The following is a 230686-nucleotide window of genomic DNA, read 5'->3' as shown; positions in this document are numbered from 1 at the left end:
AGCTAATTGTAACTCATTGATATCGTCGAAGGTTATATATTCATATTCTGCTCCATACAACTCTTTTAATAATGTTGACTTCCCTACTTGACGCGGACCTGTCACTAATGCAATTTTGAATGTTGACACGATTTTTTCTATTACTTTTTCGGCTGTTCGTTTAATATATACCATATTCTCACCTCATGTTAAAAATTACGACCAATCTGGAATTCAATTCCATTTTAGTCGAAAAAACAATTTTTTTCAAGCAAAAACCCGTCCAATCTGGAATAGGATTCCATTTTGGTCGGGTTTTCCATCTTTTTTGAGCATTTTACACTTTCTAACTACAAAGCCGAATCATAGAATTCTACAAACTTACTAACGAAAGACTCATCCAGTGAATGACTCCACTTTTCGCGGTCAAGGTGCGTTAGAACATAGCTTGTTTTCGCTTCATCACGTAAGGCTTCACCTACTTCATCAGAATTAAACGAGAATGAGTTGACGTAGGTGTTCATGCCGTCTACAAACTCATTGATATAAGTCTCATCTCTAAATAAGTGATTATGACCTCGATCTTCATAAAGCACAAATTCAAAACGATTATCCTCACCATATTGCTCGTAAAACGAATCATATCCATAGGCCGTCGGTACTAGTTCATCATCTTGACTTTGTACGATCATCATCCTAGCATCCGTATTGCCAAAAACTTCTAAAGCTGTCTTAGTGGCATAATCTCCAAATCTAATGCGTTCATATAAATACCCCATTAATTTTTGTTCTTCGTTAGAATAAAATGGCATTTCCGTTCGTTGTAAGCCATCAAAACCTTCTGCTTCTAACATTAAGGGCGCAAAACTTTCTTGTCGTCCTGAAATATTTTCTCAGTAAATAAAAACAGAAAATGCTGCAAATGCCACCACAAATACCATCATCACTATAGCTAGTCCAATCAGTAACTTTTTCCAGATTGAACCCTTTTTCGGTGTTTTTGTTTTATTATGCTTGTTCATGACCTCTTCTCTTTTGACAAACAACATCTTTCACTAAACAAACAATCTATCAAGCTTCAAACATTTTTTTCTTTAGTTTAAATGGATTTGGCTCTTTTGGCTTCATTATTTTCTCTTTATATAAAACTTTCTACGGCATGATTGATGAACTACAACGCCATTAAAATGGCGTGTTTCTAGGAACACTCATGACTTGTTCCGCTTATTTCAAAGCAAAACAGCGGTCTAAGCTATTTAACTAAGGCCTGTTCCAGGCCAATATTTAATATATTTTTAGCTGCGTTGATATCTCTATCGTGATGCATATTACACTTCGTACAAGTCCAATGACGTATATTTAACGCTTTTTTACCGCTATCATATCCGCAATTGGAACATTTTTGTGACGTCTTGTACGGATTAATCGCTACAAATGTCTTATCATACATTTCGCACTTTGCCTCTAGGATTGTTCTAAACATCCGCCATGATTGGTCAGCAATCGAACGAGCTAATTGATGATTTTTCATCATATTAGTCGTCTTTAAGTCCTCTAGTACGATAACGTCATAACTTTTAACCATATCGGTTGTGATTTTATGAATGTAATCCTTACGGATGTTTTTGATACGTTGATGAATACGGGCAACTTGGCGTTTGGCTTGCTGGTAGTTTTTCGCATCCACTAAAGCTATACCGTTCTTTTTGGCTTGTAAACGTCTACGGGCCATTCGCTTTTCCCAATAATGTAATTGTTTTTTATAAGACAAATGTAGTCGTTGACTTTGATATTTTTTACCATCAGACGTAATAGCTAAATCACTTACACCTAAATCGACACCGACTACATTCCCTGTTTTGGGCATTGCTTGATTATCGCTTGTGACCAAAAGAGAGAGATAGTAGTCGCCACTAGGTGTATATTTAACGGTGACAGATTTTATGCGTTCATTCTCAATGTGAAGCACACTTGACTTACATTTTACCCAACCTAACTTGGGTAATTTAATATACCGTTGATTATCATTGAAACGAATGTTGTTGCCACGTATGGTACTTAAATACGACTGTTTGGTGTTCTTCTTTGATTTGAATTTTGGGTATTTTGAATAACCTTTAAAAAACCGAACAAAAGTTTCGGATAAGCGTTTAACACTACATTGAACAGCTACGCTATCAACTTCACGCAACCAGGGATATTCCTTCTTCATTTGCGGAATAAGAGCGGATAATGCATTATAAGACAGCATCTGAAGGTCAGGATTGTTTTCATACCGCGCATTCAACATGGCCAACATTTCGTTCCAGATGAACCGGGTATGACCAAAAGTCATATGAATTAACTGACGCTGTTTTTCGTTAGGATAGATCTTACACTCAATTCCTTGATACATGTTTTCACCCCCTTTGTTTTTATAGATATATTATACCATACACATGACATTTGTTTATAGCGATATCAATTGTTATAATGTAAATAAGGAGGTGTTTACGTATGATGGTAAAAACAAGGACAAATGTCTATGATTTTAATTTCCATTTGGTTTGGGTAACAAAGTATCGTAAAGAAATATTTACAAGCATTGAAAAACAAAACGCCATGCAAGATATGTTGACCCACATTTGTGATAAACACGATATTGTCATCCAATCGCTGCAAGTTATGCCTGACCATATCCATATGTTGATTTCGTTCAACCCTAAACATGCCGCAAGTAATATCGTCAAGACACTTAAAGGGAAATCTGCCCGTCTATGGTTCAAAGCTTATCCAGAAACAAAGGCAATGTTATGGGGTGGCCATTTATGGACACCTAGTTATTTCATGTCAACAGTAGGTAGTATGTCTAAAGAAACTGTTAAAAAATATATTGAAAATCAATTAACAGAATACAATGACGGTCGCCCTAGAACTTGATTCATCCATGTATGAATTACACGGTTTTATCAAGGGGCGACTTTAAATAAAATCTTGGTATCCTCTGTCAAGCTCAACTTGTTGAAACTTCTTTCGCCACATATTCTATATCCTTTTGCGCATTACTATTCTATATTTATTATGACAATATTGGGTTAATTTTTCAATTTAAGACACTAGCATATACTAAATCAAATGAAAGAACTAGTGACTGAGTATGAAACTTGATAAATTTAGTCAAGGTATTGTTAATTAAAAACGCAGTGGTTGAGTGGTCTCAAACTGCGTCTCAACGAGATTGAAGATATATTTGAAAAATTCAGTCAAATTAGTGCTTATTCCTTAAAAGCGCAGTGGTTGAGTGGTATCAACCTGCGTCTTAATGACTTGCTTGAGACCTACTCAACTTTGCGGGGGTGGACAGACAAAGCGAAAATCATTTTACTTTCTACTTCTAGTTCATTCTCAACTGTGATGGGTTAAGCAAACGAAGCGACAACCATTCGATTGTCTACTTCACGCCACTCCCTATTACTAAAAACTAATTAAAAATATATTGAATAATTTGATCGACTCTTTGAATATACCCTTCAGGCAATTTTTCAATAAAGTCTACCTTTCTACTATTAAAGTCCAACGATTTTAATTGTGGAATAACAATTTGACCCTTTGTTTTTAGTATATGGGGCAATTGAACCCTTGTTGGATAATTAAGCAATGTTGTTGTAATTGGACACACAATAGCAAATCCTGTCGTTCGATTAAAATCATGTCTTGATACGACTAATGCTGGTCTTCTTTTTTGAATTTCTTTTCCAGCTGAAGGATCAAAATCGAACCAAACGATATCTCCTTTTGATGGAACATAGCTATTTACTTCTAACATTACCATACCTCATTTCCTGAAGTTGGTATACCTTCTAACACTTCCGCTTCATAATAGGCACCATCTTCAGCTACCAAAAATGGATCTTCAACTTTAGGCGTCAAAATAATACTACCATCATCTAGATAAGTAACAAAATACTCCTTTTGACTTTGTAATGTTATATTATCAGCTACAGGTAAAGTTACTACGATTGAATTGCCTTGTGTTCTTGTTTTGGTTGTTAACATGTTATCACCTCGCATCTATTATACCAGCAACATTTGATGTAATCAACAATTATAAATGTTACTAGTTATCAAGAATAACATTTTTTATATATAAAGAAGTTTCCTCTCATAATCCTTTTCCTTTCTAAAAAGCAGTCGTTCAACTTTTCTTTGGGCCACAAAAACGACCACCCACAGGTAGTCGTTTCAACATTCTATTTTAATGCTTATACTGTTTAATGAAATCCATAACTAATCAGTCTTAGTTGGTTTATAAACGTCACCAGTTACTTAATAGCGCCGTCAACCATTCCTTTAAGGATTTGTTTTTGTGCTAATAAGAAGACAATAATTATCGGAATCATAATCATTAAACTGGAAGATAAAATCATATCCCATTGCTTAGTATAAGATCCCGCAAAGTTTGATAACGCAATCGGTAATGTTTGAATATCATTTCCTACTCCTAATAATTGAATAGGCAGTAAGTAGTCGTTCCAAATCCAAATACCATTTAAAATGATAATTGTCATGTAGATTGGTTTCATAATTGGCATCACCACATAGAAGAAGGTTTGGAATTTATTAGCACCGTCAATTTCGGCAGCTTCTTCAATTTCCAATGGCACCCCTTTTAAGAATCCATGGAACATAAAGACCGACAACCCCATACCAAAACCGATATAAGCTAAGATTAATCCTGGATAGGAACGTAACAATGTCACACTAAATAACGGTTGTGTAATATTGACTGAAAGTGTTCTAAACCAAGAAATCAATGGGTACATCACAACTTGGAACGGAATAACCATCGAAGCTACAAATAGATAAAAGATAACATTGGAAGTTTTAGATTTATAACGTACCAAGCCCCATGCAGCTAGTGAACTAAATAATGAAATTAATGTCAAAGACAATACCGTGATAATGACTGAGGATAAAAATGAGCCACGGTAATCAATGGAAGGATTGTTCCAAATTGAAATAAAGTTTTCCCATATTTTCCCCCAATTTTCCGGTAATGATAAAGGATTAAGTAATATTTCACGTGAGGACTTAGCTGAGTTAATGGTAATAAGCAAAATCGGTGAAATAAATAATACGAACACGAGTAAAGAAAAACTTCTAATAAAATTTTGGGCCATTTTGCTTTCATTACATTTCAACCTCCTGACGTTTGGTAATAGTCGTTTGCGTTAAACTAATAACTACCAAAATAACGAATAAAATAACGGCTCGTGCTTGTCCTAATGCTAGTTTATTTTCAACCGATGCCGTGTTATAAATATTCATCGTCATAAATTCAGTTGACTTAATGGCTGCTCCATTCCACATCATTGAAGGGCCACCACCTGTTAAGGACACGTTCACATCGAACATTTTGAATGAGTTATTAATGGTTAAGAATAGTGAGACTGTAAAGGCCGGCATAATCATCGGGAATGTAATATGGCGTAATTTTTCCCACCAATTAGCCCCATCCAATGATGCTGACTCGTATAATGATTGCGGTACATTTTGTAAACCAGCATAATAAATCATCATAATATAACCGGCATATTGCCAAGTTGACGTCATTACCAATGCCATGACCGCTAATTTGGGATTACCCAAGAATAAATTATTCGCTAACCAGTCAATGCCTATCGTTTCTCCAATATTTGGAAAGACATTATTGTAAATAAATTGCCAAATATACCCTAATACCAGTCCACCAATTAAGTTCGGAATAAAGAAACCAGCACGGTAAACATCACGCGCTTTAACCTTACTGGATACGATCATCGCTAAGGTGAACCCAACAATATTAATGGTAATAATATTAAAAAATGCGAAAATAAAGGTCACCATTACGGAATAACGATAACGAGAATCCGCAAAACTATCAAAGTAGTTTTGTAGTCCTTTTAAATTAGCTTCCGGTTTAATAATACCGCCCCAATCCGTAAATGAATAATAAATCCCCATGAAAAATGGAATAAAAATTACTAAAATTAATGAGATAAAAGCCGGAGCGACTAATAACCAGAAATTCCGTCGTTGACGTTTACTTCTCTTTGCGATATATTCTTTTTCTGCCATAAAATTCCCCTCCTTAAAGAATCAGAGTGGGCTAGAAGTAGAAAATCACATGATTTTCGCTTCACATGCCCACTCCTTCACAGTTGAGTTTGTATAACTAGGTCGTTAAAACCCCTTATTTGACACTACCAAACCACTGTGCTTTGATATCTCGTTGCGAGATTTTGCTAGAAATGTATACTTTCTAACCTGGTAAAAATTTGACTAAATTACAATTATTCACCTAATAAGCTTGGAATTTTAGCAATTTCTTCCGTCATCAATTTAATGAATTCAGCTTTGTCAATATTTCCTTGAGCAAATTGTCCATAGATTGGTCCTAAGTTGTTCATACCAAATCCATCTGGTGTGAAGTAAATTGAGTCAAATGAATAAACTGGTTTTTCATCCGCAACCCATTGTGCTAAGAAAGCAGACATTGGTGCTTCTGGTGATTCGGTTGTTGTTGAGAATGCTGAAATCATATTTGCTTGGTTGACGATATAATCTTGACCTTCAGGTGTTGAAACCATATCATTGAAGAATTTAGTAATAGATTCCATCGCTGCTGATTCTTTATTTACAACATAGTATGAAGGAGCCCCGATAAATAATCCGTCTGCATTGGTATCAGCACCTAAAGTTTGATAAGGGATGAATCCCATCGCAAAGTCAGCTTCTAATTCTTTTAAGTTAGGATCTTTCCAGTTACCTTGGTGTAAGAATGCTGCTTGACCAGATGCAAAAGCAATATCCATGTCTTCTTGAGTACCAACTGTTAACATTTGTTTTTCAGTATGATTAAATAATAATTCAACCCAATCAGCATAGTCTGCCATCCGTTGTTCATCGACTTCACCTTTCAAGGTTTGTTCGACAACAGAACGGTCACCATTTTCTAAACCTCCGCCTAAGAATGCGTTAAAGTCGTGGTTACCCATAATCCATGTTTCGCCTTCTTTAGTAGCATTCGCGACAACTGTTGTTAAGCCCAATTCTTCTTTACGGTTTTCTAAGTCTTCCATCGCTGCTTTTAATGCTTCAAATGAATCTAAAGTCGCTGGATCAATTCCTGCTTCTTCTAATAAGTCAGCATTGTAAGCTAAACCATATCCTTCAACAGATACTGGGAAGCCATAAACATCATCACCTTGTTTAAACTCAAATTCAGTTTGATCTACCCAATCACCTTCTATCGGTGTTAAGAAATCAGCCCACATATCATATCCAGCTTGACCTTCAATAACAAACACGTCAGGACCATCTCCAGCAGTGAAGTCTGCTTTTAATTGGTCACCTAATGTACAAGAACCAGAACAAACTTTAATCGTCACATCGACTCCATTTGCCTCTCCCCATGTCTTAGCATAATTCGTTAAGGCTTCTTGTGTTTCACTTTTATTTGAATATAAAGTGAACGCATCGGCACTTGTCGAAGCCGCTGAAACTGATGGGACCGAAAGCATCGTTGCCGCTGCTAAAACTAACCCTGCACGTTTGAAAAATGGAATTTTTACCATATTATTTCCTCCTAGATAAGTAATATTTATCCTCATTATATCATTACAAACGCTTTCGTACAACCGTTTGCAAAGTTAACTACTCATGTGAAAGATTAGTAGGTTGTTTTCAAAAAAACATTGAAATAATAACTTTTATTTGAAAACAACATTTTTTCCACTGATAGAGAGTTTCTAATCTATTTTGTTCTAATAAAGGATGTAGAAAATCAACAACACGTTAATAAGATGCTGGAAAACCTTGATATATCAAGATTTTTGAAGTGCCTAAGCTTTTTTACCGATTTATTTTTAGAACAGTATGATGATAGTTTGCTTAATATTGAGTAACTATTTTTCGAAAAACGGAACTGGTTCAAAAAAAGATCCTGTTACCGTTAACAGTTTTTTACTTCTTTCAAAAATGAAAAACCAAACTGAATTTTTGTATTTTTTGCCTAGCCTTGACCTAAAGCGTTTGGAGTATTATACAATAGTAAAAAATTAAGATATGTCCCTTTTATCAAAATGGTTCCCTATTTGCGAACATGTATTTTTAATATGACGATATTTTGCAAGCGCGTGATCAGATGACAGTCCCTCATTCACATCGCGAACGTCAGCTTTGAGTCTGGGCAATGATTAAGGAACATTATTCGAATAGATAGTACAACATCTTTTGTTATTCGCTGTTCCTTTACAATCTATTTCCAATTAAAACCACCACTCATCTTGTTGAAGGGCAGCAATTTCGCTCTGACCCCTTCTTGTGAGTGGTGGTGTTTGTTTTTAGCATTAAATCAATGATCAACTTCGTTGGACGTATGCTATCACAACCTTAACTACTTGCTAGCAAACTGGATTTGACTTTTGATAAATATTAATCTTTACTAATCGCGCTTCCGCTTTCGATCGTGGTCGTTCTTCTTGTCTAATGAATTTAAAACCATTTTTCTTAATCACGGAGTTGCTGCCAATATTAATGTCTTCAGCTTCAATAAATATTTGCGGATATCCTAATTCAAATAAATAAGCGACGACTGCACCAAAGGCTTCTGTCATATAACCTTGATTCCAGTATTGTTTTCCCAGTACATATCCAATTACTGGTGAGCCATCCCAAAATTTAATAATATCAATCATGCCCAATAGCTCGTCGGTCGCTTTCGATTCGATACCATAGCGAACGGTCTGTTCATCTTGATAAGCAACTAACCAACTGGTTAAGATTGCTTGAGTGGTCGCAACCGTTTCATGTGGTTCCCACGTTAAAAACTTCGTTACTTCTGGGTCATTTGCCCAGCCATTAAAGATAGTTAGCACATCATCCTCCGTTAGTTTTCGTAAACGTAATCGCTTAGTCTCAAGTTCTTTCATTCGCATCCCCTCCACTTGTGCTATATTTTTTCTATTATAACATAGAACTGCATTATTTTTATAATGGTATTAACTGCCAAATTCCAATTTAAAACCTGATTCTTTCAGTTATGGCGTCTTATCTGATTCTCAAAATATACTCCTAAGGCATCCAATCATTCACAACATCACTAAAAGCACTTCTTTCTGTCACAATGATTTAATTTCGGTATAATAAAGATAACATTACTGGGAGGTTGTACGATGAGCGCACAAAATAAAGCTAAAAATATTGAAATGAAAGAACCACTCTTTCGAGAAAAAAACTCGACAATGACTCTCATTTTAAATCCACATGAGGACATTCAGCTTTCCCACGAGTCATTTGACGTTCTCAATCAACTGGAACATTTTGCGGTCGCTTCCGTCAAAATGCCTGCTGAAACCAACACTCCTTTTGGGACCGTGACTTATCAATATGGTGATGCTTATCGTTTTTTCCTATTTCAATTACATCAAGCAAGCAATCTTTTAGAAGACGTACAGCTCGACGATTTGGAGGCACAATATGTTCAACAATTACATTCAGCAAAGCAAGCATTAACTATCATTTTACCCTTCACCCATGAGTTACAGCAGTGTTATCAATTACAACTCAGTATCGCCAATCTGTTAGTTCCGAAGATGATGGGGCTTATTGATGAAAATGCCCAACGATTCTTGTGTCACCAACAGGTCAAAATGATTGCCCAATCGCATTATCTCCCTAATCCGGCGATGTTGTTTTCGATCCAAGCGGTTCAACGCTCAGGTAAAATTTGGCTTCATACGCATGGACTCATTCGCTGTCAGTTAACAGAACTTGAAATCTTGAATGTAACAAAAGACACTTACAATGATTTTTATTATTTAATCAAACATTTAGCGATTCAATTGGTTTACTTACGCTTAGAAAAACCAAATGACCCGGTGGAACAAACACAGATCCTAGGGGCATTCAATCATCAACACCCGATTGTATCCCATACGATTCCTTGGAATCAAGCCTTAAAATATTACCCTAGCCAGGCACTCGGTGGTACTAATGACCGACAAGTAGACCATCATTCTTTATCTAATTTAATCTTTATTTTACTTATTGATGAGCATGATGAACAACAATTGGTGACGGCGGATAAAGCGAGTCATTTATTCAAACAAGACCCACTTTATACTGTCCCACCATTAGAAATTAAACGCGAAAAGTTGGTGGCTCATGAACAATTTCCACTGTTACTAAAAGCTTTCAATCAGCATAAAGATGCACCTACTTGGGTGCCTTTAGTAAAAATTAGCATTCCACATGGTGAACATAATCAAGAAAATGTTTGGTTTCAGTTAGATGAATTAACCAATGAGATGATTATCGGTAAAGCAACGCATGATGCTCAATATTTACCGGATATCAAAACCGATACCGTCGCAACATTTCCATTAGACCAAATGATTGATTGGATTATTTACACACCAGAAGGCACCATCACTCCAAACGAGGCTTATCGTTTAATGTAAATTAAATCGATAATCGTTGGCGAATCCTAAGTTCTTCCTAGCTCAAAATAGGAAGAGATGACTCAGGACTCGCCAGCTTTTTCGCTTTCTTAAACTTCTATGTTGCAATTTCACAAACGAGTCCGTTTTTCAATGCACTTAGTCTCCACTGATGATGATTCTTTTAAATTGCCAACTTATCATTATGTTTTTTGCGAGTAGGCTGAGCATTTCCCCAACATAATGGGAGTACTAAAAATAGGTGGACACATAAGCGAAAAACCTATAATTTTCAACTAATCGCCCGCTCGCCAGATAATTTTCAGTGTTGCTCACTCATATTTCTCCATCATCCTAATAACTTCTAAAAAATAAACAAACAGGCAGGACATCGAAAATCATTTGATTTTCAATGCGCCTACCCGCTTTCTATCTAGGTATATAACCACTTTATTTTGCTAATTTTTCCACTAATGCATTTAACGTTTCATAATAGCTTGCTTTTAATGGCTCTTTTTCTACGCTAATTTCTTTAATCCATTGTGCACGGTCATTTAAGCGCTCATGCAATAATTTGCGATAAGCTTCATCAGCAAAATCGGGTTCATATCCTTCAATCGGCATATAACTTAACTCTTCTAATGGTCCAAATGGCACAAACTCTGCTCGCTCTTCGACTAAACTTTCAATAATACCCAAGGTAACCGCTGGTGTAATTTTCTTGTCCATAAAGAAGCCGGTATTCAAGATATAGCCATGAACTTCTCCTGAATTGAATAATTGTTCAAATGAATCACAGTCCTCTTGTAATGGATAAACTCTAAATGGATTCGCGAACGGCTCAATAACTAGTTTTTCCATATTGGTTCCTGGGACTAAGTTTTCAGCTGTTGAACGTTTGGTGGTTAAAGTTAAGCCAAAGATCATCGCTAATTCAGGACCTTCAATCTTCACTACCGGTGGTAAGGTCTCATCTTTCATTAACCAGAACACACTATTAATCGGCACATCAAATTTATCCACCCGATTCGGTGTTGAGTGACGTGATTTGACCGTACGACCATTATTATTACGAATATCTTCGGTCACTAACACCTTTTCGCCTGCTTCATTCAAGCTAACGCCAACGTTTTGAGCAGTGACAAAATATTTTTGTTCAGGATGTCCATAAGGATAATCTTGCGTTTTGTCAAAATAAGATGGCTCTAAAGCAATAGAAGAGAAATCATCTAACGAAATAACAAAAGCATCATCATGAAGCACCTTAATCTCATATTTATCTTCGTGTTTTGCATGGGTTAAAGTTGATTTTCCGGTACCAGATAACCCAAAGAAAGCTGCTACATAGGGTTTATCGCCAGTAATCATTTCTTTCATACCACCATGGCAAGAGACATAACCATGACGACGTGCAATCGCCCAAGCTAAGGTTAAAGTTCCTTTTTTCAACTCTCCAAAATATGGTAACCCTAAAACAATCACTACATTACATTTTGGATCAAAGTAAACAAAACCATTTGGATGATCAGGATGTGTCCATTTTGGATCGCTATAAATTAAGATATCCGATTCATCTTCATAAACTTTACTGCGTTCATACATTGCGGTCATTTGGTCAGATGCCCATTGGAAATTTAATAACCAAGAATATAAGTTGTTAATCTCTTCAGACGGCACCATCAAACGCGCTCTTACCATAAAATCTTCATCTAGTCCGACATAAGCTGTCGTGGTTAAATATTCACGCTCACGATTGGCATACAACGCATCGCGGACAATCCCTAATAGCTTCTTATCATCCTCACCGGTTCCAGAAAGATGTCTGGCTGCGGCTGTACGTCCCGTTACACGCCCACCATTATCAACCAATACTTTAGCGCCCTTTGGTAAGCCTAAATCTTCGGCATGAGCTACCTCTTGATCTAAAACAATCGTTCCCTTATAAGCAGCCGCTCTTTCATAGGCCTCACTGATTGTTTTTACTTCTTCTACATTATTCCCATAAAAGGCGGTCTCGATGGTTGATCTTAAAGCTGAAAATTGAGGATTATCTTTACCAAGTCTACTAGTTTCATACCGTGAAATTGTTGCCATATCACATTCTCCTTTTCATCTCTATTTATTTTCCTTAGTTACAATGTCACTCATCAACATCAAGAATCGCTTCTATTTGATCAATAATGTCCACTACATTCCTTTCTATATTATTTTCGCTAAACGATAAAGCGCTTTCTTATATATAATTATACCAAAGCAACGCAATTTATCAATATTTTTTATGTAAATATTTGATACTTAACAGTTTTTCAAAGTACTTATTACCTTAATTTTAATAGAGCTATCATTCAAGTAGCAATACAGCATAATAACCTACTACGCATCATGAAGGACCCATTTTGAAAGTATGGGTACTTAAAATAAGTAGTAGGCTATGACTGTTTTTGTATTTAATATAATTCCGGACGACGGTCACGATAAAAATCAAAACTTGCTTTTACTTCTTCAATCATTTGCGGTCGAATTTCAAAGGTACCAAAAGACTCCTCATCTTTTAACATAAATTGAACATTGGTTAACGGGTCAACAATTTGACTATGACCACCGGTCACACCTAGGCCATCTGATAACTCACGGGTGAATTGATTCGCACAAATCGTGAAAATTTGGTTTTCTAGTGCGCGGGCTTTTAATAACACTTCTAGATGATGGATAAATGCTTTTGGCCACGCTGCCGGAATAAATAATAATTGAATGCCAGCAAGGGCCAATTTGCGGACCCATTCCACAAAATCCAAATCATAACAGATAATTAAGCCACATTTGATGCCCTCTAATTCAAAGACACACAACTCGTCACCCGCGGTCATTGCTTCCGACTCGTCTTGCGGATGATAAAGATGTACCTTATCATAGCTAGTGATGAGATTTCCTTCACGATTGTTGACATGGGCGGTGTTATAGTAACGATTCCCTCTTTGTTCAATAATGGAGCCACCCACAATATTAACTCGATATTTTACAGCTAATTGTGATAATAGAGCTTTCGTTTTTTCACCATTTAAATCGGCATAATTTTCCGGTTGAGAAGTTGCTAGAGGCATATTCCACAATTCTGGTAATAACACCACATCACCGATACCCTGTTCAGAATCTGCCACTTGCTCGAAAAGTATTTCAACTGCTTGATAGGGATTAGTGGTTGGGGTTGGGCAAGCTTCTAGTTGAATTAAACTTATTTTCATTAAATGCTCCTTTACTTTTTCTGCTGACAAATAGTGCGATAAAATTCGATATAATCTTGAATAACTGCCTCAAACATCGGCTCTAAATAAATCTCAAAATGCGCGCAATCATATTCTTTAATTGTGGCATTAGCTGCTTGTTGGGCCCATTTTAAAGTGGCTGAAGCTGGGGCAATGGTATCTTTTTTACATAATGCAAAATAAATCGGTGTTGTAACCTCTCGGGCTAACTTTCCTGGAGAATATTTAAGAAACTCTAATAAAGTACGGGCAGGGACTTGATTGATAAAATTAGCCTCACCAATCATTCTACTGGTGCTATCATCATGATCTGATACTGTCATCAATGCTCCTTCGCCTTTATTACCTGCAAGTTTTAACATAACCGGACGATAACCTCTTACCATTGATACGATATCCGCCACTAAATAGGGCATCATTTTAAGTAATGAGAAAAAAGGGACTGCACGAGTAGTCGCCCAAGTATCGGTATAAGGACATTGAGCAATTGTGGCAGTAATATCCCGACGCTCAGCCGCTAATTGAATCACATGACCGCCGCTAAATGACGTGCCAAATAAGTATAATTGCGTTGCGTCAACTCTTGGCTCTCGCTTCACCCACTCAATCGCCTGACGCCAATCAGTCAATTGATGCTGAACATTAATTAATTGACGCCTCTGACCCTCACTCGCCCCAAAATTACGATAATCGAACAAAAAGCAAGCCAGTCCCGCTTGAGCAAAACGTTGGGCATACACATCCAATCGCATATTACGCAAAGCACCTAAACCATGCGCCATAACAATCACTGGTGCCGGATAGCGTGTTGCCGGCAAATACAACCAGCCACTGCAACGGGTGCCGTCAGAATAAAAATCGATGTCTTCACGGATGTATCGGTGTGCCAAGAAAATGACCTCCTTTAATTATAATTAGTAGCCTTGGTTATCATGCTTAAAAGCGCAAATAACAAAGTCGTTTATCGATGCTTAGCTTGATACAAATTTAATTGATAGCCTAAATACGCCCCTACTAAACCACCTATAATATGGGTTAAATTTGAGATGTTATCGGAAGTAAAGATGCCTTGATGGACTTCCTTACCAATATAAAGCAACGCCACCAAAATAAACGTAATCGGAATTTCCCCTTCTTTTAAACTGGTCATCGATGCGAATAATATAAAGGCAAAAACTACTCCGCTAGCTCCCAGTAACGCCACTTTTGGAAATAGTAAAAAATGAATCACACCCGTTACAAATGCTGTTGACAAGATGACCATTAAAATATTCATCGAACCATACTTATCTTCTAACAATGGTCCAATTACTAAAAACATCATCATATTACTAATTAAATGGTCCCAATTCGCATGACCTAAGACATGCCCAAAAAATCGTAAATAAGTAAAAGGATCCCAGAACGATGAGCGATAAACACTAAATAATGTACGCTTTAAGGCTCCACCAAACACCTGATCAAACAATAGAATCATAAAACTAGCAAAAGCAAAAGACAATATGACTGGCGAATTAAATGACAATTTCATTTTTTTAGCATTTTTCATTTGATTGTCGCTCCTTCATCTATTATGGATATTATTCAACAACCAAAATATCCCACATAGCATTTTGTAATTCGCATGACTTATCTAAAGTAAAATCATATAAAAAATCTTCAATTCGTTGAGCATATTGCTCGCCTTCTAATTCAGACAGACAAACCAACGCTAGCGATAAATGAAGCTGTTGGTAATCTTCTTGATGTGCCGTTTCTCGCACACTAACTGAAAAACCCTTTTTTAATTGCGAAACTAACGACTGGCGAATACTGCGTTTGTCTTTTAAAGAGTTAGCATAAGGTAACTTTATCGAAATTGCCATCACTAAAACTAACACGAGTCATCCTCCTAAAAAATAGCTATCTTCAGTATAGCATCAAATTTATCTTAAAAATAATAAAAACCCTATGAACTTTACAAACTCAAATGTAAAATCATAGGATTTAATTTTAACGGGTCAAAAATAAATTACCAATTGATTTCCACTTCTGAATCATAAATATGATAAGGTAAAATAACATCACCATTATTTAGCCGATAAAACTTAGCTAATCGCTTATTCACTCGAGGTAGATCATAGTCTTCTAAAATTCTAGGATTCCATTTAACCCACTCTTGATACTCCTTAGACTCAGGGGTTTTTGACAACTCTCTAATTTCCTCTAAACCTCCAGGGCCGCCGCAATCTTCCGATATATTTTCGCCGCGAAAGCTGACCACGCTAGGGACCTCCTCTGATGTTGTGACCTTTACTTTCATCAAGGTGATTTTAAACTCCCAATTATCGCCGAAATCATAGGTATAATCGAGAGTGTTTAGTTCTAACAAATAGGGAAGAACAAGTGTTTTGTCTGCATCCACATAGTTGATTCCCTCATTATAAGAATTAAAATACTCATCACGCATATACTCAAGGTTTATTACAAAAGAATGCGACTTTTTAGTGAAATTAAACAAATGCATATCAAATAAGCCAAAAGTAATTTGAATAATATGATGCAACTCAAAAAAAGTGATACGATTCGGTAAGATTATATTACGCCAAATCGGAGGAGACTTTATCTCTTTTAATTGAACTTTAACTTGAAACATTTTTTAACCCCCTAATCAAATTGTTATTAGAAAAATTTGCATTATTCTACTTACAGTATAAAATATCGAACGCACTTTTTCTACTTAGTTCCTCCATAAAAATGCTCTGAGCTATCCCTTAGAAAAAGTTTTGAAGTGATGTTTCAATTGAATCTTTCCTTACATTCTAAGTTGCAATTTACGCTCCTGATTTCATATTGAAGTTAGAAAGAATGGAGTACGCTAAGCATCTTCCAATATACGAATTGATACTATTTTTTATTAATTAAATGCAACAAAAAAAGTCTCTAAGCTTATAATACTTAAAGACTTTTTACTATTTTACTTCTTATAAAGAATTTCATCTAATTCAAATGGGAGTGGACCAAAAGTAGAAAATCAAATGATTTTCGCTTTGTCTGTCCACCCCCGCAAAGTTGGGAGTAGACCAGAAGTAGAAAATTGAATAATTTTCGCTTCGTCGGCCTACCCCCGCACAGTTGGGAGTAGACCAGAAGTAGAAAATTGAATAATTTTCGCTTCGTCGGCCTACCCCCGCACAGTTGAGTAGGCCTCAAACAAGTCGTTTAGACGCCATTTGAGACCACTCAACCACTGCGCTTTTAATGAATAAGCACTAATTTGACTGGATTTTTCAAGCTTGTTCTCAGCTAAGTTAAGACGCAGATTGAGACCACTCAACCACTGCGCTCTGAATTAAATAGATATGGCTGAACAGAATTTAAAAAGTTTTGCCCAGCCTCATTTCCACAAGAGAGTGCAGAAATTAATTTGTTTGAATTAGAATAAAATCTTGTCTGCCCCACCAAATTGATTTCCTAATGCTTGATGAGCAAGCACTTGAACATAATGCCATGGACGGTCATAATTTGGTTGATAGAAAAAGTCTACCATTGCTAATTGTTCTAACGTCCATTTAGCATTAATCGCAATCGATAACGCATTGATGGAATCCGCAACATCATGAATAGAGACAAATTGTGCACCTAAAATCACATGCGTGTCTTCATCGAAGTAAATCTTCATATGAACAGTTCCTGGTCGACGCATGAAGTCTGGATACACTTTTTCTTCACAATAAGCTGAAGCAATCTTACCATCATAACTATCCGCACTCACATGCCCTAAACCAGTTGTGACAACCGTATAATCGAAAACATGTAAAGCAGAAGTACCAGATACAGGTAACATCTTCACTAATGATTCTTTTCCTAAAGCATGTAAAGCCGCCACAATTCCTTGACGACGAGCATTCGTTGCTAAAGCGATATTGGTTTTCTTTCCAGTAGGTGCATACATAATTTTAGTTGCATCCCCACCGGCATAAATGTCGGTGACAGAAGTACGCATGAATTCATCGATTTCTACAAATCCACGTTCATCGATATCGACGATTCCTTTTAACCATTCGGTATCTGGTTTAACTCCTACCGCAATGACAACGGTATCGGCCTCATATTCTCCTTTATCCGTTACAACGCCGGTTACTTTGCCGTCTTTACCGGTTAATTTCTCAACTTTTTCGTGCCCTTTGAAAGCTAAACCTTTTTCTTTGGCATGATTTTCTAATACAGTCGCTAATTCTGGATCGACATAGGTTGGTAAAATATGATCTAGACCATCTAGTAAAATCGTTTCGATTCCGGCTTCTGTGTAGGCCGTCGCCACTTCGACACCAATATAGCCTGCCCCAATTACGACTGCTTTTTTACTAGATTTCATTCGTTCTTTAACGTTTCCTGCATCTTCACATCCACGGAAAGTATGAACATTTTCTAAATCATACCCTTCAAATTTTGGAACAGGTGCAAAGCCTCCAGGACTCAGTAAGAGCTTATCATAGCTTTCTTCCTTCTCACCTTCGTTATCCTTAATTTGAATTGTTTTAGACTCAGGATTAATCCCCACGACTGCTGTTGAGTAATGCATATGAATCCCTTGATCAGCATAAGATTGGTTGGTAGCAAAATGCAATTCGTCTAAAGCTTGAGCAATACCTTGAAGATAAGATTGAGCACCACAAGACATAAAGGACGCGTGGTCACCTGCTTCATATAAATGAATCTCTGCACTCGGTTCTTGCTTCAAGATTGTCTGTACCGCTTCAAATCCAAAATGCGATGTTCCAACTACTACGTACTTCATAAAATAGTCTCCTCTCGTTTATTATAACCATTCTAAACTGATGATATATTCATCTTAACACTCCTCAAAAAAACTTGCATCTAAAAAGACTTATCAATGAAATTATTTTAGTTTGTTAATACAAAACATTTCTGATGATTGAAATGTCAAAATCTATATTTAATTCTTAACAAGTGGGATTGAGATGAAGTATAAAATAAGATAAGTTTTGCTTTTGATACTCCCGTACCGTTTGGTTTGTATCAACTAATCTTAAAATCAACTAGATGCCAGTCAACCATTACGCTTATAAAATTATCCGATACAACTAAACTGAATTTTTGAAATTTTGTCCAACTTCCTTTCGTTATCTAACCATGCAAAGACATGTCTTTGCACAAAGTTTCATTTTTCAAAATCAGGTAAATTCTTTCATCTGAATGCCTTTTAAACAATGTAAGCATTCCAAACGTACAAAAAGTAATAAACGAGATAAAAATAATGCATTTTGTGTTTTCATAAATTTTCAAATTGTCTCATTTTGAGACACGAAAACAGCCTTTTTTGAGTGTTATTTTCATTTTCATAAATTTTAGAAAAATACTTCGCTAAACTTTATATATTCTTAATAATTAAGCAAAATATGTCTCAAAATGAGACACGGGCTTGTGAATGAAAATAACCACAGTAGAATTCTCATCTGAATGGCTTTTTTAAATTTATTTCAAAAACAATCAGCAAGACAATGCAAAAAAAGCATCTAAAAAATCGAATACTACTTAATGAGGGATTGGTCTTCTAACTCACCGTATTCCTTATTGTTAACCGTTGTTTGATTAGGATTGATTTTTTAAAAGATTAAAAATGGGTAGTTAACCAGCGCCTACAAAACAACTTTATTATAAAGCCATTTTTTAAGGTCTTATCACACGAGCTCCACCGTCACGATGTTAAAAGATTTTGTTGCCATCACAAAAATAAAACTATCACTATTCTAAAATATGATAAAAGGATACTTGCGACATAACCTGAAATCATAAATGAATACGCTAGCACCATATTAGGCGCATTATCATCATTTTCTTGGTATAATGATGAAAATAAGGTTTAGGAGAGTGATTAAATCATGAGTCAACAAACATACATCATGTTAAAACCAGATTGCTTGAAGCGCGGCTTGATGGGGGAAGTGATTTCGCGGATTGAAAAGAAAGGCTACCGAATTGTACAAGCCCAATTGATGACCCTTGATGCACCGATCATTGCCGAACATTACGCTCATCTGATTGACAAGCCCTTTTATCCTAAGCTTGAACAGTTTATGTTATCAGGACCTGTCTTTGGCATGGTGGTAGAAGGCGAAGAAGTAATTCAAGGCATGAGAGCCATGATGGGACCAACGAATGTCTTTGAAGCAGCACCTGGTACGATTCGCGGAGACTATGCAACGGATGTCACTTATAATCTGATTCATGGATCAGACTCGCCTGAAACAGCTAAAGTAGAAATTAACCGATTTTTCAACTGATAATAAGCGAAGTTAAAACGCAACAATATTCTGTTCTAAGTCGCTATCGAAGTAACTGCGTTCAAGTTTATTATTTATCCAATTTAAAACAACTTTCATATAGCATAATAAAATTATCATTGAAATATCTCTTAATAAATGATAATATCAATATACAATTAAAAATCACAACTTATCCAGAGCAAGCAGAGGGAATTGGCCCAATGACGCTTCAGCAACCTACCATTGGCAAGGTGCTAAATCCAACTCGAAAGAGATAGATGAGTCGATTCCAGTTATTTGGCACGACGACTCTCGTTGTGCTTTTTTAATTGAATAAATAACTAGGAGTGGTTAGTTTGTTACCAGAAATGAAGAGTAGTTTTGATGAGTTTATTAAAGGAATCAAAAAATTTGGTATTATGCCACATTTAAGATTTCGAAGAAGTCAGAGTGGTGATGTCACTGAACATGATTGGGTGTTTCTAGTCAATACGCGCCCACCGCATAATGGGGCTCATATTGGTCGTTGCTGTACCTGTTGTATTGGCAATGGCAGTATCAATGATTACGATCATTTCAAAGAATCTTTTAGCTATGAAGAATACGAAACGATTGTAAACCTGTTATTCGATTATATTTATACTGACGCTCAGTATAAATCCATTCAGTCATAAACCGACTCATTAAGAAAGAGAGTTTAAGGACAACGCTATTGAACATGCCACTTAGACTCTCTTTTGTGTTTTGAAATATTTTTTGCAGAGACAACGCTACTGTTGTTTAGTCAGATACAATTTCATTATCTTAGGCAGTGGCAACCAGTAGAAAATCGATTGAATTTTGCTTCGTTTGCCTAATCTCTATCTACGGTATTACTTGGAAAATCTTCTTTTGTCTGACCTCGAGATGCCCATAAGTCTTTTTATGATCTATACCGGCTATGCCGTAAAATCTTACGCTTTATACTGCATTAAAAGTTCAAGCTTATTGGTGACTTCATCCATCTCCTGCGAGATAGTCGTTAATCCTTCACGTTTATAAAATTTTACGGCACTCTCATTTTCATGATATACCGTAAGCAGCAATTCCTCACGAAGCTCTTTTGCATAATCTAGTAACTGCTTACCAATGCCTTTAGAACGCATACTTTTATCTACAAAAGTCCCCGCAAGGTAATTATCTTGCAACCCAACGAAGCCCACAATTTCACTTTCATGTTCATAAACATAGATTTCAGCATCTAACAGTTGCGCTTTAACCATTGGTGCATTAGCTATCCAATATTCACGATTTATAAAATGATGTGCCTCAAGATTGCTATCAAGCCAAATTTTCATCACTTGATCAAGGTCTTCTATTTTAAACGCTCTAATCATCATCAATTCCTACTTTCTTGGTACTAATTTTCTGGTTTTAGACTGGTACTATGTGTGGATTACAAATAAGCTATTTCGCTACCATCCTCCATATTGTAGACTCTTTCTTTGAACTCTAATTGCTTACCTTTCGTTTCCATAAATCGATCATTGCCATAGTCAAAGTGAAGCGTTCGATAGGATAAACCAGATAAAATCACAACCAACGTAACCAGAATTACTACAACAATTTTCACCCAATTCATAGTATTTTCCCCTTTGAATACTAACTTTACGTTTTCATCCTATCATTTTACGAATAAGAGATACTTTTTTTACTACGAAAAAAGACCGAAACTTTTACACAGCCTCCAAAATTATTATCGACTCACATTAACTTTTTATCTATTCACATAAATTGATGGAAAACCAAATAATCAAGCATAATTTCATCTCCCGGTCCCTCATAAAGATTTAATAGAATCGGCCTTTACTTTATAAACATTGTTATTTTACTTGGCTCAATTCTTAACAACAATTCACATTTTTCCATATGCATCAAGCCTTAACTATAGATAAGCAGGCCCCTTTTCTAAGTCTTGGAAACAATCTCATGAATCATTATCTTTACTGCCTTAAAAATCTATTTCTCCATTCAAAAATTTTTCTGCATTTAAATTTATTATACCTTCTTTTGAAAAATCGAGCGTATCTAAGCTTAAAATAATCTTCGGATAGTTATCTTTTAACATTTGTAGCGGTCTAAATTCACGTTCTCTTGTCTTTTCATCCATCAAACTCAAACTTACTTGTATGTATATTATCTCCTCATATATTTTACAAATAAAGTCTATTTCGTATTCATCTATCTCACCTGTATAAATTTTATAACCTCTTCGAAGAAGTTCTATAAATACAAGATTCTCTAAAAGATGACCATAATCTTTGTTCCCGCCCGCAATTAATGAAGTTCTTAAACCTGGATCAACTCCATAGAATTTATTGTTTCTTGCGAAGACTTTTCTTCCCTTTAAATCATATCTTTCCAACTCATATATTAAATAGGCTTCTTTTAAATATTCTAAGTAAACAGATACCGTTTCTTCTTTTGCATTAATTCCCAACTCAGATTTTATCGTATTAGCTATCTTTCTGACTGAAAACATGGAACCAGAATTTTGAAATATAAAACTCGCTAAAGCTCTTAATAGATGACTATTATTGATTTTATTTCTTAACATGACATCTTTTAATAATACTGAATCTAGTAAATCATTAAGAATGGTGCTTTTAGAGTAATTATTTTCAATTCCTACTACTCCAGGAAATCCACCGTAAATCATATAATCTTGCAATGTTAATTTAGAATCCTTTAATTTGGATTCCCTTAACGAAAATGGGTAGACAACAATAGAAACATATCTTCCAGCTAAATAGGTCACAAGTTCGGATGATAACAACTGAGCATTTGAACCAGTTATTACAATATCTATTTTCTTTTCTAGATGAAGAGAATTTACTGCAACCTCCCATTTATTAACAATTTGAATTTCATCAAATAATAGATAATATTGTAAATCTCTTTTAGTTCTGTCTTTAATATAGTTATGAAGTGCTACACTATCTTGAAGTTCTAAAGTATCTAGATTTTCAAAATTCAAATAAATAATCTGTTCTTCAGTTACTCCATTTTCTAGTAGCCAATCCTTATATTGAAACATAATGGTAGACTTTCCAGACCTTCTAACACCTGTAATGACTTTTATTAAATCTTTATTCTTCCATTCTTTTAACCAGTTAAGTTCTCGTTCTCTGATTATCATTATTTTTCTCCCGTGGTATATTTTTATTTCACAACAATTATATCACCGTAAGGGAGATTATTCAAACAAATTTCTAACTTTCATCTCCCCAAAGGAGATATATATGAATTTTTATTAACTTATATCGCTATCAGAGAAGTAGATGTTTGTGACATAACCCTCATTTTAAATTTTCTCTCAAACTATTTTATTATCCTAATAAGTCAAGTCCATAATATTGCGTAAAAATAACAAGCACATTTTTTATTCCATTTTTTGCCTTAACGATCAACTAATTACTGGCAAGGTTCTGTCAATGGGGAAAGCAAAGCATCAGATAGACTGCCTATATATTAAAGACGATAAAGACCATGTAGCTTATCAAGATGGGAAGAATCGGGAAATGCGCTTGACGTATGTTCACGAAGGATACAAAGAAAATTTAGAATCAAATGATCGGAAAGAATTAAATATTAGCCGCATATTCACAGGATTATACGAAGATAGCGAAGAACTGTGGGGAGATGTTTATTACTATCTCGACCAACAATAATTTGACACTATCCTACGTCAATTAAGTTTTGAATTTCTTCGAGATTCAGTGTAAAATGTACTTGGGTCATTTTAATTCCTCCTGGTTTGTTTTATTTTCCTAAAAACATTGTACCAGTTATGGAGGGATTAGTGACCCTTTCTTTTTACACAATTATATGGACTTTATCTATAATTAAATGAGCATCTCGAGATTATAGTGTTTAATATTATGCGCAACTTCTTATCTTTCTTTTCTACGAACTATTCGGAATTTCCGAACAGTTGAAGTTTCATCCAGCTCATTTAGTTATTTTTTATAACTTCAATAGAATTAAAAAAGTTAATACCGTTAACTTCTTCTTCGCGGTTTGTAGCTAACTAAAATTCATTGATTCATTCGCCCTATTTTACCACCACAATTTTTCCCGTTTCATTGAATTGCTTACATTCTCTAGTAACTACTGGGTCATTTTTAATGACAACAAAAAACCCGTCTACCTACCGGCAAACGAGCTTATCGTAATCTTCTATTCTCCTTTAAATGTAACGCCGTTATCTCTCAACTTCTTCACAGTTCCTTTTCCGATTCCGTCAATCGCTAAGACTTCATGTTCTGCTATGGTTTGGAAGTCCTCTAGCGTCCGCAAACCCTTTGATAATAGCGAACGAACATATCTGCTATCAATATTCGTAAAGATTCCAGTGCCAGCTAATTTATAAGATTCTCTGTATAAGGCGACCCCATTTGATTTTTCAGCATAATATTGTTGATAATATTCAGGATTAATTTTTTCTAGTATTTTTTGGAAAGTCCGATATAAAAATACGGAATGCTGAAATAAACTCAATACCTCATTAAAAGCAACCGCAAGTGATTTTTCTGAATTGAACTGATAAGGTTCGAACGGCAACGTTTCATAAACCAAGAAACTGTTAAATTCTTTTGTTACGAAAAATTGAGTGATTGTAGGATTAATCTCCAATAACTCCTGAATAATCCGTTCGGCATAATTAAGGTCTCCTTCAAGAATCAAGCTGACTGCCAAGTAAAATAACATTTGATCGTCCTTTTGATACATTGAATCTTTTTTGAAAAAAATTCGCGCTTTTGTAGGTTGGAAAGATAGAACATAAATCGCCATCAAACTATAACGAACACCCAAATTATCATTCGGATTATATCGTAAGATTTCCCTCGCTGTGTCTTGAGCTTTTCCAAAAAGCAATTGTTCCTTATAGAAATCTAACAATAATCTGCGGGCACGAAAATAAGGACGATTTTCAACTCCCGCATAAGAAGCTTCTTTAATAAATCGACGATGGGTTTTCAAGTATTCTTTTGTCTTTTCTTCAATCAATGAAACAGCTTCTATATCATCATAACGTTCAAAACATAAAGCACAATAAATATCTAAGTTGTCTGGTTCCAACTGATTTGCCTCTTCTAATAGTGCTAAGCGCTCATCAGCATCATCACTTTCCATTGCTTCATCCAACAACTCCAAAACTCTGCTAGTATCATCTTCTAGTTCGTCTATCAACCCATCATTAAAACGAGCTACATAATCATTAATCGCCTCATCAATATTTTCATATTCACCCGAATGTTGGTCTAGAAAAACTTCTAACTGTCTAAAAATATTTTCTGTTTCTCGTGACATCAATATCATTCCTTTCCTATCCTTAAATTCTAGTGCTACCTTCCGACTATAAGGTGAACCCGTGTCTCGTCCTCACCAAGAGAAACTCTGATCTGTTGTATGTCGTTTTTAAGTGCCAGTTTAATCTTGAGATGGCACTTAGACAGTTTGAATACTCCATCATTTTTAATCATTTCTCTTGTATGACAATATCATTTGTTAAAGTTTATCCTTTGTTTACTATTATCACTTAACATATAATTTTTTCAATATCCTTAGTAATATGTTTCAAACCAAAAGTAATCATTGAATTAATATTATCAAATAGATTATGTCTTCAATTTTTTGATAAGATTCTCATATAAAGCAGTAATAACACCGTGTGACTCATCTACAACAATAACTTTCCTATTCATAAATGACAATTCAGTGATTACTTTGCTTACTTTAGTCAAACCACTAAGCACCATGATTTAATCATTACCTCACTCTTTTATCATTTCCATTCATTACCATTAATCAAAATTCTAGTTTTATCAGAATTTCAACACCCAAATTATACAATAAAAGAGAGCCACATACCATGTCTCCTGCAAAATGATTTTACAATTCTTTTATTTTTGTCTGTTATAACACTTCTATCTGCTAGTATAAAAGTTACAATAAGATTACCCAATTTGTTGCACGTAACTTTCCTCAGTTTCAAAAACAATCGAGGTAATTTGAAGTAATATTTTTGATATAATGTCCTATTCGGATAGGATGGTTATTTCAGAGATTGTTAGGATCACCATCACATCGTTAGATGACTTATCAAGATTAAGTGAATGGTCTCGGAAAGGAGAAATAAAATTGAATCTATCGAAGATTGCATAATCAAAGTAATCTTTATCATCTTCTAAATCTTGTACTGCTAATACATTTCCTATTGAAAGTCATTTTATTATCTCATCGACTTTAAGATAAAAACAAATGATTTAGGTCGACCTGATATGAGGCCGGAGTCCTTTGAACAGTTGATGCAAGAAAATAAAGCTCCATCAGTGATTTTGCAACAATTTAAAGAAATTACGCAACACTTCAAAGCGATTGATAGTGGGATTGCTCCCATGTTAATGAATCTGTTCAAAATAGCGATAGTTCAAGAGAAATTTTTAAGAGAACACCGGTCTTTCAAACAATTCATAAAGTCATTAATGGTTTACTTAACAGTTTCCATTATCGATGCTGGACATAAACTTGATAAATTTAGTCAAAATTATTGTTCGTTAAATAATAGCACAGTGGTTGAGTGGTCTCAACTGTGCGGGGGTAGGCAGACGAAGTGAAAATCATTCGATTTTCTACTTCTGGTCTACTCCCAACTTTGCGGGGGTGGGCAGACGAAGCGAAAATTATTTAATTTTCTACTTCTTGCCCACTCCCTGCTATTACTTTTTGGAAAAATAAGTCCTATTAGCAATTGCAATGTTGTTAGGAATCTTTATGGCTATTGCAACCTTCTAAGTTATAAAAGTTGAAAGTAATTGGTTTGTAAATTTAATTTTACTTTTTTCATTATTTTTGTTAGAATCATTATTAAAATATAGATTTCAACATAAACAAGGGGTGCCATATTGGCTGAGATTATACCCTTTATTGGATCAAGGTAATGCTTGCGTCAAGATGTTTAACTCCTTTTTTGTGTTGGTTAAGAAAAGGAGTTTTTTTATGTCAAAAATTAAGACACAAACTTTGATTGAGATTACTATCTGTGCCGCTTTATCACTACTTCTTGATTTGATGATTCCTTCGCCATCATGGAGTTTTAAGGTTTCTGTCAAGATGATTCCAATTATTATTCTTGCTCTACGTCGTGGTACATTGGCAGGTTGCTTGGGAGGATTTCTATGGGGATTACTCCAATACATTACCGGTAATGCGTATGTATTAACGTTAGTACAATTTGTAGTTGAATATTTTGTCGCTTTTGCAGTCATTGGTTTCGCTGGTTTCTTTGCACCTTATATGCAAAATGCATTAAAAGAAGAACCAACAAATCGTGTGAAACAATGGGAGATAGCTTCCATGGCGACAATTGTGGGATCATTAGCTCGTTATATCGTCCACTTTATTGCGGGGGTGTCATTCTGGGGGTCTTATGCACCTGAAGGACAAAGTCCATATGTATACTCATTCCTAGTCAATGGAGGAGCGTTTCTATCTGAAACTCTTTGCTGTATTATTGTATTAATTTTCCTAACGCGTTCATTCCAACCTCTCTTACGCGTAAAAACATCAGGTTATTAATCAATTTTTATAACGTTTGGCTAACTCCTGCATCTTTAATCGTTTAATGATATGAATAAGGAATTATAACTTATTTAATAATGAAGACCGTGTGACTTATTTGAGTTGTTTATAGAGAGAGGGGTTAGTGCAACATCTTCGATCACTAAGTAAAGACCCTTCATCGGAATCTTGATGAACCACCATGAGACTTGTATAGAAGCGTAGTTAAGACGTAATCACGCGTTAAGTGACTGAGGATAATCGGCAGATTATTAAGGTTTGGGTAAAACCACGTGATTAACGTCCCATTGATTGTTACGGCAGTCAATGGGATTTTTATTTTTAAAGTTCTTTGTCAAATGATGTGGGTCACAGAAATTTTGGTCATTAAACACCGGTGTGTTGAATGGCTATTTTTTTCTAATTTGGCGTTTTTCTGTCTGCAATTCTTTTCTTCGGTTACATTTCCAGGGTTTGGATCATTTCCATATCTTACTTCTTACCTATCTACATCGATAGCTATGTTAATGAATTTACTCTCTAGATATGATATTTCTGTTGGTCCAAATGAATTATTTTGTTTGGTTAACATGACTAATTCGGAGAAATAAATATCATCCTTTAAGTGCTCTGCTACACTAAATGAAAAAGAGATCAACGTTAGCTGACCTCACTTAATTATATATAGATAGTTTTTCCAATTAACTTACTAAGCATGTTCACTATAAACTGAAATTTAGTCTGTTATAATTCCGTCGTGATTGCTCGCCACGGACACTTAAGCCTGTTACCGACCGTCGTGAAATCGAGCGACTGACACTTCGTCTATTAGAGTCTCTAAGCTTTCAATGCCTAATTCATCCATTCGCTGAGGAAGTTGGCTAATAATTTCTGGACAAATCATCGGTTGATTATAATTTTCTGTCCCAATTTGAACGGCAGATGCGCCCGCCATATACATTTCTAGAACATCATCTACGGTCTTTATGCCACCCACTCCAATAATCGGTATCTTAACTGCTCCAGCAACTTGATAAATCATCCTTAAGGCAATGTGTTTTAAAGAAGTTCCAGATAACCCACCTGTCACCCCTCCTAAAATGGGTTGTCTACTTTCTAAATTAAAGGCCATAGCCGTTATTGTATTAATCATTGTAATTGCGTCAGCCCCACCCTCTTCTGCTGCTTTTGCAATGCTAACAATATCCGTCACATTAGGCGTCAACTTAACATAGATGGGTAGATGAGTCACTGCTTTACATTGTTGGGTTAATTGTTTAACTACTTGCGGATCCGTGCCAAAAGAAATGCCTCCTTCTTTAATATTTGGACAAGAAACATTAAGTTCAATCGCACGGACATTCTCAGCTTGAGAGATACGTTGACACATCTCGACATAATCTTCTTCTTTGGACCCCGCCACGCTTGCGATTACAGGAACATCATAATTCGCTAAGAATGGTAATTTCTCAGAAAGGACAGTCTTAATCCCCGGATTTTTCAAACCAACAGAGTTTAACACAGCGTCATCACGGTGCACATATTGTGGTGCTGGGTTCCCTAATCGTTCTTCAAGCGTTGTACTCTTAATCACAATTGCCCCTAACACACCTATATCTTATACTAAAACTTACACGATTATTTACTTCCAAACCATTATATCAATAAGAGATACACAGAACTATGCGATTCCTATTCTGATGTATAGTTCACTCTCCATTTTAAAAGTTAAAAACGAGACCCTCAGACATCCATTAAACGTCTAATAATCCCGTCCTTATACGTTTTTTCAATAAATACCACATACTAAACGGTTCGCTATCTCGAATCATTTTCTTACTTAGTTCTTCATTCTTCGACAGCTATCACACAGTTCTTCGTAATTACTTACTGTGTTGTTTCGTTCCTTGTAAGTAATGCTACCGTCTCTACATGTAATTTTTAGCTTATTGGTCATAAGAAACTAAGCCTAAAAAGATTACTATATCAACAATTTGAAGTAGTCACATTATTTTTTAATTCCAATCAAATAATAATTAGTCTATTTTATCTCTCTAGTCTTTTAGCCATTATGATTTCATTCCACTCTTCTTGCTTTCCAGTCTCAATATATCCTTCAGATTCTAATAGATGCTTCATAGCCACATTGTTCATCACATAATCCGATACAATCTTTTCGTATCCCTCAAGGCTATGGACATAATCTTCAATGCTTCTTAGAGCTTTTCTTCCATATCCTTTGGACTGGAATTGGTCTCCTATAACAATTCTCCAAATATAAACAGTCTTTTCTTCTATTTCAGTAATTAGAGACACAAAGCCGACAACCTTGCCCTGTTCTTCTAAAGCAAATAAGAACACCGTATCATCATCTCGGTAGTAATAGCTCTCCGCCAAGGAAAACAGGGGATATCTTACAAAAGTTTCTTGACTATTTTTAAGTTTCAAGGCCATTACATCATAAATATTTTTCTCTGTAATTTGAGCTAAATTCATTTATTCCTCCCAATTAGAATAATTAATAAGTCTGTTCTATTTTTACTACACTATAATAAACGATAAATTAATAACCTCTATGAAATGATTTCATCTTTAAGATAAAGTCCATATAATTGTGTAAAAAGAAAGGGTCACTATAATGTTCTCCAGGTGATTTTCTATATCTAAATGTCTAAGCTAATTGCAGGACCTGCTGGAATAATACCGTTCGGGTTGATTGTCGGGTGGCTTCCGTAGTAATGGTGTTGGATGTGGTAGAAATCAACTGTGTCAGAAATACCTGGCATATTGTAGATTTCACGTGTATAACGCCATACATTTTCAAAATCAGTTAAATGTTTAATATTGCACTTGAAGTGACCATAGTAAACATGCTCGAAACGGATTAAAGTCGGGAATAAGCGGATATCAGAAGTAGTAAATTTGTCGCCTAGTAAGAACTTGTTATCAGCTAAAATGCTGTCTAATTTCTCTAAGGCATCGAATACATGACCAACTTCTTCTTCATAAACTGCTTGTTCTGTCGCAAAACCAGCTTTATAAACACCGTTGTTGATGTTGGGATATACATAGTCATCCATTTCTTTAATTTGGTCACGCAATTCTTCTGGATAGTAGTCGCCTTCTTTAGCACCAATTTCATCAAAGGCTGAATTTAACATCAACATAATTTCAGATGATTCGTTGTTGACGATGGTATCTTTTTCCTTGTCATATAAAACAGGAACCGTTACTCGACCAGTGTACTCAGAGTCAGCATATGTATAGACTTGGTATAAAAAATCGGCATTCAAGATTGGATCAGGAATTACACCTTGGTCTGGTGCAAAGGTCCAACCGTTTTCTAACATGATTGGGTTTACGATAGAGATTGAAATCATATCTTCTAAACCTTTTAATTTACGCATCATTAAAGTGCGACTAGCCCATGGACAAGCTAGTGAGACGTATAGATGGTAACGCCCAGCTTCCGCTTTAAAACCACCTTCACCAGTCAGACCTGGTGCACCATCTCTTGTAATCCAATTTCTGAATTGTGAATCTTTACGTACAAAACGACCACCCGTTGATTTTGTATCATACCATTGGTCTTTCCAAACACCGTCTACTAATAATCCCATAATACATCTCCTTTTAGAAATAATAATCAGTTTCAAACTATATACTTCTATTGTAATATAATCGAAGACATATCTCACGTATTAGGGTTTGGTTAGGCTAAAAGACCGTATAACTCAAACACGAACTATTGAAAATTAAACAAAGCTAGATGACTAACAATTAAAGGTTAGCTATACTTAACTACGCTAGGTAAAAATCTAACCAAACTATATTTGCTATGAATAAGTAATATCGAATAATAAAAACGCAGTGGTTGAGTGGCATCAAACTGCATCTTAATGAGGTTAAAGATAAATTTGAAAAATTCAGTCAAATGAGTGCTTATTCATTAAAAACGCAGTGGTTGAGTGGCATCAAACTGCGTCTCAATGAGATTGAACATAAATTTGAAAAATTCAGTCAAATGAGTGCTTATTCATTAAAAACGCAGTGGTTGAGTGGTCTCAATCTTCGTCTTAACGACTTGTTTGAGTCCTACTCAACTTTGCGGGAGTAGGCCGACGAAGCGAAAATTATTCAATTTTCTACTTCTTGCCCACTCCCTCAATCATAAAAATCGGTGTAATTAATAGTCTTTTTTCTTTACCGGAATCCAGATTTCGCTTCGATACTTTGGATTTCCAGTGTCTGGACTCTCGTTCCACAAAATTTCAGGGCCTTCAACTAACTCATAACTTGAAGACGGAAACCACTCTGAGTATATTCTACCCCATACATTTTGAAGTGCCTCTGGGAATGGTCCAATCGATTCAAATACTGCCCAGGTACAAGCATCAATTTTTAATACATCAAATTCTGCTGTTTCATCACCTGAAGTTGCTACCCCGATGTAATGATCCAACTCGCCCTTTTCTTCCATTCTTCCTTCTGAAAAATTAGTGGAAGCACTAATAATACCCATTGGTTCTATATTTGAGATTGCTTTTAATTGTTTAATAACCTCCGGTGTTAAAAATTCGGTCATTTGTGCAATTTCTTGATTGACACCTTCAAAAATAATTGGGACTCTCTTCTTAAATCCTACTAACTTAAAAGGTCCTTTCTCAACAATACGATAGTTCATTTCGCATCCTCCTTTAATTGATAATTGAAAGGTCATTCTTGGATAAGCTTTTAATTGTGTATTCTCACTCCTTGCCTCAGAAGGGAGAATACCATGCAGGGAATGAAAAGCACGGGAAAATGAATCAGCCGAATTATAGCCATATTTGACGGCTACATCAATTATTCTCAAATCCTTATCTTTCAAATCAATTGCAGCCAATGACAGTCTTCTTCTCCGAATATATTCTGATAAACTTATACCTGCTAAAAAAGAAAACATCCTTTTAAAATGATACTCTGAACAGTAAGCAATTTTAGATACTTCACTATAGTCAATTTCCTCTGTTAAGTGCTCTTCAATATATGCCAATGCATTATTCATACTTCTTAAAGAATCCATTGAACAACCTCCTTACATCATCAATATTATCAAAGAGTGCGTTTATTTATCCGACAATCTGTGCATAATATAGTCGATTCTGTTTTAAAGACAGTACCAGGTATGCAAACAATTTCGAATTGTGTTCTCTATCTGGTACTACTAATTATAGTATAAAGCATCCCTGTCACTCATACAGTTCAAAATATTCCGAATTTAATGAGTGACAGGGTGGATTGACTAGTTTTAACTCTTAAGTCTCATCCTATAGCTCTTCTGTCTTATAAACATAATCCCCTTCATAATGGTAACTTGCGTCTATTCCATTCAAATAAACTTCTCGATCATTGATTTTATTTGTTAAAGCTGCTTTCAAAAGAACTTTAATTTCAACATCTTTTATTGGACTTCTTTCAATTGCTACCCAAAGATGATTTTTATCTACCACTACTATCTTTTTATTTCTATTTAAATCCCTTATGACTTGCTATATATGTTAACTTAAAAGTAAAAGCTCCACTTAAGGTTAGAAAAAATACTTGTCTAACATTAACTCTTAACTACATATGCTTTTTCAAAAATTCAATTTTCTTAAAATCTTTGTTGTTATTATTGTCATTTCTATAAGAATCCTTTGAAGATGCTTGATAGATTTTTAAAAACTGCCTTAGGTTGGGGAGACGAAATGTTATACCCTCTACTTGAATAAGGTCTAGGTCTGATACTCTTATTCCAGCAAAGTCGTATAGGGAATCAATGCTGCCCAACTCTACACTAAGGCCATTTTTTTGAAATTCATGTTCATGAAGGTCTATTAATTCATAGCCTAGGTCTTCCATGACTTTGGATATTGTACCCCAATTATAAATTCTAAGCTGGTCAGGAGCCTCCCATCCTCTTGGATCACCTGGAACATGAATGTCTATATCTGATGGCTCCCAAGAAGTTTTTGAAATAAACTCTAAACCCAAGGACCCCATTAAAGTTGGCACAATTCCAACATTGTTTAAATGTACACAAATTATTTTAAATTCATTAAATAGGTCTTTTTTCATTGGTCCTCCATGATAATGTACTGCTTTGGCATTTTATTGCTTCTGTTTCATATTATTATGCTAAAAATCTAAATACTCCTTGTCAGCAACACCACACTCCGTAGGTTTTGAGATGAGTGGATAGCTGTCAAAGGACAATTTCCATTTTCCTTTTTTACTGAATTCTCTTTGTGAGAATATACCCACTGTGGGCTTTCGTGTGTGGGAAGATATCAACGACATTATAACTTAGTAACCGTGTCCTTTACCGTAGATGACATTAACCAGCATCTGATATCATTAAAGCCAAACTTATTCCCTCTTATTTTATAAAGCTTTTACTTGAGATTTTTTAACTTCATATCCTAATTTATCGATGGCATTTTCAATATCTTTTATAGATACTTTTTTATCATCATATTCCACTTTTACTTTACTTGAATTAAATAGCACCTTTAAGTTATTTTTGTCTACTCCATCTAATGATTTAACTCCATTTTCTATTTTTTGCATACATGATGGACATGTTAATGTTTCTAACTGAATTGTTGCTTTTTGCATTTTTCATCTCTCCTTTAGTTCATGTTAATTGTATTATATACTATTAATATCTATAATAAATTGATTTACATCAAGAATTTTATTTATTTCTATTTTCTTAATTTATAGCGAAGAAGTCTCATACCATTTAAAATAACTACTAATATACTTGCTTCATGTACTAACATACCGATTGACATGTTCATCCATTCACTAAAGAATACGCTGGCAAGAAGGACTAATACAACCCCTACTGCAATAATAATATTTTGAAGCATGTTATTAGCGGTTGCTTTTGTTAAACCTAATGCATGTGGCAAGCGGCTGAAATCTGAATTCATTAAAACAACATCTGAAGTTTCGATTGCTACATCTGTTCCACTTCCCATAGCAATTCCAATTTGTGCTAAAGCTAGTGAAGGACTATCATTTACTCCATCTCCAACAAATGCCACAATTTGACCTTTTTCTTGTAACTCTTTAATATATGTTGCTTTATCTTCTGGCAACATATGTCCATGAGCTTCTGTAAGTCCTAGTTCACGTGCTACTAAATCAACTGTTCCTTGGTTATCACCAGAAAGAACTACTAGATTTTTAACACCAAGTTTTTTCAACTTTTTAAGATCATCTTTTACACCCGGGCGAATTTGATCACGAATACCCATCAATGCCTTTAATTCACCATCAACTGATGTTAAAACAAGTGAATTTCCATTTTTCTCAAATCTGGCAATATCTGCACGAGCTTTTTCACTTAAAAGAATATTTTCTTGCTCCATTAGTGCCACATTACCGACTGCAACTTTATGACCTTCTACATGAGCTACAATTCCTCCACCTTTTACAACATCTGTTTTTTCAACTGTATTTAATTTTATATCTCCAATATATTCTACAACTGCTTTTGCTAATGGATGATCTGATTCCTTTTCAACACTTGCTAGATACCCTAATACTTCATCTACATCATCTGCATAAATTTCTTTATCAGCTACTTTGGGATTTCCTATTGTTAATGTACCTGTTTTGTCAAATACAATGGTATCTAGTCTGCTAAAATCACTAATAACCTCGCTACCTTTTAGAAGGACTCCATGACGTGCTCCATTGCCAATCCCCGCGACGTTTGAAACCGGTACACCGATTACCAATGCTCCTGGACATCCTAAAACTAATATTGTAATTGCAAGTTCAATATCCCTTGAAAATATCCATACAATAAAAGAGAGAACTAAAACAGCTGGTGTGTAGGATTTAGAAAATCTATCAATGAAACGTTCTGCTTCTGATTTTGAATCCTGTGCTTCTTCAACCAACTCAATGATTTTACCAAAAGTAGTATCCTCACCTACACGATCAGCAGTGATTTGAATAGTTCCATTTTCTAAAATTGTTCCGGCATATACCCCCGAACCTTTCTTTTTACTTACAGGAACCGCTTCTCCGGTAATACTTGCTTCATTAATATGCCCTTCTCCTGTTAACACTGTACCGTCAACTGGGATTTTTGCACCCGTTTTAACAAGCAAAATATCTCCTACATCAACTTCATCTATTTCTACTTCTTCAAACTCACCATTTTCCACTTGTTTTAAGGCACTTTCTGGTGCCATTTGAGTTAATTCTTTAATGGCAGAACGTGTTTTATTAAGTGTCCTTTGTTCTAGATAAGCTCCAAATAGAAATAAAAATGTAACAATTGCTGATTCTTCGTAGTTTCTAATTATAAAGGCTCCGATAACTGCAATGGTAACTAAAACATCAATACTAACTACTTTGACTTTTAATGCTTGATACGCTTGAATCGCAATAGGTGAAACTCCCAAAATTGAAGCAATTACTAATGCCCAAATGGCTATTTGTTCGTTTTCGAAGCCTAATTTACTGACAAATGCAATTATTATTAAAATTGCACTTACTATTGTAATATGGTTTTTTCTTCCTAATATAAATTTTTGCACATTCATACTCCTCCCTATTAGATTATTTATATCTTTTCATTACTTTGTTTATTTTCTTTTATGCTTCATATGCTTTATCTAATTCTGCTAACATGTTATAGACTGCTTCATAACTTTCACATACATCACCTGGAACTGTATAATTATCTGTGATTTCACGTAATTTTACAAACTCCTCTTTTAAGTCCGGCTTTTCTACTCCCGCATCTTTTGCTTTCTTTGCAAGTTCATCATATACTTTACGAACTTGGTAGAATTCTGGATGATTTCCTCCATGAACTTTTGCTACAACTGGAACATATTGTGCCAATGTTTTTAAATGAGTTTCCTTTACTTGATTAAAATTTAATTGTCTTGACATATTTTTTCCTTCTTTCTTGTTTTATTTTTTTATCTTGACTATATAATAATATAGATTGAAAGAAATTAAATTGATCTAAATCAAGTTTAGTCTTTTTTAAATGTTTTAATAATTTTTACTGCTATTTTACTTTGTTATATCACATCTATACCAACAACAATCCATCTAAATGTATATGTTAACTTAAAAGTGAGCCACTATATTAATTGAAAACTGAGCCACTTTTGATAGAAAATAACCCTATTGAATAATAAATAGGGGGAATATCAGGAGTGATTGAATTGAAAGAAAAACAAACGATTAAAAAACTCTACCTCGATGGGCTAAGCAAAAGAAAGATTGCTTTACTCACGAAGAAATCTTTGAAATACCGTTGATAAATATATCAAGGAATATGAAAGGGGCAAGTATGGAGATGTTCGTGATCTTCCTATTGAAGAGGATATAGTAAAACCACCAACTTATAAAAAAAGAGTCGGTAGACGCAAAGTATTATTATAATCAATTGAAGTGATGTTACGTGATTTTATTAAAGAAGATAAGTGAAAAAAGGTTCATTGCATGGCTAAACAACAAAAGAAGATTATAGACATACATGAAAAGCTGCTCGAGCGTGGCTATTCTATTAGTTATACAACCGTTAGAAACTTCATTAACTTTGAGATGACAAAAACAAAAGAAGTATTTATCCGACGCCATGCGGAACCAGGATATGAGGTTGAATTTGATTGGGGAGAGATAAAATTATTTATCGATGACAAGCTAAAAACATTTTCTTTGGCTGTATTTACTTTGGCGCACAGTAATTACCGTTTCGCTAGAATTTATCAATCCGAATCCCAAATTTGTGTATTAGACGTTCACACAAAATTTATCAGTCACATCGGCTTTATCCCTTCGGTGCTTACCTACGATAATATGAGAATGGTTGTTAAAAGCTTTATTGGAACAGAGAAAACCATTACCGACAGCATGATTCATTTATCTAATGACTATCAATTTAAAATTCGTTTATGTGAACCACGAAAAGGAAATGAAAAGGGACATGTGGAACGTAGTGTTGAGTTTATACGTCGTAGGGCGTTTGCATCACGAACACAAGGCTTCTCACCTGAAATTGATGCAGACAGAAAAAGAAAGGATTGGCCCCACCATGATCGCTCCTTTCGATGTTTCTGAAATATTGGAATGTCGAGTGGATAAATATAGTACGGTTGTCATTAAGCAGAATCATTACTCTGTACCAGAAGGTCATATTGGAAAATATATCATCGCAAAACTAAGTGCCGATCAAGTTAAGTTGTTTATTGATGGTGAAATAATCGCAACACATAAACGTAATTGGGGTGTCCATCAGTGGGAAATGAATCTTTACCATTACTTAGAAACATTCAAAAGAAAAAAGGTGCCTTGGCTCAAAGTGAATGTTTGAGACAAGCACCACAACAAATAAAAAACCTTTACCACCATCATTATATAGGAAAAGAGAAAGAATTCATAATATTACTCCACTACATGAAGGACAATAACAACTTTGAACGTGTTATGGCAGCGGTCGAAGAACTGAATGGTATTCGTTGGGGATACGTTAGCACAGAAAGAATTTTATTTCTATGCGAGCAATCAGAGCCGACAGAGGTATCTCTGGCAAGAGATGAGACAACCCATCAATCGGAAAGCAATTTGAAAGCTTATGCGAATCTGTTTCATCAAGCAGATAAGGAGGTCATTCACTATGGATAAGAAGAACGATTAATTGAGTTATGTAGAGAATTACGATTACCCAGTATTCGGAAAATGGTGCAAGAAGAAGGAACATTTCATAATCCAACCGAAGCCTTTACGATTCTTCTCCAAGTCTTAGAACAGGAAAAGAATGACCGCTTTATTCGGTCAAAACAAAATCGAATACGTATCGCTAACTTTCCACAAAAGAAATTGTTAGAAGAGTTAGTCATAGATGCTTTACCAGAACAAGCACAGCAAAAGTTACCTCATCTAAAAGCGTTAGATTTTATTAAAGAGGGACAAAATGTGATTTTAACTGGTTCGCCAGGTACTGGAAAATCACATATAGCGATAGGATTAGGGATGGAAGCTTGTTTAGCGGGCTATCGCGTCTTTTTTGCGACAGTCCCTTCCCTCATCAATCAGTTGAAAGAGCATCGATCAGAAAGAACCTTACGCTCATTCGAATTAAAATTTGAAAATTACGATCTCGTCATTATTGATGAACTTGGGTATATCTCTTTCGACAAAGAAGGGGCGGAATTATTATTTTCACATCTATCTTTACGAGCGGGAAGAAAATCTACCATTATCACGAGTAATTTATCATTTTTAAAATGGCAGGAAATATTTCATGATCCCGTCCTAACAGCTGCCTTAACCGACCGTTTGACTCATAAATCACATGTTGTAAATATGGTCGGTCCTTCTTACAGAATGAAAGAAACAGAACAATGGATAAAAGATAATTCAAAGATGACAGTGGCTCAATTTTAAATTGCGAAATGGCTCAATTTTAACTTGCGAAATACAACCACTCGTATCTATCACATTATCAAAGATCGTCAATTCAACATTCTCATGACCGGCTTCCACTAATCGATCGTATAAATCGCCTGCTGTTGGTTGGAATTGAACAACCTCATCATTCAATGCGTGAACGAACCAGATTGGGATGTTCAGTAATTTCTCTAAGTCGTCATCGTCAATCCATTCTGATTGATAAGCTTGACAGATTGGGAAGATTGCTGCATAGTAGTCAGGATTCTCGATGGCTAGGTTCACCGTCATATAGCCACCATTCACACTTAACCTAGATAAATCGTCTAATGATGTGATTGTGATCTTTGTAATTTCTGACATAATCACCCTCCCTGATTGGATAATTATATCAAAAGAGATGACCTCAATTGTTTTTGTAACTGGGGAAAGTCACGTGCAACAAATTGGGTAATCTTATTGTAACTTTTATAAGAATTAAGTATATTATTTCCAATTATAGGCACAATATACTTAATCAAATGACCTTTGAAAGATCAGTTTCTATATCAAATTACTTTATATTCTTTTACCAATTATTAATTAAAAGAATGAGATTACACAAAATTAATTACACCACCAATCCACCTTAATTACCTTCGATATTAAAAATGCTAATGGCATTAATGGTGCTGTGGAACAGAAGGTAAATAAATTCTTCGTCAGGATAGGTAATGATGTTAAGTGAATAATCAGTACAGTACACCAAATAATAATTGATGCTAAAATAAAGTGCAAGCCTTTTTTTGCTTAATTGCACAATCCAACTGTAATTCTTCTAGGTTCATAATCAATCCTCCAACAAATAAAAATAACTTCCTACTGCATATCAATCTCCTATGACCCCTTATCTCTTTACTTGAAATTCTGGTCCTATTTAGTCTGGATGGTATAGGAGGTGACTTCCTTTACCTTGGCATTTTTCCCAAACCCATTGAATCTATATATGTCACAATACTCAAAAGTAGACTCATCACTGAAGATAATACGTCCATTAACAGCAGCAACATTGCCATGGGTTATTAGATTGCTTATTAGGATTTCTTTAATGCTCATGCCCCTATAGTTCCTTAATCTTTCAAGTATTTTATCCTTATCAACTATTAATTTATTCCCTATAATCTTCCAAGTGATATTGTCAGATGTATTATCCTCTATATATCTATCATTTCCTGTGGCAAATGCAATATAAAAATCTAATAGCACACTTTTTTTAGGAGCATTACCACAATCCTTTGGATAGGATATTCTTATTCCATCATAATAATCTACCTTCACAGCTTCATCTCCTTCTATATTCCCTAAGAAATATTATTACAATACTAGTCATAAATAACGATTTCTTCAATAAGCACTTCTACAACCCTTGAAATATCAATATGTGCATAAGTGTACCAAAACATAATCTTTTCATTGCGATGCCTCCTCTTTTTTATAATAATAATTTAACACTTAGCACTGCTTATTTCTAAATTTCAGTATTCTCAGTCTCCTTTTGTACCATATACTCTTCACGAATCTGAGATAGAGTTTTGCCAGTTTCTTTGTGTACCGCAAAAACATAAGTCTGAACACTAGACCACCCATAAATTTCTTTCAACCATGCTTGCATCGACTTTTCTTCACCGTTGACCATTACATTACCATTAGAAAGAAGACGTCCTTCATCCTCTCTACCTTTAGCAACAATGATGTCGCCTTCTTTAACCACACCCCATTCGAGCATTAAGTCTATTTTAGGCAAAGATCTGCGTGTAATTTTCTTATCTCCTGTTACTGTTGTCACGATTGATTTATCCATCAAGTTCACATAATAATCATCGTAATTGGTCACCGGGAGTAGCTTTTCCACATAGAAAAACAAATCTTCATTTAGCTTGTATGGAGTTAATCTATAGCAACTCATGTCAACATTATTACTATTTAGCCACGCAACTGCCGACAATGTCTGTTCGTCAAAATCAGACGCCACTAGAATAATTCTTTGCTTTTCATTAAAGTTCTTCTGTGCATCATTGACCTGAAGGAACTCATTTAACTTGCGAATACCAAGTTCAAATGAGGTTAACTCTCCAAGTTCAAACTCACTTCTATATTTTTCAATGTAGGGAGCATAAACCTTCTTCACTAAATCATCGGTCTTATCTATTGTTGCATAACTAGCAGCATATCTTATTGCCTGGAATTCAAAAGCTTCTTTGCGATGTTCAATATCTTTACGATCCCTCTTGATTTCAATGAGTACAATATTTCCATTGTTATCAACTGCAGTCAAATCACTTCTTCCATTCTTTTCATTTCTGACTTGTCTACCGACAATAAGCATGGACTCTTCTTCATCACAGATCATATCAATACTGTTTCTTAAAATTTCTTCTATATCATTTTCTGTCATATTCAACTCTGAAAAAGTGACCGGTTCAATCCTGGCAGCTTGTTTCCCCTTAATACTGTACATGTTCTACATCCCCAACATATCAATGCCTATTTCTTCTCAGGACCAATTCTCTCCCACTTCCTGTTTTTTTCAGCTGTAGGCGGAAGTTTATCATCTCCATGTTCAATTGTTACTTGTCTAGGTTTACTAACTTCTCCACCTCGTGGTCCTCTCTCAATATACTCACCAGATCAATCAGGTTTTTCACCCGGTTTTTGTAATTTGCTCATCTCTCAACCTCCCTAAAGTTCCATTTCATTAAGTATCTCCCTAAGCTTTTTAAGTTCTTCTACGCTTAAGGTAACACCTTTGCCCATCTTCTCATGTTCAGGTGCCCAATCTCTGATGTCATATTTAGGTTCCCTGTCGTTCCAACTGATTAAATTCAGTTCCTTTGACCAGCCTTTATTGTTTTCTGAAAGAGTAGCCACGGTTTCTTTGATTTCATATTTTATATCTGCCATGTGATTCAATCCTTTCATCAATCCGTTGTAAATTTGCCAGGTTCTTCTGCAACTCTGTCGAACCAGACAACTTCTTCATAAACATTTCCAGCCATTTTTTCTGCTTGCCTCATGACAATATTCATTGCTTTTAATGCTTGGTCTGGTGGATAGTCGTATTTGTTTAGCAGTCTCTTAATAACACGTCTCATGCTCGCTCTTGCACTTTTTCTAAGTCTCCAATCAATAGTGATATTATTTCTTGTAGCTAAAGTTAGTTCATGAGCGATTTTCTTTAGCGTTTCATCTTCCATGAGTTCTTTAACGATATCATCCGATGTCAGTGCATCATAAAAAGCAATTTCATCGTCGCTTAGACCCAGTTCAGTCTCTTCTTCTCGCATCTTTTTAATGTCATGGGCCATTCGAATAAGTTCTTCAATCACTTCAGCATTTGTAAGTGCTTGGTTTCGATACTTGTTTAGAGCCTTTGTCAGCCTTTCAGAGAACTTCTCTGATTTCACGAGGTTTCTCTTTTCCATCGTTTTGATGTTGCCTTCTAATAATTTCTTAAGCATTTCTACAGCTAAGTTCTTCTGCTTCATTTCCTGAACTTCTTTTAAAAATTCTTCAGACAGGATTGAAATTTCTGGCCTTTTGATTCCCATAGCATCGAATACATCAATCACATCTTCTGAGATGATGGAACGCTCTAACATTTGATGAAGTCTTACTTCCACTTCTCTTTTTGTTAGGGGTGTATTTTCTTTTTCCTTTAGTTTTACAAGGCTGGCTTTAACTGCTTTAAAATAGCTTATTTCAAGGGCCTTTTCTTTCCCTTTATCAGTTGCAGCACATAGTGCATGAGCCTATCCTAATTCAAGAGCTGTCTTTTTAAATTCCTTTTGTTCTTCTTCTTTCTTTCCGAGGCTGTATCAAGTACTACTTGTTCAAATATAACACGAACGCCGAGAACCCTTAACTGGTTCAAAGCATCAAGAATTTCTACTGTATCTCGGCCAAATCTACTGATACTTTTTGTAATGATGATTTTTTATTTATTTGATAGACAATCTTCTAGCATTCGATTAAATTCTCTTCTAGATGAACCGGTTTTACTAGATGCAATGTCCATCCATATAGACATCGACTAGTAGCCACTGGGTGGTAGAAGCTACCAATCTAGTTAGTGCAGATACCTGAAAAGATAAACTTTTTAATTGCTCTATATCATTTGTACTTACGCGACAATAAATACCCACTGGTTTCTCTCGTCTAGCAGGTTTAGCGGGTATAAGATGTACTTTTGGATTGTAAGTCATTGCGCACCTCCTAAAAATCAAGTTAACCTTAACGCATGAACTTTATTTTCATCTCAGTTCTCTATTTGATATACCAAGTTGGAATAGGGTTTTGCATATTGTTATACCAACTCAGTACATCCTTGGCTTGATTGATCATGGTATTTACTTCACTTTCTCCAAATGGAATAGCCCATGGTATAGAGGAAAGCATATTACTGCTAATGTATAGTGCAAGCAACTTCCAAAATTCAAGCGGCACTTCATTGTCAAAATAACCGTTTATAATACCTGAAGCAAACATAGGGAAGCTTGCGCACACCATACAATACGATTAAATTCTTCCCATGGATCACCAAAATCGTAACGGTCGAAATCAATAATAACTATCTTATTCTTTTCAATCATCATATTACCAATATGATAATCACCATGTTGGTAAGATTGCGGCCTGTTCGAAAGCAGAAAGCGATTAGATTCTATATATGCCATGATGTCTTCTGCTCCGTCAAATTTAATAGGGCACTCATTATACATCTTGATTTTACGATCCATTTTTGCATTGAATCGAGGTTCCCAATCAGGCTGATTCTCCGGAGCCGGAATCGAATGAATTACTTTAAGTATTCTCCCTGCTTCAAGACCAAAAGCATACTGCTCTGAATCGGCAAGATAAGGAATGATTTCTTCAGCATCTTTGCCATCAACCCAAGTCTGAACAGTGTAAACACCCTCATCACACTTTCCAAACTCAACTGGTTTACACATAGAAACACCGAGAGCCGCTACCTGTTGCTGCATACGAAACATCTCTGCACGATTTTCACTTTTTTCTTTGGGAGTAACTCGCAGAAGGTATTTAACACCATCAGTTGTTGTAACACAGTATTTTTTATCACATGACCAACCTTTATTGATTAACTCTTTAGATATAAAGTTTAGCTTTGGAATAGTTTCTATCTCGCTTTCGTAATATTGTTCCTGAAAATGCACGGCTTCTGCAATTTCAGTTTGGGTAAAGATTGTTCCTTCAGGTGCGGCTACAAGTTTATCTTCCACATCATTATGACGATGAACAATACCGATAACACGAGCCTTATATTCCTTTATAGGTTTAGATACGCCAAGAAGATAAACATCTAATTCCTCTCCATCTCCACCTAAAACACCAGGAATGTATCCGTAATTGATCGGATAAACTAGATCTAAATGTTTAGGGTGTGCACTCCCGATAGGTCGGTCAATTTTTATTTCAATTGTTTTCCCAAGATAGAAATTAACAAGAGCTTTTCTTAAAGTATAAACGATAAAATCGTGCTTACCCCTCAAATATCGTTCTCTACCTTTATCAACAGGCGCCTCTGATGCAAGTGATATTTTCAAATCCTCGTACGCTTTAGCGACCGTTGGCGTCTTGTTGAGATAATCTCTAAAATTGATATAGTTTATCCATTCCATACTATCAGCTAAAACAACATGAATGAAGTGCGTTTGCAGGTCGCCTGTGCCGTCATAATAGCTACCACAGGCAAAGAGAAGTTGGTCTTCTAAATTGGCATTAGGACGATAATAAAAACCATTATGATTTAATTCCGCTTCCAATGCAAGAACATCCTTGAAATCATCTACGGCAACCGCTATATCAATTATCGGCTTGGCTTTTATTGTGAGTATAGATGTACTGCCCACATGCTGAATATCTCTTGCGACAGCACCTAAAATCTTATGCAAACGTAAAATTGTTCTCTGTGCTTCAAGCTCCCATTCTTTTTCGTGGTTGAGTAGTTTTACTGTACCCCTTTTTAATCCAATCATTTTTCACACCCCAAACATAATTTAATCTCTCTATTAGTATACAGGATAACTAACAATGCAACATCTTTTGAGAATGTTGATTAGCCTATTACACAACTTAATTATACCGACATCCAACCTACTCTCTCAACCCCGCCACTCTACAAAAACATTCATTCTGCTCTGTACAGACCCTCTGACATCTAATCTGTTCTGTACGGAGTCAGCGACATCTAATCCACTCTGTACGGTACTACTAGTCCGCCTTGGACTATTTCCCGCAGAGCAAAAAATCACGTTTTTTCTAACTAGGAATTTTATCGATATAATCCTTGAAAGGGTTATATCAAGCCTTTCAGAGTACACTTCTTTATTTTCTTGACATCAATACCACTGTCTCAACGTGGCTCGAGAGGACAGAATGGATGTCATTTAAGTGTGTCCGTTCTCGGAAACATATCCACTGCATTTTTGACACTATCGGTAGACGGGAACATATCGACTTTTATTCAAAACCCCAGCCTTCAATAATTTTTGCACCTTCTTTGATTAACTCTGAATTTGATTCGACCGCCAACATTTCTTCATGTAGTTTACTAGATAATTCATCATTAATGTTAATTGTATCACTTGCAAATTTCCGCTTAAGAACCCTATATAAATCATGCATACTTTTTATTTGTCCATTTGACTGCCCAATAATAAAAAGCATATAAAACATAAAAATAGATTTTTTATTTGTTCCTTTGGGATTCAACCTGATTCCTTCTTCAAAATGTTTCTGATGTTCTTTTACAAACCGTTTTAATCCTCTTATTGTAATAACAGATTCTTGTAGTAACTTTTGAATGTTGTTGAGTATTAAAGTTATTACTTCTTGCGTTGGCTCCGCAATAAGATTTAGTTTTTCAAGAAATAATTTATAATTTGTGACATATAGCAGTTTATACTGAAGTGTATTGTCTGTCATGTCTTTGGGTATCATTGCTGTTAAACCAAGACCTATATTTTTCTGCTCAAAACTGTTGATAAAATGTTCCTGGAAGCTTTCAATATCAGTATCTTCAAAACTGATATGTTTTGCATCAAGAGACAATTCTTGGAATATCACATTATTTTTACAATCATCTAATGGTAAGTCACAAACTCGTACATTATAAATAGCAATACCAAATAAATCTATAATTACATTTATCGAGTTATCGTGTGCCACATATGATAATAGGGCATGACTTCCAAATTTCACTGTATTATTGAACAATGCATATATTTCAGGATTGCTAACAATCGATACAATTCTTTCTCCCTTGTTGCTTGTTATAAAATCGATAATTGTTGCGAATTCATCTTTTTTTAAATTGACTTTGTTCTTTGCACAGTACCATTCAAATGCAATTTTTGCTACCATTCTAAACATAGCCTTACTAAAAAACACTGACAAATCTAGCGATACCCTTTTTTCAATTTCTATCTGATTGACATCAATTTCACTGACGTTTGTATCATCTGCAGCCTTAATTTTCTTTATTTCATCAATCGGACCCAATAAAGACTTTCCATCAACACTACGCATCTTCTTGTTTCCACCAAACAATTCAGTTTCAGAGGACATTTTTGTATTATAATCAGTATCACCAACAGTAATTATTGCTTCATAAGATGCATATCTTTTTCCTTTACTTGATTTAATATCAAGTTCATTGGTTATCAATGCCAGTTTTTTGATAACCTCATCCTCGAACATATCACTAAATTTATTATTATGCTCAATCCTACATACATTCGGATTTATTATCTTGGCATTAGTAAGGGCATCTGGAATTATATCAGACTTTGATAAATCCTCAGTAATACCACAATATATACATCCATTTTCCATTAGATCACCCCATATCAATCAATATTCACATTTCTTTATGAATATCAGCAATCAAGGCTCTACATTCAGATTGAGCTGCTTCAAGCAACTTATAATTTTCTGATTTTCCAATACGTAACTTTCTTATTTCAGAAATCTGATTGTCAATTTCAGAAATACGCAAATGAAAGTTATTTGCTAAGTATTCACTTATTGCTTTATTAAAGTGCTTTACTAGTTCGTTTGCTGCATCATTAAAGCCTGCACGAAGTTTTTCTCTATTGCTCCTCATTTCTTGTTGACGCTTATCTGCATCAACATCTTCTTTAGCTTGCATTCCAAGAGAAAAAACAACTCCGAAAACCCCAAGTACTTTACCAGCAACATTTATTCCTTTCACCCACTTGACAGCTTCCCATGGTTTAAAACTATGCCCAAAAAAGTGACCTATATCTAATACCATTTGATGGATATTACTACCTGAAAATGCTCTCAAACCATTGGCGGGCGCATTTGTTCCGATAGTATTTGAAATAATCTTATTGCTACCTTGTGCCAAAACATCAGAATTAAAAATACGATTTACTAGTGGGTTTCCTTTTTTATATTTCTCACTAAGCCGAAACTGTAGATTTTTAGAAAAATCAGTCTTATAGAATTCATCTAATTCAGATTTACAATCAGATGATAGTTTTTCCAGCTCCGAAATAACATTGTCCAAACAGGTTGACGATATTTTTTCAACTTCATGATAAGCAGTTTCAATTGCATTATTTGCATCATTTTCATTTGAATAATCATAGATTGAATTGGCAATGTTGCGTCCTTTATCCCTAATGCTAGTTGCTGCTTCTTCATATATTATTTTCACTTGTTGTTCAATTCTCCACTGAGTAGAAAACAATATTCTTCTTTCTTGAAGTAAATGTTCCTCAAGAGCATCAACATCATCATCTCCAGATGAAGGTTCAAATTGAGTAATAGCTTTTTGTAAAACATCATATATCTTGTACAATGCAGTTGTTAATCTCGATGAAATGGATCTTTCTTTAACAAAATCATTTATAGTACTTACAAGCCCTTCATAATTGCTACGAATGCGTAATTCATCCGCTATTTCCGCATCCTCTTCCGTTAAACTATCCAAATAAGATTCCACATCAACAAAACATGTTCTTAATTGCTCTGGAGTGTAAGGATCAGTAACTATTTTTAGATTTTCTAGTTTGATAAGCTGATTTTCTATTGTATTTCCAACATCAGCCATTTTATTTACAATCAAAATCATCTCACCAGCTTTATCCTTATCCAATAATAATTTTCTAAAGTTTTGTCCTATGTATGAATCAAACAACTCGTGTGTTATAACATAGACAAGCATATCTGCATTTGAAATAGCACGATAGGAAATATCATCGTGGTCTGGGCGTAATGTAGTATGAATGCCAGGTGTGTCAATAACGTTTATACCATTCCACTCATACACCTGTGATTCTTGTGTAGTAATTTTTTCTCCTGTTGCAATGCTACTTATACCTGTAAGCGCTTTAAGAATAGTAGATTTACCAGCACTATATTGGCCAGCAAAGACAAGACTTATAGGTTTATCACTTTCATAAACGTTTTTTGGCAAATGGCTTTTTTCAATTCCAATTTTATCTAGTACGTTAATGACTTTATCAAGTAACTCCTTGCTTTTAGCTGTCCATATAGCTAAAGAAATAGTATTTTGATTATTCACTGTAACTCCTCCTTTTTTATTTCATAATTAGTAATTCTGTCAATTGTTGTGCTAATCGAACACGATTTACTGTAATCCCATCTAAATCATCTATATTAGGAATATGTGCAATCCTAGGCTCATCATTTATGTATTGAATCCTAATTGAATTTTTGTCGCATCCCTTGCCAATCGCCTGTGTTAGTATAGATTTTAGGTTGTTGGTGTTAAAAATAAACCATACTTTCTCTTTTAATATATAAGATAAAGCTTTCCTTGCATCATTTGGAAATCTCTTACCATCTTCAAGCACTATCATCATCGCGTTGCCAGGAATCCTTACAACATTCGTAATATGCCATTCAAGACCAGAAAAACCTGTATAATCTAATGCCTCAGTAATTAATACACTGTTCATTTCATTGAGTTTTGCATTTAAGGCCTTAGCAAAATCCTGCTGTGTTCTTGATAGCATAAAAACCGAGTTGATTGTTTCATCAATTGCGTTTAAAGTTGGATATAATTGTTTTTTCAATAAATCTCTATATAACACGTCAAGCATTTTCTTCTTTAAATCATTAATCATTTTATCGAGATTTGTAATTAATTTTTTCTCCAGCCTCTTACGTGCATCAAGAACTTTCTTTTCACGATCGCTAAATAGAAATGAACCAAGCCAACCAACTAATCCGACAGCAAGCCCCGCCCAACCAATGGGTCCTGAAACAAACAAACCAGCTATCATTAGCCCCCCACTTACCAGTGTAGTAGCCCAATTCCATATACGCTTCCCATCAATTAGAAAAGGCATATTGATTGATTTATCAGAAAAAACCGCGTGTGAAAATTTGAGCTCCGAATTTATTTCTCTGCAAATTTCTTGAAGTTCTTCTTCACATTCCATTCCAAGTTGTTTTAATAGACTTGCAGCACGTGACTCTATGTTATGATTTTGTAGTATGCTCTTCCATGTATGTTCAGCACTAGTGTTATCATAATTATTTTCAGCAAAAGAAGCTACTTCTTTTAGCAGTTCACCAGAAATAGTTGATAATAATGATTCTATTCTCTTTTTTGCATCAGATTCAAAATCAATAGTCCACTTTTTTAATTTCCGTTTTTTACTTATTAAAATAGAGCCCTGCTCACTATTTTGTGCACTTTGCCGAAACAAAGTCTCAAATGCATCAACAACCGGAACAACAACAATATCGGAAAATGATTTCAATTTATAAAACTTCCCATTTTTTATAACTTCGTTGATGACTAATTTTTCAAGATAACCAAAACGACTTAGTTTATGTAAGTCATTACCATTAACCTCCGATTCAGTCTGTTGTGAGAGATAGGCAGATTTTAAATGAACATAGGCAAAGCGAAGGTAATCCCAATTTTGTCCATACTGAGTACCAAATTCAAGAAATTGACTTCTTATTGAATCTAATCTAGTCATATCCATTTTTTTCTGAATGTCACGTGCAAACATTTTTGGATTTGTTCCTAAATCAATATTTGCTTTAACATTAATAATACAAATCACTGGTTTTCCTAATCTCAAAATCTTATCTAAACACTCTGCTTCGCTGGCTTGTGGGGCATCATCTGTAATTAAGAATAAAATCAAATCGCATTTTTTTGCAGCTTCAAAAGCGATATCTTCATCTTCTTGCCCTTCGAATGCAGCAATCCCTGGAACATCTGTAATCATCATACCGTTGTATGAATAAGTTCTAACATCTCTAGTTGTCCTTTGGGCACCTTTTCCAATAGACGTACCGTTGCCGTGAGTAAGTATTTCCATCAAAGTCGATTTACCTGCCATCGTGCGCCCAAAAAGTGTTATTGAAAACGAGCTTTTGGAAATTGCCTCTAAATCTATATTTAGTTGATATGGCATTTCTTCAAAATTTTGCTTAATTGACGCTAATTGTACTGAAAGACTCTTTGTGATATTCCGCTCATTGATATTGCTCTTTTCCAAAGTGTTAATATTCTCTTGTAGTCTCATTGAAACTGAATCAACTGTACGTTTCAACAAAGAAACTGCATCATCAGCAAGTTTATAACCACGTTTAGCATACTCCTTAGATTCTGATAATGCAGCAGCCAAATCTATTATATTTTCTGATTGCTTGTACTTATCCACTAAGTTGCTCATCCTCGCACCTCTCAATCACAAAAACTTGATTTATATTTCATCAGTGTATCTTCTACCTCGCGCCAGATTGTTACCGTTTCACCGTCATCCTCAAATACTTTACCGTGGCTCTTAGGTCCATCCAACTTCATCTGTGAGTAATTATTCTTAAATGTTGGCACGTATAGTTCTGGGTTGTTTTCATCACTGCATAAGCGCTCCATCATGTCTATGGTAGCACGACCTGTGGCAGCCAACGCCTTGAAATAAGCACGAATGATTTTATGGTTATATTGATTCGGCTTTATAGCCCATACTGGGATTCGTTGATTTGCTTTTCCATAAAAATCCTTGTTTGTATCTTCATTCTGTTTTACTACTGTTTTTGGGTTATAGGCTTGTGATGCTTTTTCAAAAGTTTTTGCAATATACCAACGCATACAGTTTTCCACTGCAGCATCTTGTGTTTCATTTGTTAAATTCAATGCGATGAAAAATTTCTCATACACATCTGCATCAACTGTAAAGGTCACGCTCTTATTCACCGTTTACACCTCCGCTATTTACTCTATAGAAAATTATACCACTAATTTGTATTTTATAAATACTAATAAACTAATTTGTATTGACTCATAGAAGGAATATGAAAAACACCCTGCATTTCGGCAAGGTGTTAGATTCAAATAACATTATTCAAGTTCTATAATTTTTAGTGTTGGTGACGAAATCATCAGCACTATTTTTATATACAAAAAGCCTGTGATTTCCTCTATAATTAAGTTGCACACAAAAATATAGAAAGTAGGAAATCACATGGCTACATACAATCATACTAAAATTTTACTAGGAATGGAAGACCTTAATATCAATATAGAACAGAATGATTTTGAAGAAGAATGCTATTTTTCAGTTCATCAATTTAAAAGTTCTACTAAAAAAATGCTTTCTGTCTCAAAAGCCTTTAAAAAAGTATTAACCGTTACAGGTACTCTAAAGAATCCGCCTAAAATGTGTCCTCATTGTCGTAGTAGTAATAATGGAGCGGAAGATATGATTGATTATGGATCTTATAGGACCGTCATCCTAATTGGGCAATATAACCTTCAACCTGCTTATCTTAAACTGACTAAACAACGATACCTTTGTAAACATTGTCAAAAAACAACGGTTTCTCAAACCAACTTAACCAAACAGCACTGTACGATTTCATCACCATTAAAGGTAATGATTCTTCAAGAATTGGGTAAAACGAAACCCATCAAAGATATTGCTGAAACCTGGAATGTTTCGTCGCATACGGTACTACGTCAATTGAAAGCCTATAGTTATCAATATAATACGAAACCCACATCACTACCCAAACATATAGCGATTGATGAATTTAAATCCGTGAAGAATGTGAAGGCTGCTATGTCGTGTATTTTAATGGATAATCACAAACATATTGTAGTGGATGTCTTAGAAAACCGAACACAAGCTTTTTTATATGACTATTTTATGCGTTTTTCTAGAGCGGAACGATTGAAAGTTAAAACCATCACGATGGATATGAACGGGGCGTTTAAAGACTTTCTTCCCTCGATTTTTCCAAATGCCGTCGTGGTCATCGACCGTTTTCATATCGTACAATTGGTGACAAGGGCTTTAAATCAACATCGGATAGAAGTGATGAATCGTATAAAATCGAAAAACAAACCGGATGCGAATAAGTTTAAGCGATATTGGAAACTATTATTAAAAGATTGGAATGAGTTGGCGTTCGAAGAGTATCAGAAATATTCATTATTTAAGCAAGCGATTCATGAAAGAGGCATTGTCGATTATTTATTATCAAAAGACTCAACCTTAAATCTCTGTTACCGTTTGATTCATGAAGTAATGGATGCTATTAAGGAACATGCCTATGATCAATTCATCCATGTATTAGAGGAAAGCAAGAAATATCGCCTCCCTAGAAAAATAAGAACGGCATTTACCACTTTATATCATTATCGCCATAATATACAGAATAGCTTAACCTATACGCTATCAAACGGTTGTGTGGAGGGAACAAATAATAAAATTAAAGTCATTAAACGAATCAGTTATGGATATCGAAACTTTTACCACTTAAGAAGTAGAATTATATTATCGACTGCTCATAATAAGGTGAAGAATGAGGCTTATCGTCCGCTGTTATTTACTGAAGAAGATGCCATTAAAAAATATGAAGAAGAATACCAAAAACAATTAGAAATGCAAAATAAGATAGCTTAATTTCAGTAATCGAGTAGGGACGGTTTCCCGTCCCTCTCACACCACCGTGCGTGCCGTTCGGCACACGGCGGTTCAATTAACTTTTAACGCATGTCGCTTTATATAATAATCATAGATACTTATTAATCCTCTTATTCTTAGGATATCTTTTGTGATGTAGTATTGTATCCCTGATTTAAGTGCTACAAATTGATAATGGTCTCCCCAACCAGAGACTTTGTCTGCCATTCCTTTAGGCATTCCTAGCTTGGCAAGTCCCCAAAGTCGTTTGCGTTTGGTCTTCCATTGTTTCCATATCACGACCCTTATACGCGTTCTTAAATGCTCATCAATACTTTTTAGTCGTGTTTTCATCGAACTTACGCTGTAGTAGTTAACCCAACCTCTTATAACTTGATTTAGTTTCTCAATTCTTTGGGTGAGTGATACGCTCCAGCTTCGTTTGCTCAACTGCTTTAATTTGCGTTCAAATCGTGCTATCGACTCCTGATGTGGACGCGGTGCCCATTGTCGACTCTTTGTGTTTTTATAAAAACCGAATCCTAGGTATTTAAGTTTGTTTGGGCGCGTTATTTTTGTCTTTGTCATATTGACTTTTAATCCCAGTTTCTGTTCAATGTAGCGAGAAACACTGTACATGACCCGTTTGGCTGCTGCTTCACTTGAGACTGCTATAATGCAGTCATCTGCATATCGCGTAAACCGTAACCCTCGTTTTGTTAATTCTTTGTCCAATTCGTTTAACATGATATTGGATAGGAGTGGAGATAAATTCCCTCCTTGTGGGGTTCCTTGAGTACTTTCATGATAAACCCCCATGATTTGCACTCCAGCTTGTAAATATTTTCGTATAAGTGATTCAACATCGCCGTCGTGAATAAGTTCATGAACCCGTGACATCAGTCGGTCTTGTGGGACGTTGTCGAAAAACTTTTCAAGGTCAATGTCCACTATCCATTCATAACCATCGTTAAGGTAGCTTAATAACTGCATGATGGCGTCTTCACAGGAACGTCCCGGGCGAAATCCATAGCTATATTCACTGAAGTGAGGTTCGCATAAGGGGGTCAATACCTGTACAATAGCTTGTTGAATAATTCGGTCCATGACAGTCGGGATGCCTAATTTTCGCTTACTGCCATCTGGCTTCGGTATTTCAGCTCTGAGCACTGGGGTCGGTTTGTATTTACGGTGGATTATCTGACCTTTAATATCTTGCCAGTTTGCTCGGATGTATTGTTCGATTTCATCCACCGTTATACCATCAAGTCCCGCTCTTCCTTTGTTTCGTTTCACCTGCTTGAGTGCAAGTGTCATATTGGAAGTCGATAAAATTTGTAATAATAGTTGCGACATGGTGTGTCTCCTTTCTTGTTTCGCTGTTCCTATTTGTCTTATTTTTTTCCGTTATTTCTCCATCAATACGTGATATTGTCCTAACTAATCAGACATATAAAGGAATACAATTCGAGTAGTTTACACTTTGTTAATTGTTCAGCCCTTCGCTCCACTTACATTACGCAAGCTTCGACACTACTATGGCTTCGGCTGACTTCTCATGATTCGTTATTACTACGTCTGAGACGCTCATGAGACCTCACGGGATAAGTCATACATCTTTCATCGTTTACTCCCACAATTTACACGCATAGGTTACGACTATCTATTTGGACTTTAATGCTTTTCGCCATCTCATCCGCTATACGCGCCTTCGTATTGTGTTCCTGTTCGTGGAGCCACGATTTCGTTATCTCTTCTTCTCCTCGCCACCTCACGATGGTCAAGCTTGAGAATCACTATTGGGTTCACCGATAGCAGGTGCCCTCAGGGACTTGCACCCTAGATGTAAGACATGCCCGTCATACAAAAAGAGCACTTGAACAAGCGTTCAAGTGCAACTATTACTATTTATAAACGTAAGCGCCCAATAGCCAAGTATATAGAAACCGGCCCCTCAACACTCTACAATAGGTGTTGAGGGGCCGGTTTCAGTTTTTTTATTATTTCATGGCCTGACAGGCTTCCTTGACCTTCGAAGACCAAGGCGAATAAGCCTCGAGTGCTTCAAAATTTTGCACCGGAAGTTCAGGAAGCTCCTCAAGTAAATATTGAAAATAAGACGGAGGATGGATGCCATTAAGCTTCGCACTCTCATAGAGACTGAGGATACCTCCGGCCGCTTGGGCTCCTTGAATGCTCTGGCTAAACAACCAGTTCTTGCGCCCAATTACCAGTGGCTTGATTTGTCTCTCCGCTCGATTATTGCTCATCTCTAGTCGACCATCTTCAAGAAATTGACGGAAGAAAGGTCATGTTTGAGAGCATAGGAGATGGCCATTCCCAGCTTGGTTTGAGGTAAGGCATTCAAAGTCTTGACCCAATCAAAGAACTCGTCAACTTGTCTTTGAAGGCAAGTTTGGCGCCAGGTCAAGCGTTTCTCAGCTGGCAGGGCTTCAAAGAATTTCCGCCTTAAATACGCCCAACAGCCACTGACTTTGACTTTCTCCTTGCATAGGTTGACGTAGGCACCATACATATTTGCATGAAGGCTGCCTTCAAAATCTGGACCCAATAGGTCAAGAATGACTTGGCGTCCTCTGCCTTCATCAAATTGATAAATAATCCCCTGTTCTGGTGTGTCCTTGCCACTCATGAGAAGCCAAAAATAATTATTCGCTTTTTGGCTCTCTAATACCCGATAACTGGTTTCATCTGCGTGGAGAACTTCTTGTTGACGGAGCTTGTTTAAAAGTAAGTCACAGAGGTCCTGGAAATAGTATTGATAGGTGCGAATGAGCCAACCGCAAATCGTATCCCGACTTAGGGGCAGATTCATTTGTTTCCATTCCTGTTCTTGACGATAAGCGGGTAACTTCAAGCCATATTTTTGGTGAATCGTTTGAGTGATCAATGATGTAGACCCCAAGCTATTGTTGAGGGGAGCTTTAGGAACGGGAGCCTTCACGATTTTGTCATTGGCCCCCTCTTTTTGAGTGCAACCCTCGCATTTATAAGAAGCTTGTTTATGAATGATTCGTTTCATATGAGCAGGAATGAAGACAAGCTCTTCACGAACAGCACTAGTACCTATCTGTTTCATAGATTCCCCACAGTCTGGACACTGACAGTTTGAAAGTTCGTGTAGCTTTTCTTCGGCAGGGAACTGGTCGAGAATCGCCCGCTTGATCCCTTTGTTCTTCTTTGCTTTACGCTTATGAGCCTTCACTTCTTGGACGATATCTTCTTCTAGTTCTATGCTGTCTAGAGCTTCCTGCCAATCCTCGAACAGACTGGTTTGTCCAGGTTGAGGCGCCGTTTCTTTCTTGCGACCAAACGGTTGGTTCATCATCAAACGAAGCTGTTCTTTCAACCATTCAATTTCACGTTCTTGTGTTTCAATAATATCGATTAGTTGTTCAGGTGTCTGCGTCTCGATGGATTTGATGCCCATTCCCGGACCTCCCTTCTGTTCAAATTTCTTTGATTATAAATCTTGTAAGCGATTTAATCAAGTTTTTTCACACTGTGTAAGATCCTTCCAATGATTGAACGGATGGTTCGATCAAAAAGCCATCCATAAGTTGAATGAGTTGGTGACGGTCAATTTCCTTCAGTGACTTCTTCTGTCTAGGCCAATGAATTCGGCCAGATTCATAGCGTTTATACAGTAACCAGAAACCTTGGCCGTTCCAATAAAGAGCTTTAAAGCGGTCAAGCCTGGACCCTTTGAAAAGAAAGAGATTCTTTTCAAAGGGATTTAATGTGCGCCCAGCATGGGCGTTAACTTGGCGGTTCAAGTCCGCTACAGGCTTTGCAGTAGGAACTGTTAGCTAAGGGCAAGGGTGTCCGTCGTGAGGCGGAATCTGAAGGAAGCCTAAGGCAAACTCCTGCACCGACGAATAGAAACTTGATAAGAGGTCTAATCATAAGGGTGAGCTTGCATTACAAAGTAAAGCCCAATACTGCACGGATTATGGTTGGATAAATCAAGCGGTGACATGGGAGGGAGGTTAACGCACCTTACCTGGGGAGGTCTCATGAGAGATAAGCATATCTTAGTAACAACGAATCATGAGAAGTCAGCAGAGGTCATAGTAGGTTGTCTACCAACTGAAGGACCGAACAATAATGAACATTGGAAAGAAAGAGAGGTAGTGAAGATGAAGAAGGCAGAAAACAAGCAAAAGCTTGGCAAGATGCAAAGGGATAAGACGGAATCGAAAGAGTATGCATCTGCGCAGAGTCAATCACTAGGAGAAGCTTTGGACCAATGGCGTCACTATCCGATAATGTCGAGGGTGGTAGAAAGAAATAACCTGAGACGCGCATGTGATAGAGTCAGAAGAAATGGCGGAAGCCCGGGTGTGGATGGGATGACTGTTGAAGAAGTGGAAAGTCATATCTTCAACTATTATGTTCCTTTGTGTAAGAAACTATTCGAAGGCACCTACCGTCCTCAGCCAGTAAAACGGGTCGAAATACCCAAACCGAATGGAGGGGTTCGTAAATTAGGCATACCAGTTGTAAGGGATAGAGTGATTTAAAACAGTACTTTGATACGATTAACCATGACAAGCTGATGTATCTTCTGAAACAACACATTGACGATAAATCAATATTAAGATTGATTAACCGATTCTTGCAAGCTGGCGTCATAGAATTAAACGGAAACTTCCAGAAGACAGGAAAAGGCGCCCCACAAGGAGGGGTACTATCGCCATTACTCAGTAACATCTACTTACATGAGTTAGATAAAGAACTAACGAAAAGAGGACATCGATTCGTACGCTATGCCGATGATTTTGTCATCTTTACAAAAAGTAAACGAGCAGGCGAACGAATTCTACAGAGTATCAGCCGATTTCTATCAAAAGAATTGAAATTGGTTGTGAATACAGAAAAAAGCAAAGTAGGCAGTCCTTACTGTTTAAAGTTCTTGAGTTGTCTGATAATGAAAGCGAATGGAGGCTGTCGATACCGACCGACTAAAGAAGCAGTAAAGCAATTCAAAGCGAAACTAAAACAAGTCACGAGTCGAAAAACACCGAAAACCTTTCAAATGTTGGTAAAGGAAATCAACCAAATAGCCAGAGGGTGGATACAATACCACGGAAGAGGCTATATTAAAGGCACTATCCGAACCATTGAATCCTGGTTACATCGCAGAATCAGACAACTAATACTCAAACGATGGAAACGACCAAGAACGAAAATAAAAGAACTCATGAAGAGAGGACTAACACTCGATGAGTCCAAACGTATCGCCTATTCAAGAAAGAAATATTGGCGATTGTCCTGTACTTGGGAAGTTCATCAAGCCATACCAACGGAAAAACTCTACCAAAGGGGTCTTTTGAATATGACCCAGTTGGTAGAGCAAGTGTACTTACATTATTGAACCGCCGTATACGAGAACCGTACGTACGGTGGTGTGAGAGGTCGACTAATCAACTAATGATTAGTCTCCTACTCAATTGATAATCATTTTGAACGAGAGCAGCCAGAGAATCAACTCCCTTGCGTAAGTCTGTCCGACCAGTCATAATGTAATAGCGTTTAGCAGCATCGAGATTAATAATCAATCAATCACCTCCATAAGTTTTAACTTAATCATACAGGAGGTGATTGGGCTGTGATACGTACCTGGTTATTCGGCGTTTACTTATAAACATTACTTGACATAGAACCAAAATTATTATATTTGTAATTCACGTACATTTTTATACTGAATATCAACTTGAGAATTTGAATTAGCAAATTTATATCCTATGAATAAAGCATTGTGGTCGCTATAAGTTGATAAAATAATTTGATAGCTATTAATAATGCCGTGGCGTAAAATCTCGATAAAGGATAATACATTCATTGCATCCATATCCTGAATTGGATCATCTATCATCAAGAAATTTAAATTATCTGATAGTTTAAATATCGTGTTTAAAGAAAGAGTAAAAGCAAGCGAGACAACTGCCAACTGGCCCGTACTTAATTGGTTCATTGCATCATGATCATTCTTAGGATCAGACTTAAATCTAATAATCGCCTTTTCCTCTGTATTTTCCTTCGCTTTTTTATAGGTCAAGAAAATCCCCAAGCCTTGTTGATAATTTTGTAACATTTTAGCTGAGTATATAAAGAATGGAATCCGCAACTGTCTAACAATATCTATTTTGAAAACTTTTACTTCCTCCTTATAAATAGCATTAACTTCTTCAAGACGTTCTACAGTTTTTTGTAATGTATTTATTTTATGAGTCAAGTTTTGGAACTGCTGATTTTGAACTATTTTATGCTGTATATCTAGATAGAGTTTTTTCTGTTCTAACTCTTGAATACGAATATTTTCTAATAGATCAATCTGATTTTGAAAATATGTAGAGAAGATATTTTGAGCGTCCGCTATCAGATCCTCCTTAACAGCATATTTATTATCAATCATTGAATAAATATGATTTTTTAATTCATACACTCGACTATCAAGCATAATTTTACTTATTTTAGAATTCGAAGTGGGTTCTAATTGATATGTTTCAAACAGCAATTCAGAAAATTCATTCCTCAACTCTTCAAGAGTACTCCTTATTATTTCTGGATTACTACCATCTACTAAACTATAGATATCTTTATCAACGAATAACTTAGATTGAAAGTCTCGTAAATTAAACTGGTATTGTTGATTATACGAATCAAATGACAATCTACCTAACGGATAAGGTGATATATTAGTGTACGACTGAATAAAAGTTTTAAATGCATCAATATTTTGATGATAAGCTACGTACCCTTTACGTAGTTCTTGTAATCTAGCTAATAAACTTTCATCTATATTCGAAGAAAGGCTCTCTATTTCATCTGTAATTTTTTGTTTAAGCTGATGAACAAACGAATTTATAGATGTTTGAACTTCTTGTAATTGTTGACTATTTTGAGATGAAATACTAATTAGATAATGTTCATAACCAAGATAAGATTCAGTTAAATCCTCAAATGATTGAAACTCAGAATTACAAAATGGACATTTTTTTCATCAACATGTTGATGTCTCAATTCATTAAACTTATCATCTAAATTATACCTAAATTGTCGTAAATCACTTAAATTTTTATCTATTTGACTAACACTATCTTCTAGAGACTGGTAGTGTACAATTTGAGATTTAAGTAACTTAAAATCGTTTGCTAGTCTATCGTTTTCAACATACTCAAAAGACTGTACTGTCATCTGAGTAATATCAAGAGACAGAGTCGTCAAGTAATTCTTTAATTGACTTCGTCTATAAAAATCATGATCAATAGTCTCAAATGTTTGAAGATAATTCTCTAAAAGTACATATTCAAATAATATCGAATTCTCTACTACATACTTCTCCCATTGCCATTGATAATTAGGTCTTTGAATAAGTGGAGATAAAATAGCAAAGCGTAAAGCATTATCAATAGCATTGATTTCTCGCCTTCGCCCATCTCTTTCCAACTTCTTTTGATATTCAGAAATAGAAAAATTCTGTTTAAATTCGATAATCTTTTGAACGGTATCTTTAAAATTATCTAACTGACTAAGGTTATCTACAGAAAACGGCTTATCTTTATCAAATTGAAAGTACTGATGATTAAACAACCTTTGATAAGGAATATTATTCAGTTCTTGCTGAGTGAAGTCTTTCTGTTCTTTAGTAAGGATATTAAGTTTTTTAGTAATCGCACTGATAACTTTATCAATATTCTTTGTTTTTTCTTCCACTTTATCAGTTTTCACTAAAAATGATAGACTATCACTTCTTTTCTGTTCTGTTTGCTTCAGGAAAAATGTAGTTTCTTCTTGTTGGATGTAGTTAAATAGATTGAAAATTTTATCAATTTCATATTTCCCATCAAGTCCTAAAAATTCATCAATAAAACTCTGTTGAATAGCAGACAAACTAATGTTCTCTATACTATTAAATTTATCCTCAGTTATTTCTTCTTGCTGAAACAACTCAAACTGACTTGTAGATTTCTTCGGGGCAAATACCTTTCCGCCACTAGGAATGCTATTCGTTAATTTTCTAACAACAATTAACTTTTCTGCCTCCGTCTTCTCCAACCATAATTTTATAACTACTGGTTTAGTAATATCATTTTGGAAGAAAGGTTTATTATATGCAATATTCTCCCCTGTTACTGTATTGATTCGAGAAATATTACCAGTCAGACCTAACTCTATTGCATCAAAAATAGTTGTCTTTCCAAACCCATTTGGCCCAACTAAAAAAGTGATATTATTGCTAAAATCAATGATTGTTTCATATCTAAAATTCTTGAAATTATAAAGTAAAATTTTCTTGATTTTCACACGCTCAATCCTCCAAAATTTGTCCTAAGCGATTTAGTATATTATCATCGTATAGTTGTTCACCAATATTATCACCACTAAGCATATTTAAAATATCATTTACTTGGCGTTCCTGAAAAATTAATTCTTCAGTTTTAATTCGTGATTCTATTTTATCTTCAACTGTTTCAAAGTGGTCATTGGAATGAGGAAATGAAATAAATGGTAACTTGATAATTAATTGCATAGCGATAAAATAAGCATCATCAAAAAACATATTATTTTCAAATTTGTCAAATAAACTATTGTTTTCAGAATCCTCAGATTGAATATACCCCAGTAAAAACTGGGTATTGGGCTCAATTTTACTGAGTCCATCTTCAGTATAGAAGATAACATATTTTCTGAAATAGTACTCATCCTCTTCTATAGTCATAATTTTATTCAAATACTCTTTATAAACTTCCTGAATATTTTCTACTTTAATCAAAACAAATAAGGAAGTATTCTTTTTGACTTTATCATCATCTAATTTTTGAAATTCCGAAATCAAACAATCTAATTTATTACTCTTAAAAAAATCTTTCAATTCTTCAATTTTAAAATGTTCAAATATATAAAACTCATAATCATTTTCGAAAATTTCCAAAGAGGATTTCTCACTTAGAACGTAACCCTCCGGTTCCAGCATCGTATGTAAAAAATCATTCATATTGCTCTCCTTTTAATTTCTCTACCGTTTTTTCAATATCAATAAATTCAAGGTAATTTGAAAATAGATTATCACGTTTAGTAGGTTGCTGAGTATACGATAAACTCAATTCATTATCTAAACACCCCTGATTAAAAAGAGGGGAATTTATTCTCCCGTTAATCAGATAATCTACATCAAAACTAGCTTTCAAAAACTGCCTGTTATTTCTAATACTTTGAACTAGTTCTCCTACTTCCCCATTTTTACATTTCTTATTAATTAGGCTCAAACGGTAGCTTGACTTCGTTGATTTATATCTTACCTCAGAAATATCAAAAAATTCCGGTTTAATTTCCTTATAAAATTCATAAAATATTTCTTCAAAAATATCTTCATCAAGCAATGAATCAATCAAATGAATTTCTTTCAGTGCCTCTATACTTTTTTGAGGATGTAAATCAATAATAAATGCTTCAAATTCTTCATGGGGCAAATTTAAAATTTCAACAAACAAACTCTCGTTAACGTTACCGTCAATATTTTTATTCCAATAAATCTCAAATAAAGATTTTGCCCTATGAATCGCCTGCTGTTCTCGTTTTTTAGTAGAAGTAACAATTTCGTAAATCTCTGAAAATAAAATTACTGGATTTGAATTTCCTCCAGCTTCATGTGCTTCCCTTATTTTGATACACAGTAAATCTTTCAGTTCAAATAAAGTTTCCTTAATATGTTCATCATCATCTTCAAGACTAGGAGCATATTTTGAAAGAACACTTTTTATTTCCATCTTACAAAAATTATCTATTTTAGATTCATTATCGTTACTCAATTCACAATACTTGTTACCCTCTGGATATTGATACAACTCGACCTTACAATCATTTAGAATATATTTAGGTTTATATGGTAATTCGTTAAATTTCTCTTCTGGTAAATCAAATCCAATTACTTCACAAATTGTATGTAGGTATCTAGAATTTTCAGCCACACCAGTAATATTAAATCCTTCTAAAACATCCTTGTAAGCATTTAGATTTTTTGACGTTGTTTTCGCCTTAACTTGATGTCTTGAAATAACCGTGTTGTTCTGGACAATATCTACATCTTCACCATCTTCTTTTTCAAATTGCACAGAGAAATTAGAATAATTTTCATCTTTTTGAAGCAACTCCTTCAGTTCCTTCAAAGCAAGAAAAATACCAACTTGACCTTGATGATTATAACCACTCCAACTAGATGTCGCATTATTTTTTTTACCTGCCACTCGCAGTACTCTCCTTTAAATTCATCTCCCTCAACCGCTCATTCCCCACCTTCATCGTCTCTTACTCAACTTTACTCCATTTTCCTAAGAGACACTCTTGTAGCACTTCTCCTGCGGAACTTTCATCAGTTTCAGAATCATAGATGCAACTCCTATCTCTTTGGTAAATCTGAATACGGTCAAAAATTTTATCACTTTCTAACTCCCTTAGGTTTTCAACCAAATTCTCAACAATCCCATCATGGTGTTCTTTTGGGGTTGATTTGGCCTGATTGGGATCTATGGCATAAAGTTCTTTGTAACGAATCAGAGTGCTGAGATAGGGCAATTCTGGTTTGATACCAATCACAGCTAAGAAAATTTGATATCCTTCAGAAGCTAATAATTGAGCAGTCTAACGAGGAACTTGAGTGGTACGCAAAGTCCCTTCAATTAACAAATTGGTAGCCTTGCGTACTGAGTTCATCAACCAGATGTTCTACCATCTTTCCTGCAAACGCCTTGATATAGTCTACGCTGTCTTTGTCATATTTTTCTTGCAAGGCTAGGTAATTTGGGTGTTGAGAACGGTAGCTGTCACCATCGATGATAATGATATTGCCTTGAATTTCTTTTTGCTTGATGCGATGAACAGCCGTCTTACCTGCTCCGTTTTGTGCACCAAGCAGAATGGCTTTCAGTTGGTCCGGAATAGTTCGCTGTAAGGCCTTATGAAACTAAGCCTCACTAAATTCTTCCAGTCTCATAAAGCCACCACCCGATGATGCACCATGTCTAACATCCACTCGATACCGTCTAAATAGCCATTGTAACGCTCTATTTCATCGAATGTATCAACAAGGTAAATTTTCGTATGGATCAATTCAGCCAAATCATCACTCATCAAAATCCAAAGATTGGTTTCATCATAAAAAGCGATAGCCTGCTATCCTGGTATTTATAAAGCTGTGATAGAATGGGTGCTCCACGTTCTTTTATCACTTCTACTTTTAAAGTCAGTTGATAATCTTCAACAGGTATTAGCATCTTATCCTCCCCTACAATATCGACATAAGAGACATTAAATTTTTGACAAATACGATCTATGAGTTCTGTTGAAACTTTACTAGTTCCATTTTCATAACGACTTAAGCTATTGCGTGATATACAAACCATTTTCGCAAATTCTGGCTGTGTTAAATCGCGTGTCTGGCGTGGTGATTTGATATTGTCTCAGATCATTGATAAAGACCTCATCATATTGCTTTCATTATACCATAAAAAAACCACATCTAGGAGATGTTCTACTTTAGTTAGCTCACTATCTGACATCTCTGATAATCGATGAATCACTCATTTAAATTGATTCTGATTCTGTATTTTCTTTTGAAAAAATTTCATTGTCTTCTCCTTGTATAATGAACACATAGTAATTAGTGTTCTTTTTTCTTTTTACTATATAATACTCATAGGCTTGTGGATTGGTTCTATCTCCTGTATTTCGCAATTTAAAATTGAGCCACTGTCATCTTTGAATTATCTTTTATCCATTGTTCTGTTTCGTTCATTCTGTAAGAAGGACCGACCATATTTACAACATGTGATTTATGAGTCAAACGGTCGGTTAAGACAGCTGTTAGGACTGGATCATGAAATATTTCTTGCCATTTTAAAAACGACAAATTACTCGTGATAATGGTAGATTTTCTTCCCGCTCGCAAAGATAGATGTGAAAATAATAATTCCGCCCCTTCTTTGTCGAAAGAGATATACCCAAGTTCATCAATAATGACGAGATTGTAGTTTTCAAATTTTTAATTCGAATGACCGTAAGGTTCTTTCTGATCGATGTTCTTTCAACTGATTGATGTGGGAAGGGACTGTCGCAAAAAAGACGCGATAGCCCGCTAAACTAGCCTCCATCCCTAATCCTATTGCTATATGTGATTTTCCAGTACCTGGCGATCCAGTTAAAATCACATTTTGTCTCTCTTTAATAAAATCTAACGATTTAAGCTGGGATAACTTTTGCTGTACTTGTTCTGGTAAAGCCTCTATGACTAACTCTTCTAACAATTTCTTTTGTGGAAAGTTAGCGATACGTATTCGATTTTGTTTTGACAGAATAAAGCGGTCATCCTTTTCCTGTTCTAAGACTTGAAGAAGAACCGTAAAGGCTTCGGTTGGATTACGAAATGTTCCTTCTTCTTGTTCCATTTTCCGAATACTGGGTAATCGTAATTCTCTACATAACTCAATTAATCGTTCTTTCTTATCCACAGTGAATGACCTCCTTATCTGCTTGATGAAACAGACTCGCATAAGCTTTCAAATTGCTTTCCCACTGATGGACACCCCAATTACGTTTATGTGTTGCGATTATTTCTCCGTCAATAAACAGCTTAACCTGATCGGCACTTAGTTTTACGATGATATATTTTCCAATATGACCTTCTGGTACAGAGTAATGATTCTGCTTAATGACAACCGTACTGTATTTATCTACTCGACATTCCAATATTTCAGAAACATCGAAAGGAGCGATCATGGTAGGACCAATCCTTTCTTTTTCTGTCTGCATCAATTTCAGGTGAGAAGCCTTGTGTTCGTGATGCAAGCGTTGATTGAGTTTCTCTAATTCATTGTTGAGATGAGTTTCAGCCTCTTCTAAACTGGAAAAGCGATAAGTTGAGGCAAACGCCTTACGACGTATAAACTCAACACTACGTTCCTCATGTCCCTTTTCATTCCCTTTTCGTGGTTCACATAAACGAATTTTAAATTGATAGTCATTAGATAAATAAATCATGCTGTCTGTAATGGTTTTCTCTGTTCCAATAAAGCTTTTAACAACCGTTCTCATATTATCGTAAGTCAAGACCGAAGGGATAAAGCCGATGTGACTAATAAATTTTGTGTGAACGTCTAACACAGAAATTTGGGATTCTGATTGATAAATTCTAGCGAAACGGTAATTACTGTGCCCCAAAGTAAATACAGCCAAAGAAAATGTTTTTAGCTTGTCATCGATAAATAATTTTATCTCTTCCCAATCAAATTCAACCTCATATCCTGGTTCCGCATGGCGTCGGATAAATACTTCTTTTGTTTTTGCCACCTCATCGTTAATGAAGTTTCTAACGGTTGTATAACTAATAGAATGGCCACACTCGAGCAGTTTCTCATGCATGTCTCAATCTCCATTTGTTGTTTAGCCATGCCGTGACCATTTTTCCACTCATTTTCTTTAATAAAATCACGTAACATCCCTTCAATTGATTGTGATAATACTCTTCGTCTACCGACTCATTTTTTATAAGTTGGTAGTTTTGCGATATCCTCAGCGATAGGAAGATTACGCACACCTTCATACTTGCTTCTTTCATATTCCTTGATATATTTATCAACCGTATTCCTAGATTTCTTCGTGACTAAAGCAATTTTTCTTTTGCTTAGCCCATCAAGGTAGAGCTTTATAATCATTTGTTTTTCTTTCAATTCAATCCCTCCTGATATTCCACCTATTTATTATTCACTAGGGTTATTTTCTATCAAAAGTGGCTCAGTTTTCAATTAATATAGTGGCTCACTTTTAAGTTAATATATACAGATTTCGTATGTGATTTTAAATTCCATGTTCATCATCCTTTCCTTATTTGGTTACACTATATATCACTCTAAAACCACATAATAGCAAGTCATTTCTATATGAAAATAGCGAGTTATAAGACCCGACAAGTCATTTTTCTATTGAGTGTACCGGGGAAATTCGTAGCCTTCCTGATTGGTCAATATCTTTTCACCAGTTTCAAGATTAATGACTCTGATGCATCGAATTTCGCCCTTTTCGTTGTGACCGCCATCGGCTTTTTCAATCCATGTCTGATCCTCTAAAAAGTCACTGGTGAATTTCTTGAACTGCTCATCTGTGAGATTCACTTCCCGGATAACGGTATAGTCTGAACCTACAACACCTTTTCTTTTTGCAGCTTTCGTTGCTTCTCGCAGCTCCTTAACGTTATAAAACTTTCGACCAAATAATGCCTTCATTTAAAGCATCTCCTGTAGTTTTGTTACTACATATATCACTCAACTGGGCTGTAATAGCAAGAAAAATCGTACATTTTAGGGCCGAAAAATGGGCTTAAATCAACGTTTTAAGCGCCCAAAATTCAGCAAAATCGGATACTATGAAACGAAACAAAATAGCCACACAACCCGTAAACTCTTTAATATCAAGGCTTACAAGGCTATGTGGCACTTATTTGATGCTATCGGGGGTATCCCCCTATCGAATTATGCGATTTTTCACGCAAGACCCTGGCGCGTTCACCATTTTGAGATCTTGTAGAGATTAGACTACCCCTGGGGGGTTAGTCTACATTCTTTACCAGTTGTTTTATGTATGGTAACATTTCTTCTATCTTCTCCACAATACGTTTTTGTTCTGCGAGTGGAGGGAGAGGTACAACAAGCTCTTTCATCGTTGCTAATGAAACATTCTTTATTGTTGTTCCAGTTGCTTTCTTAATTGCATAATCTAAAAAGTATTTTGTCTTAATAACCCAATATAAATAGTACTTAAAATCTTCATTGATAAGGTTAAAATAACAAGCACTTTTACCGAGGATTACTTTTTCACCAGCATAGAAAGCTACATTACCAATTGTTCCATTAATTGACACAAGCACAGTGTTGTCATTCAATTCTCTTTTATGCTTTAAAAATTGTTCTTCGTCAACTTTTTTAGTATTGTCTTTTATCTCAATTACTCCATTATTTAAGTTGTTTCCATTAATAAAGTAATAACTTCCTCTATCATCATATACTGGTGTCCCATGAATTCCATCACCCAAAACAGAAACTATATTTCCCAACCTAACCCACTTCCAATTCTCCGGAATATCAAATGGGATCTCATCTTCAGTGATCTCGGGAAGTGTCTTGGTCTTTTTAATCTTGCCTTCCTTAATGAGCTTTTTCTTTTCTACTTGAATCTGCTTATAAAGGTCTTCTGCCGTTCCATCTTCTTCTCGCTGCTCTACCAGCTTGCCTTGGATGGCATATTGTAAAATAGACTTTTGCATATCTTCCGGGAACTTTTTATTCAGCTTTTCCACTTCAGAATAGGCTACATCGTATTTATCTACATAAGGCATCAGTTCTTCGATCTTTGCTACGATGCGCTTTTGTTCTTCTAGTGGGGGAGGGGAATCAACAGATTATTTAAACTAGTACTATTTAGAGTCTTTCCTTTTATTGCACCTTTTGTTTCTCCATAAGTAGAAAGCAATGGTAACATAGTGAATAGATAATTTCGAATTGATTCCTCTAAATCTGCATATGGATATATTGATATTATTGCTTCATTGTGTACGGCATCAATATCTAAAATACTTACTCTTCCAACTGTTAATTTAAAACTCATTAGTAGCGTTCCCTTGGGAACCAAAGACATCTTAAACTTTTCGTTTAAAGCAATCTCACTTATTTTCTCTTTTGTCTCAAGAATGTATCCATCAGATATCATATCAGCTATAGATACCCAATTATAATCATCCTTCCAGTATTTCGGTTCGCTTCTAGGCGGAGTTTTCCCCATATTGAAGTTAACCATTTCACCGAATCGTACCCACTCCCAACTCTTAGGAATATCAAACGGAATCTCGTCTTCTTTGATATCCGGTAGTGCTTTCTGCTTTTTAATCTTACCTTCTTTAATCAGCTGTTTCTTCTCAGCTTCAATTTTTTCCAATAGTTCCTTTGCAGTACCTTCTTCTTCCCGCTGTTCCACCAGTTTTCCTTGTATGGCGAGTTGAAGAATGCTATTTTTCAAGTCCTGTCCTGTCATTCAGCCTTACCTCCAAGCATAGAAGTAATCTGTTCTAATACATGATCAATTTCTGCATTTAGTGATGCTCGCTTCTCCTGGTATTCTTGAATCAAATCCATGGGTTCAAGAATCACTTCTTCCTCATGAGGGAATCCACACAGATCAATGTTGTAGCTTCTTTCTATGATTTCATCGATGGTATATCTCTTCGCTTTTGGGAATCCATCTGCTTCGATTTCTTCCCGGTTCTCCCACCAGTTAAGGGCATCATTGAAATGTTCCAACTTCATCGGTCTTGTCTTTGAAAAGTTCTTATACCCTTCAGGCATATCCACACGATAGAACCAGGTTTCCTTGGTCGGTTCTGTATTATCAAAGAACAGGATATTCGTTCTTATGGATGTATAAGGGGCAAAGACGCTGTGGGGCATTCTAATCACTGTGTGGACATTGAATTCGCCGAACAGCTTTTTCTTGATATTATACTTTCCATTATCTGTACCAAACAGAAAACCATCTGGCAGAATCACTGCTGCACGACCATTTTTCTTTAATCTGTACATAATCACATTCATAAACAGGTCAGCAGTTTCTGAGCTTCTCAGTTCCGTTGGGAAGTTGACTTTCACGCTGTCCTTCTCACTTCCGCCATAAGGTGGGTTCATAAGAACCACATCAAAAGGTTCCATTTTCCTTAATTCCTTGTAGTCTGTCTCTAGTGCATTACCATGTAGGATGTTTGGATCATCGATATCATGGATCAGCATATTGGTGACACAAAGCATATGGGGAAGAGACTTCTTCTCAATGCCATATACAGACTTGTTGTAGATTTCTCTATTTTCCAGGGAATTGCCCACCTGCTTATCCAGTTCATTTAATGCAGAAGTCAAGAAACCACCTGTACCACAGGCAAAATCTGCAATTTTATCACCCAGGACAGGTTTTACTACTTTAACCATAAAATCAGTTACTGCTCTTGGTGTATAAAACTCACCTGCATTACCAGCACTTTGAAGATCTTTTAAGAACGACTCATAGATAACACCAAACTCATGGCGCTCCTTGTATTCGGTAAAGTCAATCTCGTCAATGATATTAACCACTTGTCTGAGAAGCACTCCATCTTTCTGATAGTTGTTGGCATCCTCAAAGGCATAACGGACAATAACTTGATTCATAGGTGTGGTTTCGTCAATTTCTAAATCCTTAAGCGTTGGGAACAGTGTATTGTTGACAAAGTCAAGAAGGGCATCCCCTGTAAGTGCCTCTCCATCTTTTCTATCTACTGCCCAATCTCTCCACTTAAGACCTTCTGGGATGATGGAAGTGTAATTGTCATTTAACAGTTCCCATGTTTCTTCTTTCGCATCATATATTTTCAGAAACAGAATCCACACGATCTGTTCAATTCTCTGCGCGTCACCATTGACACCCGAGTCATTTCGCATCACATCTTGGATTCGTTTCACAAAGTTACTAATCGCCATTTTATCTACCTGCCTTCTCTAGATCTATGCATAATAAATTTCTTTTTTCAGTTCCTGCACTGCCTTTAGATAAGCTTCCTTACCCCCAAAGGCTTTGACTATTTTCATAGGGCTGCCAATCTTCTGGAACTCCTTCAGCTGAAGTACTTTCGCATCTTCAATCTCCTTGATGCCATCATTGGCATACTTATCAAGTAGGGCTTCAATAACCTCTTTGGCTACATCTGAGTATTTATATAGATAATGTCTTTTCTTCACATTCTCTGCCCGTTCCTTCTTGGTCAGTGGCGCTTTATCATAGGCTATGTGACAGATGAGGTCAAAGTCATCCAGCTCCGTTTTGCCCAATTCTTCACGAACTGCTTCAAGTAGCACTCCATCGTCCTGCAGCTCATCAATGATGGCTTGTTTCTTCTCGGCTTCTGTCCAGGTACGCAGGAACTCATCCAGCCTTGAATACTGCTGAAGAATATTCTTCTTGGTGTAGTCAATAAGGCTTTCAGTAATGAGCTTTCCGTCTTTATCCACGTACTGAACTCTTTCAGAAAGAACACTAACAGTGACATCACCTACGTAATACTTTCTAGGCTTATCTTCACCTTCATCATCAAAAGGCGGTGTGTCACCTGTTCCATATTCACCATCGTCTTCTTTAACACCATCAGTACCTGTATCTTCTCCAGTACCTTCTTCACCTTCATCTGTTGGTGTATCTGGTTCATCCACTGGATCATCTCCACCAAGGTCAATAACCACTTCTGGCTTGCCATCAAAGGCAGGATCAGCAAAGAGTCTGCTGGCGTTTCTAAAGTCCATGATGGTGAAGTAGGTCTTGCCATAATCTTCAAGAAGGCGTGTTCCTCGACCGATGATCTGCTTGAATTCGGTCATGCTGTTGATGTTATTCTCCAGCACAATGAGTTTACACATCTTGGCATCCACACCTGTGGTCATGAGTTTACTTGTCACTGCAATAACCGGATAGGTACTTTCTTCATCAATGAAGTTCTCAAGCTGTGCTTTGCCTATATCGTTATCACCGGTAATGCGCATGATGTAGCGGTCATTTTCAGCATAGAGATCTTTGTTCTCATTAATCAAAGCTTGACGCATTCGTTCTGCGTGTTCTATGTCCACACAAAAGACAATAGTCTTGCTGAACCGATCGGTCTTTTTTAAGAACTCTGTGATTTTGGATGCTACCACTCTTGTTCTATCATCAATAACCAGGTTTCTGTCGTAGTCCTTGGCATTATATTCCCGATCCTCAATTTCATAGCCGTATTTATCCACTTTACCCGCTTCTGGGCGATAGCCCTCAAGGTCTTTATCCAAACCAATACGAATCACTTTATAAGGCGCAAGGAAACCATCATCGATCCCCTGCTTTAAGGAATACTCATATATTGGCTCTCCAAAATAGCTGAAGCTGGAAGCTTCCTTGGTTTCAATCGGAGTAGCGGTACATCCCACATGGGTAGCTTCAGAAAAATAATCTAAAATCTTTCTCCATGCTGATTCTTCTTTGGCACTTCCTCTATGGCACTCATCGATGACAATAAGGTCAAAGAAGTTCGGTTGAAACTGACGAAAGGCTTCTTCGCCATCATCGCCGGCAAGTTGTTGATACAAAGCCATATAAATTTCATAGGAGCTATCAAGATTTCTATTTTGCACCTTGGTCATCTTTCCACTAAAGGGTTTAAAATCACCGGTAATGGTTTGATCTACAAGGACATTACGGTCTGCCAAAAAGAGAATCTTCTTCTTCAAGCCAGACTTCCATAAACGATAGATAATCTGAAAGGTCATAAAGGTTTTACCGGTACCTGTGGCGCTGACCACAAGGACTCGATTTCGCCCCTTGGCAACCGCATCAACGGTTCTATTGATTGCCACACGCTGATAGTAGCGAGGGGTTTTATAATTGGGTATGTAATAATAAGGCTCTAGCATGACTTTTTCCTCAGCCTCGTCAAACCCCTTATCAATTCTGTATCTTTGGTACAGTGCTTCTGGTGATGGGAACTCTTCTAATTTCAATTCCTTCACTTCACCTGTAATGAGGTTCTGTTCCACAAAGCCATCTCCATTTGAAGCATAGACATAAGGAACATCCAGCGCCTTGGCATAATCAATGGCTTGCTGAAGACCAGCACCTACAGGCTGTGTATTGTCTTTTGCTTCCACAATGGCTAGTGGGAAGTTGTTTTTATAGGACAGGAGGTAGTCAGCACTTTTCTTTCTGCCTCTTGCCGTAATATTTCCACGCAAAATAATACGCCCTGCTGTAAAAGCGTACTCCATCCGTATTTGCTTGTTATCCCATCCCGCATTCTGTATAGCAGGTGTGATATACCTTAATTTGATATCTTCTTCAGACAAATGGCTTTTCCCCATGAACGTTCGCCCCCTTCATTTTATTTAAACAATGTCAATCGAATTTAAACTCCATGATGTCACCGATATTACATTGGAGGCATTTACAGATTTTGTACAGGCTCTCCATGCTCACCGATTCTCCTTTACCGAGGCGGGCGATGATATTATAGGTAATGCCGGCTTTATCCTTCAAATCAGTTTTGTTCATCTTCTTGTCGATCAATAGTTTCCATAGGTTATCATAGCTAATCACCATGAATCGCACACCTCCAAGGATGTAAAATATAGTTAAGAATAGTATAACACATTACTAAACGAAATAGAAAGAAAACCTTACATTATTGAAAGGTCTATGTATAAACACCATTTAGGATAAGGAAAACTATTTTATTAACTTACCACGTTTTCGTCATTACCCCTATCAACTCAGTAAGCGTCCTATATCAGATTATCTATCAAATTGAGTTATGTAGGGAATTACGATTACCCAGTATTCGGAAAATGGTACAAGAAGAAGGAACATTTCGTAATCCAACCGACGCCTTTACGGTTCTTCTTCAAGTCTTAGAACAGGAAAAGGATGACCGCTTTATTCGGTCAAAACAAAATCGAATACGTATCGCTAACTTTCCACAAAAGAAATTGTTAGAAGAGTTAGTCATAGAGGCTTTACCAGAACAAGCACAGCAAAAGTTACCTCATCTTAAATCGTTAGATTTTATTAAAGAGGGACAAAATGTGATTTTAACTGGATCGCCAGGTACTGGAAAATCACATATAGCGATAGGATTAGGGATGGAAGCTTGTTTAGCGGGCTATCGCGTCTTTTTTGCGACAGTCCCTTCCCTCATCAATCAGTTGAAAGAACATCGATCAGAAAGAACCTTACGGTCATTCGGATTAAAATTTAAAAACTACGATCTCGTCATTATTGATGAACTTGGGTATATCTCTTTCGACAAAGAATAGGCGGAATTATTATTTTCACATCTATCTTTGCGAGCGGGAAGAAAATCTACCATTATCACGAGTAATTTGTCGTTTTTAAAAAGGCAGGAAATATTTCATGATCCAGTCCTAACAGCTGCATTAACCGACCGTTTGACTCATAAATCACATGTTGTAAATATGGTCGGTCCTTCTTACAGAATGAAAGAAACAGAACAATAGATAAAAGATAATTCAAAGATGACAGTGGCTCACTTTTAACTTGCGAAATACATTACTATGATTTTCGGCAACATATAGTAGCTGAAACGGTCTCCGTCCCGATTATAAAAATAATCAAATTCCACTTCTCACACCTCCTCTCTTTTTAATTTTTTACACAAGAAAAGACGATAGATGTTTTATTTTCTATCGTCTTATATCCTCAATATCTAATTTTATTTAGCTCGACAAGTTGGTTTTTAAGCTTTAGTTATCGGAATCCATAGCTCCATTTTATAGTCTTTGCTTTGCATATCACCCTCATAGTAGTATTCAAAGTCAGGCTTTCCTGAATGAACATAGCCATGCTCAGGAAAGAATACTTCCATTGCATATTTCCACCCGTTATGAATACAATCCGGAACACTTCCTGTTAACTCTACAACGGCATATTCCGCTTCTTCAAATTCTAAAACATCCAAGCCCATGCCTGTTGCTTTGTCTACATCATTAACAATATAGCCTGCCATATAGTTTATTGTATTGGTATCTAAAACATCATAATTATCAAGGTCTAAAATATCATGACAAACGCCTACACTTTTACCGCTTCCCAAACTCACAAGCTCATCGTGGCTATATTTTTCATATAGCTTATCCCAAACACTCGGACATAATGATGAATTGATGTTTTGTTCATTGATTCCTGCAACTGTAAATGCTTTTTTCTTTTGAATTGTAATATTCATGCTTCTTCCTCCTCTTACACTTAGTGCTAATTGCACCCGTGAAACTAATTTAAATGGTTTCCCGTTTCTCACCTCTGAAGGAGTAAATCCATGAAAATTCTTAAAAGCATTTCCAAATGAATCCGATGACTCGTATCTGAATTTGAAAGCAACATCAATAATCTTTTCATCCGTATCTCTTAATATAACGGCTGCTTCCGTTAATCTTCTACTTCTTAAATATTCTGAGAGCGTTGTTTCAGTCAGAATAGAAAACAAGCGACTGAACATTGAATACGAATATCCTGATAACTGAGTTACTTTCTTTTCATCAATCTCATCATCAAGAACTGTTTCAAGGTAATCAATCGTTTTGTTAAACGACTTGATAATATTCATTTCGATTCCTCCTTTCTTTCGGTTTATTTTAATATAGAGGAAATTTTCTTTTCTTACCCTACAGTATTCGTACAAGTTTTATAGCTTTCATCTCTTAGAAACCTATAGTTCGCTAAGCTCGGTAAACTGGGATTTGTCAGACACTAAAGTTTACAAACCATAACATAGTCCTCTTCATTTTCACGAACAACTTCAAAGCCTACCTTTTTATACATACTCACTGCATAGTTTATCTTTTGAACAGATAATGACACTTGCTTATATTCTCTCTCTTTCAAAGTCAAAAGAATTTGTTTCATAAGCTCTGTTCCAATACCGAAATTTCTATATTCCTTGAGAAGTGAAATAGACAGAGATGGCGTTGACTCATCAACATAACCATAATCCTTGATGATACGAGTCCATACCGCTCCAATTACCTTTCCACCAACTTCCGCAACATGACATATATCATCTTTCTTTCCAAAATTCGCAATATATATCTGTAAGTCGGGAAGCTCTATAATATCTTTAGAGGGAGCTTGTACTCCTTCCGGAATAAAAATAGCCTCATATAAGAATGTATCCAATAACTTAATTTCGTCCTGTCTTAATTCTCTAATAATATACTCCATGTTTATCTCCGATCTATATTCTGTAAAATTATTTATTTTAATAAACCGGTAGTAATTCCACACATACTATATCTCCTTACTTTTCAAGTTAGCTCCAAAACTTCTAATTTGTCTACACCGCTTTAATCTTCTCATTTATCAATTCAATAAATACTATCACAGTTGCTCCTATCATCGGAAGCCCATAAGGAATAAATAGGAAACCGATGACCAAGCCCGATATACCTATTCCAACTTCTCCTTGAATGAAAGATGCTAACGCCCCAAATATGCAGAATACCATAACAGTATACAGTAATGCTGTTCCTATACCAAGCAGAAATGTCAGAAAAGCAGTCAAAATTGATAGGACAAGACTAATAGGAAATAAGATAATTTTTAATATCCATCGCATACACTACCTCTTTTTTCTCTTTGGCTTATGTGCTGCTTACAACCATTATTTTAGTCGATAGTGGCTCTAAGCAATACTACACACTCGATGTGGCTTGAATGGTCATTATGGATACATTTTGAGGTTTTAGTGAAGTCTCGTATGTGGGAATATTTTAATAAATGCTGATAATATTAATGCCTTAAAGCCGTAATAGGTATTACGTAAACATCATCATCTCTTTTATAAGCAAAAGAGGCTTTGGCGCATAATACCATCATAAATGAGGGGTTGGACATGTTTTTTATATCTATTATAGATGCTAAATCTTTTAAAGTTTCAGAACCTATCTCAATTAACTTATCTCCACCAAGTTTAATTTCAACTAGACCATAATCTCGGTTTCTTAGATGAATCACTGCATCTTCTTACGAGTATAAGAGCCTATCAATGGTTTAAAAAATGAAATGTTTAGAAACTATATCTTCGGTAAAATCCAAAGTTGTTTTATTTCCATGAGAATAAAATTTTCCAACCCAGGTTCCAACAATATTTTCAATTTCTATTGTTAAAGTCCCCACACTTGCATTTCAAAAAATCTGTAAGTTCAACATGTGGTTGAATTCTTTTTTTTAATAATCTCTACAAATTTATTTTCATCTATAATATTTGAAAACGTCATCAAAGTATCCCTTTAATGGTCTAACTCCTTAATTCTGGAGCAATCAATTTAAGTGGATTAGTTCATCATTGGGTAGTTTCTAAATATAAAAACTTATACAGTTCCAATTTAGACAAATTATTTAGTCATGTTATTTTATTGCCTGTCTTGGAATATAGATTCTAGATTTCTTTTTACTAAATTAAGGAGTTCGTCTGTTAGTTTTTCAATATTATCAGCTAATATCAAACCATGAGGGTACTTGAAATTATCATTCCATATATAGTTGAAGGTTTTTGTATCAATCTTATTGATTTTTCCGATTTGAATTGCAAATATTTCTACATCTGTTTCTATGAGTTTTTTTACTATATCTTTTGTTGCACCTGGAAATGTTGAAGCCCCATCGGTTATTTCAAATATTATCTTATATTCATTTTTGTTTTTGATTTGTAACTCTTGTTTAGAACTAATGCCCTCATATATTTCTCTAAGGCAAGAAGCATCATCTGTCGTTCCTAAGTTGCCATCTACTTTTGTTATAGAAGATATGATTTTGCTTTTTTCTAAATCTTTAGTATCTTCAAAGTTTTTTACCTTATAGTGGTCTTGGCCGAAAAACCATGTTTCCGTTACTAATTCTATTTTTTGATTAGTTTTTTGGGCCTCTATTTGTAGGTATCGGTTAAAATCAGATATAGATAAAAGGGTTGCTGCCAAAGTTTTTCTAGTTGCATCTATTTTTTCTTTATCCATAGAGCCTGAATTATCTATTAAAAAAGAAATCTCTATTTTATTTGGCAACAAATTATTTTGAGCCTCTAGAAAATTTTTGTCAAATATTTTAAGTTCCTTATAGTTTCCTTTTTGCTCTGCCTCAATAAAATTCGGATAGCTATAGATAAGGTCATTTACATTTAGCTTCCCTTTTGCCTGTCTGTTTTTTTCTATATTTACTTCTTTTTTGTAAGAGCCGATAAGTTTTTTCCAAAAATCTTTCATTGCTTCTCTTTGAGCTTTTGTTTGGTTTAGATAATAATTATATAAATCAAGTTCTTCCCTACTTATGCCATAAAATTCCGTTTTTTTATCACTAGAATCTTCTGTATAAGAAGCATTGGTATTTTCTTGATCTAGAATTTCTTTTAGACTTTCCTCCACGTCCTTTCTAGTAGATTCCAATTTATCTTTGGCTGTTTGTTCATTACTTTCTTCAAAAACCTTTTCGCTATCACCACTACTATCCTTAGTTTCCATTGAGTCAACTTCTTCTAACCAAAATTTTTTGAAAGTAGGATAGATAAATGATTTGATTAAGGGATCTCTTTTTGTTATACCTTGGTCTTGGTTTATTTGTTTGATCAGTTCTTTATTTAAAAATGTATATATGGACTTAGACAATATCTTTGTATCGAATCTGGACTCAATTTGATTTTTAAAACTATCTTCATCCTTATAAATTTCCCACAATAAAAAACTTTTTGAAAATCCATGATGAGATAAAGATAAAAATATCTCTTTTTTATCATTTCTTTTCTTCATGTATTCAATAATTTTCCCTTTTTCTTCTTCATCTCTGTATATAGGACATGTTTCCAATACTCGTAGATATGAAAAATATTTATCCATCTGGAATAAAAAATCAAGAATTTCTCTTTTCACATAATCTCTAACAAAAGTTATTTCTAGCTTATTATCGTAAGATGAAATTTGATTTATTTTTTTATAAATATAATAAGTAATTTCATCAATTTCTGCTTTCCAAGTCACTTCCCTATTTAAATAATAATTAGCATTTTTTATCCAGTCTGGATATAGGGATAATTCATAATATATGTGCCATAAAATCTCATTATTATCTAAGTCAGCTTCTAAAAAGCTAGACAGAGGGAGGTACAAGATATTTTCCTTTGCTCTTAATACAAATCTTTCCAAATTTTTAGAGCCAATATATCTGAGGCTTGGTTCTCTTGTAAAAGTAGTGAGGGCTTGCCTATGATCTTCTAAAAATACTTCTAGATTTTCTTCCGCTTCTTTTTTTAATTTTTCTTCGTTAAGAGAGTTTCTATCTATATTAAACATCATAATCTCCTATGGCTAATAAGATCAATATTTCTGAGCTTTTCAATGGAATCTAGCCTATCTATTTTTAAAATCTGAAAATCACCATTTAAATCTATAGTAAAGTAATTTGAAGAGCTTAAAGCTATCACATTTACATAATATCTATCAGAAGTGCTGAATTCTTGATTTAAAGTCCATTTTCCCATGTTTTCTTCTAGTAAGTACAGATAAAAATCATCAGTCAAAACTATAGCACTGCCCTTTTTACTTTCAATATTATAGATATTGCCCTTAAAATTTTGATTTTCTAAATTAAGTATTTTTTCAGAATCTAAGTCATATAGGAAGAAATTTTTCTTATCTCCTAAACCTAGACAAATATTCTTTTCTAATTTTTTGTTTTCAAGACTGGTCAAATAATTTATTGGACTATCTAGGGTTTTTATTTTTTTATCAATTATTAGCTCATCTTCCTTATATTTTGCCAAAAGAAGTTCACCGCGGTTGCTTCCTAAGCCAAGGTATGAATCATTAATTTTAGCTAAGGAGTTAACTTCTTGAGCTGTTTTTGATAAGTCTATACGTTTTTTTATCTCAAAGCTTAAATTCATAGGATCAATTTTTAATACTAAAAATTCGTTTGCCCCTATTTGACACAAAAATTTGTTTTCTTCTATTTTTATAACATTTTCAAAACCTTGATTAATTTTTCCTAGCTTATATTTTTTTAAATTTTTAATATTTTCAATAATACCTTCGAAATCATTTGATTGAAACATAAAAATATCACCTGTAACAGCAAATAGCAAAATTTTATCTAGGCTAAGAGCAGACATATATACTATCAATTTGTTAAAATTTTTGATAGGTTGACTCAATTCTATTTTATAATTATCTTCTGAAATTCTAATAAATTGCACTTTTTGAGCTGCACTTGCTAGTATAAATATATTTTGATCTATACATAAGTAACTTTTAAGATAAGTACTTAATTTAAAAGTCCCGCTAGCTTTAACAGGTATTTCATCTACTTTTGTTGGATAAATCTCGGGTGCAAGTTGTCTATAATATGGCAATAGCTCTTTTAGAATTTTGCTTTCTCGCTTCTCTAATTCTAATAATTTTTCCTCAAAATTTTCATCAAGCTGACCTTTTTCTAGAGTTTTGTTTAAATCTTCTCTTAGTTTTATTAAACTTTCCTTATATTTATCTATATTTTCTGAAAATTTCATTTTCTATTATTTTCCATATCTTTTAAATAATCTAAGAGATATTTTGAATGCTCTAACTGATTTAGTCTTTGGTCAAGCTGCTGATATTCTTCTAGAGAAATTTTATTTTCTTCTTTAGCATAGTCTTTTAAAAAATCTGGAAGTTTTTTTCTTTCTGGTGCCGGTCCAAATATAATTTTAATTATGTCTAGATAGCTTAGACTTTCAATTTCGCCACGTATATATTGATAAGGTCTAGTCCTTATATCTTCGTATTCTTGAACAACTTTTCCAAGATTTTCATTATTAATATTCCAACCCTCTGATTCTTTAAAAAAACCAAATCTCACCGCTTGTGATAGTATATAGGCCTGATCTTTTGGATTGGTTATTGAACTTATAAAACCGTCCCACAAGGCTAAACTCAAATCTTTTTCCTCGCCTAAATTCCAATTATCTAAAATTCTTAGAATATTTCTCAATGATAGAACTGATTCTTTAAGTTCAGGATTATTTTCCGACGCATTTTCTTCTCCGTTTTTAACCCACTTACCCATAAAAACTTCTTGACTTACTTTAGATAATTGAGCTAGTCTAAAGATTTCTTCTAAAGTCCTTGTAGGTGTTGGAATTTGTAAATTGCCTTTATTATCTAAAAGTCTTACCAACATAATTCTAAATAGTTCATTATCTTGAGGATTTTGCTGATTTTTTAATGAACCAACAGTATTTTGATTAACATAATTATATTCTATAGTTAAAAAACGGGATTTAAAAGCTGGATTTAATTCATTGGTTCCTTCATAACTTACTAGGTCTGTTGACAAATTGCCTGTGCCGATTAAACCAAAACCTCTATTTATTTTGACAGGGCCAATGCCTGTAACATAAGCTCTAGATCCGAATTTACTTTGTAATATATCATTAAGGCCGATCAAATTTTGCATAGCAATGGTATTTAGCTCATCAATTATAACAGGTCTACCATTTTTTACTGCTAATAAAATTTCTCTTTCTATTTTCTTAACAACGGTACCATAAACATTATTCCTAGCTATGAATATTTCTGAAACACTATCCCAAACCTTACTTTTTATTATTTCTTGTTTCTCTGGCTCGATACTTTCTATTTCTCTTTCATGAGATTTTAGCCAAATAAAATATTGATCTACAACTTCATCTATTAATTCTAAAGTACTTACGTTAGCAGACGATTTCTCTAGAGACAATGTTTTTTCTACAAACATATCTTCATAGGTCAAATTATATGAACCTGATATAAAGTATGGGTATATTTTGTCTAATTCTTCCTGATTTCCCTCTTTAAGTAGGTTTTTATAATGATTTCTCTTGGTATTATTTATTTCAGCAAATTTTTCTATTGCTTCATCTTCGCTAGCACTTTGATTTTTTAAAAACCATTTTTCCATTTCTTCTTCTAATTCATCTTGAATTAGTCTCTCTAAGGTAAATTCAATTGCAGCTTCTCTTGCTATTTGAGTTTTTCCACTACCTAAGTGGCCTATTATATAAACAGGAGTAGATTGTTTTAAGGCTTCTTTTATTTTTCTTTTAGCTTCAATTACATAGGATACCTCAACAAGATTTTGATTATATCCTGTTTTTATATCATTAATCAGTTGTCTATGATAATAATATCTCCAGGCATCAGGAGAATTGTTTATTATTTCCCTAAGTTCTTTTGAATAAGAATTAATCTTATCTACCCTATATCTAGTAGCTTCGTTGCTCCCATAAAAATTGCTGTTATAATATTTTTGATTTCTTTTTCTTTTCTAGTTCTAAAAAAAATTTCTCATAACTTATCAAATTTTCTAGTTCTTCTATTAATTTTTTTTGCTTATCTTCTTCCTTTTTTAAATATGTTCTATATTCTTTTATTATTGAATTTTCCGACTTTGATTCTTCTCTTTTGTTTTCTTTTTTTCTAAATCTTTTATAAAATTCACCTAGATATTTCAAGTCATTTTCTTCATTTGCCCTAGCTTCGCTTCTTAAAATATCTTCATATATGGATTCTATTTCTTCTAAAGTAGGCACAGCTTGATTATTTAAATTATTATTCATTTTTTGTCTCCTTAGTAAAAATAATGGGACGATATATTATCGCCCCAAATTTTTTATAAATTATTAAATAATATTAAATTCTTTTAGCATCTCTTCCACATCTGTACCTTTGATTAGTTTTGCAACTTTCATTTTTTGTAATGGTGAAAGTGGAAGGTCTGGTTTTTTGCCATCTGATAGGGCAACCATTCCATTTAGAAGATATCTTAGGTCATATCTTGAGGCATATACTTCTGGGACAGCTTTTTCTACGCCACAAAGTACATAAACAGCTTCCATTGCAGTTCTTCCAGAATATTCCGTAGTGAATACAGTATCTCTTCCTGGATCATCTAAAGTTTCTGCAAATTGTCCAAGAAATGCAAAGTTTACTCCACCTTTTGGAACAACTAGTGGTCTATCACCAAATTTTCTTGGCATAAATTGAGATGTGATATAAGGCATCATAACAGGAACTGCGCTGCAAGTTTCAGCAAGTGCATCAATTTCATTTACAGGAACACCAATGTGGTATAACCATTCTTTTGTAATTTCCTTACCAGTACAATCTCTCATTTTCTTCTTGATATAGTCACCTTCAACATCTGTAAATAAACCGTAAACCCAAACACAAACATCGTTTTCTGGTTGCTCTGGATATTGGCCTTGTCTATTAATTGTCCAGCTCATTAACCAGCTTGAATCAACACATGTTACAATACCACCAGTTACAGTTTTACCACCATATGGGCTTCTCTTTGTGATTTTTTCAATATATTTTGGTACTGATTCATCGTGACAAGTGACTGTACATGATTCCCAGTTACTCTTTTCAACATCAGAGCAGAATACCTCAGGCTTTCCAAAATCGTCTGATTTTTTAGCAATGTTTTTCCACATTTCCCAGCAACCAGTTTGTTCATCACTAAGTTCTGCTGGTGTATTGTCATCACCATAACTTGAATTTTCTGTCATAGATCCATTTGTAATAAATAATAGATCGTTTTCAGTTAATTCAATTGACTTATCATTTCCAATTTTATCTTCAGCGATAATTTTTGTTGCAACTTTTTTATTTTCTGAAATATCAAAGTCTACATCAACCACCTTGGTGTTGTATTGGAAATTGCATCCGTGATTTTCAAGGTATCTAACCATTGGTTTTACAATTGAATTGTATTGGTCATATCTTGTAAATCTAAGGGCTGATAGGTCTGTAAGACCTCCTACGTGATGGATGAAACGGTTTAGGTATAGTTTCATTTCTAGAGCAGAATGCCAGTTTTCAAAGGCAAACATTGTTCTCCAAAGTGTCCAGAAGTCTGAATTTAAAAGTCCATCTGAGAAAATATCTTCGATTGCCTTATCTTCAAGAAGTTCGTCTTTAGTCATACATAGATCTGCAATTTCTTTAACTTGTTTTTGAGTTAGATTGAATTTGCCATCGTCATAACGTTCACCTTGTTTATGAGTGATACGACAATTACTATAGTTTGGATCGTCGTAGTTAGTATAGAAGTAATCATCTAAAACACTCATTTCTGGGTTTTCTAGACTTGGTATAGAGCTCCAAATATCCCATAGACATTCAAAGTGTGCACCAGTTTCTCTACCACCACGGGCAACATAACCTCTTGTATCCATGTATTCACCGTCAAGTGAACCACCAGGTATATCTAATTGTTCTAAGAAAGTAATTTTATTGCCTTCCATATGAGCATCTCTAATTAAGAAACAAGCTGCAGTTAGTGAAGCAATACCTGTTCCTATTAAGTAAGCAGATTTTTCTTCAATTCCTTCAGGCTTTCTAGCCTTAACTAATCTTTGAAAATCACCATTAGTAAGTTTTAATCTTTTATCATAAGTTTTAAGTTCCATAACTTTTCCTTTCATAACTAAACATAATCATCTTACATTTATATTATGTCTTGAAAAGAGAAAAAATTCATTTACCAAAACTAGTTTTTTGTCCAAAGTTTACTCAATCTCTATACTTTGGGTAACCTTTTCCAGGTTTTCACTCCTTTTTAATGACAATAAAATATTACCATCCAGTAATTTACCTATCCTATTAGCAATCACTACCGGATCAGTTTTCATATTTGTAGCTATCCATTGTATTAGTGCGCTACTTAAGGCGCACTGATAAAAATAAGAAATGAGATTAATATCAATATCTTTTGCCCTGGTTTCCTTTGATATGTGACTAACATACTTACTCATTACTTCACCCGCCATAGAAAAAACATATTTTTCTACTTCAGCTTTATAATCTGATTGATACATATGTCTTATAGCTTTTTCATTATCCAAGATAAATTTTGCAGCCAAAATAAAACTATCCTCCCAAGAGAAATGTTCGTTAAATTCCTCGATAACAATATCAAGCTCAGATTCAAATATTTCTCTTATTAATTGTTCCAAATTTTCATAATGATAATAGAAGGTTTTTCTTTCTATCTGACATTTTTGAGCTAACTCGGTAACAGTTATGTTATCAAGTTTTTTTCATCTAAAAGTTTCATAAATTCTTTTTTTATCAGATCTTTAGTGTAGTTTCTACTCATATAATTACACCTTCCTTTTGATTAATTGATCTTGGTAAGTAAGGCTATGGATTCTATATGGCTCGCGAGGATAGAATGAATGTCATTTGAGTATGTCCGTTCTCGGAAACATATCCACTGCATTTTTGACACTATCGGTAGACGGGAACATATCGACTACATTAGCTTAGTTAAATTGAACGTGCTCTTCAGCTTAAAATTGGAATCCGTTTGTTACTTGTATTCACTCGGAACAGGAATATTAAATCTCTCGCACAATAGTTTTACATCATGCATATCATTTTCATCATGCTCATAGCCTAGATGAAATAACACTTGATTTTCAGCATCAATACATCTGACCATTTTATCGCCTATTTTCCCAATACCACTAAATACTTTTGGAGGATATGCTTCTCCTTCAAAAACAATGTATCCTTGTTCGTTGAACTTAAATATATGAAGGTCAATTATCCTACCTTTAGTATCCTTCCAAACCGTGTGAGATGTGGTGGTATATGCTTCTGTAACTTCAACAAAACCTTTTTCTTTTAATATCTCAACAAACTTTTTACTATTACTTTCCTCCACAAATAAATCAATGTCGTTGTGTGCTCTTGTTTCTTCTTCTAATAATGCATCTACTCCCCAACCTCCATCAATCCATATGTTAATTCCATTTTCTTCAGCGTATGTTATTATCTCAATGGCGTCAGTTTTACTTACCATGTAATCCCTCCGTTCAAATTTCTATCTAATTTCATAACATCCCGAAAAGTAGCCATGCTAAATTCCTCCCAGGTAATACTGTTAATTCACATAATCTAACTTAATAGCGCCTTTTCATATCCTCTTCGTAGGCGGCTAGAATACGCTGATATTCTTTTGGGTCATCATTCTCACAGTCCAGTTTTATCACTCGATCCACAATAGGGTCTAAAGAATCAGGGTTGTACCAAGGCTCCTTAATTGTAAGATATATGATTTTTTTGGTTTTTTGACGTTCAGCCATTTCTTTTAACATCTGAATTTCTTTTTCATTTTTTGTTACACTTTGAATCGGCCATATAATCATAAAGTCAAATTCATAATTATCGTATTTTTCACTATTGCCTTTAGTGGTTAGATTATCAAAGAAGATTGTAAGATTGGATAATTTCATTCCTTGCCCATATTTCTTCGGTACGTTAACTTTATAAAGTTCCGCCCATCGAAAAAAATTATCCATTCCATCTTTTGTTGTATGAATTAAATTAATTAGTCCTTTCAAGTTCCCTTGAGAATTCAAAGCTTTAAGAAGAGCCTGATGCTTTTCCTTGTCAGCAATACCTCGTAGTAATAATGTTTTTTCTGTTTCATTGTTCAAGAAATCAATAATCTGATCATATGCATTTTTTACGTCGGACATATTATTCACCCCTTCATTCAAAAATCACTATTTGTTTTTTGAATATACCCAAAATAAAATGCTATCTGTTAGTCTCAAACAAAACAGTGCATCTTCAATTGTTGGCGATTCAATAGTATTCTCATTCCTATGAGTCCCGTAATCAGACATCATAGAGTAAATCATATAAATTGTTTTGGTCTTTGTCAGCTTTCCATCTTTATTTTCGTTAAAAAAATCTGCTAAATCTTCTTTTTTAGATCTGATTTAAGAGCCCTATCTAAGTCGGCGACCGTTGCAGTTGCATTGTCTCCGCTAGTGTTAAATACTCCTCTCATCCACTTTGCGAAATTTTCAGTCCCTTTATATTTTGAAAATATACTTACAATACTTGTCCTACATGATTCAATACAAGCTCCTGAATGACCTTGTGTATAAGCATCAATTGCCGATTTGTAAGCATCATATACTTCTTTGTGGTTACTTTTTATCCATGATTCAACAGAAAACATCTCACTTACTCTGGCAAAATCACTTTCCATGCAAGCAGAAACTTTAACTTTATCAAATTCAATGGTTATACTTAACCCCAAAATCTCGTATAGTTTAGCTAGTTCTTCAAAGTCTTCATCGCTTTCTTCAGAAATATATCTTACATTGAAAGATTTAGTTATTTCTTTTAGCAGATTGATGATATCCTCATGCCTGTTTTCCTTATATAAATCCGAGAAAATACTATCTAAACCTAGAAACACATCGTATTCCTCGTTATTATTCTCAAATTTGTGTGCATAGCCTTAATTGTAGAAATAAGGTACTAGGTAGTCTATATATTTTTCGTAAAGGTCATTAAGCCCCAAGCATTTTAATCTGGCCTTAAATTCTGAATTTTTCTTTATAAAAAATCCTGGTCTGCTAACAATCTCTGCAATTTTTGAAAGAATTATTTCTTTATCATTCATTTTTTCACCCAATCTATGTTCATAAATCTATTGCTTTTTCAAAGCAGATAAAACCATCTCCAAATACTCCTGCCAATAATCACTATCGCCTTCTATGTCGTAAAGCCAATAATACATTAACAGTATTTCAAATTCTTGCTTTCTTCCTTTTGTGAAGGATTTTTTCGGCATCTTTCTATATAGTGAATCAAGGTTAAAGAGATTACTTTTCTGCTTATAATCGTAGTCGTACTTCCTCCAAGTATATTGACTCTTCTTTCTATGCGTTGATGGCCAAAGATCCTCGTTGTCATAAAAACTACTTATCCAACCATAGGCAAAGGCAAGAATATTAACCTGATACTTTGCCCAGGCTTTATCGATCCAATCAGTTATTTCTTCTGTTATTGATGGTATTCCGAAATTAAACCTTTGTTCGCTTTCTACCCTATGATAGTCTTTTATAAAAATAAAAAGCATCTCTGTTTGGTCCTTAAGAAACGGCAACTTTTTAATGAGCTGCGAATAGCAATCATAGGAAGCATTTCTAAATTCACTATCAGTACTATACAGAAAGAAAAACTCATTCGCCTTCATAATATTTCCAATGTGTTTGTGTATTTGCTTTCCGTATTCATTGTAAATACCAACAACCCATTCTCGAACTTCAGGGTCATACTCCCTAAGCTGCTTCCGATACTTATCTAGCTTTTGATCATGGAGTACCGTTTTTTCTTCGGCCTCGGTAATATTCAAATAATTACTAAAATACTCGAATACATAATCAACGCAAATTCTCATATTTTGTGTACGGGCATCAATGTCAAATTCATTGAGCTTATCCTCTTTTTTTCTGCGTGCAATGTATTCCTCTATACTTAGCATGTATTCACCGCCTTTCATATATGATTTTTCTATTCATTAATGAGATTTATAAAAACTCATTACAAATTAATCTTTTTGTATCTTTGCTGATTTGAAGAAGTCTTTTCAATAGCCTTTAAATTATCATTCATTTTACTAACCCGATTAAGAAATAAAGTTTCAAGCAAAAGCCGGTCTTTCTTGGTATCCTGTTCGGCAAATTTCAAGTTTAAATTAGCCAGCATTCATCATCTCAAAAGGTGATTTGTAGTTGAACATTCTTTTCGGATAATGATTAATCCAGTTTTCTATTTTCTTTACTTCTAATTCCGTTACATCTGTTGTTCCTTTAGGTAAAAACCGCCTTATTAGTCGATTGTGGTTTTCGTTTGTTCCCCGTTCATAGGAACAATAAGGATGGGCATAATAAATATGCTCATAAGGAAAGACTTCATGCAGTCTAAAAAATTCAACGCCATTATCCGCTGTAATTGATTTAATTGTATATTCCTTGAGTATATCTAATAAAGCATTATTTACGGATGCCGCCTGTTTATTCGGAATCAGTCGAATAATTTGATGACGTGTCTGACGATCGGTTAGTACGAGTAAACATTTATTGGTCTTGCGCGTTAAAATCACGGTGTCAATTTCATAATGACCGTACTCACCCCGTTGATTAATGACTTCCGGACGCATTTCTATAGATTGACCTTTAACTCTAAATTGCGAGCTAGTATTCTTACGTTTTTTCTTTGATTTACGCGGATAAAGTAAGTCATTCGATGTAAAGCCTAAATGTCCGTTATGAATCCAATAGTAAATCGTTGAAACAGGAACGTTGACAAGATTAGAATGAACGATCATTTCTGGTGAATATTTCATTTCGGTCAGAAAATGAACGAGTGTTTCTTTGGTTTCCTTATCAAGTGACACTTTGCGTCCACACTTGTCGCGCTGTTTTAAATACTGAGAATGAGCATACTCAGCAGAATAAATCTTTTTGAAGCGACCTTTTCTAACTTGTTGAAGAACGAGCCCTCTTTTGATTTCATTATGAATCGTTTGAGGGGCTTTATCTAGAAGACGCGCAATTTCGCGATGACTTGCCACTACGGTGCCAACGCTCAATATTGTGACGATCGTCTAGTGTTAAATGTTTATTTCGGGTCTTGCTTTCTGCTGAAAATAAATTATAATGATGATACATCTTAAAACGTCCTTTATTTTGGTTTTGTCACTACAATAATAACGTTTTGAGATGTTTTTTTCTATATTTTTTCTATACCGTAACACTTGACTGAATCGTCGAATCGGGTGCGGGGTCACTCCCCGACCTTCCGCACTTCGCTTAAATTTTCGGTCGAGTCATTTAGCTTACCCGATTCTCCAATTAAGTAAAGTGCTACTGTTGTATTGAAAGCCATAAAATAGTCCCCCTCCCAACCGCAACTAGCAGCTTTATTTTCAATCATAAAAAATAGGAAGAATTCACAATTTAAGTGGCTAATTTAATTTTAGAACTTTCATTTTTCACTTTATCTTCACTTTCCATATCCACACCTGCTTTTTCTTTTTATTATACCAAGAAACCCAGTTTATAGGAATGACTATTTATACTTGAAATGTAATTACCTTTTTAACTCAAATATTATGATATGTATATCTAAAAATAGAGATAGAGATAGCCCTTCATTTCAAAAGTAGGGGATGTTTCATCTATCCTATCTCCACAACCCTACGGATATTTTTGTGGTAGATATGTTTCCTAAAAAAATAAAAATAAGGATCTTCAAGGCTAAAAGGTACCGCCAGATGTCAGGAAGAAAATCTCCCAATCTTGAAAACCCTTTATTTATCAATGTTTTGAATAGTCCTATTTCTCCACCCTTGACATCAAGACAACACACTCAACGTGTAAACTTTAGTCTAATTACCGTTATTTACGGACTGAAATTAATACTATCCTATCAATAATGCAAGGTTTGCATCATACCTATTTGTATTCGTATAATAAGTAGGCTATCAATCTCATAAATTAAATAAATCAAACCCTTGATTTTTAATTTGATATCCTTTGTCAGTGGGCAATCCAAAAAATCTTCAATTTGAGCAAATGAATAATTAAAGCTCTCTTTGTCTTCTTCTGTGAGTGCATACCAAGCATCAGGATTAATAACTAAGTTTTCTGTCCCTTTTATGATTAAATAATTAATAAAATTTATTTGTTCTTCTTGGGTTAATCCTTTTAAATTAGTTATATAATCGGTTAATGATTCATCATTTTTTAACGCAGCAACAATTGCGTAACTCTTATTTTCTTCTGGGAATACACTAAAATATAGATTAGACATTTTAGCCTCAAAGTCTGATAAATTTTGTATTTTATTCCCCTGTAAATCATCTGTCGGCGTTAAAAATCCAGTAGCAGCAAATCTTATTTCCTTATCAAAATTATAAACAACATAGTTTAAAATGTTAAATTCGTTTTTCAATATAGCAGCATCAAATAACTCTTTATCTTTTTCCATGTCTCTTTTTGCTAAAGTAATACCTAATAGAAAATCATCAATTATTGAGTCAGTATTAAACTTTTTCATTTCTTGTTGCTGCTTAACACCCTCCATCTTTCTATGATATTCGATTGCAAATGCTCGGTATATATATAAAAACACCTGTTTAATTTCATAATTAAAATCACCATCTTCAATCGGACTGAACATTTGGTCGTGATGACCACAAAAACCTGTAAAAACAGTTGCTCTTTTTCTACCATATTCTGTTAATAACTGGAATGGATTATCTGATTTTGGGATCGGCATTATTACATTGCCATTTTTTGATAGTTTAGATAAGACCTTATTATTTTGAATCGAGTGAGCTTTAATAATATTCTCGCTACATTTTTCTTTTTTAGGATGCAAACATTCTTTAATCCTACTTTTTCTAACTGTACTTTGAAATTGCTCCGAAAATATTCTCTTTAAATCTTTTTTCGATCGTTTTTTCTTTTTTCCCACTTGATACCCACCTTCTAAATTATTAAGTTTCTATTCTATCAAGAATTCTGAAATATTTTTCGATAGAAGACCGTTTCCCGATTAATACATCACTGTTTGCATCTTGAAAGCATGAACAGATAAATAAAGACCTATCTCCCAATTTAGTTATATATTTTTTATTAGATTTTTCCAAATACCATTTTCGTTGGTTCGGATCTTTTGGCCTAATCAAAATTGCTCTATCAAATGATATTGGGATACATACTTCCTTTAAGTCATAAAGTTGAGTAAAGTTATCACCTATAAAAAAACTCTCTCTATCTAATATGGCTAAACTCCACTCATATTTACTTCTTGCGACTATATCTTCAAAATAAAGGTGCAAATCTAAAATTTCAATAATTTGTTGTTCTTTTGCCGTAATTTTCAATCTGTTTTTTAATTCCTTTTGTATTTCTTTTGGAAATCTATCGTATGCTTCAATTCTTTGATTAAACAAATACTCATACTTTCCTCTATAATATGGTGACCTTGCATGTAAATTAATGATAAAAATTAAAATACATACTCTAAACATATCATCTTGAAGTAGTATCCCATTGCTATTTTCCAAAATTTTCTTCAGAAAATTAGCCGTTGTTGTTTCTAAAGCATTTAGAAAAACAGATTCTATATACTGATCTTTTGTCAATAATTCAGTATTTAATTCTATTTTCAACTTCTGCGCATATTCAACTAACCAAGTGTTAAACTTTTCCTTATTATCTGGATCATAGTAATATTCCCTGTAACAAATTCTTTTGGTGTTAGTCGAAATAAATTTATCCTGAGGTTTCAAATAAGCACTAATTAAACTATCGTTATTTTCAGAAAACTTTTTTAAAAAGAATTGCGGAATATAATGCTGTTTTTTAGTCTTCATTGTTCACCTCTTCTTTTTGAGCTATACCTACTATTCTTCCTCACATCCTCTTCGCCTATTCTAACCACATTACTCCGCTTAGCCTTCTCAGCTTGCACTTTTTCAAATACATACTTAGAAATAATAGCCGGATGGTTGTCCTCCGCTAGACAACTATCTTCATACTCATTGTCCTTAAACAAATGAACGTTCCCAATATACTTCTCATTACTCAACATTGTTTCTAATGCACGTTTTGACCACTTAGCTTTTCCTCTGGGGGAGGGAATTTGATTTTCTTCGAGTAATTTAATTAAGCCTACAATACTTTTACCTTCAATATACCAAGCAAAAATCTGCCTAACAACTGTGGCTTGCTCTTCATTAACGATTAGCAAACCATCTTTATCATGATCATAGCCATAACATTTTCGATGATAGAGTTTTGATGTTCCATCCATCGCTCTGTACCTGTGCCCCAATTTGATATTCTGACTGCGGGACTCATTATCAGCTTGAGCTAAAGATTCATAAATTGTTAACAGTAGCTCACTATCATCCCTGGCAGTATCAATGTCTTCTTGATCAAAAATTAGTCGAACTTTTAATTCCTTGAGTAATCTTACTGTCTCTAATGCTTCAATCGTATCTCGGCCCAAACGACTCACACTTTTTGTGATAACGATAGTTACTTTTTTATTACGACAGTCATCAATGAGACGATTATACTCTTCCCGCTTTGATTTTGCTTTGGCTGAGGCTACATCAATATAGATATCAACTAACCGCCAATCCTCAATTAAGGAAACTTTCTGAGTTAAGTCCGAAACTTGATTAGCTAGACTTCGTAACTGATCTTTTGTATTCGAGCTTACACGCGCATAAACTCCCACTCGCTTATGTTTCGGTTGACGCCTAGCTGGATTATAATGCATGTTGTCCTTTAAATTCATTGGTTCCCCCACTTTCTAGAATGACTTAACTAATTACATTCAGCCTAACTATCTATATAGAATAACCTCATGATGAGTAGGCTACTTAAATTTATTTTTATTCATTTTTTATATGAAAAGATGTTGACCAATTCCCACATACTAGCTATTAATTTTTGGATACAATTCCCAACCTCAGCCGTTTCCAATCCAATTATACTAAAAAAACAGCCCCTTGAATATGGTATGCACATTCAAAAAGCTGATATAGCAACATATTACTCTTTCTTCTTTTCCATCAATACTACACACTCAACATGTAGTTTTTTAGTAATTCGTCATAAGAAAATAATATTCAAAACCTTATTATATCAGAATTTGAAGTAATCACATATTTTCTTAAAGCTTTCTAAATAATAATTAGGCTATTTACTCGCTCTAACCACATCAAAATGAATTGAGATTCTTCTCATTTTTTCACTAATACATTGTTTACGAAATTCAACATCTGAAAAACCCAATTCTTTTAGCATATAATATTCTAAAATATACTTTAAAATTGAGAGATAATATTGTAAATCCTCATCAGGTATTATTTGATCTCTTTTTCTTTCATCATAATGAGTATAGTAATTTCTCGTAGATACGACTCTCATAGGAAAATCTTCATAAGAAATTTCTCCCGTATAAAAATGTACAGCAAAATCCGCCAATAATAAATCCGCTATTCTACTTTGTAACGTTATTTTTCTTTGAGAATTTGCTAATAAAATTTTTCGATAATATTCTCGATTTCCTTCAGGTACATCTTTTAAAATAATGTTCTCTATTCTTTGTTTAAATTCAGAAAGAGTCCCCCTACAAACAAAACGCGAATGATATGTTTCTAATGCTTGAGTTACATTTAAAAAAGCCTGTGTGACAGTCATGTTTTTTGAGTAGACAAAATCTAAGTATAAATCTAATACCGGCTCTAATTTATTTTTGTTTTCTACATAAATATTCAGATTTCCTTTTTCTAATACATCATCTAAATTGAATAGGTATGAACTTCTATCTCTAAATTTAGGATATGACTTATCAATTTTTTTATTCCAACTACTAACTTGGAAACTTTGAGGAAATTCTAAATCAAAATTATTTAACTTTAAAACTTCATCTACTGTAATAACTGTAATACTGGTTACTATGACTGGTCTATTCATTCCAATTTCTATAAATCTTCTAACATGTTTGAATTTGCTCAGAAAGAAGCTAAAACTCTTAGGTGTATTACTTAAAATCTTAATCGAGGGTCTTTGTTTTAATATAATTTCTTGGTTTAATAGGTCAATTTCATGTACTGGCAACATACTGCCAAAAACCTGATAATCAATAGTTAATTCGTCGTTTGAATATATTTTTAACCTTTCTTTCTCTTTATCAAATAGACCAAAACCATCATCTATATAATATTTTGATCTGTTTCCCCATAATATACTCTCGGGAATATCGAAATATACTTCTGTAAATTTATCTATATTGCCGTTTGGTATCTTTAAACCCTCAATCATATATTCAGCTAAGTATGTAAATGTATCTCCCCATCCAATTTTAGATTCGGTCGACTGCCTAGTACAGTTTAATAGTGTCATTTTAAAACCATTTGATAACTCTCCCGTGATATACTTAATTTCTAACGGGATTTCAAGATAGCTTAAAGGACCACCTTGATGTAAAATTTCAAATTCCAACATTATTCCACCTTCATCAGAATTTAAATAAAGATTCCCTTGATATTCTTTCCCCTCAAAACTATCTGATGTAAACTTACCTGTTCCATAAAAATCTAAATCTACCACTCAATTCCTCCTTTTTATACTTTAGAACTATACTTTCTACTCTTCCTCATTACTTTTTCACCATTTTTTTCTACATTACTCCGCTTTTTCTTCTCTTGTTGTACTTGTTCAAATGTATTCTCTGAAATAATGGCTGGATGGTTATTATATGAAACGTAACTTCCTTCTTCTTCATTATCTCTAAATAAATGAACTCTCCCAATATACTTCTCATCGCTTAACATGGTTTCCAAGGCACGTTTCGACCATTTAGCTTTACCACGGGGTGAGGCTATTTCATGTTGTTCAAGTAATTTAATAAGACCCACAATACTATTGCCTTCCATATACCAATCAAAAATTTGTCGAACCAATGCAGCTTGTTTCTCATTAATCACTAAATAACCTTCTTCATCATGATCATAACCATAACACTTGCGATGATAAAGACTGGAAATGCCGTCCATAGCTCGGTGACGATGACCTAGTTTAATATTTCGACCTCTCGATTCATTGTCTGCTTGGGCCACTGATTCATAGATAGAGAGAATGAGTTCCCCATCATCCCTAAAAGTATCAAAGTTTTCTTGGTCAAAAATAAGTTGGACTTTATGATCCTTAAATAGCCTAATTGTCTCAAGTGCCTCAACAGTATCTCGACCAAAGCGGCTAAAACTCTTAGTGATTACCAGATTTATCTTATTTTGACACAGTCTTCAATCATACGATTGTACTCTTCTCGCTTAGCATTTTTCTTTGCTAAAGCGACGTCAATATAGATACCCACTAAGAGCCAATCTTCAACGGAGGAAACTTTCTGGGTTAAAGCTGATACTTGATTAGCTAAACTACGTAACTGTTCTTTAGTATTAGAACTGACTCGAGCATATATAGCGACCCGCTTTTGTTTAGGTGGACGTTTTGCGGGTATGAAATAAACATTGTCCTTTAAGTCCATTCGTTTCCTCACTTTCTAAAATTACATCATTAATAATCATTAACCTAGTTATCTATATGAAACAACCGAATAATAAGTAGGTTATTCATAATTAATAAAATTACTTTTTCCAATTAAATAATATTGATCAGTTTCCCCATACTACTTGATATTTATTAGCTAAATTCCTTAATTTTGTCAGTATTCATAACAATTATACTAAAAAATCAGCTCTCTGAATATGACTAACACATTCAAAAAGCTGATATAACAAGATTCTACCCCTTTACCTTTTCCATCAATACTACACACTCAACATGCACGGTCTGCGGGAATAAATCAACTGGTTGTACATATTCCAACCTGTAGCCGGCATCCGCAAATAATCGGCAATCTCTGGCACAAGTTGCTGGGTTGCAGCTGACATAAGCGATACGTTCCGGTGCTTGTTCAATGACACTTTTGATAAATTCAGGGTCTAATCCCTTACGTGGTGGGTCGACGACCACGACATCAAATTGAACGCCTTCTTGGTTCCATTTTGGTAGCACTTCTTCAGCTTTTCCAGCTTCAAAAATCACATTGTCGACATAATTATACTCAGCATTTTTCTTAGCCATTTCAATCGCTTGTGGAACAATTTCCATGGCATAAACTTGTTTGGCATGATCCGCTAAGGCTAAGGAAATAGTCCCTATGCCACAATAAGCATCTAATACGGTGTCAGTATCTTTAATTGCTGCTGCTTTAATCGCTTCTTGGTAAAGCACTTCTGCTTGTGGGGTATTCACTTGATAGAATGAATGCGCCGAAATAAAGAATTGCTTGCCTAACATTTGATCGCGATACTCACCTTCACCCGCCAATACGCGGGACTCTGGTCCCATAATGACATTGGTCTTTTTATCTTGGACATTCAATATCACCGAAACAACTTCGGGTAATTGTACCATAATTTCTTTGGCAATCGCTTCTGCTTGCGGCATTGTTTTTTGATTGATAACGAGAATCACCATCATCTCACCCGTATAATGTCCACGTTTGATAATAATATGGCGCATCATACCAGAATGTTTTTCCTCATTATAAGCTTCGACTTTAAATTGACGTAAAATATTTTTTACTACTACAATCGCGCGGTCAATCTCATGATGCTGAATATAAAAATTTTCAACTGGGATTAATTCATGCGAATTTTTTCTAAAAAATCCCGTCTCTAACTGACCATCCACCATTCTAGTTGGAATTTGTGCTTTATTACGATATTCCCATGGATGACTCATTCCTAAAGTCATGCGCACGTCAATATTTTTAAAACCGCCTAATTTACGAAAGGCATTTCGCACTGTTTCTTGCTTAAAGGCCAGTTGTAAATCATAACTCATATGTTGCAAGGTCATCGTACCGATTTGACGACCGATCGGGTCGATAATTTCTCGACGATCATAAGCCGGATTTTCTATTTCAACTAAGCGAGCGAAACCGAAGTTTTTGGTCGCTTTCATGATTTTGGCATGAACAATTTCTCCAGGTATCGCGCCTTCAACGAATAATGGAAAACCGTCCACCCGAATCACGCCTAACCCTTCTGAAGTTAAATCTTCAACGAGTCCCACTACCTCTTGATTTTTCTTAAAGTTTTTATTTTTTGACACGCGATTTCACTCCTCTTTCATTTTCTTTAGAATACCTTACTTTTAAGTTAAATTCAATGTACAATCCCCTTCAGAGTATAAGATAACGACGGTCAGCCATACTTTCAATAACGCTTCTGCCACTATCATTACAAAAGAGGCCAAGAAAAAACTTTCGTTTCATCCTAGCCTCTCGGTCTTGATTATTTTTTAAACAAGCGTTCTTTAATTTGCCAACTATCTTTGTTGTGCCCATTAAAACCAATTTTAAATGCGATACATGATGGATTGATTAACTCGGTTGTCAGTTTTAACCCCGCTGCTTTTGCAACTGCTGCTGCAATTGACAAGCCCATTCCGCTACCACCTTGTTCGCGGTTGCGAGCTGTATCACGTCGATAAAACCTTTCAAATAATTGTTTACGTTCTTCTTCAGTCATCGGGTCACATTCATTTTCAAACCATAATTCGCGTTTGGCTGGTTGCCATTTAATGATAATCGGTTCGCTTCCTACATGATATTTGACGGCATTTTCTAATAAAATAGTGGTTAATTGACGCATACTTGCTTCATCTGTTGTTTCGACTAAATTATCCGGTAATTCCAGCAAAATCGTTTTGTCATTCTCTTTAATTAAAGTACTCAACTCATTAATTTCATTTTTTATTAAATCGGTCAAGTTGACCTTCGTCAATTCAATGGTATTTTTTCCTTCATCAAAACGAGCTAACAGCAACATTTGCTCAATCAACATATTCAACCGTTTAATTTGATTACGATTACTTTCAGTCCATTCATTTTTATATCCAATCATTTCCATCACATCATTATTCGTCGATAAAACAGCCAAAGGTGTTTTGATTTCATGACTGGCATTGCTGATAAATTTTTTTGGCGTTCAATATTTTTTACTAATGGCATGATGGCTTTTTTCGAGAAATAAGCCAATAATAAATAAACGACAATTAATAATATTGCGAAAATCCCAGCTGATAAACTTAAAAAACGAACAATCATTTCAATCTCGGCAAACGAATCAACATACATCACCAGCGTTCGTCCATCTAACAACACTTTCTTCATAAAGCGATAATAACCCGACCAACCATGTGTAAGCTCTTGTCCATAGATTTCGATGGCAGCTTCTTGAGCAGCTGCTTCAGTAATATTCTCCCCGATACCGATGGTTGTTTGTTTGATTTTCCCTTCACTATCAAATACAACATAGAAAAAGTCAATCATATCGCGGGTTTCACGTTCCTCTTTAATTAAACCAAAGAAGTTTTCAAAATTAAAGGTATTATTACGAATTTTGGGCGTGGGTTCGATCAGGACGGTGGCGCCATTATTTAAAGTAATCTCACGTTGGTTGATACCTAATTGCATTTCAACGAAGTCGAGTGTCTGTTGCTCTTGTCGACTAATAACTTGCGCATAATTGAAACCATTTAAGACTAAAAACAAAATGAGCATTACGACGGTAAAAGATCCCATTGACACAATCATAAAGCGGCGTTTCATCTCATTAATCAATTCGCTTCACCTTCATTCGCATCCAAACTCCCTAATATTATTTTTATTGCAGAACATTTATCGTCATTGTAAATTGATATAGTATTTCATCAATATTATCACTAACTAAAGAATAGGCGAAGCAAACATTTTCCATTTTTTATCTGTTTCGTCTAATCTTCTTGAAGATAGCCAATAACTTTAACAATGACTTTTGATTCCTTCTGATGTTTTTATGACACATTAGCCAACGGGCATCGAATGGTGTCTTAAGTACTTATTTGATATCTACTCACCGGTGCGCGCTTAAATAGACAAAGCGAAATTTAATCGCATTTCCACTTCTTACCCACTCACTTTTTTCAATCGTTCGATTAATCTTCCACTTCTAAAGTATAGCCTAATCCTCGTTGTGCGGAAATTTTTACTTTTGAATTTAATTGTTGTAATTTTTTACGTAATGAAGAAATATTCACCCAAACAACATTGATTTCGGCTTCTGATTCCAACCCCCAAATACGATCCATAATTAATTCTTTGGATAAAACTTGATTGTTATTTAAAAAGAACATCTCAATCAATTGGAATTCTTTGTTATTTAACGTCACTTGTTTGCCATTGGCTTGGAGTTGGTAATTACTGCGATCTAAAATACAATCTCCAACCGTCAAAATCTCGGAAACAAAATTATTTGGGCGACGTAAAACCGAACGAATTCGAGCTAATAACTCTGGTGTGTCAAAAGGTTTCGTCAAGTAATCATCAGCTCCTAAATCAAGTCCGGTTACTTTATCTTCTAATTGGTTTTTGGCCGTTAATAATAAGATTGGGGTTTGATAGCCTTCTTTTCTTAATTGAAAAAGCACTTCAAAACCAGATTTTTTCGGCATCATCACGTCTAAAATCAGACAATCATAATGTTCCGTTTGAGCATAGTATAAAGCATCTTCGCCATCATGAACCACATCCACTATATATTTATTATGTTCAAGAATTGCTTTCAATCCTTTAGCAAGATCTTTTTCATCTTCTGCTAATAACAGTTTCATCTTAATCCCTCTTCTCTCTACTATTCTCAGATAGGCCATATTAACATTTCGATTGTAAAATAAATACCTAAAATTTAATTAAAACGGATTACTATCATGGCTCTCCTGTTGATTTATTCCCTACTTTTATGCCAAAAACAGGCTTCTTTTGACGTTAAGGTGATGTTTTTCTTTCACTCAATTGACTTAAAATAGATAAGTTTGCTCGATAATTAAAAGCGCAAGGGTTGAGTGGTTTCAAACTGTGCGGGGGTGGGCAGACGAAGCAAAATTTATTCAATTTTCAGCTTCTGGTCTACTCCCAATCGCTTCCATCGTTCATGACACTCCATGTCATCTAATTGTATCCATTGTATCAAAAACACGCTATAATGATAATCATTAGCTTAGAAAATTAAGTCGGCATTCGCGAGGATGGTCAATCATCGTCTTTAAAGGAGGTAAGCGATAAGGTATAAGTGTGTTGGTTATGTTATCATTCTTTCCAAGAGATATCGCTCAAGGTTAGGACACCAAGCCCCGTGATAGGATGATGATTCGGCTTTAAATGATTTCCCCTCAGTCAAAAAGATTTTTAATGATATAATACAAGGAGCGCTATTATGATTAATAACATCGAACAACTTGAACAGTATATTAAAACCAAGTATCAAAATGAAGCCAGTGGACACGATTGGTTTCATATTTACCGTGTTACTTATTTAGCTTTAAATCTGGCACAACCGCAAGATGATTTTCCTTACATTAAATTATTAGCTCTACTCCATGAAGAGTTAGATGATAAACTTAATCCTGATGATGCATTACAACAGTTAAAAAATATTTTAGCTGACCATCACATTGAGCCAACATTATACTCACGTTTAATCAAAGATATTCAATCGATTGGTTTCAAAGGTGGATTCCATCAAGTTGACCGTACTCGAGAAGCAATGATTGTCAGTGATGCTGATCTATTGGACGCGATGGGTGCCATTGGGATTGCGCGGACCTTTCAATATAATGGCCAGGTAAAACACGCTCCCTTTTATGATCCTGCTTTAGCAAAAGTTGAATTAAATAACTATGCGGATTATCGTCAAAAAAACGTAACGCTATTGCTCATTTTGATGAAAAATTATTAAAACTCAAGGATTTAATTGTGACCGATAAAGGCCAAAAACTAGCTATCAAGCGCCATCAACGAATGGTGCAATTTGTTGAGGATTTCTTTAGCGAATTAGCCGAGTCGGGTGTAGATATTTCAGACCGATTCTTAATTGAATAATGGAAGAACCTTACTAGTTGAATCGTTATCAGTCGTTTTCTTATTAAGTGTTTTTTATACAAATATTTATGGTATGATATAGTTATAAGTAAACTATTAAGTCTAGTGGTAATAAGTCAAGAGAAAAATAAATTATTTTAGACTCGGCTTTTGATCATTTAGATGTTTAAGGGCGCACTAAATAAACACTCGTGAAATCGCGTTTTTTTCACGAACTTTATTAATAATTAGCTCTATTTTGTTCGTCTTTTATCTATGCAACACCTCCGGTGGCGTATAGAGTTGGTGATTGCGTAGTAGCACATCCACCAGACGCACTAATTTTCTTGCGGTTAAGACGAGGGCACGTTTGTGCTGATGTTTAGGTACTTCTTGGAATTTCTTATGATAGAACTGGGCATATTCAGGTAAATAACGTTTAACAGAGTTGGCAGCTTCAACTAGGTAATAACGCAAGAACCGATTGCCCCGATGAATCATCGGTGTGTTTTGGGACGAACGTTTTCCCGACTGATTTTCCTTCCAGGATAACCCGGCATACTTGGCGATTTTTGCTTGAGAATCAAAGCGTTCAATCTGTCCGATTTCAGCGATGATTCCAGCAGCATAGACCGGACCAATACCAGGAATAGAAGTTAAGCACTGATATTCTGGTAGGGTTTGAACAATATCTTCAATCCCTTTGTCGAGCTCTTTGATTGCTTTTTCAAGTGATCGAATCTCACGGACTAAGACAGCCAGCACGATATCAATGGATTGGGCATGGACCTTAGAGAGACGATAACTAGAACGAATGGCTTTTTGGATTGTTTTAGCTAAGTCTTCGGGTGCTTTGAAGCGTCCCCGTCCTAGTTTTTGAATTAATTGCCCAAGTTCTTCTAAAGGCATATTAGCCAGGTCATCCAGTGAATAGTCTTCGGTCATGAGTGAGATGACGGTAGCACTGAGGGCAGTCGTGGAATGCCCATCTTCCTTAAGATTCATCGAAAGCGTATTACATTTATAGTAAAGATTTTCTAGGAAGTGTTGCTTGACTGTGGTGAGTTGCTTGATTAATTGATAGCGAGACCGTGTAAGGTGCTGTAAGGCGATGTATTGGTCTTCCTTTAAGAAAGAGAGATTAAACCTTTGGATTCGCAAGTAATCAGCAATATAGAACGCATCTAAAGCATCGTTTTTATTTTCGGAGAAAACTTCACGATATTTCTTGATTTTGCTTGGTTCTTCAATTGTGACTACCACATTCAGCTCACTCAGCTCCGGGTCTTCTTTGAAGAAGTAACCGGGATGAAAGCTATAAGCTGATGTGGATTCCATGCCGATGACGATTCGATCAAAGTGATAGTCCTGATAAGCTTGAAGAATCCATTCTTTCAGTTCAGTGGCACCGTCGTGATCATTTTTAAAAGAACGTTCTAACAAAACAGAAAATTGTTCATCATCCGTTAAACAACAGACATCTAGCTTAGCTAGACTAACATCTAAACCGACATATAAGTTCATGTGAGGGACCTCCTTTCGATAATATTTGGAAATTGCTTGGTTACTGTGGGATATCCCAGGATACCATTGCCTATAACAGCCTCGCTTAATAGAATACTTATCACGCTGATTCAAGCTGCCACTCGCCTACTAGCGGGTGTGAACCAGGGTGGAAACAGCTAGTGTGTTGGTTGTGACATCAATGGTCTGGGTTACAGACTTAAGAAGTAGACAAAGCCACAGGAGTGAACAGCATATTCCCGTAAGTCCCTTTCCAAGACTTATTATCCTACAATATCTCACAGTAACCAAGCAATATAAAGGGACAATTGAACATTTTATGAATTGAAATGAGGCTGAGCTAGCGCGCTTCGCTTGCTTGCCATTGTCATCCTGTTCGATTTCTTCGAAATCGTCCAGTCTAACAACGGATAGCCCCTTATTTATGACAGAATGTTCGGTAAATCAAGAGAAACAGAGACGATCAGAAGGGTGTGAAATGACCTTCTAAATATATATTACGAGGAGTGTTTTGATTGCAAAAATTAGTTCATTTTTTTAAGTTAATGGCACTATGTTTCATGATATTGTTTCCTAGCTTGACTGTTAAAGCCGAGGTCAACGAAGCTACTTTAGGGTATAAAATTTTAGCAAAACCACAAAATAATGCTAAATTAGTGGACATCGTAGAGTTTGATGTCATTGATGGGGATTCCTTAAAGATTGAATTAGAGAATGGCGACGTCAAAACCTTTAAATTGGCCAATGTCTACGCACCAAAACGACAGCATCCTGTCACTGGGCCACAAAGTTATGCCAATGAGTCGAAAGCACGTTTAAATGAATTATTGCAATCTGCTAAAGATATTAAAATCGAATATCTAACTGATGAGCAAAAAGACAGTCAAGGTCGCTCACTGATTTATTTATGGACTGACAAAATCTTAGTTCAGGAAGTTATGACAACAGAAGGATTGACCGCTTACTATAGTCAAGACGATGCTAATAGCCCCTATTTAGAAACGCTTATTTTTTCCGAAGATTATGCTAAACGTAATGGGTTAAATGTATGGTCAACTAACGAAACCTTTGGTGAAAATATTGACGTTGATCAATACCAAAGTAATGCTCAGAATAATCAAGTCGGCTTTTCTAGTCAAGATAATCAAGCAGCTAGCCAAAATATTTATTTTAAAAACTGTTCCGAAGCTAAAGCTGCTGGAGCTGCTCCTTTATACCAAGGTGAACCTGGCTATCGCCCTCAGTTGGACCGTGATAAAGACGGAATTGCCTGCGAATTATAATGGTTCGCCACTCTGTTTATTATCTAAACGGAGTTTTTTTATTAAAATTAATTCTTAAACCTTTATTATTTAGTCAAGTATTGCTATTATATAGAAATGAAATATCAAATAAAGGAGACACATTCAATGAGTCTTAGAAGTAGTATTGCTCGCTTAGTCGGAAAATCCAGTCGTTGGGTTTTAACTAATTTTACTAATGGTGGGAGTAGTTTGCCTGGTAAATTAGCCCAAACAATTGATCCTAATATCTTATCTGATTTAGCGAAAAATTATCAAGTCGTCATTATTACCGGTACCAATGGTAAAACTTTAACCACAGCCTTAACAGTACAAGCTTTAAAAGAAAAGTTCAATCACATTGTTACGAACCCTACTGGGTCAAATATGGCACAAGGGATTGTCAGTACTTTTCTAGCAGCTCCTGCTATTCCTAAAGGGGAGCAAGGGATTGCGGTTTTAGAAGTGGATGAAGGGTCTTTAAAGCACGTGGTGAAACATCTAAACCCTATTGCGTTCTTACATACCAATGTTTTCCGTGACCAAATGGATCGCTATGGAGAAATTTATTCAATCTATGAACTAATGACCAATGCAGCTAAAGAAGTACCGACAGCTACCGTCATTGCAAATGGCGATTCACCCTTATTCAATTCAACTGAATTGCCTAATCCACGTCAATATTTTGGTTTCAATCACGAAGCCGACCACGATGTGGAACCCCACTATAATACCGATGGCGTCTTATGTCCGCACTGTCACCATATTCTAAAATATCATTCTTTAACTTATGCTAATTTAGGAAAATATTATTGCGAACATTGTGATTTCAAACGTCCTGAATTAACCTATCAAGTCACTGAAGTTGAAGAATTGGCCTTAACTCATTCTAGTTTCAGAATTGACGGCCACCATTTTGAAATTCCAGTAGCGGGGCTTTATAATATCTACAATGCTTTAGCTGCCTATAGTGTCGCTTCATTTTTTGATGTCGAACCGGCAAAAATTCGTGAAAGCTTCATGAAAGCCGAACGCGTATTTGGACGTCAAGAAATGATTAACATTGAAGGTAAAAAGGTTTTATTAAACTTAGTCAAAAATCCCGTTGGCTTAAACCAAGTCCTAGCTTTGATTGGTTTGGATCAAAATCCATTTACTTTAATTAGTATTTTAAACAATAATTATGCCGATGGTACCGACGTCAGCTGGATTTGGGACGGACATTATGAACAAATCGTTGATTTCCCTATTGAAAAAGTCGTCACTTCAGGGATGAAAGCTGATGAAATGACCAAGCGTCTAACGGTCGCTGGTATTCAGCCTGAATTGATTAATCAAGTGGAAAACAATGAACAAATTATTGAAGCGATAAAGGCTGCACCGACAGAATATGTTCATATTTTAGCAACTTATACTGCCATGCTAGATTTACGCGAAGCCTTTATTCAAAAAGGATATATTCAATTAAACAAAGGAGCGTAAAAAATGACCAATACGATTAGAATCTGTCATTTGTATGGGAATTTACTCAATACCTATGGTGACAATGGGAATTTACTCATGATTCAGTACTATGCACGCGAAAAAGGCTATCAGGTTGAAACAACCATGGTCAGCTTAGAAGACCCGTTCAATGCCGATGATTTCGATATTATCTTCTTTGGCGGTGGCCAAGATTTTGAACAAAAAATCATCGCCAAAGATTGTCAGCGTCTTATTCCTGAGATTAAACGTTACATCGAACAAAACGGCGTTTTACTAGCAATTTGTGGCGGATTCCAATTATTAGGTCAGTATTATACAACAGCCGATGGCGAACAAATTAAAGGTCTGGGCGTGCTTCCTCATTATACCGAACGCCAAATCAATAGTCGTTTTATCGGTGATATTGAAATCTATGATGAAATAAACCAACAAACCTATTATGGATTTGAAAACCATAATGGTGTCACTTACTTAACCGATGCCTTAGAACCACTCGGCAAAGTTATTACGGGGTATGGAAATAATAATCAAGATAAAACCGAAGGGATGCATTATAAAAACACCTTTGGATCTTATTTCCACGGCCCACTACTGGTTAGAAACGAATGGTTAGCCCGTCATTTGGTTGATTTAGCAATTGAACAAAAAAATATATAAAAGCTTATAAGCAAGTAAATTACTTAAATAGCATGACAAAAGAGGTCCTCAACGAATGGATTTATATCCTTTCTTACTTCTATCTATTTAAGATGATTTATTTGCTCTTTTTTTATTTTCAATTTTAACTAGCCATTTATGCTCGCGCTGTGAATATAATGTCGTTTTATTGAATCCATCGCCATCAAGTGCTCCTTCGCAACAGATATTATTTATCTAATACCGTGCCTTACGTAATGGGTGTTAAAATCTAAAACTTTCACTTATCAACCTTTCAAATATTTAATATTCTTTGTTAAAGCTGATTATATCAAGGTTGCAACCGCTAGTTGACACATTGTCAACTCAAGTTGATAGCATTCCATCACCATATTTCCTATTATTAAAGTAGAAAATAAAACAAAATTGGAGTGATAAATATGAACTTAGCAGAAAAGATTTACGAATTAAGGAAGAGTCGTCATTGGTCTCAAGAAGAATTAGCACAAGCATTAGATATCTCGCGTCAATCCGTTTCAAAATGGGAAAGTAACCAAGCGATCCCTGATTCAGAAAAAATTATCCAATTAAGCCAATTGTTTGACGTGTCAACCGATTATCTCTTAAAGGATGATTTACTAGAATCGTCATCAGTTCAAAAAGGTTCGACCCCCGCCAAAAGAGTCACCTTGGAAATGGCCAAAAACTTTATGGACTTACGTCAAAAAATGGCCAAATGGTACGCATTAGCCGCTGCTTTCTTAATTACTTCGCCAATTGCTTTAATCCTATTATTGCAAGCGCAAGAATCTAGAAAATTAGATATAACCGAAAACACCGCCTCCTTGATTGGCATCATTTTTGTGTTAACTTTCGTTGCCATTGGCGTTGGTATTTTAATTTTTGCCGGGATGCAATTATCTGAATATGAATTTATGGAAAGCGACCCGATTGCTCTCGATCCAGGAATTGTCCCTTTAGTTCAAGAAAAGCAACGTCAATCACGCAATGCCTTTATTGGTAAATTAATTCTTGCTATCGTCTTACTTATATTATCACCTTTAAGTATCCTCATTGCTGAATTATTATTTGCCAATGAATTTATCTCAATAGTTGGAATTGCAATTTTACTCATTCTGATAGCGATGGGGGTGCTTTACTCATTCAAATTAGTATACCTCGGAATACTTATGCAATATTACTAGAAGAAGGTGAGTATCAACCGTCAAAGAAAAAAGTTAAATCAAAGATCGATCCTTGGATTACGATTTATTGGATGACCGCCTTATTTATTTATATTGTCTATAGTTTATATTTTGATACTTGGGCAACGTCTTGGATTATCTGGCCAGCAGCTGGTATCTTATATGTCATCTTTTATGTTATTATTTCCAATACTCAACAAAGCTAATACTGATGCAAAAGTACTTTAATGCAACCAATTTAGTCCATGCATTTTATAACAAAAAAATAAACCTGGTGTGTTAATGTGATTGAGTAGCTCTTTTTACCACTCGTTCGACTAGCACACCAGGTTCGTTATTATCTATTCAATTTCATCGTGAAGCGAATATTTCCTGTTAGATGGATTATTATCTATTCAATTGCATTATTAAGCGGACAATGCTCGAGATTGAGAATAAACTTTAAAAATTCAATCAAGTTATTGTTCATTAATTAAAGCGCAGTGGTTGTGTGGTCTCAATCTGCGTCTTAAAGAGGTTTGGCATAAATTTGATAAAATCAATCAAGTGACTGCTCAATAATTAAAAGCGCAGTGGTTGTGTGGTCTCAATCTGCGTCTTAAAGAGGTTTGGCATAAATTTGATAAAATCAATCAAGTGACTGCTCAATAATTAAAAGCGCAGTGGTTGTGTGGTCTCAATCTGCGTCTTAAAGAGGTTTGGCATAAATTTGATAAAATCAATCAAGTGACTGCTCAATAATTAAAAGCGCAGTGGTTGTGTGGTCTCAATCTGCGTCTTAATGACTTGGTTGAGACCTACTCAACTTTGCGGGGGTGGACAGACAAAGCGAAAATCATTTGATTTTCTACTTCTGGTCCACCCCCACTCGACATAATTAAATATTTATACGTTCAAGTCGCTCACAATCGCCGATTAAGCAAATAACATTTCAATAATTTCTTCCTTCGTCACACGACCAAAATATTTATTAACATCGATCGCGTCAAAAGCTGTTAAGAAATCCTCCTTAGTATATTTCACACCTACTAATTTTTCTTCAACATCTTTAATATCGCCTAAGCCAAAGAAGTCACCATAAATTTTAGCAGAGCTTACTTTACCATTCGTGACATTAAAACGGAAATCCACCAATCCGAAATCAAACTTTTTACTTTTTTCAATATCAAAAGCTGGCGATTGACCATAATTCCAATCCCAATTACCAAAACGTTGTTCACGAATTTCATAAACTTTTTTCCAGTCTTCTTCAGTCAATTGGTAACGAGGTACTTCTTCTTTTGAAGCGACACCGAAAATTTCTAATAATAAAACATCACGAAATGCTTCAATCGATAAATCTTTGTATTCATCCTTAACATAAGGTGCAATATTAGTGACACGAGAGCGAATCGATTTAATTCCTTTTGATTCAATTTTTTCCTTACGTGATTTTAAAGCATTATTAACTTCTTCTAAATCTGAATTAAATAAAATTGTCCCATGTGCCGTCATACGACCATCTTTAGCGTACATCGCATTCCTGAAAATTTCTTACCATCAATCAATAAATCATTGCGGCCTTGTAATTCAGCTCCTGTTGCACCTAATTTATGTAAGGCTTCGATGACCGGCTTAGTAAAGCTGGCGAAATCACGAAATGAGCCGTCATCATCCTTAATGAAACAGAAGGATACATTACCTAAATCATGATAAACAGCACCCCCGCCTGACATACGACGGACTACTTGAATACCATGTTCATCTAAATAAGGTTGGTTTACTTCTTCAATTGTATTTTGGTTACGTCCAATAATAATTGATGGTTTATTGATATAGAAGAGTAAAATCGGTTCATCAACCAATTTGTTCTCTACTAAGTAAGTTTCTAAAGCAATATTGACGCTAGCATCATAATTATTTTCATTGTCTACAAAAATCATTTTCAAACCTCCATTTTAAAATTCAATTTCTAATTTTGGTACTGCTTTTATAATATTAATCGTCGGTTGAATTGCCATGGTGACTTCAGACATTATTTGGTCCACATCCGCTTGTGGGGGAATATGAGAAACCACCAATTGCTTTACTTCAGCCATATTGGCTAAGGTAGCGACTTCTGTTGAGGTCATATGAATAGTATTACGCCCTTTAGCTGCTGGAAAATTTGTATCCGCAATTAGTACATCCGCGTTCTTAGCAAAATCGACCATGGAATCTTGCCAACCTGAATCAGCTGTAAAGACTAATACTTTTTGAGTTGTTTTTTCTTCTAAACGTATCGCAGCACACTCTACTGGATGCGTTGTTTTAATAAAGCTGGCTTTAAAGGGTCCGATATCCATTGGTTCTTCAATTAAATATTGACGAGGCTCCGTTGAGGCATCTGTCATCATAATCGGCCATAAACTCGAATTCTTGTTCATATAAACCGGAATCAGTCCTTTTTTGCTAGCCGGTTTTTTAAGGAAAAAAGATGTTGAAAAATTCCAATATCCGCACTATGATCAGGATGGTCATGACTTAACCATACGGCGTCTAAATCATTGACGGGGATATACTCTTCTATTGCTAAAGCTGAACCACTCCCAGCATCTAATAACAAGTGATACGCACCATCCGAAGAGGTTACCACATAGGAAGTTGTGCCATTATCTCCTAAAGGGTAACCCCCCGCTGAGCCAATACAATATAATTTCATCTTATCACCTCAAATTAAGCATTTTCTTTAATTGTTTTAAGGGTATCTTGATTCAATTTTTTAATAATGGCTACTACAAGGCGAACGGTATTTTTGAAATCATCTTCGTGAATCATCGATGTATGAGAGTGTAAATAGCGAACGGGTACTGTAATCGCAATCGATGGTACACCATTTAAACTTTGCTGTTGTGAACCAGCATCTGTCCCACCACCCGTAATGAATGTATATTGGAACGGAATGCCTTCAGCTTCTGCTACATCGATGACAAATTCTCTAAACCCTTTATGAGCAATCATCGATGCATCATAAATAATGACTTGAGGTCCTTTACCTAGGACACTATCTGCTTCTTTTTCAGTCATACCTGGTGTATCACCAGCTGTTCCCGTATCTAAAGCAATTGAAAGATCAGGATTTAATAAATGAGTCGCCACCTTAGCTCCTCTTAAACCTACTTCTTCTTGAACATTAGCACCCGAGAATAAAACTGTTTCATGGCCACTGGCTGCTAATTCTTTTAATACTTCAATCGCCACTGCTACACCGATACGGTTATCCCATGCTTTACCTAATAAGAATGGCGTCCCATTCATACGTTGTGTCTTAATGTAAGGTGTAATCATGTCACCTGGACGAATTCCCCATTCTAATACTTGTTCTTTTGAACTAGCACCTAAGTCCACGAAAACATCTTTCATATCAACCGGTTTTTTGCGCGCTTCTGGTGTTAAAACATGTGGTGGTTTCGAACCTGTTACACCATGGAATGTTTTGCCATCACGTGTCGTAACGGTCACTTGTTGCGCTAAAACGACTTGACTCCACCAACCACCGATGGGCACAAACTTTAAGAAACCTTTTTCGGTAATTTGACTCACCATAAAGCCAACTTCATCCATATGGCCCGCAATCATCACACGAGGACCCTTTTCATTTCCTGTATGTTGAGCAAAAATTCCTCCTAGACCATCTTCTAAATAGTCTTCGGCCACCGATTTTGTTGCTTCTTTAAAAATAGAACGAACCTGACCTTCATTGCCACCAATCGCATTGGCTTCCGTCAGTTTTACCAATAATGTTTCATCAACTGTCATTGATCCATCTCCTCATCATACTTAATAGAATTTTTTTAATATACAAAAATATCATAACACATTTTAGTCATAATTTAATAAAAAATAACAAGATATCGATGATTAATATTAGAATCGATTATAATGAAATGAAATTTAGGACTTAGATATAATTGATGAACGAGAAAACCATCGATAATGTCAAACCTTATACAACCACTGGTAGATGAGATGATGATGAACATAAAAAAACCACTTGATCTGAGCTGCCCCACAGAGGTTACTAATTATTGGGGTCACTACATACTCGAAAAGATAAAGTGGTTTTATATATTTATTCATCACTAATTCAAGTGGAATTTTCATCATGTATCAACTATGAAACGCTTCGCTGCTTTTTACTTTGTTTAATTAATTTCAATGCTCTTTTTTTGTTTTACGATTGGGACTTTGTAAATAACGATAAGCACTTGAGACATTCAACTTCATTCGCTTCCTCCTCCTACCAGCTCGCTTTTTTTACCCCAGGAATTAACCCCCGATTAGCCAGTTGTCTAAAATTAACTCTCGATAAACCAAATTTTCGCATATAACCACGTGGACGTCCATCTAAACGATCTCTTCTTTTTAAGCGATTAGGATTGGCGTCCTTAGGTAATTTGGCCAATGCTTGGTAATCTTTATTACGCTTTAGTTGTTGTCTAAGTGGCGCATATTGTTCAATCATTGCTAATTGTTTATGATATTTTGCGATTTTCGATTTTTTTGCCATAAATACTCCTTATTTTTTTACTTCTGTAAAGATGACAGGTTTTCTTAATTTTGGTGAATATTTTTTTAACTCTAATCGCTCAGGGTTATTTCGCTTATTCTTACTAGTTAAATACATGCGTTCACCTGTTTCTTTATGTTCCAATAAAATATTAACGCGCATGTTCACACCTCATCAAATAGTAAGTATTACTTATTATATAGTAGTGATTACTTTTTATCAAGTTTAGAGTACCTATTATTATATCTTTTGATACATTCAACCGGCCTTAACAGATAACAATGGGTTTTATGAATTTAACTCACTTAAAAATATCTGAAAATAGCGTCTTTTGAATTCAAATGTAATTTCACATTAAAAAAAGAGTTATTAATCCATTCGGTATACCCGATAGATCAATAACCCTTTGTATATTGGCTCAATGTCACATAATGTTGTTGCTTCATCTAACAACAATAAAAAAACATATAACCTTCTTATTATTGTGTCCATTATCCTTCTGCTTCACTAGATAATAGCTCATCTTCTGGATAATATAAAACGACTTTATTCTTCTTTTGACTTTCTTTCACATTGATTATACGTTGATTTGAACTCCCACGAAAACGTAAAGTTAAATCACATTTTGCTAAAATAAACCGTCCATCCACTAAGACATCAACATAATCAAGTAATGCTAATTTATCATCTGTTTCTTGCTGTAATTCTTCCCAAGTATAACCAGACCACGACCAAATATCTTTAGTATCACCATACTTTTCTCTTACTCGCTTACAAAGACGTAATAATACCTTAGTGTTCAAGAAAGGTTCTCCTCCTAACAAGGTTAATCCTTGGCAATAAGAAGCCCCTAAATCTTTAATAATTTGGTCTTCTAATTCTTGAGTATAATAAGTACCATAATTAAAATTTTGAATGATTTTATTATAGCAGCCCTCACATTGAAATAAGCAACCACTAACATATAAACTACAACGGACCCCTTCACCATCGACGAAGTTGTATGGCTTATAATCGGCAACTTTATGTTGTGACCAATCTTCTGAACGCCATTCTTTTGGTTGTGGATTCTTCATTATAACGAACCCTTCATGTGTTTCTTACGTGCAGAAATTTCTTTATGACGTCCTTTTACCATTGGTCTTAACTGTGGATTTCCTAAATAACCACATGTTCTCTTTACGACGTCACAAGTTTCAGGATTACGATTGCCACATTGAGGACATTGAAACCCTCTTTCGGTTGGTTTAAAATCACCATCATATCCACATTCATAACAATGATCAATCGGTGTATTGGTACCTAAATAGCCCACTTTTTGATACGCATAATCCCAAACAGCCTCTAAAGCTTTAGGATTTTGACGCATATTAGGATACTCACAATAATTAATAAATCCACCTGAAGTATAGGGTAAATATTCTGATTCAAAATCTAGCTTTTCAAAAGGTGTTGGTTGTTTTCGAACATCATAGTGGAAGGAATTAGTATAATAATCTTTATCTGTTACATCGGGAATCATGCCATAAAACTCTTGATCCATCCGACAAAAACGATCCGTTAAACTTTCTGAAGGTGTGCCATAAATACTAAAATGATAGCCATATTGTCTGCCTAATTTATCTGCATATGCTTTCATATATTTTAAGATGTCTACTGTAAATCGCTTGGCTTCAGCATTCGTTTCCCAGTTAGGACCATAAAAGACAGTCCCTACTTCATAAAGTCCAATATAACCCATTGATACGGTCGCACGACGGTTTTTAAAAACTTCATCTACTGAATCATTTTTTGTTAGACGTTTACCAAAAGCACCATGTTGATATAAGATTGGTGCATTTTCAGGCAATGCTTCTTTTACACGTTCAACACGATATACTAGGGCCTCTTCTAAAATTGACAGACGTTCATCTAATAGTTCCCAGAAACGATCTTTCGATTGCATCGATTCAATCGCAATACGAGGTAAATTTAAGGTCACGACACCTAAATTCATTCGACCCTCATTGACCTCATTACCATTTTCATCTTGCCATCCTTGTAAAAAAGAACGACACCCCATCGGTGCTTTAAAACTTCCTGTAAATTCAACAATTTTGTCATACATTAACACATCTGGATACATCCGCTTAGTAGAACATTCTAACGCTAATTGCTTAATATCATAGTTTGGATCAATAGGATTTAAGTTTACTCCATCCTTTAAAGTAAAAACTAATTTAGGAAAAATAGCTGTACGTTTTTCTTTACCTAAACCTAAAATTCTAACCTTAAGAATTGATTTCTGAATTTCACGAGCGTACCAAGAAGTTCCTAGCCCAAATCCTAAAGTAGTAAAAGGTGTTTGACCTTGAGAGGTATATAAAGTATTAATCTCATACTCTAAACTTTGCATTGAATCATATATATCTTTTTTGGTTTGTTTCATCGCAAACTCTTTTTGTTTCTCTGCATCTTCAATCCACTCGGCAGCAGTTTTAAGATGCTTTTTATAATTAAGTTCTGCATATTGTTCTAACAATTCATCGATACGATTAACACTAGTACCACCATATTGACTGCTAGCCACATTAGCGATAATTTGCGCCATTTGTGCAGTCGCTGTCTGGATTGATTTTGGTGATTCTACCTGCGCATTTCCAATTTGAAAGCCATTCTCGAACATTTGTTTAAAATCAATTAAACAACAGTTAGTCATTGGTGCATACGGATGATAGTCTAAGTCATGATAATGAATTTGCCCCTTTAAATGGGCCTTTTTGACCGATTCAGGCAATAAATCTAACCCGACTACTTTTGAAAGAACGCCCGCTGTTAAATCTCTTTGAGTATTAAAGACACGACTATCTTTATTAGCATTTTCGTTCACAATTTGTGTGTTGCGAGAACGTAGTTGGTTAACTTGATATTCTAAATTAGTAGCCTTTTCTTCAATTTCTGACATCTTTTTAGCAAATTTATCTTCAGATTCATCTTGACTTACATATGATATAATCTCTTTTATGGAACTACTCTTAATCATACTATCTTCATTAGCCTGAAAAATACGGTCAGATATATCAGCAATTTTGTCATCTATATCAAACTGACCGGAACGTTTTAAACTAAAAATCATTTTGTTCAAATTGAATTTTTCTTTTCTGCCATCACGTTTTTGTACAATTAAACTATCAAAATTAATTTGTTTTTTATTTAAACCCACTACCATTCTAATCACCCCAAATACTATATGTAGTGTTCATATTGAACATAGTACCACATATATAGTATTTTAGCTAGTGATTTCATAAAAATTATTTATTAATAAAATATAAAAAATAATTAAGTATATAGGCTAATTCCGGTTTATTCAGACGTTCCAAAATACTTTCACAAAGTGTTGCATTTTCTAATAAATCTTCTAAATAAATACAATTCGCTTTAATAGAGCGATTAATTAAATATTCGTTTGAAAAAACATAGGATATAAGCGAAAATTTCTTCTCAGTAAAATGACGAACATCAACGATTTCACAATAAGGTTTAATAAGGTTCACGAATTCATCGAATGAATATTGTTCAAAAAATTGATGAAGGGTTTCTAAGGGCACATTATGCAAGAAACTATCCTTCTTACCGTATAATAATTCAGTTAAACCACTAAAATATGGCTTCATTCGAATTAATTGAGTGCACAATTTATTAGAATTCATTTTATCTTGCGTTTGAATATAATGCCAGCTATCCACTAATTCATATAATGCTTCACGTACTAAGAAACCTCTCATCACACATTCAACATGAGAATAATATTGATCAAAGGAATATATTAAAGGAAAATTACTATAATGATCAGCTTCTGAACGATCATACAAAAAATCTAATATAAAAGGACTATCGAGAACTGTATCTCTAGAATAATAAGCTATTGGCAAATGTAAATAAAAATTAAAACTCTTACGAAAGACAACCATCACTTTCCTCCTTATTATACTATACTGAAAAATATATTATCATGGAAACGATTACAAGTCAATTGATATATAAATTTTATTTATAATAATATTAATATACTAATATATATAATTAAGTTGTATAAACCATAATAATAACTACATAGTCTTATAAAAAACTAAGAATTGTTTACTTAGTTTTTGAAGAAAAGTAGAAATTTTACCCCCATACGATAACCTAGAAACTATTGTTAAAATAACAGAATTCGATGCTACCACATTACGGATATATAACAGAAAGTCGTTACCATATATCATTTGAAGAATTTATTGAGTAGACTAGGTGCCAGACTAATAGTTGTAAATGTATAAGATTCATGTGCCAAAGAGCCTATAAAAACTGGTCCACCATTTTTTATATATAGAAAAAACCTTAGCGCTACCAAGCAACTAAGGTCTTCAAAACTAATGTCGTTATAAAAAGATGCCGATGGTCGGGGTCGAACCGACACGCCCGTGAAGGCACAGGATTTTGAGTCCAGCGCGTCTGCCAATTCCGCCACACCGGCCTAATTGTAAGGCGGTAACCGGATTTGAACCGGTGATCGAGGTTTTGCAGACCCATGCCTTACCACTTGGCTATACCGCCATATCTTTTATAGCTATGTTTCTATTTAAATTAAAAAAACTGGGGTAGCTGGATTCGAACCAACGAATGACGGAGTCAAAGTCCGTTGCCTTACCGCTTGGCTATACCCCAATAATATAAAGAGGCGACTGAAGGGAATCGAACCCTCGAATGTCGGTGCCACAAACCGATGCGTTAACCACTTCGCCACAATCGCCATTATCCACCTAACAGGGACTGTAGGAATCGAACCCACACTAACGGTTTTGGAGACCGTTGTTCTACCGTTAAACTAAGTCCCTATCGTCCTCTAGGTCTTATCCTATGGAGGGAGGCAGATTCGAACTGCCGAACCCGAAGGAGCGGATTTACAGTCCGCCGCGTTTAGCCACTTCGCTATCCCTCCGTTTTATTAAATGGCTTGGGACGGAATCGAACCGCCGACACTTTGAGCTTCAATCAAATGCTCTACCAACTGAGCTACCAAGCCATACGGTCCCGACGGGATTTGAACCCGCGATCTCCTGCGTGACAGGCAGGCATGTTAACCCCTACACCACGGAACCGGAATGGAGGTTAACGGGATCGAACCGCTGACCCTCTGCTTGTAAGGCAGATGCTCTCCCAGCTGAGCTAAACCTCCATGTCTATTCTCTTATGATCCGTACGGGATTCGAACCCGTGTTACCGCCGTGAAAGGGCGGTGTCTTAACCACTTGACCAACGGACCTTCTTTTTATATTCTCGTCTATTCTGTACGGAGAGTAAGGGATTCGAACCCTTGAGACGGTCTCCCGCCTACACGATTTCCAATCGTGCTCCTTCAGCCTCTCGGACAACTCTCCATCTTAGAAGCTGTCTCCACTCTATACAAAATACTCCGCAAGTAGGGCTCGAACCTACGACATCATGATTAACAGTCATGCGCTCTGCCAGCTGAGCTATTGCGGAATGAAAAAAATATACCCTGCGCGGCAACGTCCTACTCTCACAGGACCAAAGGTCCAACTACCATCGGCGCTAAGAAGCTTAACTGCTGTGTTCGGCATGGGAACAGGTGTATCCTTCTTGCCATCATCACCACACAGGTACATTATTTTCTTTTAGTAAACTTATTATAGTTCACTCAAAACTGAATAACTCACAAACGCTTTAACCTTAAATCTTCGTGGTTAAGTCCTCGACCGATTAGTACTAGTCCGCTCCATATATCACTATACTTCCACTTCTAGCCTATCTACCTGATCGTCTCTCAGGGGTCTTACTTCTTTCGAATGGGAAATCTCATCTTGAAGCTGGCTTCGCGCTTAGATGCTTTCAGCGCTTATCCTTCCCACACATAGCTACCCAGCGATGCTCCTGGCGGAACAACTGGTACACCAGCGGTGCGTCCATCCCGGTCCTCTCGTACTAAGGATAGCTCTTCTCAAATTTCCTACGCCCGCGACGGATAGGGACCGAACTGTCTCACGACGTTCTGAACCCAGCTCGCGTACCGCTTTAATGGGCGAACAGCCCAACCCTTGGGACCGACTTCAGCCCCAGGATGCGATGAGCCGACATCGAGGTGCCAAACCTCCCCGTCGATGTGAACTCTTGGGGGAGATAAGCCTGTTATCCCCAGGGTAGCTTTTATCCGTTGAGCGATGGCCCTTCCATACGGTACCACCGGATCACTAAGCCCGACTTTCGTCCCTGCTCGACTTGTTGGTCTCGCAGTCAAGCTCCCTTCTGCCTTTGCACTCTACGAATGATTTCCAACCATTCTGAGGGAACCTTTGGGCGCCTCCGTTACTCTTTAGGAGGCGACCGCCCCAGTCAAACTGTCCACCTGACACTGTCTCCCGTTGCCTTACAACGCGGGTTAGAGGGTTCATATCACAAGGGTAGTATCCCACCAACGCCTCCTCGTAAACTGGCGTTCACGATTCCTAAGCTCCTACCTATCCTGTACATGTCACACAAACACTCAATATCAAGTTACAGTAAAGCTCCATGGGGTCTTTCCGTCCTGTCGCGGGTAACCTGCATCTTCACAGGTACTATAATTTCACCGAGTCTCTCGTTGAGACAGTGCCCAGATCGTTACGCCTTTCGTGCGGGTCGGAACTTACCCGACAAGGAATTTCGCTACCTTAGGACCGTTATAGTTACGGCCGCCGTTTACTGGGGCTTCAATTCGAAGCGTCGCTTGCGCTAACCTCTCCTCTTAACCTTCCAGCACCGGGCAGGCGTCAGCCCCTATACGTCATCTTTCGATTTGGCAGAGACCTGTGTTTTTGATAAACAGTCGCCTGGGCCTATTCACTGCGGCTGGTATTGCTACCAGCACCCCTTCTCCCGAAGTTACGGGGTCATTTTGCCGAGTTCCTTAACGAGAGTTCTCTCGATCACCTTAGTGTTCTCCACTTGACTACCTGTGTCGGTTTGCGGTACGGGTTCATGTTATCTCGCTAGAAGCTTTTCTCGACAGTTTGATTATCCACCTTCGCTACTTTAATTCGCTACGCTTCACAGCTCATTCTCTTAAGTAAAAGCATTTAACTCTTACTAAAACTTACTGCTTGCACATCCTCTTCCATCCGGATGCGTGGAGTCACCTCCTGTGTCCCTCCTTCACTCAATCGATAACATCAAGTACAGGAATCTCTACCTGTTGTCCATCGCTTACGCCTGTCGGCTTGGGCTTAGGTCCCGACTAACCCAGGGCGGACGAGCCTTCCCCTGGAAACCTTAGTCTATCGGTGGACGGGATTCTCACCCGTCTTGCGCTACTCATACCGGCATTCTCACTTCTATACGCTCCAACACTCCTCACGGTATGCCTTCCCCGCATATAGAACGCTCTCCTACCACTCTAGTCTTAAACTAGAATCCACAGCTTCGGTGTATTGTTTAGCCCCGGTACATTTTCGGCGCAGAATCACTCGACTAGTGAGCTATTACGCACTCTTTAAATGATGGCTGCTTCTAAGCCAACATCCTAGCTGTCTGTGCAACTCCACATCCTTTTCCACTTAACAATTACTTGGGGACCTTAGCTGGTGGGCTGGGCTGTTTCCCTTTCGACTACGGATCTTATCACTCGCAGTCTGACTCCCAGAGATGAGTACTTGGCATTCGGAGTTTATCTGAATTCGGTAAAACTTGCGTCCCCCTCGTCCAAACAGTGCTCTACCTCCATCACTCTTACTCTGAGGCTATACCTAAATATATTTCGGAGAGAACCAGCTATCTCCAAGTTCGATTGGAATTTCTCCGCTACCCACAAGTCATCCAAACACTTTTCAACGTGTCCTGGTTCGGTCCTCCAGTGTGTCTTACCACACCTTCAACCTGCTCATGGGTAGGTCACTTGGTTTCGGGTCGACAACAACATACTCTCGCCCTATTCAGACTCGCTTTCGCTTCGGCTCCGTTTCTTCAACTTAACCTCGCATGTTATCGTCACTCGCCGGTCCATTCTACAAAAGGTACACCATCACCCCTTAACGGGCTCTGATTACTTGTAGGCACACGGTTTCAGGTACTCTTTCACTCCCCTCCAGGGGTGCTTTTCACCTTTCCCTCACGGTACTGGTTCACTATCGGTCACTAGGGAGTATTTAGCCTTGCCAGATGGTCCTGGCGGATTCCAACGGGATTCCTCGTGTCCCGCCGTACTCAGGATACTCCTAAAGCGTCAGTCAGTTTCGTATACAGGGCTCTCACCTTGTCTCGCTCTGCTTCCCATCAGATTCTACTACTCACTTCAGTCTTATATCGGAGTCCTACAACCCCATTGTGCATGCACAATGGTTTGGGCTCTTCCCTTTCGCTCGCCGCTACTTAGGGAATCGATTTTTCTTTCTCTTCCTGCAGGTACTTAGATGTTTCAGTTCTCTGCGTCTTCCTCGCTTACGCGTACTGCATTTAGCAGTGGGTTCCCCCATTCGGATATCTCTGGATCATAGCTTACTTACAGCTCCCCAAAGCGTTTCGTCGTTCGTCACGTCCTTCATCGGCTCCTAGTGCCAAGGCATTCACCGTGCGCCCTTTGTTTCTTAACCACATTTTTGCGCTCGTAAAGGCTCTTCCCCTTTACTCTTAATTTCTCTATATTATTATATAGACTCGGTCAATTCTCGGTTTATTATATCTTTCTCTTGAAATTATATAATCTATATTGATTACTCCTGTTAAAATAATCAATATCGTTTGTTTCGTTATTCAGTTTTCAATGAACTATGATGTTAGTCTTAACTAACAATGGAGAATAGCGGGATTGAACCGCTGACCTCCTGCGTGCAAAGCAGGCGCTCTCCCAGCTGAGCTAATCCCCCGTGCTGGTATTTTATTATACCATATTGTTGCTTGTTGAGCAATGGGCCTAAATGGATTCGAACCATCGACCTCACCCTTATCAGGGGTGCGCTCTAACCAACTGAGCTATAGGCCCGTTTAGTGAACCTCACTCAAAACTGAACAATGACAAATCCTAACTCCGTGTAGTTCCAGTACTCCTTAGAAAGGAGGTGATCCAGCCGCACCTTCCGATACGGCTACCTTGTTACGACTTCACCCCAATCATCCATCCCACCTTCGACGGCTCCCTCCTATTGGTTAGGCCACCGGCTTCGGGTGTTACAAACTCTCGTGGTGTGACGGGCGGTGTGTACAAGACCCGGGAACGTATTCACCGCGGCGTGCTGATCCGCGATTACTAGCGATTCCGGCTTCATGTAGTCGAGTTGCAGACTACAATCCGAACTGAGAATGGCTTTTAGAGATTGGCATGCTCTTGCGAGTTAGCGACTCGTTGTACCATCCATTGTAGCACGTGTGTAGCCCAGGTCATAAGGGGCATGATGATTTGACGTCATCCCCACCTTCCTCCGGTTTGTCACCGGCAGTCTAACTAGAGTCCCCATCTGAATGCTGGCAACTAGTTATAAGGGTTGCGCTCGTTGCGGGACTTAACCCAACATCTCACGACACGAGCTGACGACAACCATGCACCACCTGTCTTCTTGCCCCGAAGGGTTTCTCTTATCTCTAAGATATGCAAGAGATGTCAAGACCTGGTAAGGTTCTTCGCGTTGCTTCGAATTAAACCACATGCTCCACCGCTTGTGCGGGTCCCCGTCAATTCCTTTGAGTTTCAACCTTGCGGTCGTACTCCCCAGGCGGAGTGCTTATTGCGTTAACGCCAGCACTGAAGGGTGGAAACCCTCCAACACTTAGCACTCATCGTTTACGGCGTGGACTACCAGGGTATCTAATCCTGTTCGCTCCCCACGCTTTCGAGCCTCAGTGTCAGTTACAGACCAGAAAGCCGCTTTCGCCACTGGTGTTCCTCCATATATCTACGCATTTCACCGCTACACATGGAATTCCGCTTTCCTCTTCTGCACTCAAGTTCCCCAGTTTCCAATGACCCTCCACGGTTAAGCCGTGGGCTTTCACATCAGACTTAAGAAACCACCTGCGCTCCCTTTACGCCCAATAAATCCGGACAACGCTTGCCACCTACGTATTACCGCGGCTGCTGGCACGTAGTTAGCCGTGGCTTTCTGGTTAGATACCGTCAATCTACTAACATTTCCTCTAGTAGCCGTTCTTCTCTAACAACAGTGCTTTACGATCCGAAAACCTTCTTCACACACGCGGCGTTGCTCCGTCAGACTTGCGTCCATTGCGGAAGATTCCCTACTGCTGCCTCCCGTAGGAGTTTGGGCCGTGTCTCAGTCCCAATGTGGCCGATCACCCTCTCAGGTCGGCTATGCATCATCGCCTTGGTAAGCCGTTACCTTACCAACTAGCTAATGCACCGCGGGGCCATCCTTTAATGATGCCGTAGCACCTTTCCCAACTTAACCAGGCGGTTAAATTGTCTATGCGGTATTAGCAGTCGTTTCCGACTGTTATCCCCCACTAAAGGGCAGGTTCCCCACGTGTTACTCACCCGTGCGCCACTAACCTTAACGAGAACAAGTTCAAGTTGCGGTTCGTTCGACTTGCATGTATTAGGCACGCCGCCAGCGTTCGTCCTGAGCCAGGATCAAACTCTCATGAAAGTTTCATGAGTCGTTTCAGACTCTTACTATTTACTAGCTTGTATATTTATAGAGTTACCACTCTGTCTCGAATTTATATTCGGGTATGTTGTGATAATTCAAATGAATTATCCCCTACACATTTTTGGTGTTTGTCTTTGTTCAGTTTTCAATGAGCTTCGTTGTTGCTTGGTTAAGCAACTTCTATATAATATCACGTTTGATTGAAACTGTCAACAAGTTTTTTCAACTTTTTTTATTTCTTTTTCAATCTTTCGTCTTGTTCGCTTGGAACTCCCTTATAGTATCATGTTATCCAACACTCGTCAACACCTTTTTTACTTTATTTTTACATTTTTTACAGAAATTACAGACAAAACCGCTTAAAACGATGCTATCGATCTAAAATCCCCAACGGTTTCTTCCCATTTATAATTATAATTTAAGGTGCGATATTATTTTGTTTTAACCACCATTGTTTTTGTTTCAATAATAGGTAAATTTTTAATAAAGTCCCCTAAAAATTTTTATCATTTTTAGGGGACTTTATTATATTTGATTCAATGAAAATATTTTCAATAGTTAGCCTTATTTCATATCGAATAAAGCTTCTACAGATTCCTCTGAATCACTTGCTTTATCTTTCTTATTAGAAATATTATAGAAACTTCTTACTTTATCGAAAATCTCCTGTAATAACTCTGGATTTTCTTCTAAGTAAACTTTAGCATTTTCACGTCCTTGACCTAATCTAATGTCACCATATGAATACCATGATCCTGCTTTTTTAACAATATCAGCATCAGCAGCTAAGTCTACCAATTCTCCAATTTGTGAAATTCCTTTTCCATACATAATGTCTACGAAAACTTCTTTAAACGGTGGTGCAACTTTATTTTTTACAATTTTAATTTTGGTTCGATTCCCAATCATTTGTGTACCATCTTTGATAATTTCACCACGTCGTACTTCCATACGAATCGTTGAGTAAAATTTTAGAGCACGTCCGCCAGGCGTCACTTCTGGATTACCATATACTACTCCTACTTTTTCTCTTAATTGATTGATGAAGAAGCAAATGGTTTTGGTTTTATTGATAGTACCTGAAAGTTTACGTAACGCTTGTGACATTAATCTTGCTTGTAATCCTACATGAGCGTCTCCCATTTCCCCTTCGATTTCGGCTCTTGGTACTAAGGCTGCAACAGAGTCAACTACAATGATGTCAATCGCACCGGTTGCTACTAAAGCATCGGCGATGGCTAAACCTTGTTCACCAGTATCAGGTTGTGATAATAATAACTCATCGATATTGACACCTAAATTAGTTGCATATGCAGGATCTAGTGCATGTTCAGCATCAATAAAAGCTGCTGTTCCACCTTGTTTTTGTACCTCCGCAATTGCATGTAATGCTACGGTTGTTTTACCTGATGATTCTGGTCCGTAACACTCAATGATACGACCTCTTGGATAACCACCGACTCCTAGTGCAATATCAAGACCTAATGACCCCGATGGAATGGTTGAAATTTGAGTTTCAGTTTTCTCACCCATTCTCATAATCGACCCTTTTCCAAAGTCTTTTTCTATTTGTTTTAACGCTTTATCTAAAGCTATTTGACGTTCTTTATCCAACTCTTCCCCTCCATTTAGATAATTCTCTAATTATAAATACGCAAATAAACGTATTTTACTCTATTCTTTTAGTTGTTTTACTAGCTCAATTAAATATTTTTTTAAATCCTGACTCGTTTCAGGATGTCTCAAGCCATATTGTAAGCTGTATTCCAGATAGCCTAATTTGTCTCCAACATCAAATCGTTCACCCTCAATAACTTTAGCAAGAACTTTATTTGTTTGAGATAGTTGATTAATAGCATCAGTTAATTGAATTTCTTCATCAACACCTGGTTCTAATGACTCTAACACTTCAAATATATCCGGAGTTAATATATATCGTCCCGCTATAACTAAATTTGAAGGTTGCTCTGCTTTACTTGGTTTTTCGACAAATGATTTGACAGAAAAAACCGTTTCATCAGACACTTGGTCAGATTCTATTTGGGCAAAACCGTATTTTTTTCTGGTGTATTTTCCATTTCGACAACTGCTACACAGGCGGATTGATGTTCTTCATATAAATCAATAAGTTGCTTAGTTGCCGGGATATCCCCTTCTGTAATGTTATCACCTAATAGTACCGCAAAAGGTTCATTGGCAACAAAAGCTTTCGCATGTAAGATAGCATCTCCTAACCCTAGCGGGTAAGATTGGCGAACAAAGTATAAGCCTTCTCTGGTAGTTGATTTTACAACATTTAATAATGCTTCTTTTCCATTTTCAGCTAAATTTTGTTCTAATTCATAATTTGAGTCAAAATGATCCTCAATTGAACGTTTTTGTTTACCGGTAATAATCAATACTTCTTCAATTCCTGAATCAAAAGCCTCTTCTACTATAAATTGAATAATAGGTTTATCAACAATCGGTAACAGTTCTTTAGAACTTGCTTTAGTTGCGGGAAAAAATCCCGTTCCATAACCTGCAGCTGGGATAACTGCTTTACGTACTTTTGTCATGTAATGCCTCCTCACATTCTTAAATATTATACCATAGAAACTATTGATATTCCTATCTCAAGCTTTAATACAAATATCATAAACAAAATTATCTTAGCTGTGATAAACTTTTTTTGATCAAAATACAGTCTTTCAGCTAGTACTTCATAGATAGGGGATACTCCTAATAACGTCGCAATAAAATAAGAGACTAAGACACAAATTGCAATTGGTACTAATTGTGTCACTCCTCCTACCATTTCGGTCACTAATAATATGGCCGTAAATGGTGCTTTACTAATAGAAGCAAAATAACCTGCCATCGAGAACATGACAATATAAGATAAAAATCCTTCAGGAAAACCAAAGTATTGTGTCGCAATTGTTGCGAAAACAAGTCCGTGAAGTGCTCCAAGACTTAATATAGGCAAGAAAATGCCTCCTGGTAAACCCGAACCAAAGGATAACATTGAATAAATAAAGCGTAATAGCAAAAATATAATTAACATGCTTAGTGAAAAATGATTATTTAATAAAAAAAGGATTAATGGTCCTCCGCCACCTAATAAAAAAGGAAAGCAAATTCCTAACGGAATTATCAAAACTAACGGTACTAATCCATAGTAATGTTTATTTAAGAATGGAAAGCAACTCTTAAAGATAATTGGTAAAGATAAGGTTACTTTTGAATATAGATAACCACCAAAAGCAAGAAAAAATCCCAAAGCTACTAGCCAATAATATTCCTTCGGTGGAAAAGTGTGTTCATTCAACAAATTTAAAGTAGGTTGATGCCCGAAAACCTTTGCCGAAACTTGATGGGCCGTTAATGAAGCTGTTAATATCATTAAGACAATTTGATGATTCATCTTCTTATAGAGCTCTTCAATTGAAAACATTAATCCTGCCAATGGAGCATTGAAAGCAGCGGCTACCCCTGCACTCGCTCCACAAGCAATGAGAGCTTTTTTAGTCTTTTCATCAAGCTTAAAAGTTTGACTTAACCCAAGTCCTACTACCGATCCTAACTGAATTGACGGTCCTTCTCTACCTAACAGCAATCCCGATCCAATTGCCAATGTGCCAACAGTAAATTTTTTCCAAAGTACACTCCACCAGTTCATCGATAACTTCCCATGCATTTGTAATTCTACTTGTGGAATGCCACTTCCTTTAATGTCTCTATCCGTTTTAGTGATAATTGATAATACCCATCCTAATATCAATGAAAAAATTAACCATAACACGACGATTAAGGTATTCTCTTTCATTTGATGATAGAGTTCTCCAACCTGATTATATATAATCCCTATACCAAATCGAAACGCACTTACTATCACACCTGATATAGCCCCTACAACAATCCCTAACACTAACATTTTTATTTGCTTGCTTAAACAATAACTTTCCAATTTATTCACCTCTATGTTCCAATGTATAGTATATCAAAGCCGATAGAACAAAAAAAGGTTCATCAAAAATTTTTAAACGATTGCCGATGCAATTAAAAAAGGCTTCAACTTTTTATTATTTGGTTATAAAGATGGGAAATTAAAACTCATTGTCTCAACAGAGGCTAGGCAAAAACTTTTTAAATTCTGTTCAGGCATGTCTATTTAATTCAAAGCGCAGTGGTTGAGTGGCCTCAAACTGCGTCTTAATAAGATTAGGGATAGAGTTGATAAAATCAATTAAGTTATTGTTTGTTAATTAAAAGCGCAGTGGTTGAGTGGTCTCAAACTGCGTCTTAATAAGATTAGGGATAGAGTTGATAATATCAATTAAGTTATTGTTTGTTAATTAAAAGCGCAGTGGTTGAGTGGCCTCAAACTGCGTCTTTCGACTTGTTTGAGGCCTACTCAACTGTGCGGGGGTTGGCAGACGAAGCGAAAATCAACTGATTTTCTACTTCTGGTCTACTCCCAACTGTGCGGGGGTGGGCAGACGAAGCGAAAATCAACTGATTTTCTACTTCTCGCCCACTCCCTGTTTTCTTTTCATCAATGCTCAAATTCGAATTACTCCCCTTTTTATCCCAATGCTTTTACAACAATCCTCTCGAAAATTTCAATCAATAAACGTCCTATATCATTCTTTTGAAACATGACAAAAAAATACCAAGTAGCTTAGAGCCACTTGGTAAGTTTATTTATTATTTTATTGTATATTCACACGTACTGCAAAGCTTGGCATGAAGTATGAACTAACTGAGTTATACTCTAATGGTGTTCCAGGTTGAGAAGCGTGGATGTAACCACCACCACCTGTTGCGATTGCAACGTGGTATGTTCCTCCAGGGGATCCCCAGAAGTATAAATCTCCAGGTTGAGCTTCAGCTACACTAATTTGAGTACCAGCGTATTCTTGTGCTCCAGTATAGCCACCTACATCAATACCATATGTTTGCTTAAATACATATTGTACGAAACCTGAGCAATCAAATCCGCTTGGTGATTTTCCACCCCACACATATGGAGTTCCTAAATATTGTGAAGCATTACTTAATAATGCAGAAACATCTCCGGTTGCCACTGGTGCTGATGCTGCTGCCTCTTCTTCAGCTGCAATACGTGCTGCCTCTTCTTCAGCTGCAATACGTGCTGCTTCTTCTTCAGCCGCGATACGCGCCGCTTCTTCTTCAGCCGCAATACGTGCTGCCTCTTCTTCAGCCGCGATACGCGCCGCTTCTTCTTCAGCTGCAATACGTGCTGCCTCTTCGGCTGCATAATTATCTTCATTTCCAAAGTCTTCAACAACTGGTGCTTCTGTTACTTCTGCTACCGTTTCTTCAACAACTGGTGCTTCCGTTACTTCTGCTACTGTTTCTTCAACAACTGGTGCTTCCGTTACTTCTGCTACTGTTTCTTCAACAACTGGTGCTTCCGTTACTTCTGCTACTGTTTCTTCAACAACAGGCGCTTCAGTCACTTCCGCTACTGTTTCTTCAACAACTGGTGCTTCTGTTACTGTTTCTTCGGCAACTGGTGCTGCTACTTCAGGTAACTCTACTTCGTTGGCTACAGTTGTTTCTTCAACCTGAGCTGCTGCCGCAACTAATGCCGCTTCTTGAGCTGCTGCTTCTTCGGCCGCCATACGAGCTGCTGCTTCTGCTTGCGCAATAGCAATCGCTTGTTGTTCTTCGAAAGCTGCTTTTTCTGCTACTAAAGCATCACGATGTCCCGCAGCTAAAGTAATGTCTCCAGTAAGAATGTTGTAAACTTCTTCGTTAGCACTTTGTTGCTCTTCTAATGAAGCTTTCAAACCTTCTAATTCAATTTGTTTGTTAATTTTTTCTTCTTTTGCTGCTTTTACTTCATCTTGTTTTTTAACAACTTGTTCTTTATCTTCTTTTTGAGTTGCTAATAAATCTTTATTAGAAGAAACCATTTTGCGAACAACGTCTAAACGTCCAACAAATTCGCTAATAGATTCTGAAGAAGCAATTAAGCTTAAGTAATTAGTGCTACCACCATTCGCTTGAACCGCTCTTGCTTGATCATCCAATAGTTCTTCACGTTTTGCGATTAATTCTTCTAATTCTGCGATTTGTCCGTTTAATTCTTCAATTGCTTCATCGTCTTTGGCGATTTCAGCTAATAAAGTTTCAGCTTCTTCTTTTAATGCTGTTAAAGCTTCGTATCCTAAAGCTAATTCAGAATATAAGGCTGCTTGTTGAGCTGATAAATTATCAATCGCAGCTTGAGTATCGTTAATAAGTGTATCATAATCTTGAGCAAAGGTTGCAATCGGTGAAGCAACAGAGCCTAAGATAATTGTTGACGTAAATAAGGTTTTAAATGCTTTTTTAGTAAAGCTCAGCTTCATTGGTCCATCTCTCCTAGTTAAAATAATTTTATATATCATTCAGAATACAAGGGGTTCTTCCCCTCTTTAATTAGCTGAGACTATCTTAACACATGCAAATCGGATATTGTTGAATTTATCCAAATCGTATTTACTTTGTAACATAGTTGTAAACTTACTCAATGCTTTTCACCTCAATGTTACAAACTACAATAAAACAGGGAGTGGACCAGAAGTAGAAAACCGGATAGTTTTCATTTCTTCTGCCCATCCCCGTATAACAGTTGAGGCTACTCAACCACTGTGCTTTTTATTAACGAGTACAAACTTGACTGAATTGAACATGTATATGCTCAGACTCATTAAGACGCAGTTTGAGGCCACTCAACCACCGCGCGATAAATTAAATAGATGAGACCAAACAGTTAATTAATGTGTTGCTTAACGTCTGTTAGTCGAATAAAAAAATCTACTTAATTTTGTCAGTTAAAGTAACTAAATAATAATTTTTCTTACCACGTCGGACAATAATGTATTTACCACCAATCGCATCATCGGTTGAGACTTCATAATCTACATCGGTAATTTTATTGCCATTTAAGCTGATTGCACCATTGGTAATAAATTCTCTTGATTGACGACGCGAATTAACGATGCCAGTGTCAACTAACCACACTGCCAAATTCTGAGTCTCTTGCTTAGCTTCATATTGTGGCATATTTTTAAATCCTTCTTCAATTTGCTTTTCAGAAAGATTTTGAACATCACCTGAGAAAAGAGCTTCAGTGATTTGAACGGCTTCTGCTAATTCTTGTTCACCGTGGACAAACTTCGTTAGTTCTTCTGCTAATGTTTTTTGAGCTAATCGTAAATGAGGTTCATTTTTAACTGACTCTTCTAGCTTATTAATTTCTTCCTTCGATAAGAAAGTGAAATATTTTAAGAATTTTACTACATCTTCATCTGCTTGATTTAACCAGAATTGGTAGAATTCATAAGGTGTAGTTTTTTCTGGATCTAACCATACTGCACCGCCAGCTGTTTTACCGAATTTTGTTCCATCGGATTTAAGCATCAATGGGATGGTCAAGCCATAAACCTCTGCTTCATGACCTTGAGTACGTCGGATATAATCTAAACCGGAAGTAATATTCCCCCATTGATCAGCCCCGCCAATTTGTAATTGCACATCGTGATTTTTATGTAAATAAGCAAAATCGATTGATTGTAAAATTTGGTATGAGAATTCCGTAAATGAAATCCCAACCTCTAATCGACTTGAGACGATATCTTTAGCTAACATAGTATTAATATTAAAATGCTTCCCATAGTCACGTAAAAAATCTAAGAGTGAAATTTGACTTAACCAATCATAGTTGTTAACAATTCTAAAGCCGCTATTAGCGACGTCACCTTTCAAGAATAACTTATCAAACTGTGCTGCTAACTTACGTGCATTCTCATTAACGGTATCCATTGTTTGTAATGAGCGCTCTGAAGTACGTCCACTCGGATCTCCAATCGAACCAGTAGCACCCCCAATTAACACTACCGGTTTATGTCCTGCTAATTGAAATCTCTTTAGTACCATAAATGGAATTAGATGCCCAATGTGCATCGAATCTCCTGTTGGGTCTACACCACAATAGAGGCCTATTGATTTAGTTTCTATTAATTTCTTTAATCCTTCTGCATCGGTCTGTTGATTAATGGCTCCACGCCATTCTAATTCTTCAATAATTGACAACATCCTCGCTCCTTCTCATTCATCTGTTATTATTATAATTTGTATAGTTTGTATTATCAACTTTTAATCTAACTTTTATCCTACCATTCAGATGGACTCCAAGCTTTACCATCCAATTCTCCTTTTAATTGCTCGATGCGATCTTGCTGTTTTTGGTCCAGTTCTTTTAAAACGGTTAGTAATTGACGCAAAGGGTAGTCCTTAAGCACATTGGCAAGTGGTTCTAATAAGTTCTCATCCCACATTACATTTCCTCCTCCAAATTGATTCCCATCAACTCTTCAATTTCGAACTCTTGCATTTCTAATTGTGAGATAAACGCCTGCCACAAAGGAGCCAAATTATGATCAGCAGCTATTTCTTCACCAATTAATGTTTTTGCTCGAGCAATAATAAATCTCTGATAATTAGTTAAACGTTCCTCTTCTTTTGTCTCTAAGTAAAACAAATAACGCCACATCAAATGAGCTTTTTGTTGCTCATTCATATATTGGAATTGATGGATTGCGAAGATAGGTTTATAGTTCATCTTAAAATGACGAGCCAGTACTTCAAAGTTTGAGAGTAATTCAGAAACAGTTCTCCCCTCTCTTCCACCAGATTGATAATGCTCTTTCTTACCACCTACCACTACCACAATTCCTAACGTTTTACCTTTGAGTTTACTTGGTTTTAATGTAGACCATACTTGATTAATCCATTCAAATAAGATTCCTGGGGCTTGATACCAATACATTGGAAATTGAAAAATAATTTGATCAGCGGCTAACAAGCGATTTTGTTCTTGTTCAATTACTAAATTATTCATCATCTCATATAAGTTCACATATTGAGCTTGAGAATAATTTAACCCTGACTCTAGTAAATATTGTTGGCTACTTGATTGATTAACATCCGGATGAGCAATATAACAAACAGTCTTCATCATACACCTCTTCTAATCTATTTGCCTTCATACATCTTTTTGTTCATATAGTGGAATGAGGCTCGGACGTTTGGTCCCAGCCTCATAAATAAAATTATTCAGTTTGATCTGATGAAACAGGTGGTTCCGTTACCGGCGGCTCGGTTGTTGGCGGCTCTGTTACAGGTGGTTCCGTTACCGGCGGCTCTGTTACGGGTGGTTCCGTTACCGGCGGCTCTGTTACAGGCGGTTCCGTGTATGACGGTTCCGGCACATATTGACTTTCTTCAGTCACAATTTCTTCCGTTACCACTTCTTCTGTCGTTTCTGTTTCAGTTTCTGTCGCTTCTAGCGTCTCACGATTTTCTTTCATCAACTTGGTCAGTAATTGAGACGGTCTCTGCTGCAACTAAGGCAATATCATAATAACCTGGAATCTCACTCGCAATTTCAGTGAACGCTGTTAAGAAGACAGATAAATATTGATCTGCTTTTTCATTCAATTGTTTTAATAGATTGTCATCTGTGACTTTGTCACGTAATTTTTCAAAGTCACGTAAACCTTTCGCAATATTACCGATTTGGCCATCTTCAATATCAATCGATTTCACTTTGTTTAAAGCCTCAATCGCTTTGTCAAAGTTTTCAAATTGATCTTTGGCCTCGTTAATTAATTCCGTAATGGCAGTATTGAATTTATCTTCAGGAACCTCTTCGTCATCTAATAATAAACGCTTAGGCATGGTATCAATAAAATCGGTCGCCACTTTTTCAACATCTGCTAATTTAAGGTTATCGGCTAAAACTTTTTTAGTCGCTACTTGATCACCTTTGATAACAGGGGTTGCTGAGCCACTGTATAAATGATTAACCGCATCTAAGGCCGCTTTTTTCCATTCGACAATTTCAATTTCTACTAAGACTTTATTTTTGTCAGCTGTTGAAGCATTGACCGTATCGATTGCTTCTTTTAATTGAGTTAACTCTTCATCAGCGATAGGTTCTTCCCTTAAGAATGATTTCTCATTAGGATTAACATAATAGCTATCTATCTGTTGAACCACTTGATCCAATTGTTGAACTGTATTTACGGTCACCGGTTGAGTTGGTTTTGCTGTTTTATTCATACGGGTCGCGTAAAGCAACACACCAGTCAACGCTAACAGGACAAGAATAATCAGTCCTTTAAAAATATTTTTCACTAATTTCACCTACTACTTAATATTTTCACAAAATACTAGCGTTATTATACAATTCATTAATATAATTGTAAAGTTCTGAACTAAATTCTATCATTTGGTTGTTGAAGCTTGGTCAGGAATGGTAATGATAAATTTCGTTCCTTGTCCCAATTCACTTTCGACTTCAACTGTTCCAGAATGCGCTTCTACCAATGATTTCACGACAGCTAAACCAATCCCCGACTCACCAAATTCGGTGTTTTTCCGTGAGATGTCCGCTTTATAAAATCTCTCCCAAATACTTTTTATTTTTTCTGGTTCAATGCCAATACCATGGTCTTCAATCTCAATGCTAACACCCTCATGAACTTTAGTTGCACGTAAATTTATGTCGCTATCTTTTGAAAACTGGATGGCATTATTAACGATATTGATGATAATTTGTAGAATACGATCGTTATCGGCCCAGATTTTTAAATTTTCGGGAACAGAAATGACAATATGATTATTCTTCAAGGAGGCTTTGCTCTCCATTTGCGACTTAATTTGTTCAAAGAGTTGCTTAACATCAAGCCATTGTGGCTTCAAGACGATTTGTTGACTTCGAATCTTCTCATAATCGAGGTTTTCATTTACCAAACGGATTAAACGTTGGGTTTCTTTCATCACCAAATTCAAACTACGTTCTTTTTGCTCCTCAGGAATCATATCATATTGAAGTCCTTCTAAAACTCCACTCATTGTCGTTAAAGGGGTTCGCATTTCGTGGGCAGCATCCATCATCATTTGACGGCGTAGTGTTTCTTGTCTTTGAATTTCTTCTTCTGAAGCTTGTAATGAATTAGCCATCACTTGAAAATCGCGAGCTAAATCACTTAACTCATCGCTTCCTTGTGTATCCAATTCAATTTCATAATTTCCCGAAGCAATTTGCCGAGTCGCCATCTGCAGTTTTTGAATTTTATTTGATTGATACATGGCATACAAAATGGACATCACAATTCCTAGTCCAGCTGAAATCAAAAAGCCAAGCATAATATTTTGCTGAACCGCTTCTACTTGTTGATCCAATTCCGATAAAGGAGCCCCAATACTGATAATCCCCTCAGGAAATTCACTATATCCCCCTTGATTCGATACATAAACTGTCGCCATATTAACGAGTACGCCATTGTTATCATAACGGGTACTTCTTTGGATACCAATGGTTTGATCTTTCGTTATGCGACTTAACTGTTGTTCGGTAAGCTGCAATTTATTTCGCTGGTCGTAGGAAGGATAAATAATCGTTCCGTCACTTAAGTAAACTTGAATGACAATTTCTTTATCTTGTAAAAGTTCAGAGGCTCTTTCTAAATCATTTCTTGTAAAATGGTTGGCCACAATATTGGTCCCGTACTGTATAAGTTCTTCTTGCTTATCTTGGAAAATACGGTTAGACATATACCGACTTGTTAAATAAGCACTTAACCCTAACGCAACCATCAAAACCGCCATGACCCCAATAATTTGTTGCCATAACAACTTCATCTTATTCGCCTACTTCTTCATATTTGTAACCAACACCCCAAACCGTTTGAATTACTTGTGGTCCGACTACTTCTATTTTTTGTCTTAATTTTTTAATGTGTGCGTCAACGGTTCGTTCATCACCATAAAACGGATCCTCCCATAAGCTTTTTAGTAATTGTTCCCGACTGAAAACTCGCTTAGGATGGCTCGCAAACATAATTAACAGTTCGAATTCTTTTGGTGTTAAATTCTCGATTAATTGATCATTATAATACGCTTCTCGATTAGTAGTACTAATTTTCATTGAGTCTGTTACGACATCAAATGAACCTTCATCAACTGTTTCAACAGTCTTTTCTGGCTCTAAGTGTGCGCGACGATGTAAAGCTTTCATTCTCGCCATTAAAGTTAGCGGACTAAATGGTTTCGTGACATAATCATCTGCTCCCATTTCCAAACCAATGACTTGGTCACTTTCAGAGTCATGAGCAGTTAGCATGATAATTGGTAATGTTTTGGAAATGTTTCGCATTTTCCGACAAATTTGAATGCCATCCATCGAAGGTAAATTAATATCTAAAATAGCTAAATCCCAATTATTTGGATCGGCTTCATATGCTTTATAGCCTTCAAGGCCATCATGATAAAAAGTCGCTGTAAATTTTTCTTTTTCAAAAAACATCGACATCATTTCTGTAACTGATTCATTATCTTCAATCATAATTATACGCATAATAATTCCTCCTTATCGTGTCAATTTCATTATACATCAATTTTTAAAATATTTAGAATAATATTACTATCAACAAAGTATTTTTATACAAAAATGTGTATTTATAAGTAAAAGAAAGACAGGAGAGATATAAATGAATCATGTTGTTTTAGTTGGGAGAATCGTGCGTGACCATGACTTAAAGACCGTCAATGACGACCATCGAGTAATTAACAATACTTTGGCGATTAATCGACGTCAACGCAATAAAGAAGGTGCTTTAATGGCAGACTTTATCCCTTTTGTTGCTTGGGATCATTTAGCTGACATCTTGGATAAGTATTCAATCAAAGGCCAACGTATCGCGATTAGCGGTCGCATGCAAAGTCGAAATTACCAAAATAGTGACGGAGAGACCGTCTATACTGTAGAATGCGTTGTCTCTGAAATCACCCTTTTAGACCGGCCTAATGGTACTCGCGAAGAGGGGTTACAATTTTCTGATGAAATAACTGAAGCTTTAAAACATGAAGCGATGGAAACGAATCAAGAATTAAGTACGCCATAACACTTTTATAATAAAAGAAAAGCGGTCCATCATTCGTGATGAAAATCATTGTTACTCATTACTCAAAATAATGACATAAACCATCGATGCTTATATTAATGACGATTGTCTCCCCCTCCATACAAAAAAAGCATCGTGTTCTCTATGAGCTCCAAAAGGTTAGATTTTCTGTCTAACTTGTGAGTTCACTACAAACACGATGTTTATTTTACTTTTTATTACTTAATAATGTTCATCCTTTAACCGGTAAAAAAAACATTGTTTCAAAGAAATAAATGAGGTTGTTAATTAGACAGCTCCTCAGCAATTTGAACGAGTTTTCTTAATCGATGGTTCACTCCAGATTTAGAAATCGGTCCACCTGGAATTAATTCACCAATTTCCTTCATCCCTAAATCGGGATTGTCTAATCGAAATTGCGCCATCTCTCTTAATTTTTCTGGTAAAGAATCTAATCCTCGTTTTTCAATAATTAATTCAATAGCTTCCCTTTGTCGATTGGAAGCTTCAACCACTTTATTTAGATTAGCATTTTCACAGTTTACTAAACGATTAACAGAATTTCGCATATCACGAACAATCCGAATATCTTCAAATTTTAGCATTGCTCGATTAGCCCCAATAATCGCTAGAAAGTCTGATATTTTCTCCGCTTCTTTAATATAAGTAATATAGCCATTGCGCCGGGTAATGGTCTTGGCGTTTAGATTAAAATCATTCATCATTTTACAAATATCTTCATTATGAGATTCATAATTCGAGTAAATTTCTAAATGATAACTATTGGCCTCTGGATTATTAACCGATCCTCCCGCCATAAAGGCTCCTCTTAAATAAGAACGTTTTTTCTGATCATTCTCCATAATTTCAGGTGCTACATCCGCTTTAATAAAAGCACCATCAAAGATACCTAAAATTTCCAGCACTTCTTTAACATTTTGTCGACAACGTACGATATAAACATTATTTTTCTTTAATTTCATCTTTCGACGAACAATTAATTCACTGTCAACAGCAAAATGTTGTTTAAATAAAGTATACATTCGTCTAGCAATCGCTGCATTTTCACTTTGAACATTTAAAATGAGAGACTGTTGATAGATACTCACGGCTCCGTTCATACGGATAAGTGCTGTCAACTCTGCTTTCGCATGTTCCCGATGTACTTCAATTAAGGTACATTCTTTTTTTACTTCCGAAGCAAAAGTCAACGGTCCATCACACCCTTCTATTTTGATAATTTACTGCTTAAATATAATTTATGCGTGTCTAATAAATGAGCTAATTCCTCAACCACGAGTTCCGTATCGTGATAAGCGCCGCCATTTTTCATACTTAAAAAACTATTTGAAATGACGCGAACTCCCTGACTTCTTAAACCCATAAAGTCATGTTTAACTTGTAATAAATATTCTTCATTCGGTTGATTTAAAATATAGTCTTCTGGTACTTCAGCAATATTCACTAAAACAGTATCAATGTAATGGCCGCCTAAATGTTGATTTAAAACTTCAACATGATTGGCATCCGTAAAGGATTCTGTTTCTCCTAATTGAGTCATAATATTACAAATATAGACCACTTCTGCCGACGTATTGCGAATCGCCTCTCCAATCTCGTCAATCATTAAATTAGGCAGAATGCTTGTATATAGACTCCCCGGTCCTAAAACAATCATATCGGCTTCCATTATCGCTTCGACGACTTTCGGACTGGCAATTTTCGCTTTGTCACCAAGACGGGTCGTAACTGAAACTTCCTTAATCTTTTTGCGATGTTTGGCTATCTGAGACTCACCAACCGCAATCGTACCATCTTCAAATAACGCATTCAATACTAATGGTTCTTGTGCTGCTGGCAATATCTTTCCTTTTACTTTCATAAACTCAGACAATATTTCCAAAGATTTATCCAACGAACCATTCATTTCTTTCAAGGCAGCAATGATTAAATTCCCAATGGCATGTCCTGCTAAAAAGGCATCTTCACTATCAAAGCGATACTGAAATACATCCAGTAATAATGGGTCACTTTCAGATAACGCAACCATACAATTTCGTATGTCGCCCGGAGGAACGACGTTAATATAGTCTCGAATAACGCCACTACTGCCCCCATCATCAGCAACCGTTACGATGGCACTCACATAAGCATTTAAATGCTTGAGTCCTTTTAAAATGACCGGCAGTCCGGTTCCGCCTCCAATAACGGCTACTTTATATTTTAGTTTATTTTCTTCACTCATGATCTAACTACACTTTCTTTTTTCTTAAAGCGATCGCGATGAGAGATTTTAGTCTCATAACCGCTATTCTTTAAATGACGTCCCACTCGTTCAACTAAAGCAATCGAACGGTGTTGTCCTCCAGTACAGCCAATTCCAATCACGACGCTAGACTTACCTTCTTTTTTATAACCTGGTAGACATAATTCAATTAAATCAATAAATTTTGCATAGAAAGCTTGTGTCTCGGGTTGTTTCATTACATAATCGTAGACATCTTGATCCAATCCGGTCTTATCCCTTAGCTCATCCACATAATGCGGATTAGGTAAGAATCGCACATCCATCATCACATCTACATCGATTGGCGCACCATATTTAAAACCAAATGACACTACTTGCACATGAAATGTTGATTGCTTTTCAGTTGCAAAAATACTGATCAATTGTTCACGTAATTGTCTCGGCGTAATATCACTCGTATTAATAATCGTTTGTGCACGACTTCTTAAATCCTTCAGCATTTCACGCTCAAGTTTAATCCCTTCACTCACACGTCCCATGGTTGCTAATGGATGATTTCTGCGTGTTTCTTTATATCTTGATACTAACGCTTGATCATCGGCTTCTAAAAATAGAATCTTGGTGGTAATCATTTGCGTATTATCCATTTTAGAAATAACATTGGTTAATTCATCAAAAAAATCACGCGATCTTAAATCAATTACTAACGCAATCTTCGTAATTTTTCCTGATTCCTTGATTAATTCCCAGAATGTCGGGAGCAAGTTAGGTGGCATATTATCCACGCAATAATATCCCAAATCTTCGAAACTTTGAACTGCAACTGTTTTACCAGCACCACTCATACCAGTAATAATAACTAATTCAAGAGCATCTGACATGGAATCGCCTCATTTCCTTTATTTTTAAATTTATTATAACATACTCCACTATTTATTGTCTTATTTTAGTTCACGGTGTTAAGTTCTTTTGCTATAATGTAGCTATTGAACCATACTAAAGGAGTATGCGTACATGATATTACTACAAGTAAATGATTTGGCAAGACGCTTTGCCGATGAAACCTTATATGAAAATGTTAATTTTAATATTCAAACCCGAGACCGCATTGCTCTCGTTGGTCGTAACGGAACCGGAAAATCAACGCTTATCAAACAAATTATGAACCAAGAACCGATTTCTAGTGGTACCATTTCCAAGGCTAAGGGGCTTAAAATCGGGTATTTAGAACAACATGTAGCGATTGATTCAAAACGAACGATTTGGGAGGAAATGCTTCATACTTTTGAAGCAACCTTAAAATTAAGGGACGAATCCCAAAAAGCGGCTGATCGTTTAGCTCAATTAGCTGATCATCCTGAAAGTACTGAGTACCAAGAAGCTTTACATCAGTATGACCACTTACTAGAAACATTAAATAATAAGAACGCCTATGCCATTGAATCTGAAATTCGAACAGTATTACACGGTTTTCGCTTTTTTGAAGATGATTACCAAACCCCTGTTCAAGCTTTATCTGGTGGGCAAAAAACACGTTTAGCTCTCGCACAAATTTTATTAATGGATTATGACTTATTAATCCTTGATGAGCCTACTAACCATCTAGACATGGAAATGCTCGCTTGGCTCGAACAGTACCTCGTAGGATATAAAGGTGCTCTACTAATCGTCTCCCACGACCGCTATTTTTTAGATAAAATTACCAATCAAGTCATCGAATTGCGTAATCATACTGCTCATCTCTATAAAGGGAATTATTCTTACTATATAGAAGAAAAAGAAGCGCGTTTAGAACGTGAATGGAAAGAATATCAAAAACAACAAGTCACGATCGCAAAACTCGAGGAATTTGTTCAAAAAAATATTGCTCGTGCTTCAACAACAAAGAGAGCTCAAAGTAGACGTAAGCAATTAGAAAAAATTACTCGATTAGAAAAACCAAAACAAGACCAAAAAGCACCACGCATTCAGTTTTTTGCGACTAGCGAAAGTGGCGAACGCGTGCTTGAATTAGAAAATCTAAGCATTGGATATCAGTCTGAAGTAATTGCCGAAAATATTCAGTTGGATTTAAGAAAACAAGAAGCCATCGCCGTCGTCGGCCCAAACGGTGTGGGTAAATCTACTTTATTGAAAACGATAATTGGGGAAATCCCCCTATTAAAGGCGAAATTAGGAGAGGAACCGGATTAGATATTGGGTACTACGCTCAAAACGTGAATATGTTAAATCCTGACTTAACAGTTTTAGAAACACTATGGCAAGCACACGATACAACTGATGAATGGATTATTCGGAGTATTTTAGGTAGTTTCCTTTTTACTGGAGAATCTGTTGAAAAGAAAGTATCGATGCTAAGCGGTGGAGAAAAAGCTCGGCTAACTTTAGCTTTATTAGCTACCGATCATGATAATACCTTAATTTTAGATGAACCTACCAACCACTTGGATATCGATAGTAAAGAAGTATTAGAACAAGCCTTAATCGAATTTGATGGTACACTCTTATTTGTTTCGCACGACCGTTATTTTATCAATCGAATTGCCACCCAAATTTTAGAAATTACGCCATCAGGCTCTACTCTTTATTTAGGTGATTATGATTATTACTTACATAAAAAAGAAGAGCTAGCCGTTCTCAAACAAGAGGCTGAGTTAAAAAATAAAACAAACACCGCCCCGGCTGAAAATATTACTACTAAAGGTAAAGCACAACTATCCTTCGAAGAAAGTAAGCAATATCGTCGTGAATTAAAGAAATTAACACAGCAAGTTGATAAAGTGACAGAAGAGCTGGAATCAGTAGAACAAGCGATTGAAGCTTTACACCATCAAATGGCAGAAGCTTCTACATTGAATCAACAAGACGAATTACTAAAAATGCACGAGGAACTAATGGACTTAGAAAATCGCCAGGAAATCTTAATTGAGGAATGGGAAGAAGCGAGTTTAGCCCTTGAAGCGCTAGAGGAAACAAACATTTAACATGACCGATGTGTTTAAGTAGCATAGACTACTCACTATTACCATTCTAATCTAGTAGCATTGCTTTTGCCGACAGTAGTGAAATGACATCGAGTGATTTTCGTGTATACTATCTTAATGCTTTGCACCAGCGCAAGCATTAAGATAAAGCGTCAGGTTTTCAATCATATTTAATCTTTACTCTACTATGAGGGAGTGAAGAGGCAGTGAGGATGGAGTGATTTCCCTACTGACTCACTCCTTTTTTTAATTGAGACGATTTTATTTATCTTCTTCACATTCATTTTTCTATCAGTAAATATGACAAAAAACAGTCATTGAACTCCTTTATTTGAGTCCGATGACTGTTTCTTTGAAATTATTTAATGAATTATGCTTTACCAGTTGAACCAAACATATCCATTGTTTCTTTAGTAACTTTAACGATTGCTTCTTTACCAGGAGCAATTACTTTACGTGGGTCATAAACTTTATCGTCTGAATTTAATTTTTCACGCACTGCTTTAGTCCATTGTTGTTGTAATTCAGTGTTAACGTTAATTTTAGCATGTCCACGTTCGATAGCTTTTTTAATTTGATAATCAGGGATTCCTGATCCACCGTGTAATACTAATGGTGTTCCTGTTGCATCAGAAATTGCTTGCATTTCATCAAATCCTAAAACAGGTTCTCCATCGTAAGTACCGTGAACTGAACCTAAAGCTGCTGCTAAAGCATCAATCTTAGCTTCAGATACCATACGTTTACATTCTTCTAAGTCAGCATATTTTACGCCACCCGTTACACCGTCTTCAACACCACCAACAGTACCAACTTCAGCTTCTACTGATACACCTTTAGAATGAGCGTATTCAACTAATTCTTTAGTCATTTCGATATTTTCGTCGATAGGGAAATGAGAATGGTCGAACATAACAGAAGTAAATCCAGCATCAATATAATGTTTAGCACTTTCAACAGTTGAACCGTGGTCTAAGTGTAATGCAACTGGAACAGTGATATCCATCGTTTCCATTAAAGCATTAACCATCGCTGCAACAACTTTAGCACCACCCATGTATTTACCAGCACCTTCAGATACACCTAAGATAATTGGTGAATTGTTTTCTTGTGCTGCTTGTAATACTGCTTGAGTCCATTCTAAGTTGTTAATGTTGAATTGACCAACTGCATACTTACCTTCTTTTGCTTTGTTTAACATTTCTGTCATACTAACTAATCTACTCATTATATTTCCTCCTTGAAATCCTTTAGAAATAGTATATGTATTTCACTTAATATTATACTTTATTTTAATGATTAAGGCTAGTGAAAATAACACATCTTTTCACAAATTCATCATGTAAGTGATATTTAATCCTCAACTTCTTCGTCTTCGTCGTATTCTTCGAAATCTTCTTCTTCATCATCTACTAATTCATCATCTTCTTCATCGATTTCAACATCTTCATCAATGTCTTCATCTTCAAAATCAGACAACTCACTTGCATAGTGATCTAACTCTTCTTCATCTTCGTCTTCGTCTTCTTTCGCAATGACTTCGTCGATATCATCCATATCTTCATCATCATCATCGAACTCTTCATCTTCTTCGTCATACACTTCGCCATCTTCTGGGTCATCATCGTTGTAATCGATCATATCTTCATCGTCAGCAAATGCATTTAATTTACGTTTCTTACGACGGCGTTTTGGAACTTCTTCCTCTGCTGAAGTAATAGTTTCTTCGTCGATTGAATCAATTGGATACCATAAACGTAAGCCCCAACGATTATCTCCTAATGAGATGAAGCGTCCATCAATATTTAAATCAGTATAAAATCTTACTAAATTTGCTTCTAATTGGGCTTCATTTAAATCTAAGTATTCTTGAATCATAATTAATAATTCATTAAATTCAATGACATCACCTTTTTGAACTAATATTTCATGAGCAACTTCAATTAATGAAAGTTCCTCGCGGTTCTGACCTTCGAATGCCTTTAACTCCATATCGTCACTTCCTTTATATTTCTACCTTACTATCTTAACGATTTATTGATGATAAATCAATCTAAAATCATAATCACCAATGGGTTTATTTTCATTTAATAGCTGATAATCCACCGAAATTTTATTATCAGCAATACTGATTCGATGTGTTAAGACATCAAACACCATTAATCCCTGTGGTGTCGAATAAACTAATTGGGTTGGCTCTTCTTTATTAAATATTAATCGGGTAGAACCATAACTAATTTCTAAATTTTCATTATTAGGAAACCATTTAACATGAACCACTTGTCCTTGTTGATCTTCGTAAGTAATTTTTTCAAATGAATTGAGTTGATAATACTCACCTTGTGTTTGATGACGCCATTTTTCAATACGTTTTGTCGTAGAATCCATAATTTTCTGGGTCACTTTTACCGTAACGCTTTCACGCTTCACTAATTCACTTCCCCTCTGCTAGTAATTATAACCTATTATTTGCTATAATAAAAAGGAATTAACACGATTTTTACAGTTTATTGGAGGTAAGGTATGTCAGAATTTTTATCGCATCATCATTGGCTTTACACTGAAGTCGGTTCCGGTTCTAATGTAGAGGATGGTTTAGTCGCTTTAAGTTGGCAAGATGCTTTTATTCGCCATATTATAACAATTAATGACCATCCGTCTGATAAATCGTCCCAGGCAAAAGGGATTATTCACTTCTATCGTCTCAATTACCCGACGATATTACTGGGACCAAAAGATACTCGATTAAAAGCATTACCAGAAGGTATAGCGTATTTAAATAAACAAGGATACGCTACCCATTTACGTGCTCACGGTGGACTAGCGGTGGTTAGCGATCCTGGCATTATCAATGTTTCCTTTATCATTAATCTGAAAGAATTCCCGTTAAGTATCGATGAAGGTTATGAGCAAATGATTCAATGGCTCAAAGAAGCTCTTAGTACTTTGGGATTAAATGTCGAAAGCTACGAGGTACCCGATTCCTATTGTCCTGGTACATACGATATTGTCATTCAACAACAAAAAATTGGCGGCATTGCGCAACGTCGTTTTAAAGATGGTGTGGCCGTCGCCGCTTATATCAGTGTCACTGGTAATCAAAAAGAACGATCTGAAATAATCCGGCAATTTTATCAAACATCAGAGGCTGATTCGCAATACCCTAATGTCAATCCTGATGTGATGTCCAACATCAACGACTTCTTAGGTCAATCTATATCTGTCGAAAAGTTTAAACAACTCCTTTTAAATACCGTTCAACAACAAACTAAATTAACTCATTTGCCTAATCCTGACCAAGGTTTAGAGGCACTCTATCAAAAAATGTACCAAAAAACACTTGATCGTAATTACCCTCTACAGATTAATAAATAAGGAGCATCTATATGTCAACATTTCAAGAAAAAGTTATGGCACAAAAGTTACATCGCGAAAAAGTTTTCCGTGACCCTGTTCATGATTATGTTCATATCCATGACAAAATTATTTTAAAATTAATTGATACACGTGAATTTCAACGTTTAAGACGAATCAAGCAACTAGGAACCTCTTCGTTTACGTTCCATGGTGCAGAACATTCTCGCTTTAATCACTCATTAGGGGTATATGAGATTACACGTCGTATCATTGATTTATTCGAACGCCAATACGCAACTAAAAAAGCCAATGATGGCTTATGGAATCCTGATGAGCATATGGTGACGCTTTGTGCGGCCTTATTACACGATATTGGTCACGGCGCATTTTCCCATACCTTTGAAGGTATTTTTAATACGGATCACGAGGCTTTAACACAACAAATTATCACTTCTTCTGAAACAGAAATCAATCAAGTATTGCGCTATTTCGGAGATGATTTCCCTGAAAAAGTAGCCAGTGTCATCAATAAAACTTATCCTAACCAACAAGTAGTACAAATTATCAGTAGTCAAATTGACGCCGACCGAATGGACTATCTTCTTAGAGATGCCTATTATGCTGGTGTCAGTTATGGAACTTTCGACTTAACTCGCGTGCTTAGAGTAATACGTCCTTATAATAACCAAATAGCTTTTGACTATTCGGGAATGCATGCTGTAGAAGATTATGTTGTCAGCCGATATCAAATGTATATGCAAGTTTATTTCCATGGGGTATCGCGTGGAATGGAACAAGTATTAAAGAGCTTATTAGACCGTGCTAAAAAACTCTATTTAGAAGACGAAACACAAATGAAACAACCGGCTGGCTTATTAAAACCATTCTTAACCGGCACCTGGACTTTACAGGATTACTTACTATTAGATGACCATGTAATGAGCACTTATTTCTCAATGTGGATTTATGAAGACGATCCTATTTTATCTGATTTAGCCTATCGCTTCGTCAATCGTAAGCCATTTAAATCGTTAATCGTGACCGAAGAAAATCGCGAAGCCTTAGCTATTGCCCTACAAGATGAAATGATTCAAGCAGGGTTTGACCCAGATTATTACTTTGGTATCAATAGTAGTTATGATTTACCTTACGATTACTATCGCCCTAATCAAAAAAACAACGTACCCAAATTGAATTATTAACCAAAACATACGATAAAGTCGAATTATCACAAGTGAGTGCTTTAGTTAATACCTTAGCTGGAGAAGTAAAAGGAGATTTACGTCTTTATTTCCCAGGGCAATTAATGACATATTTTGAACGTATTCCAGCTGATAAATTGACAAGTAATCAACAAATGATCTTAGTGGCTCATGAAAAAGAATACAATAACACTAACTACCAAATCCAAGAACGACTCTTTAATTAACAACATCTTGATAATCACTAGCTCTAATTACCCGTTAGCCTTGAATATTAAAAAACATAGACAGTGGGCAGTTCAAAATGTTGCATTGAGTTGTTTTTCATATTATTTGACTAACCCTTAGCGTTGAATACGCATCAGCCTAATCTTTAGACACCGTTTAATGCCACTCAACCAATGCACATATCCTAAACGATGATTGGCTGGACTGAAATTATCAAGTTTATACCTAGCCTTTCTTATACTGTTTTGCCCATACCAAACAAACTGAATGATTAAAAATAGCAACTTAATTCAGGTTGATATCCTAAAGGACCAACATCTTTTTGAATTAAGTTGCTATTTTATTCTTATTTTTCAATTAATTCAATCCATTCGCTCACAGTTTTAAAGCCAAGCTTTTGGTAGAGTTTTATCGCTTTTTTATTATCTTTATCGGCTTGAATTTGTAAGGGACGGCGATATTTTTGCGTTAAATAAGTGGTTAATTGAGCTATTGCTTTAGTTCCGAACCCTTTATTTTGTTGTTTTTTCTTAATCGCGACTGCAAACAAATAAATAACCTTAGGATGCACTTCAATCGAACATGTTCCGATAATTTCGTTTTGAATAGAGAATTGATACAATACCATGCTGCTATCTGCTACAACTCGCTCCACAAAAAGCCGTTCTTCATAATATGAATCGTCAAAGCACTCCGCTAATATATGAGCAATTGAATTCAAATCTTGCGGTGATGCACGACTAACCTGTACGACACTATCTTCTTTCTCATCAAACTGACTGTCATACCTTTTATTTTTCTGCTTCTGCACAGCTACAACCGTTTGACCTTCTTCTCCTAAAAACTCTTTTTGATTATCTCCAAATTGTAAAATCAGTTCTGGCATCGCATCAGGATTAAGACGATAACAATTAAAAAATGCTGGATATTGCTGATAAAAGTTACGTTCTATTTTATAACCAATCGCCTTTATTCGATAATCACGACAAATCTGTTTTATTTTAGCAATCATGGCGTCTTTAATTGGCAGCTTTCGATATTGGGGATGGACGACACTTGTTACTTCCGCTAAATCTGTATCCTCTGCGTAGATTGTCCCTACACCAACAAGATGGCTTTGATGATAATATAAAACCAAAAATGGCATCGTTTGATCAAAATTATATTGATTAGATAGAAATAACCAACGATAGGTGTGATCTGCCTGATGAACCAATTGTTCTAATTGATGAATGTTATCTCTTAATTCTGATGCTATATGGTTTAACACAACAATACTCATACTTGACTCCTACTGCAATTCATATTCTATTAAGACACCTTCATTTAACAACAAAATCACGTTGTCGTCAATTCACAAAATAAAAAACCTTCTAGCTATCTCATAAAAATTCGATAGCCAAAAGGTATATTTGTGGTGTGTAGTAAGTAATTACCAAGCAGCTACATTCGCACCGTCGGTAACTTCAGTAATTTTTTCTGCTACTTCCTCTGATTGGTATAATTCAACAATATGTTTGTATAATTCATTTTCAACATCATCTTTACGCGTTACGACCACATTTTTATAGACCTCGTTCACTTTAGCTAAATCTTCTGTGTCAACAAAGATCGCATCTTCTTCGATAGATAAATCATGGTCTAAGGCATAGTTCGTGTTAATTATCGCCGCATCTACGTCTGGTAAACTGACCGCTACTTGAGCAGCATCTAATTCTTTAAACTCTAATTTTTTATCGTTTTTAGTAATGTCTTTTAAAGTTGGTAAAACACCTGCTGCGTCATCTACTTCAATGACACCTGCTTGTTCTAATAATAATAGTGCACGGCCACCATTCGTTGGGTCATTTGGAATAGCTACCACTGCTCCTTCTGCTAATTCATCCAATGAAGTTACGTTTTCAGAATATGCTCCTAGTGGTGAGACATAAGTATAGCCGATTGGTTGTAAATCTTCGTCATTTTCTTTATTCCATTCTTCTAAGTAAGCCACATGTTGGAATGCATTTAGGTCTAAATCACCACTAGCGACTGCCACGTTTGGTTGAACATAATCATTAAATAATTCAACTTCAAGGGTAATGCCTTCTTTTTCTGCTAATTCTGCTACAAATTCCCACACTTCGATTTCATCATCACTGGCCACACCGACTTTAACTGTCTCCCCATCGAATGGTTTATCTTCTGCAAAGGCAGTTGCTGGTGCTACCAAACCTGCTAATAATGCTAATACACTAACTTTTTTTACTAATTTTTTCATATGAATTCTCCTTATGATAAATATTTAAAGATTTTTTACTAACGGGAAAATCATTAAAAACCCGAATATTAATTATTTCGCTTAGTTATTGTGTTATATTCCTGAATAATAGGCCTTGGAAGGAACGATAAGGCATCATACTTCCTCCTCCAGGTTATCAATTATATTGTACTACTCTGCTTCCGTTGTCTCTTCCGTTGCGGCCTCTTCTGTTTGTTCCTCGATTACCGGTGCATTTTCCCAAACCGGTTTGTCGCCACCATTCGTTGTATCATAAATTGCTTGCGCTACTGCATCGGTTTGATAAAGTTCAACAATTTTTAAGTATAATGGATTTTCTTTATCTTCTTCTCTAGCCACAATCGAGTTTTTATATTTCTCGCTTAATTTTTCTGGATAATCAGCATCTACAAAGATAGCATCTTTTAATGATAAGCCAGCATCATTGGCGAAGTTCGTGTTAATAATAGCTGCATCCACATCAGGTAAGGTTGCTGCTAATTGCGCCGCATCTAATTCCTCAATTTTGATATTTTTAGGGTTTTCTGTAATGTCTTCTGGCGTTACTAAAATTCCTGCGTCATCATCAATTTCCAATACTCCTGCTAATTCTAAGGCTAATAATGCGCGTCCACCATTTGTTGGATCGTTCGGGATAGCGACTGTACCGCCTTCTGGTAATTCATCTAAAGACTTAATTTTTTCAGAATAGGTGCCCATTGGCGATACGAAGGTAAATCCTATCGGAACTAAACTACCATCATTAGATTCATTCCAGTTATCTAAGAAAGCAATGTGTTGAAACGCATTTAAATCAATTGAGCCATTTTGTAAAGCTTCATTCGGTTGATTGTAGTCGGTGAAAAATTGTAATTCAACTTCAATCCCTTCGGCCTTCGCTTGATCAACCACTACTTGCCAGACATCTTCAGCCGAACCCGGTACGATTCCAACGGTAACCTTTTCCCCTTCAAATTCATTTTTTCTTCTGCTTCCACATTGGTGATAAAAGGTAAGGTTAAAGCGCTCGTTAATAAAGTTAATGAAATAGTTTTAATAAATTTTTTCATAAAATCAAATCCTTTCTTAGTAAGTCAAACTTGACCGATAAATTGTTAATTAGTGTTCAATTTTTTTAATAATCCAATTGAAAATTAGTTGTGTTACAAAGACAATCACTAAAATTAAGAATGTTGCGACTAAAATAACATCCATTTTACTACGATTATAGCCTCTGGCAATCGCTATCGTTCCTAGCCCTCCACCTGCTACCGCACCAGCCATTGCCGTTAAGCTAATGACATTGATAACGGTTGAGGCACTCACCCGTAACAATGACGGTAAACCTTCTCTTAAATAGACTCTAACAATAATATCCCATGGACTACATCCCATTGATTGTGCTGCTTCAATCACACCTGAATCTACTTCTAAAAGAGCAATTTCAACTTGTCGTGCGAAAAATGGAATCGTCGCAAAGATAATCGGCACACTAGCCGCTGTTGACCCAATAGTTGTTCCGACAATAAAACGTGTGACATTTATCAGTAAAGCTAAAAGTATGATAAAGGGGATTGAACGAAAGATATTGATAAAGGCATCCAGAATTTTATAGATAACTTTATTTTCTAAAATGCCCCCAGGTCGTGTCACTGTTACCATGACACCGACAATCAATCCTAATATACCAGCAAAAATGATGGTCAAGAGTAACATATAGACCGTTTCCCAAGACGCTTTCACGATATCGTCAAGTAATTTATAAACATCTGGCATATTGGTTTCAATAAATTGCATCATGCCTCATCAGCCTCCTTTTGAACATATTGTTGAAACAATGTTTGTACCGAATCAACTTTTACTGAGTTTTGCTTTAAAAATTCAGTAGCAGCATTAATTTGTTGCGGTTCTCCTTTTAAAGCGACTAATAAATTGCCAACAGGTGTATTTTGAATAATTTCAATATGACCGTATAAGATGTTAATTTCAATCCCATATTCACGAATAACCTCTGTAATAAACGGTTGCGTCGTTTGATCACCCGTATAGGTTAATCTGGCTAATTCAGATTCATGACTAATGGAAATGGTTTGAGGATGTTTCAAGACTAATTCAATCTCTTGGTCAAAATGGGTTGCTGTATTAATGAATTCTTTAGTTAGACTTTGTTTAGGTTGTGTAAAGATTTCTAGTATACTACCTTCTTCTAGGACATGTCCATTTTCCATTACTGCCACTCGATCACATAAATCCTTGACAACTGCCATTTCGTGGGTAATCACCACCATCGTGATATTTAATTTTTGATTCAACTCTTTTAACAGTTTTAAAATTGAGCTGGTAGTTTTTGGATCCAAAGCACTGGTTGCTTCATCACAAAGTAAGACATCCGGATCATTGGCTAATGCTCTCGCAATTGCCACCCGTTGTTTTTGTCCACCTGACAGTTGACTTGGATAACTATCGGACTTTTCTTTTAGTCCAACTAAATTCAATAATTCAGCCACTTTATGAGCGACTTCTTTTTTCGAAAGCCCACTGCCTTTTAATGGAAATGCAACATTATCAAAAATCGTTCTTGAATTCATTAAATTAAAGTGTTGAAATATCATACCGATTTTTTTGCGTGCTGTCCTTAATTCTGCGGGTGCTAATTCAATTAAGTTTTGTCCATTAACAATTACTGACCCATGTGTTGGTCTTTGTAATAAATTAATCGTTCTAACTAAAGTACTTTTTCCGGCTCCACTGTAGCCGACTATTCCAAATATTTCGCCGCGATTAATTGTTAAATTGACATCTTTTACTGCAGTTACGACATTATCTTTTTGTTTAAAGACAACATCAATGTCTTTTAATTCAATCATTCTAATCCCTCCCAATAAAAAAACTCTCATCCTATCATAAATAAAGGACGAGAGTTATCATTTCGTGGTACCACCTTTTTTTGTTAAATTATTGCTAATTTAACCTCATACAGTACAGTCAAACATGTATTAACGATACTGTGCCATTTTAACGGTTGGATCCGTCCACTCTTATTGTCTAGCATTCAGAGTGACCGCTCAGTGGCCATTTTCAAATTAAGTTCATTTACTTACTTTCACCAAATGTAAGCTCTCTAGGAAATGTCCATTAATTTTACTTTCCACATCAATGCGTTTATTTATATTATGTAGCTATCATACAGGATAATTTTTTCTTTGTCAACAATTATTAATAAATTTCTCATTTTTCTCATTTTTGATTAATTAATTGTTATATCGCGGTTTTTTATGCTACAATTTAAGAAATAATAATAGAAAGTTGGGATAACGGTGAAATTTAATCAACAACTTAATCATTTACAACCAAGCCCTATTCGTTCTTTCAACGAGGAAATTTCGAAAATTGAAGGCTTAATTCCTTTAACAATTGGTGAACCTGATTTTAATACCCCTGATTTTATTAAAGAAGCGGCGATTCAATCGATAAAGGATGATCTAAATGGCTACTCTCATTCACGTGGTATGATAGAATTACGTCAAGCCATTGCACGCTATGTCTTACGTAAATATGATTTATCTTACTCGCCTGATACAGAAATCATTGTTACGTCAGGACCTACGCAAGCTTTATTTGCTAGTTTCTTAACGATTTTAAATCCCGGTGATAAAGTGCTAATCGCGTCTCCAAACTATGTTATCTATAATACTCAAGTGAGCTTAGCACATGGAGAAATGGTCATGGTTGATACAAGTGATACAAACTTTATCTTTACACCAGAAAAGTTAGAAGCTGCCATAATCGATAATCCTGGCACAACAGCTATTTTACTAAACCATCCTGCTAATCCAACTGGTGGTACCTATACTGAACAACAACTGCGTGCATTAGTACCGATTATCGAAAAATATGATTTATGGGTCATTTCTGATGAAATTTATGGGGAATTGTCTTATGATTATCCTCATTATTCAATGGCTAAATTGTTAAGAGAACGTACGATTCTTATTAATGGTTTATCAAAATCGCATGCAATGACCGGCTGGCGCAGTGGTTTTCTAGCAGCACCGGCTGAAGTGGCCAACCAGTTATTTAAAGTCCATCAAGCAATGGTCAATACTCCTAATACGCAAATGCAATACGCTAGTATTGTCGCATATGACCATGGAGACGATGCTATCGAAGAAATGCGCACTATTTATAAAGAACGCCGTGATTTCTTAATGCAAGCTTTTAAAGAAATAAATATTGAAACTTTAAACCCTCAAGGTGCTTTCTACTTATTTGTTAAAGTTCCTGATTGGTACCAAGGCAATGATCGTGATTTCTGTTTAGATTTAGCACATCAAGCCAAAGTAGGCGTTGTACCAGGTTCAGGTTTTGGACCAGCCGGTAAAGATCACTTCCGAGTCAGCTATGCCGCTAGTCTTGAGACTTTAAAAGAGGCAATGAAACGTATTACTGCTTTTGTAAAGGAGCATCTACCTTCATAAAATGGCCTCACTTTTAGATAAATTAAAACCCTCAAATGTAACTGTTTTGAGGGTTTTTTGTGATGTTATGATGGATTTGATTGCTACTTAATTCGATAAAAATTTGAATTTACACAAATGTTTTCAGTTCAAACAGCGTATCTATCAGTAGGAGGTTGTAAAATGACAGTACTATTCTTTATAATCGGGACTTGTCTGGCTTCATTTTTTACCTGTATAGCCAGTGAACAAACTATCAACTTTACACGTCGTTCTCATTGTGATAACTGCCGTCACGCATTAGAAGCAATCGATCTGATGCCCTTGGTTTCATTTTTAATATTAAAAGGAGCCTGTCGTCATTGTCACACGAGCTTAAATCGTAATTATTTTTTTCTTGAATTACTGGGTGGTTGCTTTGGTCTTTCTCTTTATTATTTACAATTCAATAGGTTTTACGAAGGTTATCTATTATCACTCATTATTTGCTGGTTACTTTTATTAAGCATTGAGGATTATTTTCATTTACAAGTCAATTGGTGGGGATTATTCATCTTAGGCGTTCTTTGTCTGTTTAATAGACAGTCACTGTGGGTTGCAGTCGTTATATGGTTATTATTGGAAACAATCATTTATTATCGTCCTACGGCTTTCGGAGGAGCGGATGCCAAAATAATCGGCTTATTAGCTTGCACCTTAGAAGAAATGACCATCCCTTATTTCATCTTAGGCGCAGCCTTGTTCGGCCTTCTTTATTCCATATTACAATATCACCACACCAAACGCTGGAATGCCATTCCTTTTATCCCTAGCATCGCAATCAGTTATCTATTTTGTTTATTCTTATAAAAAAGGGCTCTATACTTTTTGGTGTAAGCGGGAGTTGGCAAGAAGTAGAAAATCAGTTGATTTTCGCTTCGTCTGCCCACCCCGCACAGTTGGGAGTGGACCAAAAGTAGAAAATCAAATGATTTTCGCTTTGTCTGTCCACCCCCGCACAGTTGAGTAGGTCTCAAGCAAGTCATTAAGACGCAGATTGAGACCACTCAACCACTGCGCTTTGAATAAAATAGATATGCCTGAGCAGAATTTAAATAGTTTTTGCCCCGCCTCATTCACACCATTTGACAAGGAGCCTAAAAAAGTAGGTAGGAAGTAGAAAATCTCAAAATTTTCCCTTCGGCTACCTACTCAACTATTATTTAGCAAGTTAAAATGAGAAATTATATGGAACATCCATATAGTCATCATCATCATTTTCAATGTTACTATCGATGAAATATAATAGCGTTTGAAGTTCTGTCGTTAAGTCAACATTTTGAATTCTGACCGATTTCGGCACATCAAATCTAAGTGGCGTAAAATTCATAATTCCTTTAATGCCTACATTAACAAGACGTTCCACCACTTTTGGTGCTACTTCCTGAGGAACAGTTAAAATGACCACTTCAATTGCTTGGGCTTCGATTTGTTCTTCTAATTCATCCATGGAATAAACTGGAACTCCAGATAATATTTTTCCAATTAAGTCTTGATTAACGTCAAATGCTGCCCCAATACGCACATTATTATTTTTTCTAAAATTATAATTTAATAAAGCATTACCTAAATGGCCAACACCAATCAAACCTATTGAAGTTAAGCGATCTTGATTCAATGCTTTACTAAAGAAATCCAATAAATAATCTACATCATAGCCATAGCCACGTTTTCCTAATGCCCCAAAATAAGAGAAATCGCGTCGAATGGTTGCACTATCAACTCTCACGGCTTCACTTAATTCAGTTGATGAAATTCTCTTTTTTCCTGCATTATGTAAAAATCGTAAATAGCGATGGTAGATTGGTAATCGCTTGGCAGTTGCTTTTGGTATATCCTTGTGCATAATTTCCCCTACCTTTTCACTAATCTAATGTTATAAACTATTATAACTATCAAGATTATAGCAAAATTTCACAAAGATATCTAGTGACTTTTACTTATTTGTATATAAAATCACAATTGTTTTCGTAAAAGAATTCATTATCTTATAAGATGATTATGGAGGCTATCGTAAGAGTTTTATGAGGTCAGGCAGAAACTTTAAAAATTCTCTGTGGTTTCAACTAATTATTTTATAGCGTAAAGGCAGTGGCCTCAACTTGTATCAAGTCCATAATATTGTGTAAAAATAACTAGCACATTTTTTATTCCATTTCTTCCCCGCACTCATAAAAAAAACTGGGAGTGGGCAAGAAGTAGAAAATTAAATAATTTTCGCTTCGTCTGCCCACCCCCGCACAGTTGAGTAGGTCTCAAACAAGTCGTTAAGACGAAGTTTGAGGCCACTCAACCACTGCGCTATTAATTAATGAACAATAACCTTAACTAAATTTATCAGGTTTATGCCCAGCCCCAGTCATAATGCTATTACTATTCTCCAATTAATTCTTGAATCGCTGTTTCTAATTTTTCTGCTTTTTCTTCTACTTCAACTTTAGATTGACCGGTTGTTCCTAAATATAATTTAATTTTAGGCTCTGTACCACTTGGTCTAAAGGCAACCCAACTGCCATCTGCTAAAGTATATTTTAAAGCATCAGATGATGGGTACGCTAATTGACGTTCCTTACCATCGCTTAACTTTAATGTTCCAGCTAAATAATCAGCCGTTTTTTCGACTGCGAGTCCACCCATTTCTGAGATACCCTCTTGACGAATATTCGCCATTAATTCTTTCATTTTTGCTTGACCAGATAACCCTGGGAAAGAAAGTGAAATCGTCTTTTCATAGAAATGACCATATTTTTCATACATTTGGTTAATCGCATCTGCTAAAGTGCGACCTTCTTTCTTATGATAAGCTGTTAATTCAGCTAACACTACTAATGCTTGAATCGCATCCTTATCACGTACAAATGGCTTGATTAAGTAACCGTAACTTTCTTCAAACCCCATTAGGAATGTATGTTCGCCCGTTTCTTCGTATTGTTGAATTTTTTCTGCAATGAACTTAAATCCAGTTAATACTTCTACCATCGTTAGGCCATAGCTTTGCATAATGGCATCCGCTAAATTAGTCGACACAATCGATTTAACAGCTGCACCATTTTCAGGTAGTGCTCCTTTATGCTGTAAGGCGTTTAAAATATAGTCTAACATCAATGAAGCAATTTGGTTCCCGGTAATTAATTGATAGGCTCCATCCGCTGTTTTTACTTTTGCTCCTAAGCGATCCGCATCTGGGTCTGTCGCTAAAATAATATCAGCATCCACTTTAACCGCCAATTCTTCGGCTAAATCGAAAGCGGCATCAGATTCTGGGTTAGGTGATGCAACAGTTGAGAAATCGCCATCTGGTTTTGCTTGTGCTTCTACCACCTTAATATCTTTGAAACCGGCTTGTTCTAAAGCTTTCATCCCTAAGTATAAACCTGTCCCATGTAATGGTGTATAAACAATATTGACTTGGTCAGCCATTTCATTGACTAATTCTTGATTAATGGTCACAGCTTTCATTTCTTCTAAATAAGCTTGATCCACAAGATCGCCAATAATCTCAATAATTCCTGAACCTAACAATTCAGTTTTATTACCGACTTCAACCGTTAATGGATTCTCAATCGCACGTACATATTTCGTTAAATTGTCTGCATCTTCTGGTGGCATTTGTCCACCATCCGCGCCATATACCTTGTAACCATTATACTCTGCTGGGTTATGACTGGCTGTAATCATGATACCAGCGAAGGCATTTAAATGTCTCACAGCAAATGAAAGAACCGGTGTCGGTCTTAAACTTTCATACACATAACTCTTAATCCCTTGTTTCCCTAAAACAAGAGCGGCTTCCATTGCAAATTCTGGAGAAAAATGTCGTGAATCATAAGCGATAGCGACACCACGTTTTTTTGCTTCCTCACCATTTTCAATGATTAATTGCGCTAATCCTGCTGTCGCTTGACGAACTGTGAAAAGGTTCATACGGTTAGGTCCTGCACCTAATACACCACGCATACCAGCCGTTCCAAAACTTAAACTAGTTGAGAATGCATCTTCTAAAGTTGCTTCATCCACACTTTCGATTTCTGATCGAAGTGCTTCATCTAAACCATCAAAATTTTTCCACGTTTCCAACGTATTATGCCATGACATACGTTATCACTCCTCTCATATCGCTTTCAGTATACCATGATTTTCAAAAAACTACTATAAAAATTTATAATAGTGCTTTTTAGACTTCTGTTCCTCCAGTAATTTTGAGGTCATGCTGATTTTTAATAATCGTTGCTAAGGTGATTTCAATCGCTTTTACTATCTGATCCAAAGCCATCGAAGGCTGATTTGGTTGGTCAACGACTTGACTAGGTAAATATGGAATATGCATAAATCCACCAATAGTATTCACTTTTTGAGCCGCTAATGTATCTAATAAGTAATACATCAAATGATTGCAGACAAAGGTCCCTGCTGAATTGGAAACAATAGCTGGAATGTGATGTTGTTTTAGCGCTTGAACGATACGCTTATTAGGTAATGTGGTAAAGTAAGCCGGTGCGCCTTGGGGATTAATCACCTCATCAATCGGTTGGTTGCCCTCATTATCCGGTATGCGGGCATCATCCATGTTAATGGCAACTCTTTCTAAGGAGATTGCTGAACGTCCTCCAGCTTGACCTACTAAGAGCACCGCGTCCGGTTGTTCTTTCAGCAAATAATCTTGTAATAAGCGACCACTTTTATGAAATACGGTTGGTATTTCATAGGTTACAACTTGCGTATCTCCAATTAGCGTTGGCAATCGTTTAATCGCCTCTAGTGCTGGATTAATCTGTTCGCCACCAAATGGATCAAAGCCTGTTACCATTATTTTTTTCATCGTACTTTCTCTCCTCAACAAAGAAAAAAGTGTCGTAACGATTAAAATAGAAAATGAAAATTTTCGTTTCCACTGCTATTATTAATCATTACGACACTCCTTCTTATCGTCTTACTTGCTTAATCTTTTAAACTCATTAAATATTGATAAGCCATGTGTCCAGCTTGACTACCATCGCCAACGGCAGTCGCAATTTGGCGTAAATTGGTGTGACGTACATCGCCAACAGCAAACAAGCCAGGTACGCTTGTTTCCATTTGATTATTGGTCACAATCCATCCTTCTTCGTTAGTAACATTCAATGCTTTTACAGTATCAGAGTTTGGTATTAATCCAACATACACAAACACACCATCAGCTTCAATTGTACTGGTTTCATCGGTTTTTACATTGCGGACTTTTACACCTTCCACATTATTTTCTCCGATAATTTCTTCAACGACAGTATCCCAAACAAAATTCACTTTTTCATTCGCAAAAGCTCTATTTTGCAATACTTTTTGCGCACGCAATTCATCTCGACGATGAATAATCGTTACTTTGTCAGCAAACTGAGTTAAATAAGTTCCCTCTTCAACAGCAGAATCACCGCCACCTACGACGATAACATGACGATTTCTAAAGAAGAATCCATCACAGACCGCACAATAAGAAACGCCTTTACCCGCCAACAGTTCTTCGCCTGGCACACCAAGTTTTCGTTGATTAGCACCTGTCGCAACAATCACGACCGGCGCTTGATAGATTGTTTTGCTAGTGTGGATCTTTTTAGTTAAGCCTTCGACTTCTATTTTTTCCACATCGCCATAAACATGCTCTGCCCCGAAAGCCATGGCACTTTCGAAAATATGGTTCGCTAATTCTGGTCCACTGATTAGTTTAAATCCAGGATAGTTTTCAACATCAGCCGTATTGTTTATTTCACCACCAGGCATCCCTTTTTCAATAATAATCGTCTTTAAATTCGCTCTTGAAGCATACAATGCGGCTGTTAGCCCTCCTGGGCCAGCACCGACAATGATGACATCGGCTTGAACAAGCTCTTTATCTGCAGTTGTCATTCGTTTCCCACTTTCTATTTTGATTTCTTATTCATCTTACCACGAGTATTCACTTTTGAATATCTTTTTGCTTGATTACAAAATGACAAAAAGAATAGGCTAGACGTAGAAAATTCAATGAATTTCACTTCGCCAGCCCACTCCGTACAATTTCGTCATAAAAAAACTACTTTATAATCTTCACTTCGACATGCTTAAACTTGCAATCTTGTTGGAATAAAATTCTCTCGAATTGCTAGGAGTTTTCCGATTAACCTTTTGCTTGTGTTTCACGGTATTGGATTCAGTCATAAAGCCAAAAATGAGCGAGATACTTAATCCTGACTGATTGCTTCTTGTTTTCCTTCTCGTAACATTAATCCTTCGACTGCCTCGCGTACTGGAACTCCCTGATATAAGGCTGAATAAATAGCATTGGTAATGGGCATTTCCACTTGCTCTTCATTAGCTAAATCATAGGCCACCGCTGTCGTCGTGATCCCCTCTACTACCATATCAATTTCTTGAGCGACCTCTTCTTTAGTCAGACCTTGAGCTAATAAATTTCCTGCTTGCCAGTTACGGGAATGAGGACTCGTACAAGTGACCACTAAATCACCAACACCACTCAATCCTAAAAAAGTCAATGGATCCGCCCCTAATTTGACCCCTAAACGGGTAATCTCAGCTAACCCACGAGTCACCAGCCCAGCTTTGGCATTATCGCCATAACCTAAGCCCACTAAAATCCCTGCTCCTAAGGCAATGATATTTTTTAATGCTGCTCCGAGTTCAACACCCAATACATCTTGATTTGTATACACTCTAAAATACTGGTTCATAAAAATTGCTTGAACTTTTTGTGCTACCTTAAGATTCTCACTAGCAGCCGTAACCGTTGTTAAATCTCGACGTGCAACTTCTTCGGCGTGACTTGGTCCAGAAAGCACCACTGGTTCCGGATATCCTTGTCCTTTTAACACTGCTTCGATGACTTGCGTCATTCGTAAATGAGTGTGAGGTTCTAATCCTTTAGTAGCATGAACGATCAGCGGTTTAGTTGGTTGATCTTGAAGGACGGCTTCGATTCGTTGAACGATTTCTCTCATTGCATGTGTTGGAATCACAATTAAAATAGCTTCCGCACGTTGGACAGCAGCTTCAAAATCAGCAGTCGCTACTAGTGTAGCAGGTAAATGCGTCTTTTTTAAATAACGGTGATTAGTATGACCTTGATTAATTTCCTCTACGACACGTTTGTCTCGTCCCCAAATTAATACTTCATGATTGTTTTCCGCCAGTACTTTAGCTAAAGCCGTTCCCCAAGAACCTGTTCCTAAAACTGTTACTTTCACGATAAAAACCTCCTAATATCGGTTGTCAGTATAATCCGATACCAACAAATCTTTTCTTCGCCATAAAATAAAAACAATCGATAAGATGACAAACACTCCCGCTAACCATTGAGAAACACGCAATGGTCCTAAATAGAGACTATCTGTACGCATACCTTCAATTACCATCCGTCCAAGACCATACCACAATAAATATCCCGCTGCGACTTCGCCATCTTTTAAAAGACCTGGCATTCGTCTCAAAATAATTAAAATGATAAATCCAATAAAATTCCATACCGATTCATATAAAAAGGTAGGATGGTGATAAGCCCCGTTAATATGCATTTGTTCAATTAACCATTCGGGTAAATGTAACGTCTCTAAAAAACCACGAGAAACTTCATAGCCGTAAGCTTCTTGGTTCATAAAGTTTCCCCAACGACCAATGGCTTGCGACAATAATACACCTGGAGCTGCAACATCTAGTGTGGTAATGAATGGTAATTGGTATTTCTTAGTTAAGCAATAGATTGTCAGAATACCAGCAAGCACTCCTCCATAAATCGCAATGCCGCCTTCCCAAATACTAAAAATATGGGTTGGATTCGCTAAATAAAAATCTAATCTAAAGAGTACATAATAAATTCTTGCTCCAATAAACCCGATGATAATTGTCCAAAAAATTAAATCTGACATTTTTTCACCATCAAGTTGTTTTTTTCGCGCCTCAGCACCAATTAATAGATAGGCTAAAAGTATTCCTAACCCAATAATGATGCCATACCAATGAACTGGCCAACCAAATAATTCAAAAGCGATAGGCGACAATTGTCCTAATATCATCCGTTGATCAAAACTCCTTATTGGTTATTTTTGCGAATTAATTCATCTAATTTACGATTAAATGCTTCCGTAGCATTATAACCCAAAGAATTCGCACGGAAATTCATAGCAGCTGATTCAATGATAGCCGCTAAGTTACGACCTGTTTTAACTGGGATACGTACTTTTGGTACTAATACATCAAAAATCTGCTCCGTTTCTCGTTTAGAACCTAAGCGATCATATTCTATGGTACCATCATCTAACACTAAATCGATAATTAATTCCAATCGTTTAGAACGACGAATGGCTGAAACACCATATAAATTCATGACATCAATAATTCCTAATCCACGAATCTCTAATAGATTTTCTAAAATTTCTGGTGCTTCACCGACAAGCGTTAATTCATCAATCATAAATAATTCAACACGATCATCAGCGATTAAACGGTGGCCTCTTTGTACCAGTTCTAAGGCTGTTTCTGATTTACCTACACCACTTGAACCGACTAACATAACCCCCATCCCAAACACTTCTACAAAAACCCCATGCTTTGATAAACGTTCAGCTAATTGCCCTTCTAAAAAATTAGTTAAATTAGCATGTACACGTCCTGTTTTGGATGGCGCTCCTAAAATAGGCATTCCCACTCGGGTTGCTACCGGGATGATTTCTTCCGGAACCTTTTCCATATGAGTGAAAATAACCGCCGGTGTGTTCGGCTGAATCATTCTTTCAAATATTTCGACACGTTCTTGAGAGGATTTGGAATTTAAAAAACGGGACTCTGTACGGCCAATTAATTGAATTCTATCTGCATGATAGAATTCTGAATAACCTGATAAGATTAAACCCGGTCTTGAAACTTCACTTATCGTTACTTCACGATCACCAAAATCTTCTCCAAAAATAAAATTTACATTTAATGTTTCTACAATCTCATTAACCGTCACTGAATTCATGGTGGGACCTCCAACGTTTATTATTTAATTTGATGGTATCATAATTACCTTGATTGCGCTACACATTTATCATCTTAGTGTTAAGCATAGTGATAATTTTAACTCAATGGTTTAACACTCAGTTTTAAATAACATTAAATTTTTTCCATTTACCACTTCGATAGCGCAATTCTATAATAACAGCTCTGAATATCCAATCAAAGCACATCGCAAAAGTAACCCCGATTACCCCCCATTGTAACCAAATACCTAATATAATTGAGAACACGACCCTTACGACAAAAGTAGCTAAAATAGAAACGTACATCGCATATTTTACGTCCCCCGCAGCCCTTAACCCACTGGATAAAGCGAATGCCGAAGGATGCATCAAAAAGTTAAAGAAATTATGAATCAAACATAAAATAATAACTAAACGGGTCGTTTCCGGCGATAGACTATAAAAAGTTAAAATAAAGGGAATCATCGCTGTAAAGATAGCATTCCAAATAAAACACCCTACATAAGCGATACGACTTAATTTTTTGAAATAATAATCAGCGGCTTGATAATCACCGCCACCAATACATTGACCAATAACGGTTATAAAAGCGGGACCCATCGATAAAGAAAACAAAGCAGACACCGACCAAAAACTTTGTCCAATGCCATTAGCGGCTATTTGAACCGTGCCAAACATCGCAACGATACTCGACAAAGCCACTTTGGATAGATTCAATAATCCTTGTTCTAAACCATTTGGTACGGCAATATGAACAATCCGTTTAACCATTGCTGGATCATATTTAAAAATATCTGAAAACTGATAAAAGACAACACGATCTTTTTTGCTACAGACATATAACATAATAGTAGTCGCTATCACCCGTGAAACTAATGAAGGAATCGCTACCCCGGCTACCCCGGCATGAAAAACAAAAATTCCTAAATAATTGCCTACAACATTCAAAATATTCATGATTATGGAAACACGCATCGTTGTTTTAGTGTCGGACATACTTCTTAAAATAGAAGAACAAGCGTTATAAACCGCAATGGCTGGCAATGATAAGGTCGTGATAAAAAGATAGATTACGCAGGCCGACATCACATCAGCTTCTACTCGGCCGAATAATACCCTTAGGATTGGTTCATCAAAAGCTAAAATTATGATGGCCACACCAATCGACATCGCTAATGACAACATGATTAACTGACTTGCAGACAACACTGCATTCCTTTTTTCTTGGCGTCCGATATATTGACTAATCACAACCGCACCACCGGCTGCTAAGGCCGCAAAGACAGATAAAAAGACGGCATTAATTTGGTTAACAAGAGCAACCCCTGAAACAGCAGCTTCACCTGCATAAGAGACCATCAATGTATCCACTAAGCCTACTACTAACATTAAGAATTGCTCAATTAAAATAGGGATGATGAGCATTTTCAATTGTTCATTAGTAAATATTTTTTGTTGTTCTTCGATTATAAAGTTCTTCGGTTCAATTAATTTTGCTAGCATAAGATTAAGGATGTCCTCTCATTTTTTACGTCTATTTCATATAAAATTATAGCTTAACAACTGGGGACTCGGCAAGAATATCATTTGGCTTACGCCTAAACCTTCTTGGTAACTGATTAATCCATAACCCGAGATTAGAAACTTTTTTTACATTCATCGCACAAATTGAAAAAAGAATTGGCACTCTCGCTCATACTGGCATTTTACGTTCGGAAGTTTGTTAATTTTTCTCACAAAAAACCGCTTCGGTCTCCTTCGATAAGGCCCTAAAGCGGTAGCTTTTATTAAGCAAACATCAGCATTTTCTTAATATTTCCGCTATCCAATTTATTTCAAGAGAAAATTTAAGTTTAGATACTGACATCTGTTATATTGTTAAATTTACTAAAAGTCACTCCACACATCTTCATCGACTGGTGTCACATCTTTTGGTTGATTGCCTTGTGGTCGTTGTGAAAAACTCGCTGAATTTGAGCGTTCACGACGGTTGCGATAAACATAACCATCATTTGTTCTTGTTTGATTGAATGGTCGTGAACTAGCGTTTACTTGATAATCATATGGTAAAATAAACGCTAAAATCATATAAGGCATAAAACCTACACCAAAAACGAAGAACGCAATACCAAAAATTAATCTAACTGCTGTTACATCAATATTAAAGTATTCTGCTAATCCACCACATACACCCATTATTTGTTTATTAGTAGATGATTTATATAATCGTTTCATTTTTCTTTCACCCCTATTTGCGATTGCTAAAAGTAATAATTGCCCATAATATGAAGTAAATACCTAAACCTGTGCCACGGTAAAAGAATACCGCTGCAAAAATTAAGCGAATCCAGGTTGGGTCAACTTCAAAATAGTTTCCTAAACCACCACATACACCTAATAAGATGCGGTCGCTTTGAGATAATTGTAATTTTTTCATTAAAACCCTCCTAGTCCTTTAAATAAATATTACCGCTTGTAGATGCAATCGTTAACTTAATCAAATCATGTTCACCATCAACTTGGCGGCCGATATGGCTTCCAGTCTGATTAACATTGTTTAATCGGTGATGAACCTCACCATAAGTAGATTCAGCCTCAATTTCTAGATTAGTCATTTGAGGAACTGCTATTTTAATATCACCAGATAATGTTTTAGCATTAATAATAGAGCTCTCACTATTTGTTTTGGTAATCACGATATCGCCATTGACTGCATCAACTTTTAAGTTACCTACTTGATCTACATAGCGTAAATTTCCATTTAAAACATGATAGTCAATGTCATTAATTTCAGAAGCTTTAATTTTAAAGTCTCCATTATAACCGTCATATACTAATAGGTCAGCGGTAATATTGGCTACTTCATTATCTCCGTTTTTTGATGATAATTTAACTTCTTTGGCTTTTAGGTCTTTTAAATCGACATCGCCATTAATTGTATCGATGAATAATTCTGAAAATACTTTTGATGGAACTTTTAACAGTGTTTCTACGGCAACACGCGGGTTCATCATATTGATTATTAACTTATCCGTTGCGCCGTCAATGGTACTTAATGATTCGAAGGCTGCAATATTATCTACTTCTTCTTTACCATATAAAACGATATCGAGGTCAACAATAATATTATCTTTTGGATGAGTTTCAACTTTAATATTACCATTTAAAATTTTAACTTCTATCTTATCAATATCTGTTGCTTCAAATTGGTATTGGTGTGCAAAACTTTGTGATTTCACCCATGGCACATTCACATTAAATTCTTTCATATCAAAGTTTGAAGCCCAATCTTTGACATAACCCATAATCGTTTTTTGTAAGTTTTTCCCTTCTTTTTTGGCTTCTTCACCAAAGTTTTTGGCAACTTTGGTGACTTGTTCAGTCGTATCTTCTACCATTCTTTTTATTTGCGATTGAGTATTTTGTCTCATTTCTTGACGTTTGATATCAATTTCGATAGACAGCTCTTCAATTTCCGCTTCTAAATGATCTATTTTCGCCATCAAATTCGCTTGTTGCGTTTTCATGTCCTCTGTTAAATCATCTAATTCAGCAAAAATTTCTATTTCTCTTAAACGTTGTTTCGCAATCACTAATGCTTCTTGCTTCTTAGCTAATTCTTCACTGGCTTGTTCAAATTTTTCTTGAATGACTTGTTGTGCTTGTTCTTCTTGCTCATCTGTTGCTGACGTTTGTATTAATTGAGATGCTTCGACTTTTTCTTCAATATCTTTTTGAGCATTTTTATATTCTTCAATGAATTCATTACTTGTTACTTGGGCTTGATGATCATTTTTAGCGGCTGCTTCTAATAACTGCAAAGCTTCGTCCATTGAAATAACATTATTTTTAACTAATTCAATAATTCTTTCTTTTTCTGTCATTTTTAATTCCTCCTATGGATATATCTGGCATTCCTACCCTACAACTATATTATGCCAATTATTAACCTGAAATGCATAGGTCCCTAGACTGATTCTTTACTTTTTCCTAAAAAAAGTAGGCTAACAGTCAAAATCTGATGGATTCTAACTGCTTCTGCCTACTCTATGCAATGATGTAACGATATAATAGAGATTGGTCCAGCTTTAAATAATGAGATTATTGAGTTGCTAACCAACTAAGAATATTATTTTATTAGTTTAAAATTTTTTTCAAATATTGGCCGGTATAGCTACCTTTAACTTCTGCCACTTCTTCCGGAGTCCCGGTTGCAACTACTTGACCACCACCGACGCCACCTTCCGGCCCCATATCAATGATATAATCAGCTGTCTTAATTACATCCAAATTATGTTCAATGATAACCGCTGTATTGCCCGCTTCAACTAAGCGATCAATGACTGCCAACAACTTCTTAATATCATGTGGATGCAATCCAGTTGTCGGTTCATCTAAAATATAGAAGGTATTACCGGTAGAAACACGTTGTAATTCCGACGCTAATTTCATCCGCTGAGCCTCTCCACCGGATAAGGTGGTAGCCGATTGCCCCAATGTGACATAGCCTAAGCCGACATCTAACAAGGTTTGTAATTTACGAGCAATTTTTGGCTGTGCTTGGAAAAATTCAACTGCGTCTTCTACTGTCATTTCTAACACATCGCTAATATTTTTGCCTTTAAATTTAATTTCCAGTGTTTCTGAATTATAACGTTTTACCATGGCAGACTTCACATGGCACATAAACATCGGGTAAAAAGTGCATTTCTAATTTTATTAATACCGCCACCCGAACATGCTTCGCAACGGCCACCTTTCACATTGAAACTAAAACGTCCTTTATTATAGCCATGTAATTTCGCATCATTCGTTTGAGCAAATAATTCACGAATATCATCAAAAACACCTGTATAAGTTGCTGGGTTTGAACGCGGTGTGCGCCCAATTGGACTTTGGTCAATATCAATCATCTTATCGAGACCTTCGTATCCCTCGATCGAACTAAACTTACCTGGACGTTCTTTGGTACTAGTTAATAACTGTGCTAAGGCTGTCTTTAAAACAGCATTCACTAAACTACTTTTTCCCGAACCGGATACACCGGTCACACAAGTTAAGCGACCAATCGGAAAGCTCACATCGATATTTCTAAGGTTATTATGTTCAGCTCCTTTAACTGTTACCCAACCTTTATCTTCTTGTCTACGCTCTTTGGGGATGTCAATTTTTTCCTTCCCTGATAAATACTTTCCTGTTAAAGAATTGGGATTCGCCATGACTTCTTTTGGTGTCCCAGCCGCCACTACTTCGCCACCTCTAGCACCTGCACCAGGTCCCATATCAATTAAATAATCAGCCTCTAACATCGTTTCATCATCATGTTCAACGACCACGAGTGTGTTACCTAAATCACGCATTTTATGTAATGAATCAATTAAGCGAGCATTATCACGTTGATGTAAACCAATCGAGGGTTCATCTAAAATGTATAAGACGCCACTTAAATTTGATCCTATTTGGGTTGCTAAACGAATCCGTTGCGCTTCCCCACCAGATAATGACCCTGCGACTCGATCTAAAGTTAAATATTCTAGTCCTACACTATTTAAGAAGCTTAAACGGTCACTAATTTCTTTAATGATGGGTTTAGCAATCATCTCTTTAGCATTGTCAAATGTTAACTGTTCAACATAATCCGCTGCATCATGAATGGATAAATTGGTAAACTCTGCGATGTTTTTATCGCCAACATAGACTGATAAAGCTTCCGGATTGAGACGTTGCCCCTTACATACAGGGCATGTTAACTCATGCATAAATTGCGCCATAACGTCCCGTGTATAATCTGAACTTGTTTCTTGATAACGACGCTCAACATTATTCACAACCCCTTCAAAAACCGTATCACTGGTTCGTTTTTTGCCGCCACCCATCATTGGGGTGTAGGTAAATTTAAAGGTCGTATTAGGAGCACCATACTTCAAAACTTGCTGATGTTCAGCTGATAAATCCTTGTATGGCACATCCATCGGAATGCCATAACTTTTAGCAAATTGCTCAAGCATCGATGGATAATAATTAGAACTAATCGGATTCCATGGAGCAAAAGCTCCTTCTTCCAAGGTTAAATTTGGATCGGGTACGATTAAACTCTCATCCGCAGTTAAGCGTGAACCTAATCCATCACATGAAGGGCAGGCTCCAAATGGTGCATTGAACGAGAATAAACGTGGCTCTAACTCAGAAACCGAAAAATCACAGTGTGGACAAGCATAATGTTCGTTGAAATAGATTGGCTCTTCTCCAATGACATCCACTTCTAAATAGCCACCCGAATAGCGTAAAGCTGTTTCTACAGAATCAAATAGACGTGAACGAATATCTTCTTTAATCACAATACGGTCAATTACCAAATCAATTGAATGTTTTAAGTTCTTCGATAGTTCTGGCACTTCTGTAACATCATATATTTCGCCATCAACTCTAATGCGCACGAAACCATCTTTAATGATTTTTTCAATTACTTTCTTATGTTGTCCTTTTTGATTACGGACCACTGGACTCATAAGCTGAATTCGTGTTCTCTCTGGTAATTCTAAAATACGATCAACCATTTGTTCAGGTGATTGTCTTTCGATTGGAATATGGTGTGTTGGACAATACGGCGTTCCTACTCTTGCATAAAGCAGACGTAAGTAGTCATTGATTTCAGTCGCTGTTCCGACCGTCGAACGTGGATTATGACTGGTGGTTTTTTGATCAATGGAGATTGCAGGACTTAATCCTTCAATGGAATCGACATCCGGCTTATCCATCCCACCTAAAAATTGACGTGCATAGGCAGATAAACTCTCAACATATCGTCTTTGACCTTCAGCATATAAAGTATCAAAGGCTAACGAACTTTTCCCAGATCCTGATAAGCCCGTCACCACGACTAATTTATCACGTGGTATTTCAAGGTTAATATTTTTTAAATTATGTGAGCGAGCACCTTTTACTATTATTTTATCGTTTGCCACTACAGCGGCTCCTCTCTATTTGGATTCTTCTCTATTATATCACTAACAGTTTCAATTTTCTCATTTGATGCTATTCATTGCTTCTGCTTTATTTTTTCAATAAAAAAGCGCAAGTTAATGTATGGAAGCTTTGCTTAAACGAAGCCTCCATACACCTTCTTGCACTCATCATCACGCGATTTTACTCTAAAGTTAATTGCCAATCTTCAGCAAATAAAGCCGGATCCATTATTTTTAAATGTTCAGATACTTTAATCGACCAAGGGATTAAATCCAGTATGTCGTCTTGTAAATCGATTCCCTCCGCTATTTCAATTAGAACAAATTGTCCTTCATTATCAATTTCAAACACCGCTCGTTCTGTAATCAAAATGATTTTTTTACCGAGAGACTTCATATAATGACTAGAAAAATTGGATAATGGTAAGGATTCAACAAATTTCGTGGCACAACCTTCTTTTTGAATGACCAGTTGCTGATTTTTAATCTTCAATTCTGCTTTTACTGTGAAAGAACCCACAAAAACTATTTTATCAGCGCCTTGCACGATATCTAACATGCCACCTGGACCATTTAACGTTCCATTTAAATAAGTTGAATTCATCTCCCCTTTTTCATTAAATTGACCGAAGCCTAATACCGTCGTATCAATACCGCCACCGTGGTAATACTCAAATAAAGATTGACTAGGGATAATCGCTTCGGCATTGTAATTCATTCCGAAGTCTAACCCTGGTACCGGCATACCGCCAATTGAGCCTAAATCGACGCTTAAATGAATCTGATCAATTAAATGAGATTCTGAAATTATTTGACCAATATTAGCTGCTAATCCTACACCTACGTTGACAAAACTCCCTTTGGCTAATTCTTGACTCGCTCTTCTTAAAATAACTTTACTAGGGGATAGTGGTAAATAATCATACTCCGATAATGGAACTCTTATTTCATTAGAAATGGCCGGATTGTATTGCGTTAGGACCGTTTGCATATGATACTTTTTGTCTGCTACCACCACATAATCAACGAGTGCTCCTGGTACCACCACTTCTTTAGGAGGAATCGAGTAGTCTTCAACTACCTGTTCCACTTGCGCAATCACAATGCCGCCATTATTTTTGACAGCTGAAGCTATCGACAGGGCTTCTAAAATAAATGGCTCGCGTTTTAATGATAAATTCCCACGAGTATCAGCATAAGACGCTTTAATAAAAGCAACATTAATGGGTAATGGTTGATAATGCAACCAACGTTCATCATTAAAATAGATTTCTTTGACCACATCTTCTTGTTGACGGGTTTTTTCGTTAATTTTTCCTCCTAAATATTTAGGATCAATAAAAGTTTCGGTTCCTACTTGACTAAATACGCCTACTCCACCACGGGCAGCATCACGATAGAGTTGTCCGATAATCCCCTGAGGCAAGTAATACATTTCAATCTCATTGTTTAAAACTGCTTCAATAGTGTTAGCTGAATAATATAAATAAGAGGTCGTGGCTCGTTTTAATAAGTTTGGATATAAAATATGATCTAGGCCTCTGCCAGGTCCGGTGCCAATCCCCCTGTAGTAATAACAGACAAATCTCGTGGACTTTGATATTTTTGATAATATTCACCTAAACCCTTCAGTAATTGCTCTGGCAAACCGCCCATCCCTAATGAGGTTGTAGCAATATAAGCATGGTCCGGAATATGTTTCATTACTTCGATATAATGGCTAATTTTTGACATAATCTCCCCCTAAAAAACAAACCTCTTATCACTCATACCAAATTTAGTACGGATAACAAGAGGAGTGTCGTATTGTATTGATTTGATTTAATGTTTTGATGTCAATCATCCAAAGTCTTTTGTGGGATAAGATACATCAAAAATCATTACATCTAATTTTTATCTTAAAAGGAATTGCAGTGATGACAAGTTTAAAGACATCAACTCTCAACTTAACTGGTTATTTTTTTACTAACTCAGTCATATATTCATGTGTCTTGTAGAAATCTTCCATAACCTCTTGAACAATCTCACCAGCTGGTTTAATCTCGCGGACACGGCCAATCCCTTGTCCAACAGATAATTGCGCATCATCAAACCGACCTTCCATCATCGCAATATTGGATGCTTTCCCTGAAATAAGTGGCATCAATTCTTTAATCGTTGCGCCATTTCGTTCTGCTTCAAGAATACGTTCCGCTTGTTTATTTCTAACCACACGCATCGCATTTTTTAAAGATTTCATCGTTAAAATGGTTGCTGTTTCAGGTAATGTAATGGCTAATTCCTTATACTCTCTTGGTGCTACCACTTCCTCAGATGCTAAGAAACGCGTAGCCATTAGGACGCCGTCGACACCTAAGGACATCGCCGCATACATACTTTTACCATCCACAATACCACCAGCAGCTAAAACAGGTACAGTTAGCTCTTCAGCTGCTTTGGCCCATAAGATGGATCCAGCTACTTGGTCTAGCCCCGGGTGCCCTCCACCTTCAGTACCGATTACAGTAATGATATCCGCACCGTCTGCTTGAGCTGTTAAAGCATGTTTAATCGACGTAACCTTATGAATTATTGGAATGCCCGCTTCTTTAATAGGTTTAATAAAGTTACCCGGTCTTTGTCCTGAAGTTTCGATCACTGGAACTTTTTCTTCAATTAAGATATTAATATATTCCAAAATCACTTCTGGAATCACTACTTCCGGTACCAGCGAAATATTAAAGCCAAATGGTTTGTCTGTTAAAGAACGGACTTTTCTAATTTCTTTACGTAACTCGTCTCCATTAGGAAAAGCCATTGCTGGAACTAATCCTAAACCGCCAGCATTGGATACTGCCGCTGCTAATTCAGCTAAAGACATATATTGCATTGAGCCTTGAACAATCGGGTATTCAATGCCTAATATTTCAGTTAATCTCGTTTTCATCGTTTTACCTCCTACCTTTAACGAAAATATCTCTAGTCTTCATTATCTAAAAAATTGTATTTCAACATATTTTTTTCATCATAAAAATTTTCCAAGACATTTTCAAAAACAAATGATTCGACAGAAGTATAACGCTCTTTACGAGGTCTCACTAACATCGGAATATAAGGTATTGGATCCTTAAATCTTTTTTCTATTACACCGATATGATTTAAGCGCTTCTTAAACATTCCGAAATAGGCTGTCGGTAAAATTGCAATAATCTCACTATTAACGGCACATTCAATCATATAATCCCATGAACCAGAAGTAAAAAGTAAGTTCTTCTTAGCTGTTTCACTCACTTTACTGGCGATACTATGATTCAATGTATATTTATCGGTGTAAGTGATATAAGGAAATGCCTCTAAATCGGACCATGATAAAATCCGTTTTTCTGCCAATGGATGTTTAGGATCCATAAAAGCTACCGCTTCTGTTCGCATCAATTGATACTGTTCAAAATTTTCTTCGTTTAAGCCGGTTGGGTGAGTCAAGATAGCTATATCCAATACCTCATCCAATAACATTTGTCTTAATTCTAAACTGCCTGCTTCAATAATTTCGACATATGCTTTAGGGTTTTCAATCATAAATTTTGGTAGAAACTTTGTAAAGAACAATCTTAAAAATGTTGGATGTCCGCCTAATTTAATTAACCCTTTTTTGATTTGAGACTCGCGTTCGATCACATTCTCTAAATTTTGATAGACATCGACGATTTCAACAGCTTTTGCATAGACATTCTTACCTGCACTACTCAGGCCAATTATGCGGCCATTTTTCCGTTGAAATAAATCAAAACCTTGTTGCTGTTCAAACTTTTTAATAAATTGACTTAAAGCGGACTGTGAAATAAATAATGATTGCGCCGCTGCTGTCAAATTAAAATCTCGGTTTACTATTTCAAGTAAATATTTTAAATGAATAATATCCATCCTTAGGCTCCTTAATTGTTTTCTTTAAGTATACCACCTAAGTCCCGACAATCTCTATGGGAGTGGGCAAGAAGTAGAAAATTAAATAATTTTCGTTTCGTCTGCCCACCCCCGCACAGTTGAGAGTAGACCAGAATTATAAAATTGAATAATTTTCGCTTCGTCGGCCTACCCCCGCACAGTTGGGAGGGGACCAGAAGTAGAAAATTGAATGATTTTCGCTTCGTCTGTCCACCCCCGCACAGTTGAGTAGGTCTCAAACAAGTCTTTAAGACGCAGGTTGAGACCACTCAACCACTGCGCTTTTAATTAACGCACAATAACATGATTGAATTTTCCAAGATTATACTCAGCTACCTTAAGACGCAGGTTGAGGCCACTCAACCACTGCGCTTTTAATGAATAAACAATAATCTTAACTAAATTTATCAAGTTTATGCCCAACCTCTCGTAATGAATCTTTCTCTCCCTTTGTTAAAAGTTGGGCTGTCTTTTATTTAAAAATGCCTCTACGGCTTCAAAATGATTAGCTTGTTTAGATGCCTCATGCATATATTTTGCTTCTAATTGATTGAATTCATCTAATGCTGGATACTCGATGGTAGCCATCATTTCTTTTTGGTAAGCATAGGCAATATATGGCCCATGCGCTAGTTTATGCGCTAATTTTAAAGCCGACGCATAAACTGTTTGATCAGGAACGACATCATATGCTAAACCATATTCTTTGGCTAATGAGGCATTGATGGTTTCATTTAACATTAAATGACGACGTGTACGGAAACTACCAATCGCACGATACAAGCGATAAATTAATCCTGTATCTCCTGGTAAGCCCATATTTGAAAATCCAGGTATTAATCTTGAGCTTTCTCCAACGATGATAAAATCACAAGCCATCGCCAATCCAAAACCTGCACCTACTGCAAAACCTTCTACAGCAGCAATTACGGGTTTTTTATTTTTTATAATCGCTTCAATCATATAACCTGTTTCTCTAACCGTATCATAAGGAATATGCGTTTTTGTTTCAATCGCTACCTTAAACTGAGTGACATCACCCCCAGCACTGAAGTTGTCTCCAGTGCTAGTAATGATAATGACTCTAACCTCTTCGTTGTCTTCAAAAGATTTCATCGCTTCCATTATGGCGCGATAATTATCTTTTGATAAAGCATTTCCATATTTTGGACGGTTAATGGTTAAGGTGGCGATAGAATTTTCAATATTGATCAATAACTCGTGATTTTCCATTCTAATCCTCCTGTGTCACGGATACTAGTGAATATATTCAAAAATTCCGGCTGCTCCCATTCCGACACCAATACACATTGAGACAATGCCATATTTTGAATCTGGACGACGTTTCATTTCAGCTAACAAACGAGCGGTTAAAATAGCCCCTGATGCTCCTAATGGGTGTCCTAATGAAATTGCGCCTCCGTTAACATTGGTAATTTCTTGATTAATTCCTAACTCACGCATAGAAGCTAAAGCTTGAGATGCAAAAGCTTCGTTTAATTCAATTAAGTCAATATCATCTAAAGTAAGATCTGCTAATTTTAATACTTCTGGAATTGCATATGCTGGTCCAATCCCCATTAATTTAGGATCTACCCCTACAGCTTTAAATCCAACAAACTTCGCAATCGGTTTAATACCTAATTCTTTTACTTTCTTACCTGACATTAAGACTACGAATCCACATCCATCACTAATTTGTGATGAAGTCGCTGCTGTTACCGATCCATTTGCTTTAAAGATCGTCGGTAATTTCGCTAAACTTTCCATATTTGTCCCCGGACGAATGCCTTCGTCGGTTTTGTATTCTTCCTTCGTTACTACCGGACCTTCAGCGGTATAAGTCACTTTGTTAACTTGTACTGGTATAATTTCATCTGCTAAACGACCTGCTTGTTGTGCTGCTAAAGCGCGTTGGTGACTTTGGACTGCAAATGCATCTTGATCTTCACGTGAAACACCATATTTTTCAGCTACGTTTTCAGCAGTTAAGCCCATTGGTGTTCCGGCTCCGACACCTTCTCTTTGTAAAGTCGGGTTATTGGTTGGTTCATTTCCTAACATTGGCACTGCACTCATAAACTCAACGCCACCTGCTACTAACACATCAGATTGCCCAGCCATAATCGCGTTAGCTGCTGTCGCAATCGTTTGTAAACCTGATGAACAAAAACGATTGACTGTTTGACCGGCAACGGTATAAGGTAATCCTGCCCTTAACGCAATCGTACGAGCAAAGTTATTTCCTTGTACTGCTTCTGGGTAAGCACATCCTACAATCACATCTTCTATTAAGTTTGGATCGAATGGTCCTTCGATACGATCAATGACCCCTTTTAAAACTTCAGCCGCAATATCATCAGGACGGTCATTGGCAAATGCTCCGCGTTTATTTCCTTTTCCTACAGCTGAGCGGCCATAAGAGACAATGTATGCTTCTTCCATATTTTTCCCCTCCATTGTTCATCCATTAATTTCTTAACGGCTTTCTAGTTTTTAACATATGTGCAATACGTTCATATGTTTTTTGATTTTTCGCTAAACGTGTGAATTGGGCTTTTTCTGAGCTTTGTAAGTATGCTTGATTAACGAGTGTCCCTCTTGGCACCTCGCCACCTGCTAATACTTCGGTTAATGCTAACGCAATCTCCATATCGTAATCACTAATAAAATGACCTAATCTCATAGAATCTAATTGCCCTTCAACCACACCGATGAAGTCTGTTCCTAAAGCGGCAAAAGTACGTTTTGTACGTGGAACATAGCCGGCATTAGCCTCGAAGCGAACACGGTCTAAAGCCACCTCAACACGACGATCACCGTTCATAATAATGGTATCTGTTGGTTTCAAGAATAAGTTTTCTTGCGCTTCATAAGCATTCATCACTACTTTAGCTTGAGCCACATTCATCACTACTTTGGCTAAGGTTTGAATTTTGTTAGACGTTTGATCATTACCAATGGTTGCACGTTCAGCTAATTCTGCCAAACCTCCACCACCTGGAATTAAACCAACACCCACTTCTACTAAACCAATATAAGATTCAGCTGCTGCTACAACAAATGGTGACGCTAATAAAATTTCTGCTCCACCACCTAAAGCACGCCCTTGAGTTGCGGTTGCGATTGGTTTAGTTGCATAACGCATACGGTTGACAGCATTATGTAATACTGAAATAGTACCTCCGACTAATTCATCTACTTGCTCTTGTTCGATAGCTGCTTTCATCATTAACAAGTTCGCACCTAAACTAAAGTGTGGCCCATCAGAATAAATAACCATTCCTGAATAGTCTTTATTTTCTAAGGTATCAACTGCTTTAATTAAATCCTCGCATAAACCGTCGGTAATGGTATTATTCGGTGTCTTAAACTTGAACAATAATTGATCCGTGTTGACAACACTAAATCTTGAAGCCTCTCCATCCCATAGATCTTTTTCAATTTTCTCTTCAATCGACGTCGTTTGTTCTAAGCCCTCACCTGGTTGGTAAAACGGTTCAGTACGATTCGCTACCCATTCTGGTAAAGAACCATATTCTTTTGTTAAGCGTTCTTTAACACGCTCGAATCCCATTAAATCCCATAATTGGAAAGGACCTTTTTGCCAATTGAAGCCCCAAACTAAAGCACGGTCGATATCTTTATAATCATTCGCTGCTTTCGGCACATTTAATGCTGAGTAATAGAACGATGCCGCTAAGGTTTCCCATAAATATTTTCCAGCTGGATCGTCACTATTAAAGATAGTATCTAAATTATCTTTTAATTTACGACCAAATTGCGCTAAGATAGGTAATGATGGCATTTCCACCTCAGTATATTCTAATGTATCCGGTGAAATGACTAATTTTTTGCGACCTTCACGCTTGTAAAATCCTTGTTTTACTTTATTCCCTAATAAACCTTTTTCTAATAATTTTGGCATTAAATCTGGTAAACTGAAATGTTCCGTCTCACTTGGATCCATCATGATACCTTTAACTACTGAAGTTGCAATATCTAATCCAACTAAGTCTGATAAAGCATAGGTTCCCATTGGGCGTCCAATAACTTTTCCAGTTAAAGCATCTGCTTCAACAACTGATAAACCTAGTTTTTCAGCTCTGGCCATGTTGTCCGCCATTGCATGCGTACCAATACGGTTAGCGATAAAGGCCGGAACGTCATTTGCTGTTACAACTCCTTTACCTAAGCCATTAATTGCAAAGTCACTCACCACTTCCATTGTAGCGTCACTTGTTTTTGAATTAGGAATTAATTCTACTAATTTCATAAAGCGTGGTGGATTGAAGAAGTGCATTCCTAAGAAGCGCGCTCTTTCATCATCTGATAAGACTTTAGCAATCATTTCAATTGGAATTCCAGAAGTATTAGTTGCTAAAATGGCTGTATCCTTCGCTACGGCAGCGATTTTCTTCCAAATATCGTGTTTAATTTGGATATCTTCCTTTACTGCTTCAATAAATAAATCAGAATCAGAAGCTTCTTTTAAATTATCATCAAAGTTCCCATAGGATAAATTCCCTAAAAACTTCGCATCATATAACATCGGTTTTTTACGATCATTAATGCGATCATAACCCATTTTAGATAATTTATTTTTATCATTTTGATCAATTACTACGTCAAGTAATTCTACTTGAATACCGGCGTTAACGAGAAGGGCCGCAATTTGCGACCCCATCACGCCAGCACCCAAAACGGTTGCTTTTCTAATGGTCATATTATTTCCTCCTCGTCATCTTGTAGCACTTTTAGTTAAATGCTGCTTCACCTGTCATTGCTCTACCAATGATAAGTGAGTTAACTTCATGTGTTCCTTCATAAGTGAAAACTGCTTCAGCATCTGAGAAGAAGCGTGCAATATCGTAATCTGCTACGATACCATTACCGCCACAGATACCACGTCCCATTGCTACTGATTCTCTCAAGCGTAATGAGTTAATCATTTTACCAATCGACGTCACCACTTCATTGTAATCGCCTTGTTCTTGTAATTTCGCAATATGGACACATAATGACATTGCTTGTGTTAAGTTTGCTTGCATCATTGCTAATTTTTCTTGAACTAATTGATAACTTGCAATCTTGTTACCGAATTGCTCACGTTCTTTAACATATTTCAAGGTTGCTTGTAAAGCTCCTGCCATTCCACCCGTTGCCATGAACGCAACAGCTGCACGTGTTGAGAATAATACTTTAGCAATATCTTTAAAGCCATTAATGTTTTGTAGACGTTTTGATTCTTCTACTTCAACATTCGTCAACTTAATATTACAGTTAGGAACTATCTTCAATGCAATTTTATTTTCAATAACATCGATTTCAACACCTGCTTGTTCTCTTTCAACAATGAAACATTTTGGTTTACCCGTTTCTTCATCACGCGCATAAACTGGAATGACATCCGCAACAATTGCGCCACCAATCCAACGTTTTTCACCGTTTAAGATCCATTTATCCCCTTCACGACGAGCAGTAGTATCTAATCCCCACGCTACATCTGAACCATGCAATGGTTCTGTTAAAGCGAAACAAGTTCTTAATTCATGAGAAGCTAATTTCGGTAAATATTCTTTACGTTGAGCATCATCTCCACCGAATAAGAAGGAATTAAACCCTAATCCTGAGTGAACGCCTAATAAAGTAACTAAGGAAATATCAAAACGAGCTAAAGTATAAGTGAAGAAGAATTCAAATAATTGACTTGGTGCTTTCGCCCCTTCACGACCTTCAAATAATAATGGGTTTGTTTTATAACCTAATTTTCCTAAATCTTCAAAGAAGCCTTCTGGTACTGTACAATTAGTCCAATGTTTATTTAAATCTTTACGATACTTACTTTCTAAAAGTTCTACTAATTGCGCTAAAACCTTTACTTCTCCTTCAGTTAAATCAGCAGATAATTTTAAAACATCCTCAGGATATAATCTATTTAATAATTCTTGTTTAGTTGACATAATAATTTTCCTCCATATTCGTGTTATTTATTGTGATTAACAGGATCATCAATTTCTTTTGCGTATTCATTCATCATCCGTTGAATTTCTAAACGGTCAGGTTTACCAACTGAATTCAATGGGATTTCTTCTAGTACTAAGTACAGTTTTGGTACTTTATAACCTGCTAAGTTTTTCATCATAAACTCATCTAAAGCCTCTTCAAAGTTTTCATAATCGCGTGCTTCAGGGTTTAAAATAATGGCTGCTGATACTGACTCTCCATATTTCGGATTATCATATCCCACTACCAAGCCACTCTTAATTAATGGATGTTTATTAAGAATCGCTTCTACCTCAGAAGGTAAAACATTCTCGCCACCGGTTATGATTAACTCTTTCAGACGATTAACAATTGTTATTTCACCTTTTTCATTACGAGTTGCTAAATCACCCGTTCTAAAATACCCCTCGTGGAATACTTTTTCATTTTCTTCAGGTAAATTCCAATAGCCGGCAAATACATTGGCACCCGCTACTAATAATTCACCCACTTCGCCAACTCCAACTTCTTCTAATTGGTCATCGACAATTTTAATCTTGCCATTCATTAACGGTTGTCCAATGGCTGCTGAATTTTCTTTCGCAAATTCTTTCCGATTGAACGTTACTAAAGGCACTTCAGATAAACCATAAATGTTCATAATGGGTTTGCCCATTTTTTCAAAAGCTTGCGCAATTTGTGGTAATGGCGGCGCGCCACCAGAAACAATTAAATCAACACTTTCTAAAACATCTGGTGCAAAGTCAGGTGATGCAAGCATCGCATAATACATCGTTGGTATCATAATTAAAGTATTTGGACGATACTCACGAATCATACTATTTAAAGTCTGAGCATTAAAATAGCGTTCTAATATAATCGTTCCACCTAACATTAAAACAGGAATTAACATATCAACAAATCCGATAATATGGAATAACGGCACATTGATAATAACACGTAATTCCTCCGTTAAGTTAAATGATAAAATCTCGTTAAAGGCGTTATTACGATAACTTTGATGCGTATGAAGTACCCCTTTAGGTGTTCCGGTTGAACCACTTGTGTAGATTAAGAATGCTGGATCATTCAACTCAAGATCTACAGATTCAAATGGATGATGATTAGCTGGATTGACAATCTCATCATATTCCGGTAAATCAATGTTTAATTTAATATATTCTTTGGGAACATTTTCCAGACGATCCTCATGGTTAACAGCGTTTACGATGAATTTCGTTCCTGAATCTTCAACAACTTTCGCAATCTCTAATGGCTTAAGACGCCAATTTAATGGGATGAATACAGCTCCCATCTTAATACAAGCAAAGAAAAAATCGGCAATCGCAACATCATTTGGTGCAAATACCCCTACTCTATCTCCTCTTTGAACTCCTTGCTCAACAAGATAATTCGCTAAGTTCTCTGCACGGACATTCAACTCATGATAAGTCCATTCTCTTTTTTTAGCTGGCTCAATAATTGCAACTTTATCACTATGAGTCACAGCTCTCACTTTAATCCAATCGAAGTTCATACAATACCTCCTCTTTAATAAATGTAAACGCTGTTTTGTTTACGCTTTCATTATAGCAAGTCTTTGGTCATAAAAAAAATAATTAATATTCAGACTTACTATAAGTTGAGCTAATAGTGTTGTTTTTGTTCACAAGCCGATTCTCATCTGTACAGTGACTCTTCCACACAAAAGTTATTTGTTATATCAGTGTTTAATAGTTTTTTTATAACTTTATTTTTAGCTATAAATATTAATTATCACAATGCGGCATTCATAATAGATTAGTAAAACTTATAGCTAATAGTAAAAAAATGCCATCATTTCCTAAAAATAAACGCTTCTTTAAAGTATTTGAATATAATAATTAAGCTAACAGCTTCCTTTATATGATCTATGGACATCTCTTTTGAGTGCTGTAAAGATGGTGCCGACTAATTTGGAAACTTCTTCCTACTCCCAATGTCTGATACTGTTCAGGCTTTAAAATAAAAACATACGAAACGATAGTTAAACGATTATGGAGGTTGTCTATTCAATATTTATTTGGGTGATTATATTCTTATATAAATTTAGTATTTCATCAAAATACCCCCTTATTTTTTGGTACATTCCAAAAAAGTCGGTAAAAAGTCGGTAAAGTCCATAAAAAAAGGTCTACCACATCACATGGTAAACCTTTAAAACCTTGATATATCAATGTTTTTAAGCTACTAGAATTACTCTGCAGCGTTGTTGTCTTTGAAACCGTATTTTTTGTTGAAACGATCCACACGACCATCGGCTTGAGTGAATTTTTGACGTCCAGTGTAAAACGGATGAGAATCTGAAGAGATTTCAACACGGATTAATGGATAAGTATTACCGTCTTCCCATTCAACAGTTTCATTTGATGATTTAGTAGAACCTGATAAGAATTGGAAACCAGTTGAAGTATCCATAAACACTACTTTTTGATATTCTGGATGAATTCCTTGTTTCATAATTTTCTTCGTCCTTTCTGCCCTAATCTATTTGCTAAATTAGAGTTATTACTGTGCATTTTGCAACATTATTATAATACCATGACACCTTCTTGAATGCAAAGATTTTTTGATATTTTTTTACATCAAATTGCCCACTGATTATTTAGTCTTGAAATTTAGAGCTTAAATCCAATCTAATTAATATGATTAGCCGCTAGAATGTTATAATAATAAATATAGTTCATTAAAGAGGTGTTTGAATGATTGAACAAATTGCACTCACATTATTGATTGGCTTACTGGGAGGACTATTATTTAAAAAACTTAAAATTCCTGCCGCGTTCATGATTGGCAGTATGGTGGTCGTTGCCATCATCAATATAATATTCGGTAACCTTTATGTGCCCCGTAACTTAAAATTATTTGCGCAAATCTTAAGTGGCGCTTTCATTGGTCAATTGATTAACCACTCTGACTTAGAAAATCTTCCTAAAATGCGTAAACCTGTCGCTTTGCTTTTAGCTTTATTTACATTAAATATGATTTTAGTTGGATTTATCTTTCATGTTGTTTTTAAATTTGATTTAGTAACAGCGCTACTGATGTGCTTACCTGGTGGTATCATGGATGTTTCCCTTATGAGTATTGATATGGGCGCTCAAGCAGATGTCGTAGCTTCAATGCAGACTATTCGCTTAGTGGGGATGCTCCTTATCTTACCTAATTGGATTAAGTTTATTTTAAAACGACTCAATGCAACGCCAGTTCAAAATAGTGACAGTAAAATAACAGCTACCAACGTCAAAAAATCCTACCCACCCATCAAAAATGACCTCTATGTTATTTCTATCTCCCTAATCGGAGGCGTTATTGGCTATTATTCACAACTGCCGGTAGGGACATTAATCGGTGCTTTAATCGCTTCGGTATTGACCAAATTATATGGCGGTAGTCAACCTTTAAGACCGGCTCTTAGATATACCGCTCAAATATGTGCCGGTTCAATTATTGGAACGACCTTTACTCATGAGAGTATCCAAAGTATGTTTCATTTAATTATTCCCGCAATCATTTTATTGGCCTCTTATTTGACACTCAATTATTTCTATTCTATCTTTATCTATCGCCGGGGACTCATTGATTTGCAATCAGCTTTATTTTCTTCTTCTCCAGCTGGCGCAACAGATATTTCATTGATTGCCGGCGAATTGGGTGGCGATTTGGCTAAAATAGCGAGTACTCAAATTATCCGAATGCTCTATACAATTATTGTGCTACCAAATGTGGTGAAATTAATCATCTGGTTAGCATCATTATTATCATAACAAATACCCTCAAGAGGCTACTACTCCCTTTGTCCTTATCCGGATTTGGGAGGCAGTAGAATTCAGCCTTTTGAGGGTATCCTTTTAATAATTCAAACTCTAACCAAACATCGCTAACAAGACCCCCGCCACAATTGCGGAACCAATTACTCCGGCCACATTCGGTCCCATCGCATGCATCAGTAAGTAATTGGATGGATTCTCCAATTGTCCTTCTTTTTGTACCACTCGAGCAGCCATTGGCACAGCTGAGACACCGGCAGCACCAATCATCGGATTAATTTTTCCACCAGTAAATTTATACATCACTTTACCAATTAACACACCTGAAGCGGTCCCGAATGCAAAGGCAATCAATCCTAACACGATAATTAACAAGGTGTCCGGTGATAAGAAGATCTCGCTAGTAGCGGTTGCTCCAACGGTTGTTCCTAATAAAATCGTTACAATATACATCATTGAGTTTTGTAATGCATCGGTTAATAACGGTACTATTTTAGTTTCACGTAATAAATTTCCTAACATTAACATCCCTACTAAAGTCGTTGCACTAGGTACTAATAAACTAACCAAAATAGTCACAACAATCGGAAAGATAATTTTTTCTGCTTGAGAAACTTTTCGTTGTTCTTCCATCACAACATTCCGTTCTTCTTTAGTCGTTAATGCTCGAATAATAGGTGGCTGAATAACAGGTACCAACGCCATATAAGAATAAGCCGCTACCGCAATCGCTGGTAATAAATGTGGTGCCAAACGCGTTGTGGTAAAGATTGCTGTCGGCCCATCCGCTCCTCCGATAATGCCAATGGAAGCCGCTTCTTGAGGCGTCATCCCAAATAATAAGGCGAGGAAAAAGGCAGCAAAAATACCAAATTGTGCAGCGCCTCCTAATAGGATCGTCATTGGATTCGCTATTAACGGACCAAAATCCGTTGCGACACCTAAACATAAAAATATTAAGGGTGGATAAATCCCTAACTTAGTGCCTTGATATAAATAGTATAATAACCCTCCCGGATCGATGCCATTACTTGGGTCCATAATGCCTGAAATAGGTAAATTACTAAGTAACATTCCAAAGGCAATAGGAATCATTAAGTACGGTTCATATTGCTTTCTAATCCCCAGATAAAGCAACACACAAGCTATCACTATCATAATAAAATTCTTACCAGAAAGAGCAGCAAATCCGGAGTTAGCAATTAATTCACTGATAATTTCTAACATATCATCCCTCCTACATTACTGCTAATTCTTGTTTCGTTTCAACTTGTTGCGATTCTGTCACTAAAATTGATTTGATTACGCCATCTTGAGTAGCTTTTATTTCATTTTCCATCTTCATTGCTTCTAGGATAAATAAATTATCGCCTGCTTTGACACTTTGGCCTTCTTTAACCAATATTTTCATAATCACACCACTCATCGGCGCGCTGACAACAACCCCTTCTTGATTGTTCGTCGTAGAAGCAACAGGTGTATCATTGGTTTTAACAGCTGATGTTTGAGGCGTTACTTCGATTGTTTCATCGGCTTTTAATTCTCGTAAACTCACTTCAAACACTTCATCATTAACCACTACTTCATATCTTTTCATGAAATTCATCCTTTCTGGATTGTTTATTTTTCTTTTAAAGAGGCATCCTCATTCATAACGATTGCTATTTTTTTATTACCGATACTACTTCAAAACGCTTATCTGGTTCATCTTCGCTCGCATGGGCTAATGCCGTTAACACCGCTACTCTTGCTAATTTATCTTCTTCAAATAAGGTCTTTTTTGACAATGTATTTGAACTTTCTGATGGATAGAGTTGCAATGGGGTGCTTTCATTTGTTCCTTCTGTTTGTCGTAACACTGCTTGTACTTGCTCGTATTTTTCTACTAATTTACTCACATACTGTATACAAAACATGATTAAAATAAGTGTAAAGGCCACCATTAATATGGCAGAAAAAGTTAAATTTATTCCATCAATGATTGTAAATTCCATCGGCTTCATCCTTTCTAAATATACGCTGTGACTTTCACCACTGATTCTTCAGGTTGATTACGCTTCATTAAAAAGTTTTTCCCAACCTCTGGAAACAGAGCATAAATTAAGACATCTTCTTCACTTTTAGCTAAGTCACCTATCTCTAACGTTAGCTTTTCAAATTCAGCTTCTAAATCATCGGCTGGTCGATAATCAATGACTTTTTCATCACCCATGATACTACGGCGAAACGTTTCATCGATTGCCACCGGGGACTTACCGTATTTGCCTACTAGATAACTGCGAACTTCATTTGAAACCATCTTATATCGTTCACCTGTAGCGATATTCATCGTAGCTTGCGTTCCTACCATTTGACTAAGCGGGGTCACTAATGGAGGATAGCCTAAGTCTTGGCGCACTCGAGGAACTTCCGCTAACACCTCATCATACTTTTCAGCCAAACCTGCTTGTTTCAATTGAGAACTTAAGTTAGACAACATCCCACCTGGTACTTGATAAATTAAAGCACGTGGATCAGAGGTCAACATTTTAGGATTGATTAAGTCTTCAGCTAAATATTTATCCCGCATTTTTCTAAAGTGGTCAGCAATTAAATCTAATTTCTCATGATTAATCGTTGTTTGATAGCCTAATTCTTCTAATGCAATCACTAGTGATTCTGTTGCTGGCTGACTAGTCCCTTCGCTTAATGGTGAAATGGCGGTATCGATTCGATCAGCACCGGCTTCTACCACTTTTAAAAGCGTCATTTGAGAAACACCACTGGTCGCGTGCGTATGGACAATTACCGGTATCGCCACTACCTCTTTGATGGATTTAATTAACGAATAGCCACGTTGAGGCGTCAGAATGCCGGCCATATCCTTAATGCACAGTGAATCAGCGCCCATGGCCTCAATTTCTTTTGCTAGTCCAACATAATACTCATCGGTATGAACAGGACTTGTTGTAAATGCAATGGCGACTTGCGCTTCCTTTCCAGCCCTTTTGACTGCTTCAACCGATTGTTTGGTGTTGCGCATATCATTTAAGGCATCAAAAATTCTAAAAATTTCAATCCCATTTACTGCGGCTTTCTCGACAAATTTATCGACCACATCATCCGCATAATGACGATAACCTAATAAATTTTGCCCGCGCAACAGCATTTGCAACGGCGTATTAGGAGCTAATGCTTTGATATTTCTTAAACGTTCCCAAGGGTCTTCATTTAAGAAGCGAATACATGCGTCAAAGGTCGCGCCGCCCCAACATTCTAATGAAGCATATCCAGCTTGATCGATTACCGGCAAAATGTCTTTCATGTCTTCAAAAGGCATACGGGTCGCCAATAAGCTTTGATGCGCATCTCTTAGAACGGTTTCAGTGATGCCAACTAAATGCTTTTCCGTCATAATATTACCACTCTCCTTTTTATACTTTAATATTATTATACCAAATAATAAATCCGCTTTCATTATTGTATTGTGTATATTGAGGCGTTCTTTTAATTTTTTAATATCGTTTTAAATAATCGTACTAACCAATGTATTTCACTATTAAAATGCTTCTCTTTTTTTAATCTCATAATCAATTCAAAGGTACTCTATACGTTTAATTGACATAGAGGTTAAGTCTAGTGGTAATAAGTCAAGAGAAAATTTAATGATTTTCGCTTCGTCTGTTCACCCCCGCACAGTTGGGAGTAGACCAGAAGTAGAAAATTGAATAATTTTCGCTTCGTAGGCCTACCCCCGCACAGTTGAGTAGGCATCAAACAAGTCGTTAAGACGCAGTTTGAGACCACTCAACCACTGCGCTTTTATTGAATAAGCACTAATTTAACTGAATTTTTCAAATTTATGTTCAACCTCGTTAAGACGCAGTTTGAGACCACTCAACCACTGCGCTTTTAATGAATAAGCACTAATTTGACTGAATTTTTCAAATTTATGTTCAATCTCATTAAGATGCAGTTTGAGGCCACTCAACCACTGCGCTTAGAATTATCACCGATGCCTGAACAGAATTTAAAAAATTTTTACCTAACCTCTCCTCTTTTAATAAAAAAGAGCCTGATTCGAAATGTCATTGACGCGCCCCCATACAGTTAGTTTTTAACTCTAACGTTCGAGGGTCACATCACATCATCTCTTTTCAGACCTCTTTTTTCTGTAGCAATACAGTGGGGTATTGAGTTAACACTGCATTCTAAAGAATCTTTTCAGTTGTCAAAGCATTGTAATGGTAGATAAGAAAGCAAAATAATCAAATGTTATCCTGGCCGCCATTCCTTTAAGCTATTTACATATAATAGTAAGCAATTTAAGCGTCAAAAGATACTTTTACTGTTTGAAGTGGCACATCGTAGAAACGGTCCTCACGACGTCCTAAGAAATCTTTACCTTGTTGTTTAAACAAAGCATATGATAAGACATCTTCTTCACTCTTAGCGTATTGTTTAATTTCATCACGTAAAGTTGGCATTTGTGGTTCGATAAGGTCTGCCGGTCTTACGGCTAACACTTCTTGATCGCCAATAATTTTTTGCTTTATTTCAGAATCTATTGCTGCTGGTGCTTTACCATATAAACCTTTTACATAATCACGAATTTCATTCGGCACTACTTTATATCTTTCGCCGGCAATGATATTCATTAATGATTGCGTTCCAACCATTTGTGATAATGGTGTGACTAATGGCGGATAGCCTAAATCTTTACGCACACGTGGTACTTCAGCCAACACTTCTTCATATTTGTCTGCTAGACCTTGCTCCGTTAATTGGCTTAATAGATTCGATAACATCCCACCAGGTACTTGATAAATTAAGGTTTTAGGCTCCGTATCTTTTACTTTCGGATTTAAGATTCCTTCCTTACGATAATGATCACGTACTTTATTAAAATGCTCGGCAATGGTTTCAATTTTCTTCAAATCTAATCCCGTCTCAAAACCTAGCTCTTCTAAAGCAATCGCCATTGATTCTGTCGCCGGTTGGCTAGTGCCCCCTGCAAATGAAGAAACAGCTGTATCAATGATGTCTGCTCCAGCTTCAGCTACTTTTAAGTAAGTCATCTCTGCAATACCACTGGTTGCATGAGTATGCACTTCAAGAGGGATTGACACATTTTCTTTGATACGTTTCACTAGTTCATAACCCGTTTGTGGGGTTAACACTCCTGCCATATCTTTAATACAGATGGAATCAGCACCCATTTCTGCATACGTTTTACTTAATTCCACAAAATATTCAACGGTATGAACCGGACTGGTTGTATAAGAAATCGCCGCTTGTGCGTGTCCGCCATATTGTTTGGTAGCTTTAATAGCTGTCTCTAAATTACGAGGATCATTTAAAGCATCAAATATACGAATGATATCAATGCCATTTTCAATGGATTTTTGTACAAATGATTCTACAACATCATCCGCATAATTACGATAACCTAAAAGATTTTGTCCACGTAATAGCATTTGTAATTTAGTATTTTTGACCGTCTTACGAATAGTTCTTAAACGTTCCCAAGGGTCTTCATTTAAGAAGCGTAAGCAAGAATCAAAAGTAGCGCCACCCCAAACTTCTAAAGCATGATAACCAGCTTGGTCTAATGTTTCAAGTACTGGCAACATTTCTTCAGTAGTCATTCGGGTTGCTATTTGACTTTGTTGACCATCTCTTAAGACTGTTTCAGTTATTTGGATTCTCGCCATACTCATCCTCCTTCATAAATTCTTTTATCAGTTCAACAATTTTTATTTGCATTTCTTCAACAGAATGCTTGCGAGAACGCCCGCACTCTTTGGCATCTGCCTCACATATTAAGCAACGTCTCGTCGGCAAGCCTAATTCTCGACGACTCAACCCTTTCATTTGACCATTAGCCATAACTAACACATCCAAATCAAACAAACGCCCAATGGATTGCGTCTGTTCAATTGCCATCATTTTTTGTTTAACAGTGCTCGCTTTTTCTAAAGTCATTAAATAAAACTCTATGCCTGTTTTTTGGTCTAATTGTTTTTGAAAAAGGATTTTTTCTCCGTCAAGCTGTGCCAATACCTCATCCATTACCTGATCAAAGATGAGACGAAGCGTCTCACTCCTTTTAATTGGACCAGGAATATTTAAGGTAGCACAGAGCAAAGTGCCATGAGGAAATTGGGCAAATAATTGTTGCTGTCGTAAGCTCCTTTTTTCGCGAGCTTCAAGCATATCGGTTAATTCAACTATTGCGCCATCGAACACTCGTTTATACATTTTTAACGACATCGATAAGGGTACCATCACGGTACTCAATTAAAGCCACCACTTTATCGCCATACTCAATTGGATCTGGATTACCTACAATGGCATAAGCTCTTTCTTTTAACTCTTCTATTGTTAATTGTGGCACTTTTAAATCTTTAAAATGTTCAATTAAATCCGGACGATTTGGATTAATGGCAATTCCTAATTCAGTTACCACCACATCCACACTCGTTCCTGGAGTAATGACCGTATTGACTTTATCAACAATTGTCGCAATACGTCCACGAACAATCGGTGTAATGACTAAACTCATTTTAGATGCATAAGCGGTATCACTGTGTCCACCTGAAGCGCCACGAATGACGCCATCAGAACCGGTCATTACATTCACATTAAAGTCGGTATCCACTTCTAATGCTGATAAAATACAAGTATCTAATTGATTAATAACAGAACCTTTACTTAATGGTGAAGCATACATGACAGCGTCAATCTCATAATGCTTACCAGCATTACGATCTAAAGATAATGCTGATGGATGGTCGAAGTCTTGAACATCCATAATTTTTTCAATTAATCCTTCTTCTAATAATTCAACCATCGCATTGGTAATGCCACCTAAAGCAAAGCTACCTTTAATCCCGTCTTTAAGCATTTGTTCTCTCATGAAGCGGGTTACTGCTAATGATGCCCCCCAGTACCTGTTTGGAATGAAAAACCTTCTTTATAGTAAGGTGAATTCGTAATCACTTTCGATGCATATTCAGCTATTAATAATTCTTTTGGATTTTTCGTATAACGTGTCGCTCCTTTAGCAATCCCTGATGGATCGCCAATCGCATCTACAACGACCACATAGTCAACATCAGTTTGCGGAATACTAATTGGGGTATTAGGGTAATCAACTAATGTATCGGTAATGATGACAACTTTATCAGCATATTTTGCATCTACTTTAGCATATCCTAAAGATCCACAAACGGCTTTCCCTTTCATCCCATTAGCATTTCCATACGCATCCGCACTAGGAGCTCCTAAAAATGCAACGTCAATTTTAATGTCACCTCGAGCAATCGCTCTAGCACGTCCACCATGTGAACGAATAACCACTGGATTTTCCATAATGCCTTCTGAAATAGCAGCACCTAATTTATCACGTAAACCTGATGAGGTAATATTTGTTACCACACCATTTTTAATGTGTTCAATTAGTGGCTCATGGACATTAGCAATTGAACTTGGAGCAATTGAAATATCTTTAATGCCCATTTTGGCAATTTCTTCCATTACCATATTCAACACGAAGTCTCCTTCACGGAAATGATGGTGGAATGAAATAGTCATACCATCTTTTAATCCTGTTTTCTCAATCGCTTCACGAATTGAACCTAATAATTTTTCATCACGTGGATGCACTGGTTTAATTTGACGGCTTGCTTCACTATACTCTTTAATATTAGCATCTTCACCTTCATATACACCGTATACTTCTGCGTATTCTTCTGGAATGTCACGTCCTACTTTATTTAGTACCATATTAAATATCCTCCTCAGATAATGCTCCTGCAGCTATCGCTAAAGCAATCACACGTTCTGCACGTTCTACGATTGGTTTATCAACCATCTTACCTTTTAGAGAAACAACGCCAGAACCTTTCGCTTCGGCTTCACGAATCGCCCCAATAACCTCTTTAGCATTTTGAATTTCTTTTTCTGTTGGTAAATAAATTTCATTCACTAATGGAATTTGGCGAGGATTAATGACAGATTTACCATCGAAACCTAATTGTTTAATTAAGCGTACTTCATTTTGGAACCCTTCGGTATTATTAACATCAGAGTAAACCGTATCGATGGCTGCGATGCCAGCAGCACGAGCTGCATGTAAAATCATATTACGTGCAAATGATAATTCAGCCCCATCTGGATAACGGCGGGTTTTCATATTCGTAACATAATCTTCTGCTCCTAGGGCAATCCCAATTAAACGATCACTCGCTTTGGCGATTTCACGTGCATTTAAAACCCCATTGGCAGACTCAATGGCTGCCATCATTTTCGTACGTCCCACTTCAATTCCATTTTCACGTTCTACACGTTCGATAACCGCTTCAACATCGATAATATCTTGAGCATCTTCTGTTTTTGGTAAACGAATAACATCCACTCCGGCTAAAACAACGGCTTCGATGTCCGCTTCACCGCCTGCATCTAATGCGTTGATACGCACTACGGTTTCAACACTTGAATAGTCAAACGTACGTAAAGCAAAATGAACTAATGCTCTAGATGTATCTTTTTCTTTTAATGATACAGAGTCTTCTAAGTCAAACATCAGTGAATCGGCCCCAAAGAGAGGTGCGTCTCTTAACATTGCTGCATTGGCACCTGGGACAAACATCATGGTTCTTCTTAAACGTTCCATAAGTCAATCTCCTTCCAGTTATATGAAGCTTCTTCAGCGGCACGGTGTACAGCAACAATCGTTCTTGCTTGAATCGTACAATCTAATGCTCCTTTATCAACCGCTTCAACCTCGGCAGAAGTAACGCCTAAATTATTTAGTGTCTTTTCAATTACTTCACGAATTCTTCTTCCAAATTGTTTTTCAACAGTACTATCTAAATTAATCGATATGTTTTGGTTAGATCCCGGATTAATTGTAATCATTATATCGCTCGATTCTAGTGAACCGGCGATGGCTGTTTTTTTTATTTCCATTTTTCCACCTCATCATTTCTGATTATTTCAAAACTATGTTAAATCATTGTTCTTTATCAGCAGGGAAATACTTTAATAATGCTTCCGCTGCCCCATATAAAATACCTAAAACAAGAAAGATACCTGCCATCCCAACAAACATTAATTGGAAGGCCATCCATAAGTGTTCTACATTCATTTACTTTCCTCCCCTTTGATTAACTAAAGAATGCTAATAATAATCCACCTGCAATAACAGAAGCAATTTGTCCTGAAACATTCGCCCCTACTGCATACATTAAAATAAAGTTTTGCGGATCTTCCTCAGTCGCCATTTTTTGAATAACACGACTTGACATTGGAAATGCTGAAATACCCGCCGCACCAATCATTGGATTGATTTTTTCTTTTCTAAATAAGTTTAAAATCTTCGCGAACACAACCCCACCGATTGAATCCATAATAAAGGCCACTAGACCAAATAAAATGATTAATAAGGTTTGAAAATTTAAGAATAAATCAGCTTGCATCTTAACAGAAATAGTTAAACCTAATAAGATACTCACAATATTTACTAATTCATTTTGAGCTGTTTGCGATAGACGTTCTAATACCCCACATTCACGTAATAAGTTACCAAACATTAAGAACCCTACTAAAGGTAATGAGATAGGCGCAATAAAACCTGCTACGATCGTAATCACAATCGGGAATAAGATTTTAGTCATTTTAGAAACGCCCTCTGCTTTATACGTCATGCGGATTTTACGTTCTTCTTTCGTTGTCACTAACTTGATGGCAAATGGTTGAATAATCGGTACCAAGGCCATATAAGAATACGCTGCTACGGTAATTGGCCCTAATAAGGATGGTGCCAATTGGTTCGCTACGAAAATTGAAGTCGGACCATCCGCTGCACCGATAATACCAATCGATGCTGCTTCTTTAATATCAAAACCTGCTAAAACTGCTACAACAACGACAAAAAAGATACCAAATTGAGCAGCCGCACCGAATAATAACATAAATGGATTTTGTAATAATGGACCAAAGTCAATCATCGCTCCAATCCCAATAAAGATTAATAATGGGAACAATTCGGTTCCAATACCGAAGTTAAATAGAATATCAAAAACCCCTTCTTGTTCGACACCGTTAACCACTTGGGTCACCACGCCTGAACCAGGGAAGTTAACTAATAATGTTCCTAATCCCATAGGTACTAATAATGTTGGTTCATATTCTTTTTTGATACCCAAATACATTAGTAATAAACCAACCAACATCATCACAATCTGTCCACCGGTAACGGAGGTAATTCCTGTTATTAATGTTTCCACAAATTCACTTCCTTCTCTTAATCAAAACTTATTAACCAATCACTACTAAAGCATCTCCTGGGTTTACCGTTTGACCTGGATTAACATGGATGCTTTGAACTGTACCTGCGCGCCCTGATACAATTTCATTTTCCATTTTCATTGCTTCTAAAATCATTAACGGTTGATTTTCTGCTACACTGTCACCTACATTGACCAAGATTTTAGTAATAGTTCCTGGCATTGGCGCTTTCATAGCATCCACACCAGCTGGAACATCAGCAACTGGGGCTGCTGGGGCTACTGGCGGTGTGTCTTCTGTTTTCTCCTCAACGGATGATGGTACTGGAGCTGCTGGAGCCACTGGCGGTGTTGGTGCGACCTCAGCTGTTGGAGCTGCTCCTCCAATTTCTTCCATTTCTACTAAATACTCTTTACCATCGATAGTGATTTTAAATTTACGTAACATATATCTATTCCTCCTAAGATAAATTATTTTTTCTTATAAATATTGTGGACAACCCAATGGCTGTCTTCATACTCTCTTGCGGCAATACTTGAGGCAATCAACGCTATTTCTACTGCTTCAGGATTCCGTTGCTGAACTGATTTAACCCGAAACTCACTCTCAGGAGCATCACCCGCTGCGATTGAAGCTGCAATAACACTCACTAATTCTTTATCCGTACCGTTGACATCAATGTAATCCGGTATTTTTTCCCATAAGTTTTCATCAACTTGTCTTTCTGTTACAGCTAACTCCGGCGTTCCATCGCCAGGTTTAAAACTTTCCAACCATTCCTTAACCTTTGAGAATAAGTTCATCCTTCCACTCCTTTCCCATGCTATACCTCTATTATAAACCTAATTTATCCTGATCCGTGTTCTTTTATTGTATTAAATAATCTTAAGACTATTTTATAATAAAACTCCCCTAAAGTAGTGTGGATAACCTACTTCAGAGGAATTCTGTCTATAGTTTTATGAATCTATCCACTCTTTATTCAGTTGAACCATTCAACTTGACTCAATGCAAACACGCTCAAAATTTTGTTTTTATTGTTGTGGAATATAAAACGGCATATGTCCCATTAAGATAATCGTTACAACAAAGATAACGAAAATACCTAATGCCCATTTAGCCGATTCTTTTTGCCATTCACCCATATCTAAACCTGTCAATCTTAATAATAGGTAAATGAAAGCAACTAATGGACTTAATAAGTGGAACGCTTGTCCCATTAAAGAAGCTAGTGCCATTGACATATTGTCAAAGCCATATTTCGCTCCTGCCTCTGCTAATACTGGTAAGATTCCATAGTAGAAGCCGTCGTTTGAAATAAAAAATGTACCTGGTGCTGAAATTAAGGCTACGACTAAGCCCCAGAAACCAGCTAATTGTTTAGGGATAATGGTTGCGAAACTTTGTGCTAAAGCATCAGCCATACCAGAGTTTTGGAATAATCCCATGAAAATACCCGCTGCGAATACTAAGATAACAACTTGTACCGCATCGCCCCCATTATCGCCGATACGTTTAGATTGATCTTTTAATACAGGATAGTTAATCATTAATGCTAAACAGGTACCCACTGCGAATAATAGTAAGGCTGGCATCTCAATCGCTTTAATAAATGAACCAGCAACTAACCAAGCAATTAAAATAATGGTCATAATACCATTAATAGCAAAATTTTCTGGGCGACGTAATGCTTGTGTTTCTTCATCTTTAATTGTTGTTAACGATAAAATTTCTTCTTCTGTTAAATCTTTAATACCAAGACGTTTACGCTCTTTGCGTCCCATATGAGGGGCTACAATGAATAATACATATAGAATCGATAAGACCATACCTGGTGCTAAATAACTTAAAATTTCTGCTCCAACATTCATGACCGACATTGCACGTGCGGTAGGGCCACCCCAAGGTAATAAATTCATAATGGTATTTTGTAAAATTAATAATACCCCTAAGTTCATGACATTCATGTTTAATTTTTTATAGATTGGTAAGAAAGCTGAGACCACGATTAAGGTTGTTGTAGTGCCATCTCCATTCAATGAAACTGCAGCCGAAACAACTGCGGTAGCAATTAACACTTTCATTGGATCCCCTTTAGCAAAGCGAATCATTTTCTCAGTAATGGGATCAAATAAACCAGCATCTAACATAATTGAAAAATATAAAATTGCAAATAGTAACATGATACCTGTTTTAGATGTTTTCGCTATCCCATCTAAGACCATTTCTCCGATATTATAAGCCATTTCTCCTTGTGCCACACCGGTGACCATTGCGATAATCGCAAATAATAATGGAATCATAATAAGGGATGTCAGCGGTGACATTTTTTTGGTCATGATGACATACATAAAGAAGACAATCATACCGTAAGCTAAAATTGTAAGCAACATATTTTTTCCTCCTAAAAAATAATAGTTAAAGTATTGAGCGCATCTACCTTTATAAGTATTTTATATGAAAGCGATTGTAATTAATAGGCATTTAAGCGCATTTTGATACGAAAAAACACAAAAAAAACACTAGTTGCACGAACCAGGCGATTTTTAACCTGAGGCAATTAATGTTTTAAAGTATTTTTGATTTTTCTTAATCTTTTATGAATGGATTTATTGTTTATCCGCATTAATCCAGTCGTATTTATCAGCTTCCTTTTCGAATTTAGCGACAACATAGCTACATTGAGCTTTAATTTTCTTACTCTCTTTAGCCATTTCGGATACTAAATGGTCTAATAATTTTTCTGCCACTCCTTGTCCTCTAAGGACTGGACTTACATAAGTGTGATTTGCAATAACAATGGCTGGATCTGCAGTCGGTTGAAAAGTGATTTCTGCAATAACCTCACCTTGTTCATTGCGTTTAACGTAGCCATTTTCAATTTTTTCAAATTCCATATACTTCACCTCTTTGAAAGTAATATAACACAACCTACTATCTAATGTCATTTAAAATAAAATATTGGCTCTACGCTATTCAAATGCTTCAAGAAAAGGGCAACTATTGTGGTCACTTCAATTGGTGTTGGAGGCTTGGATCGGTAAATATTATTTAGTATCAGTAGATGAAATTCCCGTCGTCAGCGCTAACAATTGTATTTACCGCTGAAGATACATTAAGTTGTTTAAACATTATCATATGGTTATTAATAATAAACCATAAATCAAATTATAATCAACAAAAAATCGCTCTGTAATATTCAGTTATGTGAACGCTACAGAGCGATTATTTATAATCATTTAGATTTTTTAGTTATTTCTTAATGTTGGGAATAATAATACATCACGAATCGATTGTGAATCAGTTAATAACATGATTAAACGGTCAATCCCAATTCCTAATCCTCCGGTTGGTGGCATACCATATTCTAATGCTTCTAAGAAATCTTCATCCACTGGATGAGCTTCGTCGTTTCCAGCATTTTTTTCCGCCATTTGCGCTTCAAAACGTTCACGTTGATCGATTGGGTCCGTTAACTCCGTAAAGGCATTGGCATACTCCTTTCCAACGATAAATAGCTCAAAACGATCGGTGAAACGAGGATCTGCTTCATTTTTTCGTGCTAATGGTGAAATTTCTACCGGATGTCCATAGACAAAGGTTGGTTGAATACATTTTTCTTCACAGTGAGTTTCAAAGAAATTATTAATAATATGTCCTACTGTTAAATCATGTGGGTTGACTTCAACTTGATGTTCTTTTGCCAAAGCTTTGGCTTCTTCAAAAGTCATTTCTTGCCAGAAATCCACACCTGTTACTTCTTTAATCATATCAACCATATGACGGCGGGCCCAAGGCTTACCTAATTCAATAGCTTGACCATCATATTCAACGGTAGTTGTCCCTAAAACTTTTTCAGCAACAGATTTAATTAAACCTTCGGTTAAATCCATAATATCGGTATAGACTGTGTAGGCCGTATAAACTTCTAACATGGTGAATTCTGGATTGTGGGTCGTATCAATACCTTCATTACGGAATACGCGGCCAATTTCATAAACCTTTTCCATACCACCTACTACTAATCGTTTTAAGTGTAATTCTAAGGCAATACGTAAGTATAATTCCATATCTAATGCATTATGATGCGTAATAAACGGTCTAGCACTCGCACCACCGGCTAAATTATGTAATGTTGGTGTTCTCAACTTCTAAATATCCCGCATCATCAAGGTAATGACGAATTTCACGTAAAATTTTAGAACGGTTAATAAAACGATTACGGCTCTCATCATTACTAATTAAATCTAAGTAACGTTGACGGTAACGCTGTTCTACATTGGTTAAACCATGGAATTTGTCCGGTAATGGACGTAATGCTTTAGTTAGCGGGACAAATTCAGTTGCATGAACGGATACTTCTCCGGTATTCGTTTTAAATACATAACCAGTGACTCCTACAATATCTCCTAAGTCTGCCACTTTAAACCAAGGATAAGCGACTTCGCCAATGCCATCTTGACGAACGTATACTTGAATTTTGCCATCCATGTCCAATAAATGAGCAAAACCCGCTTTTCCTTTTCCACGTTTTGAAACCATTCTTCCGGCTACTGAGACCATAATCTTCTCTCCTTCAGCTAAGGTTTCTTTATCTAAATGGTCATAAGCTGAATGAATTTGACTAGAAGTATGTGTCCGCACAAATCCTGAATCAAAGGGATTGACTTCTGTTGCTTCCTCCATATTTACCATTTTCTCACGACGCGCAATGAGTTGGTCGTTTAATGTTTCTTGAATTTCATGTTTACTCACGAATGGTTCACTCCTAAATATTATTTATTTCATGTTTTTAAAAATTTACACATATAGATACATTTTAACGGAATTTTGACTAAATGTCACACCTTTTATAAATGAAAGGCTTTTCTAGTAAGAGTTAGCCCTTTATTAGACAAAAAAAGATTCTTAGCTTCATGGACGCACTCATCATGAGTTAATTAAGTCCATTTTGCTGAGAATCCTTTCTCATTATTTTAATAATCTTCAACAAAGAAACTTCTGGTCCACAGTGGTAATTGATTCTTAACGGAATCGGGCAACATTTTTGAAACTTCTTTTAATTGCTCATTAAAATTTGCTCCCATTAATTTTGAAATTTCATTTAAGCCCATATCGTAACCGAGCATTTCAGCTCTGGCTATTTGCTTAAGTACTTCAATGTAACTATAGGCTAAAGCAATAGTTAAGCTACTAGCAGTCATCCCACTAATCACTCCGCCGGTAATCGTGCCTACTCCAGGAATAAACTTTAACAAATTACCAGCCAAATATTTACCTATGGCCGTGGCACCACCCGTACCGCCTACACCGGCTAACATACTTATAATTTGTGCTTTTTCTAATGATAAACCAAAAATGGCTGTTATATGACCTAACATCGTAATTTGCATTGGCACCAGAATGGCTGCATCCGATACCGGTATTGGTGTAAAGCCTACACCAAAAGAAGTCTTAATATAACGCTTAGCCCAACGTCTCGCATCTTCGACTTTACGATCAATATCGATTTGTTGGGCGTTGATAAAAGCCTGATGTACCTTTGATGGAATTATTTTTACCGTGATATCAATCAAGTCTTGTAAACCATGTGCAGGTATTTTTTGATGTGATGAGACCGCATATTCTTTGGCTAATACCGGCACAACGCCCTCGATTGGTAAAGCTAACTCTTTTAAATACTCGATAAATTCGTTTGATTCTTGGCCAATCGATTGGGTCACGACTAAAACAACTGGTAATTCACTCGCTAAGGCTCGAATTATTTCGACTTCCATTGCTTCAATACGTGACATATTAGCATTCACACAATAATAAGCTAAATGAATTTCCTGATCATGGCCCAATTCTTTTTGGATATTAATTAAATGCGCAAGGCTTTTTAATACCTCTTTTTGCGCCGCTGCCGTTAATTCTAATCCTTTTGTATCATAGAGGGATAACGGGACGCCCTCTTTTGTCAACTTTTCAACGTGCTGGGTTACAGGCATTCCAACCCCTGTCTTAGCGATATTCTCTCTAAAGAGAGCATTAATTAAGGTGCTTTTGCCACTCCCAGTTTTACCTGCCACTAAAATATTAATGAAAGGCATCTTCTTCACTTCATCATTGACTTTCTTAGCTAAGTCATTCGCTAAATTTACATTTACTTTGCCCCGTAAAATACGTTGAAATATACTCATCCAATCTCTCCTTAGTCACGACGACGACTATTTGCGATTAAAATAAAACGTAATAAGGTAAACGCACTGTTTAAAGTGCTAGCAACATAGGTAAAGGCTGCCGCATTCAATACTTTTTTCGCTGCTGGTATTTCCTCTGGCTCAATTAAATGATGTGACTGCATAATCGCTAATGCACGTTTACTTGCATCAAATTCCACCGGTAGAGTAATAATTTGAAACGCTAAAGCTAAACCAAAAGCAATAATCCCAATCCATACTAACGAAAAAATATTTAAGATAAAGCCAGCCATTAATAAAGGCATTGATAAGCTAGACCCAAATTGAGCAATCGGTGCAAATGAACTACGTAATTTTAAGAAACCGTAGCTTTCTGCATCTTGGAGTGCATGCCCACACTCATGAGCCGCTACCGATATGGCGGCAATCGACGTTGATTGATCGGTTGCGTCTGATAATCTTAAAACTTTTGATCTTGAATCATAATGATCAGATAAATGACCCACAACATGTTCGATTGAAACGTCATGTATATTGGACGCCTGTAATAAAGCTTGAGCTGCTTGTCTTCCTGTAATTTGGTTAAGAGACTCTAATTCGTCATATTTTCTAAAGGTACTTGTCACACGTGATTGAGCAAACATTACTAACGCTGCTCCTATTAACACTAAAATCATCGTACTATCGTATCCATAATACATCCATAACACCTCCAAAGAGTTTATTAACGTTATTATATCAATTTTTGAGAATGATTTCATTATATATCAACTTTGCCAATTAAAATCAGACTAAAGTTGGTGATAGTGACTTAAATCGTTTATGTTATACTAATATTAGTTAGATAGGAAAGAGGTTACCTTCATGGATATTAGACAATTAAAATATTTCATTGCGATTGCCGAATCAAAAAATCTTTCTAGAGCGGCCAAAAGTCTCTTTATTACACAACCCACTTTATCACAAACTATCAAAAAACTAGAATCTGAACTCAATACTGTGCTGTTTAAGATGACCGATGAAGGGATGATGTTAACTGAAACAGGACAAGTCTTATATGATGATGGGATTAAAATAGTCGAAGATTTTGAAAAGCTGATTGATAAAGTTTCACAATACAAACAACAGCCTATTGAAAAAATAAAAGTAGGCTTAACGACACTATTCGCCATTCAATTTATGAAACAAATCTCTCATTTTATTGCTACCCATAGTAATGTTGAATTGGCTATCTTCCAAGATGGTTCACGTCAACTACAAAAAATGCTGGTTGATAAGGAAATCGATGTGGGATTATTATCATTCCCCCAACTTTATCCCGAAATTGCAATCGAACCTCTAGCTACCTCTACCCAAGGCTATTGGGTGTCGGTCGTCATTCCTGAAAATAATCCCTTAGCTAACAAAGAGGCGATTCAAATCATCGACTTAAAAGGGCAAAACATTTCTAGCTTGACGCATCATTTCATGTTAGGCGAAATGCTAACACGTAGCTGTCACGCAGCTGGTTTTAATCCTAATATCGTATTTATGCACAACGACTGGGCCGTCTTATTACATAGCTTAAAAGAGCTTAACGCAATTACCATTTTACCTTCTGAATTTCAAGCACTTAGTGACAACAAAGGATTAAAATGGATCCCTTTCGTCGAAAAGAATAACTTCTACCCTATCGGTATCGCTACTCGCAAAGATTTTGTGACTACCTCAGCGATCCAAGAATTTATTGACGCTATCAAATCTAATTAAACAATAAAACACCACTTAAATGGCTTCGCTGCCTTTTAGGTGGTGTTCTTTGTCTACATATAGACCATTTGATTGTTATCTAGGATAACGACCCTTCTATTAAGGTCTTCATGTAAAAAAATATCAGTATTATGCCCCTCAGAAATGGAACCTTACTTTCGTCCTGTTATTTACCTTAGCACTGTCAGAGGGGCCCACGGTCATGTATCCTTTTTGGCTCACTTTCGATCCGTTATTTACACTAAATCTCTTAGATTTCGATTAATAGTCCAGCAAGTACAATTTGATGCAGCTTTGGTTCTTTTATAATCAAAAGATTATCAACTCCAAACAACATCAGTAGCTTTCTGCCTGGACATCCTATCATTATAAGTCTAAGCGATAATCTTCTTCAGAGACAATCGGCATTACTTTGGTAAAGACATGTTTAAAAACAAATCCCATTGCCACTGGAATCACAATAAACGCTAAAATCGACACTAAAATATTCTTAATATTGCCAAAGCCACCTTCAGCTAAGTTTATCGCGTTAATTGGCCCAACTAACCCCGAAAAACCAAAACCAGCGGACATCGGCGTTCCTTGAATATTGAAAATTTGAGCAACCAAACCACAGACGGCTGCATTAGCGATAATTGGAATCATTGTTTTGGGATTTTTCACTACGACTGGCATGGACATTTTGGGTGAGCCAATAAAATGTGCCATACTTGTACCCACACCATTGACATTCCATCCCATAATCGCTAAACCAAAACCACAAGCACAAATACCTAAGTTACCAGCACCAGAACCAATACCTGATAATCCAACAGCTAAAGCGATGCCGACGGTAGTAATAGGAGAAACAATTAAAATCGCAAAAATAATCGCAATTAAAATACACATTATAATCGGTTGCAGTGTTAATAACGAAGCAACCCCTTGTCCAATTAAGGTGGTAATACTAGTAACATAAGGTAAGATCATTCTTCCAAGACCGCCAACACCGGCTAATAATAATGCCGGAATGACAATAATAGTATAAGATTTTAATTTATCGCCTACTAATAAAATCACCAATGCAGCTAAAGCGGCTGTTAAACCAACATTTATAATATCGCCGGTCCCGTTAATCGTCATCGACCCATCAGCAAATTGAACGGCACCTGAAGCATACATCGCCGCCAATCCGACTGAAGCCGATTGGATCGGATTAAATTTAAAATTCAAGCCAACCATCATACCACAAACTAATCCTAACATAGAATTAGACATGGCTAAGGCATTTAAAATTGAAGAGCCAGGCATAATCGCCTTAAATAATTCCGATAGTAGCGCCCCTGGAATCAAGACCACTACCGTCCCCAATGCCAATCCATTTAAAATATTCATCGCAAATTTATTTGCTGTCATTTTACTTTCCATCTCGTTCACATTCCTTACTATCTTATTGATGTTTACTGCTTTTGATGATTAATTAATTTACACGATTACGGGTCGTTCCCGTTTCAATGACTTCTAATGTTGCATTTAAGCCACCTTCAACTAAGTTCTTCACGGCTTCATCCGTATAAAAAGCAATGTGTGGTGAATAAATAATCTTTGGATGATTAATAACTTGCAGGAATAACTCATCTTCAATCGTTTGGTCTGTTAAGTTTTTAGGAATCAATGGCCCTTCCTCTTCATAAGTATCCAAACCGGCCCCCATTAAATGACCTTCATCCAATACTTCAATTAAAGCTTTCGTATCAATTAAAGCACCTCGTGCCATATTTAATAAAATCGCATCTTTTTTACATTTTAATAATAATTCTTTATCGAATAAATGATAATTTTCTTCAGTTGCTGGCATGTGTAATGAAATAATATCAGCATCCTTAATGACCTCTTCAATAGAGTCACCATAGGTTAATAAATCAGATAATTGCGAATTTGGATATAAATCATAACCGATAATTTCACAACCAAAACCTTTAAAGAAACGGGCCACTGCCTGACCAATCCGTCCTGTTCCTAATACAGCAACTTTCATGTCTCCCATTAAACGTCCGCGGATTTCAGGTGTCCATGAGAAATTATGTTCATTCACTCTTTCTTGAATTAAATCGTATTTACGAATGATATTTAAAGCCATTGCAACTGTCCATTCAGCAATCGATTCTGGTGAGTAACTTGGTACGTTTGAAATAATAATGTCATTCTCTTTAGCCAAAGCCAAATTATACATGTCTACTCCCGCACTTCGTTGCGCAATTTGCTTAATTCCCATTTGATGTAATTGTGCATATAATGACTCATCTAATTTTCCTACTTGTGATAAAGATAAGCCATCATAATCCTTCACTCGTTCGATTAATTCTGGTGTAAAATTTTCTTCATTTATTGATAATTCAACTTGATGTTCCTTCGCCCAATTCTCAGCGACGGTTCTTTCTTCATCCCGAACACCAAACATAATAATTTTACGCATTATTTATTCCCCCTTTATGTACTATCTTAATCATAAGACTTTGAATAGTTATTCACAATAGCATAATAACACTTCGTTATACATATAATTTATAGGGATATAAATAATATTAATAGTTCAGATAGTTTTTTATTCTGCTTATCTCTCCTTTATTTTTTTATTTGAATATTATAACATTTTTAATTTAATTAGTCTTCTTTAATTAAGTTTGATTTCCGATTTGTCTTCGGTAAGAATCAGAATGACTGCTATTTTCTGAATCAATCTCTTTTATGGCAAACAAAAAAGAGGTCGAACCAAACTTTTATGTTTTAGTTCAACCTCTATTACTTCTCAATGAAAGCGGGCAAGACGTAGAAAACCAAATGACTTTCGCTTCGTCTGTCCACCCACTCGCACAGGTGAGTAGCTCTCAAACAAGTCATTAAGACTCTATTTAAGACCACTCATCCTCTGCCCTAAATTATTCTACTTCTGCGGTTTCAGTTGCTTCTGTCGCTACAGTTGCTTCAGCTTCGTTTAATTCTGCTTGTACATCTAGGTTTGATTTGATATTACGATATCTGGTCATACCAGTACCAGCAGGGATTAATTTACCAATTGTAACATTCTCTTTTAGTCCTAATAAGACATCTTTCTTACCGCGAATAGCAGCATCTGTTAAGACACGAGTTGTTTCTTGGAATGATGCAGCAGAAATAAATGAATTTGTCTCTAAGGCTGCTTTGGTAATTCCTAATAACACTGGACGCGCTGTCGCTGGGATTTCTCCGGCTTTAATAGAAGATGCATTCGCACGAGCAAAGTCTGCGATATCCATTAAAGCACCTGGTAGAATTTTTGTGCCTGCTGGGTCCATAACGCGTACTTTACGTAACATTTGACGAACCATTACTTCGATGTGTTTATCGCCGATTTCTACCCCTTGGCCACGGTATACCGCTTGTACTTCACGTAATAAGTATTTTTCAACTGTAATCACGTCAGTAACACGTAACAATTCTTTTGGATCAATGGAACCTTCCGTTAACGCTTGACCACGTTCAACCATATCTCCTTCTTTTACTTTCAAGCGTGCTTGATAAGCAACATTATAAGTACGAGTATCACCGTTACCAGCGATCGTAATATCTTTCGAACGGTCGCCCGCTTTTTCTTCGATCGATTCCACAACACCGGCTACTTCTGTAATAGTCGCTTGTCCTTTAGGATTACGCGCTTCAAAAATCTCTTGAATACGAGGTAAACCTTGAGTGATATCGCCACCACCCGCAACCCCTCCGGTATGGAAAGTACGCATGGTTAATTGAGTACCAGGTTCTCCGATTGATTGAGCTGCAATCGTTCCGACCGCTTCCCCAACTTCTACTTCAGATCCGGTCGCTAAGTTACGGCCATAACATTTTTTACATACACCATGTTGTGTATTACATGTAAAGACTGAACGAATCGTTACTTCTTTAATACCTGCATTAACGATAGTCGCTGCTAAATCTTCAGAAATTAATTCATTTGGTCCTATAATTACCTCACCTGTTTCAGGGTGACGGACTGTTTTTTGAGTATAACGACCAATTAATCGTTCGTCTAATGACTCAATCACACTGTTTCCATCAGCAATTTCGGTAATCACAATGCCTTTATCAGTACCACAGTCGTCTTCACGAACGATAACATCTTGCGCTACGTCAACTAAACGACGTGTTAAATAACCTGAGTCGGCTGTCTTCAAGGCCGTATCGGTCATCCCTTTACGAGCACCGTGAGTAGAAATAAACATCTCTAAGACCGATAATCCTTCACGGAAGTTTGATGTAATCGGTAATTCGATAATCTTACCACTTGGCGCCGCCATGTTACCACGCATACCCGCTAATTGAGTAAAGTTAGAGATATTACCACGGGCACCTGAATCCGACATCATATGGATTGGGTTTAATCTTGGTAATGAGCTCTTAAGATCCTCTTGAATCTTATCTTTTGCTTGTTCCCAAGTACGAATAACACTTCCATAACGTTCATCTTCGGTAATTAAACCACGACGATATTGTTTCGTGATATTTTCAACTTTTTTATGTGCTTCCTCTAAAATACCATCTTTAGATTCTAGACGTAATACGTCTGCAACCCCAACAGTAATTCCAGCACGTGTTGAATACTTGTAACCTAAGTTTTTCAATTTATCTAACATCACAGACGTTTCCGTAATTTGGAATCGTTTGAATACTTCCGCAATAATATTACCAAAGTCTTTTTTCTTAAACGGTGGTACCATCTCCATTGCGGCAATCGCTTCTGGTACATCTGTTCCCGGTTCTAAGAAATATTTATCAGGTGTTTGTTGGGTTAGGTTCGCATTAGTAGGTTCATTTAAGTAAGGAAACTCTATTGGCATAATCTCATTGAAGAATAATTTACCAATTGTTGTCACCATTAAACGTTCTTTTTGCCATTCAGTAAATGGTTTTCCAGGTAATGCTTTAGCTGGAATGGCAACACGTGTATGTAAATGTACATAACCATTTTGATAAGCAATTTCTGCTTCACCCACACTACTTAATACTAAACCTTCACCGATACGTCCTGGTTCTTCTAAAGTTAGATAATAGTTACCTAAGACCATATCTTGAGATGGTGTTACGACAGGTTTACCATCTTTAGGGTTTAAGATATTTTGAGCTGCTAACATTAACAAACGTGCTTCTGCTTGTGCTTCTTCTGATAAAGGTACGTGTACCGCCATTTGGTCCCCGTCAAAGTCGGCATTATATGCCTCACACACTAATGGGTGTAGACGGATTGCGCGACCTTCAACTAAGGTCGGCTCGAAAGCTTGAATCCCTAAACGGTGAAGCGTAGGTGCACGGTTAAGTAACACTGGATGTTCACGAATAACTTCTTCAATTACAGGCCAAATCGCATCATCTTGAGTTTCAATCATACGTTTAGCATTTTTGATATTGCTAGCAATTTCACGTTCAACTAATTCTTTCATTACAAAAGGTTTGAATAATTCAATTGCCATTTCTTTTGGTAAACCACATTGATACATTTTTAAGTTAGGTCCAACGACGATAACAGAACGCCCTGAGTAGTCTACACGTTTACCTAATAAGTTTTGACGGAAACGACCTTGTTTCCCTTTTAACATATGCGATAAAGATTTTAATGGACGGTTACCTGGTCCGGTTACGGCACGACCACGACGACCATTATCAATCAAAGCGTCAACCGCTTCTTGTAACATACGTTTTTCGTTTTGAACAATAATACCAGGTGCGCCTAAATCTAATAAGCGTTTCAAACGGTTATTACGGTTAATAACACGACGGTATAGATCATTCAAGTCACTTGTCGCAAAACGTCCACCTTCTAATTGAACCATTGGACGAATATCAGGTGGGATAACAGGTAAGACATCTAATACCATCCATTCTGGTTTATTACCTGATTCATTGAAAGCATCTAAGATGTCTAAACGGCGAATCGCACGTGTACGTTTTTGACCTGTTGCGGTTTTTAAGATTTCTCTTAATTCTTCAACTTCTTTTTCAACGTCTACCATTTCTAATAATTCTTTAACGGCTTCTGCACCCATTTTGGCATAGAAACGATCACCGTATTCGCGTTTTTTCTCACGATATTCTGCTTCCGTTAACAATGATTTAAATTCTAACGGGGTATCACCTGGATCAATAACGATGTATGAAGCAAAGTAAATCACTTCTTCTAAGTAACGTGGACTAATATCCAATACTAATCCCATACGACTTGGAATTCCTTTGAAATACCATACGTGTGTAACTGGAGCAGCTAATTCAATATGTCCCATTCTTTCACGACGTACTTTTGCTTTCGTTACTTCAACACCACAGCGATCACAGACGCGTCCTTTATAACGAACGCGTTTTAATTTACCACAGCTACATTCCCAATCTTTAGTTGGTCCGAAAATACGTTCACAGAATAATCCGTCACGTTCAGGTTTTAATGTACGGTAGTTAATGGTTTCAGGTTTTTTTACTTCACCGTATGACCAACTACGAATTTTTTCGGAGGATGCTAAGCCAATTTGCATGGCTTCGAAATTATTAACATCTATCAAGGGGCCGACCTCCTTTTTTTATTTTGGAGCGCCTAATACTCCAATGGCACCTAGGCTATTCTTCAACTGTTTCTACTTCTGCTGACTCTTTTTCAGTGTTGTTTTCTGTTTCGCCAACTTCTGCTTCTAGTTTAGCTTTTTCAGCTTGTTTTTGTTCTTCACGATATTTATCTAATGCATTGTAGTTAATTACGTCATCATCATCGTCATCGTCACGTAATTCGATTTCATTATCATCTGCATCTAATACTTTAAGATCTAATCCTAAGGCTTGTAATTCTTTTACCAATACGCGGAAGGATTCTGGTACACCTGGACGCGGAATTGGTTGACCTTTAACGATTGCTTCATATGTTTTCACACGTCCCACAACATCATCGGATTTATACGTTAAGATTTCTTGTAAAGTATAAGCAGCACCATAAGCTTCCAGTGCCCAAACTTCCATCTCACCAAAACGTTGTCCACCAAATTGTGCTTTACCACCTAAAGGTTGTTGCGTTACTAATGAGTAAGGTCCTGTTGAACGAGCATGTAATTTATCATCAACCATGTGGGCTAATTTAATCATGTACATAACCCCAACAGAAACCTTACGGTCAAATGGTTCACCTGTACGTCCATCATAGAGAATGGTCTTCGCATCTTGTTCTAATCCGGCTTCTTTAACGGTATCCCACACATCTTCTTCGGTCGCGCCATCAAAGACTGGAGTCGCAATTTTAATGCCCATTTGACGAGCAGCCATCCCTAAATGTAATTCTAATACTTGTCCAATATTCATACGTGAAGGTACCCCTAATGGGTTTAACATAATGTCAATTGGTGTTCCATCAGGCATAAATGGCATATCTTCTTCCGGCATAATTAAAGATACTACCCCTTTATTACCGTGACGTCCGGCCATTTTATCCCCTTCACTAATTTTACGTTTTTGAACGATATAGACACGAACTAATTTATTTACACCTGGTGCTAATTCATCGCCAGCTTCGCGTGTAAAGACTTTAACATCATGAACAATACCGCCACCACCGTGAGGCACACGTAATGAAGTATCACGGACTTCACGAGCTTTTTCACCAAAGATTGCGTGTAATAAACGTTCTTCAGCAGATAATTCGGTTACCCCTTTAGGTGTGACTTTACCTACTAAGATGTCACCATCTTTCACTTCAGCCCCAATAGAAATAATACCGTCTTTATCTAAGTATTTAAGGGCATCTTCACCTACGTTAGGGATTTCACGCGTAATTTCTTCAGGTCCTAATTTCGTATCACGCGATTCTGATTCATATTCTTCGATGTGAATTGAAGTATAAACATCATCTTTCACTAAACGCTCTGACATGATGACCGCGTCCTCATAGTTATAACCATCCCAGGTCATGAAGGCTACTAATGGGTTTTGTCCTAAAGCCATTTCGCCATTTTCCATTGAAGGTCCGTCCGCTAAGATATCATTTTTCTCAACAATATCCCCTAATTTTACGATTGGACGTTGGTTGTAACAAGTTCCCGCATTTGAACGAGCAAATTTAGTTAAACGATATTCATCGGTAGAACCATCCGCTACTTTAACTTTCACACGATTCGCATCCACATAAACTACTTCACCGTCACGTTTACACAATAAGGCTGCTCCCGAGTCGTGAGCTGCTTTATATTCCATACCTGTTCCAATCAATGGTGATTGTGGATTAACCAATGGCACTGCTTGACGTTGCATGTTCGCTCCCATCAAAGCACGGTTAGAGTCATCGTTTTCTAAGAATGGAATAGAAGCTGTCGCTACCGCTACTACTTGTTTAGGTGAAACGTCCATAAAGTCAACTTTGCTTACTGGTACTTCTATATTCTCAGAAATATAACGTGCCATTACCACATCATTTACGAATGAACCATCTTCATTTAATAATGAGTTAGCTTGCGCAACGGTATATAAATCTTCTTCATCGGCTGATAAGTAAACAATTTCATCAGTAACTTTTAAGGACTCTTTGTCTACTTTACGGTAAGGTGTCTCAATGAAACCAAATTTATTAATTTTCGCATAGGTAGATAAACTATTAATTAATCCGATGTTTGGTCCTTCAGGTGTTTCAATTGGACACATACGACCATAGTGAGAGTAGTGAACGTCACGCACTTCGTATCCAGCACGGTCCCTCGTTAAACCACCAGGCCCTAAGGCTGATAAACGACGTTTATGAGTTAACTCACTTAATGGATTTGATTGGTCCATAAATTGTGACAACTGAGAAGAACCGAAGAATTCTTTAATAGCTGCTACGACTGGACGAATGTTAATTAATTGTTGTGGAGTAATGGTCGCAGTATCTTGTAAGGACATACGCTCGCGCACCACACGTTCCATACGGCTTAAACCAATACGGAATTGGTTTTGTAATAATTCACCCACTGAACGAATACGACGGTTACCTAAATGGTCAATATCATCAGTTGTTCCAATGTTTAACTCTAAGTTTAAATAGTAGTTGATTGAGGCGATAATGTCAGCCGGTGTTAAGTTTTTAACGCCTTCGATATTACCATTTCCAATAATATTAATAACTTTTTCAGGGTCGGCTGGTGAATAAACACGAATGACTTGTAAATCAATTGGTTCCGCAACAACACTTTCAGGTGCTGGATGCAAGGTAACCAAATTAATATTGTTATCTAAGTATGGTGTTAAAATATCGATTTTTTCTTGATCTAATTCAGTCCCCTCACTAAAGATAACTTCTCCTGTTTCAGGGTCAGCTAACGTTTCAGCTAATGTTAGACCTAGTAAACGATGTTTTAAATGTAATTTCTTATTAACTTTATAACGACCTACAGGTGCTAAGTCATAACGGCGTGGATCAAAGAAGCGTGCTGTTAATAAGTTACGTGAGCTTTCTGCTGTCTTTGGTTCACCTGGACGTAGACGCTCGTAAATATCTTTAAGGGCTTCTTCCACACGTGAATCGGTGATATTCTTATGAACATCTTTTTCTAATGTTAAATCTAATAATTCAGATTGACTGAAAATATCAATAATTTCTTCATCTGAACCAAAACCTAATGCACGAACTAATGCGGTTAAAGGTAATTTACGTGTACGGTCAATACGCACATAAGCAATTCCCTTAGCATCCGTCTCAAATTCTAACCATGCACCACGATTAGGAATGACGGTAGATGTATAACTATGACGTGATTTTTTATCCACTCGGTCATGATAGTAAACACCTGGAGAACGAACTAATTGTGAAACGATAACACGTTCAGCACCGTTAATAATGAATGTACCCATTTCGGTCATAATTGGGAAATCACCGAAGAATACTTCTTGTTCTTTTACTTCTCCTGTTTCTTTATTAACCAAACGTAAAGTCACATAAATTGGTTTAGAATAGTTGGCATCATGGCTACGTGCCTCTTCTAAATTATATTTTGCTTCTTTAAATTCATAATCAATAAAATGTAACTCCAAATTCTCAGTATGATCAACGATTGGAGAAATATCTTCAAACATTACTCGCAATCCTTCATCAAGGAACCATTGGTAGGAATCAGTTTGAATTTCGATTAAGTTCGGTAATTCCAAAACTTCATCAATTCGCGCATAACTACGTCTTTGAGCTTTTTTACCGTATTTTACAATATGATGCTGACTCAAGCTGTTCACCCCTTCTAAATATTAAAGCGCCGAAAGTTACGTTTGTGTTACAAATATTACATTTAGCTAACAAATCGCTTTTTGTACTATTTTTAGGCAAAAAAAGACAAAAGAGATCGAGTTTTTGAAAAATTATTGGCTCGTATCTTTTGTTCTTTTCGTGAAAACGCTGTTGGACAATATTTCAACCCGTTTTCTAAACTACTTTCCTGCGTCTTTGCAACTTACTATATTACATTAATCATCAACCTCTGTCAACCCCTTCTGTCATGAATTATGCTCGTGTTTTTGCGATGTTTTTATTTGCGTTAAACTGAGTTTGCTTAGCATACAAAAATGACTGATTAATTCCTACTTGTGTCCATTCTTCAAACCTTTTTAGTTCTTGTCGTGCTTTCTTTTTAAATTGATTTATCGCGTAGCCACTTTAACTTATTAATCAACTTTTTAATCACGAATTTTCAGGTAGTATGACAAATATTTTCCATTGTTTCTAATTGCTTCTCTCGATTTGCTTCACTATAATGAAGAGTAGTTTAAATGATTTTGGAGGTTATGATATGTCGAAATTATATTTTGCTGCCCCGTTATTTACTGAAATGGAACTAGCTTTTAATGCTAAATTAGCTCAAACAATTCGAGAAGCTCTACCTGACCTAGAAATTTTCTTACCCCAAGAACAGGGTGAAATTAACGATAAAAATGCTTATGCTGATTCAACTATGATTGCCAAATTAGATACCGAAGCTGTCCTATCGAGCGATGTGTTACTAGCAGTCTTAGATGGGCAAGTCATCGATCCAGGTGTCGCTTCAGAAATTGGTGTCGCTTATCAAGCTGGTATCCCTATTGTTGGTTTATACACTGACTCTCGTCAATTAGGTGGAACTAACCAACAAAAAATCGAAGCCTTACAAGAAATTGCAGAATCCCAATTTGGATATGTCAATTTATATACTGTTGGCTTGATTAAATTGAATGGTAAAATCGTCAATAATAGTTCAGCTGTTCCTGAAGCCATCGAACAATTTTTAGCCTAAATAATATAAAACGTGGTTAGTCTAACATCTTCTTGGATGATTGGTACTCGCCACGTTTTTTATGCTAAAAATTTAATATTGGTCACTTGCTCCCGAAGTCGCATCTATCATCGTTGGTCGATGACCTGATTTGGCTTCTGATTCAGCTTCTGTTGTATCTGATTTTTTTGCTTTTTGTACGTTTGCTGTTGGAAGGTTTATGTCTTGCATATTCTCTTCTTTTTTACTTTCATGGTTTAAATGTTTGACGGTCGCCGTAGTGGTAGTATCTACGTCTTGTTTTGAGTTTCTTGTATCATCAAAACCTACGTCGATTACTTTTATAATCTGAGGTTGAGTATCTTGTGTAGACGTTGACTGCTTTGAGTGTTCATTGACATAAATAAATTTCGCTTTAGCAGCCTTTTCACTTGGTTCTGCTTCTCCAGCTGCACTTAATTGTGTTGGACTGGAAGTCGCATCAACCTTTGCTTCGATTGTCTCATTTCTTTGTAATGGTGGATTTTTTGTTTCCAAATGCTGACTAGCGCTACTTGACACATCTACTTCAGGGATTTCTGGTTCTGTGTATTGACTTTGCTTCGTTGCGGTTAAGTCTTCCTCGTTCGTTAGAGATTGTCCCGTTTGCTTTAAATACTGTTCAATTATTTGCGCATAATCCATGATAAACTCTTCAATTGAAACGATACTTCCGTCTTCATCTGTTACAGTCTGAAAGGTGTGAACAATATACTGCTCTTTATTTCCCGTAGGCACATGATAGTGGGCGACTTCTTTTTCTCCTGACTTTAATTGTTGGATAATTTCTGCTACTTCTGAATCATCCATTCCTTTTGAAAAATCACCAAGTTGATAGCTCTGATGAATAATGCCTTGTTTACGATGACGTGGTTGTTCGACTTGTTTTAAAATATGAACAAAGCGAACAAATTTTTCAATACATTCTGATAAATATTGAATGGTTTTGGCGTCAACTAGCCGACCATTTTCATCAAAGGCTTCTTTCGCTTTGCCTAATAAAAATTCATTTCCTGGAAAGACATGGGCTCTTAGGCCTGGCGCTTCTAATATTTGTCGTAAATGTAATTGCGATCGAGAAGTGCCGAGTACATCATAACTGGCACCAACTACCATGACCGGTTTATCTTCAAATGGATGTAGTTTGTATGACAACCATTCTAGAACACTTTTTAAAGCTGGTGGAATCGTATGATTGTGTTCAGGTGTCGCAATAATAACACCATCTGCTTCTAAAATACGTTGATTTAAGAATTGAACATCCTCGAGGTCAAGATCATCAGCAGATACATTAAAGAGTGGCACTCTAGAGATTTCCAGTATTTCTAGGGAAAATAGATGCTGAAAGCGGGCTTTAATTTCCTTTAATAACAAGCGATTGTATGAATGTTCTGCATTTGAACCGACTAGACCGACTAATTTCATTATTTAATTCACCTCTCTTTTCTCCCAATTATAATTCTCTGCTTCTTTTCTATGAACCGATGCTGCTTGGGTTACTTGTTCCATCACATTAATAAACGATAAATATTCATCAAACAACTTCGATAATTTTATTTTATTTTCTGCATTAATTAATTCCCCTGCTTCATCAAATGCTTTTAATGAATGTCCTAATAAAAACTCAGAACTCGGCATGATACGTGCTTTTAGTTCTGGAGCGTCTAATATTTGACGTAAGTGTTGTTGAGCGCGAGACGATCCTAATACACCATATGAGGCGCCGGTAATCATGACAGGCTTGTCAACAAATGGATAAATCCCATAGGAAAGCCAAGCAAGTGCATTATTTAATGCCGATGGTATCGTATGATCATATTCTGGAGTACTAATAATCACCCCTTGTGCTTGTTCAATCTTAGCCGCTACATCCATGACTTCAGGAGGAAGTTGATCAAATGCTGGTTTATTAAATAATGGAAAAGCGTCTATTTCTACTAATTCAATCGTCGCTTTATCCGCAAACGCCTTTTTCATGTACTGTAATAACATCCGATTGGTAGAACTTTTTGCATTGGAGCCCACTATGCCAATCAATTTATACACAAAGATCCCTCATTTCTAATATTTTTATTATTTGTCGTATGATTAAATTGTTTCACTAATTATACGCTTACAACTCATTATAAGTGTATCAATTGCATCTTTTTTGGTCAATCTCTATATTATTCGGTATGAATAGTACAAAAAACAGCCTAGCGAACTAGACTGTTTCAATCTTAATAAGGTTTTGTGTTTATGTTAATTATTTAACGTCTGCCCAATCAGTGATTTCACCTAAGTAAACTTTTTTCAAGTTTTCTAAAGTAATATCTTCGATTTCAGCATCTTTATTAACGATAACTGCGATACCATCTAAAGCAATTACGTCAACATCTAAGTTTTCAGCCTCTTCTTCTTTTAATTCACGTGAAGCCATACCTAAGTCAGCTGTACCGTTATTAGCTGCTTCGATACCTGCAGAAGAACCTACTGATTCAACAGAGATGGTTACATCTGGATTTAATGCTTTATAAGCTTCTCCTAATACTTCAATAACTGGAGAAACTGAAGTAGAACCAACTAAGGTTAATTCACCTTTTAAGCCTGAAGCTTCATATTCAGTAGCTTCATCTTTAGACTTGATGTATCCTTCTTCTTCAACGATTTTTTGTCCTTCTTCAGAATGGATAAAGTTTAAAAAGTCTTCAGCGATTTCAGAAAGTCCATCTTTTTTCCATGCAACGTTAAATGGACGAGCGATTTTGTAATCACCAGCTTTAATGGTTTCAGCTGAAGCTTCTACACCGTCTACTGTTAAAGCTTTAACATCTTCATTTAATGAACCTAAAGAAATATAGCCAATAGCGTTAGGGTCACCCGCTACTGTTTGCATAACACCATTTGTACTGTTTTGGATAACTGCTGAAAGGTCTGTCATATCATCGCCGTTTTCATCTACAACGTCTACCAATTCAACGAAAGCTCCACGAGTTCCTGATCCATCTTCACGAGATACTACGTTAATTAATCCTTCTTGTGCGAAGACTGAAGGTAATGCTGCAGATGCAGTTAATAATGCAATTGCTACTTTAGATAAAGCTTTTTTCATAATATTAATATTCTCCTCTTAAATAAAAGTTTTCATCAATACCTTTGCGGTACATGTTAAATATAACATTCAATTATCAATTTATTGTAAATTAATTGTAAATTCAACGTAAACAATTCCAATGACACTCACCAACTCCTATAAAAACATTGAATTTCCCCCTCCGTACAAGCATCCGTTTTGGCACTATTTTTAATATTTTCCACAAATAATCCATAAAATATTACTTAGAAAAATAAAAGCAAATCATTTCAAAACAAAAAAACTCTGACAACTTCAATCAGCCAAAGTCATCAGAGAAAATATTTTTAATTTAATTCGATAATCTCACCTGTATTCAAGTAAACAATCCGTTCGCAGATATTCGTCACATAGTCACCAATACGCTCTAAATTACGCGCGACACCGATATAGCTCACACCAGATGTGATAACATCCGATTGTTCTTCCATATCTTTAATCACGATCTTAAAGAGCTTTGATAATAAAGCGTCTACTTCTTCATCACGCTCTGCTATCGCTTTAGCTCCACGTGAATCTTGTTCCATAAATGCCGTAATCGCATCCGTTAACATCACTTGAACTTTTTCGGCCATTTCCATTAATACTTGACTAATTTGGGGCGCGTCTTTAAAGTTTTCATCTAAACGCATCGTTGCTTTCGCAATCGATACCGCATGATCGGCAATACGTTCAATATCTTGTGAACAGTGTAAAACAGTGAAGATTAAACGCAAGTCCCCTGCTACAGGTTGTTGTAAGGCAATAATACGATAAGCAGCTTTTTCAATGTCTGCAGTAGACGCATTAATTCTTAAATCATCACTAAATAATTCATGCGCCAATTCTTTATCGTCATTTTGATAAGCAGTTACCGCTTTATGTAATGATTCATTGGCTGCATTTCCTAAACTTGTCAATTGAACATATAAATCTTTTAACTCTTGCTCGTATACACTTCTCATCTTAATTCCTCCTATTTGGAATAATTATTAGCCGAAACGACCAGAGATATAATCATCTGTACGTTTATCTACTGGGAATCCAAAGATTTGTTCGGTGTCTCCAAATTCTATCACTTCTCCATTTAAAAAGAAAGCTGTTTTATCGGAAATACGGGCCGCTTGTTGCATATTATGGGTTACAATCACAACCGTATATTTTTCTTTTAATTCATGAACTAATTCTTCAATCTTATTAGTCGAAATTGGGTCTAAGGCTGATGTTGGTTCGTCCATTAATAAGACTTCTGGGTTATTCGCAATTGCTCGCGCGATACAAATACGTTGTTGTTGCCCACCAGACAATGCGGTCGCATTTTGATGTAATTTATCTTTGACGGTATCCCAAATAGCAGCGCCTTTTAACGATTCTTCAACAATTTGATCTAATTGAGCACTATCTTTGATTCCATGTGTGCGTGGTCCATAAGCAATATTATCATAAATACTCTTCGGGAATGGGTTCGGTTGTTGGAAAACCATCCCCACACGTTTACGTAACTCATTGACATTATAGTTTCGATTATAGATGTCTTGACCATCTAAAGTAACCAATCCATCCACTTTAGTTCCAGGGACTAAGTCTTGCATTCGATTTAAGATTTTTAGAAACGTTGATTTACCACAACCTGAAGGTCCAATAAAGGCTGTGACTAATTTTTCTTCAATCTTCATATCAATATTGTGAAGTGCTTGAAAATCACCATAATAGAAATCTAAATTTTGTATATCAAATTTTACCTTTGCCATCTTATCTTCCCCCTGTTGCTAACTTGTTACCTAATCGAGTGGATAACCAATTGATGATTAATACTAAAATAATTAAAACCGTAGCCGTTGAGTACGCTTCTTTCACGTGGAAACCTTCTTGGGATAAAACGTACATATGTACCGCTAATGTACGACCTGGAGACTTAAGATTTCTGATCATATTAGATGAAGAACCTAAAGTGTAAAGTAAAGCAGCCGACTCCCCAACTATACGACCAGTCGCCAAGATGAGTCCTGATAAAATCCCAGGCATTGCGACCGGTAATACTACGGTAAAGATGGTTCTAAGCTTACCAGCACCCAATGCTAAACTCCCCATTCGCAAACTATTATGAACGGATAATAAAGCTTCCTCTGTCGATGAAATAATAATAGGTAAAATCATGATCGTTATCGTTAAAATACCAGCGTAATGTGAAAAGCTACCGAAAACTCTATTTACAAAAAATAACATCCCGAACAAACCATAAACAATCGACGGAACTGCTGCTAAAGTATCAGTGGCTAAACGAATAATCGGTAAAAATTTACTTGAACGATCCGCATATTCTACTAAATAGAAACCAGTAAAAACACCGATTGGTGCGGCAATTAATAATGATACTCCAACCACGACTAAAGTTGAAATAATAGCCGGCATCATCGAGACGTTTTTAGTGGTATATTCCCATTCGAATAAACTTAGGTTCATTGATGAAAAACCATTCCAAACAATAAAACCAATAATAAACAATAATATCCCTAAGGTAAACATTGCGGCAGCCCAAACTAGCCCTTTAATAAAATGATTCGTTTTCATTAAGCTACCTCCTTATTCTTCTTAATCAACATGAAAATACTATTGATAATAATGATAAATACAAATAATACTGCTGCTGTAGCGATCAAGGCATCACGGTGATCCCCAGACGCATAACCCATTTCTAATACGATATTTGTCGTTAACGTTCGGACACCAGAAGTTAATCGACGAGGGAGTGCCGGTTGATTACCCGCTACTAAAATGACCGCCATTGTTTCACCAATTGCCCGCCCAATCCCTAAAATTACAGAAGATAAAATACCTGAACGAGCTGCCGGTACGACCACACTCATCACTGAGCGTTCATGAGTAGCCCCTAACCCCATACTAGCCGAATAAAAATCTTTTGGCACAGCTCTAATTGCAGATTCTGATAATCCAATGATAGTTGGTAATATCATAATTCCCAATAATATCGAAGCGGTGATAATATTCATCCCTGTTCCACCAAACAATTGTCGAGATAAAGGAACCAGTAATTGTAAAGCAAAAAAGCCATAAATAATCGATGGAATGGCCGCCATTAAGTTTATAGCAGGTTTGGCATAGCGATAGAGTTTTTCAGGGCAGAAGTAAGCCATAAAAACAGCTGTTAAGACACCAATTGGTACTCCAATAATAACAGCACCAATTGTAACCGCAAATGATCCAACAATCATTGGAAAGATCCCAAATTTAGGTGTTGATGCGGTTGGTCTCCAAACACTACCACTTAAAAAATTCCAAACACCAGTCTTTAGTAAGAAAGGAATTGCTCCTTGAAAAATAAAATAAAAAATCAAAATAATAGATACAATCGACAAAGTCGCACAAAATAAAAACACATATTTCATGAATGTCTCTTTAAAATCTCGCATCATAATCTTCCTCCATAATTTCTCTACCTTCAATTTTAACGGTTTTATTCTGAAAGGTTAAGTAAGGTTATTGTAAACCTAAATGAAGTAAAAAGCGTTTAAAATTAAAATAAGATTAGTTTTGTAAATTGAACGTAAATAAATAAGAGAAAGATTATTTTTCTCGTCGTAATATAATCTTTCTCTTCCTTTATAGGGCTTTCTTTTATAGAAAACGTTGCTAAAATCTTTATATTATTTTTTAATTTTTTCCTTCTAAATTTCTTTTCCCCCAATATTTGGGCAGTCTGACGGTAAAACTAGAGCCTTGACCTACCTTACTTTCAACTGAAATGGTTCCATTCATTGTTTTTACTAAGTGGCGAACGATTGATAGTCCTAATCCTGTCCCACCCGTTTGACGACTTCTGGCCTTATCTACACGATAAAACCGTTCGAAAATTCGCTCTTGTTCTTCCGGAGGAATCCCTACCCCTTGGTCAATAATCGATAAACGAACCATTCGTGAACTTTCTTCAGCACGAACCATAATCTTTTTATTGTCCTCAGAATAGTTAATCGCATTATCAATTAGATTGGTTACGATATTTTCAATCCTTTGTTCATCTGTTTCAATCATTATCGGACCAGAATTTGGTAGTACCAATTGCATGTTTTTCTGTTCCAAACGCTCAGCAAATAAGTGAGACAAGCTTTGAATCTTCGCTACTAAATCAAAACTAGTAACATTAATCGCAAGCTGTTGCTTTTCAATTCGTGATAACGATAAAATATCTTCAATAATATGCTCCAAACGATGACTCTCATCCGCAATAATATTAATAAATTTCATCGCAATTGCTGGGTTTTCCATGGCACCATTTTGTAGTGTCTCAGCAAAGCCTTTGATCGCTGTTACCGGCGTTCTTAGTTCATGTGAAGCATTGGCGACAAATTCAGATCGCACTTCTTCTAACCTTCTAATAGCCGTTAAATCATATAATAAAATTAAAATTTCATCATTGATATTTCCTTGGCCATAAGGAACAATATTTACGTCAACAATTTGGGTATGCGGCACCCATAGTTCAACTTCCTCTCGTTGTGCTAAATGATTTTGGCGTACTCGATCAATCATCGACAAAATAGGATAACTTTTAATAACACTCGTATAATGCTCGCCGATATTTCTATCTACAATATCCAACATCGCATTAGCCGCTGGATTGGTTAAAACAATTTTTCCTTCTGAATCAACAACAACAATACCTAAAATGAGATGATTGATTAGAACACTCCGCTGATGAACCGTAGTGGATAAAGCATTTTCTTGTTTAATTAAATTCGAACTCAACTGTTGAAGTGATTGTGTCATTTCTCCCACTATGCCATTGTGACCGTTTTGTATTAAGGGAAATTGCAACTGATAATCCTTATTCAAAAGCTTATGCAACACAACATTTAGCTTACGAAGCGGAATAAAATAGTACCTCCAAAAAAGGCTAATAACGATGACTAACAAGATAATGATAACGGCTAATATGACGGATAAAATCTGTAAATTATTGTCTACTAAACTAATCGCTGGCATCACCACTACTACCCAGTTAGCTATACTCGCTTCGGTTAAAGGAACGATGGCTAAATAATGAGACGATCTCAACGATATTTTAGGTTTACTGTTTACTTCATTGACTTGTTCTGAAATCAATTTTTTAATATTTTCATTTAAATTGCTACTATCATAAGATAGTTCCGGCAATTGATTGGTTAAAGATTGTTCTCGTTGAAACCATAAAATGGACACATCATACTGTTCTTCAATTGCCTCTAACTTCAATTTAGAAAGAGGCTGATTTTTTTCAACTGTAATTGGATGGGTTCTATTACTTGATTCATTCTATCTTGCATGACCATTCGGTGAACGGTTGCATCTAGGGCTAGTACAGCTAGCACAATAGTAAAGATGGAGACAATGATAATAAATAGAATATTGCGTTTACTTAGAAGTTTAGTATTATTTTGCATAATCAGGCACCTCAAAACGGTAGCCAAACCCTCTAACGGTAATGATATATTCTGGATTTTTATTATTACGCTCTATTTTTTCTCTTAAATTACTAATATGAACATCTACAATTCTAGTCTCTCCTAAGTAATCAAATTGCCAAACTTGCGTTAATAATTGTTCTCGACTCAAAGTTCGACCTTGTCTATCAGTCATATAGACTAATAATTCATATTCTTTTGGTGTAATTTCGATTTGTTCTCCACGAACCCAGACTTCAAATCGATCAGTTAAAATCGTTAAATCTCCATAAGTTTTTTTGGTATCATTTTCAGGTATCGGTACTGAATTATCCGGTGTCATTCGCACTTTTTCAACTTCCGCTTCTTCAATTTCATCATCAACTCGATAATGACTAACGGATGATCTTCTTAAAATGGCTTTGATTCGAGCTAAGACTTCATTTGGACTAAAGGGTTTCGTCATATAGTCATCAGCTCCTAGCTCTAAACCAATAATTTTATCATATTCATCTGCACGAGCTGTTAACATTAATATTGGAGTTTGAATGCCTTTTTGTCTAACGCGCCGGCAAACGTCCATCCCACTCATTTGTGGTAACATCACATCTAAAACAATAAAATCATAATTTACGGTTTTAATCATTTGATAAGCCGTCTTACCATCTAATGCGACATCTACTTCATAACCGGCATTTTCTAACGTATACTGCAATAATGTTACGATTGAACTCTCATCATCAACAATTAAAATTCGTTTCACTAAGGTAACCTCCAAAATATAGCACTCTTTTACTTTGAAAATATTTTAACGATAATTTCTTCTCTTTTAATAACGCCCAAAGTACGACTGTCGACAGAACTGCGCCGATTATCTCCTAGCACAAAATAACTATCTTTAGGAATAACACATTCCATTGGACGACGTAAATAATATCGATTCGCTTCTGTTAAATAGGGTTCATATAATATTCTTTGATTGATTTCTACACCTTTAGGTGATAGACGTAGGGATTCATCAGGCAAGCCAATCACACGCTTAATGAACAGTTTTTCTTTTCTTTTAAAAATAACAATATCATACCTTCGAATTTTTCTAATTGGTTTTGATAAAACGATATCTCCTGAGTGAAAAGTAGGAGCCATTGAATTCCCAGATATTTTTACCAGAATCTTCTTAAAAATCAAACTGCTAATACAAAAAATCAAAAGAAAATAGCTCACATTCATGACCACCTTTGCCCTTTCCATTATAATCTATTTTGATGACTTTACGCAAAATTTTCACTATAATCTTTGTTACATGGAGTGATTCTTTCATTTACCTATATTGAAAATCGTAAAGGAGCAGCTGTATGGACAATCGATTGATTACTGTTAATCAACTATTTAACTTATTAAAAACACATTATCAAGGGAGCATCGAAGATTGGTGGCCACATGAAAGCAAACACGAAATTGTTATCGGAGCCTTTTTAGTCCAGAATACTACCTGGCATAATGTCGAACTCTCACTCAATCAAATCAGGCAAAAAGCCAGTTTTTCTCCGAAAACCATTCGACAACTTTCCCAACAGGAGTTAAAAAAAATAATTCATTCAAGTGGTTTTCATGAAAATAAATCCCGAAATATTTTAGAGTTTTTCGAATGGACCAAAACCTTTGAAGACCAATATGACAAGATTAAAGCCCATTTTGGTCCTTCCCTGCGTAAGGAACTATTAAAAAGGCGTGGTATTGGACCTGAAACGGCAGATGTTTTATTAATGTATGTATTTAACGAACCCGTCTTTATCGCTGACAATTATGCACGACGACTTTTTCAATTACTGAAGGCGCCTGTCCCTTTAACCTACCCCGCAGTAAAACAGTTTGCTGAAAAAAATGGTGAATTAACCGTTGCTGAATGGGCCGCTTTTCACGGATGGATTATTCAATTTGCCCAACAACATTTACGCCCCAACCAAAAAGTATCCGAACATTTTTTAAACGGTTATCAATTAATCGCGAACCACGACAATCATAATTAAGCGTTTAATACTCATTTATCACAAGTACGGCAATGGCAATTAAGTGATTAAGACTAATTCATCACAATTACACTATGATAATTAACTGATTAAAACTAATTCAGCACAAATACGGCAATGGTAATAACGTGATAAAGCCTAGCTAACTACCTCACTCAATGACATTCTTTGTGAAATCCACCAAATCTTCACATTAAAAGAGTAGCTATCTATTTTTTGTATGTTATAATGATTGGGTATTTTTATTAGAGGTGAAGAAATTGCTTAAAAGATTTTTTGCAACATGCTGTTTATGTCTCTTTGCTTGGTCATTCGGTATCACGCCTTTGATGGTTGTTCAAGCCAATGATCAGTTAAAAGATGTTGATCAAAATTATTCAATAAAAAACAAGACCGTAAACGATATTCTCTACGATACGATTAGAGAATTTGAATACAATAGTGACCAAATCGCTATTGCGTTCTATGACTTTATTGATGATACACACTATACTTTGAATAGTGATATTACCATGTTAGGAGCCAGCACGACCAAAGTTGCGACCGCAGCACTCTATACTTCATTAATCAATGAAGGGTATCTGTCTTTTGATACACCAATCCCCTTTGTTGAGGCAATGTTTGAAGAAGGTGGCGGCAATATTACCAATAGTCCTATCCAACCAAGTTACGCTTTGCAAGATTTAATCTATGAAATGTTAATCAATTCAGACAATACCGCTTGGAATTTATTAACGCATTATTACTTTAATTATATTGGCAACCATCAAAACGATATGTTAATGCTTAGCGGTGCCGATATTTATGACCCAGAATTATATCAATTTAATCATGTGAATGCAGAAGTATTAGAAGGTATCTTAATTGCAATTGCTTCTTCTGATTATTATTCTAATGTCGTTGACACGATGTTAGCAGCCCAACCTCATTGGTTACTAAAATATTATCTTAATGATAATATGGCTGTGAAATATGGATACTTAGATGAGTATTTCCATGATACAGGCATTTATTTTGATGAAAACGGCGAGCCACTCTACACCTTAGTTGTCATGACGGACAGTATAGGCCTTGATTATGATGGTATGCAAAATGAATTTTTCGGATTGATCAACTTGAGACTAAATCGTTGGTTTGAAGCTCAACACGAATCAAATTCAATCAGCAAAACACTTTAAACAAAATCAATTCATTGCATTTAAAAACATTCACAATGCTATCTACGATTTTAAGTGCATAGAGTGTCCTTTAGATGATTTGGTTTTAAATATAGACAGACTAAGTGGTCTATAGCCATTGATTTTTGCTTCGCCTATCAAATGACCATAATTAAATAAATAGGCATCATTTTGTGGCATTTAACTATTTATATAAAATAAAAAAGAGACTGAACAGAAATAATTTGATAGGTTCCTTTTAAAGTAGCATTACTTTTTAGTATTTACTTGATAAGGAGCCGTTCATATTATATTTCGTCCAGTCTCTTTTTTATTAATATCAATCGTCATTCAATCTTCGTCAGTCAAAATTAATTTGTTTATTTGGTGGCTAAATAATAAGGAAACAATCGTTCAAACTGTTGATTTATCGCTTCAATTAAATCATCCATCGTTTGAAATTCATCAAAAAATCCAATTAAACTTTTAACAAGAACTTTTCTTACTTCTCCCACATCGACAGCTTTTTTTAAAAAGATGCGATTATCCTCCGTACCTGAATAAATAAAAGGTTCACCTTGACTAAAAGCTAAATAATACATGGCGTCATTAGCTGGAACCGTCAATACTCGGCGTTGTCTCGCCAAACTATCTTTAGCTAATGTTCGCTCAAGTACACTTACCTCCCAGGTTAATCCTAATCGTTGTCCTTCGATATATAAACGTACAGCCATGCCAGGATAAGACATCTCATCGTTTTCCCCTCTAAAAAAACAATAAAATAACGGTGTTCCAAATTGCGCTTGATTCATCCAATTACTTACCCGTTGCATCTTTAAAAGATTTTGTTGGTCATTGAAAGCTTCTACTATTTTTTTAAATTGGTTACGCGCCTTTCCTCCGTCCTGTTTAAACTGCAGCATAAATTCTTCTTCATCTAAAGCTTTATGGGGTGCAATATATTTTTGCCCTAAATACTGAAGATAATGTTGAATTGCTTGCGCTTCTTGTAACATACTGATCACCTCACTATCTATTTTATCTTCTCGGAACACTCAATACAATTTTTTTAAAAATATTTGCTTGTGGCTCCTCATTTAATTTTAATCTGATATAATATATTTATATTAATCGATTGGGGGCCCTTACATCATGATGAAGAAAAAAACTTTAAATGATTTAGCTGAGATTATTAACCTTGAGGCAATCCGTGAATTACCAAAAGCGACTGAACATTTTATTAGTGATATCCATGGTGAATTCGAAGCCTTTGACCACATTAGACGTAATTGCTCCGGTATTATTCGCATTAAAGTACAAACCCTTTTTGAAGATGAACTAGATGAACAAGCCATTAATGAGCTTTGCTTCGCCATTTATTATCCTGAAGATTTTTTTAGGAAAACAACGCTCTTTTGATAAATGGCAATCTTTATTAAAAAATTTAGTCAACCTCACTCGTTTTGTGTCCAGTAAATATACCCGTTCAAAAGTAAGAAAGGCTTTACCGAGTGAATATGCTTATATTTTAGAAGAGCTTTTATATCAATACGATGAACACGATAACAAAAACGCTTATTATCATACGATTTTTAAAACTATAATAGAACTTGAGTTAGCACCTCAATTTGCAACTGAATTGAGTTACCTAATCCAACGATTTGTAGTCGATCATCTCCATGTATTAGGAGATATCTATGACCGTGGTGCTCATCCTGATAAAGTAATGGATGTCCTCATGAGCTTACCATCCGTTGATATTACTTTAGGAAACCACGATATCATCTGGATGGGGGCCTATGCTGGTAATATGACTTGTCTTGCTACAGTTTTAAGAATTGCTTTCCGCTATGGACACACCCAATTCTTAGAAGAAAGCTATAACATTGACTTAAGCCGATTAAAAAAATTCGCCCTTCGTTATTATCAAGAAAATGCTGCTTTTAAACCTAAACTCGAAACACCTATCGATGCAGCAACAGAAACTGCGATAAATTGTATGCATCAAGCCATGACCATCATGCAATTCAAATTAGAGGGCCAATTAATTGAACGTCGCCCAGAATTTCAGATGAACCATCGCAATTTACTGCCGATGATTGATCCCAATACCCTTACAATCAACATTGAAGGTCAAGAATATCACTTAGACAATACTTGCTTTGATTTAATCGATTGGGAACAACCAAATGAATTAACCTTGGGTGAAGAACTTATTTTATTAGATTTACTACATCAGTTCCAAAATTCAGCAAAATTAAAAGAACACATGGAATTTTTATTAGAAAATGGAAAAATGTATTTAACTTACAATGATAATCTTCTTTTCCATGGGTGTATTCCTGTTAACGAAGAAGGTCAATATTACCAATTAAACATCGATAATCAACTCTATCAAGGTAAATCATTGATGGACTTCTATGCAACCTCAATCGAAGAAAGCTTTAAGCAATTAGATTCTCGTGACGACTGGGCAACAGACACCCTTTGGTACCTATGGTGCGGTCCTAGTTCTACCCTCTTTGGAAAAGATATTATGCGCACCTTTGAACGTTACTTTATCTCTGATAAAACAGTCCATAGCGAAATTAAAAACCCTTATTATGAATGGCGCAAAAATGAGCAATTTTGCTTAAAATTATTAAACGATTTTGGTTTAACGAGCGAAGGCTATATTATAAATGGTCATACCCCAGTGAAAACAATCAAAGGTGAAAATCCTATTAAGGCCAATGGTAAAATGCTTGTCATTGATGGTGGCTTATCAACTGCCTATCAAAAAGTAACCGGCATTGCTGGATATACACTCGTCGATAATTCTAATGAAGTGTATTTAGTTGCGCATCATCCCTTCACTTCAAAACAAAAGGCGATTGAAAAATATCTTGACATTTTTCCAACACAACTAATTGTTAAAAAACGTCATGAGCGTCAATATGTCAAAAATACTGATATAGGCAAGGAACTTGCACGACAATCTCAAGAGCTTAAGGCCAACATATTGTATGAAAATGACAAAGACTAACATTAGAATACCAGCTTAAAAATGGGGAGGAATCACAATTTAAGTGACCAATTTAATTTTAGAACTTTCAGAATCAACCAAACTCACTAACCCCAAGTGAGAATATCCGCTTGATAAATGAATAATGATTCACATTAAGTTAAAATACTGGCTTAAAAATTGATAATGAGGCTGGGCATAAACTTGATAAATCTAGTTAAGATTATTGTTCGTTAATTAATAGCGCAGTCGTTGAGTGCCCGTAAACTGCGCCTTAAGGTAGTTGAGAGTAATCTTGAAAAATTCAATCAAATTATTGTGCGATAATTAAAAGCGCAGTCGTTGAGTGCCCGCAAACTGCATCTTAACGACTTGTTTGAGGCCTACTCAACTGTGCGGGGGTAGGCCGACGAAGCGAGAACACTTCAATTTTCTACTTCTGGTCTACTCCCAACTGTGCGGGGTGGACAGACGAAGCGAAAATTATTTAATTTTCTACTTCTTGCCCACTCCCACTTTAAACGGTAACAACCAACACTAGATTAACATACTGGCTAAAAAAGAAAACCTGACAATGAGTACGAAGTAATTGCTACTTTTGCTACTCATTGTCAGGTTTATTTAATGGTGATAATTATTACTGAATCATCGATTCAATACCTGCTTCTAATATTTCTAATTGATAAAGGGTCTCATCATCCGAAACCGTTTTTGGAGCGCCATTAACGATGGTGTCATACAAGTTCTGATAGAAACGACTATAATCTCCCACCTCAGACACCACTTTCTCTTCATGGTAATTCCCTTTAGAATCTATATAAGTCAAGGTCCCATAATCTTCCGGTAAATCTAAACCGAAGTCTGGATTATCAGGCATATAAAAATGTTTCAGATGTTCTTCCTGGCGGTCTTTTTTCTCTTTAATAAACATCCCTTTAGTACCGTAGACCACAAAACTAGGACGTGTTTTAATTCTAAAATAACTTGATTTGACCGATACTTTCGTTTTACCGTAATAAAGGTCGATATCAAAATAATCATTCATTCGATTAGGCCCAAGTAATTGTCTCACATCAAAATGAATATGATCGGCTTTGCCAAAATGAGCAATCACCTGATCCAGAGTGTGACAAGCGTGACCATATAAATAACTTTGTTCAACCTTAAATTCATGAACATTTTCCGGTATTTCAGGTCTAAAATAATCAAAATGCATTTCTAACTCTAAAACATCCCCCAACTTGCCACTTTCAATCACTTTAAGGGTCGTTAAATAGTCAGAATCAAAGCGTCTATTTTGAAAGGCTTGCAACATCAATCCTTTAGCTTCGGCTAATTGAAAAAGTTCTCTTGCTTCGTTCGCTGTATGGGTGAACGGCTTTTCTACTAAAGCATGTTTACCAGCTTCCAAAACTAATTTAGCAAAATGATAATGCGAATCTGAATAAGTGGTGATGACAATTAAGTCAATTTCTGGATCTTGTAATATTTCATCTAAATCCATCGTATAATGAATATCTTCAAAGGTTTGCCATTTCGGTTGACTACGATGATAAATCGACTTAATACGAATGCCCTCTACTTTTCTAGCAAAAGGCAAGTGATAACGATTAGTACTCTTACCATTTCCGATATATCCAATGGTTAACATTTCCAGTCCTCCTATTAAAAAAGGCGATGCAAAATAGAATTTCTTTTTCTATTTTACATCAGCCTCCTGATTTATTTAATTAATTATTTTTGTGCACGACGCATATAAGTACCTTCAGAGGTATTAATTTCTAACGCTTCTCCTGTTTCGATAAAGTCTGGTACGTTAACCACTAAACCTGTCTCCATCGTTGCTGGTTTGCCAGATCCTGTAACAGTGGCACCTTTAATTGAAGGTTGTGTCTCAGCTACTGTTAATACAACCGTTGTTGGTAATTCAACACCGATCACTTCAGAACCATAAAATTGGATTTTAGCTTCCATATTTTCTAATAGAAATTTCAATTCATTTTCAATCGTTGATGTTTGAATTTCGTATTGTTCATATGTTTCTAAGTCCATGAAGGTTGCAACATCATCCATGCTATATAAGTATTGAACTTCTTTTGTTTCAAGATAAGCACGCTCAAATTTTTCGTCCGGACGGAAGGTTGTGTCATAAGTGGCACCTGAACGTACGTCACGTAATTTCATACGCATAACCGTATTACCTTTACCAGGTTTGTGGTGACTTGCTTCTAGTACACGGATTAATTTGCCATCTTGAACGAATGTCATACCCGCTCTTAAATCTACTGCAGAAATCATCTTTAAACTTCTCCTTTATTTATCAATCTTTCACTCGTACATTATAACATAAAGATGAATTTTTTCCACATAATTCTAGTATCTTTAGTATCAATCATAAATGTGTTACAATAATACCAAATTAAATTTTAATGAGAGAAGTGAAGATTATGAATTTGTTTGAAAACCGCTTTAATGAAGACGTTGAAAAAATTGGAATATCGGCCATCCGTGAATTTGATGAATTATGTAATCAAATTGAAGGCATCATCAAATTGACTTTAGGTGAGCCAGATTTTACGACACCTGGCCATATTAAAGAAGCTGGTAAACTAGCGATTGATAACAATGCGACTCGCTATACTCATGCCTCTGGCGTTTTAGAATTAAGACAAGCTGCATGCCAATGGTTAAATGATAAATATCAATTGAATTATACGCCAGAAGAAACCATTGTTACTCATGGTGCCACTGAAGGTTTGTCGATAGCCTTTAAAGCGATTCTTAATCCTGGTGATAAAGTACTAATCCCTTCACCTTTTTTCACCTTATACCAATCAATGATTATCTTATATGGCGGTATTCCGGTTCATATTAACACCGAACCAAATCAATTTGTGCTTTCTCCAGAATTGTTGGAACAAGCATTAGCCGAACATGGTGACGACGTGAAAGCCATTGTCTTAAACTACCCAACCAATCCTACAGGCATCACTTGGGACGATGAAGAAGCGCAAGCAATCGCCAATATTTTAAAAGATAAGCCAATTTTCATCGTCAGTGATGAAGTATATAGTGAATTTGTTTACGGAGATAAACATGTTTCCATCGCAACTTATCTACCAGAACAAACAATCGTTGTACAGTCATTATCTAAATCCTATTCGATGACCGGATGGCGAGTTGGATTTAACTTTGCTCCACTGATGATTACCAATCAAATGAATAAAGTTCACCAAAACTATATCACCAACGCAACGAGTATCTCACAACATGCCGGTATTGCTGCCCTAACCGATGGTAAAGATGATGCCCTAATCATGAAAGAAGCCTATATTAAACGACGCGATTATATTTATGAACGCATGACCAAAATGGGATTTGAAATTATTAAACCAAATGGTGCTTTTTACTTATTCGCTAAAATCCCTGCCGGTTATCCTCAAGACAGCTTTGAATTCGGTAGAGAACTGGCGACGAAAGCACAGGTTGCATTAATTCCAGGTTCAGCATTTGGAACGGGTGGCGAAAATTACGTCCGCTTAAGTTATGCTGCAAGCGACGACATCATTGCTGAAGCAATGGACCGGATGGAAAAATTTATGAAAGAATACCCCACACAAAACTAATTAAATCTATCTAGCTCATACAGTTATAATATCCGCGGCATCATTAAACTCTTGGTATTTTACTGCAAACACGACTAAATAACTAAAAAGACTCATAAATAAACAAGGAACATCTCAATATTTTGAAAAGTTCCTTGTTTTATATTTGAATGACAATATGATGAGTTGGGCAAAAACTTTTTAAATTCTGTTCAGGCATATCTGTTTAATTCAAAGCGCAGTGGTTGAGTGGTCTCAAACGGCGTCTTAACGAGGTTAAAGATAAATTTTGTAAACTCAAATCAAGTTATTGTTATTAAATTAAAAGCGCAGTGGTTGAGTGGCCTCAAACGGCGTCTTAATGAGGTTAACGATAAATTTGGTAAACTCAATCAAGTTATTTCTCATTAATTAAAAGCGCAGTGGTTGAGTGGCCTCAAACGGCGTCTTAATGAGGTTAAAGATAAATTTGGTAAACTCAATCAAGTTATTTCTCATTAATTAAAAGCGCAGTGGTTGAGTGGCCTCAAACGGCGTCTTAATGACTTGTTTGAGGCCTACTCAACTGTGCGGGGGTAGACCGACGAAGCGAAAAATATTCAATTTTCTACTTCTGGTCTACTCCCAACTGTGCGGGTGTAGGCAGACGAAGCGAAAATCATTCGTTTTTCTACTTCTGGTCCACTCCCTTTCTATATCCTTTTAGCTAAATCAATATTCGTTTGGATTGATATGAGAGACTCTTTTAATTTTGCTTGCTCCCATTCATTAAGTGCTATAGGTAAGACTTTTACAATGCCTTCTTTTCCTATAATGGTCGGTAGACTGTAAGCAATCGCTTCTGAGTGATATTCATTGGCTTCAACTACTGTACTTACGGGATAAATCATGTGATCATCTAACAGAATAGATTGTGTAATATCGATGGCTACTTGTGCGATAGCCGCATCGGTGACACCGTTTTTTGCTCTAAATACATCGTAAGCCGCTAATACTACCTTTTCCTTAATCTCATCTGGATTCCGTTCTGTGATGTTAGGAAAGTACTGTTTTAGTTGTTGATAACCAATCCCCGCAATACTCGCATGACTCAAAGCAGGAAAGGCAGTATATCCATGTTCACCTAACATATAAGCTTGCACTGAATGGGGTGCCACATCATACATCTGGGCTAAAATATAACGCAG

At 36.2% G+C, this 230686-nt stretch carries 207 protein-coding genes, 14 tRNA genes, 3 rRNA genes, 17 pseudogenes, 2 riboswitches and 1 other annotated feature (2 of these 244 running past the window's edge); of the genes and pseudogenes, 36 read left to right on the top strand and 205 right to left on the bottom strand.

Annotated features, from left to right (window positions below):
- The 3 genes from LB888_RS06870 to LB888_RS06860 form a co-directional block, all read right to left on the bottom strand.
- A protein-coding gene (locus LB888_RS06870) for an ATP-binding protein (protein WP_078755047.1) crosses the window boundary here: on the bottom strand, window positions 1-174 show its start. Its footprint begins 1047 nt before the window's first position; the window shows 174 of its 1221 coding nt (coding positions 1-174); the start codon lies at window positions 172-174; its stop codon lies beyond the left edge, outside the window.
- Window positions 175-329: 155 nt separating this feature from the next.
- Window positions 330-833 carry a hypothetical protein gene (locus LB888_RS06865; protein ID WP_318752364.1) on the bottom strand — a complete coding sequence of 168 codons (504 nt, stop codon included), beginning with the start codon at window positions 831-833 and terminating at the stop codon, window positions 330-332.
- A gap of 398 nt (window positions 834-1231) precedes the next feature.
- Window positions 1232-2374 (bottom strand): RNA-guided endonuclease TnpB family protein, encoded by a 1143-nt coding sequence (locus LB888_RS06860; RefSeq protein WP_318752363.1) that lies wholly within the window; start codon window positions 2372-2374, stop codon window positions 1232-1234.
- Window positions 2375-2475: 101 nt separating this feature from the next.
- On the opposite strand from LB888_RS06860, the gene tnpA reads away from it, so the two are divergent.
- Together tnpA and LB888_RS06850 are read left to right on the top strand one after the other, a co-directional pair.
- Entirely contained in the window at window positions 2476-2898 is a 423-nt protein-coding gene (gene tnpA / locus LB888_RS06855) for an IS200/IS605 family transposase (RefSeq protein WP_318752362.1), read from the top strand.
- 267 nt (window positions 2899-3165) lie between these two features.
- A complete protein-coding gene (locus LB888_RS06850; protein WP_318752361.1) occupies window positions 3166-3381 on the top strand; it encodes a hypothetical protein in 216 nt (71 codons plus the stop codon).
- Window positions 3382-3439: 58 nt separating this feature from the next.
- Here LB888_RS06850 and LB888_RS06845 read toward each other — a convergent pair whose 3' ends face one another.
- The 6 genes from LB888_RS06845 to LB888_RS06820 all read right to left on the bottom strand — a co-directional run bounded on the left by LB888_RS06845 (window position 3440) and on the right by LB888_RS06820 (window position 8930).
- Window positions 3440-3784, bottom strand: a complete 345-nt coding sequence (locus tag LB888_RS06845; protein WP_318752360.1) for a type II toxin-antitoxin system PemK/MazF family toxin — start codon at window positions 3782-3784, stop codon at window positions 3440-3442.
- Window positions 3784-4014: a type II toxin-antitoxin system PemI/MazE family antitoxin gene (mazE, locus tag LB888_RS06840; RefSeq protein ID WP_318752359.1), complete on the bottom strand. Its 231-nt coding sequence runs from the start codon at window positions 4012-4014 to the stop codon at window positions 3784-3786. Before mazE ends, LB888_RS06845 begins: the two co-directional genes overlap by 1 nt.
- Before the next feature lie 266 nt (window positions 4015-4280).
- On the bottom strand, window positions 4281-5159 hold the full coding sequence (locus LB888_RS06835; protein WP_318752358.1) for a carbohydrate ABC transporter permease: 879 nt from the start codon (window positions 5157-5159) through the stop codon (window positions 4281-4283).
- A complete protein-coding gene (locus LB888_RS06830; protein ID WP_318752357.1) occupies window positions 5149-6075 on the bottom strand; it encodes a sugar ABC transporter permease in 927 nt (308 codons plus the stop codon). Before LB888_RS06830 ends, LB888_RS06835 begins: the two co-directional genes overlap by 11 nt.
- A 215-nt stretch (window positions 6076-6290) precedes the next feature.
- Window positions 6291-7574 (bottom strand): ABC transporter substrate-binding protein, encoded by a 1284-nt coding sequence (locus LB888_RS06825; protein ID WP_318752356.1) that lies wholly within the window; start codon window positions 7572-7574, stop codon window positions 6291-6293.
- An 828-nt stretch (window positions 7575-8402) separates the two neighbouring features.
- Window positions 8403-8930, bottom strand: coding sequence for a GNAT family N-acetyltransferase (locus tag LB888_RS06820; RefSeq protein WP_318752355.1), 528 nt, complete (start codon window positions 8928-8930; stop codon window positions 8403-8405).
- Between the two features lie 243 nt (window positions 8931-9173).
- Here LB888_RS06820 and LB888_RS06815 point away from each other — a divergent pair, with 243 nt between their 5' ends.
- Complete coding sequence (locus LB888_RS06815) at window positions 9174-10460, top strand: DUF4026 domain-containing protein (RefSeq protein WP_318752354.1); 1287 nt, start codon at window positions 9174-9176, stop codon at window positions 10458-10460.
- 429 nt (window positions 10461-10889) lie between these two features.
- Here the strand turns inward: LB888_RS06815 and LB888_RS06810 are convergent, their stop codons facing one another.
- From LB888_RS06810 to LB888_RS06775, 8 genes are all read right to left on the bottom strand, one after another.
- Entirely contained in the window at window positions 10890-12533 is a 1644-nt protein-coding gene (locus LB888_RS06810; protein WP_276646147.1) for a phosphoenolpyruvate carboxykinase (ATP), read from the bottom strand.
- A gap of 353 nt (window positions 12534-12886) precedes the next feature.
- Complete coding sequence (locus LB888_RS06805) at window positions 12887-13681, bottom strand: nitrilase-related carbon-nitrogen hydrolase (RefSeq protein WP_318752353.1); 795 nt, start codon at window positions 13679-13681, stop codon at window positions 12887-12889.
- Between the two features lie 11 nt (window positions 13682-13692).
- Window positions 13693-14592 carry an alpha/beta hydrolase gene (locus tag LB888_RS06800; RefSeq protein WP_318752352.1) on the bottom strand — a complete coding sequence of 300 codons (900 nt, stop codon included), beginning with the start codon at window positions 14590-14592 and terminating at the stop codon, window positions 13693-13695.
- A gap of 71 nt (window positions 14593-14663) precedes the next feature.
- Window positions 14664-15251: a rhomboid family intramembrane serine protease gene (locus LB888_RS06795; RefSeq protein ID WP_318752351.1), complete on the bottom strand. Its 588-nt coding sequence runs from the start codon at window positions 15249-15251 to the stop codon at window positions 14664-14666.
- 31 nt (window positions 15252-15282) lie between these two features.
- On the bottom strand, window positions 15283-15582 hold the full coding sequence (locus tag LB888_RS06790) for a DUF503 domain-containing protein (RefSeq protein WP_318752350.1): 300 nt from the start codon (window positions 15580-15582) through the stop codon (window positions 15283-15285).
- A 131-nt stretch (window positions 15583-15713) separates the two neighbouring features.
- Complete coding sequence (locus tag LB888_RS06785) at window positions 15714-16337, bottom strand: plasmid pRiA4b ORF-3 family protein (RefSeq protein WP_318752349.1); 624 nt, start codon at window positions 16335-16337, stop codon at window positions 15714-15716.
- Between the two features lie 528 nt (window positions 16338-16865).
- The gene (locus LB888_RS06780) at window positions 16866-17018 is read right to left on the bottom strand and encodes a hypothetical protein (RefSeq protein ID WP_318752348.1); all 153 of its coding nucleotides are present in this window, start codon (window positions 17016-17018) and stop codon (window positions 16866-16868) included.
- A gap of 99 nt (window positions 17019-17117) precedes the next feature.
- Entirely contained in the window at window positions 17118-18482 is a 1365-nt protein-coding gene (locus LB888_RS06775) for an FAD-dependent oxidoreductase (RefSeq protein ID WP_318752347.1), read from the bottom strand.
- A gap of 1105 nt (window positions 18483-19587) precedes the next feature.
- Between LB888_RS06775 and ndk the strand changes: the two genes are divergently transcribed.
- Window positions 19588-19989: a nucleoside-diphosphate kinase gene (ndk, locus tag LB888_RS06770; RefSeq protein ID WP_318752346.1), complete on the top strand. Its 402-nt coding sequence runs from the start codon at window positions 19588-19590 to the stop codon at window positions 19987-19989.
- 169 nt (window positions 19990-20158) lie between these two features.
- Window positions 20159-20256: riboswitch (SAM riboswitch) on the top strand.
- Window positions 20257-20327: 71 nt separating this feature from the next.
- Window positions 20328-20645 (top strand): hypothetical protein, encoded by a 318-nt coding sequence (locus LB888_RS06765; RefSeq protein ID WP_276647944.1) that lies wholly within the window; start codon window positions 20328-20330, stop codon window positions 20643-20645.
- Window positions 20646-20924: 279 nt separating this feature from the next.
- On the opposite strand, the gene LB888_RS06760 is transcribed toward LB888_RS06765, so the two are convergent.
- The 3 genes from LB888_RS06760 to LB888_RS06750 form a co-directional block, all read right to left on the bottom strand.
- Window positions 20925-21350 (bottom strand): GNAT family N-acetyltransferase, encoded by a 426-nt coding sequence (locus LB888_RS06760; RefSeq protein WP_318752345.1) that lies wholly within the window; start codon window positions 21348-21350, stop codon window positions 20925-20927.
- 56 nt (window positions 21351-21406) lie between these two features.
- Entirely contained in the window at window positions 21407-21592 is a 186-nt protein-coding gene (locus LB888_RS06755; RefSeq protein WP_318752344.1) for a hypothetical protein, read from the bottom strand.
- A gap of 369 nt (window positions 21593-21961) precedes the next feature.
- A complete protein-coding gene (locus LB888_RS06750; protein ID WP_318752343.1) occupies window positions 21962-23149 on the bottom strand; it encodes an ATP-binding protein in 1188 nt (395 codons plus the stop codon).
- Window positions 23150-23444: 295 nt separating this feature from the next.
- Here LB888_RS06750 and LB888_RS06745 point away from each other — a divergent pair, with 295 nt between their 5' ends.
- The gene (locus LB888_RS06745; protein WP_318752342.1) at window positions 23445-23681 is read left to right on the top strand and encodes a UPF0236 family transposase-like protein; all 237 of its coding nucleotides are present in this window, start codon (window positions 23445-23447) and stop codon (window positions 23679-23681) included.
- A 508-nt stretch (window positions 23682-24189) separates the two neighbouring features.
- Here the strand turns inward: LB888_RS06745 and LB888_RS06740 are convergent.
- On the bottom strand, window positions 24190-25323 hold the full coding sequence (locus LB888_RS06740; protein WP_318752341.1) for a helix-hairpin-helix domain-containing protein: 1134 nt from the start codon (window positions 25321-25323) through the stop codon (window positions 24190-24192).
- Between the two features lie 971 nt (window positions 25324-26294).
- Between LB888_RS06740 and LB888_RS06735 the strand changes: the two genes are divergently transcribed.
- Window positions 26295-26630: a hypothetical protein gene (locus LB888_RS06735; RefSeq protein WP_318752340.1), complete on the top strand. Its 336-nt coding sequence runs from the start codon at window positions 26295-26297 to the stop codon at window positions 26628-26630.
- A 266-nt stretch (window positions 26631-26896) separates the two neighbouring features.
- Window positions 26897-26985, top strand: a riboswitch (TPP riboswitch).
- Between the two features lie 27 nt (window positions 26986-27012).
- Window positions 27013-27591 carry an energy-coupled thiamine transporter ThiT gene (thiT, locus tag LB888_RS06730; RefSeq protein ID WP_318752339.1) on the top strand — a complete coding sequence of 193 codons (579 nt, stop codon included), beginning with the start codon at window positions 27013-27015 and terminating at the stop codon, window positions 27589-27591.
- A gap of 769 nt (window positions 27592-28360) precedes the next feature.
- Here thiT and LB888_RS06725 read toward each other — a convergent pair.
- The 3 genes from LB888_RS06725 to LB888_RS06715 form a co-directional block, all read right to left on the bottom strand.
- The gene (locus LB888_RS06725; protein WP_318752338.1) at window positions 28361-29182 is read right to left on the bottom strand and encodes a dihydroorotate dehydrogenase; all 822 of its coding nucleotides are present in this window, start codon (window positions 29180-29182) and stop codon (window positions 28361-28363) included.
- 437 nt (window positions 29183-29619) lie between these two features.
- Entirely contained in the window at window positions 29620-30069 is a 450-nt protein-coding gene (locus LB888_RS06720; RefSeq protein ID WP_318752337.1) for a GNAT family N-acetyltransferase, read from the bottom strand.
- 167 nt (window positions 30070-30236) lie between these two features.
- Window positions 30237-31193, bottom strand: a complete 957-nt coding sequence (locus tag LB888_RS06715) for a glutathione S-transferase family protein (protein ID WP_078755080.1) — start codon at window positions 31191-31193, stop codon at window positions 30237-30239.
- 254 nt (window positions 31194-31447) lie between these two features.
- Here LB888_RS06715 and LB888_RS06710 point away from each other — a divergent pair, with 254 nt between their 5' ends.
- Window positions 31448-31690, top strand: coding sequence for a hypothetical protein (locus LB888_RS06710; RefSeq protein ID WP_318752336.1), 243 nt, complete (start codon window positions 31448-31450; stop codon window positions 31688-31690).
- A gap of 69 nt (window positions 31691-31759) precedes the next feature.
- On the opposite strand, the gene LB888_RS06705 is transcribed toward LB888_RS06710, so the two are convergent.
- From LB888_RS06705 to LB888_RS06680, 6 genes are all read right to left on the bottom strand, one after another.
- The gene (locus LB888_RS06705; RefSeq protein WP_318752335.1) at window positions 31760-32638 is read right to left on the bottom strand and encodes an AraC family transcriptional regulator; all 879 of its coding nucleotides are present in this window, start codon (window positions 32636-32638) and stop codon (window positions 31760-31762) included.
- Window positions 32639-32882: 244 nt separating this feature from the next.
- Window positions 32883-33065, bottom strand: coding sequence for a hypothetical protein (locus tag LB888_RS06700; protein WP_318752334.1), 183 nt, complete (start codon window positions 33063-33065; stop codon window positions 32883-32885).
- Window positions 33066-33177: 112 nt separating this feature from the next.
- Complete coding sequence (locus tag LB888_RS06695; RefSeq protein ID WP_318752333.1) at window positions 33178-33672, bottom strand: phosphoribosylanthranilate isomerase; 495 nt, start codon at window positions 33670-33672, stop codon at window positions 33178-33180.
- Window positions 33673-33978: 306 nt separating this feature from the next.
- Window positions 33979-34212, bottom strand: coding sequence for a heavy-metal-associated domain-containing protein (locus tag LB888_RS06690; protein WP_318752332.1), 234 nt, complete (start codon window positions 34210-34212; stop codon window positions 33979-33981).
- 89 nt (window positions 34213-34301) lie between these two features.
- Window positions 34302-36155 (bottom strand): heavy metal translocating P-type ATPase, encoded by a 1854-nt coding sequence (locus tag LB888_RS06685; protein ID WP_318752331.1) that lies wholly within the window; start codon window positions 36153-36155, stop codon window positions 34302-34304.
- A gap of 58 nt (window positions 36156-36213) precedes the next feature.
- Window positions 36214-36516 carry a hypothetical protein gene (locus LB888_RS06680; protein WP_047001639.1) on the bottom strand — a complete coding sequence of 101 codons (303 nt, stop codon included), beginning with the start codon at window positions 36514-36516 and terminating at the stop codon, window positions 36214-36216.
- Between the two features lie 546 nt (window positions 36517-37062).
- Here LB888_RS06680 and LB888_RS06675 point away from each other — a divergent pair.
- Both LB888_RS06675 and istB (LB888_RS06670) read left to right on the top strand, forming a co-directional pair.
- A pseudogene (locus tag LB888_RS06675) lies at window positions 37063-38259 on the top strand (Mu transposase domain-containing protein); the annotation flags it as partial.
- Window positions 38260-38271: 12 nt separating this feature from the next.
- Window positions 38272-39021, top strand: coding sequence for an IS21-like element helper ATPase IstB (gene istB, locus LB888_RS06670; protein ID WP_318753963.1), 750 nt, complete (start codon window positions 38272-38274; stop codon window positions 39019-39021).
- Here istB (LB888_RS06670) and LB888_RS06665 read toward each other — a convergent pair.
- From LB888_RS06665 to LB888_RS06600, 15 genes and pseudogenes are all read right to left on the bottom strand, one after another.
- The gene (locus tag LB888_RS06665) at window positions 38995-39387 is read right to left on the bottom strand and encodes a hypothetical protein (RefSeq protein WP_318752330.1); all 393 of its coding nucleotides are present in this window, start codon (window positions 39385-39387) and stop codon (window positions 38995-38997) included. The genes istB (LB888_RS06670) and LB888_RS06665 overlap by 27 nt on opposite strands.
- 243 nt (window positions 39388-39630) lie before the next feature.
- Window positions 39631-39801 carry a DUF7010 family protein gene (locus LB888_RS12185; protein ID WP_412927843.1) on the bottom strand — a complete coding sequence of 57 codons (171 nt, stop codon included), beginning with the start codon at window positions 39799-39801 and terminating at the stop codon, window positions 39631-39633.
- 135 nt (window positions 39802-39936) lie between these two features.
- Window positions 39937-40341 carry a hypothetical protein gene (locus LB888_RS06660; RefSeq protein WP_318752329.1) on the bottom strand — a complete coding sequence of 135 codons (405 nt, stop codon included), beginning with the start codon at window positions 40339-40341 and terminating at the stop codon, window positions 39937-39939.
- Between the two features lie 190 nt (window positions 40342-40531).
- A complete protein-coding gene (locus LB888_RS06655) occupies window positions 40532-41521 on the bottom strand; it encodes a hypothetical protein (RefSeq protein ID WP_318752328.1) in 990 nt (329 codons plus the stop codon).
- A 26-nt stretch (window positions 41522-41547) separates the two neighbouring features.
- The gene (locus LB888_RS06650; protein ID WP_318753962.1) at window positions 41548-41679 is read right to left on the bottom strand and encodes a YjzC family protein; all 132 of its coding nucleotides are present in this window, start codon (window positions 41677-41679) and stop codon (window positions 41548-41550) included.
- 63 nt (window positions 41680-41742) lie between these two features.
- Window positions 41743-41964: a YdbC family protein gene (locus LB888_RS06645; protein ID WP_318752327.1), complete on the bottom strand. Its 222-nt coding sequence runs from the start codon at window positions 41962-41964 to the stop codon at window positions 41743-41745.
- A gap of 17 nt (window positions 41965-41981) precedes the next feature.
- Window positions 41982-42800: pseudogene (locus LB888_RS06640) on the bottom strand (DUF3387 domain-containing protein); the annotation flags it as partial.
- A 17-nt stretch (window positions 42801-42817) separates the two neighbouring features.
- A complete protein-coding gene (locus LB888_RS06635; protein WP_318752326.1) occupies window positions 42818-42934 on the bottom strand; it encodes a hypothetical protein in 117 nt (38 codons plus the stop codon).
- Window positions 42935-43061: 127 nt separating this feature from the next.
- Window positions 43062-43265 carry a resolvase gene (locus LB888_RS06630; RefSeq protein ID WP_318752325.1) on the bottom strand — a complete coding sequence of 68 codons (204 nt, stop codon included), beginning with the start codon at window positions 43263-43265 and terminating at the stop codon, window positions 43062-43064.
- A 61-nt stretch (window positions 43266-43326) separates the two neighbouring features.
- Window positions 43327-44195 (bottom strand): annotated as a pseudogene (locus LB888_RS06625) (aminoglycoside phosphotransferase family protein).
- 84 nt (window positions 44196-44279) lie between these two features.
- Window positions 44280-45059: pseudogene (locus tag LB888_RS06620) on the bottom strand (GrpB family protein); the annotation flags it as partial.
- Window positions 45060-45543: 484 nt separating this feature from the next.
- Window positions 45544-46917, bottom strand: a complete 1374-nt coding sequence (locus tag LB888_RS06615; protein WP_318752324.1) for a hypothetical protein — start codon at window positions 46915-46917, stop codon at window positions 45544-45546.
- Between the two features lie 25 nt (window positions 46918-46942).
- A complete protein-coding gene (locus LB888_RS06610) occupies window positions 46943-48637 on the bottom strand; it encodes a GTPase (RefSeq protein ID WP_318752323.1) in 1695 nt (564 codons plus the stop codon).
- A 16-nt stretch (window positions 48638-48653) separates the two neighbouring features.
- Complete coding sequence (locus LB888_RS06605; RefSeq protein ID WP_318752322.1) at window positions 48654-50774, bottom strand: GTPase domain-containing protein; 2121 nt, start codon at window positions 50772-50774, stop codon at window positions 48654-48656.
- Between the two features lie 11 nt (window positions 50775-50785).
- Window positions 50786-51298: a hypothetical protein gene (locus LB888_RS06600; protein ID WP_318752321.1), complete on the bottom strand. Its 513-nt coding sequence runs from the start codon at window positions 51296-51298 to the stop codon at window positions 50786-50788.
- Between the two features lie 268 nt (window positions 51299-51566).
- On the opposite strand from LB888_RS06600, the gene LB888_RS06595 reads away from it, so the two are divergent.
- Window positions 51567-53009, top strand: coding sequence for an ISL3 family transposase (locus LB888_RS06595; protein WP_318752320.1), 1443 nt, complete (start codon window positions 51567-51569; stop codon window positions 53007-53009).
- Between the two features lie 72 nt (window positions 53010-53081).
- Here LB888_RS06595 and ltrA read toward each other — a convergent pair whose 3' ends face one another.
- The 4 genes from ltrA to tnpB form a co-directional block, all read right to left on the bottom strand.
- Complete coding sequence (ltrA, locus tag LB888_RS06590) at window positions 53082-54365, bottom strand: group II intron reverse transcriptase/maturase (protein WP_318752319.1); 1284 nt, start codon at window positions 54363-54365, stop codon at window positions 53082-53084.
- A 644-nt stretch (window positions 54366-55009) separates the two neighbouring features.
- A complete protein-coding gene (locus LB888_RS06585) occupies window positions 55010-55279 on the bottom strand; it encodes an IS66 family transposase (protein WP_318752318.1) in 270 nt (89 codons plus the stop codon).
- A 2-nt stretch (window positions 55280-55281) separates the two neighbouring features.
- Window positions 55282-56460: an IS66 family transposase gene (locus LB888_RS06580; protein ID WP_318752317.1), complete on the bottom strand. Its 1179-nt coding sequence runs from the start codon at window positions 56458-56460 to the stop codon at window positions 55282-55284.
- 67 nt (window positions 56461-56527) lie between these two features.
- Window positions 56528-56806: an IS66 family insertion sequence element accessory protein TnpB gene (tnpB, locus tag LB888_RS06575; protein ID WP_318752316.1), complete on the bottom strand. Its 279-nt coding sequence runs from the start codon at window positions 56804-56806 to the stop codon at window positions 56528-56530.
- Between the two features lie 240 nt (window positions 56807-57046).
- On the opposite strand from tnpB, the gene LB888_RS06570 reads away from it, so the two are divergent.
- Complete coding sequence (locus LB888_RS06570) at window positions 57047-57553, top strand: hypothetical protein (protein WP_318752315.1); 507 nt, start codon at window positions 57047-57049, stop codon at window positions 57551-57553.
- A gap of 35 nt (window positions 57554-57588) precedes the next feature.
- Window positions 57589-58407, top strand: coding sequence for a reverse transcriptase domain-containing protein (locus LB888_RS06565; RefSeq protein WP_318752314.1), 819 nt, complete (start codon window positions 57589-57591; stop codon window positions 58405-58407).
- Window positions 58408-58456: 49 nt separating this feature from the next.
- Here LB888_RS06565 and LB888_RS12180 read toward each other — a convergent pair whose 3' ends face one another.
- The 17 genes and pseudogenes from LB888_RS12180 to LB888_RS06485 form a co-directional block, all read right to left on the bottom strand.
- Window positions 58457-58552 carry a hypothetical protein gene (locus LB888_RS12180; RefSeq protein WP_412928327.1) on the bottom strand — a complete coding sequence of 32 codons (96 nt, stop codon included), beginning with the start codon at window positions 58550-58552 and terminating at the stop codon, window positions 58457-58459.
- A 152-nt stretch (window positions 58553-58704) separates the two neighbouring features.
- Window positions 58705-59706, bottom strand: coding sequence for a hypothetical protein (locus LB888_RS06560; protein WP_318752313.1), 1002 nt, complete (start codon window positions 59704-59706; stop codon window positions 58705-58707).
- A gap of 278 nt (window positions 59707-59984) precedes the next feature.
- Complete coding sequence (locus LB888_RS06555) at window positions 59985-61340, bottom strand: ATP-binding protein (RefSeq protein ID WP_318752312.1); 1356 nt, start codon at window positions 61338-61340, stop codon at window positions 59985-59987.
- A 4-nt stretch (window positions 61341-61344) separates the two neighbouring features.
- Window positions 61345-62031, bottom strand: a complete 687-nt coding sequence (locus LB888_RS06550) for an ABC-three component system middle component 1 (RefSeq protein WP_318752311.1) — start codon at window positions 62029-62031, stop codon at window positions 61345-61347.
- Window positions 62024-63280, bottom strand: coding sequence for an ABC-three component system protein (locus LB888_RS06545; RefSeq protein WP_318752310.1), 1257 nt, complete (start codon window positions 63278-63280; stop codon window positions 62024-62026). Before LB888_RS06545 ends, LB888_RS06550 begins: the two co-directional genes overlap by 8 nt.
- Window positions 63281-63341: 61 nt before the next feature.
- Window positions 63342-63972 (bottom strand): annotated as a pseudogene (locus LB888_RS06540) (zeta toxin family protein).
- 50 nt (window positions 63973-64022) lie between these two features.
- Window positions 64023-64486, bottom strand: a pseudogene (locus LB888_RS06535) (helix-turn-helix domain-containing protein).
- A 281-nt stretch (window positions 64487-64767) separates the two neighbouring features.
- Window positions 64768-65049, bottom strand: a complete 282-nt coding sequence (locus tag LB888_RS06530) for an ATP-binding protein (protein ID WP_318753961.1) — start codon at window positions 65047-65049, stop codon at window positions 64768-64770.
- Window positions 65050-65065: 16 nt separating this feature from the next.
- A complete protein-coding gene (locus LB888_RS06525) occupies window positions 65066-65539 on the bottom strand; it encodes an ATP-binding protein (RefSeq protein WP_318752309.1) in 474 nt (157 codons plus the stop codon).
- Complete coding sequence (istA, locus tag LB888_RS06520) at window positions 65532-66449, bottom strand: IS21 family transposase (protein ID WP_318752308.1); 918 nt, start codon at window positions 66447-66449, stop codon at window positions 65532-65534. Before istA ends, LB888_RS06525 begins: the two co-directional genes overlap by 8 nt.
- 116 nt (window positions 66450-66565) lie before the next feature.
- A complete protein-coding gene (locus LB888_RS06515; RefSeq protein WP_318752307.1) occupies window positions 66566-66757 on the bottom strand; it encodes a helix-turn-helix domain-containing protein in 192 nt (63 codons plus the stop codon).
- Between the two features lie 249 nt (window positions 66758-67006).
- Window positions 67007-67309, bottom strand: a complete 303-nt coding sequence (locus tag LB888_RS06510) for a hypothetical protein (protein WP_318752306.1) — start codon at window positions 67307-67309, stop codon at window positions 67007-67009.
- A 323-nt stretch (window positions 67310-67632) separates the two neighbouring features.
- Window positions 67633-68418, bottom strand: a complete 786-nt coding sequence (locus tag LB888_RS06505; protein WP_318752305.1) for a restriction endonuclease subunit S — start codon at window positions 68416-68418, stop codon at window positions 67633-67635.
- A 38-nt stretch (window positions 68419-68456) separates the two neighbouring features.
- Entirely contained in the window at window positions 68457-69110 is a 654-nt protein-coding gene (locus tag LB888_RS06500) for a restriction endonuclease subunit S (protein ID WP_318752304.1), read from the bottom strand.
- The gene (locus LB888_RS06495) at window positions 69107-70582 is read right to left on the bottom strand and encodes a class I SAM-dependent DNA methyltransferase (protein WP_318752303.1); all 1476 of its coding nucleotides are present in this window, start codon (window positions 70580-70582) and stop codon (window positions 69107-69109) included. Before LB888_RS06495 ends, LB888_RS06500 begins: the two co-directional genes overlap by 4 nt.
- Window positions 70583-70606: 24 nt before the next feature.
- Window positions 70607-72982: an EcoAI/FtnUII family type I restriction enzme subunit R gene (hsdR, locus tag LB888_RS06490; RefSeq protein ID WP_318752302.1), complete on the bottom strand. Its 2376-nt coding sequence runs from the start codon at window positions 72980-72982 to the stop codon at window positions 70607-70609.
- A 34-nt stretch (window positions 72983-73016) separates the two neighbouring features.
- Window positions 73017-73220, bottom strand: a complete 204-nt coding sequence (locus LB888_RS06485) for a helix-turn-helix transcriptional regulator (RefSeq protein ID WP_318752301.1) — start codon at window positions 73218-73220, stop codon at window positions 73017-73019.
- A gap of 116 nt (window positions 73221-73336) precedes the next feature.
- Here LB888_RS06485 and istB (LB888_RS06480) point away from each other — a divergent pair.
- A pseudogene (gene istB / locus LB888_RS06480) lies at window positions 73337-74134 on the top strand (IS21-like element helper ATPase IstB).
- Between the two features lie 239 nt (window positions 74135-74373).
- On the opposite strand, the gene LB888_RS06475 reads toward istB (LB888_RS06480), so the two are convergent.
- The 27 genes and pseudogenes from LB888_RS06475 to LB888_RS06345 all read right to left on the bottom strand — a co-directional run bounded on the left by LB888_RS06475 (window position 74374) and on the right by LB888_RS06345 (window position 99756).
- Window positions 74374-75240, bottom strand: a complete 867-nt coding sequence (locus tag LB888_RS06475) for an AraC family transcriptional regulator (RefSeq protein WP_318752300.1) — start codon at window positions 75238-75240, stop codon at window positions 74374-74376.
- A 143-nt stretch (window positions 75241-75383) separates the two neighbouring features.
- Window positions 75384-75854, bottom strand: a complete 471-nt coding sequence (locus LB888_RS06470) for a GNAT family N-acetyltransferase (protein ID WP_318752299.1) — start codon at window positions 75852-75854, stop codon at window positions 75384-75386.
- Between the two features lie 112 nt (window positions 75855-75966).
- Window positions 75967-76248: a CD1845 family protein gene (locus tag LB888_RS06465; protein ID WP_318752298.1), complete on the bottom strand. Its 282-nt coding sequence runs from the start codon at window positions 76246-76248 to the stop codon at window positions 75967-75969.
- Between the two features lie 173 nt (window positions 76249-76421).
- Complete coding sequence (locus LB888_RS06460; RefSeq protein WP_318752297.1) at window positions 76422-76646, bottom strand: hypothetical protein; 225 nt, start codon at window positions 76644-76646, stop codon at window positions 76422-76424.
- 398 nt (window positions 76647-77044) lie between these two features.
- The gene (locus tag LB888_RS06455) at window positions 77045-78970 is read right to left on the bottom strand and encodes a VWA domain-containing protein (protein ID WP_318752296.1); all 1926 of its coding nucleotides are present in this window, start codon (window positions 78968-78970) and stop codon (window positions 77045-77047) included.
- The gene (locus LB888_RS06450) at window positions 78970-80184 is read right to left on the bottom strand and encodes a hypothetical protein (RefSeq protein WP_318752295.1); all 1215 of its coding nucleotides are present in this window, start codon (window positions 80182-80184) and stop codon (window positions 78970-78972) included. The genes LB888_RS06455 and LB888_RS06450 overlap by 1 nt, the downstream gene beginning before the upstream one ends.
- Window positions 80181-81593 carry a hypothetical protein gene (locus tag LB888_RS06445; RefSeq protein WP_318752294.1) on the bottom strand — a complete coding sequence of 471 codons (1413 nt, stop codon included), beginning with the start codon at window positions 81591-81593 and terminating at the stop codon, window positions 80181-80183. Before LB888_RS06445 ends, LB888_RS06450 begins: the two co-directional genes overlap by 4 nt.
- Window positions 81594-81930: 337 nt before the next feature.
- Window positions 81931-82251, bottom strand: a complete 321-nt coding sequence (locus tag LB888_RS06440) for a hypothetical protein (protein WP_318752293.1) — start codon at window positions 82249-82251, stop codon at window positions 81931-81933.
- Between the two features lie 63 nt (window positions 82252-82314).
- Window positions 82315-84108: an oleate hydratase gene (locus LB888_RS06435; protein ID WP_318752292.1), complete on the bottom strand. Its 1794-nt coding sequence runs from the start codon at window positions 84106-84108 to the stop codon at window positions 82315-82317.
- 99 nt (window positions 84109-84207) lie between these two features.
- On the bottom strand, window positions 84208-84654 hold the full coding sequence (locus LB888_RS06430; protein WP_318752291.1) for a TetR-like C-terminal domain-containing protein: 447 nt from the start codon (window positions 84652-84654) through the stop codon (window positions 84208-84210).
- Window positions 84655-85010: 356 nt separating this feature from the next.
- Window positions 85011-85505 (bottom strand): nucleotidyltransferase domain-containing protein, encoded by a 495-nt coding sequence (locus tag LB888_RS06425; protein WP_000253894.1) that lies wholly within the window; start codon window positions 85503-85505, stop codon window positions 85011-85013.
- A gap of 100 nt (window positions 85506-85605) precedes the next feature.
- Window positions 85606-86184 (bottom strand): hypothetical protein, encoded by a 579-nt coding sequence (locus tag LB888_RS06420; protein ID WP_001286136.1) that lies wholly within the window; start codon window positions 86182-86184, stop codon window positions 85606-85608.
- Between the two features lie 221 nt (window positions 86185-86405).
- Window positions 86406-86918: a hypothetical protein gene (locus tag LB888_RS06415; protein ID WP_318752290.1), complete on the bottom strand. Its 513-nt coding sequence runs from the start codon at window positions 86916-86918 to the stop codon at window positions 86406-86408.
- 42 nt (window positions 86919-86960) lie between these two features.
- The gene (locus LB888_RS06410; protein WP_318752289.1) at window positions 86961-87125 is read right to left on the bottom strand and encodes a hypothetical protein; all 165 of its coding nucleotides are present in this window, start codon (window positions 87123-87125) and stop codon (window positions 86961-86963) included.
- A gap of 27 nt (window positions 87126-87152) precedes the next feature.
- A complete protein-coding gene (locus LB888_RS06405) occupies window positions 87153-87989 on the bottom strand; it encodes a hypothetical protein (protein WP_000948664.1) in 837 nt (278 codons plus the stop codon).
- A gap of 59 nt (window positions 87990-88048) precedes the next feature.
- Window positions 88049-88171 (bottom strand): annotated as a pseudogene (locus LB888_RS06400) (DUF1413 domain-containing protein); the annotation flags it as partial.
- 31 nt (window positions 88172-88202) lie between these two features.
- A pseudogene (locus tag LB888_RS06395) lies at window positions 88203-89178 on the bottom strand (IS30 family transposase).
- A 760-nt stretch (window positions 89179-89938) separates the two neighbouring features.
- Entirely contained in the window at window positions 89939-90988 is a 1050-nt protein-coding gene (locus LB888_RS06390; RefSeq protein WP_318752288.1) for a hypothetical protein, read from the bottom strand.
- 22 nt (window positions 90989-91010) lie between these two features.
- Window positions 91011-91892 (bottom strand): DUF4238 domain-containing protein, encoded by an 882-nt coding sequence (locus LB888_RS06385; RefSeq protein ID WP_318752287.1) that lies wholly within the window; start codon window positions 91890-91892, stop codon window positions 91011-91013.
- A complete protein-coding gene (locus LB888_RS06380; protein ID WP_318752286.1) occupies window positions 91889-92824 on the bottom strand; it encodes a recombinase family protein in 936 nt (311 codons plus the stop codon). Before LB888_RS06380 ends, LB888_RS06385 begins: the two co-directional genes overlap by 4 nt.
- 404 nt (window positions 92825-93228) lie before the next feature.
- Window positions 93229-94644 carry a HEPN domain-containing protein gene (locus tag LB888_RS06375; RefSeq protein WP_318752285.1) on the bottom strand — a complete coding sequence of 472 codons (1416 nt, stop codon included), beginning with the start codon at window positions 94642-94644 and terminating at the stop codon, window positions 93229-93231.
- 14 nt (window positions 94645-94658) lie between these two features.
- On the bottom strand, window positions 94659-95309 hold the full coding sequence (locus LB888_RS06370) for a recombinase family protein (RefSeq protein ID WP_318753960.1): 651 nt from the start codon (window positions 95307-95309) through the stop codon (window positions 94659-94661).
- An 8-nt stretch (window positions 95310-95317) separates the two neighbouring features.
- Entirely contained in the window at window positions 95318-95581 is a 264-nt protein-coding gene (locus LB888_RS06365; RefSeq protein ID WP_248416604.1) for a recombinase family protein, read from the bottom strand.
- Between the two features lie 257 nt (window positions 95582-95838).
- The gene (rlmD, locus tag LB888_RS06360) at window positions 95839-97215 is read right to left on the bottom strand and encodes a 23S rRNA (uracil(1939)-C(5))-methyltransferase RlmD (protein ID WP_318752284.1); all 1377 of its coding nucleotides are present in this window, start codon (window positions 97213-97215) and stop codon (window positions 95839-95841) included.
- Between the two features lie 182 nt (window positions 97216-97397).
- Window positions 97398-98045: a HAMP domain-containing sensor histidine kinase gene (locus LB888_RS06355; RefSeq protein ID WP_318752283.1), complete on the bottom strand. Its 648-nt coding sequence runs from the start codon at window positions 98043-98045 to the stop codon at window positions 97398-97400.
- Window positions 98015-98728: a hypothetical protein gene (locus LB888_RS06350; protein WP_318752282.1), complete on the bottom strand. Its 714-nt coding sequence runs from the start codon at window positions 98726-98728 to the stop codon at window positions 98015-98017. The genes LB888_RS06355 and LB888_RS06350 overlap by 31 nt, the downstream gene beginning before the upstream one ends.
- A gap of 353 nt (window positions 98729-99081) precedes the next feature.
- The gene (locus LB888_RS06345; protein ID WP_078756210.1) at window positions 99082-99756 is read right to left on the bottom strand and encodes a response regulator transcription factor; all 675 of its coding nucleotides are present in this window, start codon (window positions 99754-99756) and stop codon (window positions 99082-99084) included.
- A gap of 602 nt (window positions 99757-100358) precedes the next feature.
- On the opposite strand from LB888_RS06345, the gene LB888_RS06340 reads away from it, so the two are divergent.
- Window positions 100359-100880, top strand: a complete 522-nt coding sequence (locus LB888_RS06340; protein WP_318752281.1) for a phosphohydrolase — start codon at window positions 100359-100361, stop codon at window positions 100878-100880.
- A 17-nt stretch (window positions 100881-100897) separates the two neighbouring features.
- Window positions 100898-101023 (top strand): hypothetical protein, encoded by a 126-nt coding sequence (locus tag LB888_RS06335; protein ID WP_318752280.1) that lies wholly within the window; start codon window positions 100898-100900, stop codon window positions 101021-101023.
- A gap of 249 nt (window positions 101024-101272) precedes the next feature.
- Here the strand turns inward: LB888_RS06335 and LB888_RS06330 are convergent, their stop codons facing one another.
- Window positions 101273-102526, bottom strand: a complete 1254-nt coding sequence (locus LB888_RS06330) for an IS110 family transposase (protein WP_318752279.1) — start codon at window positions 102524-102526, stop codon at window positions 101273-101275.
- Between the two features lie 515 nt (window positions 102527-103041).
- On the opposite strand from LB888_RS06330, the gene LB888_RS06325 reads away from it, so the two are divergent.
- The 5 genes from LB888_RS06325 to LB888_RS06305 all read left to right on the top strand — a co-directional run bounded on the left by LB888_RS06325 (window position 103042) and on the right by LB888_RS06305 (window position 107338).
- Window positions 103042-103809, top strand: a complete 768-nt coding sequence (locus LB888_RS06325; RefSeq protein ID WP_318752278.1) for a thermonuclease family protein — start codon at window positions 103042-103044, stop codon at window positions 103807-103809.
- Window positions 103810-103935: 126 nt separating this feature from the next.
- On the top strand, window positions 103936-105288 hold the full coding sequence (locus LB888_RS06320; RefSeq protein ID WP_318752277.1) for a Mur ligase family protein: 1353 nt from the start codon (window positions 103936-103938) through the stop codon (window positions 105286-105288).
- Window positions 105289-105291: 3 nt separating this feature from the next.
- Window positions 105292-105948 (top strand): glutamine amidotransferase-related protein, encoded by a 657-nt coding sequence (locus LB888_RS06315; protein ID WP_311920353.1) that lies wholly within the window; start codon window positions 105292-105294, stop codon window positions 105946-105948.
- A gap of 419 nt (window positions 105949-106367) precedes the next feature.
- Window positions 106368-107132 carry a helix-turn-helix transcriptional regulator gene (locus LB888_RS06310; RefSeq protein WP_318752276.1) on the top strand — a complete coding sequence of 255 codons (765 nt, stop codon included), beginning with the start codon at window positions 106368-106370 and terminating at the stop codon, window positions 107130-107132.
- A 71-nt stretch (window positions 107133-107203) separates the two neighbouring features.
- The gene (locus LB888_RS06305) at window positions 107204-107338 is read left to right on the top strand and encodes a hypothetical protein (RefSeq protein WP_318752275.1); all 135 of its coding nucleotides are present in this window, start codon (window positions 107204-107206) and stop codon (window positions 107336-107338) included.
- 709 nt (window positions 107339-108047) lie between these two features.
- Here LB888_RS06305 and LB888_RS06300 read toward each other — a convergent pair.
- The 39 genes and pseudogenes from LB888_RS06300 to LB888_RS06115 form a co-directional block, all read right to left on the bottom strand.
- Window positions 108048-109054 (bottom strand): annotated as a pseudogene (locus tag LB888_RS06300) (lipoate--protein ligase).
- 15 nt (window positions 109055-109069) lie between these two features.
- Window positions 109070-109537: an MBL fold metallo-hydrolase gene (locus tag LB888_RS06295; protein WP_318752274.1), complete on the bottom strand. Its 468-nt coding sequence runs from the start codon at window positions 109535-109537 to the stop codon at window positions 109070-109072.
- Window positions 109538-109548: 11 nt separating this feature from the next.
- Window positions 109549-109812, bottom strand: coding sequence for an MBL fold metallo-hydrolase (locus LB888_RS06290; protein WP_318752273.1), 264 nt, complete (start codon window positions 109810-109812; stop codon window positions 109549-109551).
- 14 nt (window positions 109813-109826) lie between these two features.
- The gene (locus LB888_RS06285) at window positions 109827-110909 is read right to left on the bottom strand and encodes a M42 family metallopeptidase (RefSeq protein ID WP_318752272.1); all 1083 of its coding nucleotides are present in this window, start codon (window positions 110907-110909) and stop codon (window positions 109827-109829) included.
- Window positions 110910-111305: 396 nt separating this feature from the next.
- Entirely contained in the window at window positions 111306-111377 is a 72-nt protein-coding gene (locus LB888_RS12175) for a putative metal homeostasis protein (protein WP_412928326.1), read from the bottom strand.
- A gap of 13 nt (window positions 111378-111390) precedes the next feature.
- Window positions 111391-111660, bottom strand: a complete 270-nt coding sequence (rpsN, locus tag LB888_RS06280; protein ID WP_276645497.1) for a 30S ribosomal protein S14 — start codon at window positions 111658-111660, stop codon at window positions 111391-111393.
- A 9-nt stretch (window positions 111661-111669) separates the two neighbouring features.
- Complete coding sequence (gene rpmG, locus LB888_RS06275; protein ID WP_318752271.1) at window positions 111670-111822, bottom strand: 50S ribosomal protein L33; 153 nt, start codon at window positions 111820-111822, stop codon at window positions 111670-111672.
- Between the two features lie 329 nt (window positions 111823-112151).
- Window positions 112152-112736, bottom strand: coding sequence for an anaerobic ribonucleoside-triphosphate reductase activating protein (gene nrdG / locus LB888_RS06270; protein WP_318752270.1), 585 nt, complete (start codon window positions 112734-112736; stop codon window positions 112152-112154).
- Window positions 112736-114868, bottom strand: a complete 2133-nt coding sequence (gene nrdD / locus LB888_RS06265) for an anaerobic ribonucleoside-triphosphate reductase (protein ID WP_318752269.1) — start codon at window positions 114866-114868, stop codon at window positions 112736-112738. Before nrdD ends, nrdG begins: the two co-directional genes overlap by 1 nt.
- Before the next feature lie 85 nt (window positions 114869-114953).
- A complete protein-coding gene (locus LB888_RS06260; protein ID WP_318752268.1) occupies window positions 114954-115613 on the bottom strand; it encodes a hypothetical protein in 660 nt (219 codons plus the stop codon).
- A 464-nt stretch (window positions 115614-116077) separates the two neighbouring features.
- Window positions 116078-116161: transfer RNA gene (locus LB888_RS06255), tRNA-Leu, on the bottom strand.
- 9 nt (window positions 116162-116170) lie between these two features.
- Window positions 116171-116241 (bottom strand) — tRNA-Cys (locus LB888_RS06250).
- Between the two features lie 39 nt (window positions 116242-116280).
- A tRNA-Gln gene (locus LB888_RS06245) sits at window positions 116281-116352 on the bottom strand.
- A gap of 12 nt (window positions 116353-116364) precedes the next feature.
- Window positions 116365-116437, bottom strand: a tRNA-His gene (locus tag LB888_RS06240).
- Between the two features lie 14 nt (window positions 116438-116451).
- Window positions 116452-116522 (bottom strand) — tRNA-Trp (locus LB888_RS06235).
- Window positions 116523-116545: 23 nt separating this feature from the next.
- Window positions 116546-116626 (bottom strand) — tRNA-Tyr (locus LB888_RS06230).
- 11 nt (window positions 116627-116637) lie between these two features.
- A tRNA-Phe gene (locus tag LB888_RS06225) sits at window positions 116638-116710 on the bottom strand.
- A gap of 3 nt (window positions 116711-116713) precedes the next feature.
- A tRNA-Asp gene (locus tag LB888_RS06220) sits at window positions 116714-116786 on the bottom strand.
- 4 nt (window positions 116787-116790) lie between these two features.
- Window positions 116791-116863: transfer RNA gene (locus LB888_RS06215), tRNA-Val, on the bottom strand.
- Between the two features lie 15 nt (window positions 116864-116878).
- Window positions 116879-116950 (bottom strand) — tRNA-Glu (locus LB888_RS06210).
- Between the two features lie 28 nt (window positions 116951-116978).
- Window positions 116979-117065: transfer RNA gene (locus tag LB888_RS06205), tRNA-Ser, on the bottom strand.
- Window positions 117066-117098: 33 nt separating this feature from the next.
- A tRNA-Asn gene (locus LB888_RS06200) sits at window positions 117099-117171 on the bottom strand.
- 18 nt (window positions 117172-117189) lie between these two features.
- Window positions 117190-117305 (bottom strand): 5S ribosomal RNA (gene rrf / locus LB888_RS06195).
- A gap of 83 nt (window positions 117306-117388) precedes the next feature.
- A 23S ribosomal RNA gene (locus LB888_RS06190) occupies window positions 117389-120269 on the bottom strand.
- A gap of 200 nt (window positions 120270-120469) precedes the next feature.
- Window positions 120470-120542, bottom strand: a tRNA-Ala gene (locus LB888_RS06185).
- A 42-nt stretch (window positions 120543-120584) separates the two neighbouring features.
- A tRNA-Ile gene (locus tag LB888_RS06180) sits at window positions 120585-120658 on the bottom strand.
- Between the two features lie 69 nt (window positions 120659-120727).
- A 16S ribosomal RNA gene (locus LB888_RS06175) occupies window positions 120728-122276 on the bottom strand.
- The 16S, 23S and 5S rRNA genes sit together here with 14 tRNA genes alongside, the layout of an rRNA operon.
- A 567-nt stretch (window positions 122277-122843) precedes the next feature.
- Window positions 122844-123893, bottom strand: a complete 1050-nt coding sequence (gene recA, locus LB888_RS06170; RefSeq protein WP_318752267.1) for a recombinase RecA — start codon at window positions 123891-123893, stop codon at window positions 122844-122846.
- A 60-nt stretch (window positions 123894-123953) separates the two neighbouring features.
- Window positions 123954-124837: pseudogene (locus tag LB888_RS06165) on the bottom strand (UTP--glucose-1-phosphate uridylyltransferase).
- 26 nt (window positions 124838-124863) lie between these two features.
- Window positions 124864-126228 carry a ClC family H(+)/Cl(-) exchange transporter gene (locus tag LB888_RS06160; RefSeq protein WP_318752266.1) on the bottom strand — a complete coding sequence of 455 codons (1365 nt, stop codon included), beginning with the start codon at window positions 126226-126228 and terminating at the stop codon, window positions 124864-124866.
- A 443-nt stretch (window positions 126229-126671) separates the two neighbouring features.
- Complete coding sequence (locus LB888_RS06155; protein ID WP_318752265.1) at window positions 126672-126827, bottom strand: hypothetical protein; 156 nt, start codon at window positions 126825-126827, stop codon at window positions 126672-126674.
- Window positions 126828-126973: 146 nt separating this feature from the next.
- Window positions 126974-128641, bottom strand: a complete 1668-nt coding sequence (locus LB888_RS06150) for an NlpC/P60 family protein (RefSeq protein WP_318752264.1) — start codon at window positions 128639-128641, stop codon at window positions 126974-126976.
- 448 nt (window positions 128642-129089) lie between these two features.
- Window positions 129090-130367 carry a tyrosine--tRNA ligase gene (gene tyrS, locus LB888_RS06145; protein WP_318752263.1) on the bottom strand — a complete coding sequence of 426 codons (1278 nt, stop codon included), beginning with the start codon at window positions 130365-130367 and terminating at the stop codon, window positions 129090-129092.
- Window positions 130368-130447: 80 nt separating this feature from the next.
- The gene (locus tag LB888_RS06140) at window positions 130448-130612 is read right to left on the bottom strand and encodes a hypothetical protein (RefSeq protein ID WP_159443829.1); all 165 of its coding nucleotides are present in this window, start codon (window positions 130610-130612) and stop codon (window positions 130448-130450) included.
- Window positions 130612-131292: an NAD(P)H-dependent oxidoreductase gene (locus LB888_RS06135; RefSeq protein ID WP_318752262.1), complete on the bottom strand. Its 681-nt coding sequence runs from the start codon at window positions 131290-131292 to the stop codon at window positions 130612-130614. The genes LB888_RS06140 and LB888_RS06135 overlap by 1 nt, the downstream gene beginning before the upstream one ends.
- 94 nt (window positions 131293-131386) lie before the next feature.
- A complete protein-coding gene (locus tag LB888_RS06130; protein ID WP_318752261.1) occupies window positions 131387-131644 on the bottom strand; it encodes a hypothetical protein in 258 nt (85 codons plus the stop codon).
- Window positions 131628-132473, bottom strand: a complete 846-nt coding sequence (locus LB888_RS06125) for a hypothetical protein (protein ID WP_318752260.1) — start codon at window positions 132471-132473, stop codon at window positions 131628-131630. The genes LB888_RS06130 and LB888_RS06125 overlap by 17 nt, the downstream gene beginning before the upstream one ends.
- A 90-nt stretch (window positions 132474-132563) precedes the next feature.
- Window positions 132564-133982: a HAMP domain-containing sensor histidine kinase gene (locus tag LB888_RS06120; RefSeq protein ID WP_318752259.1), complete on the bottom strand. Its 1419-nt coding sequence runs from the start codon at window positions 133980-133982 to the stop codon at window positions 132564-132566.
- 1 nt (window position 133983) lies between these two features.
- Window positions 133984-134697 (bottom strand): response regulator transcription factor, encoded by a 714-nt coding sequence (locus LB888_RS06115; RefSeq protein WP_318752258.1) that lies wholly within the window; start codon window positions 134695-134697, stop codon window positions 133984-133986.
- Between the two features lie 133 nt (window positions 134698-134830).
- On the opposite strand from LB888_RS06115, the gene LB888_RS06110 reads away from it, so the two are divergent.
- Window positions 134831-135244, top strand: a complete 414-nt coding sequence (locus tag LB888_RS06110) for a single-stranded DNA-binding protein (protein ID WP_071408993.1) — start codon at window positions 134831-134833, stop codon at window positions 135242-135244.
- 284 nt (window positions 135245-135528) lie between these two features.
- Here the strand turns inward: LB888_RS06110 and whiA are convergent, their stop codons facing one another.
- Genes whiA through rapZ form a run of 3 tightly spaced genes read right to left on the bottom strand, consistent with a single transcriptional unit; the run spans window position 135529 to window position 138373 of the window.
- Window positions 135529-136455, bottom strand: a complete 927-nt coding sequence (gene whiA, locus LB888_RS06105; RefSeq protein ID WP_071408992.1) for a DNA-binding protein WhiA — start codon at window positions 136453-136455, stop codon at window positions 135529-135531.
- A gap of 17 nt (window positions 136456-136472) precedes the next feature.
- Window positions 136473-137489: a YvcK family protein gene (locus LB888_RS06100; RefSeq protein ID WP_318752257.1), complete on the bottom strand. Its 1017-nt coding sequence runs from the start codon at window positions 137487-137489 to the stop codon at window positions 136473-136475.
- Window positions 137486-138373: an RNase adapter RapZ gene (gene rapZ / locus LB888_RS06095; protein WP_318752256.1), complete on the bottom strand. Its 888-nt coding sequence runs from the start codon at window positions 138371-138373 to the stop codon at window positions 137486-137488. Before rapZ ends, LB888_RS06100 begins: the two co-directional genes overlap by 4 nt.
- A 133-nt stretch (window positions 138374-138506) precedes the next feature.
- Between rapZ and LB888_RS06090 the strand changes: the two are divergent.
- Window positions 138507-140476 (top strand): annotated as a pseudogene (locus LB888_RS06090) (ABC-F family ATP-binding cassette domain-containing protein).
- A gap of 370 nt (window positions 140477-140846) precedes the next feature.
- Here LB888_RS06090 and fba read toward each other — a convergent pair.
- The 3 genes from fba to LB888_RS06075 all read right to left on the bottom strand — a co-directional run bounded on the left by fba (window position 140847) and on the right by LB888_RS06075 (window position 142906).
- The gene (gene fba / locus LB888_RS06085; RefSeq protein WP_318752255.1) at window positions 140847-141704 is read right to left on the bottom strand and encodes a class II fructose-1,6-bisphosphate aldolase; all 858 of its coding nucleotides are present in this window, start codon (window positions 141702-141704) and stop codon (window positions 140847-140849) included.
- Window positions 141705-141829: 125 nt separating this feature from the next.
- A complete protein-coding gene (gene rpoE, locus LB888_RS06080; protein WP_318752254.1) occupies window positions 141830-142468 on the bottom strand; it encodes a DNA-directed RNA polymerase subunit delta in 639 nt (212 codons plus the stop codon).
- Window positions 142469-142510: 42 nt separating this feature from the next.
- Window positions 142511-142906, bottom strand: a complete 396-nt coding sequence (locus tag LB888_RS06075) for a DUF1934 domain-containing protein (protein ID WP_318752253.1) — start codon at window positions 142904-142906, stop codon at window positions 142511-142513.
- 93 nt (window positions 142907-142999) lie between these two features.
- Here LB888_RS06075 and LB888_RS06070 point away from each other — a divergent pair, with 93 nt between their 5' ends.
- Both LB888_RS06070 and LB888_RS06065 read left to right on the top strand, forming a co-directional pair.
- A complete protein-coding gene (locus LB888_RS06070) occupies window positions 143000-143851 on the top strand; it encodes a lipoyl protein ligase domain-containing protein (RefSeq protein WP_318752252.1) in 852 nt (283 codons plus the stop codon).
- An 11-nt stretch (window positions 143852-143862) separates the two neighbouring features.
- Window positions 143863-145262 (top strand): annotated as a pseudogene (locus tag LB888_RS06065) (HD domain-containing protein).
- A gap of 347 nt (window positions 145263-145609) precedes the next feature.
- Here the strand turns inward: LB888_RS06065 and LB888_RS06060 are convergent.
- The 5 genes from LB888_RS06060 to LB888_RS06040 all read right to left on the bottom strand — a co-directional run bounded on the left by LB888_RS06060 (window position 145610) and on the right by LB888_RS06040 (window position 150390).
- Window positions 145610-146545, bottom strand: a complete 936-nt coding sequence (locus tag LB888_RS06060; protein WP_318752251.1) for a GNAT family N-acetyltransferase — start codon at window positions 146543-146545, stop codon at window positions 145610-145612.
- 150 nt (window positions 146546-146695) lie between these two features.
- Window positions 146696-147523, bottom strand: a complete 828-nt coding sequence (locus LB888_RS06055) for a MetQ/NlpA family ABC transporter substrate-binding protein (protein ID WP_078755259.1) — start codon at window positions 147521-147523, stop codon at window positions 146696-146698.
- 171 nt (window positions 147524-147694) lie between these two features.
- Window positions 147695-148435 carry a MetQ/NlpA family ABC transporter substrate-binding protein gene (locus tag LB888_RS06050; RefSeq protein WP_318752250.1) on the bottom strand — a complete coding sequence of 247 codons (741 nt, stop codon included), beginning with the start codon at window positions 148433-148435 and terminating at the stop codon, window positions 147695-147697.
- Window positions 148436-148642: 207 nt separating this feature from the next.
- On the bottom strand, window positions 148643-149323 hold the full coding sequence (locus LB888_RS06045; RefSeq protein WP_318752249.1) for a methionine ABC transporter permease: 681 nt from the start codon (window positions 149321-149323) through the stop codon (window positions 148643-148645).
- On the bottom strand, window positions 149320-150390 hold the full coding sequence (locus tag LB888_RS06040) for a methionine ABC transporter ATP-binding protein (protein ID WP_311920483.1): 1071 nt from the start codon (window positions 150388-150390) through the stop codon (window positions 149320-149322). Before LB888_RS06040 ends, LB888_RS06045 begins: the two co-directional genes overlap by 4 nt.
- Window positions 150391-150430: 40 nt before the next feature.
- Window positions 150431-150689, bottom strand: a binding site (T-box leader).
- A 151-nt stretch (window positions 150690-150840) separates the two neighbouring features.
- Between LB888_RS06040 and LB888_RS06035 the strand changes: the two genes are divergently transcribed.
- The 3 genes from LB888_RS06035 to LB888_RS06025 all read left to right on the top strand — a co-directional run bounded on the left by LB888_RS06035 (window position 150841) and on the right by LB888_RS06025 (window position 152989).
- Window positions 150841-152001, top strand: coding sequence for a pyridoxal phosphate-dependent aminotransferase (locus LB888_RS06035; RefSeq protein WP_318752248.1), 1161 nt, complete (start codon window positions 150841-150843; stop codon window positions 151999-152001).
- A gap of 162 nt (window positions 152002-152163) precedes the next feature.
- Entirely contained in the window at window positions 152164-152829 is a 666-nt protein-coding gene (locus tag LB888_RS06030) for a prepilin peptidase (protein ID WP_318752247.1), read from the top strand.
- Window positions 152830-152863: 34 nt separating this feature from the next.
- The gene (locus LB888_RS06025; protein WP_318752246.1) at window positions 152864-152989 is read left to right on the top strand and encodes a hypothetical protein; all 126 of its coding nucleotides are present in this window, start codon (window positions 152864-152866) and stop codon (window positions 152987-152989) included.
- A 201-nt stretch (window positions 152990-153190) separates the two neighbouring features.
- Here LB888_RS06025 and LB888_RS06020 read toward each other — a convergent pair whose 3' ends face one another.
- The 24 genes and pseudogenes from LB888_RS06020 to LB888_RS05905 form a co-directional block, all read right to left on the bottom strand.
- Window positions 153191-153865, bottom strand: coding sequence for a redox-sensing transcriptional repressor Rex (locus tag LB888_RS06020; protein WP_066125313.1), 675 nt, complete (start codon window positions 153863-153865; stop codon window positions 153191-153193).
- 527 nt (window positions 153866-154392) lie between these two features.
- Window positions 154393-156114 (bottom strand): phospho-sugar mutase, encoded by a 1722-nt coding sequence (locus LB888_RS06015; RefSeq protein ID WP_318752245.1) that lies wholly within the window; start codon window positions 156112-156114, stop codon window positions 154393-154395.
- Window positions 156115-156193: 79 nt separating this feature from the next.
- Entirely contained in the window at window positions 156194-156838 is a 645-nt protein-coding gene (gene pcp / locus LB888_RS06010; protein WP_318752244.1) for a pyroglutamyl-peptidase I, read from the bottom strand.
- A 119-nt stretch (window positions 156839-156957) separates the two neighbouring features.
- The gene (gene trxB / locus LB888_RS06005; RefSeq protein ID WP_318752243.1) at window positions 156958-157899 is read right to left on the bottom strand and encodes a thioredoxin-disulfide reductase; all 942 of its coding nucleotides are present in this window, start codon (window positions 157897-157899) and stop codon (window positions 156958-156960) included.
- A 314-nt stretch (window positions 157900-158213) separates the two neighbouring features.
- Entirely contained in the window at window positions 158214-159233 is a 1020-nt protein-coding gene (locus LB888_RS06000; protein WP_318752242.1) for an NAD(P)H-dependent glycerol-3-phosphate dehydrogenase, read from the bottom strand.
- A 12-nt stretch (window positions 159234-159245) separates the two neighbouring features.
- Window positions 159246-160055 carry a prolipoprotein diacylglyceryl transferase gene (lgt, locus tag LB888_RS05995; RefSeq protein WP_318753959.1) on the bottom strand — a complete coding sequence of 270 codons (810 nt, stop codon included), beginning with the start codon at window positions 160053-160055 and terminating at the stop codon, window positions 159246-159248.
- Between the two features lie 20 nt (window positions 160056-160075).
- Window positions 160076-161002, bottom strand: coding sequence for an HPr(Ser) kinase/phosphatase (hprK, locus tag LB888_RS05990; protein ID WP_318752241.1), 927 nt, complete (start codon window positions 161000-161002; stop codon window positions 160076-160078).
- 124 nt (window positions 161003-161126) lie between these two features.
- The gene (locus LB888_RS05985) at window positions 161127-162506 is read right to left on the bottom strand and encodes an MATE family efflux transporter (protein WP_318752240.1); all 1380 of its coding nucleotides are present in this window, start codon (window positions 162504-162506) and stop codon (window positions 161127-161129) included.
- Between the two features lie 384 nt (window positions 162507-162890).
- Window positions 162891-163238 (bottom strand): PspC domain-containing protein, encoded by a 348-nt coding sequence (locus tag LB888_RS05980; protein WP_066125303.1) that lies wholly within the window; start codon window positions 163236-163238, stop codon window positions 162891-162893.
- Between the two features lie 13 nt (window positions 163239-163251).
- Window positions 163252-163440 carry a PspC domain-containing protein gene (locus LB888_RS05975; protein WP_066125301.1) on the bottom strand — a complete coding sequence of 63 codons (189 nt, stop codon included), beginning with the start codon at window positions 163438-163440 and terminating at the stop codon, window positions 163252-163254.
- Window positions 163441-163450: 10 nt separating this feature from the next.
- Window positions 163451-164887, bottom strand: coding sequence for a DUF4097 family beta strand repeat-containing protein (locus LB888_RS05970; protein WP_318752239.1), 1437 nt, complete (start codon window positions 164885-164887; stop codon window positions 163451-163453).
- Between the two features lie 253 nt (window positions 164888-165140).
- Window positions 165141-167968 (bottom strand): annotated as a pseudogene (uvrA, locus tag LB888_RS05965) (excinuclease ABC subunit UvrA).
- Between the two features lie 181 nt (window positions 167969-168149).
- Window positions 168150-169496: a malonate decarboxylase subunit alpha gene (locus LB888_RS05960; protein ID WP_318753958.1), complete on the bottom strand. Its 1347-nt coding sequence runs from the start codon at window positions 169494-169496 to the stop codon at window positions 168150-168152.
- A 5-nt stretch (window positions 169497-169501) separates the two neighbouring features.
- Window positions 169502-169702 (bottom strand): hypothetical protein, encoded by a 201-nt coding sequence (locus LB888_RS05955; protein ID WP_318752238.1) that lies wholly within the window; start codon window positions 169700-169702, stop codon window positions 169502-169504.
- 220 nt (window positions 169703-169922) lie between these two features.
- The gene (locus tag LB888_RS05950; RefSeq protein WP_311920503.1) at window positions 169923-170894 is read right to left on the bottom strand and encodes a nitronate monooxygenase; all 972 of its coding nucleotides are present in this window, start codon (window positions 170892-170894) and stop codon (window positions 169923-169925) included.
- 32 nt (window positions 170895-170926) lie between these two features.
- Window positions 170927-171871 (bottom strand): LysR family transcriptional regulator, encoded by a 945-nt coding sequence (locus LB888_RS05945; RefSeq protein ID WP_318753932.1) that lies wholly within the window; start codon window positions 171869-171871, stop codon window positions 170927-170929.
- A gap of 168 nt (window positions 171872-172039) precedes the next feature.
- Window positions 172040-172165 carry a hypothetical protein gene (locus tag LB888_RS05940; RefSeq protein WP_311920508.1) on the bottom strand — a complete coding sequence of 42 codons (126 nt, stop codon included), beginning with the start codon at window positions 172163-172165 and terminating at the stop codon, window positions 172040-172042.
- A 15-nt stretch (window positions 172166-172180) separates the two neighbouring features.
- Window positions 172181-172303, bottom strand: coding sequence for a hypothetical protein (locus tag LB888_RS05935; protein ID WP_318753931.1), 123 nt, complete (start codon window positions 172301-172303; stop codon window positions 172181-172183).
- A gap of 42 nt (window positions 172304-172345) precedes the next feature.
- Window positions 172346-173125, bottom strand: coding sequence for an enoyl-CoA hydratase/isomerase family protein (locus LB888_RS05930; RefSeq protein ID WP_318753930.1), 780 nt, complete (start codon window positions 173123-173125; stop codon window positions 172346-172348).
- 24 nt (window positions 173126-173149) lie between these two features.
- The gene (locus LB888_RS05925; RefSeq protein ID WP_078755238.1) at window positions 173150-174337 is read right to left on the bottom strand and encodes a thiolase family protein; all 1188 of its coding nucleotides are present in this window, start codon (window positions 174335-174337) and stop codon (window positions 173150-173152) included.
- Between the two features lie 25 nt (window positions 174338-174362).
- Window positions 174363-176618 (bottom strand): 3-hydroxyacyl-CoA dehydrogenase/enoyl-CoA hydratase family protein, encoded by a 2256-nt coding sequence (locus LB888_RS05920; RefSeq protein ID WP_318753929.1) that lies wholly within the window; start codon window positions 176616-176618, stop codon window positions 174363-174365.
- A gap of 31 nt (window positions 176619-176649) precedes the next feature.
- Window positions 176650-177855: an acyl-CoA dehydrogenase family protein gene (locus LB888_RS05915; RefSeq protein WP_078755236.1), complete on the bottom strand. Its 1206-nt coding sequence runs from the start codon at window positions 177853-177855 to the stop codon at window positions 176650-176652.
- Window positions 177856-177878: 23 nt separating this feature from the next.
- Window positions 177879-179414, bottom strand: coding sequence for a class I adenylate-forming enzyme family protein (locus tag LB888_RS05910; protein ID WP_318753928.1), 1536 nt, complete (start codon window positions 179412-179414; stop codon window positions 177879-177881).
- A 698-nt stretch (window positions 179415-180112) separates the two neighbouring features.
- On the bottom strand, window positions 180113-180376 hold the full coding sequence (locus tag LB888_RS05905) for a type B 50S ribosomal protein L31 (protein ID WP_078755234.1): 264 nt from the start codon (window positions 180374-180376) through the stop codon (window positions 180113-180115).
- Between the two features lie 242 nt (window positions 180377-180618).
- On the opposite strand from LB888_RS05905, the gene LB888_RS05900 reads away from it, so the two are divergent.
- Complete coding sequence (locus LB888_RS05900; RefSeq protein ID WP_318753927.1) at window positions 180619-181683, top strand: AbrB family transcriptional regulator; 1065 nt, start codon at window positions 180619-180621, stop codon at window positions 181681-181683.
- A gap of 99 nt (window positions 181684-181782) precedes the next feature.
- Here LB888_RS05900 and LB888_RS05895 read toward each other — a convergent pair whose 3' ends face one another.
- From LB888_RS05895 to LB888_RS05805, 19 genes and pseudogenes are all read right to left on the bottom strand, one after another.
- Complete coding sequence (locus tag LB888_RS05895; RefSeq protein WP_318753926.1) at window positions 181783-182913, bottom strand: sodium ion-translocating decarboxylase subunit beta; 1131 nt, start codon at window positions 182911-182913, stop codon at window positions 181783-181785.
- Between the two features lie 10 nt (window positions 182914-182923).
- Complete coding sequence (locus LB888_RS05890) at window positions 182924-183283, bottom strand: biotin/lipoyl-containing protein (protein ID WP_276648388.1); 360 nt, start codon at window positions 183281-183283, stop codon at window positions 182924-182926.
- Window positions 183284-183347: 64 nt separating this feature from the next.
- The gene (locus LB888_RS05885; RefSeq protein WP_318753925.1) at window positions 183348-183680 is read right to left on the bottom strand and encodes a hypothetical protein; all 333 of its coding nucleotides are present in this window, start codon (window positions 183678-183680) and stop codon (window positions 183348-183350) included.
- 14 nt (window positions 183681-183694) lie between these two features.
- On the bottom strand, window positions 183695-185080 hold the full coding sequence (locus LB888_RS05880; RefSeq protein ID WP_318753924.1) for an oxaloacetate decarboxylase subunit alpha: 1386 nt from the start codon (window positions 185078-185080) through the stop codon (window positions 183695-183697).
- A gap of 426 nt (window positions 185081-185506) precedes the next feature.
- The gene (locus LB888_RS05875; protein WP_318753923.1) at window positions 185507-185656 is read right to left on the bottom strand and encodes a hypothetical protein; all 150 of its coding nucleotides are present in this window, start codon (window positions 185654-185656) and stop codon (window positions 185507-185509) included.
- A gap of 334 nt (window positions 185657-185990) precedes the next feature.
- Window positions 185991-187379 (bottom strand): oxaloacetate decarboxylase subunit alpha, encoded by a 1389-nt coding sequence (locus tag LB888_RS05870; protein ID WP_311920531.1) that lies wholly within the window; start codon window positions 187377-187379, stop codon window positions 185991-185993.
- Entirely contained in the window at window positions 187357-187956 is a 600-nt protein-coding gene (citX, locus tag LB888_RS05865) for a citrate lyase holo-[acyl-carrier protein] synthase (protein WP_318753957.1), read from the bottom strand. The genes LB888_RS05870 and citX overlap by 23 nt, the downstream gene beginning before the upstream one ends.
- A pseudogene (gene citF, locus LB888_RS05860) lies at window positions 187919-189453 on the bottom strand (citrate lyase subunit alpha). Before citF ends, citX begins: the two are co-directional and overlap by 38 nt.
- Before the next feature lies 1 nt (window position 189454).
- Complete coding sequence (gene citE, locus LB888_RS05855) at window positions 189455-190342, bottom strand: citrate (pro-3S)-lyase subunit beta (RefSeq protein WP_276649183.1); 888 nt, start codon at window positions 190340-190342, stop codon at window positions 189455-189457.
- Window positions 190330-190638 carry a citrate lyase acyl carrier protein gene (gene citD, locus LB888_RS05850; protein ID WP_311920537.1) on the bottom strand — a complete coding sequence of 103 codons (309 nt, stop codon included), beginning with the start codon at window positions 190636-190638 and terminating at the stop codon, window positions 190330-190332. Before citD ends, citE begins: the two co-directional genes overlap by 13 nt.
- Before the next feature lie 43 nt (window positions 190639-190681).
- Window positions 190682-190816 (bottom strand): OadG-related small transporter subunit, encoded by a 135-nt coding sequence (locus LB888_RS05845; RefSeq protein ID WP_276649185.1) that lies wholly within the window; start codon window positions 190814-190816, stop codon window positions 190682-190684.
- Between the two features lie 19 nt (window positions 190817-190835).
- The gene (locus tag LB888_RS05840) at window positions 190836-191957 is read right to left on the bottom strand and encodes a sodium ion-translocating decarboxylase subunit beta (RefSeq protein WP_276649186.1); all 1122 of its coding nucleotides are present in this window, start codon (window positions 191955-191957) and stop codon (window positions 190836-190838) included.
- 31 nt (window positions 191958-191988) lie between these two features.
- Window positions 191989-192405 (bottom strand): acetyl-CoA carboxylase biotin carboxyl carrier protein subunit, encoded by a 417-nt coding sequence (locus tag LB888_RS05835; protein ID WP_318753922.1) that lies wholly within the window; start codon window positions 192403-192405, stop codon window positions 191989-191991.
- Window positions 192406-192428: 23 nt separating this feature from the next.
- Window positions 192429-192761 (bottom strand): hypothetical protein, encoded by a 333-nt coding sequence (locus tag LB888_RS05830; protein ID WP_311920540.1) that lies wholly within the window; start codon window positions 192759-192761, stop codon window positions 192429-192431.
- Between the two features lie 231 nt (window positions 192762-192992).
- Window positions 192993-194351 (bottom strand): citrate:proton symporter, encoded by a 1359-nt coding sequence (locus LB888_RS05825; RefSeq protein ID WP_311920542.1) that lies wholly within the window; start codon window positions 194349-194351, stop codon window positions 192993-192995.
- Window positions 194352-194567: 216 nt separating this feature from the next.
- Window positions 194568-194855: a GNAT family N-acetyltransferase gene (locus tag LB888_RS05820; protein ID WP_276649190.1), complete on the bottom strand. Its 288-nt coding sequence runs from the start codon at window positions 194853-194855 to the stop codon at window positions 194568-194570.
- Between the two features lie 351 nt (window positions 194856-195206).
- Window positions 195207-196653: pseudogene (gene lysS / locus LB888_RS05815) on the bottom strand (lysine--tRNA ligase).
- 281 nt (window positions 196654-196934) lie between these two features.
- Window positions 196935-198140, bottom strand: a complete 1206-nt coding sequence (locus tag LB888_RS05810; protein WP_318753921.1) for a YcjF family protein — start codon at window positions 198138-198140, stop codon at window positions 196935-196937.
- A gap of 11 nt (window positions 198141-198151) precedes the next feature.
- Complete coding sequence (locus LB888_RS05805) at window positions 198152-198841, bottom strand: zinc metallopeptidase (protein ID WP_318753920.1); 690 nt, start codon at window positions 198839-198841, stop codon at window positions 198152-198154.
- A 163-nt stretch (window positions 198842-199004) separates the two neighbouring features.
- On the opposite strand from LB888_RS05805, the gene LB888_RS05800 reads away from it, so the two are divergent.
- Window positions 199005-199889, top strand: coding sequence for a LysR family transcriptional regulator (locus LB888_RS05800; RefSeq protein WP_318753919.1), 885 nt, complete (start codon window positions 199005-199007; stop codon window positions 199887-199889).
- A gap of 366 nt (window positions 199890-200255) precedes the next feature.
- Here LB888_RS05800 and LB888_RS05795 read toward each other — a convergent pair whose 3' ends face one another.
- The 4 genes from LB888_RS05795 to rpoB all read right to left on the bottom strand — a co-directional run bounded on the left by LB888_RS05795 (window position 200256) and on the right by rpoB (window position 210116).
- Window positions 200256-201305 (bottom strand): PTS sugar transporter subunit IIC, encoded by a 1050-nt coding sequence (locus LB888_RS05795; RefSeq protein ID WP_318753918.1) that lies wholly within the window; start codon window positions 201303-201305, stop codon window positions 200256-200258.
- 43 nt (window positions 201306-201348) lie between these two features.
- Entirely contained in the window at window positions 201349-202344 is a 996-nt protein-coding gene (locus LB888_RS05790) for a D-2-hydroxyacid dehydrogenase (RefSeq protein ID WP_318753917.1), read from the bottom strand.
- A gap of 463 nt (window positions 202345-202807) precedes the next feature.
- Window positions 202808-206449, bottom strand: coding sequence for a DNA-directed RNA polymerase subunit beta' (gene rpoC, locus LB888_RS05785; protein WP_318753916.1), 3642 nt, complete (start codon window positions 206447-206449; stop codon window positions 202808-202810).
- A gap of 55 nt (window positions 206450-206504) precedes the next feature.
- Window positions 206505-210116, bottom strand: coding sequence for a DNA-directed RNA polymerase subunit beta (gene rpoB, locus LB888_RS05780; RefSeq protein ID WP_412928317.1), 3612 nt, complete (start codon window positions 210114-210116; stop codon window positions 206505-206507).
- Window positions 210117-210676: 560 nt separating this feature from the next.
- On the opposite strand from rpoB, the gene LB888_RS05775 reads away from it, so the two are divergent.
- Entirely contained in the window at window positions 210677-211156 is a 480-nt protein-coding gene (locus LB888_RS05775; RefSeq protein WP_066125591.1) for a nucleoside 2-deoxyribosyltransferase, read from the top strand.
- A gap of 72 nt (window positions 211157-211228) precedes the next feature.
- On the opposite strand, the gene LB888_RS05770 is transcribed toward LB888_RS05775, so the two are convergent.
- From LB888_RS05770 to lepB, 10 genes are all read right to left on the bottom strand, one after another.
- Window positions 211229-212599, bottom strand: a complete 1371-nt coding sequence (locus tag LB888_RS05770) for an NADPH-dependent FMN reductase (RefSeq protein WP_318753914.1) — start codon at window positions 212597-212599, stop codon at window positions 211229-211231.
- A 3-nt stretch (window positions 212600-212602) separates the two neighbouring features.
- The gene (locus LB888_RS05765; protein WP_412928325.1) at window positions 212603-213166 is read right to left on the bottom strand and encodes an NADPH-dependent FMN reductase; all 564 of its coding nucleotides are present in this window, start codon (window positions 213164-213166) and stop codon (window positions 212603-212605) included.
- A 253-nt stretch (window positions 213167-213419) separates the two neighbouring features.
- Window positions 213420-214265 (bottom strand): substrate-binding domain-containing protein, encoded by an 846-nt coding sequence (locus LB888_RS05760; protein ID WP_318753912.1) that lies wholly within the window; start codon window positions 214263-214265, stop codon window positions 213420-213422.
- Window positions 214266-214573: 308 nt separating this feature from the next.
- Window positions 214574-215230: a phosphate signaling complex protein PhoU gene (gene phoU, locus LB888_RS05755; protein ID WP_276645940.1), complete on the bottom strand. Its 657-nt coding sequence runs from the start codon at window positions 215228-215230 to the stop codon at window positions 214574-214576.
- A gap of 27 nt (window positions 215231-215257) precedes the next feature.
- Window positions 215258-216016, bottom strand: a complete 759-nt coding sequence (pstB, locus tag LB888_RS05750; RefSeq protein WP_276933863.1) for a phosphate ABC transporter ATP-binding protein PstB — start codon at window positions 216014-216016, stop codon at window positions 215258-215260.
- A gap of 1 nt (window position 216017) precedes the next feature.
- Window positions 216018-216836, bottom strand: coding sequence for a phosphate ABC transporter permease PstA (gene pstA, locus LB888_RS05745; protein ID WP_276645935.1), 819 nt, complete (start codon window positions 216834-216836; stop codon window positions 216018-216020).
- The gene (pstC, locus tag LB888_RS05740) at window positions 216836-217699 is read right to left on the bottom strand and encodes a phosphate ABC transporter permease subunit PstC (RefSeq protein ID WP_318753911.1); all 864 of its coding nucleotides are present in this window, start codon (window positions 217697-217699) and stop codon (window positions 216836-216838) included. Before pstC ends, pstA begins: the two co-directional genes overlap by 1 nt.
- A 238-nt stretch (window positions 217700-217937) precedes the next feature.
- On the bottom strand, window positions 217938-219515 hold the full coding sequence (pnpS, locus tag LB888_RS05735; protein WP_318753910.1) for a two-component system histidine kinase PnpS: 1578 nt from the start codon (window positions 219513-219515) through the stop codon (window positions 217938-217940).
- Window positions 219516-219692: 177 nt separating this feature from the next.
- Window positions 219693-220466: a response regulator transcription factor gene (locus LB888_RS05730; protein WP_318753909.1), complete on the bottom strand. Its 774-nt coding sequence runs from the start codon at window positions 220464-220466 to the stop codon at window positions 219693-219695.
- A gap of 29 nt (window positions 220467-220495) precedes the next feature.
- Window positions 220496-220933: a signal peptidase I gene (gene lepB / locus LB888_RS05725; protein ID WP_318753956.1), complete on the bottom strand. Its 438-nt coding sequence runs from the start codon at window positions 220931-220933 to the stop codon at window positions 220496-220498.
- Between the two features lie 125 nt (window positions 220934-221058).
- Here lepB and LB888_RS05720 point away from each other — a divergent pair, with 125 nt between their 5' ends.
- Both LB888_RS05720 and LB888_RS05715 read left to right on the top strand, forming a co-directional pair.
- Entirely contained in the window at window positions 221059-221733 is a 675-nt protein-coding gene (locus LB888_RS05720; RefSeq protein ID WP_318753908.1) for a deoxyribonuclease I, read from the top strand.
- A gap of 260 nt (window positions 221734-221993) precedes the next feature.
- Window positions 221994-222911 (top strand): serine hydrolase, encoded by a 918-nt coding sequence (locus LB888_RS05715; RefSeq protein WP_318753907.1) that lies wholly within the window; start codon window positions 221994-221996, stop codon window positions 222909-222911.
- Between the two features lie 359 nt (window positions 222912-223270).
- On the opposite strand, the gene LB888_RS05710 is transcribed toward LB888_RS05715, so the two are convergent.
- Entirely contained in the window at window positions 223271-223906 is a 636-nt protein-coding gene (locus LB888_RS05710; protein ID WP_318753906.1) for an HI_0552 family protein, read from the bottom strand.
- A 136-nt stretch (window positions 223907-224042) separates the two neighbouring features.
- Here LB888_RS05710 and LB888_RS05705 point away from each other — a divergent pair.
- Window positions 224043-225915: pseudogene (locus LB888_RS05705) on the top strand (fructose-1,6-bisphosphatase).
- 616 nt (window positions 225916-226531) lie between these two features.
- Here LB888_RS05705 and LB888_RS05700 read toward each other — a convergent pair.
- Both LB888_RS05700 and efp read right to left on the bottom strand, forming a co-directional pair.
- Window positions 226532-227545 carry a Gfo/Idh/MocA family oxidoreductase gene (locus LB888_RS05700; RefSeq protein ID WP_318753905.1) on the bottom strand — a complete coding sequence of 338 codons (1014 nt, stop codon included), beginning with the start codon at window positions 227543-227545 and terminating at the stop codon, window positions 226532-226534.
- An 83-nt stretch (window positions 227546-227628) separates the two neighbouring features.
- Complete coding sequence (gene efp, locus LB888_RS05695; RefSeq protein ID WP_318753903.1) at window positions 227629-228192, bottom strand: elongation factor P; 564 nt, start codon at window positions 228190-228192, stop codon at window positions 227629-227631.
- A gap of 149 nt (window positions 228193-228341) precedes the next feature.
- Between efp and LB888_RS05690 the strand changes: the two genes are divergently transcribed.
- Window positions 228342-229520: an aminotransferase class I/II-fold pyridoxal phosphate-dependent enzyme gene (locus LB888_RS05690; RefSeq protein ID WP_318753902.1), complete on the top strand. Its 1179-nt coding sequence runs from the start codon at window positions 228342-228344 to the stop codon at window positions 229518-229520.
- 671 nt (window positions 229521-230191) lie between these two features.
- Here LB888_RS05690 and LB888_RS05685 read toward each other — a convergent pair.
- Window positions 230192-230686, bottom strand: the 3' portion of a protein-coding gene (locus LB888_RS05685; protein ID WP_318753901.1) for a lactate/malate family dehydrogenase. It continues 468 nt past the right edge of the window; only the last 495 of its 963 coding nucleotides appear in the window; its start codon lies beyond the right edge, outside the window; its stop codon occupies window positions 230192-230194.

Origin of the sequence: Globicatella sp. PHS-GS-PNBC-21-1553, from assembly GCF_033564055.1 — a bacterium.
Lineage (GTDB): Bacteria > Bacillota > Bacilli > Lactobacillales > Aerococcaceae > Globicatella > Globicatella sulfidifaciens.
Note: the sequence above shows the minus strand (reverse complement) of the source record. Positions and strands in the feature narration are given on the sequence as shown.

Bases quoted from the DNA above. Each gene is read 5' to 3' on its own strand.
- LB888_RS06865 (WP_318752364.1), bottom strand. From the start codon at position 833: ATGTTAGAAGCAGAAGGTTTTGATGGCTTACAACGAACGGAAATGCCA.
- LB888_RS06860 (WP_318752363.1), bottom strand. From the start codon at position 2,374: ATGTATCAAGGAATTGAGTGTAAGATCTATCCTAACGAAAAACAGCGT.
- tnpA (WP_318752362.1), top strand. From the start codon at position 2,476: ATGATGGTAAAAACAAGGACAAATGTCTATGATTTTAATTTCCATTTG.
- LB888_RS06845 (WP_318752360.1), bottom strand. From the start codon at position 3,784: ATGTTAGAAGTAAATAGCTATGTTCCATCAAAAGGAGATATCGTTTGG.
- mazE (WP_318752359.1), bottom strand. From the start codon at position 4,014: ATGTTAACAACCAAAACAAGAACACAAGGCAATTCAATCGTAGTAACT.
- LB888_RS06830 (WP_318752357.1), bottom strand. From the start codon at position 6,075: ATGGCAGAAAAAGAATATATCGCAAAGAGAAGTAAACGTCAACGACGG.
- LB888_RS06825 (WP_318752356.1), bottom strand. From the start codon at position 7,574: ATGGTAAAAATTCCATTTTTCAAACGTGCAGGGTTAGTTTTAGCAGCG.
- LB888_RS06820 (WP_318752355.1), bottom strand. From the start codon at position 8,930: ATGAAAGAACTTGAGACTAAGCGATTACGTTTACGAAAACTAACGGAG.
- LB888_RS06815 (WP_318752354.1), top strand. From the start codon at position 9,174: ATGAGCGCACAAAATAAAGCTAAAAATATTGAAATGAAAGAACCACTC.
- LB888_RS06810 (WP_276646147.1), bottom strand. From the start codon at position 12,533: ATGGCAACAATTTCACGGTATGAAACTAGTAGACTTGGTAAAGATAAT.
- LB888_RS06805 (WP_318752353.1), bottom strand. From the start codon at position 13,681: ATGAAAATAAGTTTAATTCAACTAGAAGCTTGCCCAACCCCAACCACT.
- LB888_RS06795 (WP_318752351.1), bottom strand. From the start codon at position 15,251: ATGAAAAATGCTAAAAAAATGAAATTGTCATTTAATTCGCCAGTCATA.
- LB888_RS06785 (WP_318752349.1), bottom strand. From the start codon at position 16,337: ATGTTTCAAGTTAAAGTTCAATTAAAAGAGATAAAGTCTCCTCCGATT.
- LB888_RS06775 (WP_318752347.1), bottom strand. From the start codon at position 18,482: ATGAAGTACGTAGTAGTTGGAACATCGCATTTTGGATTTGAAGCGGTA.
- ndk (WP_318752346.1), top strand. From the start codon at position 19,588: ATGAGTCAACAAACATACATCATGTTAAAACCAGATTGCTTGAAGCGC.
- LB888_RS06760 (WP_318752345.1), bottom strand. From the start codon at position 21,350: ATGATGATTAGAGCGTTTAAAATAGAAGACCTTGATCAAGTGATGAAA.
- LB888_RS06755 (WP_318752344.1), bottom strand. From the start codon at position 21,592: ATGAATTGGGTGAAAATTGTTGTAGTAATTCTGGTTACGTTGGTTGTG.
- LB888_RS06750 (WP_318752343.1), bottom strand. From the start codon at position 23,149: ATGATAATCAGAGAACGAGAACTTAACTGGTTAAAAGAATGGAAGAAT.
- LB888_RS06745 (WP_318752342.1), top strand. From the start codon at position 23,445: ATGGGGAAAGCAAAGCATCAGATAGACTGCCTATATATTAAAGACGAT.
- LB888_RS06740 (WP_318752341.1), bottom strand. From the start codon at position 25,323: ATGTCACGAGAAACAGAAAATATTTTTAGACAGTTAGAAGTTTTTCTA.
- LB888_RS06735 (WP_318752340.1), top strand. From the start codon at position 26,295: ATGAGGCCGGAGTCCTTTGAACAGTTGATGCAAGAAAATAAAGCTCCA.
- thiT (WP_318752339.1), top strand. From the start codon at position 27,013: ATGTCAAAAATTAAGACACAAACTTTGATTGAGATTACTATCTGTGCC.
- LB888_RS06720 (WP_318752337.1), bottom strand. From the start codon at position 30,069: ATGAATTTAGCTCAAATTACAGAGAAAAATATTTATGATGTAATGGCC.
- LB888_RS06715 (WP_078755080.1), bottom strand. From the start codon at position 31,193: ATGGGATTATTAGTAGACGGTGTTTGGAAAGACCAATGGTATGATACA.
- LB888_RS06705 (WP_318752335.1), bottom strand. From the start codon at position 32,638: ATGGATTCTTTAAGAAGTATGAATAATGCATTGGCATATATTGAAGAG.
- LB888_RS06695 (WP_318752333.1), bottom strand. From the start codon at position 33,672: ATGAAAAAAGACCTATTTAATGAATTTAAAATAATTTGTGTACATTTA.
- LB888_RS06690 (WP_318752332.1), bottom strand. From the start codon at position 34,212: ATGCAAAAAGCAACAATTCAGTTAGAAACATTAACATGTCCATCATGT.
- LB888_RS06680 (WP_047001639.1), bottom strand. From the start codon at position 36,516: ATGTCAAGACAATTAAATTTTAATCAAGTAAAGGAAACTCATTTAAAA.
- LB888_RS06665 (WP_318752330.1), bottom strand. From the start codon at position 39,387: ATGTCAGAAATTACAAAGATCACAATCACATCATTAGACGATTTATCT.
- LB888_RS06655 (WP_318752328.1), bottom strand. From the start codon at position 41,521: ATGTACAGTATTAAGGGGAAACAAGCTGCCAGGATTGAACCGGTCACT.
- LB888_RS06645 (WP_318752327.1), bottom strand. From the start codon at position 41,964: ATGGCAGATATAAAATATGAAATCAAAGAAACCGTGGCTACTCTTTCA.
- LB888_RS06630 (WP_318752325.1), bottom strand. From the start codon at position 43,265: ATGACTTACAATCCAAAAGTACATCTTATACCCGCTAAACCTGCTAGA.
- LB888_RS06615 (WP_318752324.1), bottom strand. From the start codon at position 46,917: ATGGAAAATGGATGTATATATTGTGGTATTACTGAGGATTTATCAAAG.
- LB888_RS06605 (WP_318752322.1), bottom strand. From the start codon at position 50,774: ATGAGCAACTTAGTGGATAAGTACAAGCAATCAGAAAATATAATAGAT.
- LB888_RS06595 (WP_318752320.1), top strand. From the start codon at position 51,567: ATGGCTACATACAATCATACTAAAATTTTACTAGGAATGGAAGACCTT.
- ltrA (WP_318752319.1), bottom strand. From the start codon at position 54,365: ATGTCGCAACTATTATTACAAATTTTATCGACTTCCAATATGACACTT.
- LB888_RS06585 (WP_318752318.1), bottom strand. From the start codon at position 55,279: ATGAGCAATAATCGAGCGGAGAGACAAATCAAGCCACTGGTAATTGGG.
- LB888_RS06580 (WP_318752317.1), bottom strand. From the start codon at position 56,460: ATGGGCATCAAATCCATCGAGACGCAGACACCTGAACAACTAATCGAT.
- LB888_RS06570 (WP_318752315.1), top strand. From the start codon at position 57,047: ATGAGAGATAAGCATATCTTAGTAACAACGAATCATGAGAAGTCAGCA.
- LB888_RS06565 (WP_318752314.1), top strand. From the start codon at position 57,589: ATGTATCTTCTGAAACAACACATTGACGATAAATCAATATTAAGATTG.
- LB888_RS12180 (WP_412928327.1), bottom strand. From the start codon at position 58,552: ATGACTGGTCGGACAGACTTACGCAAGGGAGTTGATTCTCTGGCTGCT.
- LB888_RS06550 (WP_318752311.1), bottom strand. From the start codon at position 62,031: ATGAATGATTTTTTACATACGATGCTGGAACCGGAGGGTTACGTTCTA.
- istA (WP_318752308.1), bottom strand. From the start codon at position 66,449: ATGCATGAGAAACTGCTCGAGTGTGGCCATTCTATTAGTTATACAACC.
- LB888_RS06510 (WP_318752306.1), bottom strand. From the start codon at position 67,309: ATGAAGGCATTATTTGGTCGAAAGTTTTATAACGTTAAGGAGCTGCGA.
- LB888_RS06505 (WP_318752305.1), bottom strand. From the start codon at position 68,418: ATGCCTTATGTAGATAAATACGATGTAGCCTATTCTGAAGTGGAAAAG.
- LB888_RS06500 (WP_318752304.1), bottom strand. From the start codon at position 69,110: ATGACAGGACAGGACTTGAAAAATAGCATTCTTCAACTCGCCATACAA.
- LB888_RS06495 (WP_318752303.1), bottom strand. From the start codon at position 70,582: ATGGCGATTAGTAACTTTGTGAAACGAATCCAAGATGTGATGCGAAAT.
- hsdR (WP_318752302.1), bottom strand. From the start codon at position 72,982: ATGGGGAAAAGCCATTTGTCTGAAGAAGATATCAAATTAAGGTATATC.
- LB888_RS06485 (WP_318752301.1), bottom strand. From the start codon at position 73,220: ATGGTGATTAGCTATGATAACCTATGGAAACTATTGATCGACAAGAAG.
- LB888_RS06475 (WP_318752300.1), bottom strand. From the start codon at position 75,240: ATGAATATTATCAAGTCGTTTAACAAAACGATTGATTACCTTGAAACA.
- LB888_RS06470 (WP_318752299.1), bottom strand. From the start codon at position 75,854: ATGGAGTATATTATTAGAGAATTAAGACAGGACGAAATTAAGTTATTG.
- LB888_RS06465 (WP_318752298.1), bottom strand. From the start codon at position 76,248: ATGCGATGGATATTAAAAATTATCTTATTTCCTATTAGTCTTGTCCTA.
- LB888_RS06455 (WP_318752296.1), bottom strand. From the start codon at position 78,970: ATGTTTAATATAGATAGAAACTCTCTTAACGAAGAAAAATTAAAAAAA.
- LB888_RS06450 (WP_318752295.1), bottom strand. From the start codon at position 80,184: ATGAAATTTTCAGAAAATATAGATAAATATAAGGAAAGTTTAATAAAA.
- LB888_RS06445 (WP_318752294.1), bottom strand. From the start codon at position 81,593: ATGGAAAAATGGTTTTTAAAAAATCAAAGTGCTAGCGAAGATGAAGCA.
- LB888_RS06440 (WP_318752293.1), bottom strand. From the start codon at position 82,251: ATGAATAATAATTTAAATAATCAAGCTGTGCCTACTTTAGAAGAAATA.
- LB888_RS06435 (WP_318752292.1), bottom strand. From the start codon at position 84,108: ATGGAACTTAAAACTTATGATAAAAGATTAAAACTTACTAATGGTGAT.
- LB888_RS06425 (WP_000253894.1), bottom strand. From the start codon at position 85,505: ATGGTAAGTAAAACTGACGCCATTGAGATAATAACATACGCTGAAGAA.
- LB888_RS06420 (WP_001286136.1), bottom strand. From the start codon at position 86,184: ATGTCCGACGTAAAAAATGCATATGATCAGATTATTGATTTCTTGAAC.
- LB888_RS06410 (WP_318752289.1), bottom strand. From the start codon at position 87,125: ATGAATGATAAAGAAATAATTCTTTCAAAAATTGCAGAGATTGTTAGC.
- LB888_RS06405 (WP_000948664.1), bottom strand. From the start codon at position 87,989: ATGCTAAGTATAGAGGAATACATTGCACGCAGAAAAAAAGAGGATAAG.
- LB888_RS06385 (WP_318752287.1), bottom strand. From the start codon at position 91,892: ATGAAGACTAAAAAACAGCATTATATTCCGCAATTCTTTTTAAAAAAG.
- LB888_RS06380 (WP_318752286.1), bottom strand. From the start codon at position 92,824: ATGAATTTAAAGGACAACATGCATTATAATCCAGCTAGGCGTCAACCG.
- LB888_RS06365 (WP_248416604.1), bottom strand. From the start codon at position 95,581: ATGGACTTAAAGGACAATGTTTATTTCATACCCGCAAAACGTCCACCT.
- LB888_RS06345 (WP_078756210.1), bottom strand. From the start codon at position 99,756: ATGAAACTGTTATTAGCAGAAGATGAAAAAGATCTTGCTAAAGGATTG.
- LB888_RS06340 (WP_318752281.1), top strand. From the start codon at position 100,359: ATGATTAATAACATCGAACAACTTGAACAGTATATTAAAACCAAGTAT.
- LB888_RS06330 (WP_318752279.1), bottom strand. From the start codon at position 102,526: ATGAACTTATATGTCGGTTTAGATGTTAGTCTAGCTAAGCTAGATGTC.
- LB888_RS06320 (WP_318752277.1), top strand. From the start codon at position 103,936: ATGAGTCTTAGAAGTAGTATTGCTCGCTTAGTCGGAAAATCCAGTCGT.
- LB888_RS06315 (WP_311920353.1), top strand. From the start codon at position 105,292: ATGACCAATACGATTAGAATCTGTCATTTGTATGGGAATTTACTCAAT.
- LB888_RS06310 (WP_318752276.1), top strand. From the start codon at position 106,368: ATGAACTTAGCAGAAAAGATTTACGAATTAAGGAAGAGTCGTCATTGG.
- LB888_RS06305 (WP_318752275.1), top strand. From the start codon at position 107,204: ATGACCGCCTTATTTATTTATATTGTCTATAGTTTATATTTTGATACT.
- LB888_RS06295 (WP_318752274.1), bottom strand. From the start codon at position 109,537: ATGAACAAGAATTCGAGTTTATGGCCGATTATGATGACAGATGCCTCA.
- LB888_RS06290 (WP_318752273.1), bottom strand. From the start codon at position 109,812: ATGAAATTATATTGTATTGGCTCAGCGGGGGGTTACCCTTTAGGAGAT.
- LB888_RS06285 (WP_318752272.1), bottom strand. From the start codon at position 110,909: ATGACAGTTGATGAAACATTATTGGTAAAACTGACGGAAGCCAATGCG.
- rpsN (WP_276645497.1), bottom strand. From the start codon at position 111,660: ATGGCAAAAAAATCGAAAATCGCAAAATATCATAAACAATTAGCAATG.
- rpmG (WP_318752271.1), bottom strand. From the start codon at position 111,822: ATGCGCGTTAATATTTTATTGGAACATAAAGAAACAGGTGAACGCATG.
- nrdG (WP_318752270.1), bottom strand. From the start codon at position 112,736: ATGAAGAATCCACAACCAAAAGAATGGCGTTCAGAAGATTGGTCACAA.
- nrdD (WP_318752269.1), bottom strand. From the start codon at position 114,868: ATGGTAGTGGGTTTAAATAAAAAACAAATTAATTTTGATAGTTTAATT.
- LB888_RS06260 (WP_318752268.1), bottom strand. From the start codon at position 115,613: ATGGTTGTCTTTCGTAAGAGTTTTAATTTTTATTTACATTTGCCAATA.
- LB888_RS06150 (WP_318752264.1), bottom strand. From the start codon at position 128,641: ATGAAGCTGAGCTTTACTAAAAAAGCATTTAAAACCTTATTTACGTCA.
- LB888_RS06140 (WP_159443829.1), bottom strand. From the start codon at position 130,612: ATGTGGGATGAGAACTTATTAGAACCACTTGCCAATGTGCTTAAGGAC.
- LB888_RS06135 (WP_318752262.1), bottom strand. From the start codon at position 131,292: ATGAAGACTGTTTGTTATATTGCTCATCCGGATGTTAATCAATCAAGT.
- LB888_RS06130 (WP_318752261.1), bottom strand. From the start codon at position 131,644: ATGAAAGAAAATCGTGAGACGCTAGAAGCGACAGAAACTGAAACAGAA.
- LB888_RS06120 (WP_318752259.1), bottom strand. From the start codon at position 133,982: ATGAAGTTGTTATGGCAACAAATTATTGGGGTCATGGCGGTTTTGATG.
- LB888_RS06115 (WP_318752258.1), bottom strand. From the start codon at position 134,697: ATGCGTATAATTATGATTGAAGATAATGAATCAGTTACAGAAATGATG.
- LB888_RS06110 (WP_071408993.1), top strand. From the start codon at position 134,831: ATGAATCATGTTGTTTTAGTTGGGAGAATCGTGCGTGACCATGACTTA.
- LB888_RS06100 (WP_318752257.1), bottom strand. From the start codon at position 137,489: ATGAGTGAAGAAAATAAACTAAAATATAAAGTAGCCGTTATTGGAGGC.
- rapZ (WP_318752256.1), bottom strand. From the start codon at position 138,373: ATGTCAGATGCTCTTGAATTAGTTATTATTACTGGTATGAGTGGTGCT.
- fba (WP_318752255.1), bottom strand. From the start codon at position 141,704: ATGAGTAGATTAGTTAGTATGACAGAAATGTTAAACAAAGCAAAAGAA.
- rpoE (WP_318752254.1), bottom strand. From the start codon at position 142,468: ATGGAGTTAAAGGCATTCGAAGGTCAGAACCGCGAGGAACTTTCATTA.
- LB888_RS06070 (WP_318752252.1), top strand. From the start codon at position 143,000: ATGTCAGAATTTTTATCGCATCATCATTGGCTTTACACTGAAGTCGGT.
- LB888_RS06060 (WP_318752251.1), bottom strand. From the start codon at position 146,545: ATGAGTATTGTTGTGTTAAACCATATAGCATCAGAATTAAGAGATAAC.
- LB888_RS06055 (WP_078755259.1), bottom strand. From the start codon at position 147,523: ATGAAAAAATTAGTAAAAAAAGTTAGTGTATTAGCATTATTAGCAGGT.
- LB888_RS06045 (WP_318752249.1), bottom strand. From the start codon at position 149,323: ATGATGCAATTTATTGAAACCAATATGCCAGATGTTTATAAATTACTT.
- LB888_RS06040 (WP_311920483.1), bottom strand. From the start codon at position 150,390: ATGATTGAATTAAAAGACATTGATGTTGTCTTTAAACAAAAAGATAAT.
- LB888_RS06030 (WP_318752247.1), top strand. From the start codon at position 152,164: ATGACAGTACTATTCTTTATAATCGGGACTTGTCTGGCTTCATTTTTT.
- LB888_RS06020 (WP_066125313.1), bottom strand. From the start codon at position 153,865: ATGCACAAGGATATACCAAAAGCAACTGCCAAGCGATTACCAATCTAC.
- LB888_RS06015 (WP_318752245.1), bottom strand. From the start codon at position 156,114: ATGTCATGGCATAATACGTTGGAAACGTGGAAAAATTTTGATGGTTTA.
- pcp (WP_318752244.1), bottom strand. From the start codon at position 156,838: ATGAAAAAAATAATGGTAACAGGCTTTGATCCATTTGGTGGCGAACAG.
- trxB (WP_318752243.1), bottom strand. From the start codon at position 157,899: ATGACAACTGCAGATAAAGAGCTTGTTCAAGCCGATGTCATCATTGTC.
- hprK (WP_318752241.1), bottom strand. From the start codon at position 161,002: ATGAATTCAGTGACGGTTAATGAGATTGTAGAAACATTAAATGTAAAT.
- LB888_RS05985 (WP_318752240.1), bottom strand. From the start codon at position 162,506: ATGCTAGCAAAATTAATTGAACCGAAGAACTTTATAATCGAAGAACAA.
- LB888_RS05980 (WP_066125303.1), bottom strand. From the start codon at position 163,238: ATGAAACGATTATATAAATCATCTACTAATAAACAAATAATGGGTGTA.
- LB888_RS05975 (WP_066125301.1), bottom strand. From the start codon at position 163,440: ATGAAAAAATTACAATTATCTCAAAGCGACCGCATCTTATTAGGTGTA.
- LB888_RS05970 (WP_318752239.1), bottom strand. From the start codon at position 164,887: ATGACAGAAAAAGAAAGAATTATTGAATTAGTTAAAAATAATGTTATT.
- LB888_RS05955 (WP_318752238.1), bottom strand. From the start codon at position 169,702: ATGTCAAAAATTAGCCATTATATCGAAGTAATGAAACATATTCCGGAC.
- LB888_RS05950 (WP_311920503.1), bottom strand. From the start codon at position 170,894: ATGAAAACGAGATTAACTGAAATATTAGGCATTGAATACCCGATTGTT.
- LB888_RS05945 (WP_318753932.1), bottom strand. From the start codon at position 171,871: ATGGATATTATTCATTTAAAATATTTACTTGAAATAGTAAACCGAGAT.
- LB888_RS05930 (WP_318753930.1), bottom strand. From the start codon at position 173,125: ATGGAAAATCACGAGTTATTGATCAATATTGAAAATTCTATCGCCACC.
- LB888_RS05925 (WP_078755238.1), bottom strand. From the start codon at position 174,337: ATGGAAGAAGCATACATTGTCTCTTATGGCCGCTCAGCTGTAGGAAAA.
- LB888_RS05920 (WP_318753929.1), bottom strand. From the start codon at position 176,618: ATGACCATTAGAAAAGCAACCGTTTTGGGTGCTGGCGTGATGGGGTCG.
- LB888_RS05915 (WP_078755236.1), bottom strand. From the start codon at position 177,855: ATGTCAACTAAACAAGAATTATTAAATAGATTATATCCTGAGGATGTT.
- LB888_RS05910 (WP_318753928.1), bottom strand. From the start codon at position 179,414: ATGAACTTCGATTGGATTAAAGTGAGAGCTGTGACTCATAGTGATAAA.
- LB888_RS05905 (WP_078755234.1), bottom strand. From the start codon at position 180,376: ATGAAACAAGGAATTCATCCAGAATATCAAAAAGTAGTGTTTATGGAT.
- LB888_RS05900 (WP_318753927.1), top strand. From the start codon at position 180,619: ATGATTGAACAAATTGCACTCACATTATTGATTGGCTTACTGGGAGGA.
- LB888_RS05895 (WP_318753926.1), bottom strand. From the start codon at position 182,913: ATGTTAGAAATTATCAGTGAATTAATTGCTAACTCCGGATTTGCTGCT.
- LB888_RS05890 (WP_276648388.1), bottom strand. From the start codon at position 183,283: ATGAAAAGATATGAAGTAGTGGTTAATGATGAAGTGTTTGAAGTGAGT.
- LB888_RS05885 (WP_318753925.1), bottom strand. From the start codon at position 183,680: ATGGAATTTACAATCATTGATGGAATAAATTTAACTTTTTCTGCCATA.
- LB888_RS05880 (WP_318753924.1), bottom strand. From the start codon at position 185,080: ATGACGGAAAAGCATTTAGTTGGCATCACTGAAACCGTTCTAAGAGAT.
- LB888_RS05870 (WP_311920531.1), bottom strand. From the start codon at position 187,379: ATGGCGAGAATCCAAATAACTGAAACAGTCTTAAGAGATGGTCAACAA.
- citE (WP_276649183.1), bottom strand. From the start codon at position 190,342: ATGGAACGTTTAAGAAGAACCATGATGTTTGTCCCAGGTGCCAATGCA.
- citD (WP_311920537.1), bottom strand. From the start codon at position 190,638: ATGGAAATAAAAAAAACAGCCATCGCCGGTTCACTAGAATCGAGCGAT.
- LB888_RS05845 (WP_276649185.1), bottom strand. From the start codon at position 190,816: ATGAATGTAGAACACTTATGGATGGCCTTCCAATTAATGTTTGTTGGG.
- LB888_RS05835 (WP_318753922.1), bottom strand. From the start codon at position 192,405: ATGTTACGTAAATTTAAAATCACTATCGATGGTAAAGAGTATTTAGTA.
- LB888_RS05830 (WP_311920540.1), bottom strand. From the start codon at position 192,761: ATGAACTTATTCTCAAAGGTTAAGGAATGGTTGGAAAGTTTTAAACCT.
- LB888_RS05825 (WP_311920542.1), bottom strand. From the start codon at position 194,351: ATGTTGCTTACAATTTTAGCTTACGGTATGATTGTCTTCTTTATGTAT.
- LB888_RS05820 (WP_276649190.1), bottom strand. From the start codon at position 194,855: ATGGAATTTGAAAAAATTGAAAATGGCTACGTTAAACGCAATGAACAA.
- LB888_RS05810 (WP_318753921.1), bottom strand. From the start codon at position 198,140: ATGAGTATATTTCAACGTATTTTACGGGGCAAAGTAAATGTAAATTTA.
- LB888_RS05805 (WP_318753920.1), bottom strand. From the start codon at position 198,841: ATGTATTATGGATACGATAGTACGATGATTTTAGTGTTAATAGGAGCA.
- LB888_RS05800 (WP_318753919.1), top strand. From the start codon at position 199,005: ATGGATATTAGACAATTAAAATATTTCATTGCGATTGCCGAATCAAAA.
- LB888_RS05790 (WP_318753917.1), bottom strand. From the start codon at position 202,344: ATGCGTAAAATTATTATGTTTGGTGTTCGGGATGAAGAAAGAACCGTC.
- LB888_RS05775 (WP_066125591.1), top strand. From the start codon at position 210,677: ATGTCGAAATTATATTTTGCTGCCCCGTTATTTACTGAAATGGAACTA.
- LB888_RS05770 (WP_318753914.1), bottom strand. From the start codon at position 212,599: ATGAAATTAGTCGGTCTAGTCGGTTCAAATGCAGAACATTCATACAAT.
- LB888_RS05765 (WP_412928325.1), bottom strand. From the start codon at position 213,166: ATGTTATTACAGTACATGAAAAAGGCGTTTGCGGATAAAGCGACGATT.
- LB888_RS05760 (WP_318753912.1), bottom strand. From the start codon at position 214,265: ATGAAAAAAGCTTTATCTAAAGTAGCAATTGCATTATTAACTGCATCT.
- phoU (WP_276645940.1), bottom strand. From the start codon at position 215,230: ATGAGAAGTGTATACGAGCAAGAGTTAAAAGATTTATATGTTCAATTG.
- pstB (WP_276933863.1), bottom strand. From the start codon at position 216,016: ATGGCAAAGGTAAAATTTGATATACAAAATTTAGATTTCTATTATGGT.
- pstA (WP_276645935.1), bottom strand. From the start codon at position 216,836: ATGAAAACGAATCATTTTATTAAAGGGCTAGTTTGGGCTGCCGCAATG.
- pstC (WP_318753911.1), bottom strand. From the start codon at position 217,699: ATGATGCGAGATTTTAAAGAGACATTCATGAAATATGTGTTTTTATTT.
- lepB (WP_318753956.1), bottom strand. From the start codon at position 220,933: ATGAATGTGAGCTATTTTCTTTTGATTTTTTGTATTAGCAGTTTGATT.
- LB888_RS05720 (WP_318753908.1), top strand. From the start codon at position 221,059: ATGGACAATCGATTGATTACTGTTAATCAACTATTTAACTTATTAAAA.
- LB888_RS05710 (WP_318753906.1), bottom strand. From the start codon at position 223,906: ATGTTACAAGAAGCGCAAGCAATTCAACATTATCTTCAGTATTTAGGG.
- LB888_RS05700 (WP_318753905.1), bottom strand. From the start codon at position 227,545: ATGTTAACCATTGGATATATCGGAAATGGTAAGAGTACTAATCGTTAT.
- efp (WP_318753903.1), bottom strand. From the start codon at position 228,192: ATGATTTCTGCAGTAGATTTAAGAGCGGGTATGACATTCGTTCAAGAT.
- LB888_RS05690 (WP_318753902.1), top strand. From the start codon at position 228,342: ATGAATTTGTTTGAAAACCGCTTTAATGAAGACGTTGAAAAAATTGGA.